This window comes from Bosea sp. RAC05, assembly GCF_001713455.1.
Classification (GTDB): domain Bacteria; phylum Pseudomonadota; class Alphaproteobacteria; order Rhizobiales; family Beijerinckiaceae; genus Allobosea.
This window is the reverse complement of record NZ_CP016464.1, coordinates 3,983,798-4,206,900: the sequence shown is the minus strand read 5'-3', so window position 1 is coordinate 4,206,900 and position 223,103 is coordinate 3,983,798. Positions and strand designations below refer to the sequence as shown.

The following is a 223,103-nucleotide window of genomic DNA, read 5'->3' as shown; positions in this document are numbered from 1 at the left end:
GAGCGGGCCCGCGCGCTGCTGCGCGAAGCCGGCTACAAGGGCGAGCCGATCACCTACCGCACGATGCCGAACTACTACACCGGCGCGCTCGACGCCGCCCAGATCATCGTCGAGATGTGGAAGGCCGTCGGCATCGACGCGCGTCTCCAGGTGGTCGAGAACTTCGCCCAGATGCAGGGGGCCGGGCAGCAGGTCGGCAACACCTCGAACTCGACCCGCTTCCCGGATCCGCTCGGCGCGATCTGGCCGAGCTGGGGCCCGGCCTCGGCCTTCCAGACGACCAAGGCCTTCGCCGAGGTGGATGCAGCCCCCTTCAACGCCGCCGGTCGCGCCCTGCTCGGCGAGACCGACCCCGCCAGGCGCAAGGCGCTTTTTGCCCAGATGCTCGACGCCTATGAAGATGCCTGCCCCGGCACGATCCTGTACCAGCCGTTGGAGACCTATGGCGTGAAGAAGAAGGTCAGGTGGACGCCCTACAGCTTCTTCTTCATGGACCTGCGCGCCGACAATCTGAGCTTCGCCTGAAATGACCACAGCCCAAGGCGCCGACCGCCCGCTTCGCGTTGTCCAGGTTTCGGACACGCATCTGTCGGAAACCCATGCCTATTTCATCGACAACTTCGATGTCTTCGTCAACGAGATGCAGGCGCTGCAGCCGGATCTGATCGTCCATACCGGCGACATCTCATTCAACGGTCCGGTGAGGCCGGCTGATCTCGCCTTCGCCAAGGCGCAGCTCGACCGGCTGCCGGCGCCCGTGCTGACGCTGGCGGGCAACCACGACATCGGTGAGGCCCCGCCCTTCTCGCGGCTCGACCAGCCGATCGATGCGGCGCGCATGGAAGCCTGGACGACGACGGTCGGCCCGATGTGGTGGAGCCACGATCTCGGCCGCTGGCGGCTCATCGGGCTCGACAGCGCCCTGATGGCGTCGGGCCTGGCGGAGGAGGCGGCCCAGCTTGCGTTCCTGCGCGATCAGCTCGCCTCGCGCGGGCCGCGCCAGGCCATGGTCTTCATGCACATGCCGCCCTTCGAGACGGACGCGAAGGACGAGCGCCCGACCACCTCCTGCGTGCCTCATCCGGCGCGGCGGGCCCTGCTCGAGACCTGTCGCGATGCCGGCGTCAAGGTGATCGCCTGCGGGCATCTGCACGTCTATCGCCGAATCCGCTATCAGGGCATGGGCATCGTCTGGGCGCCGCCGACGGCGATGGTCCACTTCGAACGCCAATGGCGCAAATGGCGGCGCTGGTCGCGACCGGGCTATCTGGTCTGGACCTTGGATGGCGGCAAGATTCGCCACGACCTCGTCGAGCCCCGGATGATGATCGCGCAGGACACCTCGCGCTGGACCGATGTCGGGGGCACCACCACCAACATGCCGCCGCGGCCCCTGCGAAGGCACAGCGCAGAGCCGGCTTGAGCGGCTGACACCCCCGCGCTGACACGCGGCCGCGGGCCCCTGTCGCGGGCCGGCGGTCAGACCGTCCTCGTGGATCGGCTGTCCGAGGTTGCCGGGGGCCGCGAACCTTCGCCGTCGCGGCGTCCGGCAATGATCTGTAGCCGACTATGCGAATCGTGCAGACTGGTTTCTCGTCTGTGTTTCGCCCGCGGCTGTCATCGGCGCGTCACCGCCGGATGGCTTAGTCCCCGCCGAGGCAGCGACGCCTGTCCGCAGGGACCTTGCCAAGGCCCCGATCCGATTTCCCGCCTTTTCCGGACCCCTCCTCATGTCTCTGCATCAAGCCCTGCCCGTCCTCGGCGCCGCGCTCCCGCTCGCCGGTCTCCGGCTTCACCGCGACTGGATCCTCGACAAGCAGCGCGACGTCGAGGTGCAGGACTTCTTCCTCGCCGACGTCCTGAACGGCGACTGGAGGCCGCTGGCCGACGACGTCAAAAAGGCTCTCGACGGCCATACCGGGCGGCTGGGGATCCACGGCCCGTTCTGGGGCTTCAACATCGCCTCGAAGGACCCTGATGTGCGGGCCATCGTGCACAAGCGCATGCATCAGGGCCTCGACGTCTGTGCCCATCTCGGCGCGACGCAGATGGTGATCCACTCGCCCTACACGACCTGGGACTACAACAACCTCGACGATCATCAGGATGCGCGCCAGCTGACCATCGAGCTGACGCATGCGTCCATCGGCGACGCCGTCCGGCGTGCGGCCGATATGGGCGTCGTGCTCGTCATCGAGAACATCGAGGACAAGGACGCCCATATCCGCGTCGATCTCGCCCGCTCCTTCGACAGCGAGTTCGTCCGCGTCTCGATCGACACCGGACATGCCAACTACGCCCATGGCTCGACCGGCGGCCCGCCGGTCGACTATTTCGTCCATGCCGCGGGCGACATGCTCCACCACGTCCATCTTCAGGACACGGACGGCTACGCCGACCGCCACTGGAACCCGGGCGAGGGCAACATCCGGTGGAACGCCGTTTTCAGGGCGCTCGAGCGGCTGAGCAGCAACCCGCGCCTGATCCTCGAGGTCCGCAACAAGGACACCGTCAGGGCCGGGGCCGATCACCTGATCGCGCTGGGTCTGGCCCAGTAACGGCGCATCTCCCCCACCGCCCTGTCATCCAGCTGTTGCTCTGGGTGACTAGCGTCCGAGGCCATGGCGCTGCGGACCCAGGCTGAGGTCCCTGCGGGCCCCGTTGGCCCGCAATCGCCCATTTCATCATTGGAGAGACAGTCATGGCCGCTTTCACGCGACGCAAGGCCCTTCAGTTCGGTGCGGCGACGCTCGGTGCATCCGCGCTGCCGCAATTCGCCATCGGCCAGTCGGACAACCGCCCCTCGATCACCATCGCGGTGCAGAAGATCGTCAATTCCAACACGCTCGACGTGCTGCGCGAGCAGTCCAATGTCGGCGAGCGCATCTTCTTCACCTCGCTCTGGGAGCCGCTGATCGGCAAGGACTGGCTCGGCAATCTGATGCCGCGCCCCGGCCTCGCCACCGAGTGGAAGCGCATCGACGACCAGACCGTCGAACTCAAGCTGCGACAGGGCGTGAAGTTCCACAACGGTGCCGAACTGACGGCCGAGGATGTCGTCTTTACGTTCTCGCGTGAACGCATGTTCGGCAACACCGAGGCCAAGAACCGCTCGACCATCAAGGCCTTCGAGACGATCCCGACGCCGCGTCCCGGCAAGGAACTGCCGGCCGAAATTCCGGCCGTGGCGCGTCGGGCCTGGCCCGATCTGCTGCGCGTCGACGCCATCGATAAGTATACCGTCCGCTTCTACAACGCGACGCCGGACGTGACGCTGGAGGGCCGCCTGGCGCGCTACGGCTCCGACATCATGAGCCGCAAGGGCTGGGAAGACGCCGCCAGCTATCTCGACTGGGCCCGCAAGCCGATCACGACCGGCCCCTACAAGGTGGTCGAGTTCCGGCCGGACAATTCGCTCACGCTCGAGGCCCATGACGACTACTGGGGCGGTCGCCCGCCGCTGAAGCGGATCCGCTTCGTCGAGGTTCCCGAGGTGCCGAGCCGTATCGCCGGCCTGCTCTCGGGCCAGTACCAGTTCGCCTGCGACATCCCGCCTGACCAGATCAGCGACATCGAGAAGAACGCCGGCTTCGAGGTGCAGGGCGGCACCATTCTCAATCATCGGCTGACGGTGTTCGACAAGAACCACGCCCAGCTGCAGAACCCGCTGGTGCGGCGCGCCTTCACCCATGCCATCGACCGGCAGGCCATCGTCGACTCGCTCTGGGCGGGCCGCACCAAGGTGCCGGCCGGCCTGCAGTGGGAATACTACGGCGACATGTTCCACGCCGACTGGACGGTGCCCGAGTACAATCCGAAGCTGGCGGCCGACCTTCTCAAGCAAGCCGGCTACAAGGGCGACCCGATCCCCTACCGCCTGCTGAACAACTACTACACCAACCAGAATGCCACCGCGCAGGTTCTCATCGAGATGTGGCGCTCGGTCGGCCTCAACGTGCAGATCAACTCGGTCGAGAACTGGTCGCAGATCATGCAGCGCAACGACAGCCGTGCGGTGCGCGACTGGTCGAACTCCGCCCCGTTCAGCGACCCGGTGTCGTCGATCGTCAACCAGCACGGGCCCAACGGCCAGCAGCAGCAGATCGGCGAGTGGACCAACACGGAAATGAACCAGCTCTGCGAGGTGCTGGAGACCTCGACCGACCGGGCCCGCCGCCGCACCGCCTTCCGCCGCATGCTGGAAATCTGCGAGCGCGAGGACCCCGCCTATACGGTGCTGCACCAGAACGCGACCTTCACCGCCAAGCCCAGGGCCTTGCAGTGGAAGGCGTCGCCGGCCTTCGCCATGGACTTCCGGCCCGGCAATTATGTTTGAGGCGGGTCGGCAGATGGCCTCCACGCGTCTCACCCTGTCGGGCCTGACGGTCCGCTTCGATGGCGTGACCGTCCTGCACGGCATCGATCTGTCGATCGGCAAGGGCGAGGCGCTCGGCCTCGTCGGCGAGTCGGGATCGGGCAAGTCCGTGACCTGGCTCGCGGCGCTGGGCCTCTTGCCCGGCAAGGCGCGGGTCTCCGGCAGCGCCAGGCTCGATGATCTCGAACTGGTGGGCGCGAGCCCCGCTGCGCTCGACAAGGTGCGCGGCGGTCGCGTCGCCATGATCTTCCAGGACCCGACCAGCGCGCTCAACCCGGTGCTCAAGGTCGGCACGCAGATCGGCGAGGCGTTGTCCCTGCACCGCGGCCTGTCCGGCCGGGCGATCAAGGCCGAGGCCAAGCGGCTGTTCGATCTCGTCGGGATTCCGGATGCGGAGCGGCGCCTCTCGGCCTATCCGCACGAGTTCTCCGGCGGGCAGAACCAGCGCGTCATGATCGCCATGGCGCTGGCCGGCGAGCCCGACATCCTGGTCGCCGACGAGCCGACCACGGCGCTCGACGTGACCATCCAGGCGCAGATCCTCGACCTGATCAACACGGTGCGGCGCGAGATGGGCATGGCGCTGGTGCTGATCAGCCACGATCTCGGCGTCATCGCGGAGACCTGCGACAGGGTCGCGGTGATGTATGCGGGCCGCATCGTCGAGGAAGCGCCGGCCGCCGAGCTGTTCGACGCGCCCCGGCATCCCTACGCTCAGGGTCTGCTGAACTCCCTTCCGCCGCTCGGGGGGCCGCGCCGCAAGCTCGTCTCCATTCCGGGCGTGGTGCCCGATCCCCGCGCGCTGCCCAAGGGCTGCGCCTTCGCCCCGCGCTGCACGCAGGCGGCCGAGATCTGCCGGGAGGTGGTGCCCGCGCTGCGCCACGCCGCGACCGGCCGGCGCGTGGCCTGCGTGTTCGAGCCGGAGGTTCGCGCTCCCGTCGCCGAGCGCGAGCTCGAGCTGGCATGAGCGAAGCCCTTCTCACCGCCACGGATCTGTCGCGGACTTATGGGTCGCGGCGGGGCCTGTTCGGCGCGATCACCCAGGTTCGCGCGGTGAACCGCGTCAGTTTCAGCCTCGCTGCCGGCGAGACGCTCGGCATCGTCGGCGAGTCCGGCTCCGGCAAGTCCACCATGGGCCGCATGGCGCTCGGCCTCGAGGCCCCGGACGAAGGGGAGGTGCGCTTCGCCGGCCTGCCGATGCCGGCTTTCGGCTCGCCCGAATGGCGGGCGCAGCGCGCGCGCATGCAGATGATCTACCAGGACCCGCTCGGCGCGCTCGACCGCCGCCTGCCGGTCATCGTGCAGGTGCAGGAGCCGCTGGACATCCACCGGATCGGCGAACCGGCCCGGCGCCTTCCGCTGGCGCAGGAGATGCTCGCCCGTGTCGGTCTGTCGGCCGAACAGATGACCCGCTATCCGCATGAGTTGTCCGGCGGCCAGCGCCAGCGCGTCGTGCTGGCACGCGCCCTGATGACCAGGCCGGATTTTCTGGTCTGCGATGAGCCCGTCTCGGCGCTCGACGTGTCGATCCAGGCGCAGGTGGTCAATCTCCTCGTCGATCTGCAGGCCGAGTTCGGCCTCGCCATGCTGTTCATCAGCCATGATCTGCGCGTGGTGCGACAGGTCTCCAACCGCGTGGCGGTGATGTATCTCGGCGATTTCGTCGAGGAGGGCGACGCGGACGATCTGTTCGCCGCGCCGCTGCATCCCTATACGCGCGCCCTCGTTTCGGCAGCACCGGTGACCCGGCGCGCCGGCGGGCAGGCGCGGATCGTGCTGACGGGCGAGCCGCCGAACCCGGCCAACCGACCCGGCGGCTGCAGCTTCCATCCCCGCTGTCCGCTCGCCATCGACCGCTGCAAGCGGGAAGCCCCCGTGCTGCGATCCGTCGAACAGGGCTCTGGCCGCCGCGTCGCCTGCCATCTGGTCGAGCCGTCCAGCACGGCAATCGGCAAGGCCGCGTGATGCTGCGCTATTTCGCCATCCGGCTCGGGCGCGCGGCCATCACCATCGCGCTGGTGGTGACCTTCGCCTTCATCGTGCTGCGCCTGTCGGGCGATCCCGCGCAAATCATCCTCGGGCCCGAGGCGCCGCCCGAGGCGATCGCGGCCTTCCGGGCGGCCTGGGGCCTCGATGATCCACTCTGGCTGCAGTATTTCCACTATTTCGGGGCGATCGCCCAAGGCGAGCTCGGCCGCTCGATGCGCGACGGCCGCTCCGCGATCGAACTGGTGGTGGAGCGCATCCCCGTGACGCTGGCGCTGACGCTGCCGGCGCTCGCCATCAAGCTGTGCGTCGGTGTTCCCGCTGGCATCTATGCCGCGCTACATCGCGGCAGCCTGGCCGACCGCGTGGTCATGATGCTCTCGGTGGCGGGCTTCACCATCCCCAGTTTCGTTCTCGGCCTGACGCTGGTTCTGGTCTTCGCGGTCAAGCTCGGCTGGCTGCCCTCGGGCGGGCAGGACAGCTGGCGCCACGCGATCCTGCCCGTGCTGACGCTCGGCATCGGAGGCGGCGCCGTGCTGGCGCGCTTCACCCGCAGCGCCATGCTGGAAGTGCTCGGCCAGTCCTTCATCCGCACGGCCAGTGCCAAGGGCGTGCCCTGGCGCGACGTCATCATCGGCCATGCCCTGCCCAACGCCGCGATCCCGACCGTGACCATCATCGGCTTCATGATCGGCACGCTGATCGCTGGCGCGGTAGTGGTGGAGAGCGTGTTCTCCTGGCCCGGTGTCGGCCGTCTGCTCGTCGTCGCGGTGGCGAACCGCGATCTGGCCGTGGTGCAGTGCATCCTCTTGCTGGTCGCGGCGACGATGGTCACGTCCAACCTCATCGTCGACTTTCTCTACGGCTTCCTCGATCCGCGCCTGCGGCAGACAGTGGGAAAAGCGGCATGAGTGACCAGGTGCTCTCTCCCGCCGCCGCGGGCTTGCCGGCGCGCGGCCGGCGCTGGCCGGGTCAGGACATGCCGCTCGCGGCCAAGATCGCGCTCGTCTGGCTGGTCGCGATGATCGTCATCGCCATCGTCGCGCCGCTGATCAGCCCCTTCGTCTACACCGCGCCGAACCTGCGCAACCGGCTCGTGCCGCCGGGGACGCTGCCCCATATCCTGGGGACCGACGAGCTCGGCCGGGACGTGCTCTCGCGGCTGCTGATCTCGATCCGCATCTCGCTGCTGATTGCCTTCGGAGCCTCGATCATCTCGGCGGTGCTGGGGACGACGCTGGGCTTCCTCGCGGCGTATTTCCGGGGCCTCGTCGAGCAGATCGTGCTGATGCTGGCCGATTTCCAGGCCTCGATGCCCTTCCTGATCCTGGCCCTGTCGGTGCTCGCCTTCTTTGGCAATTCGCTGGCGCTGCTGATCGGCCTGATGGGCCTGTTCGGCTGGGAGCGCTATGCGCGCATCTCGCGCGGGCTGGCCATCTCCGCCAGCGCACAGGGCTACGCCTCGGCCTGCCGGCAACTCGGCGCCTCGCCGATCCGGGTCTATCTGCGCCACATCCTGCCCAACATCGCCTCGACGCTGATCGTCTCGATGACGCTGGTCTTCCCCGAGGTGATCCTGCTCGAAAGCGGCCTGTCCTTCCTCGGGCTCGGCGTGCAGCCGCCGATGACGAGCCTCGGCAACATGGTCGGGTATGGCCGCGAATACATCACGCGGGCCCCCTGGATCATGCTCGCGCCGGCGCTGACCATCGTGTTCACCACGCTGGCCGTCTCCGTCCTCGGCGACTGGCTGCGCGACAAGCTCGATCCCACCCTGAGATAACCTCGCGAACAGGGATCGCGGGTCGTGGCGGTCGACGGGCTGAGGCCCGCCGGGCGGCGCCGGAGCCATGCCGTTCCAGGTGAGATGCGACCGTTGTGTGCCAGCCTGCTGTGCCGCACCCTCGTCGTCCACAAGGTGGTGGCGCAACGCCGCAGCTGGCGATCTCGACCACCGATCCCGGAGAGTTGGCGTAGGCTGGCTGGGGCGGGAGGATTCGAACCTCCGCATGGCGGTACCAAAAACCGCTGCCTTACCGCTTGGCGACGCCCCAACGCGCCGCGCCTTCTAGAACGCGGCGGGGGCGCGCGCAACCGGCCAGATCGTCGCGAGAGGCCCTCCGTCCTCGGCTGCGGCGGTGGCTCCAGACCCGCGCGAGCCGAGGCGCGGGGAGGGCCTGCGGATAATTCGTCACGCAATGCCGCCGCGGCTGTTGCGCCGCGCCGCGGCGCTGGCTATAAGCCCGCCACCAGTTGATCGGAGTGTGGCTCAGCCTGGTAGAGCACCTCGTTCGGGACGAGGGGGTCGCAGGTTCAAATCCTGCCACTCCGACCAAAATTTCCCGGGACATCGCAAGACGTTCGGAGACAGGCCCTCAGGGGCCTTTTTCTTTGGCGCCGGCCCTGGCGGCCGTCAGCGCCCGTCCGGCGTCATCGCCATCACGCGGTCGAAGCCGCGCTCCCGTGTGAAGAGACAGCGCAGCTTCTTGACGCCCTCGCGGCCCTTGTCGACGGTGCCGTCGATCTGAAAGCCGCCCTCGGCCGAGGGCCCGACGCGCGCTGCGAGCTCGATCCGGCGCGGGCTGACGCCGTACATCGGCGCCGCCTCGGCCCGGCAGCGGTCGCGGAGCCTCGCGTCCGAGACGCCGGCACTGCTCCCGCCCGGCCTGCCGGTGATCTCGATCGACAGCGTGTGGCGGCAGGTCTCGTTGCGGCGGGCCGCGTTCCTCATCAGTGAAACCTGTGCGCGATAGGTCCCGGCCTGAGTCGCCGTCTGCCCGAATGCGTTGCCGGCGACCGAGCCGATATGGACCGCCTCGTCGGCGCCCGGCGCGTAGACGTTGAGAGTGCAGGAGCGGTTCGACGGCGTGAACAGCATCTGCAGCGTCTGCCCGGCGACCGTCTCGAAGGTGTAGTTGACTCCCCGGTCGCCCCGGATCGAGCCCTTGACGGTGGCTGCGGTCGCACCGGGCTGGAACCGGACCGGCACGGTCCGATCCTCGGCGAGAGCCGATGGGCCGGGCGCCATCGCGAGGGCCGTCATGGCGATGGCGAGGCGCGCGATCATGGTCTTCCCCCAGCGAGGTCTTCTCCCCGGATCATCGCCGTCGACAGCCGAGGCGGCAAGAGAGGAGACCGTCGTTCCGATGATGGTCATTTGCCCGACGAAGCTCTAGAAACGCGCAACAGCATCACGGGCATCATCATGAAGCGCGCTTTCCAGCTCCTCGGTATCCTCGGCCTGGCGACCCTGCTCGCCGGCTGCGACAAATGCGGCAATCTCGGCCCCTTCTTCACCGGGCCGGAGCAGAAGACCTGCACGAGTTCGACGCCGCAGGGCTGAGCGTCCTCCCCATCAGGCGGACATGAAAAAGGCCGGGCTCGCGCCCGGCCTCGATCATCTCGTCGCTGCGGCGCGCTCAGCCGCGGCGCTGCAGGACCGACCAGCCGGCGCGGGCGAGGCAGGCGACCAGCGCCAGCTTCAGCAGATCGCCCAGGATGAAGGGCTGCACGCCGAAGGCGAAGGCCTTGGCGAAGCCGATGCCGGTGGTGCCGGCGGCCATCTGTGCGCCCAGCGCCAGCCAGCCAAAGCCCAGCGCCATCATCACCACCTCGGCGGCGACGAGGCCGCCGACGAGGCGCGGCAACGAGGCGCCGCGAACGGCGGCCCAGCCGGCGATAGCCGCGGCGGCGACGAAGCCGACCAGGAAGCCGCCCGTCGGGCCGACGAGGTAGAGCGGGCCGGCGGCGACCGGCGGGGTGTTGGTGAAGACCGGCAGGCCGGCGAGGCCATAGGCGATGTAGAGCGCCACGGTGGCGGCGCCGAGCCGCGAGCCAAAGGCGGCGCCGACGCCGAAGACGACCAGCGTCTGCAGCGTCATCGGCACCGGCCAGAACGGCACCTTGATCTTGGCGGCCAGCACGAGGAGCAGGCTGCCGGCGACGGCGAGCGCAATGTTGCGCAGGAGCGCGGCGCGCGGGCCGGAGACGGCAGGGAGGGCCGCATGGGCCAGCGTCGGAGCCTGGAGGGGAAGCATCTGCGCCATGGGCGTGTCGTCCTGTCTGCAATGGCCGCGCTGCGCGGCCGGCTTTTCCGTCTATAGAAAATGCGGCAAAGCCCCACAAGCCGCGCGGCCCGCGCAGGCTTGCCCGGCGGCCCTGCGGAAACAGGCATGAGCGACGACATCGAATTCGACCGCAGCGCGACGGCTCCTCCCGGCGAGGTGGTGCAACTCTCGCCGCGGGTGCGGCGGCTGATCGCCGGCAATGGCGGGCCGATGACCTTCACCGGCACCTGCAGCTACATCGTCGGGCAGGGCAAAGTCGCGATTATCGATCCGGGGCCGGAGGACGCGGCGCATCTGGCGGGGCTGCTTTCTGCGGTCTCCGGCGAGACGGTGAGCCATATCGTCGTGACGCACACCCATCGCGACCATTCGCCCGGTGCGCGGGCGCTGAAGGCGGCGACGGGGGCGGAGATCGTTGGCTGCGGGCCGCACCGGCCCTTCCGCGATCTTGCCGCGGGCGAGGCCACCCGCCTCGACGCCGCCGCGGATTCCGAGCATGCGCCGGACCGGCTGATGGCGGAGGGTGACGGGGTGACGGGGCCGGGCTGGAGCCTCCTGGCGATCGAAACGCCCGGCCATACCGCCAATCATCTCGCCTTCGCGCTGCCCGAGGAGGAAACGCTGTTTTCCGGCGACCATGTCATGGCGTGGTCGACCACCATCGTCGCCCCGCCGGACGGGTCGATGGCAGCCTATATGGCCTCGGTCGAGAAGCTGCGCGGGATGGAGCATGCGCTCTACCGGCCGGGCCATGGCGGGCCGGTGACCGAGCCGCAGCGCTTCCTGCGCGGGCTGGTGCAGCACCGGCGGCAGCGCGAGTCGGCGATCCTCGGCCGGGTGCGGGCCGGTGACGAGCGCATTTCCGCGATGGTGCCGCCGATCTATCAGGGTCTGCCGCCCGCCTTGCACGGCGCCGCCGCGCTCTCCGTGCTGGCCCAGCTCGAGGATCTCGTTCTGCGCGGGCTCGTTTCCTGCGACGAGGCGGTGCCGGGGCTCGGCAGCCGCTACCGCACGGCCTGAACCTCAGCGCGATTCGACCAGCAGTTCGACCTCCTCAGCGAAGGCGGCGATCCGGGCCGCGTTGATGCCGAGATCGTGGGGGCCGATGCGCGATGCCGAGCGGATGTCGATGCGGCTGCCGTCGGCGCGCGGGCGGATGCGAATGGTGATGTCCTCGGCGGTGCGCAGCAGGCGCGCGCGGGCGACCGCCTCGATGCGCCCGGCGCCGCTGCGCCCGCCGGGGCGCGTCGCCTCCAGCACCTGCCAGCCGCGGGCCAGCGCCGCGCGGCGGGCGATGTCGAAGGCCGTCTCGGCGGGTACCTCGAGCACGATCGGCACCGTCTTGGGATAGGCCCGGCGCTGCAGGCGGCGCCGCTCGGCGGGAACGTCGGGCGGCACGCGCCCGGCACGGGCGTCCAGCGCCGCGCGCGAGCGGCTGAAGGCCGGCGGATCGTCGATGTCGGTCGAGATGTCGGCCAGCGCCGGCAGGGTGACGAGCCTGAAGACGACATAGGCGGCCGGAACCAGCATCAGCACGCCCATCAGGAAGGCGCCGGCCGCCATGCCGACGCCGCGATGGCCGGACTGCCAGATCCGGGCGAAGGCCACGAGCGACAGCAGGAGCGCCAGCAGGGCGACGCCATAGGCGGCGGCGACGGGTGCGAGACCTTCCAGCGTCGGCTCGCCGCTGCGGAAGACGAGCAGGGCGAGCACCAGCACCGCCAGCGCAAACCAGGCCAGCCGCCGGCTCCAGAGCGCGGCGCGCGAGACAGGCTCCTCGAAGACGAGACGGCGATGCATGGGCCAGTGGTGCAACCGTCGCTGCGGGAAGGCAAGCCGGCCTGGTCCGACCGCGTGCGATTCGGCCGGCCGTGAAAGGGCGGCAGGCTCAGTTGTAGGACTTCCAGTTCAGCGAGCGGCGCTTCGCCTCGGCGAGCTGCGCGGCCGTATAGACATGCCGCTTCAGGATCCGGAGATAAATCTCCTTCGGGACGCGATTGGGGTTGGGGCCGATGAGCTCGCGGTTGGCGTCCCAGATCAGCGGCCACATGTGGTGGGTGCCGTAGTAGCTCATCGACACCTTCGAGAGCATCGCCCCCTGCGCCGGGACATAGTGCATCGCCATCACGTCGGAGGCCGGCGGAGGCCCCGGCGAGGGATTGGGCGGCAGCGGCCCGGCATTGCGGTCCGCGAGGAAGGCGTCGAAATCGGCCTGCAGCCTGGCAACAGGCACCGAGGGATTCAGGGTGATCATGGCGGCCGCTCGGACGACCACGGCGGCGAGCGGGCCGAATTTGTCGAGCTGGTTTGCCAATGATGGGTCCAGCGCCCAGTTGTGGATGTTCAGGATCGGCTCGTTCGTGAGCCGGAAGCTCACGCCATAGCGGCGTCCGAGATCGTCGAGATTTGAGAAGACACCTGCGCGATCGAATATCTTGACGCTGCCCCCGCTTCGCCCGACGACGATGAAGTGGCCGACCCGGTTGCCCTTAAGGGTGGTGCCGTCGATGAAGGCGAGTGTGACGCCATCGACACCTCGCGCATGGGTCGCCAAATCCTGCCATGTCCTGATGACGCGACCCGACGTCTCGCTGACACGGGCGCCCAAGTCCCGCAGGGCCGTGTCGATGTCGGTGATGGTCATCCCCTTGCGTGAAATGGCGTCGAGTGGACGGCCCGCCTTCCTGGCGATTTCCACAAGCGGCACGGGAATGGCCTGGCCCGTCCGCTGCATGGCCTGCGCGGCTGCAATCAGACCGCAGACCCCGCCCCTGATCCGCCTCCAGATGGCGAAATTGGACAGTCTCTGGGCGACGCTGCCGACGAAGGGGACCAGCAGGTTGCCGGTTCCTCGAACCACCTTGCCGACCGGGGTGACGCTGAGAAGACGCAGGACGTCCTCGGCGACGCCGAGCTTGCTGCCTTCGGCTGCGCCGGTCCCCAGCTGCATCATGTCCAGCGCGAGCATCTCTGGGACCCGGAGCGGCGCCATCGAAATATCCTCGATGGTGGCGTTCATTGTCGCCATCAGCACGACGGCGAAATTCTCGGGATGGGCGTCGATCCAGGCCTTGGCGTGGACATGCCGGCTCGGCTCGATGAAATTCCTGCGGTAGAATTCCGCCAGTTCGGCTGCGACATACATGGGCGTGCCCCTTGGCTGAGGAAGCGATGGGGACGATCCTGGCATGACGCAGGACAGGGGCCTGTTTCGTGCGGAACAAGCGGGCTCGCCTGTGCCGTCGAGATGGTTTAGCGGTGATCTGTCGAACCGAGGGGGACTGCCGCTTGCCTGCACGAGACGCCGCTGCCGACGCCTTGTCCGCCGAACCGGACCGCGTCTGGTTCCGGTTCATGCGGTTGCACCAGCGCATGCTCGGCCAGATGACGGGCCGGATCAGGGCGCTGGGCCTGTCGATCCCGCAATTTGATCTGCTGTCGACGCTGACGGAACGCGAGGGCATCAGCCAGAACGAGCTGGCGGAGCGGCTCTACGTCACCAAGGGCAATGTCTCGGGGCTGGTCGACCGGCTGGTGCAGGCCGGCCTCGTCGAGCGGCGCGCCATCGCCGGGGACCGGCGCTCCTACGCCATGCACCTGACGCCGGAGGGCCGCCGGCTGGCGGAGGCCGGCATCAAGGCGCAGCGCGACTTCGTGGCGCAGACGCTCGGCAAGCTGCCGGAGCAGGACCTGGCGGAGCTCGACCGGCTGGTGCTGGCCTGGCGCGACCTGGCCAGGGCCGCCGACGAGGGCTGACGGCGGCTCAGGCACTGGCGCGCGACACCTTCTCCAGCGTCCTGCGGCCGCCGGGCAGGTCGCGCAGGACGAGGCGTTCATCGGCCGCGATCTCGCCCAGCGGGATCTCGCCGGTCGACAGGATCGCGGTGGCGACCTTGTTGGCGAAGACGATCACCGGGCGGTCGCCGGCCGCCGCCCAGCGCCTGAGCTGGCCGAGATAGGGCTCCTTGCGCCAGGCCTGCGCGGCGCCGGGATCGACCTGGACGAAGAGCCAGCGCGTCGCCGGGTCCATCGTCAGCACGAAGCGGGCGCGGTCCGGCTTCCACTCCGGCCCGAGAAAATCCTGCGTCATCCACAGGCAGAAGAAGGCCCGGCAATGCTGCGGGCGGGTTTCGTGGATGCCGCAGCCACGGCCCGGCAGGCAGTGCCGGCACCAGGTACCGGCCTGGCTCTCGACGGCGGGCACCTCGTAGACCTTGCAGCACAGGGTGCAGCTGCCGCAATCGCGGCCCGGCGCGGGCCGGTTCACCATCGAGGTCGGGTCGATCATCATCGCTTCTTTAGAATGAGCCTTAAACCGCCGCACCATGCCGCCGCGGCCTGCCAGTGGCAAGCATCGCCCGGATTGTCGCAGGGGGAGCAAGTCACCTGGCGATATCGCCATCAAATCTCAGTTTTTGATCATGCTTCGATAGTAGTTTTTTAGGTTTCTATCCGATTGAAGTCTTATGCGTTTCAGAACGTAACCGATCGGCCAGAACATTCGTCCCGTTTTTCCTCGGATCACGGAGAAATCACCTTCGCCAAGCGACCCGGTGCCCCATTCGCCGCCGCGCGCGGTGATGAAGACCCAGCCGATGTAACTGCCATAGGCCTTGGCCATGGTCGATAGCTCTTCCTCGCTCGGCCTCGGCACTGTGCTGCGGTAAGAGGCGCTCAACTGGGCGAGGATCCGCTCGACATTGGCGATACTGGCCTCGCTCCCGTCCAACGCGAGGTTGAAATGGCGTCGCGCATGATCGACGGCATCCTTCGCGTAAGCGGCCGTGATGTAGCCGATGCGTGGGTCGCGATCGAACACCTGGGCGACGGCAGGCGCCATCTGGCCTGCAAGGGCCAGTGTCAGTCCGCACAGCAGCCGGGCCATGAGTGTCTGGACCGTCATGAACTCCGCCTGGTGTGCCCAATCTCGATGGCATGATTCCTACAAGCCGCCGATCAACAATCAACTGCCGCGGCAGCGACCCGCTCCGGCGTTGATATCGCGCGTATCGGCGCAGCCCTGCGGCAGAGTCTGCGTCGGGTTGCGATAAAATCGCTGAGAGCTTGCGCCGGCCGCGGTCTATGCTGACCGAAGACGCCACTCGCATCAGGGGAACCGCAGGATGCTGTCCAACCTCGCCGTCCGGGACATCGAGACCCTCGTCCACCCCTATACGAACCTCGCGACCCACCGCGAGACGGGTCCGCTCGTGCTGGAGAGCGGCAAGGGCGTGTATGTCTACGACAGCGCCGGCAAGGAGTATCTGGAGGGCATGGCGGGGCTCTGGTGCACCGCGCTCGGCTATTCCAACCAGGAGCTGATCGAGGCCGCCTACGAGCAGATGAAGAAGCTGCCGTTCCAGCACATCTTCGGCGGGCGCAGCCACGACCCGGCGATCGAGCTGGCGGAGAAGCTGAAGGAGATCGCGCCGGTTCCGATCTCCAAGGTGTTCTACGGCGCCTCCGGCTCGGATGCGAACGACACCCAGATCAAGATCGTATGGTACATGAACAACGCGCTCGGCCGGCCGCAGAAAAAGAAGATCATCTCGCGGCTGAAGGGCTATCACGGCGTCACCGTCGCCTCGGCCTCGCTGACCGGCCTGCCCAACAACCACATCGACTTCGACCTGCCGCTGCCCGGCATCCTCCACACCTCCTGCCCGCATCACTACCGCTTCGCCGAGCCCGGCGAGAGCGAGCAGGATTTCTCCTCGCGCATGGCCGCCGAGCTGGAGGAGATGATCCTGCGCGAGGGGCCCGACACGGTTGCCGCCTTCATCGCCGAGCCGGTGATGGGCGCGGGTGGGGCGATCACGCCGCCGGCCGGCTATTTCGAAAAGATCAACGCCGTGCTGGCGAAGTACGACATCCTGTTCATCGCCGACGAGGTCATCACCGGCTTCGGCCGCACCGGCAACATGTTCGGCACGACCACCTATGGTCTGGCCGCCGACACGCTTTCCTGCGCCAAGCAGATCACCTCGGCCTATTTCCCGCTCAGCGCGGTGATGATGAACGAGCGGGTCTACGAGGTCCTGGTCGACCAGAGCCGCAAGATCGGCACCTTCGGCCACGGCAACACCTATGCCGGCCACCCGGTCGGCTGCGCGGTCGCGGTCAAGACGCTGGAGATCTACCAGCGCGACAAGATCGTCGAACATGTCCGCAGCGTCTCGCCGACCTTCCTGCGCCGTCTGACCAAGCTCGAGGAGCATCCGCTCGTCGGCGAGGCCCGAGGCGTCGGCCTGATCGGCGGCGTCGAGCTGGTTCGCGACAAGGCGACCAAGGCCGCCTTCGAGATCAAGAAGGGCGTCGGGCCGAAGTCGGTCTTCTTCGCGCAGCAGGAGGGCCTGATCCTGCGGGCGATGGGCGATCGCGTCGCCTTCTGCCCGCCGCTGATCATGAAGGAGGCGGAGATCGAAGAGATGTTCGACCGCTATGGGCGCGCCCTCGACAAGACGCTCGCCTGGGCCAAGGCGGAAGGGCTGCTCGCGGCCTGACGGCGCCCGGCGGCACGCTGCCGCAGGGCGAGCGTGCCGATCGTTCATGATTGTGGCGCAGGTTGGCCGCGCGACACAATTTGCCCTGATCGCATCACGATCATGCCGTCTTGGAGTCCCGATCTCGGGTCAGCTTGCGATGCGGCGACGGACCCGTCGTCGCATCTGCAGCCAACCCAGTCGGAACCCATGACGACCCCGTCTCACACCCGCCGCGCGATTCCCGCCCATGCGAGTTTCCACGATGCTCATGCCCGGGAGGCCTATTCGTCCTGGTTCAAGCCCATCGCGCTCCCCGCACTGGCCGCCGGAACAAGGCGGGCTCCGGCTGCGTTGGATCACCGTGCGAAGGATGCACCATCCCGGCTTGCCGGTGTCCTTCGCAACGGCTTTGACGACTGACCTTCGCGATTTCTTCGAGACCCTCCATGCTTGACCGGCGCAGCGTCCTTCGGACCCTCGCCGGTCTTTTTTTGGCCGTGACGGGCACCGGCGCCTATGCCGCGATCTGGGAGCCGGGGCGCCAGGCGATCACGCGCTACCGGCTGACGCCGCGGGGCTGGCCCGAGGGGCGCAGGCTGCGGCTGGCGGTGCTGTCGGACCTGCACATCGGATCCCTGCACGTGCCCCTGGCGCGTGTCTCCGAACTCGTCGCCGCGACCAATGCGCTCAAGCCCGATCTGACGCTGCTGCTCGGCGATTTCGTCGCCAGCCGCCGGCGCTTCGCCTTGGACCCCGCCATGGCGGACTGGGCGGCCGAACTCGCCAGGCTTGAGACCCGCGACGGTGTCTTCGCCATTCTCGGCAATCACGACTGGTGGCATGACGAGCCGACGCAGGCGCTGCGGGCGGGGCCGACGCAGGTCGGCCAGGCCCTGGAGCGCGCCGGCATCCCCGTGCTGGAGAACCGCGCGGTGCGGCTGTCCAGCCAGGCGGGCCCGCTCTGGCTGGCCGGCCTCGGCGATCAGCTCGCCTTCCTGCCGCGGCTGCGCGGGCGCCCGCACGGCATCGATGATCTCGCCGGCACGATGGCGCAGATCACCGATGACGGGGCGCCGGTGATCCTGATGGCGCATGAGCCCGACATCTTCGCGCGCATGCCGGAGCGCGTGTCGCTGACGCTGTCGGGCCACACCCATGGCGGCCAGGTCCGGTTTCTGGGCTGGGCGCCGATCGTGCCGTCGCGATACGGCAACCGCTATGCCTATGGCCATGTCCGCGAGGACGGGCGCGACCTCGTGGTGTCCGGCGGGATCGGGACGAGCCAGTTGCCGATCCGCTTCGGGATTCCGCCCGAGATCGTGCTGATCGAGCTGGGCTGAGCGGGGCGCGCCGGCCCCGCGCTCAGGTGACGATGACCTTGGTGCCGTTGGGCACGCGGTTGAACAGGTCGATCACGTCGATGTTGCGCATCCGGATGCAGCCGGAGGAGGCGGAACGGCCGATCGTCTCGGGCTCGTTGGTGCCGTGGATGCGATAGAGCGTGTCACGGCCGTTCTGGTAGAGATAGAGCGCGCGGGCGCCGAGCGGATTGTCGGGGCCGCCGTCCATGCCGCCGGCGCGCGGGGCGAGATGCGGCCAGCGGGCGATCATCTCGGCCGGCGGCGTCCAGCGCGGCCATTCCGCCTTGCGCTGCACGATGGCCTCGCCGGTCCAGCCGAAGGCCTCGTCGCCGGTGGCGACGCCGTAGCGGATCGCCTTCTTGTTCGGCAGGACGTAATAGAGATACTTCTCCTTGGTATCGACGACGATCGTGCCGGGCGCCTGGCCGGTGGGGTCGGAGATCTCATAGGGAAGGTGGGTGAGTTGGTGTTCGAATTTCGGCACCAGCGCGATGTATTCGGCATCGCGTGACGACAGAGCCGGAGCGTTGACGCTCTTGTACTGGCAAGCCCCCAGCAGGGTCGACATCGCCAACGCGAGGATCACGGTCTGTTTCATGACGTCCACCAGACGGCCTGCAAGCCATCCTTATGATGAATTCAGGGTTAACGCTTGGTATCCACCGGCTGCAGGGGCGGCACGACCGAACGAGCCCTGCTCTAGGCCGGAAACGGGGGGCGTGCAATTTGGGTTCCGCGCAGGGACGGTCCACCCTGCTTTTCGCACCGCACCGTGGCCGTATGGTCACGCTTTCTCCGTCCGCCCATCCGAAAGCGCCCCGTCGTGACGACCTTGCTGATCACCCATCCGTCCAGTCTGGCGCATGAGACGCCACCGGGCCATCCGGAGCGGCCGGATCGCATCCGGGCGGTCGAGGCCGCGCTGGAGAGCGAGCGCTTCGCGCCGCTGATTCGCGAGACCGCCATGGCGGGTACGCTCGACCATGTCGTGCTGTGCCATCCGCGCGATTTTGCCGAGGAGGTGCTGGCCGCCTCGCCCGCCAGCGGGCTGGTGCCGTTCGACGCCGACACGACGATGTCGCCGGGGACGGTCGATGCGGTGATGCATGGCGTCGGCGGCGCTGTGCAGGCGGTGGACGAGGTGATGACGGGGCGCGTGGCCAATGCCTTCAGCGCCACCCGGCCGCCGGGCCACCATGCCGAGAGCGTCAAGGCGATGGGGTTCTGCTTCTTCAACCAGGCGGCGATCGCGGCGCGGCATGCGCAGCGCGTCCATGGGGCGGAACGCGTCGCGATCATCGACTGGGACGTCCATCACGGCAACGGCACCCAGGAGATCTTCTGGAGCGATCCGAGCGTGCTCTACGCCTCGAGCCACGAGATGCCGCTCTATCCGGGCACTGGTGCCCTGTCCGAGCGCGGAGCCCATGGCACGATCGTCAACGCGCCCCTGAGCGCTGGAGACGGTTCCGACATTTTCCGCGAGGCGATGGAGAGCGTGCTGCTGCCGCGGATCGCCGCGTTCTCGCCCGATTTGATCATCATTTCGGCGGGATTCGATGCGCATTGGCGTGATCCGCTCGCCAACCTCAATCTGAAGGAAACCGACTTCGCCTGGGCGACGCAGCAGCTGATGGAGATCGCGGACCGGCGCTGCGGCGGGCGCATCGTTTCCGTGCTGGAGGGGGGCTATGATCTGGAGGGCCTGTCGCGCTCTGCGGCGGCGCATGTCATGGCGCTGATGCGTGGGTGACGCTCGGTCGCATGGGCTGAAGCGTCACGTTCATCATGGGTTCAGAGGTCTGCGGGCAGGAGAAGCGTGAGCGTGCGGGGCTGCGGTGCGGCACCCGCCCGGCCGGGGGAATCGACCGGGAAGACCGCATCGGGTTGCAGGTTTTCCGGCACAATCGAGGTGCGCGACGGCTGCGTCGGATCGGGGAGGGCGCCATCCGCGTCGCTTCGCGAGACGGGTGGGCGGCGCGCAGCAGGGCGCGATGAACGACATGACCACTCTGTCGGCCACGACAGGCCAGGCGAGCCCGACCGTCGTCGCCATGATGGCGGGCGAGAAGCGACCCGAGCTGTTGCGCGACGAGGTGCTGGGCGAGATCCTGGCCGCCACCGTCCAGGCCCGCGGCGGTCATCCCGCCCTTGTCGATGGCACGCGTCGGCTGAGCTATGACGAGGTCTGGGCCGCCGCGGGGCGGCAGGCGCGCGGGCTTGAGCTGCTGGGCGTCGGGCCGGGCGATCTCGTCGGCCTGTGGATGCCGCGCGGCATCGACCTTCTGATCGCCCAGATCGCCATCACGCGGGCCGGCGCGGCCTGGGTGCCCTTCGATGCCGAGGCGCCGGTCGAGCGCATCGCGGTCTGCCTGACCGATGCGCAGGCCAAGGGCCTCGTCACCTGCGCGGCCTGGACGGGCCGGGCCGCTGCCACCGGGCGCAGCGTCTGGACGCCGGAGGCACTGTCACAGGCCGATGACGGGCATCCGATGCCCGCTCGGGCGGCCGGCCTGACGCGCGAGCATCCGGCCTATCTGATCTACACCTCCGGCTCGACGGGAACGCCGAAGGCGATCGTCATCAGCCATCGCAACATCTGCCACTTCCTGCGCTCGGGGAACGCGCTCTACGGCATCGGCCCCGACGACGTGGTCTTCCAGGGCGCCTCGGTCGCCTTCGACCTGTCGATGGAGGAGATCTGGACGCCCTATCTCGCCGGCGCGACGCTCTTCGTCGCCTCGCCGGAGATGATGGGCGATGCCGAGAAGCTGCCGGCGATCCTGACGCAGGCCGGCGTGACCGTGATCGACACGGTGCCGACGCTGCTCGGCATCCTGCCGGCCGATGTGCCCTCGCTGAAGCTGATCCTGCTCGGCGGCGAGGCGCTGCCGCCCGCGACCGTGCAGAAATGGTCGCAGCCGGGGCGCCGCATCCTCAACACCTATGGCCCGACCGAGGCGACCGTGGTGGCGACGGCAGCCGAGGTGCGGCCCGGCGAGACGGTCACCATCGGCCGGCCGATCGCCAACTACACGGCCTATGTCGTCAACGAGGCGATGGCTCTGGTCGGCCCCGGCGAGCAGGGCGAACTCCTGATCGGCGGGCCTGGCGTGGCGCGCGGCTATCATGGCCGGCCCGAGCTCACCGCCGAGAAGTTCATCGCCAATCCGTTCGGCCAGCCCTTCGGGCCCGAGGACCCGTTGCTCTACCGCTCGGGCGACGCGGTGAGCGTCGACGAGGCCGGCAACATCGTCTTCCACGGGCGCATCGACGACCAGATCAAGATCCGCGGGTTCCGCGTCGAGCTCGGCGAGATCGAATCGAAGCTGGCCGAGGAGCCCGGCGTCAACCAGGCGGCCGTGGTGATGCGGACCGATGACGAGATCGAGCGTCTCGTCGCCTTCGTCGTCGCCGAGCCGGGCGTCGCCGTGGACGGGGCCGTGCTGCGCGCGGCGCTGCGCGACAAGCTGCCGCCCTACATGGTGCCGGCGCATTTCGAGGCTGTCGGGTCGCTGCCGCGCATGGTCTCCGGCAAGGTCGACCGGCGCATGCTGAAGGCGGCGCCGCTGACGGCGCCGAGCGCCCAGGGCGAGCAGGAGCCGCCGCGCAACGCCACCGAGGCTGCGCTGCTGGACGCCGCCAAGCGCGTGCTGGGCGCGTCGAGCCTGCCGCTGGAGGCCGACTTCTTCGTCGATCTCGGCGGCCACTCGCTCCTGGCGGCGCGCTTCATCTCGATCGTCCGCGAAACGCCTGCCTATGCCGGCATCACGCTGCAGGACGTCTATGGCGCGCGCACCCTGCGCGGCATGGCCGCGCTTCTCGACGGGCGCGGCATCGCCGAGGCGCAGGACCTCTCCTTCACCCCGCCGCCCTTCCTGCGCCGCTTCCTCTGCGGCCTGGCCCAGGCGGCGGTGCTGCCCGTCATCATCGGCCTCGCCACGACGCAGTGGCTCGGCATCTTCGTCACCTACATGCTGCTGTCGGGCGAGGATCTGCCGCTGGTCTGGCAGATCTTCGCGCTTCTGGGCGTCTATGTCGGCATCACGATCGTCACGGGTTTCATCGCCATCGGCTTGAAGTGGCTCGTGCTGGGGCGGACGAAACCGGGCGTCTATCCGCTCTGGGGCGTCTATTATTTCCGCTGGTGGTTCGCCTCCCGCATCGCCGGCCTGGTCCATCTGAAATGGCTGCAGTCCTCGCCGGTGATGCGCGTCTACTGGCGGTTGCTCGGCGCCAAGGTCGGTCGCGACGTGATCATCTCCGATTACGAGGCGGGGGCGATCGACCTGATCAGCATCGGAGACGGCGCCTCGCTGGGCGCCAAGACGACCTTCGCCAATGCCGAGGCGATCGGCGACAAGCTGGTCATCGGCCGGATCACCATCGGCAAGGACGTCTATGCCGGGTCCTCCGTCGTCTTCGGCCATGACTGCGTCGTCTCCGACCATGCCGAGCTGCTCGACCTGACGACCGTGCCGGTTGGTGGAGTGATCGGCGAGGCGGAGATCTGGGACGGTTCGCCCGGGCGCAAGATCGGCATGGTCGATCTGGCGGCCCTGCCGCCGCAGGCCGAAGCGAGCCCCCGTCGGCGCGCGGGGATGACGGCCTTCTACATTCTGATGCTGATCGTGCTGCCGCCGGTCAGCCTGCTGCCGATCTTCCCGGCCTTCATGCTGTTCGACAAGATCGACGACTGGATCTCGACCTGGTCGGAGATCAGCTATCTCTGGTATCTGCCGCTCCTGACCTGGCCCACCGCGATCGGCCTGATCACGCTGACGGTGTTCCTGATCGCGGGCCTGCGCTGGGCGATCCTGCCGCGGGTCTCCTCGGGGTCCTACTCGATCCACTCCGCGTTCTTCGCTCGCAAATGGACGGTCGGCCTGGCGACGGAGGTGACGCTCGAGACGCTCTCCTCGCTGTTTGCGACGATCTACATGCGGGCCTGGTACCGGATGATGGGCGCGGCGATCGGCAAGGGCTCGGAAATCTCGACCAATCTGTCGGGTCGCTACGACGTCACCGGCATCGGTGCCGGCAACTTCATCGCCGACGAGGTCGTCTTCGGCGATGAGGACATGCGGCGCGGCTATATGCGCCTCGAAATGACCCGAACCGGCGACCAGGTCTTCGTCGGCAACGATGCCGTCGTGCCACCGGGCGCGCAGATTCCCGACCGCGTGCTGATCGGCATCAAGTCGAAGCCGCCCGCCAATGACCGCATGCAGCCGGGTGATACCTGGTTCGGCTCGCCGCCGATCCAGCTGCCGAACCGGCAGAAGGTCGATCTCGGGGCGAACTGGACCTACCGGCCGTCCTGGCAGAAGCAGACGCTGCGCGGCCTGTTCGAGGCGCTGCACACCTCCTTCCCGGCGATGCTGTTCATCACCTTCGGAACGATCGCTGTCGATCTCGTCCTGCAGGAGCGGATCAACCAGCGCGACTGGCTGGGGCTCGTCCTGTCCTTCATGGCGGTCGCCGTGCTCATCGCCGTGGCGCAGGCGCTGATCTGCATCGCGATCAAATGGCTGATGATGGGCGTCTACAAGCCGCTGATGAAGCCGATGTGGTCGTGGTGGGCGATGCGGACGGAGTCCATTGCCGTCCTCTATTCCGGCCTCGGCGGGAAGGTGCTGTTCGAATATCTGCGCGGCACGCCGTTCCTGCCCTGGTTCCTGCGGCTGTTCGGCGCCAAGTTCGGCAAGGGTGTCTGGATGGACATGACCGACATCACCGAGTTCGATTGCGTCACCGTCGGCGATTTCTGCCAGATCAACGCCCATTCCGCCCTGCAGACGCATCTCTACGAGGACCGCGTCATGAAGGTCGGCCGGGTGCATCTCGGCAAGGGCGTCTGCGTCGGGGCGGCGGCGACGGTGCTCTATGACACCCGCGTCGGGGATTTTGCCCAGATCGGATTGCTCACCGTCATCATGAAGGGCGAGAACCTGCCGGCGCATACGCGCTGGGAGGGCGCACCGGCCGTGCCGGCGCAGCAACACTGACAAACGATTAATTTCTGTAGGTTGCGCTGGATCGCCGCATCAAGTGAATATCCTTTCGGGCGACTTTCGCCCTGGAGGTTATGATGAAGACGCCTGTGCTAACTGGTTTTGCTTTGCTGGCAATTGTCTTGGGTGGCTGCAATACCGTCGAACGTCGCCAAACGAAGATGAACACATCGGTCGTGGCCGCCAGTATGGCGATGTACACGCAGGGCTCCTGTTGGGCCTGGGAGACACCTGAGGTTTCCGTTGCCACGCCACCGTCACATGGGCGCGTAACTCATGCGCTCGTCAAGCGGCAGATCCACGAGCCAGGCTCGAAGTGTCATGGACAACCGGTGGAAGCTCGTGTGTCGACCTACACACCCAATCCCGGCTTTCGCGGTCAAGACAAATTCTCGCTGAACTATCAGGGTATTTGGAATGATGCCGGCGCGCGCATGTCGATGGGGAAGGAAATCGTCGTCGACGTCCAGTAACGCCTGCCAGCTTGGCGCGAATACTCGACGCAGCCCAAACTGCGGGGCTCGCGCCAAGCAACTTCGCCGAACGCAGCGCGAGCGGTCTCGCCACGTTGCGGCATGGGTCATGGGTTTCGCGGCCAGGCAATCCAGCATAAAGAACGCGCCATCACCGCGTCAGGCTTCCCCATGTCCCACAACTCGTTCGGCCATCTCTTCCGCGTCACGACCTTCGGCGAGAGCCATGGGCCGGCCATCGGCTGCGTGGTCGATGGCTGCCCGCCGCTGATCCCGCTGAGCGAGGCCGACATCCAGGGCGATCTCGACCGGCGCAGGCCCGGCCAGTCGCGCTTCACCACGCAGCGCCAGGAGCCCGATCAGGTCCGCATCGTCTCGGGCGTCTTCGCGCGGGAGAGCGACGGCGTGCAGGTCACGACCGGCACCTCGATCGGCCTGATGATCGACAATGTCGACCAACGCTCGAAGGACTATTCCGAGATCAAGGACAAGTACCGGCCGGGGCATGCCGATTTCACCTATGACGTGAAATACGGCATCCGCGACTATCGCGGCGGCGGGCGCTCCTCGGCGCGCGAGACGGCGATGCGGGTGGCGGCGGGCGCGATCGCGCGCCGGGTCGTGCCCGGCATGATCGTGCGCGGGGCGCTGGTCCAGATGGGCCCGCACAAGATCGACCGCGCCAACTGGGACTGGGATGAGATCGGTCGCAATCCCTTCTTCTGCCCGGACGCCAAGGCCGCTGCCTTCTTCGAAGGTTATCTCGACGGCGTCCGGAAGTCCGGCTCCTCGACCGGGGCGGTGCTCGAGATCGTGGCGGAGGGCGTCCCCTTGGGGCTGGGTGCGCCGATCTACGGCAAGCTCGACGCCGAGATTGCGGCCGCGCTGATGAGCATCAATGCCGTCAAGGGCGTCGAGATCGGTGACGGCTTCGCGGCGGCGGAACTCTCCGGCGAGGAGAATGCCGACGAGATGCGCGCCGGCAATGACGGGCGGCCTCTGTTCCTGTCCAATCATGCCGGCGGCATCCTCGGCGGAATCTCGACCGGGCAGCCGATCGTGGCGCGCTTCGCGGTGAAGCCGACCTCATCCATCCTCGCGACGCGCGCGACGGTGACGCGGACCGGCGGCGAGGCCGAGATGTTCACCAAGGGCCGCCACGACCCCTGCGTCGGTATCCGTGCGGTGCCGGTGGGCGAGGCGATGGTCGCCTGCGTGCTGGCCGATCATTTCCTGCGGCATCGGGCGCAGGTCGGTGTGGTCGAGCCGCGCTGGCCGTTCCAGGAGTGATGGCCGGCCGGCCCCTGACGACACGTGAAGGCTTGCTTGCATTTCAGCTATACTGAAATTGCGTGCTGGCTTCATTGCAACTGAAGCGCCATCGCATTAGCTTCCCGTCATGAAGCTCGACGCCTGGCTCACGCAGAACAAGATCGGCCGCAGTGCCTTTGCGCGGCTGGTCGGCCTGTCGCCGGCCAGCGTGACGGCGCTCTGCAACGACCAGAGCGCCTGGATCTCCCGCGAAAGCGCCGAGCGCATCGCCGCCGCAACCGGCGGCGCCGTCACCCCCAATGATTTCCTCGGCCTCGTCAGGCCGCGCGAGGCCGCCATGCCCAACACCATCACCGCCACCATCGAGGCCTTCGCCCGCGGCGAGATCGTCATCGTCACCGATGACGACGACCGCGAGAACGAGGGCGACCTGATCGTCGCCGCTTCGCTGTGCACGCCGGAGAAGATGGCCTTCATCATCCGCAACACCTGCGGCATCGTTTGTGCGCCCCTTACCGCATCCGAAGCGCGGCGCCTGCGGCTCGACCCGATGGTGTCTTCGAACGACGCGCCGCTGGGCACCGCCTTCACCGTCACGGTCGACGTCAAGCACGGGCTGACGACGGGCATCTCGGCCGAGCAGCGCTGCAATACGGTGCGGGCGCTGGCGAACGGCAACATGGGCGCGGGCGATTTCGTCCGGCCGGGCCATGTCTTCCCGCTGATCGCCAAGGAGGGCGGGGTGCTGATGCGCTCGGGCCATACCGAGGCGGCGGTGGATCTCTGCAAGCTGGCCGGCCTGCCGCCGGTCGGCGTCATCTGCGAGCTCGCCAATGATGACGGCACGGTGATGAAGGGGCCGCAGATCGTGGCCTTCGCCAAGGCCCATGGGCTGCAGCAGATCACGGTGGCGGACCTGATCGCCTACCGCCAGTCGCGCGAGAAGCTGGTCGAGCGGGTGCATTCCTTCCCGGTCAAGACCGCGTTCGGCGAGATGACCGGCCATGTCTACGTCACGCCCTTCGACGATACGCAGCATTTCGCCTTCGTCGCGGGAAAGATCGGCGATGGGGAGCGGGTTCCCGCGCGGCTGCACCGGGCCGATGTCGTGGCCGATGTGCTGGGCGGTGCGAGCGCGATCCAGTGCGCCCTGCGGCGCTTCCAGCAGGATGGGCGCGGGGTGCTGGTCTATCTCCGCGACGGCTCGGCCGGCGTGCCGATCAAGCCGGTGGAGGAGGGGGCCGATGCCCAGCGCTCCCAGCAGTGGCGCGAGGTCGGGCTCGGCGCGCAGATCCTGCGCGATCTCGGCGTGCGCTCCATCATCAACCTCGCCTCGTCGTCGCGCTCCTTCGTCGGGCTGGGCGGCTTCGGGATCGAGATCGTCGAGACGCAGCCGCTGGTCTGAGTCAGATCCAGTCGGCGCGGCCGCCGGTGACAACGAGAATCTTGCCCTGCCAGATCTCGACCATCGAAGCCTTGGCCGGCGGCACCGCGCCGACGAGGGCGAGGACGGCGCGGGCGACGCCGCCATGGCTGACGATCACCGTCTCGCGCGACAGTGCTTCCAGCACCGGCCGGATGCGTTCTGCCAGCATGCCGTAGCTCTCGCCGCCCGGCGGCACGAAGCTCCACTTGTCGCGCTCGCGCAGCTGCGCCTGCTCGCGCTCGGCCTTGCGGATGTCGCGCCAGGTGTAGCCCTCCCAGCTGCCGAAGGTCAGCTCCTTGAGCCGGTCGTCGAGACGATAGGCGCCGGGCTCGAGCGAGAGCGTCGCGCGCAGGATGTCCATGGTCTCGCGGGCCCGCTGCATCGGCGAGCCGATATAGTCGAGCCCGGCATAATCCGGGGCGAAGGTCTTCAGGCGCTCGGCGGCTTCGGCGGCCTGCCGGCGGCCGAGATCGTTGAGCGGAATGTCCTGGCCGCCCTGGAGACGGCCCTCGCGATTCCAGTCGGTCTCGCCGTGGCGGATGAGGATGAGCCGGTGCGGGAGCGTGATCGGGACCATCGCGGGCTTCTGCACGTTGCCGGCCGCGAGGTCAAAGCGTTCGCCCGGTGCGGGGCCATGCGTCGCAGCCATGGCGGCGGGCCGCCGTTTTGTTTGGCCTGTCGCAGCCGCCGGTCTATAGGCGGCTCTCCGCTCCCTTCGGATCCCGCTTCATGCCGCCGGCCCTGACATTGCCCGATGGTCGCAGGCTCGTCCTGGACGACCGCACCCTGCTGATGGGGATCGTCAACATCACGCCCGATTCCTTCTCCGATGGCGGGATGCTGCAGAATGCCGCGCAGGCGATCGCGCATGGCGTGAGGCTGGTGGAAGAGGGCGCCGACATCGTCGATGTCGGCGGGGAATCGACGCGGCCCGGCCATGCCCCGCTCGATGCCGCGACGGAACTCGGACGCGTGCTGCCGGTCATCGCCGGCCTGCGCGAGCGGGTCGGCACGCCGCTGTCGATCGACACCTGGAAGGCCGAGGTGGCGGGGGCGGCGCTGCAGGCGGGCGTCTCGATCGTCAACGATGTCTGGGGCGCGCAGCGCGACCCGGCCATCGCCGGTGTCGCGGCCCGCCACGGCGCGCCGATCATCCTGATGCACAACCGCGAGACGACCGACCCCGGGCTCGACATCCTGTCCGACGTGCTGCGCTTCCTGGAGCGGTCGGTCGCGATCGCGCGCGAGGCGGGGGTGCCGCGCGAGCAGATCATCGTCGACCCCGGCATCGGGCTGTTCGGCAAGACGCCGGAGCAGTCGCTGCGCCTCATCCGCGAACTGGCGCAGCTCGAGAGCCTGGGATGCCCTATCCTGCTCGGGGCCTCGCGCAAATCGGTGATCGGCGTCGTCACCGGCCAGAGCGTTGCCGCCGAGCGCGTCGCCGGCAGCGTCGCCGCGCATCTTTATGGGGCGACGCAGGGAGCGGCCATCCTCCGCGTCCACGACGTCGCCGCCCATGCCCAGGCCTTCAAGGTCTGGCGCGCCCTGTCCCAGCCTGCGGAGCCAAGCGCGTGAGCGAAACCGGCGTCATCCTGATCGAGAAGCTCGACATCTACGCCTATCACGGCTTCTTTTCCGAGGAGGAGCGGCTGGGGCAGCGCTTCGTGCTCGACCTCGCCCTGGAAACCGACCTGCGGCCGTCCTCAGTCAGCGATGCGCTGGCCGACACGGTGAACTACGGCAAGGTCGTCGGCGTGGTGACGGAGGTCTTCACCACGCGCCGCTTCAACCTGCTGGAGGCGGCTGCGCGCGCTGTTGCGCTCGCCGTGCTCGACGGCTTTCCGCCCGTCACCCGCATTGAGGTGACGCTGCGCAAGCCCGCCCCGCCGATTCATGCAACGCTCGCCAGCGTCGGCATCACGTTGAGTTTTGCGCGTGAGGGTTGAGGCTGCGCTCGGCCTCGGCGGGAATCTGGGCGATCCGGTCGTGGCCTTCGCGACGGCGCTGCGGCGGCTGGAGACGCATCACGCTGTCTCGCTCGTCCGCCCGTCGAGCGTCTATCGGACGGCGCCCTGGGGCAAGCTGGACCAGCCGGAATTCCTGAACATGGCGGTTCTGGTCGAGACCGGGCTGTCGGCCCGCGCGCTGCTCGACCTCTGCCTGTCCCTCGAGCGCGAGGGCGGGCGCGAACGGCGCGAGCGCTGGGGGCCTCGCACGCTGGACATCGACATCCTGACCTATGGTGGCCAGACGATCGACGAGCCGGGGCTGCAGGTGCCGCATCCGCGGATCGCGGAGCGGGCCTTCGTGCTGGCGCCGCTGGCCGAGGTCGCGCCGGGGATGATGATCGGGGGGCGATCGGTCGCGAATCTGCTGGAGGCGGTCATCGACGACACCATCCGCCGGGACCCGGCCGCGACGGAGCGGCTGCGGGCGCTGCCGGCGGTCTAGCTGCGCCTCAATCGGCCTTGTCGAGGGTGATGTCCGGCGCCGTCGGCACCTTCATGCCGACGACATGGTAGCCGGCGTCGACATGCAGGATCTCGCCGGTGATGCCGCGCGACATGTCGGAGACGAGGAACACGGCGGTCTCACCGACCTCCTCGATCGTCACGGTGCGGCGCAGCGGCGAGTTGTATTCGTTCCAGCGCAGGATGTAGCGGAAATCGCCGATGCCGGAGGCCGCGAGCGTCTTGATCGGCCCGGCTGAGATCGCATTGACGCGGATCTTCGAGGGGCCGAGATCGGCGGCGAGGTACTGCACGCTCGACTCGAGCGCGGCCTTCGCGACGCCCATGACGTTGTAATGCGGCATCCACTTCTCGGCGCCATAATAGGTCAGCGTCAGCATGGCGCCGCCATCGGTCATCAGCTTCTCGGCGCGCTGGGTGACGGCGGTGAAGGAGTAGCAGGAGATCAGCAGCGACTTGGTGAAGTTCGCTTCGGTGGTCTCGACATAGCGGCCGGTCAACTCGTCCTTGTCGGAGAAGGCGATGCAGTGGACGACGAAGTCGAGCTTGCCCCAGAGCTTCTCGACCTCGGCGAAGACGGCGTCGATCGTGGCGGAATCGGTGACGTCGCAATGGCCGACGACATGGCCGCCGACTTCCTTGGCCAGCGGCTCGACGCGCTTCTTGAGCGCGTCGCCCTGGTAGGTGAAGGCGAGTTCGGCACCCGCGTCGGCCGCCGCCTTGGCGATGCCCCAGGCAATCGAGCGGTTGTTGGCGACACCCATGACGAGGCCGCGCTTGCCCTTGAGAAGATTGGCCGTCGGCCGGGCGAGGGCGTTGGAATCAGGCATCGGGAACCCGCAAACTGGAAAAGACGAGGCCGTCTCTTAGAGCATGGCGGCGCCAGTGGGAACCGGCTTTGCCGGAAGCCGAGGGCTCACGGCGTGCGGGCCTTCATCAACGCCAGCAGCTCGGCATCGCTCTCCGGCATCTCGATATCGATCGAAACGAACAGATCGCCGACCGTGTCGCCCTCGCCCTTGAGGCCCTTGCCACGCAGGCGGAAGGACCGGGTGGTGCCGGTCAGCGGCGGAATCTTCATCTCGACCGCACCGGTGAGCGTCGGCACATGCACCTCGCCGCCGAGAACGGCGCGCGCCAGCGGGACGGGGACGCGAATCCGCAGGTCGTTGCCCTCGACGGTGAAGCGCGAATCCGGCTTGATCTTGATCGTCATCAACACGTCGCCGGCCTGGCCCGAGAACGGGTCGGTCGGGCCGAGGCCGCGCAGGCGCATGACCTTGCCGTCGGCGACGCCCTCGGGGATCGTGACCTCGACCTCGCGGCCGCTCGGCAGCCGCACGCGGCGTGTCGCGCCGGTCGCGGCCTGGGCCAGCGTCACCTCCAGCGTGAAGCTCTGCTCCGGCGGCTTGGGGGCCTCGGCGCGGGTTCGTCCCGCCCGGCGCGCGGCGTCGCCGAAGAGAGAGCCGAAGATGTCGGACGGGTCGAAGCCGGCGCCCGCGCCGCCACCGGCGCCGAAGGGGTTGCTGCCGCCGCCCTGGCCGAAGTTGAACTCGAAGCCGCCGGCCCGGCCACCGCGGCCCGCGCCCATGCCCTCGAAGCCGGAGAACTTCGGCTTGCCCTCGCCATCGATCTCGCCGCGATCGAACTGCTTGCGCTTGGTCTCGTCGCCGAGGATCTCATAGGCGCCGTTCAGTTCCGCGAAGCGGTCCTGCGCCTTCGGATCGTCCTGGTTGCGGTCGGGATGCAGATCCTTGGCGCGGCGGCGATAGGCCTTCTTGATCTCCGCCTCGCTCGCCGTGCGGGCGACGCCCAGAATCTGATACGGGTCGCGCATCGATGAACCCCATGTGGCACTGGCGACCGGCCCGCCGGGACACGCGCCGGAGGCCAGCCTGATCGTCGAGCCTTATCTGGGAATGGTGTGGCCTGAGTGCAACAGCCGGCGCGGCAGATCGATGGCGCCTCAGGCGATCAGCCCGTGCCCTTCCAGGGAGCGACGTCCTTGACGGCCCATTCGCCGCCCGAAGGCCGGCAGGCCGTGCCCTGCAGCTTCGCGGGTTTCGTCTGGGTCTGGACCTGGGCGATGAAGGCGCGGCAGATCTCGTCGGCCCGCAGGAAGGGGCCGCCGACGGGAATGAAGGAGCCCTTCACGCCACTCTGGGGATTGTCCCAGGAGACGGCGGCGCCGTTGCCCTGCGGGTCGAGCGCGACCGCCATCGCGCCTTCGGCGCGGCGCAGGTCTTCGGGGCCGAGTTCGGAGGTCAGCGAGGCGAGGGCGCCGGGCCTGCTGGCGCCGCGCGCGGGCAGCACCGAGGAGGTCGTGACGATCTCGTCCTCGGCCTTGCTCGACAGTCCCAGAATGGGAAAGGACACCGAGCAGCCGGCGCCGGCCAGGGCCAGAACCAGAGCCGCGCCAAGGCTGCGCAGGCGCATGACGCGGCTGCGCTGCGGAAGGCTTTGGGACGGCCGCCAGCCTGTCCTATATAGTCGCTCGGTCAGGTCCGGTATCACCGCTCGCGCTCGCCCAAACGCAGTGCTTCATTCGCCGAGGATTAGAACGTGGAACAGTTAACGAGCGGTGACTTCACCCAGGAACAGGACCCGTTCGCGCTGTTCGAGACCTGGTTCGCGGAGGCCAAAAAGAGCGAGCCGAACGATCCGAACGCGATGGCGCTCTCGACGGTCGATGCGGAGGGCATGCCCAACAGCCGGATGGTGCTGCTCAACGGGCGCGACGGCGAGGATTTCGTCTTCTACACCAACACCCAGAGCCAGAAGGGCGAGGAGCTGCTGGCCCAGCCCAAGGCGGCGCTGCTGTTCCACTGGAAGAGCCTGCGCCGGCAGGTCCGCATTCGCGGTGCCGTGACGGTCGTCAGCGACGAGATGGCCGACGCCTATTTCCAGTCGCGCCCGCGCGACAGCCGCATCGGTGCCTGGGCCTCGCAGCAATCGCGGCCGCTGGAGAGCCGTTTCGCCCTGGAAAAGGCGGTCGCGATCCAGGCGGCGAAGTTCGGCGTCGGCACGATCCCGCGCCCGCCGCACTGGACCGGCTTCCGCATCAGCCCGGTCTATCTCGAGTTCTGGCGGGACGGGGCCTTCCGTCTGCACGATCGCGTCGTCTTCCGCCGCGGCGAGGTCGGCGAGCCCTGGGCGCGCGCCCGCCTTTATCCTTGAGGATCGATAGTCCGATGGCGATGCCGAAATTCGACTTTCCCAAGACCGAGCCCGGCAAGCGGCCGGTGATGCTGCTCACGGGGGCCAGCCGCGGCATCGGCCATGCCACGGTGATGCAGTTCGCCATGGCGGGCTGGCGCATCCTGTCCTGCTCGCGCCAGGCCTTCTCCGACAAGTGCCCCTGGCCGTCGGGCGCCGACGATCATGTCCAGATCGATCTCGGCGACCCCGAGGACACGATGCGCGGCATCGCCGAGATCAAGCGCCGGCTGGCGGCCGAGGGCGGCAAGCTCAACGCGCTCGTCAACAATGCCGGCATCTCGCCGAAGGGGCCGAAGGGCGCCAGGCTCGGCGCGGCGACGACCTCCTTCAACGACTGGCACAAGGTCTTCCAGGTCAATTTCTTCGCGCCGATCATGCTGGCGCGCGGCCTGCTCGACGAGCTGACGGCGGCCAAGGGCACGATCGTCAACGTCACCTCGATCGCGGGATCGCGCGTCCACCCCTTCGCGGGGGCCGCCTATGCGACCTCGAAGGCGGCGCTGGCCAGCCTGACGCGCGAGATGGCCTCGGATTTCGGCCCCCTCGGCATTCGCGTGAACTCGATCTCGCCTGGCGAGATCGACACCGCGATCCTCTCACCCGGCACCGAGAAGATCGTCGCGACCTTGCCGCTCGGGCGGCTCGGCCGGACGGAGGAGGTCGCCCGCGCGATCCATTTCCTCTGCACGGATGCGTCGAGCTACGTCACCGGCGCGGAGCTGCACATCAATGGCGGCCAGCACGTATGATCCAGGCCGACTGAGATGAGCGGCGACGGCGGCCAGGTCATCCGCTTTCCGGCGCCGGGCAAGGCCCCGGCGCGCCCGGTTCTGGCGGCGTCCGTGGCCGTGTTCCGCGATGGCAAGGTGCTGCTCGCGACGCGCACCAAGCCTCCGGCGGACCGGCTCTGGTCGCTGCCCGGCGGCAAGGTCGAGGCCGGCGAGACCCTTGAACAGGCCGCCCTGCGCGAACTGGAGGAAGAGGTCGGCGTCCGGGCGCGCATCATCGGCTTCAACCGCCATGTCGAGATCTTCGGGCGCGACGCGCTGGGCGCCGTCACCCATCATTTCGTCGTGGCCTCCTTCGTTGGCGAATGGCTGTCGGGCGAACCGCAGCCCGGACCCGAAGCCGGGGCCGTGATGTGGGCCGATCCGCTCAGGCTCGGCGGATTGCCGACGACGCGGGACCTGGGAGAGGTCCTGCGGCAGGCGAGAGCGATCTTGCTCCAGGCCGGGGAGGGCGCATGAGGCGGGCGGTACTCGGCCTGCTCGCGTTGCTGGTGGCTGCGCCCTGGGGCGCCGCCCCTGCACAGCAGCGCACCCCGCCGGCCGCGAAGCCGGCCGAGCCTGCGCCTGCGCCCGAACCGCCGCCGCCGCCCTACGAGCCGCAATTGCTGAAGCTCGCCGAGATCATGGGCTCGCTCGCCTATCTGCGGACGCTGTGCGGTGGCAAGGAGGCCCAGGACTGGCGCGACCGGATGGCGGCGCTGGTCGAGGCGGAGGGTCGGACGCCCGCGCGCCGCGAGCGGCTGACCAGCGCCTACAACCGCGGCTTCCGCGCCTATTCGCTGACGCACCGGGCCTGCACCGACGGCAGCCAGGAGGCGTCGACGCGGCTGGCGGGGGAGGGCGAGCGCCTCGCCCGGGCCCTGGCCGGCCGCTATGGCGGATAGGTGACAGCGCTGCGCGAACTGCTTTCGTTCGGAGGATTCGCGCGGCCGCGTTAACCTTTCCTAAAGGGGGTGGTAGCGTCCCGCTCTGGCACGCCCTATGGTTACGGTGTGTCCGGCTCCGGTCGTCGAGAGCCGAAACTGGCACAGTTCGCGACATCAGCGCGGGCGGTGCGCGACAAGAAGCCGATCAAAGCAAGCCGTAGAGTCCTCGCCTTCATGTCCATAATCTCCGACGACCTGCCGCTCGACCTCGTCTCGACCGATGACAGCCACGACGCCCGTCGCGTCGCCTATGGCTATGTCGAGGACGCCTTCGCTGAAGCGCAGCAGGATGGGCTCGACAGCGACGCGCTGGCGCATGCCGCGCTGTTTGCAGCCTTCCGCACGCTCGTCGAGACCTATGGCGAGGAGGCGACCGCGATCTTCGCCGAGGGGCTCGCCGACAAGGTCCGCACCGGGGCCTTCAGCAGCGGCACCCGTCACTGACGCGACTCGGCAGGCGGGCGATCGCCCTGACCGGAACCGGCATCGACCTATCCGGTTGAACTCCGGCGACGTGGCACCGACATAAGGTCGGCACAGTCGCAGCAGAGGTTTTCATGGATAGGGTGCAGGGCGCCGACGGTCCGGTGGTCGAGAATGCCACGGCCGGGCGCTTCGAACTGGCGTTTCCCGGCGGACAGGCCTTCGCCGTCTATCGCCGCGACGGGGACAGGCTGATCGTCACGCATACGGAAGTCCCTCCCGCCTTCAACGGCCAGGGCATCGGCTCGCTGCTGGTGCGGGGCCTGTTCGAGCAGGCGCGGGCGAGCGGACGGCGGGTCGTGCCGGCCTGCTCCTTCGTCGCCGCCTGGGCGCGCCGCCACCCCGAATTCGCCGACGTGCTGACATCCCGGTGATGACCGAGACGCCGATCGCCGCAGGGCACGGGGCATGAGCTCCTCGCAGCCCCTCTCCAGCGCGCAGCAGCAACTGCGCGCGGCCTTCAAGAGGCTGGAGCGCCTGCTGCCGGGCAGGGTCGCCTCATCGCTGCGCTGGCTGCGCCACCCGGCCTCGCGCTGGGCGCGGCTGCCGGTCGGGCTCGTCCTGATCCTCGGCGGCGTGTTTTCATTCCTGCCGGTGCTGGGCGTCTGGATGCTGCCGCTCGGCCTGATGCTGATTGCGTCCGACGTGCCGTTCCTGCGGCGGCCGATGGCCCGGTTCACGATGTGGATCATCGACCGGATCGAGCATTCGCAGGCGAAGCGGCGCCGCTAGCCGGTGCGAGATGCGCCTGCTGGCGCCTTTTTCACGTCGGCGAGGACCCGATGGCCGCGGAGGGGGCGGCGGGCGCCACGCGGCCCAGCGTGACGTTGGGCTCCACGGGCGCGGGATGGGGAAAGAACGGGATCCGCTTCAGGACCAGGCGCAGCGCGTGCCAGTGGATCGCGAGCGTCACCTTCAAGGTCAGCAGCGGATGGCTCGCCAGGAGTCCCAGCAGGGTGCTGTCCGAGATGTCACGCCGCTTGCCGCTCATGGTGGCGGCGATCAGGCGCCCGCCCGCATCGGACCCGTCGATCGAGACGGACATCGTCTCGCCCGGCGGGACGACGTGGAAGCGATAGTGCATGTCGAGCCCCATGAAGGGCGAAACATGGAAGCGCTTCTCGGCCTCCTGAGCCACCATGCGGGCCTCGCCCGCAGCGGGCGCGACATAGCTGTGGGTCTCGCCGAAGGTGTTGTGGACCTCGTAGACGATCGCCATCAGCTCGCCGTCGCGGCGGTGGCAGAACCAGGTGCTGAGCGGGTTGAAGGCATAGCCAAGGATGCGTGGCATCGTCAGCAGGCGCAGCGGCCCGCCATCGGGCTCGAGTCCGGCCTGCCTGAGCAGCGCCTCGATCTGCGGCCGGAGCGGTGCGCCGCTGCGGTCGCCATAATCCGCGTCGCGGAAGGCGTAGAGGTTGAAACGGTTGCGCGAGAACCAGCGCAGCCGTCCCGCGAGCGTGTCGATCTCGTCGAGGTCGAGCAGCATCCAGAAGACGCGATAGGCGAGCTTGTGCGCGCGCGGCCGCGTCCGCAGATGCCGGACGATGCCGACATAGAGTGCGGAGGCGGCCTGGCCGATCATGCTGCCTGTTCCAGAGCCGTGGCGAGCGGCGTGCGGACGATCCTGCCGGATTCCTCGGCGACGTTCCAGGGCCGGCGCACGCCGCCGAGGTCCTCGGCCACCGCCAGGCCCGCCTGCAGCCCGTCCTCATGAAAGCCGGAGCCGAAATGGGCGCCGCAGAACCAGGTGTTGCGGCCGCCCTGGAGCGACCAGAGGTGCTCCTGCGCGGCCAGCGCCGGTCCGTCGAAGATCGGGTGCTCATACATCTCGTCGCGCAGGACGGTCTCGGGCGCCAGATCGCGGGGCGGGTTCAGCGTCACGAAGAGCGGCTTCTCGGTCTCGAGGCCCTGCAGACGGTTCATCCAGTAGGTCACCGCGCAGGGCGCGTCGGGCGCCGTCCGGTCGCCGAGATGGTTCCAGCTCGCCCAGGCGCTGCGGCGGCGCGGCATCAGGGTCTCGTCGCTGTGCAGGATGGCCCGGTTGCGGCTGTAGCGGAAGGCGCCAAGCAGGGCCCGCTCCTCCGCCGAGGGGTCGGACAGCATCGCCAGGGCCTGGTCGGCATGGGCTGCGATCACGACATGGTCGAAGCTCCGTGGCGCGCCCTCCGCCGTCTCCAGCACGACGCCATCGGCCGTGCGCGCGACGCTGAGCACGGCGTTGCCGGTGCAGATCTCTCCGGAAAAGGCGGCCCGCAGCTTCTCGACATAGGAGCGGCTGCCGCCCTCGACCGTGCGCCAGACCGGCCGGTTGGTCAGCTTCAGCAGGCCGTGATTGTGGTGGAAGCGGATGAAGGCGGCCGCGGGATAGGCCAGGATCTCGTTGCAAGGGGCCGACCAGATCGCCGCGGCCATGGGCAGGAGATGATCCTCGCGGAAGGGTACGCCATAGCGGCCGGCATCGAGATAGTCGCCGAGCGACTGGCTGCTGGCGGACTGGGCCAGCGCATCCTGCGTCGCCTGCGAATAGAAGCGTCGCAGGTCGCTCAGCATCGACCAGAAGCGCGGGCTGAGCAGGTTGCGGCGCTGGGCGAACAGGCCCGACAGGCTGGTGCCGCTGTATTCGAGGCGCCCCTCGTCGAGCGAGACGGCAAAGGACATCTCGGTCGCCTTCGTCGCCACGCCGAGATGGGCCATCAGCGCCTTGAAGTTCGGATAGGTCGCCTCGTTGTAGACGATGAAGCCGGTGTCCACCGCCACGCTGGCCCCGCTCGTCTGGGGAACGTCGACGGTGTTGGCATGGCCGCCGAGGCGCGTCGCGCTTTCGTAGAGCGTGACGTCATGGGCCTGCGACAGCAGCCAGGCCGAGGACAGTCCGGCGATGCCGGAGCCGACGACTGCGATCTCGAGGCGTTTATGGAGGGAGCCGTGCATGAACCGACCTGTGTCGCGATGTTTCGTCACGGGTACGAACGGCTCCCGGCTTCGGTTCAGTCTTTATGAGGACGGCGACAGGTGCTAGCCGGTCTGACAGCCGGCTTCCATTCGCGGAGGGCGGTTGAGTTGACGGTGCTCTGATCCAGATGCGGACCGGCTGCGTAAAGCGGTCATGTTCGCAACGTCCGAGACAGCCAGCACGACACGACCTCCGGCTCCGGCCGGGGTGCGGAGAGGTTCGACCAGCGTTCCCATGGATGCAGACGCTCTCGTTCAGGCCATCGCGTCATCTGCCGACCGGCGCGCCTTCGCGCAGCTGTTCGAGCATTTCGCGCCGCGCGTGAAGGGCCTGCTGATGCGTGGTGGCACGCCACCCGATCTGGCAGAGGAACTGGCCCAGGAAACGCTGATGACGGTGTGGCGCAAGGCCGCCCTGTTCGACCCTGCCAAGGCCGGGGCCAGCACCTGGATCGCGACGATCGCGCGCAATCTCAGGATCGACCATGCCCGCCGCGAGAAGCGCTCGCGGCTGTCGCAGGTCTATGAGATTCTGGAGGAAGAAGAGGGTCCGGAGCAGCCCGATGCGGTGCTCTCCGGGTCGGAGCGGGACTCCCGGGTGCGTGTGGCACTCAAGGGGTTGTCCAAAGAGCAATACCGGGTCGTGGAACTCGCGTTCCTCGAGGGGTTCAGCCATCAGGATGTCGCCCAAAGGCTTTCGATCCCCCTCGGGACGGTGAAATCGCGACTGCGGCTCGCGATGGCGCATCTGCGCCGGCATCTGGAGGATCTGCGATGAACGCCCGGCATCTTGCGTCGGACGAAACCTTGGCCGGATTTGCCGCTGGGCGCCTCGATGAGGGCATGTCGCTCGTGGTTGCCGCGCATCTGGAAATCAATGCGGCTTCGGCGAAGGCACTCCGCGAGATCGAGGCCGTCGGCGGTGGCGTGCTCGCCCAGGGCGAGGCCGTGCCGATGCTGACCTCGCCCGAGGATGCGCTGGCCAGGCTCGATCGCGAGTCGGAGGGGGCATCGGTTCCGGCCCGGCCGATCGAGATCGGCCTGCCGCGGATCCTTCAGCCCTATGATCTCGGCCGCTGGCATCCGATCGGCCGGGGCGTGGCGATGCGCCGCGTCCATGTGCCCGGCGCACAGGCGCGGGTCTTCATGCTGCGCGCCGCGCCGGGGACCTGGCTGCCCGAGCATCGCCATACCGGCAACGAGTGGACGACGATTCTCGCCGGCGCCTACGAGCACGAATATGGCCGGTTCGGCCGCGGCGATTTCGACGAGGCGAACGAGAACCACGAGCATCACCCGCATGTCGACCCGGTCGAGGGCTGCACCTGCATCGTCGCCCTGACAGGAGAGGTGAAGTTCCGCGGCTGGCTTGGGCGCCTGCTGCAACCGCTGGTGCGGCTGTGACACTCGCCTCCTTCGGCCTGGCGCTGGCGACCGTCGCGGCCCTCATGGCCGCCGCCATGACGATCGCCTGGCTGGTCGAGCGGCGCACCGGCAATTCCGGCTGGATCGACGCGGTCTGGACCTTCGGCCTCGGGACGACCGGCGTGGTCGCCGCGCTGCTGCCGTTCGGGGACGGGCCGATGTCGCGGCGCCTGCTGGTCGCAGCGCTTGCCGCAGCCTGGGCGCTGCGGCTCGGGCTGCATGTCGCCTCCCGCACGCGTGGCATCTCGGACGATCCGCGCTACGCCAAGCTGAAGCGCGACTGGGGGGCCGACAAGGACCGCCAGATGTTCCGCTTCATGATGATGCAGGCCCTGGCCAGTTCGCCGCTCGCCATCGCCATCGTGCTGGCGGCGCACAACCCGGCTCCTGGGCTCGGGCTGCAGGACCTGATCGGCGTGCTGATCTTCGCCATCGGCGTCGGTGGCGGGGCCGTGGCCGACCGCCAGCTACGCGCCTTCGCGGGCAATCCGGCCAACAAGGGCCGGATCTGCGATACGGGTCTGTGGGCCTGGTCGCGGCACCCGAACTACTTCTTCGAATGCGTGTTGTGGGCCGCCTATCCCGTCATCGCGATTGCGCTCTCCGGTTATGCCTACGGCTTCGTGGCCGTGCTGGCGCCGCTGGCGATGACGCTGCTGCTCACCAGGATCTCCGGCATTCCGCCGCTGGAGGAGCACATGGTCGCCAAGCATGGCGAGGCCTACCGCGCCTATCAGCGCCGGACGAGCGCGCTGCTGCCATGGCCGCCCGCCGCCAAAGAGGCCTGACGTCATGGGTGTCCTGCAGAACCTCGGAGACTGGGGCGAGCGGCTGCCTCTGCCCGATTTCGTCACCCGTGCCGGCATCGCGACGCTGGTCGGCCGGACGGATCGCCGGCTGCGGCAAGCCGACGTCCAGCCGGACAGCGCCTTCGTCCGCGAGATGGCGGATTTTCCGATCGCCCAGCACGCCGACGCCGCCAACCAGCAGCACTACGAGGTCCCAGCCGCCTTTTTTCAGGCGGTGCTCGGCGCCCGGCGCAAGTACTCGTCCTGCTATTACGAAACGGCGCAGACCACGCTCGACGAGGCCGAGGTCAAGGCACTCGAGCTCACGCTCGCGCATGCCGATCTAGAGGACGGGCAGCGCATTCTCGAACTGGGCTGCGGCTGGGGCTCGCTCTCCCTGTTCATGGCCGAGCGGCTGCCGCGGGCCGAGATCGTCTCGGTCTCGAACTCGGCCTCGCAGCGGGCCTTCATCGAGGGCGAGATCGCGGCGCGCGGGCTGAGCAATCTGCGGATCGTCACCGCCGACATGAACAGCTTCGCCTGCGAGGGCGGGTTCGACCGGATTGTCTCGGTCGAGATGTTCGAGCACATGGCCAACTGGACGGAGCTCCTGTCACGCGCCCGGGGCTGGCTGAAGCCGGAGGGACGGCTCTTCCTGCACGTCTTCACGCATCGCACGGCGTGCTATCGCTTCGACGTCGACGACAAGTCGGACTGGATCGCCCAGCATTTCTTCACCGGCGGTCTGATGCCGAGCCGCACGCTCGTCCATGGCTTTCCCGGGCTGTTCGCCGTCGAGCAGGAATGGCACTGGAGCGGGGAGCATTACCGCCGCACCGCCGAGGACTGGCTGACCAATTTCGACCGCAATTTGGCGGTGATCGACCCGATCCTCGCCGAGGTTTACGGCCCGGATGCCGCGCTCTGGCGTCGCCGTTGGCGCCTCTTCTTCCTCGCGACGAGCGGGCTGTTCGGCTCCGCCGCCGGCGAATCCTGGGGCGTCGGCCATTATCGGCTGCGGCCGGCCTAGAGCCAGCCCCAGCCCCGCATCGTCAGGACGCCGGCATAGGCAGCGAGCGTCGACAGAGCCGAAACCACCGTTCCGTAGACCAGATCGGCGATCGTGATCGTCAGCGTCCAGCGGCGCAGGGTGGCGTAGTTCGTCAGATCATAGGTGCCATAGGCGAGCAGGCCGAGCAGGCCGCCATTGACGAAGGCCGCCATCGCCGAACCGGCCTGCAACGCGGGCATGAGGGCGAAATGGATGAGCCCAGCCGGGAAGGCGAAATAAAACAGCAGCGCCGGTGCCCATCGGATCCCGTCGAGCAGCGCATCGCCCAGGGTCGGCCGGTAGAGACGGCCGGCCATGACTGACAGCCAGATCGCGTCGATGACGCCGAAAACGAGCAGGAAGACGAGATAACCAGCGATGAAAGTCATGACGGTCTCCGGCTGACGACGAAGCCTTACGACGACGGCCCGGCGACGGATCGCACGGGCTTGCGATGGGCCTCACTGGACGATGCCGCGGCAAATCTGTTTGCTTGCCTGCAGCGTATGGAAAGGAAAACCCCGAACGGTGGTGGGGGCGCGGCGATGTTGCGCCTGCGACCAACGCCGAGACAGGGCCAGCGTTCCAGAAGGGTCGGTCGGAGAGCCATGACGACAAGAGAGACGCATCAGCACACCCTCGACCGGCCGAGCCGCGACTGGAGCCTCGGGCTGTCTCGCGCCTTCCTGGCGAAGCTGATGGCGCGTCTGGCGCGGGGCCGGCTGACGGTGGTGACGCCCGACGGCTCCGTTCTGGTGCAGCAGGCGCCCGAGCCCGGGCCCGAGGCCGTGATCGTGCTGAAGCGCTGGCGGGCGATCCGCCGGCTCGTGCTGCAGAGCGACATCGGCTTTGCGCGTGCCTATTGCGACGGCGATTTCAGCAGCCCCGACATGACGGCGGTGATCGAGCTCGCGGCGGTGAACGACCATACGCTGCGGGCGATGATCTCGGGAAGCTGGCCCGCGCGGGTCATGACGCGGATGCTGCATCTCGGCCGCGCCAACACGCGCCGCGGCAGCAAGCGCAACATCACGGCGCATTACGACCTGGGCAATGCCTTCTATGCGCAGTGGCTCGACGAGAGCATGACCTATTCCTCGGCGCTCTACACCCAGCCCGGCCAGACGCTGGAGGAGGCGCAGGCCGCCAAGCTCGACCTCATCGTCGAGCGGCTGCAGCTCAAGGGCGGCGAGCGCGTGCTGGAAATCGGCTGCGGCTGGGGCGCGCTGGCCGAGCGGCTGGCGCGCGAAGGCTGCCATGTCACGGGGATCACGCTGTCACCCTCGCAGCTCGCCTATGCGCAGCAGCGGATCGCGGCTGCGGGCCTGTCCGAGCGGGTCGATCTAAGGCTGCAGGACTACCGCGACACGACCGGTCAGTTCGACCGCATCGTCTCGATCGAGATGATCGAGGCCGTTGGCCGCGAATTCTGGCCGAGCTATTTCGCGACGCTGCGCAACTGCCTGAAGCCCGACGGGCGGATTGTGCTGCAGGCGATCACCATCGAGGACAGCCGCTTCGCCTCCTATGCCAGCGGGGCGGACTTCATCCAGCATTACATCTTCCCCGGCGGGCTGCTGCCGTCGCCGACCGCCATGCGCGAGCAGATCGCCGCCGCCGGGCTGAACCTCGCCGATCGGTTCAGCTTCGGCGAGAGCTATGCGCTGACGCTGCAGGAGTGGCGCCGACGCTTCCTGATCCGGTGGCAGTCGATCGGGCCGCTGGGGTTCGACGAGCCGTTCCGCCGACTCTGGGAGTTCTACCTCTGCTACTGCGAGGGCGGGTTCCGCAGCGCGGCGACCGATGTCGGCCTGTTCGCGATCACGCTCAAGGACGGGCCGGGCGACGCGGCCACGGCCTGAGGGTCAGGTTGCGCCGGCGCCGGCCAGGGCCTCAGCCGCTGGTCTGCGCTGCGACGACCTTGGCGATGGCGGCTGCGATGTCCCAGGACTGGTAGGGCTTCACCACCAGCGCCGTGCGGTCGTTGGTCTCCGCCCCTTCGACCCGCGAGTGCCCGGTGGCGTAGATCACCGGCAATGCCGGGCGCGTTTCGCGCGCCTTCGCGACGAGGTCCGTGCCCGGCATGTCGGGCAGGCCGACATCGGTCAGCAGCAGGTCGATGTCGCCCTTCTCCAGCATGGTGAGCGCATCGCGCGCCGTGCCCGTCTCGATGACCGCGTGGCCGAGATCCTCGATCATGTCGACGGTGGCCATGGCGATGAGCGCATCATCCTCGCAGAGCAGGACCGTCAGCTTGCGCTCCGGAGCCATGGCGGGCTGCGTCGGGGGCGGGGCCGCGAGCGCCTGTTGGCGCTGCGCGGCATTGGCAAACTGGTGGCGCACCTTCCGGGCCAGCTGCTCGAGCGAATAGGGCTTGCTCAACAGCTCGACGCCCTCGTCCAGCCGCCCCTCGTGGACGATCGAGTTCTCGGTGTAGCCGGAGGTGAACAGGACCCTGATGTGGGGAAGCCGCTCCACCGCCCGGCGCGCCAGCTCCGTGCTCTTCATCGGGCCCGGCATCACCACATCGGTGAAGAGCAGATCGATCGGGATGCCGCTCTCGACGATGGCGAGCGCCGACGTCGCGTCGGGTGCCTGCAAAACGCGGTAGCCCAGATCCGACAGCGTCTCGATCACCGTCTCGCGAACGCCGCGGTCATCCTCGACGACGAGGATGGTTTCGGCGCCGCCGGTCACGGGCCCGGTGTCGTAGGGGGCGATGTCGTCCTCCGCCTCGGCCGAGCGCGGGAGATAGAGGCGGATCGTCGTGCCCTCGCCGGGCTCGCTGTAGATCTTCACATGGCCGCCGGACTGCTTGACGAAGCCATAGACCATGGAGAGGCCGAGACCGGTGCCCTTGCCTTCGGGCTTGGTGCTGAAGAAGGGGTCGAAGACCTTGTCGACGATCTCGTGCGGGATGCCGACGCCGGTATCAGTGACGGCCAGCATGACGTAGCGCCCCGGGGTGACATCGGGATGGGCGCGGGCGTAGGCGCTGTCGAGGACCGCATTGCCGGCCTCGATCGTCAGCCTGCCGCTGCCGTTCATCGCATCGCGGGCGTTGATGGCGAGGTTGAGCAGCGCGTTCTCGACATTGCCGGGATCGACGAGGGTGTTCCACAGGCCGCCCGCAACCACGCTTTCGATCTCGATGGTTTCGCCCAGGGCACGCCGGAGCATCTCGTCCATGCCCCGGATGAGCTTGCCGAGGTTGAGCACCTTCGGGGCCAGCGGCTGGCGCCGGCCGAAGGCGAGCAGCTGGGAGGCGAGGCGCGAGCCGCGGGCGACGCCCTCCATCGCGTTGCGGATGCGGCGCTCCGCCTGGTCATTGCCGGCGAGGTCGCGCGCGAGGAGCTGCAGATTGCCGCTGACGACCTGCAGCAGGTTGTTGAAGTCGTGCGCCACGCCGCCGGTGAGCTGGCCGATCGCCTCCATCTTCTGGGCCTGCCGCAACGCGGCCTCGCTGCTCGCGAGCGCGGCGGCGGCCTCGGTCTCGGCGGTGATGTCGCGGCCGAAGGCATAGATCGTTTCGCCATCGGGGATGCTGGTCCAGGCAATGCGGCGCCGTTCGCCGTCCCGGGTCAGGAGCACGCTCTCCGAGCTCATGATCGAGGAGCCATTGGCGACGCGCGCCAGCCGGGCCGAGGCGGCCTCGCGATCAGGCGGTTCGACGAAGTCGACGATGCTGCGCCCGACGGTCTCTTCCGGCAGCCAGCCGAGCACCTTGTTGAAGGTCGGGTTGGCGGCCGCGATGATGCCATCCCGCGTCGCGACGACCTTCAGCACTGGCGACAGGTTCCAGATCCGGTCGCGATCGCGCGTGGCGCGCCGTTCCTCGGTGATGTCACGGCCGATGGCATGGATGCGCCCCGCATCGGGAACCGCCGTCCAGTCGAGCAGACGATAGTCGCCCGTCCGTGAGCGATAGCGGTTCTCGAAGGCGAGCGTGGTCGCGCCCTGCGACAGCCTGCCGAGCTCGGCAATGGTCCGGGCGAGGTCGTCGGGGTGGATGAAGGTGGCGAGCGACTGGCCCACCATGTCGCACTCGCTCCAGCCCAGCAGCCGTTCCGCCGAGGGGTTCACCGCCGTGATGACGCCCGCGTAGTCGCAAACGAGCATCAGCTCCTGCGACAGCGTCCAGAGGCGGTCGCGGTCGCGCGCGGTCTCGACCTCCGCCAGCTTCTGCTCGTGGATGTCGGTGTTGGTGCCGATCCACCGAATGATCTCGCCGGATTCGGCGCGGATCGGCACGGCCCGCACGAGATGCCAGCGGTCCTGGCCGGCTGCGTTGCGGATGCGGAATTCGGTCTGGTAGGCCTCGCCCGAGGCGAGAGCCTCCTGCCACTGCACGATCGCCATCTCCCGATCGTCGGGGTGGACGATCTCGAGCCAGCGCGCGCCGAGCAGTTCCTGCGGTTCGCGGCCGCTGTATTCGGCGACGCGCTCGTTGAACCAGTCGAGCAGGCCGTTGGCGGGGGCCGTCCAGACATGGTTGGGCATCGCCTGGGCGAAGCCGCGGAACTGCGCCTCGCTCGTGCGGATCGCTTCCTGTGCGACGATGCGCTCGGTCACGTCGATGCCGTCGACGAAGATGCCGGTGACGGCGCCGGTAGCGTCTGTGATCGGCTGGAAGACGAAGTCGACGAAGCGGGTCTGCGGCGCGCTGCCGTCGGATGGCTGCAGGACGAAGCGGGCGCCGGCCGTGCGATAGGCCCGTCCGCTTTCGAAGGCCTCGTCGAGAATGCGCAGATAGCCCTGCGCCACGGCATCGGGCAAAGCCTCGGCCACCGTCCGGCCGAGCACCTCGCGATGGCTGACCAGCTGCTGATAGGCCTCGTTGACGAGGGTGAAGCGATGCTCCGGCCCTTCCAGCATCGCCATGAAGGAGGGCGCCTGCTCGTACATCTGCTGGAGGCGAAGGCGCTCGTCACGCAGCTGCCGATCGGCGCGGACCTTCTCGGTGGTCTCCACCACGATGGCGACGACGCCGAGCGGGCTGCCGTCCTCGTCGAGGATGGGAGAGTAATCGAGGTTCATCCAGACCTGAGCCGGCCCCGCGCCGCGGTTCAGGGTCAGTTCCTGATCCTTGTAGGACAGGGTCCGGCCCTCGCCGAAGACGGTGCGGACGACATGGTCGTTGAAATCCGCCACCTCGGGCCAGCCCTTGCGGACCTCCGACCCCAGCAAGGCGGGGTGTCGCGCGCCGGCGAAACCGGAATAGGCGTCGTTGTAGATCATCAGGCCGGGCTCGCCCCAGAGCGTCACGATCGGCAGGGGCGAGCGCAGAATCATGCCGACGATCGAGGTCACCGCCGCGGGCCATTGCGCGATCGGGCCGAGGCTGGTCGCAGACCAGTCGAACGCATGGATCAGACTTGCGAGTTCGCCCTCGGCCTGGAGAAACGGCGGGACCGGTGCTGGGTCGGGCATGAACATCCGCTCGTCAGGCTCGTCGCGCCGACTGAGGCACGCACTTCGCGCGCCAGTCGGCCTCGAAGCGCTCAAGGTCTAGAGCATCGACGGAAGCGGGGGAAATCCGTTTTTTGCAGATGCCCTTCGCGTCGGCGCGCGGAACGGGAAGCGACTTTCCGCGTTCAGGTCCGAATCGGCTGAGCCCGGTTGGCCGCTGCCGCCGGCAGCCAGGTCAGCGGATTCGTGCCGAAAATCGTCGCGCGTTCGTCCTCGCGGGCGCGGAAGAAGGGGTAGAGCGTTTCGACGCGCGAGACGGCCCTGGGAAAGTCGAGCTGCGACAGCATGACCGGCTTGGCAAGGCCGGGATACAGCCGCGGCGGGCTGACCACGGTGTTGCCCCAGAGGCGTCGGTAGAACGGGTAGTGCTCGGGCCGGACCGCCGCGAGCATCACGTCCGCTTCGAACTGCTCCATGGCGAGCCAGGGCAGGCGCAGGGTGAGATAGGCGAGTTCCGGCAGCTCCCGCGACCAGCGCGCATCGGCGACGAAGCGCGTGGGGTCCACGAGCACGCGCCCGGCCTCGATCTGGGGCAGCACGGTGTCGGGGAAGACCTGCGCGGTCGGAATCTGCGGCAGGCCGGGGACGGTGACGCTGAGACGGATCGCGCCCGCCAGTTCGTCATCGGCATAGACGCCGAAGATCAGGCAGTTGGGCTGGTCGTCGACGGGGTCGGTGAAGCGCTCGTCCTCACTGGCGGCGATCGCACCCTCGCGCAGATAGGCCCGGTAGCGCAGGTTGAAGACCTGCTCCCGGTCCTCGCGCGACAGGGCCTGGCGATAGTCGACCCGCTCGAGCGCCCGCATGACGCGATCGTTCAAGGACGATCCCTGGTGAGCGACGGCTTGGACCATGATGTGACCGGTGATGGTTAACTGAAGTTAACCATCGTCTTGCGATCACGGGAGCGTCAAGGCGCGGGCTGCCCAAGTTTCTGGCTGCCGTTAGGTCGTTCGGATCAGATTGCGCGCCACTGCGACGAAGATGTGACGCTCGGCAGGCGCGATGCCGCGACGGTCGTCGATCTCAGCGGAGGCCCCGGCGCAGCGGCAGCCGCTCGACCTTGGCTGTCAGCGAGCGCGCCGCGAAGGCGGTGATCAGGTCTCGCACCAGCGGCGTCGGCTGCGGGCGGGCGAGGAGATAGCCCTGAACCTCGTCGATCGCCCCCATCTTGGCGAGATTGTCGAGCTGTTCGGCCGTCTCCACACCCTCGGCCACCACCGTCAGACCGAGTTCCTTGCACAGCCGGGCAATGCCGACGAGCAGCGTCTGGTCCTTCTGCGTCTCGCGCCGGCCGGAGACGAAGGAGCGGTCGATCTTGATCTTCTGCAGGGGGAAGGACTGCAGATAGCTCAGGCTGGAATAGCCCGTGCCGAAATCGTCCAGCGAGATACGGACGCCCATTTCCCGCAAGCGCACCAGGATCGAGAGCGCCTGCGCATCATCCTGCATCAGGGCCGACTCGGTCAGCTCGATGACGAGGCGCGACCCATCGAGGCCGCTGCGCCCGAGTGCCCCGGCGACGTCCTCGATGATCGCGTCGCCACGGAAGTGGATGGCCGAGATGTTGACCGCCACCGACACGCTGTCGGGCCAGAGCATGGCCTCGCGACAGGCCTTGTCGAGCACCACGCAGCCGATCTGCGTGATCAGGCCGACCTCTTCGGCGATTCCGATGAAGTCACCCGGGGCGACGATGCCGCGTTCGGGGTGGCGCCAGCGCAGCAGGGCCTCGCAGCTGGTGATCCGCCCCGTGCCGATGGCGACGATGGGCTGGTAGAAGAGTTCGAACTGGTCCTGGGCCAGGGCTTCGCGCAGGTCGAGTTCGACGATGCGGCGCGCGCGCGCCACCTCGATCATGCTGCTGTCGTAGAAGCGCGCGCACGCCCGCCCGCTCGATTTCGCATCATAGAGGGCGAGATCGGCGTTGCGGATGACGATGTCGGGGTCGCGGCCATCGTCGGGGCTGATGGCGATGCCCATGCTCGCGCTGCTGACGATCGCATTGCCCTCGATCTCGTAGGGCTGGAGCAGGCTGGCGCTGACCCGCGCCGTGATGGCCTCCAGCCTGGCGCGGTCGGTCACGTCCGGGATCACGACCACGAACTCGTCGCCACCGAGCCGGGCGATCAGCGAGGCACCATCGAGCAGGGCCGTGAGACGCCTGGCCACCTCGACCAGCAGTGCGTCGCCGCAGGGGTGGCCCAGCGTGTCGTTGATCTTCTTGAAGTGATCGAGGTCGATGAACAGGATCGCGAAACTCTTGCCGGCTTCGCCGATCAGCGACTGGAGATGAGCCTTCAGCAGGCTGCGATTGGGCAGGCTGGTCAGCGGGTCGTAGAGCGCGAGCTGGCGGATCGTGTCCTCTTGCTGGCGCTGTTCGGTGATGTCCTCGATCACGACGACGGTGCCGGTGGCGCCCGAGGCGCGGAAGGTGAGTTCAAGGATGCGGCCACTGGCGAGGGTCGTGGTCAGCCGTGCCTCGCTGTGATCCCGCAGGGCGAGACGGGCTGCCAGGACCAGACTGCGAAGCTGGGTGCTGCCGATCAGTCCGGCGCGCCGGCAGCGGACCAGGAAGCGCCCGATGCGGCGGCCGGGTTCCGCCAGACCGGCCGGCAGCCCGACGATCGCCGGCAGGCGGCGGTTGACCAGCGACAGCATGCCGTTCTGGTCGAACATGCACAGGCCATGCGCCATGTTGTCGAGCGCGGCCTCCAGGCGGGCCGCGAGCAGCCGCTCATGCTTGGCCGAGACCACCGCAGTGGTCAGTGTGGCCCGCAGCTTGTCGGCGATGGTCTTGAAGCTCAGCAGGAAGGGCGCAAGCACGCAGGCCACGATCGCATAATGGCTGTTGCCACCGAGCGTCAGGCCCGCGAGCAGCGGCACGCCTGCAAAGCTCAACTGGGTCATCACCAGCATGCGGCTGCCGTAATTGCGGCCGGCGACGCCGATCATGTTGGCCAGCGTCATCGAGAAGGCGAGGAGCTGGACCGGCGGGCTGGCCTGCAGCGCGAAGGTGAGGAACGACCAGAGGCCGAGGACGAAGACGTAGATCGAGGAGAAGACGGTGTAGCGGATTTCCCAGCGCGTCGCTTCGCGCGGATCGCGGATCTGCTTGGCGGCGACCCGGAACTGCGCGACGTCCGCGGCCCGGACCAGGGCGAGGGCCAGCAGGACAAAGGCGCAGCCATAGAAGGCGGGATGACCCGTCATGAAGCCCGTGACGAAGGCGGCCAGAACCGTCCCGCTCGACCCGACGATCAGCGTGCGCGGGTCGGCATAGAGCGACCGGACCAGCGATACGTAGACCTCGTCGCGCAATCCCTGATCGATGACGCGATGGGAGGTTTTGGTGGGCATGGGTCGTCCCTGAGGGCCACGGTCTCCGGCAGCATCGTCGGCCGTGGTTAAAATGCCGTTGTATTAGGCGAAGGCTCGCGATGAGCGATTCCGTGGCCGTCAGGCCACCCGGGTTAACGCGCCGGTGAGGCTTTGCGTTGCAGGCTCGTCTCGGCGTCTCTACGTCAACCGCCCGGACACCCGATCGATGAGCCTCAGCCGCGAACTGTCCCCGAAGCCGGGCCGCACGGTCCCGGCACTGCCCTGCGCGAGCTGTCTCTGCGACTTCGGCGAGGCCTCGGGCATGGCCGGCGCCTCTTCCTGTCCGCTGAAGATCGGCCTGCTGCGGCGGCTGGCCGATGGCCGCGGCGCGGCAATGGCGGCAGAGGCGTCCTGCGCCGCCTATGTCGCGGGCTTCGCGGACGAGCCTGCCATCGGCGAGATCTGGGCGGCCGGGTTCGGTCGCAGCCTCAGCTGAGAGGCTCCGTTCCCGCCGGCTCCCTGCACAGGGCCCGCGCGACCGCGAATGCGGTTTCGAATGCGGGAACCGGCAGGAATTCGAAGCGCGAGTGGAAGTTGTAGGCGCCGGTGAAGAAGTTCGGCGTGGGCAGGCCCCGCGCCGACAGCGCCGCGCCATCCGTGCCGCCGCGCATCGGGATCAGCTTCGGCTCGATCTTCAGTTCGGCCATCGCTGCCAGCAGCCGATCGACGCTGCGACGATCATCGCCCAGGCTGTCGGAGATGTTGCCATAGGTGTCGGTGACGCTGCAGGAGACGCGCCCCGTCGGATAGCGGGCGGCAATCGCGTCCGCGACTTCGGCAACCTTGCGCTTGCGGCGGGCAAAGCTCTCCCGGTCGAAGTCGCGGATGGCGAGCTTGAGATGGGCCTGGCTGGCATGCGCCGTCAGCTCGATGAACCAGACATAGCCTTCGCGGCCCTCGGTGTGCTCCGGCGTCTCGGCGCGGTCGAAGGCCGCGATGAAATCATGGGCCATCAGCAGCGGGTTGACCATCACGCCCTTGGCCGACATCGGATGGGCGCTGACGCCGGTGAAGACGATCTCGCCGGCCGCCGCGTTGAAATTCTCGATCACCACCTCGCCGACCTCGCAGCTGTCGATCGTGTAGGCGAAGTCGCAGGGGAATCGCGCAAGATCGAGGGCCTTGGCACCGCGCAGCCCGATCTCCTCATCGGGAACAAAGGCGACGGCGATGTCGCCATGGGCGTCATCCGGGCCGAGCGTCGCCAGCAGCGTCATGACGATGGCGATGGCGGCCTTGTTGTCGGCTCCCAGAACGCTGGTGCCGTCGCCGAACAGGATGTCGGCGCCGCTCCAGCGCGCGATCTCGGGATGATCAGCGACCCGCAGCCAGATGTCCTGCTCGTGGTTGAGGCAGAGATCGTCGCCCTCGAAGCGCAGGATCTGCGGCCGGATGACCGGGGACAGGCCGGCATCGACGGTGTCGAGATGGGCGATAAAGCCGATCCGCGGTGCGCCCGGACGGTTGCCGCGCTTCACCGCCGTGACGGTGGCGTGGTCGTCGACGACGACGTCGGCGAGGCCGAGCGCGCGCAGTTCCCCGGCCAGCAGATCGGCCAGGCGCTGCTGGCCCGGCGTCGTCGGCAGCGTCGTCCCCTTGGCGTCGCTCTGGCTCTCGACCGCGACATAGCGGAGGAAGCGTTCGATCAGCTGGGCGCGGATGGTCATGGTCGCTCCGGTGTCGCTCGCTTTGTCCCTGCGGCGCGCATCCGACATAGCGGAGGTTCGGCGCCGGGGCGACCCACGCGGGGCGCGCGGGCCCGGGCGAGGGCGGCAGGCTGCGCCATTTGCAAGTCCCCTGAGCAAAGATGGCGCCATCGCAGGCAGGGAACGGCTTGCCTTCCGCGCCGGCTTCGCAGAGGAGTGGCCGCGCACCGCCGGACGGCCTCGCCCCGCGATGCGGAACGCAACGGGCTGCACGGAAGACGCGAGCATGAGCAACCAGTTTGTCGAGAAGGTCCTGTCGGTCCATCACTGGAACGATACGCTGTTCAGCTTCCGCACCACCCGCAATCCCGCCTTCCGCTTCGAGGCCGGCCAGTTCGCGATGATCGGCCTGATGGTCGAGGGGCGCCCGCTGCTGCGCGCCTACAGCATGGCCTGCGCGCCCTATGACGAGGAACTCGAATTCCTCAGCATCAAGGTGCCGAACGGCCCGCTGACCTCGCGGCTGCAAAAGATCGTGCCCGGCGACGAGATCCTGATTGGCCGCAAGGCCACCGGCACGCTGCTTCATGACAATCTGGTACCCGGCCGCAACCTGTATTTCCTGTCGACCGGCACCGGGCTTGCGCCCTTCATGAGCCTGATCCGCGATCCGGCGACCTATGAACGCTTCGAGAAGGTGGTGCTGGTCCATGGTGTGCGGCTGGTCTCGGAGCTGGCCTACGAGACCTTCATCCGCGAGGAGCTGCCGGCCGACGAGCTGATCGGCGAGATGGTCGCCAGCCAGCTGATCTATCACCCGACCGTGACCCGCGAGGAGTACCGCAACCGCGGCCGCGTGACCGAGCTGTTCGCCTCGCCGGACTGGTTCGCCTCGCTCGGCCTGCCGGTCGCCGATGCCGAGAGCGACCGCGTCATGCTCTGCGGCAGCCCGGCGATGCTGGCGGACATGAAGGTCCAGCTCGAGGGACGCGGCTTCGTCGAGGGCTCGAGCTCGACGCCGGCGACCTATGTGGTGGAGCGCGCCTTCGTCGAGAAGTGACCTCAGGGGAGGCGGTCGGGTTGCCTCTGCCTTAGGCAGCCGACGCGATTTCGGCCTTGAAGCGATCGGTCGGGCGTGATGACCTGCGCCCCGTCTCGCCTGCGCTCCGGAGTCCCCCGCCCATGTCGCCTCGCATCGCCTTCGGCGGGTTCCTGCACGAGACCAACACCTTCGCACCGAGCAAGGCGGGCCTCGACGCCTTCGTCCAGGGTGGCGGCTGGCCGTCGCTGGCGCGGGGCGGGGCCGTGTACGAGGCGGTGCGCAACGTCAATGTCGGCGCGTCGGGCTTCGTCGAGACGGCGCGCGGGCTGGGCTGGGAGATGGTGCCGACGCTGTGGTGCGCCGCCAGCCCCTCCGCCCATGTCACGGCGGAGGCCTTTGAGACGCTGCTGAACGAGCTGGTGGAGGCCATCACTGCGGCGCTGCCGCTGGACGGGGTCTATCTCGATCTGCACGGCGCCATGGTCGCGGAAGGCTTTCCCGACGGGGAGGGCGAGACGCTGCGGCGGGTGCGGGCCGCCATCGGCCCGGACGTGCCGCTCGTCGCCAGCCTCGACCTGCACGGCAACGTCACGCAGCTGATGGTCGACAGCGCCGATGCGCTCGTCGCCTACCGGACCTACCCCCATGTCGACATGGCGCTGACGGGCAGCCGCGCGACGACCTATCTCGCGCGGCTGATCGGCACGGCGAAGCGTGACGCGAAGGCCTTCCGGCAGATTCCCTACCTCATCCCGATCGCCTGGCAGGCCACCGCGATGGAGCCGTGCGCGATGATCTATGCCGAGCTCGCGGCGCTGGAGGGCGAGAGCGTGCCGACGCTCTCCTTCCTGCCGGGCTTTCCGGCCGCCGATTTCGCCGATTGCGGGCCGACCGTCGTCGCCTATGGCGCGACGCAAGGAGACGCTGACCGGGCGGCCAACGCTGTAACGGCGCGCGTGATGGCGAGCGAGGCGGCCTTCAACGGCAAGGTCTTCGCACCGGACGAGGGCGTGCTGGCTGCGATGGCGCTGGCGCAAGGGGCGACAAAGCCGATCGTCATCTCCGACACGCAGGACAATCCGGGTGCGGGCGGCGATTCGGACACGATGGGCATGGCGCGCGCGCTCGTCCGCAACGGCGCGCAGCGGGCGGCGATCGGGCTGATCGTCGATCCCGAGGCGGCGCGCCAAGCGCATGAGGCGGGTGTCGGTGCGACGATCCGGGCTGCGCTCGGGGCCAAATCCGGGATTCCCGGCGATGTCCCGCTCGAAGGCGAGTTCGTCGTCGAGCAGCTGTCGGACGGGCGCTTCGTGGCGCCCGGCCCGTTCTTCGGAGGATCGCGGATGAATCTCGGTCCCTGCGCCGCGCTTCGGATCGGCGGGGTCCGCATCGTCGTCGCCTCGCGCAAGGCGCAGATGGCCGACCAGGCGATGTACCGGCAGGTCGGCATCGAGCCGACCGAGCAGGCGATCCTCGTCAACAAGAGTTCGGTGCATTTCCGCGCCGATTTCGAGCCGATCGCGCATTCGATTCTGGTCTGTGCTGCGCCCGGCCCGATGCCGGTCGATCCTTCCGTTCTGCCCTGGAAGCATCTGCGCCCGGGCCTGCGCACCGCGCCGCTCGGCCCTGTCTTCGGCTGATCGCCCCCCAACCGTCCCGGAGTTGCTTGCCATGCCTGCCCTGACCGCGATCGAGGCCTTCACGGACGAGCTCGTCGCCATCCGCCGCGATCTCCACGCCCATCCCGAGATCGGCTTCGAGGAGGTCCGGACGTCGGGCATTGTCGCTGAGAAGCTGGCGGCCTGGGGCATCGAGGTGCATCGCGGCATCGGCGGCACCGGCGTGGTCGGTATCCTCGAAGGCACGGGCGGGCCGGGCCGGCGCATCGGCCTGCGCGCCGACATGGACGCCCTGCCGATGGACGAGATCACCAACCTGCCCTGGCGCTCGACCATTCCGGGCCGGATGCATGCCTGCGGCCATGACGGCCACACCACGATGCTGCTGGGGGCGGCGCGCTATCTCGCCGAGAATCGTGGATTTGCGGGCACCGCCATCTTCGTGTTCCAGCCGGCGGAGGAGGGGCTCGGCGGGGCCCGGGCCATGCTCGCCGACAACCTGTTCGAGCGCTTTCCCTGCGACGAGATCTACGGCATCCACAACGCCCCCAATCTCGACCCCGGCCAGATCGCGGTCTTCCCCGGTCCGGCGATGGCGGGCGCGGATTTCTTCGACATCAAGATCACCGGCAAGGGCAGCCATGGCGCCATGCCCCATGTCGGGCGCGACCCGGTCATCGTCGCGATCTCGCTGGCGGCGGCGCTGCAGACGATCGTCAGCCGCAACGCCGATCCGCGCGAGGCGGCGGTGCTGTCGATCACGCAGATCCATGCCGGCTCGGCCTATAACGTGATCCCGGAGGAGGCGGTGCTGGCCGGCACGGTGCGAACCTTCTCGCCCGAGATCGCCAAGCTGATCCGCGAGCGCATGCGCGAGATCTGCGCCGGAATGGCGCTGACCTTCGGCGTGCAGATCGACATCGACATCCGCGGCATCTTCGACGTGCTGGTGAACCACCCCGAGCAGGCGGTCGCGACGGCGGCTGTCGCCACCGAGATCGTCGGCGCGGGCAACGTCCTGACCGAGCCGAAGCCGGTGATGGGCAGCGAGGATTTCGCCGACATGCTGCGCATGGTGCCGGGCGCCTATGCCTGGGTGGGACACGCCGGCAGCGTGCCGGTCCACAACCCGGCCTTCGTGCTCGATGACGGCATCCTGCCGATCGGGGCGAGCCTGCTGGCGCGCCTCGTCGAAACGCGCAGCAAAGCCTGAGAGCGCCCCGCATGAACCCCGCCGATCTGCCCCTCGATCTCGACAGCCTGCTCGCGGGCCTGCGGCCCTGGATCGAATGCGAGAGCCCGACCTTCGACGTCGCGGCCGTGAACCGGATGATGGATTTCGCGGCGAGCGAACTCGTCGCGGCGGGGGCGAGCGTCACGCGCTTTCCCGGCCCGCCCGGGCTCGGCGACTGCGTGCGCGGCGACTTCCCGCATCCGCTGCAGGGCGAACCCGGCATCCTGATGATGTCGCATCTCGACACGGTGCATCCGGTCGGCACGCTGAAGACGCTGCCCTTCCGGCGCGACGGCTGGCGCTGCTACGGGCCGGGCATCCTCGACATGAAGGGCGGCGCCTATGCCGGGTTGCAGGCGATCATCGCGCTGGCCAAGGCGGGGATCGAGACGCCGCTGCCGGTCAGCGTGCTCTTCACCAGCGACGAGGAGATCGGCAGCCCCGGCACGCGCGAGCTGATCCTCGAGCAGGCGCGCCGGCACCGCTTCATCCTGGTTCCCGAGCCGGGGCGGCCGGGCAACGGCGTCGTCACCGGGCGCTATGCGATCGCACGCTTCAACCTGCTGGCCGAGGGGCGGCCGAGCCATGCCGGCTCCCAGCTCAAGAACGGCCGCTCCGCGATCAGCATGATGGCGCAGCAGCTGCTCGCGATCGAGGCGATGACGGATGACGACTGCACCTTCAGCGTCGGCGTGATCCAGGGCGGGCAATGGGTCAATTGCGTGCCGACGACCTGCCGGGCGGAGGCGCTCAGCATGGCGAAGCGGCAGGCGGATCTCGACCGCGGGGTGGAGCGGATGCTGGCGCTCGGCGCGCAGAACGCCGACGGCACGCGCTTCATGGTCACGCGCGGCGTCACACGCCCGGTCTGGGAGCCCAGCGAGGCGACGCTGAAGCTGTTCGGGCTCGCCCGCGAGGTGGCGCAGGAGCTGGGCTGGAGCCTCGGGCACGACTCGGCCGGCGGCGGCTCGGACGCCAATTTCACCGGGGCCGAGGGCCTGGCCTCGCTGGACGGGCTCGGTCTGCTCGGAGCCGGCTATCACACGCTGGAGGAGCATATCGAGGTGGGCAGCCTGCTGCAGCGGACGCGCCTGATGGCCGGGCTGCTGGCGCGGTTGACCGCGTGAGGATGCCGGGCGAGCATGCGCCGCCCGGTGGCACAGGGCCTGCATAGATCGCGATGCGCCGAACGCGCACGACAGTCGGAGGGAGAGCACCATGGCAGGGCATTTGAAGACTTTGGTGGCCGCCTGCGCGATCATCGCCGGCACGTCGCTGGCGCAGGCGCAGACCCTGAAGATCGTGATGCATTCGGACGTGAAGATCGTCGATCCGATCTGGACCACGGCCTATATCGTCCGCAACCACGGCTACATGATCTACGACACGCTGTTCTCGATGGACGAGGCCGGCGCGATCAAGCCGCAGATGGTCGAGACCTTCACCGAGTCGCCGGACAAGCTGACCTATACCTTCAAGCTGCGCGACGGGCTGCTCTGGCATGACGGCAAGCCCGTCACCTCCGAGGACTGCATCGCCTCGATCCGGCGCTGGTCGGCCAAGGACCCGGTCGGCCAGAAGCTGATGACCTTCGTCGACACGATCACCGCCGACGACGCCAAGAGCTTCACGGTGAAGCTGAAGTCCCCGACGGGCCTGTTGATCTTCGGCCTCGGCAAGCCGTCGTCGAACGTCCCCTTCATGATGCCCGAGCGCGTCGCGAAGACCGACCCCAACACGCAGATCTCGGAGTTCATCGGGTCTGGCCCGTTCGTGCTGAAGGCCGATGAATGGAAGCCGGGCGACAAGATCGTCTACACGAAGTTCAAGGACTACAAGCCGCGCGCGGAGCCGGCGTCGGGGCTGGCCGGGGGCAAGGTCGCGAAGGTGGACCGGATCGAGTGGCTCGCGGTGTCCGACCAGCAGCAGGCGGTCAACGCGCTGCTCGCCGGCGAGATCGACATGGTCGAGCAGCCGGCCTTCGACCTGATCCCGCTGCTGGCGGGCGACAAGAACATCAAGTTGTGGAACTACAACCCGCTCGGCCTGCAGTACACGATGCGCTTCAACCACACCCAGCCGCCCTTCAACAATCCGAAGGTGCGCCAGGCGGTGACCTATGCGCTGAACCAGAAGGACTTCCTCGAGGCGACGGTCGGCAACCCCGACTACTACCAGCCCTGCAAGGCCATGTTCGTCTGCGGCACCCCGCTCGCCTCCGAGAAGGGGATGGAGGGGCTGCTGGAATCGAACTTCAGGAAGTCGCAGGAGCTGCTGAAGGAGGCCGGCTATGACGGCAAGCCGATCGTGCTGCTGCACTCCACCGACCTGCAGTCGCTGACCAATCTCGGGCCGGTCGCCAAGCAGCTGCTCGAGAAGGGCGGCTTCAAGGTCGATATGCAGTCCTCGGACTGGCAGACCGTGGTGTCGCGCCGCGTCCGCAAGGACCCGATCGACAAGGGCGGCTGGAACGTGATGCAGACCTCCTGGGTCTCGGCCGACATCCTCAACCCGGTGATGGCGGGCTTCTTCAATGCGAGCTGCGACAAGGCGGCCTTCGGCTGGCCCTGCGACGAGCAGATGGAGAAGCTGCGCGACGATTTCGCCCGCGAGCCCGATCCGGCGAAGCAGAAGGCGATCGCGGAAGCGGTCCAGATGCGCTGGCGCGAGGTCGTCACCCATGTCCATCTCGGCCAGTACAATGTGCCGATCGCGGCGCGGAAGAGCCTCACCGGCATCCTGACCGCGCCGGCGCCGGTGTTCTGGAACGTCGAGAAGAAGTGAGGTGGCGACGCTGACCCTGCGGATCCGGCGCTGATGCTCGGCTACATCCTGCGGCGCCTGCTGGCGACGATCCCCGTGCTGGTGATCGTCGCGGTCCTGGTCTTCCTGATGCTGCGCCTGACGCCGGGCGACCCGGCGGCGGTGATCGCTGGCGACAACGCGACGACCGAGCAGATCGCGCTGATCCGCAACCGCCTCGGCCTCGACCAGCCGATCCTGACCCAGTTCCTGATCTGGGTCGGCAACCTGATGCGGGGCGACCTCGGCGAGAGCTTCTTCTTCAAGAAGCCGATCGGCGAGCTGATCATCGGCCGCATCGAGCCGACGCTGTCGCTCGCCTTCGCGACGATGCTGATCGCGATCAGCGTCGCGATCCCGCTGGGTGTGCTCGCGGCCTACAAGCACGGCTCCTGGATCGACCGGATCGTGATGGGCTTCTCGGTGCTGGGTTTCTCGGTCCCGGTCTTCGTGATCGGCTATGCGCTGATCTACGTCTTCGCGATCACACTGGGCTGGTTCCCGGTCCAGGGCTACCAGCCGCTTTCGGGCGGGCTCAGTGGCTTCCTGCAGCGGCTGGTGCTGCCGGCGGTCACGCTGTCGGTGATCTACATCGCGCTGATCGCGCGGATGACGCGGGCGAGCGTGCTCGAGGTGCTGAACGAGGACTATATCCGCACGGCCCGCGCCAAGGGGCAGGTCGAGCGCAAGATCCTGTTCCGCCACGCGCTCAAGAACGCGGCGGTGCCGATCGTCACCGTCATCGGCATCGGCATCGCGCTGCTGATCGGCGGGGTGGTGGTGACCGAGAGCGTCTATTCGATCCCCGGTCTCGGCCGGCTGACGGTCGATGCGGTCCTGGCCCGAGACTATCCCACCATCCAGGCGGTGATCCTCCTGTTCTCGGGCGTCTATGTCGGCATCAACCTGCTGATCGACCTCGCCTACAGCCTGTTCGACCCGAGGATCCGCTATTGAGTACCGAGCCGACCCTCCTCGCTCCGGCCGTGGCCGAGCCGGTCACGCCGGCCCGCACCATGATGAAGCGGCTCGTGCGCAACCCGGTCGTCGCCATCGGCGGCACGGTCCTGCTGCTGATGACCATGATCGGCCTGTTCGCGCCGTGGCTGGGCACGCTCGACCCGACCGCGATCAACCCGAGCACGCGCAACCGCCTGCCCGGTTTCGAGCGGACGATCCGCGCCGATGACGGCACCGCGACCGTGTTCAAGCACCGGATGGGGACCGATTCGCTGGGCCGGGACGTCTACAGCCGCGTCGTCTATGGGGCGCGCGTCTCGCTGCTGATCGCGGTGTCCGTCGCCTCGATCGCGATCGCCATCGGGCTCGTGATCGGGCTGGTGGCCGGCTATGTGCGCCCGCTCGACGGCATCATCATGCGCTTCATGGACGGGCTGATGGCGATACCCGGCATCCTGCTCGCCATCGCGGTCGTCTCGCTGTTCCGCAGCGGCCTGGTGTCGGTGATCGTGGCGATCATCGTGCCGGAGATCCCGCGCGTGGTGCGGGTCGTGCGCTCGATCGTGCTGTCGGTCCGCGAGGAGCCTTATGTCGAGGCCGCGATCATGGCCGGGACGCGGCTGCCCAAGCTGATGGTCCGGCACATCCTGCCCAACACCATTGCGCCGCTGATCGTGCAGGGCACCTTCATCGCGGCTTCGGCGATCCTGGTCGAGGCGATCCTGTCCTTCCTCGGCATCGGCATCCCCCCGGAGATCCCGACCTGGGGCAACATCATGGCCGAGGGGCGCAACCTCTTCCGCGTCTTCCCGCACAACATCCTCTATCCGGGCATCTTCCTCGCCCTGACGGTGCTGGCGGTCAACATGCTGGGCGACGGCCTGCGCGACACCCTCGATCCCAAGATGGCCGGCCGATGAGCGAGGGACAGACACCCGTCCTGGAGATCGCGGGACTGAGCATCGCTTTGCCCGGCGGTGGCGACCGGGCCTTCGCGGTCGAGGACGTCTCGCTGAGCGTCGATGCCGGCGAGATCGTCTGCGTCGTCGGGGAATCGGGCTCGGGCAAATCCGTCACCGCCTTCTCGGTGATGGGGCTGCTCGCCAAGGCGCTGAAGCCGGTGGCGGGTGCGATCCGCCTGGAAGGCGAGGATGTGCTGGCGGCGACGCCGCAGCGGCTGCGGGCGCTGCGCGGCGACCGCATGGCGATGATCTTCCAGGAGCCGATGACGGCGCTGAATCCCGTGCTGACGATCGGCGACCAGATCGAGGAGGTGCTGCGCATCCACACCTCTCTCGGCCCCGCCGAGCGGCGCGCGCAGGTGCTCGCCATGCTGGAATCGATGCGCCTGCCCGAACCGGAGCGGATGCACGCCTCCTATCCGCACCAGATCTCCGGCGGGCAGCGCCAGCGCGTGATGATCGCCGCCGCGCTGATCCTCGATCCCGCTTTGCTGATCGCCGACGAGCCGACGACGGCGCTCGACGTCACGACGCAGGCGCAGATCCTGAAGCTGATCAAGGACATGCAGAGCCGCCGCGGCACGGGCGTGCTGTTCATCACCCATGATTTCGGTGTGGTCGCCGAGATCGCCGACCGGGTCGTGGTGATGGAGAAGGGGCGGGTCGTCGAGCAGGGGCCCGCCGCCGATATCCTGACCCGGCCGCAGCATCCCTACACGCAGATGCTGATCGGGGCGGTGCCGAGCCTGAAGCCGGCGCAGCGCAAGCCGGTGCTCGGGCCGCTGGCGCTGGAGACGGTGGGGCTCGGCAAGACCTACAGCTCCAAGGCGCTGTTCCGGAAGGAGCGGGTCGTGCATGCGGCGAAGGATGTCGCGATCCGGGTCCGGCGCGGCGAGACGGTCGGAATCGTCGGCGAGTCCGGCTCCGGCAAGACCACGGTGGCGCGCTGCATCGCGCGGCTGATGCCGCCCAGCGTCGGCTCCATCCTGGTGCCCGACATCGACATCGCGCCACTGCCCGAGCGGCGGCTGCGATCCTATCGCCGCAAGATCCAGGTCGTGTTCCAGGATCCGTTCCGGTCGCTCAACCCGCGCCGGACGGTCGGCGCCTCGATCATTGAGGGGCCGATGAATTTCGGCCTGAGCGAACCGGACGCGCTGCAGCGCGCCCGCGACCTGATGGGTCTGGTCGGTCTGCAGCCGAATGCGCTCGAGCGCTATCCGCACCAGTTCTCCGGAGGTCAGCGCCAGCGCATCGCGATCGCCCGAGCGCTGGCGATGGAACCGGAGATCCTGATCGCGGACGAGGCGGTCTCGGCGCTCGACGTCTCCGTCCAGAAGCAGGTGCTGGCCCTTCTGGCCGACGTCCAGGAGCGCTTCAACCTGGCGATCCTGTTCATCACCCACGACCTGCGGGTCGCGGCCCAGATCTGCGACCGGATCGTGGTGATGGAGAAGGGGGTGATCGTCGAGCAGGGCGCGACCTCGCAGGTGTTCTCCGCGCCGGCCCATGCCTATACGCGGGCCCTGATCGAGGCGGCGCCGGGGCGTGACTTCGCGACGGGGGCTACCGCCGTTGACGCGGTGGAGGCCTGACCGGATAGTCCCGCTCCCCCGGCTGCCGATGGAAGCGAGCGCATGGACGACGAGATTCTCTACGCGGTGGACGACGGGATCGGCACGATCACGCTGAACCGCCCGCAGGCGCGCAATGCTCTGACCTTTGCGATGTATGAGCGGGTGGCGGCGATCTGCGCCGATCCGGCGGCGTATGGGGCCCCCAGGGTGCTGATCATCACCGGGGCCGGCGACCGCGCCTTCGCCGCCGGTACGGACATCGCGCAGTTTCGCAGCTTCGCCTCGCCGCAGGATGCGCTGGACTATGAAGACAAGATCGAGCGCGTGCTCGCCGCGATCGAGTGCTGCCCGATCCCGCTCGTCGCGGCGATCGCCGGGGCGGTGACGGGCGGCGGCGCCAGCATCGCCTGCGCCTGTGACATCCGCATCGCGACGGCGTCTGCGCGCTTCGGCTTTCCGATCGCGCGGACGCTGGGCAACTGCCTGTCGATGGCCAATTACGCCCGGCTCGCGGCCCTGCTCGGACCGGCCCGCGTCAAGGACATCGTCTTCACGGCACGGCTGATCGAAGCGGAGGAGGGCCAGCGCATCGGTCTCTACAGCGAGATTCTCGCCGATCATGCGGCGCTGATGAGCCGGGCCCGCGAACTGGCCGAGACCATCGCCGGCCATGCGCCGCTGACGATGCGGGCCACGAAGGAGGCGCTGCGCCGCATCGTCAACGCGTCGGTGCCCGCCGAGGGCGGCGAGGACCTCGTGGTGATGTGCTATGACAGCGCCGATTTCCGCGAAGGCATGGAGGCCTTTCTCGGCAAGCGGCCGCCGCAATGGCAGGGCCGCTGAGCCGAGGCGGGCCGGGCCACGGGGTTTACGCTGAGCGCCCGCGCGCCCTATATGCGCGCGTCCAACGGGAGCGAGAACGGTATTGCCGGCGTCTTTGCGGTTTCTGGTTACCGGCGGTGCGGGGTTCATCGGCTCGGCCGTCACACGCAGGCTGATCGCCGAAACCGGCCACAGCGTCTGCGTCGTCGACAAGCTGACCTATGCCGGCAATCTCGCCTCGCTGGCGCCGGTCGCCGCCGATCCGCGCTTCCGCTTCGAGAAGGCGGACATCGCTGATGGCGAGCGAATGCGGGCGATCTTCGCCGAGGTCGATCCCGACATCGTGCTGCATCTGGCGGCCGAGAGCCATGTCGACCGCTCAATCGACGGACCATCTGCCTTCATCGACACCAACATCGTCGGCAGCTTCGTGCTGCTGCAGGAGGCGCTGAGGCATTGGCGTGGCCTGGCCGGGGAGCGGCGGGCCCGCTTCCGGTTCCACCATGTCTCGACCGACGAGGTGTTCGGCTCGCTCGGGCCGGACGGCCTGTTCGACGAGGCGACGGCCTATGCGCCGACCTCGCCCTATTCGGCCTCCAAGGCCGCATCCGACCATCTGGTGCGGGCCTGGCACCACACCTACGGCCTGCCGACGCTCATCACCAATTGCTCGAACAATTACGGGCCCTATCATTTCCCGGAGAAGCTGATCCCGCTGATGATCATCAACGGGATCGAGGGCAAACCCCTGCCGATCTACGGCAACGGGCTGAACGTTCGCGACTGGCTCTATGTCGAGGACCATGCCGAGGCGCTGCTTCTCGTCGCCGAGAGGGGCGAGCCCGGCGAGACCTATGCCATCGGCGGGCAGAACGAGCTGTCGAACCGAGATGTGGTGCGCGCCATCTGCACGCTGCTGGACGGGCTGCGGCCTGACCCGTCGGGGCCGCATGAACGACTGATCACCTATGTCGCGGACAGGCCCGGACATGATGCGCGCTACGCCATCGATGCGGGCAAGATCGGCCGCGAGCTCGGGTGGAGCCCGCGCCGCGACTTCGCCAGCGGCTTGCGCCTGACCGTGGAATGGTATCTGGCCCATCGGAACTGGTGGGGCGACATCCGCTCCGGCGTCTATCGCGGCGAGCGGCTGGGGACGGCCGCGGTGGCCGGCCTGCCGGGAGAACAGTGAGCATGCTGCTTGTCGAGCCGACCGCGCTGCCGGATGTGAAGATCATCCAGCCGAAGAGGTTCGGCGACCATCGCGGCTTCTTCTCCGAGACCTACAGCCGCTCGGCCTTCGCCGAGGCGGGCATCACGCTCGACTTCGTCCAGGACAATCATTCGCTCTCGGCAGCGGTCGGGACGCTGCGCGGCCTGCATTTCCAGGCGCCTCCCTTCGCCCAGGACAAGCTGGTGCGGGTGCCGCGCGGGCGCATCCTCGACGTCGCGGTCGACATCCGCGCCTCGTCGCCGGACTTCGGCAAGTTCGTCGCCGTCGAACTCTCGGCGGAGAACTGGTGGCAGCTGCTGGTGCCGGCGGGGTTCGCGCATGGCTTCGTCACGCTCGAGCCCGACACCGAGGTGCTCTACAAGGTCAGCGCTCCCTATGCGCCCGAGCATGACCGCGGCGTGGCCTTCGACGACCCGGCGATCGGGATTGACTGGGGTTTTGCGCCGGAGACACTGATCCTGTCCGACAAGGATCGCCGCCATCCCCGTCTGGCCGATCTGCCGCGGTATTTCGCGTGAGGGTCGTCGTTACCGGGCGCGAAGGTCAGGTCGCGCGGGCGCTCGCGGAGCGCGCGGGCGGCCAGGGCGTCGCTCTGCTCGCCGTCGGGCGGCCCGAACTCGATCTGGAGCACCCCGAGACGATCGCGCCGGCCCTGGCGGCCGCGCGCCCCGATGTCGTGGTCCATGCAGCCGCGTTCACCGCGGTGGACCGGGCGGAAGCGGAAGAGGCGCGGGCCTTCGCCGTCAATGCGGTCGGGGCCGGGGCGGTGGCGGCTGCGGCGCACGGGCTCGGCGTCCCGGTCATCCAGTTGTCGACCGACTATGTCTTCGACGGCTCGCTCGAGCGCCCCTATCGCGAGGACGATGCGACGGGGCCGATTTCGGCCTATGGACGCAGCAAGCTCGCCGGCGAGCAGGCCGTGGCGGCGGCCACGCCCGATCATGCGATCCTGCGGACCGCCTGGGTCTACAGCCCGTTCGGGACGAACTTCGTCCGGACCATGCTGAGGCTCGGCGCGGAGCGCGAGGAGGTTTCTGTCGTCTGCGACCAGACCGGCTGCCCGACCTCCGCACTCGACATTGCGGATGCGGTTTTGTCCGTGGCGCGGAACCTCGTCGGCTCGCCCGCCGATCGGGCTCTGCGCGGCGTCTTCCATATGGCGGCGCAGGGCGAGGCGAACTGGGCCGAACTGGCCGAGACCGTGTTCGCCGAGGCCGCGGCGACCGGGCGCCGCCCGGTCCGGGTGCGCCGCATCGCCACCGCCGACTATCCGACGCCGGCGCGTCGGCCGGCGAATTCGCGGCTGGACGGTGCGAAGCTCGCGGCCACTCACGGCATCAGACTCCTGCATTGGCGCGGGGCCGCCACCGCCTGCGTGACTAGGCTGCTCAAAGGCGGGGAAACGGGGCCGATTTCATGAAGGGCATTATTCTCGCCGGTGGCTCCGGCACGCGGCTGCACCCGATGACGCTGGCGGTCTCGAAGCAACTGCTTCCGGTCTATGACAAGCCGATGATCTATTATCCGCTGACGACGCTGATGCTGGCGGACATCCGCGAGATCCTGATCATCTCGACCCCGACGGATCTGCCGCATTTCCAGCGCCTGCTCGGCGACGGCGCGGAGTGGGGCCTGTCGCTGAGCTATGCCGAGCAGCCGCATCCGGGCGGGCTGGCGCAGGCTTATCTGATCGGAGCCGAGTTCGTGGCCGGCGGCCCGTCGGCGCTGATCCTCGGCGACAACCTGTTCTACGGGCACGGTTTGCCCGAGCTGATGAAGCGTGCGCGCCGACGCGAGGCGGGCGCGACGGTCTTCGCTTATCAGGTGCGGGATGCCGAGCGCTATGGCGTCGTCAGCTTCGACGCCGACGGGAAAGCGACCTCCATCGTGGAGAAGCCGAAGGTGCCGCGCTCGAACTGGGCGGTGACGGGCCTCTATTTCTATGACGCGCAGGTGGTCGAGATCGCCGCGTCGCTCGAGCCGTCGACTCGCGGAGAACTCGAGATCACCGATGTGAACCGCCTCTATCTCGAGCGCGACCAGCTGTCGGTCGAGCGCATGGGGCGCGGCTTCGCCTGGCTCGACACCGGGACGCCCGACAGCCTGCTGCAGGCCGGCGAGTTCGTCCGGACCCTCGAGGGCCGGCAGGACCTGCGCATCGCCTGCCCGGAGGAGATCGCCTGCCGGCGCGGCTGGATCGACATTGCCCAGCTGGAGGCCCTCGGGGCACGGCTCGCCAAGAGCGATTACGGCGGCTACCTCCTGCGGATGGCCGCTGAGATCGCCGCGACCCCGCGGCGATCGGACGGCTGAGGCCGTCGACCGGATCGCTCGCCCCCCAGCCGTCAATCGCCACTGCGTCCGGCGGATGCGAGATGGTTGGCCCCGATATTGCTGGGAATTTTGCCATGAGCCTGCAAGGGGAGTCGATCGTGACCGGCACGCCCGTATTGGGACAGTTCTCTGCCTGTGAATGCGGGGCCCCCTCGATCGTCATCCCCGCGATGGTTGCCGACGAGGCTCCGGTTTCCTGCGGGGGCTGTTCGCGCGTCATCGGGTCCTGGCTGGGCTACAAGGCCTTCGTCAGCCGGTCGATCGCGAGGGAGGCGCAGGGGATGCGGCAGCACGCGCTGGTCTGCGTCGACCCGATTTTGACGGCCGGCCTCGAAGAGGCTTGGCTTGGTTCGGCATCGGCTCCGGTGGCGGCATGACGCGGGGTGGCAAGCCGCGCCTGGCCCGCGCAGCCAAGACGTGAGGGCACGGCGAATGCGCAGGACAGGCCGACACCAAATGGTCAACTGCGCGGGCTAGCTCATTCTTAAGCTCCGCAATGCCGCGAGATGGATTCGGGCGTTCAAGCCATGTAGGACCGGTGGGGCACGCGCGCACGTGCCCGTAACGTGCGGCTCCCAAGCCTTATTTGCGTGCCCGCGAGAAACCGGGAGAAAGTGTCGAAATGACGTTGATCCTTCCTGTGATCATGGCAGGCGGGGCCGGAACGCGGCTGTGGCCCCTGTCCCGGGATTCGATGCCCAAGCAGTTCATCGCGCTGCTCGAGGACGACCTGTCGACGTTCCAGGCGACTCTGCTGCGCGTGAAGGGGGCTCCCTTCCTGCCGCCGATCGTGATCACCAACCATGAGTTCCGCTTCATCGTCGCCGAGCAGATGCAGGTGGTGGGGGTCGAGGGGCAGATCGTGCTCGAGCCGGAGCGACGTGATTCCGCTGCCGCCATCGCGGTCGGGGCCCTGCTCGCGAGCCGCGTCGCGCCCGATGCCGTGGCCGTCGCGCTGGCGGCCGACCATGTCGTCGAGAACGCCGCCGCTTTCCGGGCTGACGCGCTGGCAGCGGCGGAGTTCGCCGCGACCGGGCTGATCGTGACGCTCGGCATCGTGCCGACGGCGCCCTCTGTGGCCTATGGTTACATCGAGGCGGGCGAGGCTCTCGGCGACGCCCGGACAAAGCGGCTGAAGCGCTTCGTGGAGAAGCCCGATGCCGCGACGGCGCAGGGCTATCTTGACCAGGGCTTCCTGTGGAACAGCGGCAACTTCGTTTTCGCCGCCCCGACGATGATCGAGGAGCTGACCCGCTTTGCCCCCGATGTCATCGCGGCGGCGCGCGAGGCGCTCGACGGCGCGACCACCGACCTCGACTTCATCCGCCTCGATGGCCGCGCCTTCGGCCGGGCCCCGCGGATCTCGATCGACTATGCCGTCATGGAGAAGACGCAGCATGCGGGGGTGATCGCGGCCGGGTTCGACTGGTCGGACATCGGCGCCTGGGACTCGATCCATGAGGTGATGGACAAGGATGGCGACGGCAACGTGCTGCGCGGTCCTGTGGTCGCACTCGACACCACCAACTCGCTCCTGCGCAGCGACGAGATGCTGCTGACCACGATCGGGCTGACGGACATGGTGGTGGTCGCGACGCGCGACGCGGTGCTGGTGGCGTCCAAATCAGCGGCGCCGCATGTGAAGCGGCTGGTCGAGACGCTGAAGCAGCAAGGCCGCCCCGAGGCGACCGAACATCTGCGGATCTACCGCCCCTGGGGCTGGTACCAGCGGATCGACATCGGCTCCCGCTTCCAGGTGAAGCGCATCAATGTGAAGCCCGGTGCCAAGCTCAGCCTGCAGAAGCATTTCCACCGTTCGGAGCACTGGGTCGTGGTGCGCGGCACGGCGGAGGTGACGCTGGACGGCAGCGTCAGCCACATTCACGAGAACGAGTCGATCTATCTTCCGATCGGATGCGCGCATCGGCTGTGCAACCCCGGCAAGATCGAGCTCGAACTGATCGAGGTCCAGGTCGGCAGCTATACCGGCGAGGACGACATCATTCGGATCGAGGACATCTACGCAAGAGCGTAAACGGGTGACACCGGCGCCCGCGTGATGGGGGCCGTGATCGGTAACGCGACGACGGGTTTCGGCGCGACCACCGATGCATCCGCCCGAATCAAGACTGGCTTGGAGCGACGTTAGGGAGACTCCGATGAAGATCGTCATGGTCGGATCAGGTTATGTCGGGCTGGTGTCCGGCGCATGTTTCGCGGATTTCGGGCACGAGGTCGTCTGCGTCGACAAGGTCGAGAGCAAGATCGCGGCGCTGAAGCAGGGCGAAATCCCGATCTTCGAGCCCGGCCTCTCGGAACTGGTGCGCAGCAACTCGGAGGCGGGCCGGCTCTCCTTCACCACCGATCTGGCGGGGCCGGTCGCCAGGGCTGACGCGGTGTTCATTGCGGTGGGGACGCCGTCGCGTCGCGGCGACGGCTTCGCCGACCTGTCCTATGTCTATGCGGCGGCGCGCGAGATCGCCCAGTCGCTCAATGGCTATACCGTCATCGTCACCAAATCGACCGTTCCGGTGGGGACCGGCGACGAGGTCGAGCGGATCATCCGCGAACTGCGTCCCGATGCCGATTTCGCCGTCGTGTCCAATCCGGAGTTCCTGCGCGAGGGCGCGGCCATCGACGATTTCAAGCGGCCGGACCGTATCGTCATCGGCACGGACGATCTGCGCGCCCAGGCGCTGATGGCCGATGTCTACCGGCCGCTCTACCTCAACAGCGCGCCGATCCTGAACACCAGCCGGCGCACCGCCGAACTGACGAAATACGCGGCCAACGCCTTCCTGGCGACGAAGATCACCTTCATCAACGAGATGGCGGATCTCTGCGAGCAGGTTGGCGCGAATGTCCAGGACGTCGCCCGCGGCATGGGGCTCGACAACCGCATCGGCAGCAAGTTCCTGCATGCCGGCCCCGGCTATGGCGGCTCCTGCTTCCCGAAGGACACGCTGGCCCTGATCAAGACGGCGCAGGACTACGGCACCCCGTCGCGGATCGTCGAGGCCGTCGTCTCGGTGAACGACCTGCGCAAGCGGGCCATGGCGAAGAAGGTCGTCGCCGCCTGCGGCGGCTCGGTCCGCGGCAAGACGATCGCCGTGCTCGGCCTCACCTTCAAGCCGAATACGGACGACATGCGTGATGCACCGTCGCTGTCGATCGTCACGGCCCTGCAGGACGGCGGCGCCACCATCCGCGCCTTCGACCCGGAGGGGATGGAGCAGGCCAAGGCGATGCTGCCGAGTGGCGTCGTCTACTGCAACGATGCCTATGAATGCGTCGAAGGTGCCCATGCCGCGGTGATCGTGACCGAGTGGAACATCTTCCGCGCGCTCGATTTCGACCGCGTCAAGGCCGCTATGGCCGCGCCGGTCCTGGTCGATCTGCGCAACGTCTATCGGGCCGAGCAGGTCCGCGCCAAGGGCTTCACCTATGTGGATGTCGGCCGAGGTGCATCACTCAACGCATCGAAAGGCAGACAGGACGCTGCTTGAGGGGCATGTGTGCTGCTTCGCTTCCGATAAGCAGCCCTCCGCAGCCGTCCGGCTCCTTATCCCCGGTCCCCCGGGGCCGGCCTAGTCTGGCCCCTCGTCAACCAGCGAGGGGCCAGACCATGCTTTCCTTCCATGAAGAGTTTCCGCTGAATGCGGGGCGCCTGGCGCAGGCGCCGCAATTCTCCGACACCGTGCACGACATCGTGCTGGCGGCCGACACGCTGCTGCGCGTCGCCGTGCCGGCGGGCGCGCGCTTCGTCGCGCTCTCCTTCGACGGCGACGTCCGGGTCAAGGCGGGGCTCGTCGACACGGCGCTGACCCTGCCGCTGTCCACCGCCACGGACGGCGCCGGCAGCGTGCTCAATCCCGGAACGAGGCGCCTGCCGCCGGCGGCGACGCATCTGTGCCTGCGGGCGGCGACGGCCTGCAAGGGCTCGCTGGAATATTGGGGCTGACCATGGTGGCACAGCCCGTCTCCCTGACGCGCCGCCGGCGCGACCCGCTCGATCTCGCCCGCCTGAACCGCGCGGGCGCGCGCGCCTGGTACGAGGCGCCGGCCTATGCGGAGCTGGCCGCGATCGCCGATTTCAATGCCGATCGCTATGCGATCACCACCGTTCCGCTCGCCGGCATCGCCGGGGCGAGCGCGGCGGCGCTGCGGGTCAAGCGCGCGGCGAGCTTTGCCGAGCTGATCGCCTTCACCTGCAGCTCGGGGCCGGCGCGCTCCTATCTCGATGCGCAAGGGATTCTGCGGGCCGATCTCGCCGCCGACCAGCCGCGCTTCGACTGGACGAACGGGCGCCGCCAGCTCGCGCTCAACGGCGCCTCCGCCAATCTGCTCTTGAACAGCGCCGCCCCGGCCAGCCAGAGCGTGGCGGTGACCGCGCAGAGCTATGCGCTCTCCTTCACCGGCACCGGCAGCATCGCGCTTTCGGGCGCGTCGAGCGCGGGGCCGCTGGCGGGGGCGGGCGCCGCAAGCCGCGTCTCGCTCGTCTTCACCCCGGCGGCGGGCACGCTCACGCTGACGATAAGTGGCGATGTCCGCCTCGCCCAGCTCGAGGCCAACAGCTTCGCCTCGCCCTCCATCGCGACCGCGGGCGCCGCGGTGAGCCGGGCCGCCGAGAGCGCCGAGTTCTCGCCGGTACTGGAGGCTCTGCTCCAGCGCAGCGCCGCGACGCTGGTGGTGCGCGGCCAGAGGCTGGAGCGCAACGCGGCCCGCATTGTCGGCGTCAACGGCGCCTCTTCGCTGCTGCGCGCCCAGTCGAACCGGCTCTCGGTGCTGATGGACGGCTCGGCCCAGCTCGCCACGGCGGCGGGGGCCGATCTGCGCACCGGCAGCTATGCCGCCGCCTGTGCCTTCGACGGAACCGGCCGCTCCGTCGCCCGCAACGGCGTCGCGGTCGTCACCGACACCGGCACGCCGCCGACGAGTCGGAGTGCGGTATATCTCGGCCGCGACGGGGCGGGCACGGTCGTCGCTTACGGTGACGGATGGTATGACCATGTTATGGTCGCTGGGGAGAGGCTTACCGACTGGCGCCTGCTCAACGTCTCTTTTGTTTCCTAATCGGAGCCCTTACCGCGCGTTCATGAAGGCCTTCCGGCTGAGGACCGTCCTGAGCAGGATCGCGATGTCGAGCCAGATCGACCAGTTGTCGATGTACCAGTGGTCATAGGCGACGCGCTTGGCCATCTTGTCGTCGGTGTCGGTCTCGCCGCGCAGCCCGTGGACCTGGGCCCAGCCGGTGATGCCGGGCTTGACGTTGTGGCGCCGGGCGTAGAGCGCGATCTTGCGTTCGAACGCGCGGTCATGGGCCAGCGCATGCGGCCGGGGCCCGACCAGTGACATGTGGCCGGCGAGCACGTTGAGGAGTTGCGGCAGCTCGTCGATGTTGTAGCGGCGCAGGATCCGGCCGATGCGCGTCACGCGCGGGTCGTCGCGCTTCGCCTGGACGATGACGGCGCCGTCGTCGGTGGTGGTCATGGTCCTGAACTTGAAGATCCGGAAGGCCTGCTGATTGAAGCCGTAGCGCCGCTGGCGGAACAGCACCGGGCCCGGCGAGTCGAGCCGGATCAGGGCGGCCACGAGGAGGAGCAGCGGCGCGCACAGCACCAGGATGAGCGCGGCGGCGACGAGATCGAAGCCCCGCTTCAGGGCGATCTCCAGCGCCGAGAGTGGCGGCCGGTTGAGCCGCAGGCTGGTCAGGCTGCCGGTGCGCATGATGAGCGGCCGGTCGAAGCGGTCCATGATCCGCTCGGGCGTCAAGTGGATCGCCACCGGCAGGTTCATGAAGGCGTCGATGCAGGCATCGATGGTCTCCTGGTCCGACCATGGCAGGGCGATGAAGACGGAGTCCGGCTGCTTGCTCCGGCAGTTCGCCACCGCGCTCGCCAGATCCGCGGCCAGTGCGGCGGCCGGGTCGTTGATCCGGCGGGCGTCGTTGCTGCGCAGGAATGCGACATCGACGATGGCGAAACCGACGTTCCAGGGCTGGTGACGCGAGACGAAGGACATGACGTCGGGCTCGCGGCCGATCAGGAAGACGCGCTCGGTGGTGATGCGGCCCGTCTTGCTGCCGATCGAGATCGTCCGCACCATCGCCGAGCGGGCGAGCGCGATGACGGGGATGCCGGCGAGGTAGCTGGCGAGGACGACACCGCGCGAATAGTGGTCGGCGATCTTGGCCAGGAACAGGATCGCGACGAAGGCCACCATGGTCAGGTTCCAGACCGCGAAGGCGGACGTGATCTGTCCCTTGGTCGAGAGATAATTGGCCAGCTGGTAGCGGCCGCGCGTCGCGTTCACGAAGACGAAGATCGCGGCCAGCATCAGGGCGAGTTCAAGAGTCACTTTGTCGGCCCGCGGATCGCCATAGACCGGCAGGTGATAGGCCAGCGACACCAGCCCCACCATCAGGGCGACGGTCGCCGCGTCGGTCGCGGCGGTCACCAGCCAGAGCCAGTGGCGCCAGGCGCGGGCGCGCCCCTCGCGGGCCGCATAGGTGGCCAGGCCGATGTCGTTGACGCTCATCCGGTTCGTCGCCTCCGCCCGAAGCCCGGGCGAGCTGTGCGGCAGCGGCACAGATCTTCGCTCTCGGGCTGGTCTTCGCGGTGGAAGCGCAAGCGGCATACCGCATGGGAACGCGCCAAAATGGGCTGTTCCGCGGGCGGAATCGCGGGAAGACGCTGGATTTCGGGTGGGGCGGCACGCTGTCGGCGACGGGCGCGGGCCGTTCTGATCCGTTCTGGAACAGCGGGCGCGGCGTGGCGCGCGCCGATCAGCCGGCTGCGATGGCGGCCAGGCGCTCGGTGTGCAGCAGCCGTACACCGTCCGGCACGAGCAGGATCATGCGCTCGCGCGACAGTCTGGTCAGTGTCCGGCTCACCGTCTCGATCGTCAGGCCGAGACAATCGGCGATGTCCTGCCGGCCCATCGGCAGGGGCACGGTGACGGAGGGGCGGCCGATGCGGGCGAAGCGTTGCTGCAGGCCGAGCAGGAAGCAGACGATCCGCTCCTGCGCATTGCGGCGGCCAATCAGCATGAGCTGTTCCTGCGCCAGGGACAGTTCATGGCTCGCCTGCTCGTGCAGGCGCCGCAGCAGCACGGGTCTGGCGTCGACGAAATGCGAGAATCCGGCGCGGGAAAAGGCGCAGGCCGCGACGGGCCCGATCGCGTCGGCGGAAAAACCGGCCGTCTGCGCCAGCGACAGGCCGATGAAATCCCCCGGCAGCGCGAAGCCGACGATCTGGCGGCGTCCGTCCGGCAGCAGGGTGTAGAGGCGGGCGCAGCCGCAGGTGATGTTATAGACGCTCGCCGCAGGCTGGCCCTGGACCATGAGCATCTCGCGCGCACCGAAGCGGACGGAGGTCGAGAGGGCGTGCAGGTCGAGGAGGTCGCCCTCCGGCAGGGCGGCGCAGATGCTGTGGGGGCGCGTCTCGCAGCTCAGGCAATCCCGGCCGAGAGGGACGCCACAGCCCTGTGCCAGCCGATGATCCACGTTCAGCCCTCGCGGGCGCGCTCGCTTCCGACGCCCGGGCCCATCCATACGCCTGTTGCACCGCAGGGTCACCCTCGCGCGCCATGCCGGGGTCACATAGCGAGCGGGCCGCCGCCGCCTTGGCGCGGACGTTTGGCAGGGCTAGGTCTGCGTCGCCACCATCACGCGGGGAACTGCCATGACGATCGCTTCGGGACCATCGCAGGGGCCGCGCATCGCGCGCGGCGGCAAGGCCATCTATGGCGCGCCGCTCGGCATCCTGATGCTGGAGGCGCGCTTCCCGCGAATCCTCGGCGACATGGGCAATGGCGGCACCTGGCCCTTCCCCGTGCTCTACCGCGTGGTGGGCGGGGCTAGCCCTGACCGTGTCGTGCTCAAGGGGGCCGCCGGGCTGCTGCCGGACTTCGTCGCCGCCGCGCAGGATCTTGTGCGGTTGGGGGCGGAGGCGATCACCACCAACTGCGGCTTCCTCTCCCTGTTCCAGCGCGAGCTCGCGGCGGCCGTCGGCGTGCCGGTCGCGACCTCCTCGCTGATGCAGGTGCCCTGGGTGCAGGCGACGCTGCCGCCGGGCCAGCGGGTCGGCGTCGTCACGGTCTCGGCCGGCAGCCTGACGCCCGCGCATCTGGAGAAGGTGGGCGTGCCGCTCGACACGCCGGTTACCGGGACGGAGGGCGGCCGCGAGTTCTTCCGCGTCCTGATCAAGGCCGAGAAGGACGACATGGATGTCGATCTGGCGCGGCAGGATGTCGTCGATGCGGCGCTCGATCTGGTGGCGCGGCATCCGGAGGTGGGCGCGATCGTGCTCGAGTGCACGAACATGCCGCCCTATGCCGCGGCCGTGCAGGCGGCGACGGGGCGGCCGGTCCACGACATCTATTCGATGATCTCCTGGTTCCATGCGGGCCTGAGGCCGCGGGTGTTCTGACGGGGCAGCAGCGGGGATAGGCGAGGGGGTTTATCCCCGGCGCCTGTGCGGGGAGCGATGCTGGGCGTCGCATCCCCCGGCGCCGAGGCGGCGCCCGACCCCGCGAGGCCCCATGACCGCAACGCCGCGGCTTTCCCTGCCCCTGCTCGCCGCCGGGCAGGCGCAGAAGCACGTCACCCATAACGACGCCCTGACGCGGCTCGACGCGCTGGTGCATCTCACCGTCGACAGCCGCGCTGTGGCCACGCCGCCGGCGGCGCCGACCGAGCTTTCGGCGTTCATCATCCCGCCCGGCGCGACGGGCGCCTTCGCCGGCCGCACCGACCAGGTCGCGCTGTTCGAGGATGGCGGCTGGACCTTCCTGGTGCCGCGCGCCGGCTGGCAGGCCTGGGTCACTGATGAGAGCGAGCACCATCTCTGGACCGGCAGCGAATGGCGGCGCGATAGCCCGCTCAGCAGCCTCGGCGCCAGCCTCTGGGGCGTGAACGGCACCGCCGACGTCACGACGCGCTTCGTGGTGCAGGCGCCCGCGAGCCTGTTCAACCATGACGGCGCCGGGCACCAGCTCAAGCTCAACAAGGCGGCCGCTGGCGAGACGGCGAGCCTGCTGTTCCAGGACGGCTATTCCGGCCGCGCCGAGATCGGCCTCGCCGGCGACGACGACCTGCATCTCAAAGTCAGCGGCGACGGCGCGGCCTGGACCGAGGCGCTCACCGTCGAGCGGTCGACGGGCGAGGTCTCGCTGCCGGCGACGCCCTGGGCGAGCGGCGGCAATCTCCTGCTCAATGGCGATCTCCAGATCAACCAGCGGGGCTTCGCCGGCGGCGCGCTGGCTGCGGGTATCTATGGCTTCGACCGCTGGAAGGCGGGCCCGGCCGGGGCGACGCTCACCGTGGCGGGTTATGACCTCGCCCTCAGTGCCGGGGCGCTCGTGCAGCCGGTCGAGCCGGCGCTGTGGGGTCTCTCGTCCTTCGCCGGCCAGCCACTGACGCTGTCGGTCGAGGGGCTGTCGGGTGGGGCGCTCTCGGTGACCGTCGGCAGCGTCTCGGGTTCGATTGCCGCGGGGATGGGCCGGCGCAGTGTGACGCTGACGCCGGCCGTCGGCGACACCGGCGCGCTCTCGGTCAGGCTGTCGCCGGCCGGGCCTGCCGTGACGCTGCGCCGGATCAAGCTGGAGGTCGGGCGTCGCGCCAGCGCCTGGGTCGCGCGGCCAGCGACGCTCGAAGAGCTGCTCTGCGCCCGCTATTTCTGGCGGCCCGAGAGTTCGCTTTCGCTCGACGCCTATCAGGCCGCGGGCGGCGCGGTGGGCCAGACCCTGACGCTGCCGGCCAGAATGCGGGCGACGCCGAGCGCAAGCTTCGCCGTTTCGGGCATGGTGAATGTCGCGGGCGGAAGTCCGGCTTTGACGGTGCTGTCGCGCCGCGAGGCGCGTGCTTCGGCGACGGCCTCGGCGGCCGGGCGCGTGCAGGCCTCGTTCGGCAGCATCACCTTCGACGCCGAGCTGTGAACGGGCCCGATTCAGTCGAGATAGATGCTCTTCACATGCGCGTTGATGGCGGCGATGTCCGGCAGCATCCCGCCATTGCGCGCGCGCAGATGGCCCTCATGCCAGTACCAGTCGTCGAAGCCGACATTCAGCCGCTGGTAGCCGGCTTCCGCCAGCAGCGTACGCATCGTCTCGCGGCGCGGCTCGACGAAGTTATGCTCGATGGTGAAGAGCGCGATGGCATTGCGGGAGAGGTCGATCGTCCTGAGGATGTCGAGTTCCGAGCCTTCCGTGTCGAGCGAGACATAGTCGAAGCCCGAGCCCGCCTGTCCGTCGGCTTCGTCCATCTGGTCGAAGGTTACGGTCTCGACGGTGATCAGTCCGTTCTCGCTGATCGCCTGGCGCCTGTGCTCGGCATAGCCGTCCGACTCGGCGTATTCGGCGAGTGTGCCGATCTCCTGTGAGGGGACGAAGGACAGGAACTGGCCGCCCTCGCGATGGACGGCCCGCTCCAGGCAGGCGGCCTTGCGGCTCGCGGCGAGCCTGGCGAAAAGAATCGGGTTGGGCTCGACCAGCACGCCGCTCCAGCCATGGTCGGCTTCGAGGAAGCAGGTGTTGCTGTGCAGGACGCCGTCGAAGGCGCCGATCTCGGCGAAGCGCCCGCCGCGCCTTCCGCCGCACATCGCCAGCACCCAGCGTTCCTGCTCGATCTGCGAGTTCGTCGGCGTCTCGAAGGCGTCCTGCCAGGAGAGGGAGGGCGGGTTGGCCGGCGCGTGAATCATGCTTGGTTCCATCGCGCCGGCGGTCCTGCCCTCGCTTTCCGGTGAGAGGCTAGCGGCTCGCCTGCTCCAAAGCCAGTTGCGTCGCGCTTCCGAGTTCAGGCGGGCAGGGCGGCATCTCGCGCAGGAATTTGTAGCGGCCGTGCTGCTTGATGGCGGCCAGGTCATGCGAGACCAGTCCTTCGGGGCGGATCGCCGCGGTCGTCACGGTGTCGCCATCGAGGTCGAGCGTCAGGAAGCCGCAGGCCGGATCATCCGGATAGCTATGGCTGCCGGCGAAGGCACAGGAGGGCACCCAGAGATGGCGGATGCCCTCGACGACGCGGTCGCGACGGGTGTGGAGATGGCCGCTGACGATCAGCCGCGTGTCGGCGCCCGCCAGCCGTCGCATCAGGTCGCGCCGGGGCGCGAGGCCCATCGAGCCGATGGTGGGATCGGCCTCATTCGCGTGCTCGATGAAGAGTGGCTTGTGCAGGACGAGCGCGACGCGCTGGCCGCGGCTGTCGGCGAGCGCCGCGTCGAGCCAGTCGGTCTGCTCGGTCTCGCGCGCCAGGCCCGAGCCGAAGAGCTGGGCGTTGACGCCGAGCAGGGTCCAGCCGTCGAGGTCATGGCGCCAGCGATCGGCGCCGATGAAGCGGTCCCAGCGGGCCAGGCGGGACTCGTCGATCAACTGCCTGACGTCCTGGCCGGGGGGCTCGTCGCCGACATCGTGATTGCCGGGCAGCGGCAGGACGGTACCCGGCAACGCGCGAAGGGCCTCTGCCGCGAATGCCATCTCGGCGTCGCTGTCGGGGCCGTCGATGCAGAGATCGCCGTTGACGATGGTGCAGGCGGCCTCGATCCGCGCGGCGGCATCGCGCACCAGAAGCCAGTTCTCCCAGAAGAAGCCGTGCGTCGGCGAGAGATGCGGGTCGGACAGGATGATGATGCGGGTCATGCCGGCCTCAGGCGAAGTCGAGGTTGAAGGAGCGGAAGTCCATGTAATAGAGCGGGTAGTGCGTCCATTTCACGCTGCGGCGCTTGGCGAAGTATTCGCGCACCGGATAGAGGATCAGCGCCGGAGCTTCCGCCTCGTATTCGTCCATGAGACGCAGCCAGAGCCGCCTGCGCTCGGCCGGGTCGGTCGCGAGGCGCAGTTCATCGCTGATGGCGTTGAAGGTCGTCGGCTGCCAGAAGCCCGATTTCTGCAGGAAATAGTCCTTCGACAGGTGCACCAGCAGCCCGCCGCCGAGCGGATCGGGAAAGCGGAAGGCGACCGAGGTCGGCCGGACATCGGCGCCCGGATTGACCAGCTGCGCCAGGTTTTCCATCGTCTCGAGGCGGCTCTTGACGCCGACGGCCTCCCACATCTGCTGAATGACCTGCACGGCGAGCAGCATCTGCAGATAGTAGCCCGGCGTGATCCGGATCACGATCTCCTCCCCCTTGTAGCCCGCCTGGCGCAGCAGCTGGCGCGCCCGCTCGGGGTCGTGGGTGAAGCCGCGGCGCTCGCCGTCGTAGAGCGGGCCGAAAGACGGCGTCTGGAGCGCCGCCATCCGCTTGAAGCCTGCTCCCCAGAGCGACTGGCCGAGCGTGTCATAGTCGACGGCGTAGTTCAGCGCCTGACGAACACGCGCATCCCGAAGGACCGGGTTGCGCGTGTCGTAGTAGAGGATGTGGGCGAATTCCAAGGGCACATCGACGGCCTCGAACGTCCTGTTGCCCGAGAGTGTCTGCGCCTGCTCGGGCAGCAGATTGGTGACCAGATCGAAGTCGCCGGCCTGGAGTCCGGCCAGCCGGCTCGATGCGTCTGGAACGACCGTGAAGACGATCTGCCGGGCCTTGGGGCGCCCCATCCAGTAGTCGTCATGGCTTTCGAGAACGGCGCGCTGATCGCGCTGGAACGAGGCGACGCGGTAGGGCCCGCTGCCGACCGGCTTCTGACGCAGGCCGGCGATGCCCTGCTCGCCATAGGCCTTGGCCGAATGGATCCAGCCGCCATAGGCGGCCAGGCGCTGCGGCATCACCACATCGGGCGTTTTGGTCCGCAGGATGACGGTGTCGCGCGATTCCGCCTCGACCGACGCGAGATGGCCGAAATTGACGCGTCCCTCATGATGTTGAACCTGAGCCCCGTACATGCGCTCCGGCGAGAAGGTGGAGAGCACGTCGTCGGCGCTCAGCACGGTCTCGTCATGCATCCGCACGCCCGGACGAAGCTTGACCGCCCAGGTCAGCGGGTCGCGCTGGCGCAGCGCGGTGGCGAGATGCGGCAGTAGCTTCTGCCCGCCCTCGGCCGCCTCACCCAGGAAGTCGCGGCGCCAGAGCGTGTCGAAGACGTTGTAGGAGACCCGCAAGCCGACATTCGAGATCGACTCGAGCGGCTCCAGCGTCGGCGGCAGAGCCTGCACGGCGACGCGCAGGACCGGCCGTGTGTCGCTCTGCGCCCGGACCAGCCGAGGCAACAGGGCCGGGGCGGCGATGCCGCCGGCGAGCAGATGACGACGCGTGACCATGGCTTCCCCTCCTCACGGGAGCGGCAAACTGGTCAGCGGCGTTGACAGGCTGATGACGGCTTTCAGTGAATCTCCGGCTCGGGAATCTTCGCCGTGCCCTCGAGGTAGTCGAAGTCGCAGCCCTTGTCGGCCTGGCGGATGTGGGCGGCCGACATCTTGCCCCAGCCGCGGGGGTAGTCGCGGTCGGGCGGCGTCCAGGCGGCGAGGCGCTCGGTGATTTCGGCGTCGGTCAGGGCGACCGAGATGGTGCGGGCCTCGACATCGACGCTGATGACGTCGCCGGTCTTCACGGCGGCGAGCGGCCCGCGGATATAGGCTTCAGGGGCGACATGCAGCACACAGGCGCCGTAGCTGGTGCCGGACATGCGGGCATCCGAGATGCGCAGCATGTCGCGCACGCCCTGCTTCAAAAGCTTTTTGGGGATCGGCATCATGCCCCATTCGGGCATGCCGGGCCCACCGACCGGACCGCAGTTCTTCAGCACCATGATATGGTCGGCGGTGACGTCGAGGCTCTCGTCGTTCACGGCCTTCATCATCGCGTCGTAGTCCTCGAAAACCAGCGCGGGGCCTGAATGCTTCAGCAGGCGCGGCTCGGCGGCGGAGGGCTTGATGACGCAGCCATCGGGGGCGATGTTGCCTTTCAGCACGGCGAGACCGTTGGCGGTCGTCACCGCATTGTCGAGCGGGCGGATGACGTTGTCGTCATAGACGGTCGCGAGCGCGATGGTCTCCGAGATCGGCTTGCCGGTGACGGTCATGGCGTCGGTGTGGAGCTTGCTCTCGAGCTGCTTCAGCAGGGCCGGGAGGCCGCCGGCATAGAAGAAATCCTCCATCAGGAATTCGCCGGACGGCCGCAGGTTCGCGATCACCGGCACTCTGCGCGAGAAGGCGTCGAAATCATCCGGCGTCAGCGACACGCCGGCGCGGCCGGCCATCGCGATCAGGTGGATGATGGCGTTGGTCGAGCCGGCGACGGCCATATGCACGGTCAGCGCATTCTCGAAGCTCTTGCGGGTGAGGATGCGGTCGGGCGTCAGATCCTCCCAGACCATCTCGACGATGCGCTTGCCGGACGCCGCGGCCATGCGGGGATGGGCGGCATCCGCTGCGGGGATGGCGGAGGCGCCGGGCAGGGTCAGCCCCAGCACCTCGGCATGGCTCATCATGGTCGCGGCGGTGCCCATCACCATGCAGGTGCCATGGGAGCGGGCGATGCCGCTTTCCATGTCCTTCCACTGGTCGTCGGTGATGTTGCCGGCTTCCTTCTCGGCCCAGTACTTCCAGACATCGGCGCCGGAACCCAGCACCTTGCCGGCCCAGTTGCCGCGCAGCATGGGACCGGCTGGCACGAAGATGAAGGGCAGGCCGGCGCTGCAGGCGCCCATGACCAAGGCCGGCGTGGACTTGTCGCAACCGCCCAGCAGGACCGCGCCATCGAGCGGGTGGGAGCGGATCGATTCCTCCGTCTCCATCGCCAGAAAGTTGCGATAGAGCATGGTGGTCGGCTTCTGGTACTGCTCCGAGACCGACATCACTGGGATCTCGACCGGGAAGCCACCCGCCGTCCAGACGGCGCGCTTCACCGCATCCGCGCGGTCGCGCAGATGGGTGTGGCAGGGGTTGATCTCGGACCAGGTGTTGATGATGCCGATGACCGGCTTTCCCATGAACTCGTCATGGGCGAAGCCCATCTGCAGCGCCCGCGAGCGATGGCCGAAGGAGCGCAGGTCGCTCGCGCCGAACCAGCGCTTCGAGCGCAGGGTGTCGGGCGTCTTGCGGGGATGGGACGACATCGGCGTTTCCTCAGCTTGTTCTTTTTGCTCTCGAACCTCTGCGTCATCCCGGGCAAGCGAAGCGCAGACCCGGGATCCATCGTAGAGCGGTTCGCCCTCCGATGGATCCCGGAGCTACGCCGCTTTGCGGCTTGTCCGGGATGACGGAGTGGGTGGTGAAACGGGGTTACTCCGCCGCCGCGCGCTGGGCGCCCCAGCCGGAGACGATGGCGCGCAGCTGCGCCTTCTCCTCGGCGTTGAGCTCCGGCAGGCCGGGCAGGCGGACGGGGCCGACATTCGTGCCGAGCAGGCCGAGCGCTTCCTTGACGACGGTGACATTGGCGCCGTTGCCATATTTGGTGCGTAGCGTCTCAAAGCCGGAGATGGCGTCGACCTCGACCCGCGCGGCGGCGTAGTCGCCCTTTTCCAGCGCATGCCAGACGGCGAGCGAGCGTTCGGGGGCGACATTGATCAGGCCGGAGGTGAAGCCGCGGGCGCCCAGTGCATAGAAGGGCGCCGCCCAGCCCTCGGCGAGGCCGCAGATCCAGTTGGCGCGCGTTCCCTGCGTGGCCCGCACGCATTCGGACAGCAGCATCATGTTGGTCGAGGCGAACTTCACGCCGGCGACATTCGGGTGGGTCGCGACGCGCACCAGGTCCTTCACGCCGATCGCATCCGAGCGGATATAGGCCACCAGCGGCAGCGTCAGCGCCTCGGCAATGGCGAGGATGTAGTCCGCCTGGGATTGGGGCGCGGCGAAGGGGTCGAGCGGGTGATGCACCATCACCGCATCGCAGCCGGCCTTGGCCGCGAGCCGGCCGGTCGAGACGGCTTCCCGCAAGGACCGGCCGATGCCGGCGGTGACGAGGGCCTTGCCCGCGGCGGCCTCGGCGGCCACCGCATGGCTGCGCACGACCTCGTCCGTCGTCATCGGGTAGAATTCGCCGGTGTTGCCGGCCGAGACGATGTTGTGGATGCCGGCCGCGGCGATGCGCGCCACGATCTGGCCCGTCACCGCCCAGTCGGCCTCGCCGTCGGCGCCCCAGGCGGTGACATGCACGCCCGAAATGCCGCGCAACGCACTGCGGATTTTATCACTCGTCATAGTCCAACCCTTCCGCATCGGCGCCGAACACCTGCCGCACATGGGCTTTCGCCGAGCGGACGATGTGGCGGCGCATTCTCTCTTCGGCGAGCGCGGGATCGCGCGCCCGCAGTGCCTCGTAGATGGAGCGATGTTCCTCGAAGCCCTGGCCGCGCTCGGACGGCTCCGAGAGCAGGGCGATGCGCTGCGCGTGGTCGTACATGCGCTGCCCGTCGAGCCGGCGCTCGAGATAGCCGCAGCCCGAGATGCGGTGGATCGCGCCGTGATAGGCCTCGTTCAGGGTGACGAGGTCCTCCAGCGCGCTGTGCTGGGTCGCATGGGCCATTTCCTCGATCAGACGGCCGATCTCGGTGATGTCGGCATCGCCCAAGCGGTTGGCGGCGATATGGGTCATGACGCTTTCGAGCGCGGCGCGCCCCAGCGCCATCTCCAGCGCCTGGCGGGCGGAAAACTCGACGAAGACGCCGCGGCGCGCCTCGGTGCGCACCAGCCCCTCGCTCTCCAGCTTGCGGATGGCGTCCTTCACCGGCGTCGTGCTGACGCCGAGCATCTCGGCCAGATGCCGCTCGTTCAAGCGCTCGCCATTGCGGAACCGCCCGGCGACGATCGCCCGGCGCAGCCGCTCATGCACATGCTCGCGCAGCGAGCGCAGCAGGTGAGGGGCGACGGGTTCGATGGTCAGGGTCTGCGGCATCGTCGGTCCGGGGGCGGGCGTCGGCCCTCGCGAATCCGCTACGCGGCCCGCGAAGTCTCGGCTCCATCACCGCATCACTCACCACAAAGGACAAGCGGCGACAAGCCTGAAATTTCAGATTTCAAATCTGGAATCCTGTGCTATCGGATGGGGCAAGGATCCGACAACGGACCGCGCTGGCGAACCCCGCCGGCTCTGTGGCTGCCATGGGAGGACAATCGATGACGATGACACGCAGGGCGGCGTTGGCCGCCGCATGCCTGCTGGCCGCTCCGGTCGCGCTGGCGCAGAGCGACTATCCAGGCAACAAGGTGGTGACGATCATCGTCCCCTTCGCAGCGGGTGGGACGACCGACCTGCTCGGCCGCGTGCTGGCCGAGCGTCTCGGCGCCCGTCTCAACGGCAAGTTCATCGTCGAGAACCGGCCCGGCGCCGGCGGCAACACGGGTGTCGCGGCCGCCGCGCGGGCGACGCCCGACGGCTACACGCTGACCATGGGCACGGTCTCGACCCATGCGATCAACCCGGCCGTCTACGCCAAGATGCCCTTTGACCACATCAAGGACTTCGCCCCGATCTCGCAGGTGGCGAGCGTGCCCAACATCCTGATGGTCAATATCGACCTGCCGGTGAAGACGGTGCCGGAGCTGATCGATCTGCTGAAGAAGAACCCCAACAAGTATTCCTTCGGTTCCTCGGGGGCAGGCACCTCGACCCATATGGCGGCCGAGCTGTTCAAGGTCTCGACCGGCACCGACATGGTGCATGTGCCCTACCGCTCGAGCGGGCAGGTGACGCAGGACCTGCTCGCGGGCCAGATCCAGATCACCTTCGACAACATCACCATCGCCTGGCCGCATGTCGAGGCCGGCAAGATCCGGGCGCTCGCGACCGCCACGCCCGAGCGTCTCGTCGTCGCCAAGGACATGCCGGCGCTGGCCGAGTTCATTCCCGGTTACGCCGCCGCCTCCTGGCACGGCTTCTTCGCGCCCTCGGGCGTGCCCAAGGAGATCGTCGCCAAGCTCTCGACCGAGGTTCAGGCGATCATGCGCGAGCCCGGTGTGATCGATCAGATGAAGAAGCTTGGCGTCGATCCCGTCGGTTCGACCCAGGAGCAGTTCACCGCCCATATCGCCGCCGAGACCAAGCGCTGGGCTGATGTGGCGCAGAAGGCGAATGTCCGGATCGAGTGATCGAAGGGCCGGTCATCCCGCCAGCGCGGCCGCCTGCCTTGCCGTCATTGCGAGGAGCGTCAGCGACGAAGCAATCCAGGACGGCGTAGGGCGAGCCCCCTGGATTGCTTCACTCCGCTCGCACTGACGATGAACGTCGAGCCTTCACCCTAAGCAGATGTTTGGATATGCCATGACCACCCTCACCGACGACAACCGCAAGAAGCTCAAGCGCGTCTCGACCGCGACGCTGACCACGGCGCTGTTCAAGCGCGGCTTCCGCAACGTCTTCATCCAGGACGTGCGGCCGCTCAGCCAGAAGGCGGAGAGCATGGTCGGCGAGGCGTTCACGCTGCGCTACATCCCGGCGCGGGAGGATCTCGATCATCTCGGCACCTTCGAGGGGACGCAGCATCCCCAGCGCCGCGCGGTCGAGGATTGCCCGCCCGGCCATGTCATGGTGATCGACTCACGCAAGGACCCGCGCGCGGCCTCGGCCGGCGGCATCCTGGTGTCGCGGCTGATGCAGCGCGGCGTCGCGGGCATTGTCACCGATGGTGGCTTCCGGGACTCCCCCGAGATCGCAGCCATGGTGATCCCAGCCTATCACAACCGCCCGAGCGCGCCGACCAACCTGATCCGCCACCACGCGCTCGACATCAACGCGCCGATCGCCTGCGGCGATGTCGCCGTCTATCCCGGCGACATCATCGTCGGCGATGGCGAGGGGGTGTGCGTCATTCCCGCCCATCTCGCCAACGAGATCGCGCCCGAAGTCTATGAGCAGACGGCCTACGAGGATTTCGTCGCTGAGCGCGTGCGCGGCGGGCAGGGCATCTTCGGGCTCTATCCAGCGAACGAGCAGACCAAGGCCGAATTCGCGGCGTGGCGACCTGGCTGGTCCTGACCGCCGCCGCGGGCCGTTTGGCCCGGTACCCCTCCCTGGCGCAGCCTCGACGACGTTATCGTTAACGGACCCTTGAGACGTCTCTGCGATGTTTCCCGCTTGGCCCTGGTCGCGGGAGTTGAGCGTGAACGTGACGAAGCCGGCGTCGACAGCCCTCACGGTGAGAGACTCATGGCCGGCGCGCTACGATGCGTGGGTCAGCCGCTTATTGGGCCTGTCACGGCTGGACGAGCCCGAAGCGGCGGCCCTGCGCAAGGCGCAGGGCAATCTGTTCGCGCGCGTTCTTCCCGCCATCCTGCTCTCCAATCTCCTGTCCGCCGTGCTGGTCGCGATCACGGCGATGATCCATGGCTGGCTCTGGTTTCCGCTGTTCTGGAGTGCGGCGGTGGTCGCGATCGGCGTCCTCGGCATCCTGCGCATCACGCGGATCCGCGAACGCAATCGCGAGGATAGCCCCTCGGCCAAGTTCAACGACCGCATCCTGATCGACTCCGCCCTGATGGCGCTGCCCTGGGTGGTCATGGCCGTCGTCTTCAATCCCATCGCCGTCCCGGAGATGGAGGTGCTGACCGCGACGCTGCTCGCCGGCCTCGTCTGCGCGGGGACCTTCACGATGGCGAGCATGCCGTCGGCGGCGCTGCTCTTCGCAGGGATCATCCTGGGTGCGCGCGTGATCCACATCGCGCTGTCGCCGGGCGATCACATGCTCGAGAACCTGACCTTCCAGGCGATCTACGGCTCGGTGATGCTGGTCTCGCTGCGCAGCATGGCGCAACTCTTCATCGACCGCGTCCGCGCCATCAGCAGCGCCCAGGCGCTCGGGCAGGAAGCGAAGGCCCAGGCTCGGGTCGAGGAGGCGCGACGCGAAGAGGTCGAGCGGCAGGCAGCGGCCTTCCGGCAAGAGATCGGCGCGATCCTGCAGCCGGTCTTCCAGTCGGTCGACCACATGAACGGTGCGGCCGAGCAACTCGTCTCGATCTCCCAGCGATCGCAGGACAAGCTCGCCGGCGTGCTGACGAAGGTGTCGGAAGCCATGAGCGACATCACCTGCGTCGAATCCCATTCACACCGGCTCACCAACACGATCGCGCAGATCCGCGCCGAGGCCGACAAGACCACGCAGCTGGTGCGGACGGCGGCCTCGGACGTCGCGGCCTCGATTGCCGTGAAGACGCAGCTGACGCAGGCGGTGCGCGACATCGGCGATGTTTCGGCCCTGATCCGGGAGATCGCGGCCCAGACCAATCTGCTCGCGCTCAACGCGACCATCGAGGCGGCCCGCGCCGGGCTGGCCGGGCGTGGCTTCGCCGTCGTCGCCACCGAGGTGAAGGGGCTGGCGGCCCGCACCGAGGCGGCCACGCAGGAGATCTCGGAGCGCATCGAAGAGGTGCGCGCCGCGACGGAACGCTCGCTGGCGGCGGTGATGAACATCAGCGTCTCCACCGATGCGATCGTCGGGGTGACCGGCGACATCGTCGTCGCCGTCGATCAGCAGGCCGAGGCGATCCGAACCATGGTCGCCCTGCTGGCGGGCACCGTGCGCGAGGCGGAGAACACCACGGCGGCGATCGATCTCGTCGTCGCGGATGCGGCGCGCACCATGGACAATGGCCGTCAGGTCTCGGCTGCCGCCGCCGGCGTCGACGCCTCGGCCCGCCGGCTCGACGAATCGGTTGCCCGGTTCTCGCGCGACGTCGTCAGGAACTGATCACGCCTGCGCCATCCCGTAGAAGTCGCGATACCAGGCGACGAAGCGCGCGATGCCGGTCTCGATCGGCGTATCGGGCCTGAAGTCGACGCGGGCCATCAGGTCCGACACGTCGGCATAGGTCGCGCGGACGTCGCCCGGCTGCATCGGCAGATGGCGCTTGATCGCGGTCTTGCCGCAGGCGGCCTCGATCACCGCGATGAAGCGGTCGAGGCGGACGGGCGTGTGGTTGCCGATGTTGTAGATCCGCCAGGGCGCGTCCGCCGTGGCGGGGTCCTGGCCGGCGCCGGCCCCGCCCGGGGCGGGCGGCAGGGCCGCGAGGCGCACGATCGCCTCGCTGATGTCGTCGACATAGGTGAAGTCCCGGCTCATCTCCGCCTCGGCATAGACGTCGATCGGCCGGCCTTCGAGGATCGCCTTGGTGAACTTGAAATAGGCCATGTCCGGCCGGCCCCAGGGGCCGTAGACGGTGAAGAAGCGCAGGCCGGTCGCGGGGATGCCGTAGAGCTGCGCATAGCTGTGGGCCATCAGCTCGTTGGCGCGCTTGGTCGCGGCGTAGAGCGAGACGGGATGGTCGGCGCCGTCATGCTCGCTGAAGGGCACCTTCGCGTTGGCGCCGTAGACGGAACTGGACGAGGCATAGACGAGATGCTGGACGGGGTGGTGCCGGCAGGCCTCCAGCACCGAGAGGAAGCCGTCGAGGTTGGAGTGGGCGTAGGCGCGGGGATTGTCGAGCGAGTAGCGCACGCCGGCCTGTGCCGCCAGATGGATCACGACGTCCGGCGCGAAGCGGGAGAAAGCGCCGGCGAGCGCGTCATGGTCGGCGATGTCGATCGGCTCGAAGCGAAACCCCTCTTGCGGCAGGAGCCTGTCGAGCCGGGCCTGCTTGAGAGCGGGATCGTAATAGGGCGTCAGGTTGTCGATCCCGAGCACGGCGATGCCGCGCGCCAGCAGCGCCTGCGTGACATGGTAACCGACGAAGCCGGCCGCGCCGGTGAGCAGGACGCGGCGGGGTGAAACCGTGGTCATGAGGCCCGTTCCGCCCGGTCAGGAGAGGGAGCGAGTCCGTTGCCGAACACGGTCCCCGCAGGGTCACCCCATGTTTCAGATCGGGCCCTGTGTCAATGAAGGGGCGCGGCGGTCTCCGGCCTTCGGCTGAGGCACCGTTTCGTCGGGCCGGTCGTCCAGCCCATCCGCCTCGAGCCCGAGGTCGTCATCCTGCAGCACGCGCCAGGCCGAACCCTCGATGTCGGCGTACTGGCCCGTCCGCATGCACCAGAAGAAGGCCGCCAGCCCGGCGAGGCCCATGCCCAGCGCCAGCGGAAACAGCACGACGAGAATGTTCATGACGCAGCCTCCTCGATCGCCGCGACCGGCCGGTGCGCCGCGCGCAGCGCGTTGAGCGTCACCACCAGGGACGAGCCGGACATGGCGGCGGCGGCGACCAGCGGGGTCGCCAGGCCGGCGATGGCGATGGGCACGGCGATGGCGTTGTAGAGCACCGCGAACCAGAGGTTCTCCATCATCAGCGCGCGGGCCTTGCGGGCGATGGCGAGGCTGGTCGCCACGGGGTTGAGGCTGTCACCGAGGAAGACGATGTCGGCCGCCGCCTGGGCGAGGTGGGTCGCACTGATCGGCGACATCGAGACATGGGCCTTGGCCAGGGCGGGAGCATCGTTGAGTCCGTCGCCGACCATCAGGACCTTGCGGCCGTGCTTCGCGAGATCGTCGAGCGCGTGCAGCTTCTCGTCGGGCCGCAGGCCCGAGCGCCAGTCGGCGATGCCGAGGTCGCGGGCGACGGCGGCGACCGCCGCCTCGCGATCACCCGAGAGGATCATGGGCTCGAGGCCGAGGCGGCGCAGCGCCTCGACGCAGGCGCGCGCATCGGGGCGCAGCTTCTGGCCGACGGCGAAGACGGCGCGCCGGTCGCCGTGCCGCCAGGCAATGAGCGAGGCGGTGGGGAAGCGGGCGCCGGCTTCCGCTGCGAGCGCCTCGGCCTCGCAGAAGGCCGGGCTGCCCAGCCGCATCTCCTCGCCCGCGACGAGCGCGGCGATGCCCAACCCGCGATGCTCCTGCGTCTCGGCGCAGGGGGCGGGGCTGCCGGCCGCGCGCCCGATCGCTTGGGCGAGGGGGTGGCGGCTGGCCGCGGCGAGCGAGGCGGCGGCCCGCAGGATCTCGGGGCCGATCGCATCCGCATTGAGGAGATCGGGCTCGGGCAGCGTCAGGGTGCCGGTCTTGTCGAACACGACCATGTCGGCCTCGGCCAGCCGCTCCAGCGCGTCGCCCTCCTTGAGCATCACCTGGCGGCGGAACAGCGCCGAGGCGGCGACGACCTGCACGGCGGGAATCGCCAGTCCCAGCGCGCAGGGGCAGGTGATTATCAGCACGGTGATGGCGATGATCAGCGCCTGCTGCCAGGCGAGGCCGAAGACGATCCAGCCGACCAGCGTGGCCAGCGCCGTGGCGTGGACGAGCGGGGCATAGAGCCGCGCGGCGCGATCCGAGAGGCGCACATAGCGCGAGCGGCTCTCGACGGCCTGGGCCATCAGCTTGTCGATTTCGTCGAGCAGCGTACCGGTGCCGGCCGCCTCGACGCGGACCGACAGGGCGCCGGACAGGTTCATCGTGCCGGCATGGACCTGGCCGCCGGCGGCGATCGGGGCGGGGTCGGTCTCCCCGGTGACGAGGCTGCGGTCGATCTCCGAGCGGCCGCTCTCGACGCGGCCGTCGACGCAGACGCGCTCGCCCGGCTGGACGAGGACGAGGTCGCCCGGCGCGATCGCGGCGATCGGCAGGGTCACGGTGGTGCCGTCCGGCAGCAGCCGCGTCGCGGTCTCCGCCTTCAGCGCGGCGAGATTGCCGGCGAGGTCGCGCGTGCGCCGCCGCATCATCTGGTCGAGATAGCGGCCGATCAGCAGGAAGAAGATCAGCATGACCGCGCCGTCGAAATAGGCGTGGTCGGAATGGTTGGCCGTCTCGACGACAGACATGCCGAGCGCGAGCACGATGCCGAGTGTGATCGGGACGTCCATGTTGACGCCGCCCGCGCGCAGGGCCCGCAGCGCGCTCTCGAAGAAGGGGCGCCCGGCATAGGCCGCGGTCGGCAGAGCGATCAGGGCCGAGAGCCAATGGAAGAAGTCGCGCGTGACCGGGCTGAGGTCGCCATTGGCGCCAGACCAGACCGAGACCGACAGCAGCATGATGTTCATGGCGGCAAAGCCCGCGACGGCGAGGTAGCGCAGCAGCCGGCGCTCCTCGAGCGTGACGCTGTCGCGCTCGGCCGAGGGCAGGAAGGGATAGGCCTTGAAGCCGAGCGCACCGAGCCGCTCGATGACGCCCTCCGGCCGCAGCGCGCCCTCCTTCCACTCGACGGTGACGCGCTTCAGGGCGAGGTTGACGCGCGCCTTGAGGATGGACGCGTCCTTGGCCAGCCCGCTCTCGATGGCGTGCATGCAGCCGGCGCAGCGAATGCCCTCCACCGCCAGCTCCATGCCCGCGACGCCGCCCTCGCCATGGCGGACGAAGACGGAGAGATCCTGCTGCGTGGCCATGTCGGCTCAGTCCTTCAACACGACGCGGCTGCGCGAGACGAAGACCGTTTCGGTGCCCCGAGCGGCCTGGACGGCGAGCGTCCAGCGGCCGCCGTGAACCTCCGGGATGATGGCGGTGTAGTCGCCGGCGGAGCCTTCGTTCAATGGCGCCGCATGATCCTCACGACGGGCGGCGGGATGTTCGAGCCGCGCCTCGACGAGAAGGCCGGTGACCGGCGCGCCCGCGTTGTCGCGCAGCGACAGCGTCACCACGGCATCGGCTCCCGACCGGCGGATTTGCGCGCTGGCCTGCCAGCCGCGCTGCTCCTGCGCCTGCATGCGGGCGATCTCGCCGTTGAAGCGCTGGCTCGTCTCATAGGCGCTCTTCACGTCGACGCCGGGCATGGTGGTGATCGCGATGGTCATCATCACGGCGTTCACCCCCGCGACGACCAGGAAGAAGCCGATCAGCGCGCCCGCCACCATGCGGCCGCTGAGACGGAAGGGCTGGGCGCTGCGCGGACGAACCTGCGCTGTCAGATCCACAGGCATGATGAAGGCTCCACAGCAGGACATGGCGTGCCCCTTCAGGGCGCGATGAAATGGTCGGTCGCGGTCACCATCTCGCCGGCGAAGAGATCGGCGGCGGTGAAGGTGATGGTCTGGGTCTTCTCGGGGCGGATGTCGGGCGGCAGGGTGACGAGGACGCGCACCTCCCGCGACGAGTCGGGCGCGACCGAGACGACCGGGCGCAGATCTGCCGTCGCGGCGACGCCGACCGCCTCGATCCGGACGCCCGGCAGGCCATGCACCGTCAGGGCGACGGGGCGTTCGTCGGGCCGCTTGTTCAGGATGCGGATGGTGTAGGCGTTGCGGATCGAGCCGTCGCTCAGCATCACGAAGAGCGGCGCGCGATCGTGCAGCACGGACATCTCGATCGTGCGGCGCGTGGCGAGCTGATAGACCATGGCTCCGCCGACGACGAGGATCAGTGCCGCATAGATCATCGTGCGCAGCCGCAGCGGGTTGTAGACCGGCTTTTCGCCGGCGAGGCGGCGCTTGACGTTGTCGTCGGTGTCGTAGGCGATCAGCCCCTTGGGGCGGCTGATCTTCTCCATGACGTTGTCGCAGGCGTCGATGCACAGCCCGCACTGGATGCAGTCGAGCTGGGCGCCGTCGCGGATGTCGATGCCGGTCGGGCAGACGGCGACGCATTGGCGGCAGTCGACGCAGTCGCCCGCGGGTTCGCCCTGGGCGCGCAGGCGTTCCGCCTGCTTCACCGAGACGCGCGGATCGCCACGGTCGTAGCGGTAGGTGACGTTCAGGGCGTCGTCGTCGGTGAGCGCAGCCTGGATCCGCGGCCAGGGGCACATGTAGTTGCAGACCTGCTCGCGCATGATGCCGGCGAGCGCATAGGTCGTGAAGGTCAGGATCGCGATGAAGGCATAGGCCGTGAACGGGGCCTGGAGCGTCGCGAGATCGCGCACCAGCGTCGGCGCGTCGGCGAAGTAGAGCACCCAGGCGCCGCCGGTCCACCAGGCGATCATCAGCCAGACGAAGTGCTTGGCCGTCTTTCGCCAGATCTTGTTGGGGGTCCAGGGGCCTTCGTCGAGCTTGATGCGCTCGCGCCGGTCGCCTTCGAAGAAGCGCTCCACCGTCAGGAAGAGGTCGGTCCAGACGGTCTGCGGGCAGAGATAGCCGCACCAGACCCGTCCGGCGATCGCGTTCATCATGAACAGCACGAAAGCGGCCATGATGAGGAGGCCGGTGAAGTAGTAGACCTCCTGCGGCCAGATCTCGATGAAGAAGAAGTAGAACCGCGCATTGGCGATGTCGGCCAGCACCGCCTGGTTCGGCAGGTTCGGCCCGCGGTCCCAGCGCAGGAAGGGCAGCAGGTAATACACGCCGAGACAGAGCCCGAGGATCAGCCACTTGGCGCGCCGGTAGGGACCGGACACGCTTTGCGGATAGACCTTCTTCGTTGCCGCGAAGAGCGGCAGGTCGCCGAGTTCCGTCTCCTGGGAGGCCATGTTACTGGCCTCCTCCGAGCGAATGGACGTAGAGGGTCAGGGCCTTCACCGTGGTGGGGTCGAGGCGCTGGCCCCAGGCCGGCATCACGCCGGCGCGGCTGTTGGTGAGGGTCTCGGTGAGCGAGGCCATGTCCATGCCGTAGAGCGAGATCGCATCGGTCAGGTTCGGCGCGCCGAGCTCCTTGTTGCCCTTGCCCGCGTCGCCATGGCAGGCGGCGCAGTTGGTGGCGAACAGCTCGGGCCCCTTGGCCAGGTCCACGCCCTGCTCCGTCGGCAGGCCGGCCAGCGCGCGGACATGGTTGGCGACGACGCGGATCTCGGCCGGCTTCAGCAGGCCGTCCTTGCCGAAGGCCGGCATCTGGCTGATGCGCGTCTCGGCGTTGCCGGCGACGCGGATGCCGTTCTGCAGGGTCTGGTGAATCTCTCCGAGGCTGCCGCCCCAGAGCCATTCGTCGTCGTTCAGATTGGGGTAGCCCTTGGCTCCGCCGCCGCCGACGCCGTGGCAGGCGGCGCAGTTGTCGCCGAAGGCCGCCTTGCCCTGCGCCATGGCGATGCGGAAGAGCGAGGGATCAGCCTTGATCTGCTCCAGCGACGCCTCGGTCAGCCCCTGTGCCTGGCCGGCGCGCTGCTGCTGCAGCAGAGCGAGATCGCGGGCGATGTCGTTGCGCGAGGCGTAGCCGATCACGCCCTGGGTCGTCGTGGTGATCAGCGGCCAGGCCGGATAGACGATCCAGTATCCCACGGCCCAGACGATGGTGGCGTAGAAGATGCCGAGCCACCAGCGCGGCAGCGGCGTGTTGAGTTCGCGGATCCCGTCCCATTCATGGCCGGTCGTGGACACGCCGGTATGGGCGTCCACCTCGTGATTGTCCTGATGCTGAGCCATGATTCAGTCGTCCTGCAGCGGGGTGCGGGCCGCCTCCTCGAACCGGGCCCGGTTGGCCGGCCAGAAGGCGTAGACGCAGACGGCGAGAAAGATTCCGACGAAGTAGAGGAGGCCGGCGGACTGCGCGAAACGCGCGAGCCACTGATAGGTCGTGTCCATGGTCCCCTCGCTCAGCGGATGTTGGCTTTGTTGTCGTAGAGCTTGAAGTCGACGAGCGTGCCCAGCACCTGGAGGTAGGCGATCAGCGCGTCGGCCTCGGTGATGCGGGTCGGGTCGCCGTCGAAGTCGCGCGCCTGGACCTTGGGGTAGCGGCTCTCGAGTTCGCCCGCCTTGGGATGCTCCGGCGTGGCCTGGGCGCGCAGGTCGCTCGCAGCCTGGGCGATCATCTCGTCGGTGTAGGGCACCCCACCGCCGCGATTGGCACGCAGCTCGTCGGCGATGTCGTCGAACCTGAGCTCCGTCTTCGTCAGGAAGGGGTAGCCCGGCATGATCGACTGCGGCACCAGCGAGCGCGGATCGACCAGATGGGCGCGCTGCCATTCGTCGGAATACTTGCCGCCGACGCGGGCGAGGTCCGGCCCCGTGCGCTTCGAGCCCCACTGGAAGGGCTTGTCGTACATGCTCTCGGCGGCCAGCGAGTAATGCCCGTAGCGCTCGACCTCGTCACGCAGCGGCCGGATCATCTGGCTGTGGCAGTTGTAGCAGCCCTCGCGGACATAGATGGCGCGGCCGGCCAGCTCGAGCGGCGTGTAGGGGCGCATGCCCTCGACCTTCTCGATCGTGTTCTTCAGGTAGAAGAGCGGGGCGATCTCGACCAGGCCGCCGACCGAGATCACCAGCAGGACGCCGATGATCAGGACGATGGAGTTGGTCTCGAAGATCTTGTGCTTGGACCAGAGCGACTTGCGCGGGGCCTTGTGTTCGATGGTGGTCATGAAAGCGGTCCTTACTCGGCCGGCACGAGGCGGGGCTGAAGCGGGGCGTTGTCCTGGGCGCTCTCCGGCTCGCCGCTGGTGATGGTCATCCAGACGTTGAAGACCATGATCAGAGCGCCGGCCAGGAAGAGCGCGCCGCCGAGCGCGCGGATGACGTAGAAGGGGTGCATCGCCGCGACGGTCTCGATGAAGGAGTATTCGAGGAAGCCGAGCGAGGTGTAGGCCCGCCACATCAGGCCCTGGAGGATGCCCGAGACCCACATCGCCGAGATGTAGAGCACGATGCCGAGCGTCGAGATCCAGAAGTGCCAGTTCACCAGCTTGAGCGAATACAGCTCCTTGCGGTTCCACAGCCAGGGCACGAGGCAGTAGATCGCGCCGAAGGAGATGTAGGCGACCCAGCCGAGCGCGCCGGAATGGACGTGGCCGATGGTCCAGTCGGTATAGTGCGAGAGCGAGTTGACCGCCTTGATCGACATCAGCGGGCCCTCGAAGGTCGACATGCCGTAGAAGGCGAGCGAGACGACCATCAGGCGCAGCACGGGGTCGGTGCGCAGCTTGTCCCAGGCGCCCGAGAGGGTCATGATTCCGTTGATCATGCCGCCCCAGGAGGGCATCCACAGCATGATCGAGAAGGTCATGCCGAGCGTCTGCGCCCAGTCGGGCAGGGCGGTGTAGTGCAGGTGGTGGGGGCCGGCCCAGATATAGATGAAGATCAGCGCCCAGAAGTGGATGATCGAGAGGCGGTAGCTGTAGACCGGCCGGTTCGCGCGCTTGGGCACGAAGTAGTACATGATCGCGAGGAAGCCGGCGGTGAGGAAGAAGCCGACCGCGTTATGGCCGTACCACCACTGGAACATGGCATCCTGCACGCCGGACCAGACGATGTAGGACTTCGGCGAGAAGATCGAGACCGGCAGCGCGAGGTTGTTGCCGAGATGCAGAACCGCGATGGTGACGATGAAGGCGAGGTAGAACCAGTTCGCCACATAGATGTGGGGTTCCTTGCGCTTGGCCAGCGTCAGCAGGAAGACCAGCAGATAGACGACCCAGACGATCGTCAGCCAGAGATCGGCGTACCATTCCGGCTCGGCGTATTCCTTGCCCTGGGTGATGCCGAGCAGGTAGCCCGTGCCGGCGATGACGATGAACAGGTTGTAGCCGAGCACCACGAACCAGGGCGACAGATCGCCCGCCAGCCGGGCGCGCGAGGTGCGCTGGACGACGTAGAAGGAGGTCGCGATCAGGACGTTGCCGCCGAAGGCGAAGATTACCGCCGAGGTGTGCAGCGGGCGCAGGCGTCCGAAATTGATCCAGGGCAGATCGAAGTTCAGGACCGGGAAGGCGAGCTGGAGCGCAATGATCAGCCCGACCGTGAAGCCGGCGATGCCCCAGAACATCGCCGCGATGGTGCCGAACTTGACCGGGTCCATGTTGTAATTGGGCCGGCCGTCGATCTCCTGCGGCGCGGGCCCGGTGCCCGGCTTGAAGCAGCGGTTGCCGATCAGGAAGATGGTCGCCAGCGCCGCCGCCATGCCGACGGCGGCATGGAAGGCGTAGGCGCCATGGTCGGTCTTCGCGGCGATCAGCAGAAGACCCAGAAAGGTCACTGCGGCGAGCGCGATGCCCGTCAACTCGCCTGTCGTCGCCTGTCGGATCGGATTGCCCGTCGTCGCCATGCCCAGCCCCTGCTCACCCTGCGGCGCTCTTCGCGCACGCTGTCATGGACGAGGCTTAGAGGGGGCGGTGCCGGCGGGCCTTGATGCATATCAATGGGCCCGCTGGACGGGGTGTCGCAGCCTCAGACGACGAGATCCTTGGCTGGCACCGGCTCGCCGCGCGAGACATGGGCGATGTTGGCGAACATCCGCGACACGGTCGGGGCGAAGTTGTCCGCGGCCATCGCCGCGAGATGCGGCGTGACCACGAGATTGTCGAGCGTCAGCAATTCGCTGTCGGCCGGCAGCGGCTCGATCGCGTAGACGTCCATCGCCGCGCCGGCGATCTCGCGGTCGCGCAGCGCGGTCACCAACGCCGATTCGTCGACGACCCCGCCGCGCGCGACATTGATGAGCACAGCCGTCTTCTTCATCCTGGCGAAGGCCTCGCGGCCGATCAGGTTGGTGGTCTCAGGCGTCAGCGGGCAGTGCAGCGAGACGATGTCCGCCTGCGCCAGGATCTCGTCCAGGGTGGCATGGCGGACGCCGAGGGTGGCCTCCTCCTGCGCCGTCAGGGGCTGGCGCTTGCTGTAGAGGATGGTGCAGCCGAAGCCCCGGAGCAGCCTGGCGACGTTCTGGCCGATCGCGCCGAAGCCGATGAGGCCGACCGTCTTGCCCGAGAGCATGAAGGTCTCGCCCGGCAGGCTGCCTGTGCTCCAGTGCCCCTTCTTCAGCTCGGCATGGCCGTAGCCGATGTAGCGCAGGGCCGAGATCATGAGTCCCAGCGCGAATTCGGCGACGGGAAGCGCGTTGCTGCCCGTGGTCCGGGCGACCTTGATGCCGAGTTCCTTCGCTGTGGCGATGTCGATGTTGTCGTAGCCGACGCCCCATTTGTGCAGCAGCTTCAGCTTCTTGCCGGCGCGCAGGACGTCGCCGGAGACGGCGACCTGGCCGGAGATGGCATAATCCGCCTCGGCGATGATCTCCTTCATGTGCTCGTCGCCCCGGGCGGTGCCATGGGTCAGCACGAAGCCCGGCGGCAGCAGGGCGCGCAGCTTCTCGGCGCGCGCCGGCGTGGTCATGTCGAGGAGGCAGATGGTCTCGGTCATCGTCGGGTTCCGTTGTCAGATCGTGAAGCGGGCGCCGGCGCGGGCGAGGCCGCCCGAGACCGCGACGGGCGTGCCGTCGGCACGCCAGCATGCGGCGCCAGTGAGCGTGCCGTCCGCGTCGAAGCGGATGGCGTTCATGCCGCCGGCGATGCGCGGCATCCGGACGATACGGTGACCGCGCGCACGCAGCGCGTCTGCCACCGTCTCGGGAAAGGCCTCCTCGAGTTCGAGCACGCCGCCTTCGGTCCAGATGCGCGGCGCCTCGACGGCCTCCTGCAGGCTCATGCCGTGGTCGATCAGGTTGACGATCGCCTGCAGGGCGGAGGGGAAGATGCGCAGCGCGCCGGGAAGGCCGAGCGCGAAGGCGAGCCGGCCCTCCTTCAGCACGATCATCGGCGCCATCGAGGTGAAGACGCGCTTGCCGGGCGCGATCGAGAGCGCGCGGCCGGGATGCGGGTCGAAATTGAACATGTAGTTGTTGGCCAGCATCCCCGTGCCCGGGATCTGCGTGCAGGCGCCGAACAGGCCGTTGATGGTCTGTGTCGCGGTGACGACGTTGCCGTCGGCATCGGCGACTGTGACATGCGTCGTGTCGGCCGACTCGCCCCCGGAAAGGCCGGCCGTCCAGGCCTTGGCGCGGTCCAGCTCGATCAGGGCGCGGCGTTCGTCGGCATAGGCCTTGTCGATCAGCCGGGCGACCGGAACCTTGACGAAGGCGGGGTCGGCGGTGGCCACGGCGCGGTCGGCGAAGGCGATCTTGAGGGCCTCGGCCAGAAGATGGATCGCGTCGGGCGAGCCGAAGCCGAGCGCGCCGATGTCGTAGCCCTCGAGGATGTTGAGCATCTGCGCGATGTGGACGCCGGACGAGGCCGGCGGCGGCGGCCCCAGGATCTCGTGGCCGCGATAGTGGCCGCGAATGGGTTCGCGCGTCTCGACGCGATAGGCGGCGAGATCGTCTTGGCCGATCAGGCCCTCATTTGCCGCCATGAAATCGGTCAGTGCCTTTCCGAGCGGGCCGCCATAGAGCGCAGCCGGGCCGGTCGCGGCGATCAGGCGCAGGCTGCGCGCGTAGTCGGATTGGACGAGCCTCGTGCCCGCAGGCAGGGCCGCACCATCGCGCAGGAACAGCGCCGAGAGGCCCGGATCGCGCGAGAGATCGGCGACATTGTCGGCGATGCAGTTGGAGAGGTAGGGCGTGACCGTGAAGCCGCGCTCGGCCAGCCCGATGGCGGGCTGGAGCACCTCGGCGAGCGGCAGCGTGCCGAAGCGGGCGAGCGCCTCGCACCAGCCGGCCAGCGCGCCGGGCACGGCCACGGCCCTGGGGCCGACCACATTCTCCCGGTCGCGGACGTCGCGCTGCCTGCCGATCTCGTCGGAGAGGCAGTCATACATGTCCGGCGTTGCTCGCCGCGGCGCGGTCGAGAGCCCGTCGAGTACGACATGGCGGCCATCGGCCATGCGGATATGGGCGAGCCCGCCGCCGAGGATGCCGACCATCATCGGCTCGACGACGGTCAGGGCAAAGAGGGCGGCCACCGCCGCATCGACCGCATTGCCCCCCGCCAGCAGCATCTGCGAGCCCGCCGCCGAGGCGAGGGGATGATTGGTGACGACCATGCCGCGCGAGCCCGTCGCCGGCTTCTTGTCGCAGGTGAAGGGAGTGACGCGGGGGGCGCGGGCGGTCGTGGTCATGGCAGGTGTGCTTCCGGAGGGAGGTCGAGCCGCGACACCATCGCCCGTTCCGACGAGGCTGGGGAGGGCCGCCGCGGCATGCCGCGGCGGCAGGCCGGGTCAGGCTTCGACCTTGCTGGCGAAATGCGCGATGAAGCGGGCGCAGATGTCGGTCAGCTTCTCGGTCAGCGCGGCGCCGGTCTCGGCCGAGCAGAGGCGCGGATCGCCCTTGGCGACGCCGAGATTGTAGGTCTCGTCATATTCGTTGGGCATCGCGACCTCGTGGCCCTCGAAGCTCGCGAGGCCGAGCCCGGTGAAGGGCAGGTCGAGGATGGGGTCGCGCTTCAGCGGCTTGGCGTCGGGGATCAGGTCCTTGCGGATCAGCTCGGGGAAGAGATGCAGGCCGATCGAGGTCAGCGGGTCGGCGCCGTGGCCGGCGACGGCGGCGGCCTTGTCGGCTCCGCCGAGGATGCCCGGCAGCAGGCCGTAGCCGATACGCCAGAGATAAAGGCTCGGCAGGACGATCTGCTCGCGCAGATAGAGTTCGCGGGCGACCTCCGAGATCGGGCCGACATTGCCGCCATGGCCGTTGATGACGATGATCCGGGTGAGGCCATTGCGATGCAGCGAATCCACCATCTCGGCGATGACGGTGGTCAGCGTCGCCTGCGAGATCGCGATGCCGCCGGTCATCGAGCCGAACCAGTCGGCGCCGCCGAAGGGCAGCACGGGCGCCACCAGCGTGCGCGTCCCGGCCTTGCTGGCGCGGATGGCGGCGAGCTCGGCGATCTTCTCGGCGAGAAGGTAGTCACCCATCGGGGCGTGAGGGCCCTGGTCCTCATGGCTGCCCATGGGGAGCAGGATGACGGGGTTGTCCTTCAGGATCTCGCGGGCCTCGCCCCCGGTGATCGTGCCCATATGGACGAGGGGGTCGGTTTTGGCAGCCATGGGACTGTGTCCTTGCAGGGTTCGGTGGTGGTTCAACGGCCGGCGGTGCGCGGGTCGAGCGCGTCGCGCAGGCCGTCGCAGAGCAGGTTCATGGCGAGGATGGTGAGCGTAAGTGCCGCGCAGGGCCAGACCAGCAGCAGCGGCGCCTGCTCCATGGTGGCGCGCGCGCCGCGGATCATCAGCCCCCAGGAGGGGGCGGGCGGGACGACGCCGAGACCGAGGAAGGAGAGCCCGCTCTCCAGAACGACGGCGGCGGCGACCGCCAGCGAGAGCTGGACCAGGATCGGCCCGGCGATGTTGGGCAGCACGGTCCGCAGCAAGAGATAGGCGGGCCGGGCGCCGAGCGCGCGCGTCGCCTCGACATAGTCGCGGTTCTTGACCGCGAGGACCTCGGCATGGGTGACGCGGGCGAAGCCCGGCAGATAGAGCACCGAGAGCACGAGGATCAGCGTCGCGGCGCCCGGGCCGAGCAGCGTCACCACCAGCAGGGCGAGCAGCACCGGCGGGAAGCACAGCACTACGTCCATGCTGCGCACGGAAAGGAAGGCGGCCGCGCCCTTGCCCCAGCCGCCGATCAGCCCGAGCAGCACGCCGATGGCGCCGGCCGTCAGGGCGGAGACGAAGGCCACGCCGAGGCTGGTGCGCGCGCCCCAGAGCAGGCGCGCCAGCACGTCCCGCCCGAACTCGTCGCGGCCCAGCCAGGAGCCGGCCATGGGGCCGGCGAGCCGGTTGGCGACGTCCTGGCGGATCGGGTCGGGCAGGGGGAAGAGCGGCGCGCAGAGCGCGGCCAGCGCGATCAGGGCGACGAAGCCGCCGGGCAGCCAGAGGCGCTTGAAATGCCGGCTGCCGCTCATGAGTGGGCCACCCGCGGGTCGAGCAGGGCGTGGACGAGCTCGACCACGAGGTTGAGCAGCAGGAACAGCACCGAGATCGTCAGCACGATGCCGACCACCATGGGATAGTCGCGGCCCTCGACGGCGCGCAGCAGCGGCGTCGACATGCCCGGCCAGTTGAAGACGTATTCGACCAGCACCGTGCCGCCGAGCAGCGTGCCCATCTGCAGGCCGAGCACGGTGACGACCGGGTTGAGCGCGTTGCGCAGGACATGGACGACGATGACGCGGGTGGGCGAGAGCCCCTTGGCGCGGGCGGTGCGGACATAGTCGTTGGCGAGTGCGTCCAGCATCGCCGCGCGCGTCATCCGGAACAGCACCGCCGCCAGCCCCTTGGCGATGGCGATGGCGGGGAGGATCAGCAGCTTCAGATGCTGCACCGGGTCCTGCGCGAAGGGCACGAATCCGCCGGCGGGCATGATCCGCAGCGTCTGCGCGAAGAGCAGCACGAGCAACGTGCCCAGCACGAAGACCGGCACGGCGAGCAGCAGCGCGGTGACGCCCGAGGCGGCGCGGTCGAAGGCGCCACCACGATCGAGCGCGGCGAAGACACCCGCCGGAACGCCGACGAGGATGGCGATGACGCTGCCCGCCGCGATCAGCTCCAGCGTGCGCGGCAGGCGCAGCGCGATCTCGCTGATCACCGGGTAATCGTCGATGAGGGAGGTGCCGAGATCGCCGCGCAGCAGCCCACTGATGAAGGCGGCGTATTGCACGAGGAGCGGCCGCTCCAGCCCGAGCTTCTCGCGCAGCTCGGCGACGGAGGCCGGGTCCGGCGAGACGCCGCCGGTCGAGAGCAGGAGCTCGGCGGGGTCGCCGGGCACCATGTGCAGCGCCAGGAAGACGATCGTCGCGACGAGCCAGGCGAGTCCTGCGACGACGGTCAGCTTGCGCGCCAGCCAGGTCGCACTCATCCGAAATAGGTCTCTTCGAGCATGTTGCCGGAGGAGTTGGAGAGGGCGCCGGGCAGGTTGGTGAAGCCCACGACGCTCTTGTCCATGCCGTAGCCCTGCGAGCGCCAGGCGAGGCCGACGAGCGGCACCTCCTCGAGCGCGGCGCGCTGCATCTCCTTGTAGATCTCGACGCGCTTGGCCTGGTCGAACTCAGCGCGGCCCTTCGCGAGGGCGGCGATGGTGCGCGGCGCGTCGACGCGGAAGGAGCGGCCATGGCTCGGCGAGAGCGAGGTGTCGAGAACGACCGTCAGCCCGTCGGGATCGTTGTTGTCCGAGGAGACGCCGTGGATCGCCATGTCGTACTGGCCCTTCGAGCCGCGGGCGACGCGGGTCGACCAGTCGGGCAACTGCAGTTCGCACTGGATGCCGACCGCGGCGAGGTGCTGCTGGACGATCTCGGCGGTGTCCTTGTGCATGCCGAACTGGGCGGTCGCGAGCAGGGTCGTCTGGAAGCCGTTGCCGAAGCCCGCTTCCGTCAGCAGCGCCTTGGCGCGGGCAGGGTCATAGTTCCAGCCATGGGCGAGGTCCTTGTCCCACCAGGGCGTGCCCTCGGCGATCGGCAGGCCCTCGAGCGGCTTGCCGCGGCCGAAGAAGGCGACCTTGACGATGTCCTCCCGCCGCACGGCGTGGGCGACGGCGCGGCGCACGCGCGGATCGTTGAAGGGCGGCTTGGAGCCGTTGAACAGCACGTCCATGAACGGCCCCTGCTGGGTGTCGAGCTTGAGGCGCGGATCGGCCTCGACCGCCGCCATCGACTGCCAGGGGACGTATTCGATCATGTCGACATCGCCCGACTGCAGGGCGGCGAAGCGCAGGTTCTCGTCGGCATAGACGACGAACTTGATGCCCTTCAGCTTCGGGATGCCGGGCTTGTAGAATTTGTCGAAGGCCGTGATCTCGACCGAGGAGCCGCGCTCCTGGCCGACCAGCCGGAAGGGGCCGGCGCCGATGAACTCGGTGGGCGTCGATTTCCGCGAGAGGATGAAGGTGTTGTAGTTGCCAAACCAGCTCGGCAGCGTCGCCTGCGGCGTCTTGGTGACCAGGCGGATCGTGCCGGGATCGGGGATCTCGATGCGCTCGACGCTCTGGAACTGGCTGCGCATATAGGCGGTCGATTTCTCGCCGGCGATCTGCTCGATCGACCACTTCACGTCCTCGGCGGTGACCGGGTCGCCATTGTGGAAAACGCAGCCGGGCCGGAGCTTGAAGACCCAGGCGCCGTCGCCGTCGAGCGACCAGGAGGTCGCCAGTTCGCCGCGCAGCTCGCCATTGGGGCTGTAGGAGACGAGGCTGCGGTGGATCAGCATCTTGACCGTGCCGGCCGAGGCGCCGGTCGAGACCCAGGGCTGGAGATTGGGCGGAAAGGCCGACAGGCCGTAGCGCAGGATGCCGGCGGCACGCCGGGCGCTGGCCGGGCGGGACAGCAGCGGCAGGCTCGCGAAGGGTGCGGCCAGGCCGGCGGCCAGCATCGTGCGGCGTGAGATCGTCATCGGCTTTCTCCTCGCTGTGGTCGTCGTCGCCGTGCGCGTTGTCGCATCTGTCCGGCGTCCCTCGTCTGGCAAGAAGAGCGCCATCGGGGCGGCGACGCCAGTCCGGCAGCGCATGGCGGCCATGCGTCGTGTATACATGGCGGATTTTTGATGTCTGGCACCGAAGCGCCTAGAGTTGCCGCATCGACATGCCCGATGAGGACTCCCGACGTTGAACGTGATGACGCCGCCCCAGGTGCAGGATGCCGAGAGCCGGCCGGCTCGCGAGCGGGTCTATGCGCATGTCCGCGAGCAGATCCTGCGCGGCGTCTATGCCGGAGGCTCCTTCGTCGAGGAGGAGGCGATCTCCTCGGTTATGGGCGTGTCGCGGACGCCGGTCCGCGAGGCGTTTCACCGGCTTGAGGCGGAGCGCTTCATCGACCTGCTGCCGCGCCGCGGGGCGCTGGTGCGGCAGGTCACGGCACAGGAACTGGCCGATCTCTACGAGACGCGCCGCATGATCGAGGGCTACGCCGTCGCCCGCATCTGCCGGGAGAAGATCGTGCTGCCCGAGACGATGGAGGCGATTCTCGACCGGCTCGACGCGATCGCCGGCAGCGACCATTTCGCCCGTGTCGAGCTCAACCGCGAATTCCATTTCGGGATGGTGCAGGCGCTCGGCAACGAGGTGCTGTCCGAGCTCTACCAGTCGCTAGGGGCGCGCCAGCAGCGCGTTGCGATGCGGGCGCTGGCGGTGGATCCGGGTCGGATCGAGCGCATCCGCGTCGAGCATCGTGATTTCATCGCGGCGCTGCGGGCCTTCGACGAGGGGCGCGCGCGCGCCGTCCTCGACGAGCATCTGCGGCCGGTGACCGGGGTGGTGTCGCGCCTGCCGGGTTATGGCCCGCCAGGCGCGAGCGAGGTCGACGCCTGATCAGTCTCAGACGGGGATGAGCTGCATCGGCGCCGGATAGTAGCGGAAGCCGTCGCCCGCCTTGGCGAGATTGCCGAAGCCCGGCCAGGCGAAGTGGTAGGACATCACCGGCGTCTTCTCCTGCGCCAGCATCGTCAAGAGCCGCACGCGGGACTGCACCGCCTGCTTGGGGTCGCTGTCATAGGCGAATTCGAGGCGCGGGTTCTCGGTCAGCAGCACGGCGTGGTGTGTCAGGTCGCCGAGGAAGACGAAGGATTTGCCGGCCGAGGCGACCCTGAAGATGTGGTGTCCGGCGGTGTGGCCGGGTGCTGCGATCGCCTGCACGCCGGGCAGGAATTCCTGCTGGTCCTTGAAGAAGACGATGCGGTCGCGCACCGGCATCAGGTTGGCGCGGGCATGTTCGACGAAGGCCTTGAGCGGCGAGCCGAGCTTGCTCTCGTCGGTCCAGAAATCGAAATCGAGCTGGCTGATATGGATGCGGGCATTCGGGAAGAGCGGCTTGCCGTCGGCGCTGCAGATGCCGCCGATATGGTCGACATGGGCATGGCTGCAGACGATGTCGTCGATGTCGGCGGGCTTGATGCCGGCTTCGTCCATGCTCTTGGCCAGACGTCCCGTCGTCGGACCGAACATCTTCGAGAAGCCCATGCCGGTGTCGAACATGACGAGCCGGTCGCCGAAGTTCACGATCGGGATGTTCTGCTCGAGGACGACGTTGTCCTTGGGCAGGAAGCTGCTTTCCAGCATGCCGTAGACGGTGTCCTTGGGGACGCCGAGGAAGCTCGTGCCGGGGTCGCCGAGCGGCAGCGGTCCGTCCGAGACGACGGTGACCTCCGCCGTGCCGAGCATGAAGCGGTAGAAATAGGCCGGCTGCGTCTTGGACAGCGGCGCCTTGGCCGCTGCCGGCCCGACCAGCGGGAGGCTTCCACCGGTGGCGGCGAGGGCGGCGGCTGCGCCCAGGAAGCCGCGGCGGCTCGCCGACGGCAGACGGAACGGGTCGTTCGACATGGCATTTTCCTCCTGATGGCGGTGGGGGCCGGCTTTGCGGCCTGTGCTCTTGGGTCTGCACGAGGGGGCATTCGCCTCTCCTTCGGCTCCGGGCAGGACGATGCACCTGCCTCGGCGACCGGACCAATACCGGTTCGCTCTAGCGGCCATAACGCAAAGCTGGCGGGCGCGCGGGGCGTCGCTGGTCACGGCCGCCCTGCGCCGTTATGCAGGCATGCGGCTCGCCGCAGGCCTCAAGGAGACCAAATCGGCCATGGATCTACGGCAGCTCCGGTATTTCGCGGCCATCGTCGAGCAGGGCTCCTTCTCCAAGGCGGCCACCAAGCTGCGCGTGGCGCAGCCGGCGCTGAGCCAGCATCTGCGGCATATGGAGGATGAGCTCGGCGTCGCGCTGCTGCATCGCGGCACGCGCGGGGTGCTGCCGACGGAAGCCGGCGAGCGCCTGCTGGCCCGCGCCCATATCATCCTCGCCGAATTCGGGGCGCTGCGCGAGGCGGTGCGCGGCGAGGCCGAACTGCCGGGCGGCGAGGTCCGCATCGGCCTGCCGGGCACGGTGAGCGAGCAGTTCAGTGTGCCGCTGATCCAGGCGGCGCGCGAACGCTATCCGGCGATCCGCATCCGAATCGCCGAGGCGATGAGCGGCTTCGTGCTCGACTGGCTGCGCCGCGGCGAGGTCGATCTCGCGATGATCTACTCGACCTCCGATCCGAAGGGGCTTGGCATCCACCATGTCCTGACCGAGGAGCTCTGCCTGTTCTGCGCCCCCGGCGCAGCGGGTGCGCCGGCGCCGGCGGGGCAGGCTGTCGCGATGGCCGATGCGGCGGCGCTCGACCTGATCCTGCCCGGCATCGGGCACGGCCTGCGCGACCAGATCGACGAGGCAGCGGCCTCGGCGGGGACAACCATCCAGCCGGCGATCGAGATCGAATCCTACAGCCAGATCAAGCGGCTGGTGGAGCAGGGCTTCGGCTACAGCATCCTGCCGCGGATGGCGGTGGCGGCGCAGGAGAAGGCCGGGCTGTTCCGGACCTGGCCGCTGGAGCGCCCGACGCTCTACCGCAAGGTCTATCTCGCCTATTCGACCGAGCGGCCGATGCCGGCGGCAGCGCGCGCCATCGGGCAATTGTCCTGGGAGATCCTGCGCGGCCTCGTCACCGACGAGACCTGGACGGCGACGCTGGGCCAGGATGGCGGACCGCCGACGCTGTACGGGTGAGACCAGGCGCGCGCCGGTTATAACGGACGCGCCGTTCCTTCCATCCGCAGGCGCCCATCGGCGCCTTCGGTCCAGGTCCGGAGGCTGCCGTCGGCGTTGCGCCGGGCTTTGACGGCAAAGCGGCCGCCGGCGATCAGCGGGCTCAGGCCGCGATAGTCGAGCGCCAGCGTCGTCGTCCCCGCCAGGGTCGCGGCGATGTTGAGCATCAGCGTCGCCTGGATCGGACCATGGACGACGAGCCCGGCATAGCCTTCCTCGGCCGTCGCATAGGGCTGGTCGTAATGGATGCGGTGGCCGTTGAAGGTCAGGGCCGAGTAGCGGAAGAGCAGGGTCGGGCTGGCCTCGACCTCCCAGACGAGATCGGCCGGCTCCGGCGCGGCGTTGGCGGCGGGCGCTGCGGCCGGCAGGCTCGAGGCCTCGCGGTAGACGATGTCGTGGCGCTCGCGCAGGGCGAGACCGCGCGGGGTCGAGACCTCGTGATGGACGGCGACGAAGCAGAGCGCGCCGGTGCGGCCCTCCTTGGCGGTAACGTCGCCGATGGTCGAGCGGCGCGCCACGAGATCGCCCTCGCGCAGCGGTGCCAGCGCCTCGAGGCGCCCGCCCGCCCACATCCGGCGCGGCAGCGGAACCGGCGGCAGGAAATCGCCCTTCGCCGGATGACCATCGGGGCCGAGCGCGCTCATCGGCGCGATCTGGGGGGCGAGGCACCAGTGCAGCGCCAAGGGCGCTTCGCCCTGCGGGCCGTGCGCGAGATGGGGCGCGAAGGTGGCCGCGAAGCTCTCGACCAGGCGCGGCGTGACGAGGTCCGAGGCTTCCTCCGTGCGGCCAATCCAGCCGCGGAGATGGTCGGTGTCCATCGATGCGAGCGCCTTCAATACGACCGCGGCATGCCCAGCACATGCTCCGCGAGATAGGAGAGGATCAGATTGGTCGAGATCGGGGCTACCTGGTAGAGCCGCGTCTCCCTGAACTTGCGCTCGATGTCGTATTCCTCGGCGAAGCCGAAGCCGCCATGGGTCTGGATGCAGGCATTGGCCGCCTCGAAGGAGGCGTCCGCCGCGAGCATCTTGGCCATGTTCGCCTCCGCGCCGGCATTCTCGCCGGCCTCGTAGAGCCGCACGGCCTCCCGCACCATCAGCTCGGCGGCGCGCATATTGGCGTAGGCCCGCGCGATCGGAAACTGGATGCCCTGGTTCTGGCCGATCGGCCGGCCGAAGACCTGGCGCTCCTTGGCGTAGGCCGAGGCCTTCTCGATGAACCATTTGGCGTCGCCGACGCATTCGGCGGCGATCAGGATGCGCTCGGCGTTCATCCCCGAGAGGATGTAGCGGAAGCCCTTGCCCTCCTCGCCGACGAGGTTGTCAGCGGGGATGCGGACATTGTCGAAGAAGACCTCGGTGGTGGCGTGGTTCATCATCGTCCGGATCGGCCGGATGGTGAGCCCGCCTTTGAGCGCCTCGCGCATGTCGAGCAGGAAGACCGAGAGGCCGTCGGTGCGCTTGGCGACCTGCTCGCGCGGCGTGGTGCGCGCCAGCAGCAGCATCAGGTCCGACTGCGCGGCGCGGCTCGTCCAGATCTTCTGGCCATTGACGACGTAGTGGTCGCCCTCGCGACGTGCTGTGGTCCGGAGCGCGGTGGTGTCGGTGCCGCTGGTCGGCTCGGTGACGCCGAAGGCCTGCAGACGCAGTTCGCCCGAGGCGACACGCGGCAGCCAGGCCTGCTTCTGCGCCTCCGAGCCGTGGCGCAGCACCGTGCCCATCACATACATCTGGGCATGGCAGGCGCCGCCATTGCAGCCCTGGCGCTGGATCTCCTCCATGATGACGCTCGCCGCCGACAGCGTCAGGCCGGCGCCGCCATAGGCCTCGGGGATCAGCGCCGAGAGGAAGCCGCTTTCGGTGAGCGCCGCGACGAACGCGGTCGGATAGGCCATCTCGCGGTCGAGCTTTCGCCAGTACTCGCCGGGGAAGCCGGCGCAGAGGCGGGCGACGGCGTCGCGGATCTCGGCATGGTCGGATGGGTGCTGCATGGTTGCTGTCTTCAAGGGCCCGGAGAGCGGCCGAATTCCGCCCGCAACGCCTCGTCATGCTGGCCGAGCGCCGGCACGGGGCGCATCGTGACGCGCTGCCCGTCGACGATGGCGGGCGGGGCGAGGACCTCGACCGGGCCAGACGGCGTGGGCGTGGCCAGGGCGGTCGCGGCGGGGTGCGTGATCAGATCGCCGACGCTGGAGACGGTGCCATAGGCGATGGCGTAGCGATCGAGCGCGGCGGTGACCTCGGCGAAGGACCGCGTGGCGAGCAGGGCCTGCACCTCGTGATCCACCGTCTCGCGTTGCCGCACCCGCAGGACATTGGTGGCGAAGCGGGCGTCCTCGGCGAGTGCCGCGCTGCCCAGGACCTCGCGGGCGAGGATCTGCCATTCGCGCTCGCTCTGGATCGAGATCAGCACATCGCCATCCGCCGTGGAGAAGACCCCATAGGGAGCGATGGAGGGGTGGGCGAGCCCCAGTCGCGGCGGCTCGATGCCGCCATAACGCCGCGTCAGATAGGGCACGTTCATCAGGTCGCCGAGCGTGTCGAACAGCGAGAGCTGGATCGCTGAGCCCTCGCCGGTCTTCGCGCGACGCAGCAGCGCTTCCAGGATCGCGGCATAGGCCGCCTGGCCGGTGGCGATGTCGGCGATCGAGACGCCGATACGGGACGGCCCCGAGGCCTGCGTGCCGGTGATGGCGGCCAGACCCGATTCCGCCTGGACCAAGAGGTCATAGGCCTTGCGGGTGTGGTGCGGCGTGCCCGGCGCGTAGCCCGAGACATCGCAGGTGATCAGCCGGGGATAGCGCGCGCGCAGTTCAGCTGCGCCCAGGCCGAGCCGGCCGGTGGCACCCGGCGCAAGGTTCTGGATGAAGATGTCGGCCTGCGCCAGCATGGCCTCGACCATGGCGCGGTCGTCGGCCTGCTTGAGATCGACACGGCAGGATTCCTTGCCGCGGTTGAGCCAGACGAAATAGGAGGACAGGCCTTTCGCATAATCGTCATAGCCGCGGGCGAAGTCGCCCTCGGCGCGCTCCAGCTTGATGACGCGCGCGCCGGCATCGGCGAGCTTGCAGGTCGCGGTCGGCACGGCCACCGCCTGCTCCAGCGCCACCACCAGAATTCCTTCGAGCGCATTCATCGTCGTTCCGGCGAGCCGCTGTCCCATCCACCACCGCAGACGGGCCGTCGAAGCCGAACCTAAGTCAAATAGGGTTTTGCGATGAGGGCCATAGCGAAATCCTCGCTGTGCCGCGATCTCCATAGATAATCCCTATGGCCCTCATCGTTTTATCCTACTTGTCCTGCCGGATCGCCCATGCACCCCTCTGCGCTCCAGGCAGCGTGCCACCCAAGAGCGCGCTCCAGAAACCATTCAGGGAGAGGTCACGATGGGCACCAAGAGATCAGCTGCAGCCGCATTTGCCCTGGGAGCGCTGATGGCGCTGCCGGCGCTGGCGCAGGACAAGCCGAAGGAACTCGTCGTGGGAATCGCGACCTTCCTGTCGGGACCCGCTTCGGTCTTCGGCGTGCCCGGCCGCAATGCCGCCGACCTGTTCTTCGAGGAACTCAACGCCAAGGGCGGTATCCTCGGCGTGCCGGTGAAGCCTGTCTATGTCGATGAGGGCGCGGGCACCAACCAGCTGATTTCGGAGTATCGCCGCGTCGTCCAGGACCAGGGCGCGCAGGTGATGTTCGGTGCGATCTCGTCGGGCTCCTGCAACGCGCTCGCCCCCGTCGCCGAGGACCTCAAGGTCGTCAACGTGATGTGGGACTGCGGCACGCAGACTATCTTCGAGGAAGGCAAGTGGAAGTATTCGGTCCGCACCCAGGGCCATGCCGGCGCCGAGATGATGGCGACGCTGCTCTACCTGATGAAGGTCAAGCCGGACTTCAAGACGATCGCGGTGGTCAACCAGGACTATGCCTGGGGGCGTGAGTCCTGGGCGCTGTTCCAGGCCGGGCTGAAGGCTCTGAAGCCGGATGTCAGGATCGTCGCCGAGCTGTTCCCGAAATTCGGCGCGCCCGATTTCTCGACCGAGATCACGCGCCTCTCGGCGCTGCGGCCCGACGTCGTGCTCTCGACCTCCTGGGGCGGCGATCTCGACACCTTCGTCCAGCAGGCCGCCGCGCGCGGGCTCCTGAAGCAGTCGACCTTCGTGCTGCCGCTCGCCGAAAGCTCGATGGAGCGCCTCGGTGCCGTGATGCCGGAGGGTGTGATCGTCGGCGGCCGCGGCGACCATTACTTCCTGCATCCCAAGCACAAGAACTCGGCCGAGATGCAGAACTTCGTGAAGAAGTACCGCGAGAAGACCAATGTCTATCCGATCTATCCGACCTTCCACATGAACCAGGCCGTCACCGGGCTCGCCAAGGCCTATGAGAAGGCCGGGGCGGCCAATGGCGGCAAGTGGCCGACCAAGGAGCAGGTCATCGCCGCCTTCGAGGGGCTGGAGTTCAAGTCGCTGACCGGGACGATCACCATCCGCTCGGACCATCAGGGGCTCGAGGACCAGCTGCTCGGCACCACCAAGCGCGTGCCGGAGTACCCCTTCGCCGTCTACGACAAGATGGCGCTCTATCCCGGAAAGCTGGTGACCACGCCGGTCGGCGAGAAGTCACTCGACTGGTTCGCCAAGGTCAAGCCGGATCTGGTCAACGACAAGTCGATCGAGACCTTCGACTATTCGAAGTAGGGCGCGGGAGTCTCCTGTCCTCACCCCTCCCCCTCTTGGGGAGGGGAAGGGGTGGGGGGCGGAAAGCCCCGAACAATCGAAGTCCGCAGTAAGCGGCGGCGGTGCTGCCGTTCCGTCTCGTTACGCAACCGCTCGCCGAGCGGGACGCCCCCCAACCCTAACCCCTCCCCCCCAGGGGGAGGGGACAGGTCGCGGAAACCCAATGCCTCCTGAAATGCTCTTCCTCGCCGCGCTCGACGGCCTCGCCTATGGCTCGCTGCTGTTCCTGGTGGCGGTCGGGCTGTCGCTGATCTTCGGCGTGCTCGGCGTGCTCAACGTCGCGCATGGCTCGTTCTACGCGATCGGCGCCTATGTCGCGGCGAGCGCCGTGCTGGCGGCGGCCGGGATGGGCCTGCCGACCTGGCTCGCCTTCCCGCTGTTCCTGATCTCGGCCATCCTCGTCGGCGTCGTCGTCGGCGGGCTGGTCGAGGCGCTGCTGCTGCGGCGCATCTACGGCAAGGAGGAGGTGCTGCAGCTGCTGGTCACCTTCGCCGTCTTCATGATCCTGGAGGATGCGCAGAAGGTCGTCTTCGGCACGCAGCCGCTCTTCGCCAATGCGCCGATGAACTGGCTCGGCACAGTCGAGGTCTTCGGCATCTTCTACACGCGCTACCAGCTCATCCTGATCCCGCTGGTGGCGCTGGCCGTGCTGGTCGGCCTGCGGCTGTTCCTGCGCCGGACCGCCTTCGGGCGCGCTATCGTCGCCGTGACGCAGGACCGCGAGGCGGCGATGGCGATGGGCATCAACGCGACGCGGATCTATCTCTTCACCTTCATGATCGGCGCCTCGCTGGCGGCGCTGGGCGGGGCGCTCTCCTCGGCGACGACCTCGCTGACGCCGGGCATCGGCTCGGGGATGATCGTGCTCTCCTTCGCGGTGGCGGCCACGGCCGGGCTGGGGCGGATCGAGGGCGCTGCGGTCGCGGCGCTGATGATCGGGCTGGGGCGCTCGGCGGCGGTCTATTTCGCGCCGGAGTTCGATGTGCTGATCCCCTATCTGATCATGGTCGCGGTGCTGCTGATCAAGCCGGAAGGCCTGTTCACCACGCTGCAGACGAGGAAAGTCTGATGGCGCGCCAATACCTCATCGGCGCGGCGCTGCTGATCGCGCTCATCGTCTTTCCGCTGATCTCGCCCTGGGCGACGGTCATCCTCACCGTCGCGCTGTGCGAGGGGCTGGCGGCGCTCGGCATCCTCGTCCTGCTGCGGGCGGGCCAAGTCTCCTTCGGCCACGGGCTGTTCTTCGCCTTCTCGGCCTATGTCGTCGCCTTCATGGCGGCGGCGAAGCTCGGCCACGAGGTTTTGCTGCTGGTGCCGATCGCGACCGCGGCCTCGGGGCTCGTCGCGGCGGTCGTCGGGCTCTTCATCGTGCGCTACCGCGCGATCTTCTTCGGCATGCTCAACCTCGCCATCTCGATGGTGTTCTTCTCGCTGCTCGAGAAGCTGTTCTCGGTGACCGGCGGCGCCGACGGCAAGCGCGTGCCGCGGCCGACGCTGGCGGGCATGACGCTCGATCGCGAAACCTTCGAGTTCTGGATGTTCTACATCACCCTGGCGCTGGCGGTGGTCGCGGCGCTCGGTGTGGCGCGCTACCTCGTCTCGCCCGGCGGCAAGGCGCTGGAGGCGATCAAGTCCAACGAGACGCGGCTGGAATATCTCGGCGTCTCCAGCCGCAAGGTGCTCTACGGCGCCTATCTGCTCTCGGGGCTGCTGGCGGGACTCGGGGGCGCGATCATCGCGCTGGTCTCGGGCCATGTCACGCCGGAGCTGGCCTATTGGGTTCGCTCGGGCGAGTTCGTCTTCATCGCGATCCTGGGTGGCGTCGGCGGCGTGGCGGGGCCCTTCCTCGGCGCGCTGATGTTCCAGATCATCCGCGGCTATGCGGCCGTGCATGCGCCGGAGACCTGGCATGCGGTGCTGGGCGTGATGCTGCTCGTCATCATCTTCTTCGCGCCGAGCGGGCTCTACGGGCTGATCGCCGGCCGCAAGCGCGCGGCCGCACCCGGCGCCGGCGGGGAGGGCGGCCGATGAGCGAGATCATCCTCGAGGCGCGCGATCTCGAACTGCGCTTCGGCGGCGTGCTGGCGGCCAATGGCGCCTCGCTGAGCGTGCGGGCCAACGAGCGCATCGCCATCATCGGCCCCAACGGCGCCGGCAAGACCACCTTCATCAACCTCTGCACCGGCTATCTGAAGCCGCAGTCGGGCCGCGTGATCTTCGCGGGGCAGGATGTGACGGGCCTGTCGCCGCGCACGATCACGCGGCGCGGCATCGGCCGTTCCTTCCAGATCCCGCAGCTCTTCACCGACAACACGGTGATGGAGAACCTGCTGCTGGCGCTGAGCGCACGCGAGGGCACCTGGTCGCCCTTCCTGCGTCTCGACCGCCATCCCAAGCGCGAGGAGATGGTCGCGCTGCTTGACAGCGTCGGCCTGCGCGACACCGCCGAGCGCTTGGTGCGGGAACTGCCCGAAGGCATGCGCAAGCTGATCGACATCGCGGTGGCGCTGGCGCTCGACCCGAAGCTGATCTTCATGGACGAGCCGACCTCGGGCGTCTCCAGCTCCGAGAAATTCCAGGTGATGGACACGCTGACGCGCGCGCTCGACGCCCGCGCCACGACTGCGATCTTCGTCGAGCACGACATGGACGTGGTCGCGCGCTACGCCAGCCGCGTCGCGGTCTGGTCGGGCGGGCGCATCGCACTGGAAGGCACGCCCGACGAGATTCTCAATCATCCCGAGGTCCGCGAAACCGTGATCGGGGTGGGAGTCTAGCCATGCTGGAGATCAGGGGACTGTCGGCCGTCATCGAGGGCGTGCAGGTGCTGCGCAAGGTCGATTTCGCGCTGGACGAGGGTGCAACCGTGGCGCTGATCGGGCGCAACGGCGCCGGCAAGACCAGCCTGCTGCGCGCCATCATGGGCTTCATGACGGTGACCGAGGGCACGATCGCCTTTGACGGCCGGCCGATCCTGACGGTCCCGCCGCATGAGCGGCCGCGGCTCGGCATCGGCTACGCGCCGGAGGACCGGCGGCTGTTCTCGAGCTTCTCGATCGAGGAGAACATCCGCCTGCCGGCCGAGGTGATGAAGGTGCCGGGCGCCGAGATCGCCAGGCGGCTGGAGGGGATTTATCAGGTGCTGCCGGAGCTGGCCGAACTGCGCCACCGCGCGGCCGCGGGACTTTCCGGCGGTCAGGGCAAGATGGCGGCGCTGGCCCGGGCGCTGATGGTGGGGCAGCGCGTCATCCTGCTCGACGAACCCTTCCAGGGTCTCGCCCCGGTGCTGGCGCAGCGCTACGCGACCGCCCTGCGCGCGCTGCGCGACAGCCATCCCGAGATCGCGTTGCTCATCACCGAATCCAACCCCAGTCTGCTGCGCAGCTTCGCCGAGCGCGCCTATGCGATCGAGCGCGGCGAGGTCACGGAGGTGGCCGGCGGCCTGGCGGCGAGTTCGCTCGAAGCAGCGGGGCTGCATTAGGTCGCGGACGGAACACACACCGTCATTCTGGACAAGCCGCGCAAGCGGCGCAGTTTCGGAATCCATCGGGGGGCTCCGGAGCCTTCCGATGGATCCCGGGACTTCGCCGCGCGGAGCCCCGGATGACGATGCGATTGTTGAGATCAGGCACTCGTTGTCGAGTTAGGAGACACCCCATGACCCAGCACTTCATCAACGGCCGCCACGTGGCCGGTCGCAGCGGCGAGACCATGGCCGTGCTGGCGCCCGCCACGGGCGAGGAGTTCACCCGCATCGCCTGCGGCACGGCGGAGGATATCGACGACGCCGTGAAGGCGGCGCGTGCCGCCTATGAGGGCGCCTGGGGCAGGCTGACGGCAGCCGAGCGCGGCCGGCTGATCGCCAAGCTCGGTCTCAAGGTGCTCGACAATTTCGACGAACTCGCCCGCACCGAGGCGCAGGACACCGGCAAGCCGATGGCGCAGGCCCGGGCCGATATCGAGGCGACCGCCCGCTATTTCGAGTTCTATGGCGGCGCGGCCGACAAGGTGCATGGGCATATCGTGCCCTTCCTCAACGGCTACAGCGTGAACGTCATCCATGAGCCCCATGGCGTCACCGGGCATATCCTGCCCTGGAACTACCCGGCGCAGATGTTCGGGCGGTCGCTGACGGCGGCGCTCGCGATGGGCAACGCCGTGGTGCTAAAGCCGGCCGAAGAGGCCTGTCAGACGGCGCTGCGGCTGGCGGTTCTGGCCTCCGAGGTCGGTTTCCCCGATGGCGCGATCAACATCGTTACCGGCCGCGGGCACGAGGCGGGCGCGGCGCTCTCGGCCCATCACGGCGTCGATTTCATGTCCTTCACCGGCTCGCCCGAGGTCGGCAAGATGGTGCAGCACGCCTGCGCCGAGCATCTGATCCCCTGCACGCTCGAGCTCGGCGGTAAGTCGCCCCAGATCGTCTTCGACGATGCCGACTTCGACGCCGCCGTGCCGATCGTCTGCAAGGCGATCGTGCAGAACACCGGGCAGACCTGCTCGGCCGGCTCGCGCGTGCTGGTGCAGGAGCGCGTCTATGACGACTTCATGGGCGCGGTCGCCAAGGAGTTCACCAAGCTGCGCGCCGGCACGCCGGAGATGGACCTCGATTGCGGCCCGGTGATCAACGCCAAGCAGCGTGGCCGCGTGCAGAGCTTCATCGACCAGGCGCGCGAGGCCGGCATCCCCGTGATCGCCGAGGGCCAGATCGCGCAGGGCGTGCCGAATGGCGGTTTCTACGTGACGCCGACGCTGTTCGGGAAGGTGCCGCGCGGCAACCGGCTGGAGCAGGAGGAGGTCTTCGGCCCGGTGCTCGCCGCCTTCCCCTTCAGCGACGAGGCGGATGCGATCAAGCTCGCCAACTCGACCGAATACGGCCTCGTCGCGGCGGTCTGGACCAAGGATGGCGGGCGCCAGCAGCGCGTCGCCAAGAAGGTCCGCGCCGGCCAGGTCTTCATCAACGGCTATGGCGCCGGCGGCGGCATCGAGCTGCCTTTCGGGGGCACCGGCAAATCCGGCCATGGCCGCGAGAAGGGTTTCGCCGCGCTGGAGGAGTTCGCGGTGACCAAGACGATCGTGCACAAGCACGGGTGAGGGGGCAGGGCGCGTCATGCTCGGGCTCGACCCGAGCATCTCATGCCCAAGCATCTCTTGCCAGAGATTCTCGGGTCGAAGCGTCGCTCCGCCCGAGAATGACGCTCTCTCTCACATCATGATGATGTGACGGATCGTGCGGCCTTCATTCAAGGCGTCGAAGCCCTCGTTGATGCCGTCGAGCCCGCTCTGGCTGGTCATCAGCCTGTCGACCGGCAGCTTGCCGCGCTGGTAGAGGTCGACGAAGCGGGGGATGTCGCGCATCGGAATGCAGGAGCCCACATAGGAGCCCTTCAGCGTGCGCTCCTCGCCGACGAGGCGCACGGGCGCTAGCGACAGGGTGTGGGCGGGGTTGGCGAGGCCCGCGGTCGTGGTCGTGCCGCCACGCCGCGTGATCTGGTAGGCGAGGTCGAGCGCCTTGACCGAGCCCGCCATCTCCAGCCCGTGATCGACGCCGCCCTTGGTCGCGGCGCGGATTGCCTCGATGACGCCGGGGTCACCCGCGTTGAAGGTATCGGTCGCGCCGAGATCGCGCGCGATGGCGAGCTTCTCCTCGGACAGATCGACGGCGATGACGCGGGACGCGCCGCAGGCGGCCGCGCCCAGCAGTGCGCTCAGGCCGACGCCGCCGAGGCCGACCACGGCCACTGTTTCGCCGGCCCGGACCTTGGCCGTGTTCACGGCAGCGCCGACGCCGGTCAGCACCGCGCAGCCGAAGAGCGCGGCGATCTCATGGGGAATGTCGGCCTCGAGCTTCACCAGCGAGTGGCGCGAGATCACGGCGTATTCGGCGAAGGCGGACACGCCGACATGGTGATGCACCGGCTTGCCATGGGCCGAGAGCCGGCGGCCACCGCCGATCAGTTCGCCGATGCCGTTGGCGGCATTGCCGGGCTCGCAGAGCGCCGGGCGGCCCTCGCTGCAGGGCGAGCAATGGCCGCAGGAGGGCACGAAGACCATGATGACGCGGTCGCCCTTCTTCAGATCCTGGACGCCGGGGCCGGGCTCGACGACCTCGCCTGCCGCCTCATGGCCGAGCACCATCGGCACGGGGCGCGGCCGGTTGCCGTCGATCACCGAGAGATCGGAATGGCAGAGACCGGCGGCACGGACCCGAACCAGCACCTCGCCTGGCCCCGGCGGGGCGAGCTCGATCTCCTCGATCGAGAGCGGCCGGCTCTGCGCGTAAGGGGCGGAGACGGGGCTGGCGTGCAGGACGGCGGCGCGGCATTTCATGAAGGCGTTCCTCGGCAGGCTTGTGTCGTTGCCGCCATCGGGCCGCAAATGGCGGGGCCTGTCAAAGATCGTTTCGCGATCCCCGGCATAAGCGGGTGGCATGCGGGCGGCCGCGCGCGCGGCCATAGCATTTCCGTCTGAGCGGGATCGCCAAATCGCATTGGTCGCGGGCATCGGGCCCGGCCAAAGATGGCGTTCCCAAAAACATGGCATTCCCAGGAAGACCGAGGACAGATCATGAGACTGAAGGGCAAGACGGCGCTGGTCACCGGCGCGGCGCAGGGGTTCGGCTTCGGCATCGCCGAGACCTTCGTGCGCGAGGGCGCGCGGGTGGCGCTGCTGGACCTCAACGGCGACAAGGCCAAGGAAGCGGCGCAGGCGATCGGCCGCCGGGCCTTCGCCGTGACCTGCGACGTCGGCAAGGGCAAGAGCGTCGAGAAGGCCGTGGCGCGCGTCATCGCCAAGGTCGGCCGGCTCGACATTGTCGTCAACAATGCCGGCATCAGCCACCGCAACCAGCCCATGCTCGACGTCAGCGAGGAGGAGTTCGACCGCGTCTTCGACGTCAACGTCAAGTCGATCTATCTGATGGCGAAGGCGACGGTGCCGCATTTCCGCGAGCATGGCGGCGGCGTGATCCTCAACATCGGTTCGACGGCGGGCGTCCGGCCCCGGCCGGGCCTGACCTGGTACAACGGCTCGAAGGGGGCGGCCAACCTGCTGTCGAAGTCGATGGCGGTGGAGCTGGCGCCGGACCGGATCCGCGTCAACGCGATCGCGCCCGTGGCGGGCGAGACGCCGCTGCTGGCGACCTTCATGGGCGAGGACACGCCGGAAAAGCGCAAGGCCTTCACCGCGACGATTCCGTGGGGCCGGTTCTCGACGCCGCAGGACATCGCCAATGCCGCGCTGTTCCTGTGCTCGGACGAATCCGAGATGGTGACCGGCAGCGTGCTGGCGGTGGATGGCGGGCGCTGCGTCTGAGCGATCCGTGCCGGTGGCGGGGAGGCCCGCCGCCGGCCCTCAGGCCGCCTTGTCCTTCATGCCGCCATCGGTGAGGCGGTACCAGGCGATGATCGCCGAGACGTAGAGCTCGTTCAGCGCGTGCAGCGGCAGCGGCGTGATCGGCACGACCGGGAAGGGCAGGTGGCCCTTGTCGCCGGTGGCGATATAGCCCGCCATCGCCTTGCCCATGGCGCTCTGCAGCCCGACGCCGCGACCCATGCAGCCGATGTCGACGAGCAGGCCGGGCTCCGGCTCGTGCAGATGCGGAAGGAAATCGCGCGTCAGTGCCACCCGGCCGCACCAGCGGAAGTCGAAGGGCACGCCCTTCGCTTGCGGATACATCTTGCCGACGACGCGCTCGAGATGGGCCCAGTCGGACGTGTCCCTCGGCTCGCGGAAGGGGCCGCGGCCGCCCATCAGCAGCCGGTTCTGATGGTCCTTGCGGAAGTAGAGCAGCAGCTGGCGGGTGTCCGAGACGACCTGGCCCTCGGGCAGGATCGTGCCGGCGACATTGTCGGACAGCGGCTGCGTCGCGACGATGAAGGAATTCGGCCGGATCACGGTCTGGCGCAGCTTCGGGATCAGGTCGCCGGTGTAGCCATTGGTGGCGACGACGACGCGCGGGGCCGTCACCGTTGCGCCTTGGGCGGTCCGCACGGTCCAGTTCGCGCCGTTGCGGGCGAGCGAGACGACCTTGCTCTGGCCGTGGATGGCGGCGCCGGCGGCGAGTGCAGCCTTCGCCAGGCCGCGGGCATAGGCCAGCGGCTGCACGCCGCCGGCGCGCCGGTCGACCCAGCCGGCGAGATAGCGATCCGTCCCGAGCAGGCGGGCAGCGGCGTCCTGGTCGAGGAACTGCGCGTCGACGCCGCGTGCCTGCCACTCGGCGGACCGGCGCTTGACCGTCTCGACCATGGCCGGCGTATGCGCGCCCTGAATCCAGCCGGCGCGCTTGTGCGGCACGTCCATGCCGTGCTTCGCGATCAGGTCGAAGACGAGATCGGCGGTGGATCCAACGAAGCCGATCAGGGCCTCGCCCGCGACGGGGCCGAACTTGGCGAGGATTTCGCTCGGATCATATTTGATGCCGGGGATGACCTGCCCGCCATTGCGGCCCGACCCACCCCAGCCGGGCTCATGGCTCTCGAGCACCACGACCGAGACGCCGGCCTCCGCCAGATGCAGCGCTGTCGACAGTCCGGCGAAGCCCGCGCCGATCACGCAGACATCGGCGCTGACGTCCTGCGCGAGCGGCGGTGTCGGCGCGGCGGCTGGCGCGGTCGCAAACCAGAGCGAGGGGGCGAGCGGGAAGGGTTCGGCCACGGGGCTTGCTCCTCAGATCGGACGCAGCACGCGGCGCAGGAAATCCTGCGTGCGCGGATGGGTCGGCGCGCTCAACACCTCGCGCGAGGGGCCCTGCTCGACGATGACGCCGCCGTCGAGGAAGAGCACGCGGTCGGCGACCTCGCGGGCGAAGCCCATCTCATGGGTGACGACGAGCATGGTCATGCCCTCTTCGGCCAGGCTCTTCATCACCTGCAGGACCTCGCCGACGAGTTCGGGGTCGAGCGCCGAGGTTGGTTCGTCGAACAGGATCGCCTTGGGCTGCATGCACAGCGCGCGCGCGATGGCGACGCGCTGCATCTGTCCGCCCGAGAGCTGGCCGGGATAGGCATCCATCTTGTTGCCCAGCCCGACACGATCGAGCAGTTCGCGTCCGCGCGCCATCGCCTGGGCCACCGGCTCCTTCTTCACGAAGATCGGTCCCTCGACGACATTCTCCAGCGCCGTGCGGTGCGGGAACAGGTTGAAGCGCTGGAACACCATCGCCATCGCGGTGCGGATGCCGACGATCGAGGGCTTGTCGCGCTCGACGCGCTCGCCGTCGATCGTGATCGCGCCGCCATCATAGGATTCGAGCCCGTTGATGCAGCGCAGGATCGTCGACTTGCCGGAGCCGGACGGTCCGATCAGGCAGACGACCTCGCCCCTGGCGACGCTCGCCGTGATGCCCTTCAGCACCGGAAACGAGCCGAAGCTCTTGGTGACGCCGGTGATCTCGATCATCGGCGCGCCCGCGACCACATGCCCGGTCATCGCCTGGCCCCCTTGCCGAAGCGGCGTTCGAGCCAGCTCACCAGCCCCATCAGCGGCAGGCACATCGCCAGGTAGAGCAGGGCGACCAGCGTGTAGACGGTCATGTTCTTGAAGGTGGAGGAGGCGATCAGCGTGCCCTGCAGCGTCAGCTCCGCCACCGTGATGGTCGAGGCCTGCGAGGAATCCTTCAGCATCATCACCATGATGTTGCCGTAGGGCGGCAGCACGAGGCGGATCGCCTGCGGCAGGATCACCCGACGCATGGTCAGGCCCCAGCCCATGCCGATCGACTGCGCGGCCTCGATCTGGCCGTGGTCGATCGCCTCGATGCCGGCGCGGAAGTTCTCGGATTGATAGGCCGAATAGGCGATGCCGAGCCCGATGATCGCCGCCTGCAGCGCCGAAAGCGCAATGCCGAACTCCGGCAGCACGAAGTAGATGTAGAACAGCTGCACCAGGATCGGGATGCCGCGCAGCGTGTTGACGACGATCTTGGCGGTGGTCGCCAGCCAGCCGATGCCGGAGACGCGCATCAGCGCCCAGACCAGGCCGAGCACGGTCGAGAGCGCGAGCGAGCCCAGCGCGACGATGATCGTGAATTTCACGCCCTGCAGCAGCAGCGGCAGGAACTGGGTGGCGTCGCGCAGGAAGGTTTGCATGCGGTTCTGGCGGTGAATTCTGGCGATCGACTATGCGTTGGAGGCGCAAAGGCCCCAGGCCGTCATCCCGGACGCAGCGAAGCGGAGCTCCGGGATCCATCGTCGGGCGCAGAGCCTCGTGGTGGATCCCGGATCAGCGCCGCTGCGCGGCTTGTCCGGGATGACGGTGTGGTTCGCGCGGGAGAACCCGACCGGGCTCAGGCGAGGCCCCACTTGGCCAGGATCTTGTCGACCGTGCCGTCGGCCTTGAGCTTGGCGAGGCCGACATTGATCTTCTTCAGCAGCTCGCCGTCGGTCTTGCGCACGCCGATGCCGACCGAGCCGGAGATGACCGGCTTGTAGCTCTTGACGATGCGCACGCGCGGGAACTGTCCCTGCGAGAGATTGTAGGCGATGATCGGCAGGTCGAAGACGGCGGCCTGGACGCGGGCGGCGTTCACGTCGGCGAGGATGTCCGGCAGTGTCTTGTAGAGCTTCACCTCCGAGAACAGGCCGGAGGTCTGCAGCTTGTCGACATAGGCCGTGCCGATCTGCACGCCGATCGTCTTGCCCTTCAGTTCCTCCAGCGTGACGTAGTCCTTCGTGTCGGTGGCGGGCACGATCAGGCCCTCGCCATAGGTGTAGATCGGGTCGGAGAAGTCGATCACCTCCTTGCGGACCGGGGTGATGTACATCGCGGCGGCGACGATATCGACCTTGTTGCCGGTCAGGGACGGGATCAGCGTCGAGAACTGCATGCCCTCGACCTCGACCTTGAAGTCGGAGACGGCGGCGATCGCCTTGATCAGGTCGACCATCACGCCTTCGATGGTGTTGGTCTTGGTGTCGAGGAAGGTGAAGGGGCTGCCCGTCGGCGTCGAGCCGACCTTCAGCACCGCCTGCGCCCAGGCCGGGCTCAGCCCGCCGGCAAGCGCGCTGCCTGCCAGCATCGACAGAAAGGTCCGACGTTCCATGGCCATATCCTCTGAAAGTGCGCCTGCGTGACGCGGTCGCAGGAATTTCACCTGCGTGAAGATACGAGCATAGGACAAACTTGTCGGCAAGCGATTTCACGTGCATGAAATAGCGGCGACGAATGGAGCGTTCATGAGCAGCCCTGCCGCCACGCCGTCCCGGCCGGAAGTCGATTCGGAGATCGGGGCCGGCCTGCGCCGCCTGCGCCGCGAGCGCCGCCTCTCGCTGGTCGATCTGGCGGGCCGGACCAATCTCTCGATCGGGTTCCTCAGCCAGATCGAGCGCGGCAAATCCTCGCCGACGCTGCGGGCGCTCGCCAGCATGGCGGATGCGCTGGGCGTCGGCATCGGCGATCTCTTTCCCAAGACCGGGGAGGGGGCTTCCTCCCAGACTGCGACGATCGTGCGTGCGGGCGGGCGCAGCGAGCTCCAGCTCTGGCGCTCCGGCATCCGCAAGCAGCTCCTGACCCCGCATAGCGAGGGCGCCAAGCTCAGCCTCTATCTGGTCGAGATGGAGCCGGGCGCCAGCACCGGCGACGAACTCTACACCCATGGCGGCGAGGAAGCCGGGCTGGTGATGAGCGGCGCGATGAACCTCAGCATCGAGCAGGAGAGCTGGACGCTGCAGGAGGGCGACAGCTTCCGCTTCCTGTCCTCGCGGCCGCACCGCTTCGCCAATGCGGCTTCGGGCGAGACACGGGTTCTCTGGGTGAACTGCCTCTGAGGCGTGCCGGCTGGTGCCGGAAGCCAGGAGGGCTGCGGTCTGCCCCATGGGGGACGCCGTGCCAGATGGCTCCGGCCTTTGCGGCCTCCCCCCGGGGCCGCGCGTCAATGGGCGAGCAGGACCGGCAGGCGCAGGTCGACGAGGACGCTCTTGGTCGCACCACCGAGGACAAAATCCCGCAGGCGGGAATGGCCGAAGCCACCCATGGCGAGCATCTGCGCACCTGCTGCGAGGGCGGCCTCCTGCAAAGCCACGGCAATCGTTCTGGCACCGAGCGTGGTGTTGTTCGCCGTGGCGTTCACACCGCGCGCCTGCAGGGACGATGTCAGTGTGCCTGCGATATCGGCGCCGTGCAGCGTCTTCTCGTCGGTAACCGTCAGGACCGTGACGCGCCCGCCCGGGGCCAGCAGGGTCAGCGCATCCCCCAAGGCGCGCGCGGCGACGCGGCTGCCATCCCAGGCGATCGCGAGGTGATCGAGGCTCGCCAGCCTCGCCGAAGCCGGCACCAGAACCGCCGGGCGGCCCGAGCCGAAGATCACCCCCTGCGCGACGTCCTGTGCCCCGTAGGCTTCGGTGGCCCAGGGCAGCACGGACAGGTCGAAATAGCGTGCCTGTGCGGCTGCCGCATCGGGCTCCGCCCCCAACGCCACCTTCCGGGTTTTGAAACTCAATTCGATTTTCGCGCGGCAGGCCGCTTCGACGAGGTTCCTCAGACGCTCGCATTCGGCGTTGCTCTGCTCTTCCGCGGCGCGAACCAGCCCGGGAATATCGAGGAGCGCTCCGCCCAGCGGTGCGTAGACCGGCGGCAGGTCGACGGTGAAGGCCCCGACATGCAGGTTGCAGCGCAGCGCTGCTGCCAAGCCGGTCGCGGCGAGAATGGCCTCGTCGGCGATCACCTTGCCATAGGTCCCAAGAGGCATGTAGGCCGTTCGCGCCATCGTCTACGCTCCCCGTCATTGTGCAGCGGCGATCGGGCCTATCCCGTCGGCCGGGATGAGGCGGCCCCGTTTCCGAGAACGCCGCCCCTTTGCGACACGTAAGCGGTCGCCGGATCCGGTCCGTCTCGCGGCTTGTGGCCTTTTGCTCATCCAAGCGGATTCTGGCTCGCGATAAACCGCTCCGCCTTGCGTTTGATCAATTGGAACGCGCCGCAGTTTGACTATCGCGTCCGAAGATCGCCCTGATCAGGACGCAGATCGATGCCTGCTCCGCCCATGAAGCCGGCGCGATGTGCGGAGGGAGGCGGTCCGGTGCGGCCATGAGGCCCTGCGACCGGCCGCGCATCTGACCAGTATGGGATAATGCCGACCCGCCGCGCTGGCGGGAGATCCGTTGGTAGCGAGAGAGGGGCCATACTGCCCCCCTCACAGGTCCGCCCTCGATCCAATCCAGTTTCGGTTTTCTGGCCGATGAGCCGCCAGTCTAGGCGCTGGCGGCCAGCGCCTGGACCTGGATCTCGACGAGGATGTTCTCGGCGGCGAGGCGCGACTCGACGGTGGCCCGCGCCGGGGGCTGCGACGGGTCGACCCAGGCTTCCCAGGCTGCGTTCATCTCGGCGAAGGTCGAAATGTCCTTGAGCCAGATATTGGCGACGACGATGCGGGTCTTGTCGGTTCCGGCGAGCGCCAGATAGCCGTCGATCTGCGCGAGGATGTCGGCGGTCTGCTCCTTGACGCCGCCGCTGCGGTCCTTGGCGGTCAGGCCCGAGAGAAAGGCGAACCCGTTGGCGACGAGCACCTTGCTCAACCGTCCGGTGACTTCGTGGCGCGTGATCATGGTGTCTCCTCGGGTAAAAAGCGGGGGTGGCGAAGGTCCCGGGCCTGTGTCAGCGATCCCAGCAGCAATGGCAATGCGCAGTTTCAGCGAGCGAGCATGAGGTCGGCCGCGCGCTCGCCCACCATCATCGCCGGCGCATTGGTGTTGCCCGAGGGAATCGTCGGGAAGATCGAGGCATCGGCGACGCGCAGGCCTTCCAGTCCGTGCACCCGCAGTCGGGGATCGACCACGGAGTCGGCGGGGTCGGGACCCATGCGGCAGGTTCCGCAGGGGTGGAAGACCGAATAGGCCTGCTGGCGGATCGACTGGAGCAGGGCCGCATCGTCGCTGCAGTGCGGGCCGGGCTTGATCTCGCTCTCGATCAGGGCGGCAAAGGTTGGCGTCGCTGCCAGCCGGCGCAGGAAGCGGGCTCCGGCGAGGATGTCGACGACGTCGCGCGGGTCGGACAGATAGTTCGGCGCGATCTCGGGTGCGACGCGGGGGTCGGGAGAGCGGATCGCGACATGGCCGCGGCTGTGGGGCCGGCAGGGGGAGACGCTGGTGCTGAAGCCGGGAAAGGGATCGGGCTTCATCAGCGCCCGCACGCCGGGCAGCGCCCGCTCGTAGCTCAGCGGCGAGAAATAGAGCTGCATGTCGGGCCGCTCCAGATCGAGCCGCGTTTTCAGATAGCCGCCGCCCTGGTTGACGCTGAGCGAGAGCGGGCCGCGCCGGTGCAGGAGATAGGTCAGCGCCATCCGGATGCGGCCGGGCCAGGACAGGAGATCGTCGTTCAGGCTCGGACGCCGCGACCGGTAGACATGGTCGTAGCAGAGATGATCCTGCAGATGCCGGCCGACCGCCGGCAACGCCTGAACGGTTGTGATGCCATGCCGGGCCAGCGCGTCCGGCGCGCCGATGCCCGAGAGTTGCAGCAGTTGGGGCGAATTGATCGCGCCTGCTGCGACGACGATCTCACTCTGGGCCCGGTAGCTCACGCGCTCCGCGCCGCGCCAGCCCTCGACCGCCACGGCGCGCGTCCCCTCGAACAGGATGCGCGAGACGAGGATGCCGGTTTCGACCTTGACGCGCCCGCTCCGGCGGGCCGGGTGCAGATAGGCGCGGGCCGCGGATTCGCGCAGGCCGCCGCGTGCGGTGATCTGGTAGATGCCGGCGCCCTCGCAGGTCTCGCCGTTCAGATCCGGATTGAAGGGCAGTCCGGCTTCCTGGGCCGCCTGGACGAACAGCGGCGTCAGGGGATGCACGGCTTTCGAGATGTCTTCCACATGCAGCGGGCCGCCGGCGCCATGCCAGGCCGAGGCGCCAAGCGCGTGGTCCTCCATGCGCCGGTAGGTGGCGAGCACGTCGCGCCAGCCCCAGCCGGGATTGCCCATGCGCTCCCAGCCGTCGAAATCCTCGGCCTGGCCGCGCATGTAGACCATCGCGTTGATCGCCGAGGAGCCGCCGACCACCTTCCCGCGTGGCTGGTAGATTTCCCGCTCGGCCAGGCCGGGCTGGCGTTCCGTCCGGTACATCCAGTTGAGGCGCGGGTGGTAGAAGGTCTTGCCGTAGCCGATCGGCAGGTGGAGCCAGGGGTTCAGGTCGCGCGGGCCGGCCTCCAGCACGAGGATGCGGTCGCGCCCGGACAAAGCCAGACGCCCGGCCAGCGCACAACCGGCCGAACCGGCGCCGATGACGATGACGTCCCACTCCTCCAAGGCGAACTCCCTGCCGGCTTCGATCGTTTGCGGCGTACAGGCTGTAGGTTGAATTGGGCTCGTCACGAAGGGCCGTTCTGTGCGGCTCACCAGTCCAATTTCTGTCGCGGTTCAGCGCGCCGCGAGATCGCCGATCGCCTGTCGCAGGCCCAGGACACCGGCCAGGATCTGCGCGGGCGTGAAGCCGCTGAAGCCGAGGACGAGCCCGTCGCGCGCGACCGGCTCCAGGCCGAAGCGGCTGATCGGCGCGACCGTGATGCCCCGTTCCGCGGCGGCTCGGGTCAACGCGACGGCGTCGAGCCCCTCGCGCAGATAGGCGATGGTGTGCATGCCGGTATGGGTCGGGACGACGTCGAGATCTCCGGCCAGATGGGTCGCTGCCGCCTCCAGCAGCGCCTGGTGGCGCTCCTGGTAAAGCTTGCGCATGCGCCGGACATGGGTGGCGAAATGGCCCTCGACGATGAAGTCGGCGACGATGCCCTGCAGCGCGGTCGGCACGCCCGGTGAATAGGCGTCGAGGCAAATGCCGATCTGCCCGGCGAGTTGCGGCGGCGCGACCAGGAAGCCCAGGCGCAGCGACGGGAACAATGTCTTCGAGAAGGTGCCGACATAGATCACCCGACCGGTGAGGTCGATGCTGGTCAGCGTCGCCATCGGTGCGCCCTGGAAGCAGAATTCGCCGTCCCAATCGTCCTCGATGATCCAGGCCGCGCTCGCCTGGGCCGCTTCGAGCAAAGCGAGGCGACGTTCGAGACTCATCTTGGCGCCGAGCGGCTGCTGATGGGCGGGGGTGACGAAGGCGAGCTTGAAGTCCGGCGCGCGGCGCAGGCCTTCCTCGACGACGAGACCGGCCTCGTCGACCGGCACCGGCACGATGTCGGCCCCCGACAGGATCAGGCTGTTGCGGGCGCCGATGGCGCCGGGATTTTCGAACCAGACCTTGTCGCCGGGGTTGATCAGCGTCGCCGCGAGGAGCTGGAAGGCCTGCTGGGCGCCTGCGACGATGAAGATCTGCTGCCATTCACAGGCGATGCCCCGGTTGAGGCGCAGATGGGCTGCGATCGCCTGCCGCAGCACCGCCTCGCCATGAGGATCGGGATAGCCCAGCACCTGCTGGCGCGCCCTGCGCCAGTGCCGGCCGGACAGCTTGGCCCATTGCGCCATCGGGAAGGCATCGAAGGCGGGCATCGCCGTGGTGAAGGCGCGCGGCTGGTGCGGCAGGCGCGCGCCGAACAGCTTCGAGGCGGAGTCCATTGCCTGAGCCAGCCGCACCTTCGCGGTCGGCACGGCCACCGCGGCGGCGGCCGGCGCCGGCCGCTCGCTCGCCAGCGCCTGGCTGACATAGGTGCCGGCGCCGACGCGCGTCTCGACCAGCCCCTCGGCCGCGAGACGGTCGAAGCTCTCGACGATCGTGGTGCGGGCGACGCCGAACTCCTGCGCCAGCGTGCGCGTCGCCGGCAGGCGCTCGCCGACCTTGAGCGCGCCGCTCAGGATCAACTCGCGCAGGCCCACGCAGATCTGCACGCTCAGCCCGTGCGGCCCATCGCGATCCAGCACGATCGACTGCAGCAGGACGCCCTCCTCGCGCTTGACCATGATGTCTCCGATGCGCGCGCCCTGAGGATTGGACTGCTGCTTTGATCAGAATGGACCTTGGGTTCAGACCAATTCAAGCCCCCTCTCCGGACATGCCGGAGGCCGCAATCGCGCGGCGTCGCAGCGTCAGCATTGGCAGTGGCTATGAAGATCACGCGGCTCGAAAGCTTCACCACGGTGGATGTCGGCTTCGTCCGCGTGACCTGCGAGGATGGCAGCCAGGGCTGGGGGCAGCTCTCCCCCTACAATGCCGACATCACCGCCACCGTCTTCCACCGCCAGGTCGCGCGCTGGGCGATCGGCGAGGATGCCCTGGCTATCGACGAGCTCGTCGCCACCATCGGCGAGCGCGAACACAAGTTCCCAGGCTCCTATCTCTGCCGCGCCCTGACCGGGCTCGACACGGCCGTGTGGGACTGGCGCGGGCGCAAGGAGCGCAAAAGCGTCTGCGAACTGCTCGGTGGCACGCCGCGGCCGTTCCCGGTCTACGCCTCCAGCATGAAGCGCGGCGAGATCACGCCGGAGGCGGAAGCGCAGCGTCTCGTCCGCCTGCGCGACGCCCATGGCTTCAAGACCTTCAAGTTCCGGGTCGGGCGCGAATGCGGCCGCGACCGGGACGAGTGGCCGGGCCGCACCGACGCCATCGTCCCGCAGGTGCGCGCGGCGCTGGGGGCGGATGCGACCCTGCTGGTCGATGCCAACAGCGGCTATTCGCCGGCCAGGGCGATCGCGGTCGGCCGCATGCTGCAGGACCATGGCGTCGTGCATTTCGAGGAGCCCTGCCCCTACTGGGAGCATGCCTGGACGCGCGAGGTGCGCGAGGCGCTCGATCTCGACGTGACCGGGGGCGAGCAGGATTGCGACCTCGCGGTGTGGCGGGCGATGATCGAGGGCCGCGTCGTCGACGTGGTGCAACCCGACATCTGCTATATCGGCGGTGTCGGGCGCATGCTGACCGTGGCGCGCTGGGCGGCCGCTGCCGGGCTGCCGGTGACGCCGCATTCGGCAAACCAGTCGCTGGTGACGGTGTTCACGCTGCATGTCATGGGCGCGCTCGCCAATGCCGGGCCCTATGTCGAGTTCTCGATCGAGGGGCCCGACTATTACCCGTGGGAGCAGGGCCTGCTGCGCAACCCGCCCAAGGCCAAGGACGGCATGGTCGCGATTCCCTCAGAACCCGGCTGGGGCGTCGAGATCGAGCCCTCCTGGCTCGAGCGGGCCACCTACCAGGTGACGGAGGTGGCTTCGTGAGCTTCGACCGGGCGGAACTGGTCGAAGAGGCGCGGCGGAGCGGCACGGTGGCGGGGCTGCCGTTCGGGCATTTCATCGACGGGCGCTTCGTGGCGTCGATCTCGGGCGCGAAGATGGAGAGCTTCGATCCCGGCCGCGGCGTGCCGTTTGCGACCGTCGCTGCCGGTTCTGCCGAGGATGTCTCGCGGGCGGTGGTGGCGGCGCGGGCAGCCTTGTCGGGGCCCTGGTCCCGCCTGACACCGGCGGCGCGGGGCGAGATCCTGATGCGAGCGAGCCATCTCCTGCACGAGAGGGCTGCGCGCTTCGCCGTCGTCGAGACGCTCGATTCCGGCAAGTTGCTGGCCGAGTCCGAGGGCGATGTCGGAGGCGTCGTCCGCTGCCTCGCCTATTACGCCGGGGCCGCCGACAAGCTGCAGGGCGACAGCGTGCCGCTCGGGCCGGACTATCTCGGCGTGACGATCGAGGAGCCGGTCGGCGTGGTCGCGCAGATTGTCCCCTGGAACTATCCGCTCTCGACCGCGGCCCGCGGCATCGCGCCGGCGCTGGCCGCCGGCTGCACGCTCGTCGTCAAGCCGGCCGAGCAGACGCCGTTCACCACGCTGATGCTGGCGGAGCTGCTGCACGAGGCTGGGTTGCCGGCGGGCGTTCTCAACGTCGTCGCCGGCACCGGCGCCGAGGCTGGCGCCGCGCTCGTCGCCCATTCCGGCATCGACCACATCACCTTCACCGGCTCGGTCGCGACCGGCCAGAGCGTCATGCGGGCGGCGGCCGAGCACGTCACGCGTTTGCAACTCGAACTCGGAGGCAAGTCGCCGGTCGTGCTGATGGCCGATTGCGAGATCGAGGCGGCCGTCGAGGGCGTGATCGGCGCGATCTACGAGAATGCCGGCCAGATCTGCTCGGCCGGCTCCCGGCTGATCGTGGAGAAAGCGATCGCGCAGGAGGTGCTCGATCGGCTCGCCGCGCGCGTCGAGGCCATGGCGCTCGGGCACGGCCTGAGCGAGGCGCAGATCGGGCCGATCAACTCGCCTCAGCAGCTCGCCCGCATCGACGCTCATGTCGCGCGGGCGCGCGCCGCCGGCAACCGTATCCTGACCGGCGGCGGCATCGTTCCGGACGCCGAGTGCGGCGGGGGCTGGTTCTACCGGCCGACCATCATCCTCGCTGATGGCCTCGACGATCCGCTGGTTCAGGAGGAGATCTTCGGGCCGGTGCTGGCCGTGCAGATCGTCCAGGGGCTGGACGAGGCGATCGCGGCCGCGAACGCGACGCCCTACGCCCTCGTCGCCGGCATCTACACACGCGACCACGGCTCAGCCTGGCGCTTCGCCCGGGCGGTCGATGCGGGCCAGGTCTACATCAACGAGTTCTTCGCCGGCGGCGTCGCCATGCCCTTCGGCGGCAACCGTAAATCCGGTTTCGGCCGGGCCAAGGGCATGGCGGGCTTGCGCAGCTACTGCAAGCTCAAGAGTGTGGTGGCACGGCTCTGATCGGGCCGGGAGGACACGACGGCATGTCGAGCGATTTGTTCAGCGCCGATTTCAAGGCGGCGCCCTATTGGTGGGATGGCGTGCCGCGCCCCGATCTGCCGGCGTCGGACCCGCCACAGCAGGTCGATGTCGTCATCATCGGCTCGGGCTACACCGGTCTCCAGGCGGCACTGCAGATTGCGCGCGGCGGCCGCAGCACGGTGGTGCTCGACGCCGAGGCTGCCGGCTTCGGCTGCAGCACGCGCAATGGCGGCCAGATCTCGACCAGCATCAAGCCGGGCCTTGCGGAACTGACCCGCCGCCATGGCGAGGCCAAGGCGGTCGCGATCCACCAGGAGGGCCGGCGCTCGCTGACATGGCTCGGCGAATTCGTTCGCGAAGAGGGCATCGATTGCGATTTCGGCGTGGTCGGGCGGTTTCACGCCGCCCATTCGCCGGGGCAATACGAGGAACTGGCGCGTACCGTCGCCAACCAGCCAAAGGGTCTCGAGGTCGCCTGCCACATCGTGCCGCGGGCCGAGCAGCACAGCGAGATCGGCTCGGACCTCTATCATGGCGGCGCGATCTTCGCCGAGCACGCCTCGATCGACCCGGCGCGCTACCATCAGGGGCTGCTGGAGCGCGTCCTGGCCGCGGGGGCGCAGCTGGTGCCGTTCTGCCCGGCAACCGCCATTGCGCGCACGGGTCAGGGCTTTCGGGTCGAGACGCCGCGCGGGACCATCGCCGCGCGCGACGTCGTCATCGCCACCAACGGCTATACCGGCCCGCTCACCGGCTGGATGCGCCGCCGCGTCATCCCGATCGGCAGCTATGTGATCGCGACCGAGGCGCTCGACCCGGCGCTCGTGGACAGGCTCATTCCACGCAACCGCATCGTCAGCGACACCCGCAAGGTCGTCTACTACTACCGCGCCTCGCCGGACCGGCGCCGCATCCTGTTCGGCGGGCGTGTCTCGCTGAGCGAGACCGATCCGCGCCGCAGCGGGCCGAAACTCCATGCCGACCTTGCCGGGATCTTTCCCGAACTGGCCAGGACCCGCATCAGCCATTCCTGGTGCGGCTTCGTCGCCTACACCTTCGACGAGCTGGCGCATATCGGCCGCCATGACGGGATGTACTACGCGATGGGCTATTGCGGCTCGGGGGTGGGCATGGCGAGCTATCTCGGCATGCGGCTGGGCCAGCAGGTGCTCGGCCTGGCCGAGGGCGCGACCGCCTTCGACGATCTGCCGTTCCAGACCAGGCCATTCTACAGCGGCAACCCCTGGTTCCTGGCGCCATCCGTGCTGTTCTACCGCTGGCGCGACCGGCTGACGCGCTGATCGGGCCGGATTGGCCTTCCCGAATTCTCAGAATGGACCTTATGGGCAGACCAATTCCAACAAACTCTCCAGCGTGACAGAGGTGGGACGGGGCGCCGCGGCGACCTTCCGACTGCCGATGCAACTGTGTCGTTCAGATCAGGAGACATGACATGCCCCAGCCGATCCTGCCGTCGCGATCGACCCTCGTCCTTCTCCTCAGCCTGGCCGGCGCGATGCCCGCCTTCGCCCAGGAGCTCACCGTCGTTTCCTTCGGCGGTTCCTACCAGGAGGCGCAGAGCAAGGCGCTGTTCGTCCCCGCCGCCAAGAAGCTCGGCATCAAGCTCAAGGAAGAGACCTATAGCGGCATCGCCGATCTGCGCCTCAAGGTGAAGGCAGGCGCCGTGACCTGGGACATCGTCGCCAGCGGCTCGGGCAGCGCGGCGCGCGCCGGCTCCGAGGGAATCCTCGAGAAACTGGACTACACGATCATCGACACCTCGAACTTCATTCCCGGCACGGCGCAGGAGCATTGCGTCGGTGGCGACGTGTTCTCGACGGTGCTGGCCTGGAACACCAAGACCTATGGCCAGAACGGGCCGCAGAGCTGGGCCGATTTCTGGGACGTGAAGAAGTTTCCCGGCAAGCGCTCCTACCGCAAGGGCGTCGCCGGTTCGCTCGAGCCGGCCCTGATGGCCGACGGCGTGCCGCCGGAGAAGGTCTACGAGGTGCTGTCGCAGCCCGGCGGCATCGACCGCGCGATCAAGAAGATCCGCGAGCTGAAGCCGCATGTCGCGGTGTGGTGGGCGTCCGGCGCCCAGCACGCCCAGCTCATGAAGGACGGCGAGGTCGACATGATCACCGGCTGGAACGGCCGCTTCGACGTCGCCGCCAAGGACGGGGCGAAGGTCGCCTACACCTTCAACCAGGCCCTGCTCGACTATGACTGCTATGGCATCGCCAAGGGCGCGCCGAACAAGGATCTGGCGATGAAGTTCCTCGCCGAGATCAGCAAGCCGGAATACCAGGCCGAGTTCACCAAATACATCACCTATGGCCCGACCAACAAGAAGGCCTACGAGCTCGGCCTGATCGAGGCGGCCTATGCCAAGACCCTGCCGTCGCATCCCGACAATGCCGCCAAGCAACTGCCGATCGACCTCGCCTGGTACACGAAGTTCGAGGCGCAGGCTTCGGCCGCCTACCAGAACATGCTGACCGAATGAGGCAGGCGGCCGATCACGGGGAGCCGATGGCGATGTCCGCCGCGGTTTCTCCCGCTCCCGCGATGGGCAATGCGCTGCCCATCGCCGTCCGGCGCCTGAGCAAGGCCTATGGCGCCGTGACCGTGCTCGACGAGGTCGATCTCGACATCCGGCCCGGCGAGTTCCTGACCCTTTTGGGGCCGTCGGGTTCGGGCAAGACGACCCTGCTGATGGCGATCGCCGGCTTCCTGCGCCCCGACAAGGGCAGCATCCGCTTCGGCGAGCGCGAGGTCGTCCGGCTAGCGCCGCACAAGCGCGAGATCGGCATGGTCTTCCAGAACTATGCGCTGTTCCCGCATATGAGCGTGGCCCGCAATATCGGGTTTCCGCTGCGGCTGCGGCGCGTGCCGGCGGCCGAGATCGCCCGGCGCGTCGAGGCCGCGCTGGAGATGTTCCAGCTCGGCGGCTATGGCGAGCGCAGCGTCACCCAGCTTTCGGGCGGCCAGCGCCAGCGCGTCGCGCTGGCCCGCGCCATCGTCTTCGAGCCGCGCATCATCCTGATGGACGAGCCGCTGTCGGCGCTCGACAAGCAGTTGCGCGAGCGCATGCAGATCGAGCTGAGGCAGCTCCATGACCGGCTCGGCACCACCACCGTCTATGTCACGCATGACCAGCGCGAAGCGCTGACCATGTCGGACCGCATCGCCGTGCTCGACCGCGGCAAGATCGCCCGGATCGATGCGCCGCGCGCCATTTACGACCACCCCGGAAGCCGCTTCGTGGCGGAGTTCATCGGCGAATCCTCGTTCCTCGATGTCGATGTCGCGGACGGGATCTGCCGGGTGGCGGGCACCGTCATCCGGGCGCCGCAGGTTCCGGTGGCGCAGGGACGCTGTGTGATGCTGCTGCGCCCGGAGCGGCTGCGCATTCTGGACGGCAGCGAGAGCGAGGCGATGAACCGCTTCGAGGGGCATGTGCAGAGTGCGATCTATCAGGGCGACACGCTGCTCCTGCAGATCGTCCTGAACGATGGCAGCCCGGTGACCCTGCGCATGCCCACGCGCGGCGACGACGCGCCTCCGCCGGCCGGCGGCTCGCCCATCACGGTCGGCATCGCAGTCGGCGACACGGTCCTGCTCACAGATGAAGCGAGAGCAGAGGCGTGATGGCGCCCTCGCTCGACCTCGCCCGGGACCAGGGAGGCGACTTCCACGCCGCCGCGCTGCGCCGCGACCATTGGCGCGAAAGGCTGGGGCTGGCCGCGCTGGCGGCGCCGGCGCTGCTGCTCGTCGGCATCATGGTGCTGCTGCCGGTGGGCTGGCTGTTCTGGCTGTCCTTCCAGGACGATGCGGGCGCACTGAGCCTCGAGCACTACCGGCGCATGCTGGCCGAGCCCTCCTATGGCCGGACCTTCCGCACCACCTTCGAGATCAGCCTCGCGACCACGGTCATCTGCGTCCTGCTCGGCTATCCGCTCGCCTATTTCCTGTCGCAGCTGCCGCGACGCGCGGCCAATCTGTGCATGATCGCGGTCCTGCTGCCGTTCTGGACTTCGCTTCTGGTGCGGACCTATGCTTGGCTGGTGCTGCTGCAGCGCAGAGGCCTGATCAACACATGGGGCATCGAGCTCGGCCTCTGGAATGAGCCGCTGCAGCTCGTCCACAATGTCGGCGGCACGCTGATCGGCATGGTGCACATCATGCTGCCCTTCCTCGTCCTGCCGCTCTACAGCACGATGCGGGCCATCGACCGCGACCTGCTGCGCGCCGCTTCCAGCCTCGGCTCGACGCCGGCCCATGGCTTCTGGACCGTGTTCTTTCCGCTGTCGCTGCCGGGGCTCGCCGCCGGCTCGGCGCTCGTCTTCGTGCTGTCGCTGGGCTTCTACGTGACGCCGGCCATGCTCGGCGGCGGCAAGGTGACGATGGTCTCCAACCGGATCGCCAACGACATCGAGCTGTTCTTCAACTGGGGCGCGGCCAGCGCGCTCGGCGTCGTGCTGCTGGTGATCACGCTCGTCGTCCTCATGCTGGCGGCGCGGCTCTCGCGCGGCGCCGGCCTGTTCGGCGGAGGGCATTGAGCATGGGCTGGCTCGACCGTGCCGCCAGCGACACGCAGATCACGCATCGCTCGCGGCTCTGGCTCTACGCCGTCGGCGTTCTGGTCCTGGCGTTCCTCGCCCTGCCGACGCTGATCGTGATCCCGATGTCGTTTTCCCACTCGCAGTATCTCGAGTTCCCGCCCCGGCAATGGTCGCTGCGCTGGTACGAGGCCTATTTCTCCTCGGGAAGCTGGATGGCGGCGACCGCGACCTCGCTCAAGGCGGGAATCTGCACGGCTCTGCTGGCGACGCCGGTCGGCACGCTCGCCGCCTATGGCCTGCACGTCTCGCGGCTGCGTTTCGCCGGCGTCGCGATCCTGGCGCTGCTGACGCCGACCATCGTCCCGGTGATCCTGGTCGGAATCGCGCTCTTCTATGCCTTCGTGCAGTTGAAGATGGTCAACTCCTTCCTCGGCATTGTGCTGGCGCACACGATCCTGGCCGTACCGATCGTGATGATGATCGTCGGATCGGCCTTGAAGAGTTTCGACCTCGATCAGGAGCGCGTCGCGCGCAGCCTCGGCGCCACGCGGACGCAGGCCTTCGTTCAGGTGACGATGCCGCAGATCCGCTTCGCCATCGTCACCTCGGCGCTGCTCTCCTTCCTGACCTCCTTCGACGAGGTGGTCGTCTCGCTGTTCGTCTCGGGCGGAGACAACTCGACGCTGACACGCGCCATGTTCATGGCCCTTCGCGACCAGATCGACCCGACCATCGCTGCGATCTCGACGATCATGATCGTGATCACCTCGCTGCTGCTGGCGGCGTCTCAATGGTCCGGCAAGAGCGATCCCTAGGACGATCGGGGATTGGACCGAAATCACAAGATTCTCGGGGGAGCACCGTTACTGGCCGCCCATTTTTGGAGGCGGAACATCGGTTCGTGCCGTCAACGAACGCTTCACTAGCGAACCGTCGGCTATTGCGAGCCCGGTTGCTGGTGCAAACGTCGGCTCGGGATCTTTGCGTCAGCGACGCTTTCGGATGGCCGTTTTTCGACGTCTCGTGTCCTGCGGCAACCCGGCAAGGCACCTCAGAAGCGATCTAACGCTTTGATTCAACCGAGATAATGTTGGTAGCGGGAGAGGGACTTGAACCCCCGACACGCGGATTATGATTCCGCTGCTCTAACCAGCTGAGCTACCCCGCCCCAATGACCGGCCCGCCCAAAGGCAGCCGTCCGTCGGAGGCCGCGATATAGGGGGGCGAGCCGGGGCTCGTCAAGCCTCGCTGCGTCAGACTTTACCGACGGCGGAAGCGAGCTTGCGCAGCCGCACCACCTTGAAATAGCCCGAGCCGACATGGGTGGTCTCGTAGCGCCCGGTGCGGGCGGCCCAGCCGGTCAGGCGGCTGACCTTGAAGTCCGAGCTCCAGCCGACGGCGCGGGCCAGCGGCGCGAGCGCCGACCAGATCGCCGCGAAGGGCCCGCCATCGTCGACGAGGCGGCTGGAGATCACGATCTCGCCGCCGGGCTTCAGCACGCGGTCCATCTCGGTCAGCGCCTGCTCGGGGTCGGGCACCAGGGTGATGACGAATTGCGCGGTGACGGCGTCGAAGGCCTCGTCGGCGAAGCCGAGCCGGCAGGCGTCCATCACCATCAGCCCGCGGACATGCGAAAGGCCCTGGCCGGCGACCTTGCGGTTGGCCACTTTCAGCATGTCGAGCGACAGATCGGCGCCGACGACGCGCGATCCGGCGGTGAAGTAGGGCAGGGTCAGGCCCGTGCCGACGCCGATCTCGAGGATGTCGGGCCCGCAGGCACAGGCGGCGGCCACCGCCTCGCGCTGCGGCCCGGCCAGCAGGTTCTGGTAGATCCGGTCATAGATGCGCGCCCAGACGGCATAGACGCGCTTCTGGCTTTCGAGATGGTCTGGCACCGGCATGGAGCGGCTCGCGAACGGGATGGACGAAGAGGAGCCGGGCAGCCGGCGTCAGGAGAGGGCGAGGTCGGCGGTGGGCCGCGTCTGCGGCATCCGCAATTCGGGGCGGATGATGGTACCGCCGCCGAGCACGCGGGCGCCGGGGCCGGCATCGGCATAGATCACGCAGGCCTGGCCGGGCGAGACGCCCTCCTCGTCGGTGGCGAGCTCGACCTTCAGCCCGGTTTCGTCGCGCAGGAGACGCGCCTCGCGCGGGGGGCGCGTCGAGCGCACCCGCACGGCGACCTCGAGGCCTTCCGGCGGCAGGGCATCGAGCGGCATTTCGCCGAGCCAGTTGAGATCGCGCAGCCGGACCTCGCGGACGTTGAGCGCCTCGCGCGGGCCGACGATGACGCGGGCCTCGTCGGCGTCGAGCCGCAGGACATAAAGCGGCTCCGGCGTGCTCAGGCCGAGGCCCTTGCGCTGGCCGACGGTGAAGCGCAGCACGCCCTCGTGGCGGCCGAGCACCCGGCCGTCGAGATGGACGATTTCGCCCGGCCGTGCCGCGCCCGGCTTCAGCCGCTCGATCACGTCGGCATAACGGCCATTGGGGACGAAGCAGATGTCCTGGCTGTCGGGCTTGTCGGCGATGCCGAGGCCGAGTTCGGCGGCGAGCGCGCGGGTCTGCGCCTTGTCGATGCTGCCGAGCGGGAAGCGCAGCAGGTCGAGCTGCTCCTGCGTCGTGGCATAGAGGAAATAGCTCTGGTCGCGGCTGACGTCGGCCGCGCGGAACAGGCCGCGGTGGCCATTGGCCAGCTCGCGGCCGACGACGTAATGGCCGGTCGCCAGCGCGTCGGCCCCGAGCTCGCGGGCGAGCCCGAGCAGATCCTGGAACTTCACCGTGCGGTTGCACTCGACGCAGGGGATCGGCGTCTCGCCGGCGAGATAGCTCTCGGCGAAGCGCTCGATCACGGCGTCGCGGAAGCGGTTCTCGTAATCGAGCACGTAATGGGGAATGCCGATCTGCTCGGCGACGCGGCGCGCGTCATGGATGTCCTGCCCGGCGCAGCAGGCCCCGGCGCGGTGGACGGCGGCGCCATGGTCATAGAGCTGCAGCGTCACGCCGACGACGTCATAGCCCTCGCGCTTGAGCAGCGCCGCCACGACCGATGAATCGACGCCGCCCGACATCGCCGCCACGACGCGCGTGGCCGCGGGCGGCTTGGCGATGTCGAGGGAGTTGCGGGGCGCGGTCATGGAAAGCGGGGCAGTCCTGCGGCGGGGGAGGCGAGACGCGGGCTCTATACCGGTTTTGGCGCGGCGCGGCCAGCCGCGATGGGCAAAAGCTGCCGCCCGGAGGCCCCGAAGCGGCCGATCTTGCCGCGGCCGATCGGGCTTCCTGCTTCTAACGCTCTGAATTCATTGATTCTGGTCCTGGCCCAGGCATTGCTGAGAGAGCCGCAGGGGCGTTCTGCGCCCGTGTTGCGGACGAGACGATGTCGATACAGCCCCTGTCGAGTTCCCCCTCTCCCGCTGACGGCGCGGCCGCACGCCGGCGCATGGCCGATCGCGACGCCGACGCTTCGCGCGAGAGCTTTGCCCTGCCGGCGGACGAGCCGGCACCGGACACGCGGACGGCGAACCGCGAAGCCCGCAGGGATACGGTCGCTGCGGCGGATTCGGTCGCGCGCGACGCTCAGGAGACACAGCGCGCCACCGATGGTCAAAACGCGCGGACCCAGGCCCAGGCCGAGAACCGCGCCAAGGCCGCGGCTTCCGACGAGACCGCCGCGGCCGAGCCGGACGCGAAGACGCCGCCCGCCAAGCCTTCGCTCGCCGAGCCCGGCAAGCCCGTCGCCGCAACCCCGGAGGCCCAGCCGTCGGTCGGGCCGACGGGTCCGAAGCTCGACATCGCGGCGCTCGTCAGCATCGCAGCCGCCGCCGAGGGCGAGAGCCAGGCGAAGCCGACCCCGCTGGTCGATCCCTCGCTGGTCGCCGGCGAGATGTTGCCGATGCCGACGGTCAAGACGAAAGCCGCAGGCGCCACGGAGGGCGGCGAGGAAGCGAAGGCCGGCGAGAGCGCCACGGCCACGGCGGCCGACGCCGCCGTGCCGACGCCCGTGCCGGTATCGCCGCAGCTTGTTCCCGCGCCCGTCACGCCCGAGATCCCCGCCGCGACGGCAGCCGGCACGGCGGCCGTCGGCGACGAACAGAAGCAGACGAAACAGGCCGATGCGGCCGCGCTTGCCGCCGAGTCGGCTGCTCTTACCGCAGCGGGCACCGCAGCCAGCGGCATCGCCGCCCAGGCCGGTGCCGAGACCGCGGAGCCCGGCAAGGCTGCCGATGGGGGCGAGCGCATGCCGACGCGGCCGGGCACCCCGGCGCAACCCCATCTGTCGCTGCTGGCGGCCGAAACCGGCGCTGCCCCGAAGGCCGAGGCCCTGCCGCAGGCTCCGCGCGAAGGCCTCGACAAGCTGGCCAAGGCCGAAGGCGGTCCGGCGCTCCAGCCCGTCGCCGGGACCGAGACCAAGCCGGCCGAGCGCTTCGAGACCCTGCTGAACGCCATCGATGCGTCGGTGCAGCCCCAGCAGGGTGCGGCCCGGCCCGATCCGCTGCGCCTGATGACCACGCCGGATCCGATCGTAGCCCCGCCCGGCCAGGCGCATGGTCAGACGGCGGCCGAGGGGCCGCCGACCCCGCTGCATGTCCTGCCGATCGAGATCGGACTCAAGGCCCTGGCCGGAGCGCGCCAGTTCGACATCCGGCTGGATCCGGGCGAGCTCGGCCGCGTCGATGTCACGCTCTCGATCTCCGACACCGGCGAGGTGAGCGCGAAGATGGTCGTGGACCGCGTCGAGACCCTGCATCTGCTGCAGCGCGATGCCCGCACGCTCGAGCGCGCCTTCGAGCAGGCGGGGCTGAAGCCCTCCGATGCCGGTGTCGACATCAGCCTGCGCGATCCCTCCGACCAGTCGGGCTTCCGTCAGCAGCGGCAGCAGGACGAGGCGCCGCAGCGCTCGCGCGGGCTGCTGAACACCGCCGATTCCGCCGAAGACCCCCCCCTCGTGACGTCATCTGCGCCCCAGCGCCGCTTCGTGCGGCTCGGCGGCGTGGACATGAGCGTCTGATCCAAGGAGGAGCGCCATGGCCGTCTCCAGCACCACCAGCTCGACCTCGAACACGACGAGCACCACAAGCAACTCCACCACCGTTTCCGGCGGGGCTGCGATCGCGCAGAACTTCGACCAGTTCCTGACCCTGCTGACGACGCAGCTCAAGAACCAGTCGCCGCTCGATCCGCTCGACACCAACCAGTTCACGCAGCAGCTCGTGCAGTTCGCCGGCGTCGAGCAGCAGCTCAAGACCAACGAGACGCTGAGCTCGCTGCTGAGCCTCAACTCGGCCGGCACCGCGACGAGCGCGGTCGGATTCATCGGCGCGACGATCACCTCCGACGGGGCGACGACGCGGCTGGAGAAGGGCAAGGCCGAGTGGCAGGTCAACGTGCCGCGCGGCGGCGTCGCGACGATCACGATCAAGGATTCGAAGGGCAGCGTCGTGCAGACGCAGACCAGGACGCTCGTCGCCGGAGACCAGAAATTCACCTGGGACGGCAAGACCTCGACCGCGCAGACGGCGGCGGACGGCGAATACACGGTCACGATCGACGCCAAGGACACGGCCGGTGCCACGATGACCGCCACGACCAAGATCAGCGGCGTGGTCGACGGCGTCGACTTCACCGGCTCGATTCCGACGCTGAAGATCGGCGCGATCAGCGTGCCGATCGACAAGGTCAAGAGCGTCGTCCGGACGCAGTGAGAGCGAATCACCGATGTCGAAAGCCAGCGCCTTCGCCTTAGGCAATTCTTAAAGCGGTGGCCCTATGCTCATCACAAGTAGCTCTGTTGAGTTGTGTGAGTGTACCATGACCGAGCCTTTGCGACCGCGGGTTAAATACGTGATCGGACCGGACGGAAGTCCGCTGACGATCGCGGACCTCCCGCCGATGAATACCCGCCGCTGGGTGATCCGGCGCAAGGCAGAGGTCGTTGCCGCTGTGCGCGGCGGCCTGCTCAGCCTCGAAGAAGCCTGCCAGCGCTACACGCTGACGGTGGATGAGTTCCTGAGCTGGCAGATGTCGATCGACCAGCACGGTCTGGCCGGCCTGCGAACCACACGCATCCAGCATTACCGGCAGTAGTCGCTGCCAACCCTGCGATATCCTCCAAGGCGTCGGTCCCCGGACCGGCGCCTTTTGCGTTCCGGCAGGCCGCCTCCAGCCGGTCCGATGCCGGTCGCGCCCACAATCTTTAACGGCCGCCCGGCAAAAATTAACCGGGCGCTAACCACGCACCGGGAAAAACTTGCCTAGTGACCCGCGATCAGGCGCGGGCAGGACGGCTTTGTGAAACGGATAGCGGCGTGAGCGGCATCGTCGAACAGTTCTCGCGTTTCGGGGCGCCCCGCCTGGCGGCCATGCTGGCGGTCACGCTCGCGCTGGTCGGGTTCTTCGCCTTCGTCATGCTGCGCATGTCCCAGCCGACCATGGGCGTGCTGTTTTCCGACCTGAACTCGTCGGACGTCAGCGCCATCCTCAAGGATCTCGACACGCGCGGCGTGAAGTACGAGCTGCGTGGCGACGGCCAGACCATCCTGGTGGACAAGACCGTCGTGCCGCGGCTGCGGCTCGATCTCGCCAGCAAGGGCATCCCGGCCGGCGGCGGCGTCGGCTACGAGATCTTCGACAAGGGCGATGCCTTTTCCTCGACCAGCTTCGTCCAGAACATCAATCACATGCGTGCGCTCGAGGGCGAGCTGTCGCGGACGATCCGCTCGATCAGCCGCGTCCAGGCGGCGCGCGTGCATCTCGTGATCCCGGAGAAGCGCCTGTTCGAGCGCGACCGCGAGCCGCCGCGCGCCTCGATCGCGCTCAAGCTGGCGGGAGAACTCGATGCGGCGCAGGTCCGCGCGATCCGCCATCTCGTCTCCTCGGCCGTCGACGGGCTGAGGCCCGAGCGGGTCTCGATCGTCGACGAGCGGGGTCGCCTGCTGGCCGACGGCGCCCAGTCGGAAAACGGCGCCGCAGGGCTCGGCATCGAGGAGCGCCAGGTCGGGATCGAGCGCCGGCTCAAGCTCCAGATCGAGGATATCGTCGCCAGCATCGTCGGCCATGGCCGCGCCCGCGTGCAGGTTTCCGCCGCACTCGACGTCAACCGCATCGAGAGCCGCTCCGAGACCTTTGATCCCGAGAGCCGCGTCGTCCGCTCCAGCCAGAACCGCACGGAGGCCTCGACCACCTCGGAGGGTGGCGGCGGCGTCACCGTCGGCAACGAACTGCCGGGAGCCCAGCCGGGCCAGGGCGGCAACGCGCCCCGGACAACTCCCAGAAGAACGAGGAGGTCGTCAATTACGAGATCTCACGGACGACCCGCACCGAGGTGCTGGAGGGCGGACGCGTCAAGCGCCTCTCGGTCGCCGTTCTGGTCGACGGCACCTATAGCCGCGGCGCCAATGGCGAGGTGAGCTACCAGCCGCGCAGCAACGAGGATCTCGAGCGGATCGGCCAGCTGGTGCGTACGGCGGCCGGCTTCGACGAGTCCCGCGGCGACAAGCTCGAGGTCGTCAACCTGCGCTTCGCCGAGGCACCGCCGACGGTGACCGAGCTCGTCGAGCAGAGCCTGATGCAGCAGCTGCTCTCCTTCACCAAGGAGGACGTGGTGCGCTTCGCCGAAATCGGCGTGATCGCCCTGCTGACGCTGATCGTGCTCATGGTCGTCGTCCGGCCGCTGCTCAAGCAGGTTCTGACGCCCGATCCGGGGGCCGCGACACGAGCGCTGCCGATGTTCATGCGCAACGGCGTGGCGATCGCCGCGCCCGATTCCACGGGCGATCCGGCGGGTACGCGGGCGCTGGCCACCGGTGGCGAAGGCGATCCGCTCCAGGTCGACATGCCGTCGGAGCGGATGCTCGCCGTCGCGCAGATCAAGGGGCAGCTCAAGGCTCAGTCGGTCGAGAAGATCGGCCAGATGGTCGCGCAGAACCCGGCGGACAGCGTCGCGGTGCTGCGGACCTGGATCCACGAAAGAGCCGCGGCATGACGGGTCACTGAGCCATGGCCGACGAACGTTCCCTCGCGACGCGCGCCGCTGGCGGCCGGGACACCGGCTCCATCGAGGGCGGTGGCATCGGCGTCACCAACATCGACGAGATGACCGGGCCGCAGCGGGCCGCGGTCATCCTGCTCGTGCTGGGGGAACAGCACGGCAAGAACATCTGGTCGGAGCTCGACGACGAGGAAATCCGCATCATCACCCGCGCCATGGCGGAGCTCGGCACGGTCGATGCCGACGATGTCGAGCGGCTGATGCTGGATTTCGTGGGCAAGCTGTCCAGCGCCGGCGCCGTCACCGGCTCCTTCGACCGTACGATCTCGCTGCTCGAGAAGATCCTGCCGACCGACCAGGTCGCCATGATCATGGAAGAAATCCGCGGCCCCGCCGGCCGCAACATGTGGCAGAAGCTCGGCAACATCGATGCCGTGGTGCTCGCCAACTTCCTGAAGAACGAGTACCCGCAAACGATCGCCGTGATTCTCTCCAAGATCCGCCCCGAGCACTCAGCCAATGTGCTGCGCAACCTGCCCAATGATCTCTCGATCGAGGTCGTCGGGCGGATGCTGCGGCTCGAATCGGTCCAGAAGGAAGCGCTCGACCATATCGAGAACACGCTGCGCACCGAATTCGTCGCCACGCTGACCGCGACGCGCCGCCGCGACCCGCACGAGATGATGGCGGAAATCTTCAACGGCTTCGACCGGCAGACCGAGATGCGCTTCCTCTCCGCCCTCGACGTCTCGAACCAGGATTCGGCCGCGCGCATCCGGGCGCTGATGTTCACCTTCGAGGATCTGGGCAAGCTCGATCCGGCCGGCCTGCAGACGCTGATGCGCCAGGTCGACAAGGATACGCTGACCCGGGCGCTCAAGGGCGCGAGCGAGTCCATGCGCGACTTCTTCTTCAGCGCGATGTCCCAGCGCGCGGTCAAGAACATGCAGGACGACATTCAGAGCCTCGGGCCGATCCGCCTCAAGGAGGTCGACGAGGCGCAGACGAAGCTGGTCACCCTGACCAAGGAGCTCGCCGACAAGGGCGAGATTGTCCTGTCCAAGGGCAATTCCGAGGACGAGCTGGTCTATTGACGATGAACACAGCCACGAGATTCACGTTCGGGACCGATTTCCGCGAGGGTGGACGGCGCGCCGCCGGCGAGGCCGAGGTCGCGGCCGCGCGGGCCGAGGGGCTCGCGCTCGGCCGCGAGGAGGGCCGCCGGGACGCGGAGAACCAGCTCAACGGGCTGCTCGCGCAGCTGGCCCGCTCGGCCGAGCGGCTCGTCGCACATGAGGCCGCGCATGCGGCCGAGGTCGAGGCGAGGGCCGCCTATGTCGCCATCGTCGCGGCGAAGGCGCTGGCGGGTGCGGCGCTCGACGAGCGCCCCCTCGCAGCGCTGGAGAACGGTCTGCGGGAGTGCCTCGCGCAGGCGCGGCAGGCGCCGCATCTGGTCATGCGGGTCAACGACGCCGCCGTCGAGGCGGCGGAGGGGCTGGTCAAGCGGCTGGCGCAGGAAATGGGTTTCGCGGGTCGCCTGGTGGTGCTGGGCGAGCCGGACATCGCGCCCGGGGACGGGCGCATCGAATGGGCCGATGGCGGTTTCGTCATCGAGGCGGAGCGGCTGAAGCTGCTGGTGGATCAGGCGGTCGCGACCGCCTTCCCCGGCTTCCGGCCACCCGCGCAGTGAGGATTGAGCGATGAGCGCCGACAATGACCTCAAGCTGCCGCCACTGAACCCGGCGGACCTGTCCTTCGATCACAACGACGCCTCGGTCGCGCGGTCGGGCCCGATCCCGGTCAAGACGGCCGAGGACCTCGAGCAGGTCTTCGACGTCCCGGTCAATGTCTCGGCCGTGCTGGGGTCGTCCAAGATCGCGATCGGCGACCTGCTCCAGATCGTGCCGGGCGCCGTCCTGGAGCTCGACCGGCGCGTCGGCGAGGCGATCGACATCTTCGTCAACGAGCGCCTCGTCGCCCGCGGCGAGGTCGTGGTCGTCGAGGATCGCCTCGGCGTGACCATGACCGAAATCATCAAGGCGGACCGGTGATGGCCGGTCCGCACGCCAAATCTTCACGCAGAAGGGCCTGAGCCATGCGCCTCATCATTGCCGGCGGTCTCAAGGGACAACTCATCGCGGCCGCCAAGATCGCGATCTCGCATGGCGCCAACGTCACCCATACGGAGGGGCTGGAGCAGACGCTCGCGGTGCTGCGCGCCAAGGGCGCCGATCTGCTGATGGTCGAGGTCACGCTGCCGGTGGCGCAGTTCGTCGCCGCGCTCGAGGCCGAGCGCATCCGGACCCCGATCGTCGCCTGCGGAACCTCGACCGATGCCCGGGCCGCCGTCGCGGCGATCCAGGCCGGGGCGCGCGAATATGTGCCGCTGCCGCCCGATCCTGAGCTGATCGCGGCCGTGCTGGAGGCTGTCGCCGCCGACCAGTCGAGCCTGATCTGGAAGGATCCGGCGATGGAGCGCGTGGTGCAGCTGGCGGCCCAGGTCGCGCGCTCGGACGCGCCGGTGCTGGTGACCGGGGAGAGCGGCACCGGCAAGGAGGTGATCGCGCGTCACCTGCACCAGAAGTCGCTGCGCAAGGACAGGCCCTTCGTGGCGGTCAATTGCGCGGCGATTCCCGACAACCTGCTGGAATCCGAGCTGTTCGGCCATGAGAAGGGCGCCTTCACCGGCGCGATCGCGCGCCGCATCGGCAAGTTCGAGGAGGCCAATGGCGGCACGCTGCTGCTCGACGAAATCTCCGAGATGGATGTCCGGCTTCAGGCCAAGCTGCTGCGCGCGTTGCAGGAGCGGATGATCGACCGCGTCGGCGGCACGACGCCGGTCAAGGTCGATCTGCGCATCATCGCCACCTCGAACCGCAATCTCGGCGATGCCGTCCGCGAGGGCTCGTTCCGCGAAGACCTGTTCTACCGCCTCAACGTCGTGCATCTGCGCCTGCCGGCGCTGCGCGAGCGGCCGGGCGACATCCTCGCCCTGGCCGATCACTTCGCCCGCAAATACGCCGACCTGAACGGCGTGCCGGTCCGCCCGATCGCCGCCGACGCGCGCAAGCTGCTGCTGTCGAACGGCTGGCGGGGCAATGTCCGCGAACTGGAGAATACGATCCACCGCGCGGTGCTGCTCGCGCGGGGCGCCGAGATCGGCGCCGAAGCCGTGCTGACTCCGGAGGGCGAGACGCTCGGCCCGGCGGCGGGGCGCGACAGCGCGGCCCGCGCCGCGCAGACGGCGGAGGCCGTCACCCGCTCGCTCGTTGGCCATACGGTCGCCGATGTCGAGCGCGAGTTGATCCTCGACACGCTCGACCATTGTCTCGGCAACCGGACGCATGCGGCCAAGATCCTGGGGATCTCGATCCGCACGCTGCGCAATAAGCTCAGCGAATACACATCCGCTGGCATCACGGTCGCCGAGCCGGGTCAGGCGCGCGTCAACGCGCTCTGATCCGTCTCCCGCCGCTCAGTAATAGCGCCGGCGGTAGCGCGGGCGGGCATAGTAACGCGGGCGGGCGTAAACGCGGGGACGCGCATAATAGCGCGGCCGGGCATAGTACCGGGGCCGGGCGTAGTAGCGCGGCCGGCGGTAATAGTACTGGCTGAACTCCGCATCGGTCTTGCCCAGCCCCTCGGCGAGTTCGGCGTTCACCGTCTCGTCGTCACGCGCGGGGCCGTGTTCCGGCGCCGGGGTCGGCGTTGGAATCGGCTGGGCCGCCTCGGCCGTGGCCATGCCTCCGAGGCTTGCTGCGGCGAGGCCGCCGATCAGTGTCGCGATGAATGAACGTCTGTCCACGGCGTACTCCGATTCTGTTGGTTTGCTGACCTTACCTTGCGTTCATAGCCTGAAATCCGTGCTTACGGGTAATGCATATGAAGGATGCGCGGTTGCGTCGGAGGCTCTTCCGGTCCGGTCGTCGGCGCCGCCAGGGATGGCGGCGCCGACGTGTCGATCAGCGCACGATCACGCGACGGCGCACGATGGGGCCGCGGCGGCGGCCATAATAGGCCCGCGGGCGGCGGCGCACGATGATGCGCTCGCGGACGACGGGCCGGCCATAGCGGCCGCGGCGGCGAATGACCCGCTCGCGCACCACCACCTGGCTGAAGTCGGCGTCGGCCTTGTCGAGGCCGGCTTTGGTCGCGGCATCGAGGTCACCCGGCGCGACCGGGGCGCTCACCGGGCCCCACTCGGCGGCGTGGGACAGGGCGATACCGCCCAGGCTGGCCGCGGCCAAGCCGCCGAACATGCTCATGACGAACGAACGTCTATCCAAAATCATTCTCCAGTATTGCTGGTTCTTGGAACCGATGATTCCCACGCACCCAAGTAGCGGGCCCAATGGGGGCCCTGACGCGGTCCTTCGATAACGGCCCGTTCCGGAAAGGGTTCCGCGACCGGTTTTTCGAGGCGTCTTAACCACTCGTTCACCATAAGCCCGGCAAGAATTGCCGGGTTGTGCGTGGGTGTCCGCGCTGGGAGCAGGCTGGTCGATGACCGATGTGACGGCAGGCGGAGGCGGCGGCTTCGACATGAGCCGCGGGGCGATGGGGAAGCTCCTCAATCGCCCGGACCTGTTCCTGGCCATCGGCGTCATGGGCATCCTCGTGGTGCTCATCTTCCCGCTGCCCAGCATCCTGCTGGACATGCTGCTGGCGCTATCGATCATCCTGTCCGTTCTCGTGCTGATGACGGCGCTCTTCATCGAGGAGCCGCTCGAGTTCTCGGCCTTCCCGACGGTCCTGCTGATCGTCACGATGCTCAGGCTTGCGCTGAACCTCGCCTCGACGCGCCTGATCCTCGCCCATGGCCATGAAGGCAGCGCGGCTGCCGGCCATGTCATCGAGGCCTTCGGCAACTTCGTGATGGGCGGCAATTTCGTGATCGGGGTGATCGTCTTCACCATCCTGATCATCGTCAATTTCGTCGTCATCACGAAGGGCTCGGGCCGTATCGCCGAGGTCGCGGCCCGCTTCGCGCTCGACGCGATGCCCGGCAAGCAGATGGCGATCGATGCCGATCTCTCGGCGGGGCTGATCGACCAGGAGGTCGCCAAGACCCGGCGCAAGGCGCTGGAGGACGAGGCGAACTTCTTCGGCTCGATGGACGGTGCCTCGAAGTTCGTGCGCGGCGACGCCATCGCCGGCCTGCTGATCACCTTCATCAACGTGCTCGGCGGCATCATCATCGGCGTCGCGCAGCAGGGCATGAGCTTCGGCGACGCGGCCCGCGCCTACACGCAGCTGACGGTCGGCGACGGCCTCGTCAGCCAGATTCCGGCGCTCATCGTCTCGACCGCGGCGGGCCTGCTCGTCTCCAAGTCGGGCGTGCGCGGCGCCGCCGACAAGGCGCTCGGCAAGCAGCTCTCGGGCTATCCGAAGGCGCTCGGCATGTCGGCGGCGGTGATGGCGCTGATCGCCGTCCTGCCCGGCATCCCGATGCTGCCCTTCATGGCGCTGGCGCTCGGCGCGGCCTGGCTCGCGCGCCATTTCGGGCGGCTGGCCAAGGCCAAGGAGACCGAGGTCGCCGATGCGGCGCAGGCGGCCTCGCCGCTGCAGGCGGACGGGACGCCGAAGGAGGAGACGCTCAACGACCTGCTCAAGCTCGACGAGCTCAAGATCGAGATCGGCTACGGGCTGCTGCCGCTGGTCAATTCGGCCGGCGGGCAGGACCGGCTGACCGACCAGGTCCGCGCGCTGCGCCGCCAGCTCGCCGCCGAGCTCGGCTTCGTCATGCCGGCGGTGCGCATCGTCGACAACGTCCAGCTCGAGGCGAACCACTACTACATCAAGATCAAGGAGATCGATGCCGGGCACGGCCTCGTCTACGCCGGCCAGTACATGGCGATGGACCCGATGGGCGGCAGCGTGAACCTGCCCGGCCACAATGTGCTGGAGCCGACCTTCGGCCTGCCGGCGACCTGGATCGACGGCGCGCTGCAGGACGAGGCGCAGCTGCGCGGCTACACGGTGGTGGACGCGGCGACGGTGATCTCGACGCATCTCACCGAGGTGCTGAAGTCGCACATGCCGGAGCTGCTCTCGCATGGCGAGGTCCAGAAGCTGCTGCGCGAGCTGCCGAAGGACCATGCCGACCTGCTCAAGGAGATCGTGCCGAGCCAGATCTCGACCACGGGCATCCAGCGCGTGCTGCAGATCCTGCTCTCCGAGCGCATCTCGATCCGCGACCTCGCCACCATCGTCGAGGGCATCGCCGAGGCGGCTGGCGGCCTGAAGAACCCCCGCGACATCGCCGAGCATGTCCGCATGCGCCTCGCCCGCCAGATCTGCGCCCAGTTCTCGAACCCCCAGGGCCACCTGCCGATCATCACGCTCTCGCCGGCCTGGGAGAGCGTCTTCGCCGAGTCCATCATCGGCCAGGGCGAGGAGCGCCATCTCGCCATGCAGCCCTCGCGGCTGCAGGAGTTCGTCCACCAGGTGCGCGACAAGTTCGAGGATGCGGCGCGCATGGGCGAGATGCCGGCGCTCGTCACCTCCGGCATGGCCCGGCCGTTCGTGCGCCAGATCATCGAGCGCTTCCGCCGGGAGACGCCGGTGCTGTCGCAGGCCGAGATCCACCCGCGCGTGCGGCTGAAGACGGTCGGCACCGTCTGAGAAGGCGTCGACGCCGCCGGTTTCCACGGGGCGCCGATGCCGGTGGTGCAATGGCGAGGCCGCCCGGCCTCGCCTATGAGGGGCGGGCATGTCGCGCAACGCCGCCCTCTTCGCCCTGCTCTGCCTCGTCTGGGGGCTGACCTTCCTGCCGGTCAGGATCGCCTCCGCGCACACCTCGCCGCTGCTGCTCGCCGCCGCCCGCTTCGTCATCGCGGGCGGGCTGCTCCTGCTCTGGGCGGGGCGGGACGCGGGCAAGGTGCCGCGCGCCGCCTGGCCGCGGCTGATCAGCACGGCGCTCCTGGTCAACACCGCCAATTATGCCTTCCTGTTCTGGGGCGCGGCCCATGCCCCTTCGGGCCTCTCCGCCATCGTCAACATGGCGACGATCCCGATCTGGACGCTGATCGCGGTGCGGTTGATCGAGGGCGAGGCGATCACCGGGCGGCGGATCCTGGCGATCGCGCTGGGGACGGCGGGGCTCGGCTTCCTCTTCGGCCAGCGCCTCGCCAGCGGGGTGGGCGCGGGTGACGCGCTGGAGGCCTGGGGGCTGGCCTCGGTCGCCTTCGGGACGCTGTGCTACTGCATCGGCGCCGTGCTGAGCCGGCCGATCGCGGGCACCATGCCGACGCTGACGCTGGCGAGCTGGCAGACGGCGATCGGTGCGGCCGGGCTGATCGTGGTGACGCTGGCGCTGGAGCCCGTCGGCGCTGCCGAACTCGCGGGATTGCTGGCCTGGCCGGTGGCGCCGGCGCTCGCCTTCCTGATCGGGGCCGGCTCGCTGATCGGTTTCACGATCTTCATCCGGCTGCTGCGCGACTGGGGCGCCTTCGGGGCCGGGCTCTATGCCTTCGTCAGCCCGGTGATCGCGGTGATCGCGGGCGTGCTGCTGCTCGACGAGCCCTTCGGCCGCAGCGAGGCGATCGGCGCCGCGCTGATGTTCGCGGCCGCCGCGATCGCGCTCAGGCGCTGACAGGCATCTTCGCGCATCGGCTTGCTCCGAAAACCGGTTCCCACTTTTCGGGCCGATGCTAGGGCGGCGGCGGCGTTTGGCTGTTGCGCTTGAGCTGGGCGCGCTCGAAGGCCAGCACCACCGGTAGCGAGAGGACCAGCGGGATGATCAGGTAGAACATCCGCCAGACCAGCAGCGCCGCGAAAACCGCCGGGGCCGGCATGCCCGGCATGACCGCGAGGAACACCGCCTCCATCACGCCGACTCCGCCCGGCACCTGGCTGAGCAGCCCGGCCGAGAAGGAGAGCAGGAAGGCGCCGAGCACGATCATGAAACCCGGATTGCCCTGCTCGGGCAGCGCGAAATAGATGATGCCGGCGGCGCCCGCGAGCTCAAGCGGGGCGGCGAGGTACTGCCGGAAGACGATCGGCAGGCGCGGATAGATGATCTCGAGCTTGCCCAGCCGGAACGGCCTGAACTTCAGCCAGGAGCCGATGGTGTAGAGCGCGACGAAGCCAAGCATGGCGACGCCGATGAGCCTTGCACCGTTGTCGCCGATCGCGAACCAGGGCGAGAGCCGCCCGAGCGGGCGCAGGATCTCGGGCTCGTAGAGCAGGACGAGGCCCATCAGCAGGATCGTCCCGAAGGCGAAGGTGAAGGAGCACAGCGCGACGAGCACCGCGACCTCGCCGACGGTGAGGCCCTTGGCGGTGTAGGCGCGGAAGCGCACCATGCCGCCGGAGAACACCGAGGCGCCGATGTTGTGCGAGAGCGCGTAGGTGACGAAGGAGCAGACGGAGATGTAGAGCCAGGAGATGCCCTTCTCCTTGCCCAGATGCAGCAGGGCGATGCGGTCGTACCAGGCGAGCGCCGCATAGGCGACGAGGGTGGCGAGCGCGGCGTGGATGAAGGCCTCGGTGGGGATCACCGCGATCTTCTGGCCGATGCGGCCGGCGACGATGCGCAGATTGTCCCAGAAACTGCCCTGGGCCAGCAGCGCCTCGATGGCGGCATCCGTCCCGGCCTCCGTCTTCAGCTTGTCCCAGAGCAGGTCGACGGACCAGACGACCGCGACGAGCCCGATCAGCGGCCACAGATAATCGAGATAGCGTTTCATGAGACCCGCGGGCTGCGAGGGGCGTGGGACGAGGCGAGACGGCCGGCGCAGGGCCGTCGTTGCAGCCTCTGTGCCAGCGGCCCGGGGGAAGGGCAAGCGGCGTCGCCGCCGCCTGCCGAGTCGTCGATCGCTATTTGCCGTTGGCCTTCAGCCACTCCCGCATCATCGCGATCTCCTTCTCCTGTTCGGCGATGATGCCGGTCGCGAGCTTCTTCAGGGCGGGGTCCTTGCCATGGGCGAGGATGACCCTGGCCATGTCGATCGCGCCCTGGTGATGCGGGATCATGCCGCGCACGAAATCGGCGTCGGCATCGCCGGTGAAGGCGATGTCCATGTCCTTGTGCATCCTGGTGTTGGCGGCCTTGTAGGCGGTGGTGGCGGCGCTGTCGCCGGCCTTCGCGGCCGGCGCGCCGTGGCCGGCATGGGAGCCGTGGCCCTGATGCTGCTGGGCGAGAGCGGCGCCGCCGAGCGCGAGCGCGGCGACGAGCCCGAGGGCGAGGCGGGTGGAAACGAAACCTGTCATGGCTGGTCCTCGATGAAGACGGGAGGCGCGGCGGCCCGCAGGCCCGGCGCACGGCTCCCTGGAAACGAATATGGCCGGAAGGGTTCAGGCCGGCTTGCGTCGCGGCGGGCGTTCCGCCGGTTCGGGCGTCCGCTCGGGTTTCGCGGCGACCGCCACGGGAGCAAGGCTGCGCCAGCCGGCCGGGTCGCTGGCCATGGGCAGGGCAGCGGCCTGGGCCAGGAGCCCGCAGCCGAGGATGCAGCAGGAGGGCATGGCCTGCCCGGCCGCGACCGGCGCGGTGTCGTGATGGCCGGCCTCCTCATGGCAGGGCGTCGGCTCCGCGGCGGCGGCAGGGTGCGGCCGGGTGTGGCCGATCGCGGGCATGGCATGGCCCGCCGCCAGCGTCGCATGGGGCAGCACGGCGAGCAGCATGATCGCGAGCGCAACCACGAGCCGCGCCAGCGCGAGGCCGCGCCCGACCGTCTCTGTCCGCCGATGCCGCTTCGTCATGAGGTGATGTCTCCGCCCCGATCATGTCATGATCGCGGCAGGGCGCCAGCCGAATCCGGCCGGGCGCCGAATGGCGCTTCACCGATCAGGCCGACATGACCCAGACCCTGACCATCAGCCTCACCGGCACCACCGACCTGCCGCCCGGCAAGATCGCCGCTATCGTCACCTCGCTGGAGATGCGGGCGCGTCCGCCCGAGCGGCCCGATCCGCCGGGGCTGGAGGGGTTTGCGCTGGAGCGCATCGGCGCGGACGAACTCGACCGCTATCTCGCGATGTACCGGCGGCTGGGCGAGCGCTGGATGTGGTTCAGCCGGCTGGTCAAGCCGCGGGCCGAGGTCGCGGCCATCCTCGGCGACGGCAACGTCGAGACCTACATGGTGCGCCGCGAGGGCGCCGATATGGGCCTGCTCGAACTGGATTTCCGGGTGGCGGGCGAGGCGGAACTCGCCTTCTTCGGGCTCGACGAGGCGGTGCTCGGCCAGGGCGCCGGGCGCTGGCTGATGAACCGGGCGCTGGCGCTGGCCTGGGCGAAACCGATCGCCCGCTTCTGGGTCCACACCTGCACGCTCGACCACCCCGCCGCGCCGGAGTTCTACCAGCGCTCGGGGTTTTCGGTGTTCAAGCGCGGGGTGGAGGTCGATGACGATCCGCGGCTCAAGGGGCAGATGCCGCGCGGCTGCGCGCCGTATCATCCGGTGATCGGATAGGGGGTGAAGGCTGGTATGGTGGTGAGTGGGTCAGTTTTCGGCCCGTTGCGTACGCTCGTTTCTCGGCGCTGTAAGCTTGGCAGGAGGCACTTATGCGTTGCGCGCTAATAGCATTTCTCTTCTCGGCTGTTGCCGTTGACGCGGTGGCGCAAACTCCGGTTATCGCAGGACCTGGTGTTGTTTCTTGCGCTGAATTTGCCGAGGGATATCGACGAAATCCTAGACCTATCGAGACACAGTTCTTTGCTTGGGCGCAGGGTTACATGTCAGCGATAAACCTGCCGATGCGTCTCCGCAACGAGCCAACACGTAATCTAATGGGTATGCCGACTGCTTCGCAAAAGCAGCGCTTGCGAGAGTTCTGTGATCAAAGGCCGCTTTCTAATTTTGAACTGGCGGTCAGAAGCCTCTACGAGAACCTTCCGGAAAATCCGCCTAAATCAAACTGAAACGGACGCCCGAGACGATCTCTGGCTTTCGACCGCTCTGGATCCGTTGCCGATTTCGTTTCGTGTCGCACTGACCTTGCGCCCAACAAAAAAGCCCGCCGGACATCCCGGCGGGCCTTTCAATTTCACAACCTCAACCCGCCATTCACGCCCTCGGGCGCAGGCCGATCGAGTCCATCATCGCCTGGTCGCGGGCGGCTTCGGCGGCGCGCTCGGTCGCCTTCTCGCGGTCGTCGAGGATCTCGACCTTCTTCATGTCCTCGAAGGCCTCCTGGAGTTCGGCCTTGGCCTCCTCGAGCTGGCCCTTCAGATTGTCGGCGGACTGGCGGAGATTGTCGCGGCGGCCCAGCGCCGCCTTGGCATAGGTCGGATAGGCGAAATGCGCGGGGTCGGAGATGCCGGCCCGGGATTCCTCGCTCTGGATCTCGCGGTCCAGATCGCTCGCCATGCGGTGAAAATCCGCGATCATCATCTCGATCTGGCTTACCCGGCGACGCTTTTCGTCCACCTGGAAGCGCTTGAGACGCAGCAATGTGTCTCGCGACTTCATGTCGTTTCCAACTCCTGATCACGCATGGGCCAACGCCGACCCCTCGGCGCGTGCCCGGAACTCCTGGCCGCGAGACGAAAAGGACAATGGCGCAAGGAGGTTGACCGTTCCTTACCGGAAGGCCTCGCATTCGCTGCATGGCGCGGTCGCGTGGCTGCTGCTGACGCATGACGGCGGCAGGGGCTAGTAGCGGAGAGCCTCAGGCGCCGCCCGGTGCCCGAGTCCTGTCGGGGATGCCCGCTTGCCTGCCTTTCCGCGCCTTCCCAAGCCCATCCCGCTGATTGCCGGCCTCGTCGTCACGCGGATCATCGGCTGGGGCTCGACCTTCTATGCGCTCTCCGTGCTGGCGCGCGACATCCAGCGCGATCTTTCGCTCGACGTGACCTTCGTCTTCGGCGGGATCACGCTGCTGCTGCTGACGGGCGCGGCGCTGGCGCCGGCGGTCGGCCGCCATCTCGACCGCGCGGGCACGCGCGGGGCGATGGGCTGCGGCGCGCTGGCCTGTGCGCTCGGGCTCGTCCTGCTCGGCCTGGCGCAGGGGCCGGTCAGCTATCTCGCCGCCTGGGTGGTGATCGGCATCGGGCATGCCCTGTCGCTGGCCAATGTCGGGGGCGTCACCGTCGCGCAGCTGATGGGCCCGCGGGCGCGCCGGGTGATCGGGCTGATGATGCTGGCGACGGGCCTCTCCTCGGCCCTGTTCTGGCCGCTGACGGCCTGGCTCGTGGCGCAGGGCGGCTGGCGCACGACCTGCCTGATCTTCGCCGCGCTGCAGATCGTCATCGTGCTGCCGATCTATCTCGCGGTTCCGCGGAAGCCCTCCTCCGGCGTCGCGGCCCCGGCGGGGGCGCCGGCGGCGGAGCGGGACGAGGGGCGGCTGCCGCCCGCGCATCGCCGCGCCGCCTTCTGGCTGGTGGCGGTCGTGTTCTCGGCGAGCGGGCTGGTCTCCTGGGGGCTGCCGCTGCATCTGATCGACCTGTTGCGCGATGCCGGCATCGGGCCGACGGAGGCCGTCGGCATCGCGGCGCTGAGCGGGCCGGCGACGCTGCTGGCGCGGCTCGTCGATGCGACGCTCGGCGACCGGCTGCCGGTCGAGTGGACGGCGCTGGCGGGGCTGGTGCTCGGGCCGCTCGCCTGCCTGGTGCTCGTGCTGGCGCCGGGGACGGCGCTCGCCGCCACCGTCTTCGTCGTCAGCTTCAGCGCGGCGATGGGCGTGATCTCGGTCGCGCGGGCGACGCTGCCGCTCGTCCTGTTCGGCCGCGACGGCTTCGGCGGCCTGATGGGCCGGCTGACCGTGCCGCAGAATCTCGCCTTTGCCGCCGCGCCGCTGCTGTTTGCGGCGATGATCGCGCAGTTCGGGCGCGACCTCGCTTTGATCGGCGCTGCCGTGATCCAGCTGTTTGCGGTCGTCGCGATGGTCGCGCTGCTGCGCCTGCTGGCGCGGGGCCGCGACCTCAGCCGTTCATGATCGCGGCGAGGCGGGCATAGCACTCCGGCAGGGGCGTCGCCTCGTCCTTGGCCTGTTTCAGGAAGGCCTCCAGCGCGGGGTTGAGGCGGATCGCCTCGTCGACCTCGGGGGAGGCGCCCTGCCGGTAGGCGCCGAGCCGGATCAGCTCCTCCATGTCGGCATAGGTCGCGAGCGTGGCGCGCGCCTTCTGCACCACCGGGTAGAAGGCCGGGTCGCAGGAGCGCGGCATGGTGCGCGAGACCGATTTCAGCACGTTGATCGCCGGGAAGCGGCCGCGCTCGGCGATCGAGCGCTCCATCACGATATGCCCGTCGAGGATGCCGCGGACCGCATCGGCGACGGGCTCGTCATGGTCGCCGCCATCGACGAGGACGGTGAAGAGGCCGGTGATGGCGCCGTCGCCGACGCCGGGGCCGGCCCGCTCGAGCAGGCGCGGCAGTTCGGCGAAGACGGTCGGCGTATAGCCCTTGGTGGTCGGCGGCTCACCGGCCGCCAGGCCGATCTCGCGCATCGCCATGGCGAATCGCGTCACCGAATCCATCAGGCACATGACCTGCAGGCCCTGGTCGCGGAAATATTCGGCGATGGTCAGCGTGGTCAGCGCGGCCTGCTTGCGCATCAGCGCCGGCTCGTCGGAGGTCGCGACGACGACGACGGAGCGCGCCAGCCCCTCGGGGCCGAGATCGTCCTGCAGGAACTCCTGGACCTCGCGGCCGCGCTCGCCGACGAGGCCGATGACGTTGACGTCGGCGCGGGCATAGCGCGCCAGCATCGACAGCAGCACCGATTTGCCGACGCCAGAGCCGGCGAAGATGCCCATGCGCTGGCCGAGGCAGCAGGTCAGGAAGGCGTTGAGCGCGCGCACGCCGAGATCGAGCGGGCGGCCGACGCGGCGGCGCGAATGGGCCGGCGGCGGGTCGTTGCGGAAGGTGTAGAGGTCCTCGCCCTGCGGCAGAGGCGGGCCGCCGTCGACCGGGCGCCCGAGCGCATCGACGACGCGGCCGAGCCAGGCCGGCGTGGGTTTGAGGCCGGGCGCCGCCTTGTCGATATAGGCCGGGCAGCCGCGGCGCACCCCGTCGAGCCCGCCATAGGGCATGACCAGAGCCTTGTCGCCGGAGAAACCGATGACCTCGCAGGGGACGCGGCTGCCGGGCGCGATCTCGATGCCGATGCGCCCGCCGAGGCTCATCGCCCCGATCGGCCCGGCGATCTCGACGAGGAGCCCGCGCACCGCAATGACACGGCCATAGATGGTGACGGAGTCGAGCCCCGCGATGGTGGCGGCGAGGCCCGACAGGCGATCGTGACCATGGGCGGGGCTGTTCAAGACGGCCTCCCTGCAACTGTCGCTCGCCGGGCGCGGGCGCGACGCCGCCTGCCTCTCACCGATTTCCCCCGCCGCGGCAAGCGCCGCCGGCGGTCCAGCGATGGCGCCAATTTGAATCGGATTGTCTGTGGACAGAGAACAGGGCGGAAAGGGCCGGGCGCCTAGGCCCGAGCGGTCTGACACGGGACCGTTCGATGATCCTCGCACTGGCGCTGTTCACCCTGGGAGTGGGCGCCGGGCTCATGTATGATGGCGTGTATCGCGCGATCATGCTGATCCTGGCGATCCTGCTGCTGTTTTTGAGCTGGGTGATCTTCAGCGACGTCGACATCTTCAGCTTCTTCATCTTCGCCGGGAATCTGCTGGCGCTCGGCTCGGGCCATCTGACGGGCCTCTACCTGCAGGACCGCTCCTCCTGAGGCCGCCCGGGCGAAACGCGGCAAGCGAGCGGCTCCGTTTACCCTTCATTAAGCCGAGTGATTAACACTGTGTTTCGAGGCTGCGTCGCGGTGCAGGGGCATTTTGTCCCGGTTCCACGAGGCCGTCTCCGCGAAAGCGCATTTCGCGGGCGAATAGCGAAACGATCCGTGTCAAATTCGACTCACTCCGACAAGGATCGTCGCCCTTCACCCAGGAACCGCTTGCGCACGGGAATCACGGTTTGTTAACCATTGTGCCCGTAGCGTGTCGCGTGGCGTTTCATCGGGCAAGCGCCTTCTCGCTCAGGGCCGTGCGGGTTCGGGCGGAACGAACGGCTTGCCTGCGGGCGAAATTGGGGACGTGGACATGCGGGTTCTGCTGATCGAGGACGATAGCGCGACCGCCCAGTCGATCGAGCTGATGCTCAAATCCGAGAGCTTCAACGTCTATACGACGGATCTCGGCGAAGAGGGCGTCGATCTCGGCAAGCTCTACGATTACGACATCATCCTGCTCGACCTCAACCTGCCCGACATGTCCGGCTACGAGGTTCTGCGCAGCCTGCGTGTGGCGAAGGTCAAGACGCCGATCCTGATCCTGTCGGGCCTCGCCGGCATCGAGGACAAGGTCAAGGGCCTGGGCTTCGGCGCCGACGACTACCTGACCAAGCCCTTTCACAAGGACGAGCTGGTCGCCCGCATCCACGCCATCGTCCGCCGTTCGAAGGGCCACGCCCAGTCGGTCATCACCACCGGCGACCTGGTCGTCAACCTCGACACCAAGACGGTCGAGGTCGATGCCGCCCGCGTCCACCTGACGGGCAAGGAATACCAGATGCTGGAGCTGCTCTCGCTCCGCAAGGGCACGACGCTCACCAAGGAGATGTTCCTCAATCATCTCTATGGCGGCATGGACGAGCCCGAACTCAAGATCATCGACGTGTTCATCTGCAAGCTGCGCAAGAAGCTCGCCAATGCGTCCGACGGCAAGAACTACATCGAGACGGTCTGGGGCCGCGGCTATGTGCTGCGCGAGCCGTCCGAAGCCGAGGACCGCATCCCGGCCTGAATTCCGGGCGGAGCGGAGGCGTCACACGCCGGTCACGTTTCGCCTGTAGACGAGAAGACAGCCTGATCGTCGGATGTAAACGACAGGTTGACGGGGACCCCGCCGCGAGGCGGGGTTTTTGTTTGTGGTGGCCAGACGGCGCGATGTCTGGTCGGGGTCTTTAGAAGCGGCCGCCCGCGATGGCGCGGACGGGCTCCCGAGGCAGGCTGAGGCCGGCCGGCTGGGCATGAATGCAGTTCTGGCCGCGATAGACGCCGCGGTGCTGCCGATCGGGCAGGACCGTCGTCGAGATTCCGATCACGGTTTCGGCCGCCCCCAGGAACATGGCGCCCTGCGGGGCCAGCCGAGGGGCGAGCGCCTCGAGGACCCGCGCCTTGGTCTGGACGTCGAAATAGATCAGGACGTTGCGGCAGAAGATGATGTCGAACTGGCCGAGATGGCCATTGGGTTCGAGCAGGTTGTGCTGCCTGAGATCGACCATCGCGCGCAGGCGCTCCGAGATCCGCCAGCGGTCGCCCTCCTGGCTGAAATGCTTGAGCAGCATCTGGATCGGCAGGCCGCGCTGGATCTCGAACTGGCTGTAGAGGCCGGCGCGGGCGCGCTCGAGCACCTCGCCGGAAATGTCGGTGCCGACGATCTGGATCTTCCAGCCCGACAGGCGCGGGCCCATCTCGTCGAGGATCATCGCCAGGGAATAGGCTTCCTGGCCGGTGGAGACGGCCGCGCACCAGATCCGCAGGCTGCGCGTGGCGGCGTTCGCGGCGAGGCGCTCGGGCAGGATGACGTCCCGGAACAGGTCGAAGGGCGTGTGGTCGCGGAAGAACAGCGTCTCGTTCGTCGTCATCGCCTCGATGACCGCGTGCTCGAGCGCCGCGTCGTTGCCGGGCCGCAGCTTCTGGATCAGGGTCGCGATGTCGGCGATGTTGCGGCGTCGGCAGAGAATGCCGAGGCGGCTCTCGGCCAGATAGCGCTTCTCCGGGCTGAGCGAGAGCCCCGAGCGCTGATGCAGCAGCAGCCGCAGGAAGTTGAAATCGGCATCCGTCATGACGGCTGCCCCATGCGAACCAGCCCGCGGATCGCCGCGCCGATGTCGTCGAGGCCGATGACGGCGCTGGCGTGCTGCGCCCTGACGATCGAACCCGGCATGCCCCAGATCGTGCTGCTCTGCTCGTCCTGGGCGATGACGGCCGCGCCGGCGCGGCGCAGGGCGCCTGCGCCCTCGGTGCCGTCGGCGCCCATTCCGGTGAGCACGAGGCCCAGGGCCGCAGGGCCGAGGTGCCGGGCGGCGTCGTTGAACAGCACGTCGACCGCCGGACGGCAGAAGCGCACGGGCGGGCCGTCGTTGATGCTGGCGGTGATGTGGCCGAGCCGTCTGTCGATGCCGAGATGCCGGCCTCCGGGCGCTATGTAGATGGTACCCCGGACCAGTCGCTCGCCGTCGAAGGGCTCGCGCGCGGGGATGCCGATATAGCTCGAGATCTGCTCGGCGAAGGAGGCGGTGAACACCGGTGGCATGTGCTGGACGACGACCGTCGTCAGGTCGTGGAGCGCGTCGCCGATGTCGAACAGCACCCTGGCCACGGCCCGGGGGCCGCCGGTCGACGCCCCGATCACGAGATAGCGCGGAACGACCGAGACCAGCTGGCGCAGGCCGGAATTGCCGCCGGGGATGAAATCGAGCTCTACGTCGACCGGCAGGGCGCCGGGCTTCGGCCGTGCCTGTGCGACATTGCCCAGCTTGAGCAGGAACTCGCTGCGGAATTCGAGCGAGAGAGTCAGCCCGCTGCGGCTGTCGGGCTTGGAGACGACATCCATCGCGCCCTTGGTCATGCATTCGAGCGCGATGCGGGTGTTTCGCTCGTTGAGCGTCGTCGCCAGCAGCACGCCCGTATGCGGGCTCTCGCGCAGGATCTGGGGCAGGGCAGTGGCGCCGTCGACGCCGGGCATGTCGAGGTCGAGCACCATCACGTCCGGCTTGAAGCGGCCCGCATGCGCCACGGCCGTCTCGCCGTCGCCGGCGACCGCCACCAGGTGAAACTGGCCGCTTTCCCCGAGCCAGCGGGCAAACAGGCCCCGGACCACCACGGAGTCATCGGCGATGACCACCGTCTTGTGCCTCGGGGCGCCCGCCGTGCCGATGGGGGACAATCTGTTCATGCGTCAGCGACCCGCCCGGAGCATATGGCAAGCGCCGGCCGCGGCATCGGCCAGGGGCCGGCCTCTCTCGTCCGGCGCTGGCGTGCGCGGGATCAAAGCAGCCCGACCTGATGGAACTTGGAGGCGACGATCTCCTTGTCGAAGGGCTTCATGATGTACTCGTCGGCGCCGGCATGCATGGCGCGGGCGATGTGCGCGATGTCGTTTTCCGTGGTGCAGAAGACGACCTTCGGGCGCCGGCCGCCCGGCATCTGCCGCAGCGTGCGCAGGAAGTCGTAGCCGTCCATGATCGGCATGTTCCAGTCGAGCAGCACCGCGTCGGGCATCTCGCCCTTGCAGGCGTCGATCGCGCGCGCGCCGTCCTCGGCCTCAGCGATGCGGAACTGCAGGCCTTCGAGGATGCGACGCGCGACCTTGCGGATCACCGCGGAGTCGTCGACGACGAGACAATACTTCATGGTCAGTCTCCAGATTGGTGCCGAGGCGCTTCAGGCCGCAGCATCCAGCTCGATTGCGAGGAGCGCGTCGACGTCCAGAACGACGAGCAGGCGGTCGTCGAGGCGGTGCACGCCCGTCGCCAACGCCGTCCAGGACCGGTCGAGATGGACCGGCACGGGTTCGAAGGTCGACTGATCCAGGCGCATCACCTCTCCCACGGCATCGACGATCAGGGCATAGGCCTCGCCCTCATGGTCGATGCCGACAGCCACCAGCTCAGTCTTGCCTTCTCGATCTTGCCTGGGGGTGACCGGGCGGCCCAGCCGCCGGCGCAGGCAGATCGCGGTGACGATGCGACCGCGCAGATTGAGCAGACCGATGATCTCGGAGGGCGCGCGCGGCACCAGCGTGATCCGGTTGGTGATGAAGACGTCGTGCACCCGACCGATCGGCAGACCGAGGATCTGGTCGCCGATCATCACGGTGACGTAGTCGAGCGAATCGAAGCCCGGGGCCGCGGGTTCGGCGGCCATGCGACGTTCGCTGTTTTCGCTCATGTCGGTACGGTGAAGGGTCATGCCGCCTCCCTCATGCCGGGCCGCCGCTCCGCCAGTTCGGCGAGCAGGGCGCGCCGGTCGAACTTGGCGACGACTTCGTCGAGCCTGGCCTGGCCGGCGCGCATGTGGAGATCGGGCGTGACCAGCGTGGTCATGCCGATGAGGCGCAGGCGATGCCCGTGCTCGCCCGAGCGCACGGCCTCGGCGAAGGCGAAGGCCGCATCGATGTTGCCGTCGAGGTCGACGAGGAGGGTGGCGACCGGCCCGGCGGCGATGATCTGGTGGGCGGCTGCAAAATCGGCCGCGAAGGCGACCCGGTGGCCGGAGGCCTTGAGAACCGGGGTCAGCATCTCCCGCAGGAAGCTCGAGGGTTCGACGAGAACGACCTGCGCTGCGGTGGAGGGGGCGCCCTGGACGGTCGCGCTCTTGCGCCAGCCATGCTCGTTGATCGGCAGGTAGTGCGCGAGATCGATGATGTCCGTGGCGCGGCCGCGGATCATGGCCGAGCCGACGATGCCCCGATCCTGCACGGCCGCCATCTCGATATCGACAACCTCGTCGACGATGTCGACGATCGCGTCGACGGCGAGCGCCACCGTCATGTCGCCCTCGCTGATGATGACGAGCGGTTGCAGGCCTTCCGCGCGCAGTTGTGTCTCGCCGACGGGCACGACCGGGACCAGCCGGTTGCGATAATGCAGCAGCGTGCGGCCGCTGCCATGCTCGAACAGCGTGGCATCGACCTCTTCGAGCCGGGTCACGAGCGAGAGCGGCACCGCCCGGACGCCTTCTGCGCCGGTCCTGAAGACGAGCATCGTCGTCCTCTCGACGGCCGTGGCGACGGAGGTCGGCGCTTCGACGCTGAAGGCCTCGCCCGCGCCGGTGCCGCCGACGAGGCCCGCCACGCCATTGGGATCGACGATCAGCACGACGGCCCCGTCGCCCAGGATGGTGTTGCCGGAGAAGAGCGGGATGTGCCGCAGCTTGCTCGACATCGGCTTGACGACGATTTCCTCGGTATGGAACACGCCGTCGACCAGGATCCCGAACTGGCGTTCGCCGATCTGCGTGACGACGATGAAGCCGTCCTCGAAGGAGGGCTCGGCGGTGCCCATCAGGGCCGAGAGCGCGATCACGGGGAGCAGCCGCCCACGCAGTCGCAGGATCGGTGCGCCGTTGATGTTCTCGATGCGGTGATCGGCGCCGGATTTCACGCGAACGAGCTCGCGGACGACGATCTGGGGAATGGCGAAACGCTGGTCGCCGGCGACCACGATGAGCGCCGCGACGATCGCCAGAGTCAGCGGAATCTTGATCGTGATCGTCGTGCCGAAGCCGGGCTTGCTGATGAGGTCGATGAGGCCGCCCACGGCGTCCACATTGACCTTGACCACGTCCATCCCGACGCCGCGGCCCGAGATCGCGGTGATGCTGTCGGCGGTCGAGAAGCCCGGATGGAAGATGAAGCGGCTGACCTGCGCATCGCTCATACGCTCGATCTCGGCTTCGCTCGCCAGCCCCTGCTTGGCCGCCCTGCGCCGGATTCGCTCGATGTCGAGGCCGCGCCCGTCGTCGGCGACCGCGATCGTCACAGAGCCGCCCTCGTGATAGGCGGCGAGCCGGATCGTCCCCTGCTCGGGCTTGCCCGCGGCGCGGCGCTCGGCGGGGGACTCGATCGCATGGTCGGCGCAGTTGCGCACCATGTGGATCAGCGGATCCTTGATCAGGTCGAGGATCTGGCGGTCGAGTTCGGTGTCGGCCCCCTCGGTGATGAGCTCGATGCGCTTGCCGAGTTCGGCACCGAGATCGCGCACGATCCGGGGCAGCTTCGACCAGGCGTTGCCGATCGGCTGCATGCGCGTTTTCATGACGCCGTCCTGGAGTTCCGCCGTGATCAGCGACAGGCGCTGGAGCGGGCCTTTCAGGCCGTTGTCGTCCTGCTTGCGCGAGATTTCGAGCAACTGGTTGCGGGTCAGGACCAGCTCGGACACCATCGTCATCAGGTGCTCGATGGTGTCGACATTGACGCGCAGCGTGGCCGGTCCGGTCGGACGCGGCTCGCGTGTACTGGCCTCGTCGGGGACGGCGGCCGCATCCGCCCGCTCGATACGCCCATCGGCTCCGCGCTGCGGACCCGGCGCGCTTCGGAAGACGAGGTCGAGCCCTTCCTCCGTCTGAGGCAGGGCGCTCGGCGCGGAGTGGCGCGCGAGATAGGCTGTGACGGGATCGGGCGCACCAGGCTGCGCCGCGGCCTTCCGCAGCAGTTCGGACCGGGCGTGGTCGGCGAGGATGCCAAGCTCGCGGATCAGGTTCTCGTCGTTGCCGGCGGGTTCCTCGCCCTTTTCGGCCAGTTCGGTCAGAATGTCCTTGACCCGGTCGATCGTCTCCAGAACGGCCGTGACTGCGATGGCACTGACCGTGGCACCGTCGCGGAACTGCCCGATCAGGGATTCGGCCGCGTGGGTCAGAGCCTCGAGCCGCGGCAGGCCGATGAAGCCGCAGGTGCCTTTGACGGTGTGAACCAGTCGAAAAATATTGCGCAGGATATCGCCGTTATTGGGCTCCTGCTCGAAGCGCACGAGTTCCCGATCGACGGTGTCGAGATTTTCGCCCGTCTCGGTCAGGAACTCTTGCAGCAAGTCGTCCATGCAGGGGACCACCACTCAACGCGACAACACACGACAACAGCTAAGCAGCAGAAGGGTTTATGATCAGTTGAGATCGGCGCGAAAGACGCGCCGATCTGTTGGGCCGGCCTCAGTCGGATTTGCGGGCGGTGATCGTGACTGTGTCACCCTCGATCGCGAAGGTGATCGCCATGCCAGCGGCGCGCGCGACCATCCCCGTATAGAGCGGCTGGACCGCATGGGCGTCGATCGTGCCCGTCTCGGAGCGGCCGGCGATCAGTTCCTCGACATGGGCGGGGATGCGGGCATGCGACCCGGCGGCCGTGATGACGAAGCTGCCCTGCTCGCCCTCGACGGTGGCGCGCGAGGTCAGCTTGCCGCCGCGCGGAACCGCCTGGGCCGCCAGCACGAGCAGGTTCAGCAGGAGCTTGACCTGGTTCTTCGGCAGAAGGGCACGCGGGGCCTCCCAGTCGAGCGAGAGCTTCTCGTCGTTGAGGAAGCCGTTGGCGACATTGCCGGCATCGCCGAGGTCGATCATGGCCCCGGCCGAGCCGGCGGCACCGAAGGCGAGCCGGGCGAACTGCAGGCGCGCCGAAGCGTTGCGGGCGCTCTTCTTGATCAGTTCGAGCGCGAAATCGCGCATCGAGGGATCGTCTTCCTCCAGAACCTCCAGTGCGTTGACAATGGCTCCGACCGGGCTGATCACGTCGTGGCAGACGCGGCTGCAGAGAAGCGCGGCCAGGTCGAGCGGCTCGAGCGAGATGGCGGTCATGGGGCTTGTCCTGGGAACATGGCTGCGTGGCGCGAGGGGTGAACGGAGCGCCGTTACCCTCGATATGGTGGTATCTTGGTTTTGATGTGGTTAAGTCCCGGTTTCCGGCCGGGTGCAGCGGAGGACGCGCAGCCGTGACGACCCCCCGGCCCGCGACAGAGGATGACGGGACGGCGGCCGAGCCGCGTCTCGCCGACCGCAACGATCTCGCCCGGCGTCTCGCGGAAGCCGCTCGCCTGAGCGGCGCCGTGCTGCTGGCGATGCGCGCGGCGCGAGACGTCACGATCAAGGCGGACGGCTCGCCGGTCTGTTCCGCCGACATGGCGGCCGATCGCACGGCCAAGACCGCTCTGGCGCGTCTGCTGCCGGGCATTCCGGTCGTCAGCGAGGAAAGCGTGGCGGAGGTGGCGCCGGCGGCGCTGTTCATCCTGCTCGATCCGCTCGACGGCACGCGGGAGTTTCTGGCCGGTGGCGACAGCTACTGCGTCGCGATCGCCCTCATCCGGGGCGACCGACCGATCGCGGGTGCGATCGCCGCACCGGCCAGCGGCCGGGTCTGGTTCGCCGGTGTCGAAGCCTTCGCTCAGGATATCGCGCCCGATGGCACGACATCGGGCGCGGCGCACAGGATCGCCGTGCGCCGCCTGCCGGATGCGGGCCCGACCACGCTGGTCAGCCGCTTCCATGGCGATGCGCTGAGCGAAGGCGTCTCCGACGCGCTCCAGTCCGCCAGCACGCGGCCGATGTCGTCGGCGGTGAAGTTTGGACTGATCGCGTCGGGGGAGGCCGACCTCCACATCCGCGGTGGCCAGACCATGGAGTGGGACATTGCCGCCGGGGACTGCATCCTCTGTGCGGCGGGCGGCGTCGTGCTGACGCTCGGCGGAGAGGCCCCGCGCTATGGCTGCGTCGAGCGCGGCTACCGCAACCCGCCTTTCGTGGCCGCTTCGAGCGAGGCGCTGGCGCGTCGGGCGCTGGCCGCGGCCGCGCCCTGAGCTGTTGGCGGAGCCGATCGCCGGATCAGCGGGTCAGGCTCTCCGAGACGCTCGCCCATTGCCCGTCGGCCAGCCGCTGCAGGCTGCTGTCGGCGATGAAGCGCTTGCGGTTCTCGGCTGTTCTGAAGAGGAACAGGCGGGACCCGATGATGGCGAACTCCTGGGGGTTGCTGTCGACCGCGCGTCCCTGAGCCACCGCCGAGGCGTCGAAGCCGGCAAAGGCGGGTGCGTAGATCTCCGGCGCGTCGCGGAAGGCCGCCCGGTTGGCTGCGGAGACGAAGCGCCAGACGGCGCCCTGGTGCAGGATCTCGTAGGCGGGTTCACCGGCGACGGCGTGGCCTTCGAGCCGATAGGCGACCGGGTCATAGCCGTTCAGGGCCAGGCCTGACTGGACGTCGCGCTGGACGATTTCATTCAACGACGGCAGTTTCGGCAGGCCCTCGGGCAGCCCGGCGGCCTCGGCCTGCCGGGGCAGGGGCGCCAGCGCCAACAGCGCGAGGACCCCCGCCGTGCGGACGATCACGCCCGCACGATTGGCGATGCACAGCGGCAGGGCGCCGCAGCCCCGCCTTGTTCCAGCCTTCATCACCGGCAAATCCTGACCTCCGTCGCTGCCGGTGGACGTTCCCCCTGGCTGGCGTCTTCACGGGTTGGATACGCTTTAGGGGGTATCAGACTGGTTACCGAATTGGTTCGCATTGCGCCGGATCGTGCGCGACGGTTGTTTTTCCGTTGACGGCGCCCGGCACGGTGAGTCCCGTTCCCCGCATTGCCGGTCGCGTGGCCGGCCGCAGACCCGAGACCAAGGCCCCGTGCACCGACTGCGCGACGAAGCCCCCACCCGGAGATCGCATCCCATGACCACGACCCGCCGCAGCCTGATCAAGGGGGGCCTCGCCCTGACCGGGGCCGGCCTCGCGGCCGGACCTCTCGCGCCGCTCGCCGGCCCCGCGCTCGCCCAGCAATCCTACGGCCAGAGCCGCTCCTTCTCCCAGAACGAGCTGGTCACCTCGGGCCACCAGTTCTTCGGCAATGTCTCGCGCGGCCTGGCGCTGACGGTCGAGGAGGCGGTGCGCCGCTGGGGCGAGCCCAACGGCTATGTGCTCGGCCAGGAGGCGGCCGGGGCCTTCGTCGGAGGGCTTCGCTATGGCGAGGGCACGCTGTTCACGCGCAACGCCGGCGACCGCAAGGTGTTCTGGCAGGGGCCCTCGGTCGGCTTCGATTTCGGCGGCGAGGGCTCGCGCACGATGATGCTGGTCTATGGGCTGCCGACGGTGGACGCTTTGTATCAGCGCTTCGTCGGCGTCGACGGCTCGGCCTATTTCATCGGAGGCTTCGGCTTCACGGCGCTGGCGGCGGAGGGCGTCACCGTGGTGCCGATCCGGACCGGTGTCGGCTGGCGGCTCGGCGTCAATCTCGGCTATCTCAAGTTCACGCCGCAGGCGACCTGGAACCCCTTCTGATTGTGGCCGCGTGCTGCCGTTACGAAATCCGATTTCCCGTTTCGGGCGCATTGCCGTAATCTGACATTGTCCCGCATGTGGAGCCGCTCGCCTTGATCGAAGCCGTCATGCTCGTTGCGCTCGGCTTTCTGTGCGCCAGCCTGCTTGCGCTGTCGATCGTGCCGGCTCTCAACCGACGCGCCGACCGGTTGGCGCGCAAGCGGGCGGAGGCGGCCTTTCCACTCTCTCTCGCCGAGATCGCGGCTGATCGGGACCATCTGCGCGCCGAACTGGCGGTGCGCGCCCGCACGCTCGAGCAGGAGGTGGAGCGCAGCTTCGCCGCCAAGGCGGCCGCGATGCAGGACCTCGGCCGGCGCGACATGAGGATCGGCGAACTCGAGAGTGTGGTCAGCGTTCGCGACGGGCGCATTGCCGGTCTCGAAGGCGATCTCGACCAGACGCGCGGCCTGCTGGCGCAGACCCAGGCGGCCCTGGCGACGGAAAGCGCGACGCTTGCCGAGACGCGGGCCACGCTCGAACAGCGTCTCGCTGACCTCGCGAGCCTCGAGCGGGACCTCTCGGACACGCGCGGTTCGCTGACCGGGACCAGCGCCGATCTCGCCGCGCGCGAGGCCGAGCTGGCCGGCGAGCGGGAGACGCTGGGACGCACCCAGACGCTGCTGGCCGAGCGGGACGGCGAACTTTCACGGCTGCGGCAGGATTACGACCAGATCCGGGTGGCGCAGGTCGAGGACCGGACGAAGATCATGGTGCTGGAGGCGAAGGCGAGCGATCTGGCGGACCGGCTGGCCGCCAGGGAGCGTGACCATGCCGCAAGTCAGGCCGCGCTCGCGGCGATGACCGAGGATCGCGACAGCGAACGCCTGCGCGCCGACGCGCTCGCGGCGCGGACGGCGCAGGCGGAGGCGGGGCTAGCGGCGGCGGACTCCCGTTCCGTGGCGGCTGGCGTCGAGGCGGCGCGCATCGAGACGTTGCTAGCGCAGGAGGTCGCAGCCCATGCCGGCGAGCGCGAGGCCAGGCAGGCGCTGGCGCTGGAGCTCGCCGAGGCCCGGTCGTCCGGGGAGGCGCAGTCGGAAGCGGCGGCCCTGGAGATCGCGACGCTGCGTGCGGATCTGCGGGCCCGCGACGAGCAGATCGAGACGGTTCATGCCGAACTCCAGACCCTGCAGGGCGCGCTCGAGCAGTCGCGGGCCGAACGCATGCGGCTGAAGCGCGAGGCGGCCGAGGCGCGCAAGCGGGGCGCCGTCGCGCCGGTGCCCGATCCGGAGGCCAATGCCGCGCTGCGGCGCGAGATCATGGCGGTCGCCGAGCGGCTGATGAACCTGCCGCCGCAGCAGGAAGCGGCCGAGTAGCGCGCTTTCCCTTGCAAACGCCGTTCCCCCTGTCGCGATGATGCTCTAGGAAGGCGCGCCTGCGCTTCGGTCGCCCCGCTTCCAACGAGATGGTCTTCGCTCCGTGACCCAAACCCGCTACGATCTCCTCTGCATCGGCGAGCCGCTGGGCGAGTTCAACGCCACCCGCGCCGAGAGCGGCGCCTTCCAGTTCGGCCATGGCGGCGACACCTCGAACTGCGCCATCGCCGCCGCGCGCCAGGGCGCGAAGACGGCCTATCTCGGTGCGCTCGGCGACGACATGGCGGGCCGCTCGATCCGTGATCTCTGGCGCCGCGAAGGCGTCGACGATGCCCATGTCACGACGCATCAAAGCGCGCCGACCGGGCTTTATTTCGTCGATCACGGCCCATCGGGCCATGTCTTCTCCTATCTGCGGGCCGGCTCTGCCGCGAGCCTGATGGGGCCGCGCGACGTGCCGCGGGAGCTCGTCGCCTCCGCCCGGATCGTGCAGGCGTCGGGCATCAGCCAGGCGATCTCGGCCTCCGCCTGTGACGCGGTGTTCGAGGCCTTTGCGATCGCGCGCGAGGCTGGCGTGACCACCGCCTACGACACTAATCTGCGCCTCAAGCTCTGGCCGCTGACGCGGGCGAAGGCGATCATCAACGCCGCCTGCGGCATGGCCGACATCGTGCTGCCGGGCTATGACGACGCGACGCAGCTCACCGGTCTGAGCGATGCCGACGCCATCGCCGATTTCTATCTGCGGCTGGGCGCGAAGATCGTGGCGCTGACGCTCGGCCATGAGGGCTCGCTGGTCGCGACGCCGGAGCGGCGCGAGCGGCTGGTGCCGATCAAGGTGGACGCGATCGACGCCACCGGCGCCGGCGACTGCTATGACGGCGCGTTCCTCGCCGAATACATCCGCACCGGCGACGCTTTTGCCGCCGGAGCCTACGCCAATGTCGCTGCGGCCCTGTCCACCCAGGGGTTCAGTGCGGTGGCACCCCTGCCGCGCCGCGCCGATGTCGAGGCGCGGATGGCTCTCGAGGCGAAGAAAGCAAACTGATGGCCGTTCCGGTTCTCGATGAGGCGGGCGCGCTGCTCGCCCGCTACGACGTGCTGATCAGCGATGTCTGGGGTGTGGTGCATGACGGCGTCTGGGCGCTGCCGCCGGCCTGCGCGGCACTAACGCATTTCCGCGAGCAGGGCGGGGCGGTGGTGCTGCTCTCCAACGCGCCGAGCCCGTCCGAACAGGTCGCCGACCTCCTCGACAAGAAGCGCGTGCCGCGCAGCGCCTGGGACCGGCTGATCACCTCGGGCGACGTCACGCGCTCGCTGATCGCCGAGAGCCACCACCGCAAGATCTTCCATATCGGCTGGCAGAGCGACCGGGCCGTCTTCGACCAGGCCGATGTCGAGCTGGTCTCCGAGGACGAGGCCGATCTCGTCGTCGCCACCGAGCTCAACGATTACCGCACCGAGCAGCCGGAGCAGTATCGCCCGCTGCTGGAGCGCTTTGCGGCGCGGGGGCTGCCCTTCATCTGCGGCAACCCCGATCTCGTCGTCCATGTCGGGCATGATCTGCTGCCCTGCGCCGGTTCGCTCGCCCTGATCTACGAGGAACTCGGCGGCCGCGTCGCCTATGCCGGCAAGCCCTATCGCCCGGCCTATGACCTCGCTTTGGAGGCAGCCCGCTCGGCGCGCGGCGGCCATCCGGTCGATCCGGCGAAGGTGCTGGTGATCGGCGACGCGGTGCGTACCGATCTCGCCGGTGCCCGGCTGATGGGTTTCGACAGCCTCTTCATCGCCGGCGGCATCCACCGCGACGAGACGATGCGTGACGGGGTTCTCGATCCTGCGGGGCTCGAGGCCGTGCTGGCGGGCAGCCCGGTGAAGCCGATCGCGGCGATGGCGGCGCTGGGGTAGCGGCAGACCCGTCGATGTGGCGCTTCGCAGACAGATGCATTCGTCAGGCCGGCATTTTGCCGGCCGAATTGTCATCTGCGTCGAGACAGCGGCTGGCGCGCGTCAGTAGGCCGTCCAGCCTCCGTCGGTCGCGTAGAGGCCTCCTGTGAGGTTGGACGCTTCTGCCGACAGCAGGAACAGCATGACCGACACCTGCTCGGCGACCGTCGAGGGCCGCTTGCGCGAGTCCGTGTAGGACAGGAGGCTGTCGATCTTGATGCGGCCCATGCCAACACCGGAGGAGGCCCTGGCCGCTTCCGCCACGAGAATGCCGGCGCGTTCGACCATCGGCGTGTCGGTTGCGGCCATGTTGACCGAGTTCACGCGGATGCCATAGGGCGCATAGTCGATGGCCGCGTTCCGGGTCAGCCCGTTGACGGCGTGTTTGCTGGCGACATAGGCGGGGTTTCCGGCCAGTCCGGTCATCCCGGCGATCGAACCGACATTGACGATCGCGCCGCCCGTGCCCTGGGCTACCATCTGCTTGAGCTCGGCCCGCAGGGAGCGGAACATGCCGGTCGTGTTGGTGCGCAGGACATTGTCAAAGTAGGCATCGCTGGCCTCATGGAGCGGCGCGAAGATCAGCTCGCGCTGCCTTGCATAGTCGGGTGCGTCTCCCGAGAACACGCCGTCCATGACGCCGGCATTGTTGAGGGCCATGTCGAGCTTGCCGTAGCTCTCGACCGCGATCCTGACCATCCGCTCGCAGACGGCGGACTCGGCGATATCGCCGTGAAGGAAGGTCGCCTGGCCGCCGCGGGCCCTGATCCTCTCGATCGTCGCCCGTCCCAGGTCCTCGATCCAGTCGACCCCGACAACGGCCGCTCCTTCCCGCGCGGCGCGGAGGGCCGCCGCCGCCCCCATCCCGCGCGCACACCCCGTCACGAGCAGGGTCTTGCCCTTGAAGCGGTCGGGGATGAAGTACTCCTCGTCCGTCGGCGTGATGTCCTTGACGCCGACGCCCCTGGCCTGCGCCTGGGCCGGTGAAGGCGAGGCAACCTGGCCCGCGGCCAGTGTGGCCGCCGAGCCGGCCGCCACGACCATGCCCTTGATCATGTCTCGACGTTCCATCGTGGTCCCCCGCTGTTGCGTGTCAAAAACTGGCTCTGAGGAAAGCCATCGTGCTGATCCAGGGCTCGGCTCGTGCGCCGATGGTCCTGTCGACCGTCGAGCTCGGAAAGGTCGCCGCCACATGGCCCTGCAGCATCCATTGCGGCGAAATGAACCATTTCATCGTCAGATTGGCCTCGTATCCGAGATATTTGCCGCTGAGGAACGAGAAGGCCGGATTGCCGCCGAGATTCCTCGCGCTCTCCGACAGGAAAACCCAGATCTGGGGAACGATCTCGAGCTGCCCTTGGGGGCGCAGACGCAGCTGCAGACGGTGGGTCTGCAGGTTGCTGTTCTGGAAAACCTTGAAGTGATTGATGCCCTGGACCCAGCGCTCGCCATTGTCGCCCGACAGCAGCGGGTCCCAGCGTTCAAACCGCGAGGTCGACGGGTTGTCCCCGGAGAACGCCGCATAGCGATAGGAGAGGGTCGGCGACCAGGGCAGGGTGTCGGCGAAGCTGTAGCCGATCTCCGCCGTCACGCCGGTGGCGCGCATGTTGATCCGCTCGTTGCGCTGGAGCGCGGCTTCGCCCGCCAGAAAGGGCCCGGCGCCGGCGGGGTTCGGCTGCCAGCGGAAGCGGCCGTTGTAAACCTGCAGTCCCTTGCGGCTGAAGGTGTCGGACAGGGTGAAATACTGAAAATTCGACTGGGGCACGTAAAGATACATCGCGCCGACATCGAGATCGCCGCGCAGGCGTGTCTCGAGGTTGACGCCCGTGATCCGTGTCCTGGAGTCCACCAGCGGCAATTCGTCGGGATCGAGGTCGAAGGCTTCGATCTTGGTGTTGTTGTAGCGCGCCTGGACCAGCGCCAGGCGGTCGGCCGCCCATCGCGGATTGGATTGCAGGGCGCCGCGCGCGCTGCCGTTCGAGGCCGTGTTGGCGATCAGGAAGCCATCGCCGACACCGAAGCGCTGGCGCCCGATCGAGGCGTTGAGGACGAGGCGGTCGCCCTGGGTCGTGGTGGTCCCGCCGACCACGCCGACATAGGCATCCTCGACGCCGAAGTGCCCCCGCGTCCGGTCGGTGAACAACTCCTGGCCGATCGAGGCGCTGTAGATGCCGCTGAGGCCGGCATAGACGCTGATGTTGTCGTTCAGCGGCGTAATGCCATAGAGGCCGGTATGGATATATCCTTCCGCCCAGTTGCTGTAGGGGCGCCCTGCGCTGCGGCCCTTGACCAGGGGATTGCCCGACAGCAGACGCTGCTCCTGACCATACCAGGCGTTCTTGTTGCCGTAGTACATCGACACGCCTTCCAGGCGAGCCTTCACGAAGGTTCCGTCGCGATCGACGAGCACGGGGAGATCGCTGATTGTCCCGCTGATCAGGGCACCTCGGCCGGCCGCGGTCGCCGCCGCTGAACCGAGTGTGGCGATGATCATGACCGAGACACCGCCGGTGGGGCCGGGCGAGACCTGCAGCGTCGTCTGTGTGATCGGCGACGCCCGGCGGGCTTTCGCCAGGTTGAACTCGGCGATCGTTCGCGAGAAGTGGTCGCCGGTGAAGACACCGAGGCCGACGCGGATGCGGTCGATGACGCGGCTGTTCAATGCGGCATCCGGCGATGGATTGGCGATCCGGATCTCGATGCTCTCGAGCCGGCCGGACTCGTCGACGCTCGCGGGCGACTGCGCAAAACCACGACCTGCGTCGCCGAGGACGGCCACAACCATCACGGCGAGTGCCCGGAGAAACATGACGACGCGCCCGCTCATCTTGCTGGCGGCTGGCGAGGCAGTTTGCTCCCTGATCGCCAAGCTGGTCTCCCGATGGGCCGTCAGTCCGGACCGGGCGCCGCCGGCCCCGCACAACACGTCCGTGCCGACGACCGTGAGCCCTCAACTCTAGCCTGCCGAAAGAGCCATTCAAGCCTGCGGGGCGGACCGGTGGCGAGGCAGGGAGCATCCCGCGCTGGGACTAGCCTGCGACCTGGGCCTTCCCCGCCCGGAGCCGCTTCCCGAGATCCTGGAACAGCCCCCGGAACGGCTTGAACACGAAGCGCACCGTCGAGCGGCCCGGCGGGACGGCGACGGCCCTGAACAGGACGTTGGCGCGCATGATTTCGGCCGGGGCGCCATCGATCTCGACCTGCCACCAGGGGTGCCAGACATCGTTGAGCACGACATAACCGCCCTGGGGCGCCTCGACCCGAAGCGTCACCTCGGTGGTGCCGTATTCGGCAATGCGGACGCTGCCGGCCGGGCTCTGGCCGGGTGGGTTCGCCCCCGCGGGTGCCGCTGTGCCCGCAGGCCGCCCGGTCGCCAGCGGGTCGTGCGGCAGGGGCGGCAGGGCGCGGTCGAGCAGCACGGTCCGGCGCGGGTCGAAGCCTGAGGGCCACTGGCCGGTGGCGAGGATCGCGTCGAAATCGGCGGTCTCGGCTTTCGTTACCAAGAGCACGCGGGGCAGCGCGCGCGGGTTCTCGTAGACATAGGCGTCGGGCGTGCGGGCGAGCAGGGTCAGGTCGCCGGGCTTCAGCGCCTTGTCGATCTGCTCGACGGGCACGCCGGTGGCGATGAAGCGCAGGCCGAGCATGTCGGCGAGCAGGGAGCGGTAGCCCGGCATCAGCGGCGAGAAGGTGCGCTGGTCGGGCAGGGCGACATGATCGCCGGCGCCGGTGGCCTTACTGTAGATCCCGAGCCGCAGCGGGTTGTAGCCGAGCGTGTTGTCGAGCCGGTGGACGAGGCTGGCATTGGGCCAGTGGAAGCCGATGCCGGCGAGTTCGATGCGGTCGCGCCGGTCGGGGCCGGCGGTGCCGGCGGTCTCGCTCTTGAGCAGGGCGATGGTCTCGTTGCCGCTGTCGGCGCGCAGCACGTCGTAATCCTGCGCGGGGAGGGCGGTGGATTCGCTGGGACCATTGTTGACCGAGAGGTCGATGGTCAGGGTCGCGGCCAGCACGATCGCCGCCGCCAGTCCCGCTCCGCGCAGGGCAAAGCCGCGCGCGGCGACGAGTGCGCCAATGGCGAGCACGCCGCAGAGCAGCGCGGTGACCAGCGGCACGGCCGCCACCGACAGGCGCCCCACCGTCCAGGCCAGCCAGAGCGCGAGTGCGAGCGCACCCGTGAAGATCGCGACCTCGAGGATGCGCTGCCAGGGCCTCGCGCGCGGCGCGGCATCGGTCATGACGAGATGGGTGAGATAGCCGCCGAGCAGGGCCAGGAGCGCACCGAGGATGAAGAGCGCGTCGGCGGGGCGGCGGTAGAAGGAGATTCCGGGAAGTTCGAACAGCAGGCGGAAACCCGGGGTGAAGCGCCCGAGCGCGAAGATCAGCACGAGCAGGGCCGCGACGCTGAGCGCGACGATCTCGCGGCGCAGCAGGGCGCCGCGGACGACGCCGATGGTCAGGATGAGCCCCATCGGGATCAGCCCGAGATAGAGCTGGCTCATGTTGCGGGCGAGATAGAGGTCCTGGGGGCCAAAGCGGGCCTCGAAGGCGGGGCTCGGCGCGCCCCAGAAATTCTCCAGCGGGCCGGCCGCGCCGAAGAGATTGGCGAAGAGCCCCGTCAGCAGGGCGGCCGGGTGCAGCGAGCCCTTGCCGGCGCCGATCAGGTCGATCGCCGGGCGGTTCGAGCCCTCCGCCAGCACGGCCGTGAGCAGGATCGGCACGGTCGCGACCAGCACCGCGCCGAGCCCGCCTGCCAGCAGAGGCAGCAGGCTCGTCTTCAGCGCCCGCCAGGGCTGGCGCGCCATGGCGATGGCGGCGATCACCAGCCCGGCCAGGACATAGACGCCGAGCAACGCGACCTGGTCGCGGCCGAGCACCATGAAGCCAGCGACGATGCCCGCGGCAAAGCCGTAGGCCAGCGAGCCGCGCTCCAGCGCCCGTGCGATCAGCGCGAGCGTGATGGCGAAATAGCCGAGGCTGAGCACCTGGCCGATATGCTGGATGCGCCAGGCGGCCGCCGCCCCGAAGGCAAAGGCGAGGGCCGCGACGACCGCGCCCGCCGGGTGCCAGTCGCGGTCGCGGAAGATGACGACGAAGGCGAGCGCGCCGGCCAGCAGGGTGCCGAGCACCGCCCCGTCTCCGAGCCGGAAGCCGGGAGCGGGTTCGAGCGCGGCGATCAGGGCGAAGGGCGGCGAGAAGATCAGCGATTGCGGATCGGCGATCTGCGGCGAGCCGGCGAAGACGTAAGGAGTCCAGAAGGGCGATCGGCCGCTGTGCCAGGCTTCCGCCAGGAACTGCAGCTGCGGCTGGAAATGCGCCTTGGCGTCCCAGGGAATGGTGACGACGCCGGAAAGCCAGGGCCAGGACAGCGCGATCCAGGCGAGGACGACGATGGCGGCGACCCGGGCGAGGGGCCAGGGCGCGGCCGGGACGGCGGATGGCGGGCTCGGCGGGGGCGACATCAGGCTGCGGTGCCCGAAGTCGTCATCGCGTTCAAGTCCTTCTCGCAAGCCCGCGTCGGCGCCATGGCGCGCGCCCTGGCGCGGCTCAATCCTTCGGCGCGGCCCGCGCCATCAGCGCGTCCATGTCGATCGAATGGCCGGCGCGGTCCCGCTTGGAGGCGAGATAGCGGACATTGTGGACGTTGGGCCGCCCGAGCACGCGCTGCGTGCCGACGACCTCGACACCGGCCGCCTTGATCGCGCCGACCTTCAGCGGGTTGTTGGTCAGCGCGGTAACGCGGGTGACGCCAAGCTGCTTGAGCATCGTCGCGGCGAAGTCGAACTGGCGCTGGTCGAGATCGAAGCCCAGCACCTCGTCGGCATCATAGGTGTCCCAGCCCTGGCTCTGCAGCTTGTAGGCGCGCATCTTGTTGGAGATGCCGTTTCCACGGCCCTCCTGGTCGAGATAGAGCAGAATTCCGCCCTCGTTCTCGGCCATCCACTGCACGGTCTCGCGCAGCTGGTCACCGCAGTCACATTTCAGCGAGCCGAACAGGTCACCCGTCAGGCAGGCCGAATGCAGGCGCACCGGCACGGCGGCGGTCAGATCGGGATTGCCGACGATGATCGCGACCTGGTCGCGCAGGCCCTCGCCGCCGCGGAAGACGACGAATTCGGTCTCGGCCGCGCCCTCGAGAGGAACCGGCGCGCGGCCGACGATGGCCAGCGTCGCGGCCTGGGCGGCACGGTAGCTGTTCACAGCCTCGATCGCGACCTCGATCAGGGGCTCGCCCGCGACCTGGGCCGCGCTCACCGGGACGATGATCGTCGCCGGAAGCACGAGCGACAGACGGGAAAGTTCGAGCGCGGCGTCGTCGAGCGCCGAGGCCGGAGCGACGGGCGCATCGACCTTGCCGTCGATCTTGAGCGCCAGCATCTCGATACGGGCGAGATCCAGCGTCGGCATGGCGAGGATGCCGGTTTCCGTGCGGTTCTTCGCGCCAAGCCGGCGCAGACGTGCCGGGGTCAGCGCCAGAGACGCCTTGCCGCCCGCGAGCGCCTCGAGCCGGGCCACGAGCTGGGCGTCCGCCAGTTCGGCCGAGAGGGCCAGCACCAGAGCGTCGCCCGCGCGCAACAGCACAGGTCGTCCGGCACGAAATTCTGAAATGGCCCGGTCTACCGCCACGAGGCTCGTCTCGAGCGGGCGTCCGAACAGCGTACGCGACTGAAGCATCGGATTGTCCGTCAGATGGGGCCGGCTCGGAGAGCACGCCCGGCGGTGGGTTAGGCTGTTACGGGCAGCAAGGCGATATAGATCAGAGCTGCACAGATTTCCATCAAACGTGCTTGAGGTGACGGCAGTTCCATCGCGCATCCATTTCACGCGGTTCGATCCGTGACGTCATCCAAGCGCGTGACAGGCCCTGTCGCAGCAAGGCATATAGGAGCGCGACTTTGAACGCGGGATGAATGTCGAAGCCGGCGTCACGAGCGGCAGGCCAAAAGGGAGGCGACGATGACGCAGGCGAACCGCGAGCCGAGCCCGGCCCCCGTCTACAGCGCCGCTGCGCGCCACATGCACTGGGTTACCGCCGCTGTCGTTTTGGCGATGATCCCCGCAGGCCTTGCCATGACCTACCGTGGCAACACGCTGAACATCTGGGACGGGCTGACGAACGCGATGTACAGCTCGCACAAGCTGCTGGGCTTCCTCGTGCTGTGGCTGGTCGCCGGGCGGCTGGCCTATCGCCTGCTCAAGGGCGCGCCGCCCGACGAGCCGACGCTGCTGTGGTGGCAGAAGGCCGGCTCGCATCTGGTCCACTGGCTGCTCTACGGGCTGTTGCTGGTCGTGCCGCTGCTGGGCTGGGTCGGTGTCTCGCTCTACCCGTCGCTGACGGTGTTCGGGCTGTTCAACCTGCCCGCCCTGGCCGCTCCGAACGAGGATTTGGCCAAGGTGGTTCTGGACATCCATGGCACGCTCGCCATCGTGATGGGACTGCTCGTCTGCGCCCATGTCGGCGCCGCGCTCTACCACCATCTGATCCGCAAGGACGGGGTGCTGCGCCGGATGCTGCCGGGTCTCGGGCCGCGCTAGCGCCCGTCTCAGACCGGCCGCGCCCAGAGATCGTGATGCCCGACGAGCGCCTTGGCCTCGGGCGTCTTGGCCGCCAGCCAAGCGGCGACGGTGGCGGGATCGACCTGGCCGGTTTCCAGGACGGCCTCGGCGATGCCCTTCGCCAGCACCTGCGCCAGATCGCCGCTGCGGGCATCGAGACGCCAGGCGCTGTCGCCGATCGAAACCGCGAAGCCTGACTTGCGGAAGGCCTCCGCCATCACGTCCGTGGCCTCGGGGCCAGCAGCCGGGCCGAAGCCCTTGTCGCCGCGCTGATGGTGCTTGAACGCGGCCAGCATCGGCGCATCGGCGGGGTGGGGCGGCTGCCAGATCTCGCGCCCGTCATAGGTCAGCACCGTGTAGAGCGGCAGGCGCAGGCTGGTCAGGCCGGCAACGAAGCGCTCGAGCCAGCGCCGGGAGGTCAGGTCGAACAGCGCGGCGGCGGTGACGAGATCGGGCTGCCAGCCGAGGACCCATTCGAGATCGGTGTTGAGATCGGCCTGGCGGGTATCGACGGTGATCAGGTGCTCGCCCTTGGTGAGGACGAGTTCCTCGCCCTGCTCGCGGGCTTCGTCGGCCCAGCCCGACAGTGTCTCGCGGGTGGCAGCGAGCAGGCGCTCGTCGTGATCGACCAGCGTCCAGTGCTGGCGCGCCGGCAAGGCGGCATAGGTGCCGCGCAGGTTCGAGCCCGCGCCGCAGCCGAGATCGACGACCGTCAGCGAGCCGCGGCCGGCGAAATGCGCGCCCACGGCCCCGAGCACCTGCGGATTGCGGGCGGCGTGATCGGCCGGCTCGCGCAGGCCCAGCCACTCGGGAGAAAATCCGGCCATCAGTCCCCCTTTTGCCCGAAACCGGGCAGACACACGCCAGCGACGATCGCCGCCGTGTCGCGCCAGCGTGGCAAGGCATCGGCGGCCGCCCAGGCCGCATCGGCCATCGCCCGGCGCCGAGCCGGCGCATCAATCAGGCTTGCCAGGGCCTTGGCAAGGGCCGTCGCGTCGCCCGGCGCCACTTTCAGCGCGGCATCGTCGGGGGCGGTCTCGGCGGCGGCGCCACCGGTCGTGCAGAGAATCGGCAGGCCGCGCGCCAGCGCCTCGGTCAGCACCATGCCGTAGCCCTCGAAGAGCGAGGGCATCACGAAGAGGTCGGCTCGGGCATAGGCCTCCGCCAGCGCGGCGTCCGGGATGGCGCCGAGAAGGTCGATCCGCCCGCCCAGATCCGCGGCCGCGATCGCGACGATGAGGTCGCGCGTTGTCTCCGGTGCGCGGTCGGTCGCGCCGACGATGGTCAGTCGCCAGTCGCGCCCGCGCAGGCCGGAGAGGGCTTCGACAAGGACGCGGTAGCCTTTGCGCGGGACGACCGAGCCCACGGCCAGAAGGTGCAGGGGCTGATCCTCCGCCGAGCCCGTGGCGCGTGGCGCGGGATCGACGCCGGGCAGCGCGATGGCGATGCGCGCCTCGGGGACGCCGAAATCGGAGGCCAGCAGCCGCTTTGTCGCCGGGCTGGTCGTCACCACCGCACGCGCATAGCGCAGCGCCGCTGCCTCGCGGGCGAGCAGAGCCTTGGCGGTCTCCGGCGCATGACCCGTCTCCAGCCCGAGCGGGTGATGGACGAGGGCGACGACGCGTCCGGCGAGACCCGCTGCGATCCCCTCGGGAAAGGCGCCATAGGCCAGCCCGTCGATCAGCAGCACATCGTCATAGGGTTGCGAGAGGATCGCGCGGCCGGTCGTGGCCAGGTCATCCTGCGTTGGAAACGGGAAGGAGCCCGGCAAGGCGACGTGCTGGGCCGGGATGCCCATCGCGCGCCATTCCGCCAGCAGCCGCCGGTCGTAGCCGTAGCCGCCCGTCGGCAGGTCGATGTCGCCGGGGATGGCGAAGGCGATCGCGCTCACGCGAGCGCGCCCTCGTAGCTCGCCCGGGCGAGATCCGTCTCGTGCAGCGTCACGCGGATGCGGGAAAGCCCCGCGCCGTCCTGCCCGAGCGCGCCGGATTTCGCCGCGGCGGCCATGGCGTCGAAGATGTATTTGCAGAGAAATTCGGTGGTCGTCAGCACGCCGGCGAACTGCGGCAGCACGTCGAGGTTCTGGTAGTTCAGCGGCTTCAGCGTCTTGTTCAGCACGTCGAGCGCGGCGCCGATGTCGACGACCACGTTCTGCTTCGTCAGCGTCGGCCGGAAGAAGGCGACGTCGACGACGAAGGTCGCCCCGTGCATGTTCTGGGCAGGGCCAAAGAAAGGATCGGGCAGGGAGTGGCCGATCATGATGCGGTCGCGGACTTCGACGGAGAACATGGGCGTTCCTTGGGGTTGGTTTCAGTGAAGGCTAGGCGGAGAGCAGCCTGCGGCCGAGCGGTTGCGAGAACCGCAGCAGATAGCCATCGGGATCCTGAACCAGAAATTGATGGACGCCGGTCTCTTCGGACACGCTGATCCGGTACCAGCGCTCCTCGGGGCCGAAGAAGAGCGGCCATGCGGCCTGCTGCAGAGCCGTCAGGAGGGGGGCGACGTCGACGACCGTGATCTCGAAATTGATGCCGCGTCCGTAGGGCTTTTCGCGGGGTCCGGTATCCCAGCAGCGCTCGGAGGGGCCGGTCTCGTATTCCTCCAGCATGAACTCGACCCCGTCGCGCTCGATCGCGGCGAAACCCTGCTCGGGGCGGTCGTAGAGCACGCGGAAACCGAGCAGGTCGCGCCAGAAGGCGAGGCTCGCGGGCAAGGCGGTGACATAAAGCTCGGGCACCAGTGCCGGGCGGGGATGCGAGCGAGGCGTAGTCATGCCGCGTTCAATAGCAGATCGCTGCCGTCAGGCCATGCCATGACGGCGCGAGCACGGAAGGCAGGCGCCCGGCTGCTTCGCGGAAGGGGATGTCTTCGCTGATCAGCGCGTCGAGCCGGTCGTCGGCGAGCAGCGCCATGGCGGCGGCGGCGCGCCGGGCATAGTCCCAGCGCGGCCGGCGCGACGGCGCGATCCCGCCGACCTGGGTCGAGACCAGTTGCAGCCTCCGGGCATGAAAGGCGCCACCGAGCGGGGCGGGCACCGTGCCCTGCCCATACCAGCTCAGCTCGACGATGCGGGCCTCGAAGCCGGCGGCCGCGATCGCGGTGGCGAGGCCCGGCGCTGAGGCGCTGGCGTGGAAGACGAGATCGGCCTCGCTCGGCGCGTCGGCCGGCAGGGCGAAGCCGAAGCCGAGGTGGCGCGCGAGGTCGGCACGGGCGGGTTCGACATCGACCAGCGTCACCTCCGCACCGGGCAGGCGCGCCGCGAGCCAGGCCACGAGCAGGCCGAGCACGCCGCCGCCGACCACGACGATGCGGTCGGCCGGGCCGGAGCCTGCGTCCCAATGGGCGTTCAGCGCCGTCTCCATGTTGGCGGCGAGGATCGCGCGGCGGGCCGGCACCTGCGGCGGAACCGGCGTCAGCCGGTCGGCGGGCGCAATGAAACGGTCCTGATGCGGATGCAGGCAGAAGACGGTCTGGCCCAGCCTGTCGGCGGGGCCTGCCTCCACCACGCCGACGGCGCAGTAGCCGTATTTCACGGGGAAGGGAAAATCGCCCTGCTGGAAGGGGGCCCGCATGCGCTCATACTCGCCCTCGGGCACGCGTCCCTCGCAGACGAGGCGCTCGGTTCCGCGGCTGATGCCGCTCCACAGCGCGCGGACCAGGCAGTCACCCGCAGCGCGCGCCGGAAGCGCCTCGGCGTTCAGGGCGCATTCACGCGGGCTCACATACCAGAGGGCCGTCGCTGAGGCGCTTGCGCCGGACGGAAATGCCGGCTTTAGCTCCCCGGCCATGTCGTTCGGCGCCATGTCTTCCGCCTCTCCCGCCCGCTCCGCTTCACCGGTCCCGCCTCGATCGCTCGCATGACAGAAACAGCCATGAACCAGCGTCCCGCTCCGACCACGTTCCAGCCGGCGGCGCAAGGGCTCACGATCGAACAGGCGCCACAGCCGACGCCGGGGCAGACGCCGGCCGGGCTGCAGTCGCAGGCCGTGTTGTCGCGCCGCCGCTGGCTGGTACTGGGCCTCAACCTCGCGACCCTGGCGGCGCTGCTCTACGGGCTGGCGACGGTGCTCGGCAGCGGCGGCTGGACGGTGGCCGATGGCGCCATCCTCGTCGCCTTCCTGTTCGGCGCGCCCTGGACCGTGCTGGGCTTCTGGAACGCCGTGCTCGGCTTCTGGCTGCTGCATGGCGTCAAGGACGGGCTGGACCGCGTCGCCCCCTTCGCAGCCGCCGGCGATCTGCCAACACCGGTCGCAGTCCGCACCGCCATCCTGATGACGTTGCGCAATGAAGACCCGGCCCGCGCCTTCGCCCGGCTGCACGTGGTCAAGCAGAGCGTCAACGCCACGGGCGAGGGCGGCTGGTATGACTATTTCGTGCTGTCCGACACCAACGATCCCGAAGTCGCCGCGGCCGAGGAAAGGCTGGCCGCCGCGTGGCAGGCCGAGGCGGGCGAGGACTGCCGCATCATCTATCGCCGCCGCACCGACAATGCCGGCTTCAAGGCCGGCAATGTCCGCGATTTCTGCGAGCGCTGGGGCGCCGACTACGAACTCATGCTGCCGCTCGACGCCGACAGCGTGATGTCGGGCGAGGCGATCGTGAAGCTGACGCGGATGATGCAGGCCTATCCGCGGCTCGGCATCCTGCAGAGCCTCGTCGTCGGCATGCCCAGCCAGTCGGCGTTCGCGCGCATCTTCCAGTTCGGCATGCGCCAGGGCATGCGCCCCTACACGATGGGGTCCGCCTGGTGGATCGGCGATTGTGGCCCGTTCTGGGGCCATAATGCGATGGTCCGCATCGCCCCGTTCCGCGATGGCTGCCACCTGCCGGTGCTGCCGGGGCGCCCGCCGCTGGGCGGCGCCGTGATGAGCCACGATCAGGTCGAGGCGACGCTGATGCGCCGGGCCGGCTATGAGGTTCGCGTGCTGCCGGTCGAGGGCGGCAGCTGGGAGGAAAACCCGCCGACCATGCTCGACTTCGCCAAGCGCGACCTGCGCTGGTGCCTCGGCAATCTGCAATATCTCAAGCTGATGGACATTCCCGGCCTGCTGCCGATGAGCCGCTTCCAGCTGTTCTGGGCGATCCTGATGTTCCTCGGCCTGCCGTCCTGGACGCTGATGATCGCGCTGCTGCCCCTGAAGGTGATCGAGGACCGCTGGATCGCCGACTATCCCGCCGGCCTGGCGGCCGGGCTCTATCTGCTGTTCCTGGGAATGTATCTCTCGCCCAAGCTCGCGGGCTTTGCGGACATCCTGCTCGCCCCCGGCGGTGCTCGCAGCTATGGCGGACGGCTGCGTTTCGTGGCCTCGGCGGCGATCGAGGTGGTCTTCGCCTTCCTGCAGGGCGCGGTGTCGAGTTTCCGCACGACCCTGTTCATGATCGGCCTGCTGTTCGGCCGGTCGCGGATCGGCTGGGGCGGTCAGGCGCGCGACGCGCATGCACTCTCGCTGGCGACGGCATTCGCCGGGCTGTGGCCGCATCTGCTCTTCGCGGTCTATCTGTTCGGCACGCTGGCGGTGATCTCGCCTGCGGTGCTCATCTGGTCGCTGCCGCTGACGGCCGGCTACCTGCTGGCGGTGCCCTTCGCGATGGCGACGGCACTGCCCGCGCTGGGCGCCTGGTTCGCGCGGCAGGGGCTGTGCGGCATCCCCGAGGATTTCGACCCGCCGCCGGTGCTGCAGGCGATCCGGGCGGAGGTGAATCGATGAGCGCGGCTCTTCACGCTCCGGGTACGGCGAGGGCGATCGGCCGGTCGCTGCGCGTCTATCACGGCGACAAGTCCCGCCACGGGGCGATGGATGCGCTCTATGGCCGCTTCCTCAAGCCCGGCGACCTCGCCTTCGACATCGGGGCGCATGTCGGCGACCGGATCTCCTGCTTCCGCCGGCTCGGCGCGCGCGTGGTCGCGCTCGAGCCGCAGCCCGGCCCGGCGCGCGCCTTGCGGCTGATCCATGGCCGCGACCCGCAGGTGACCCTGGTCGAGGCCGCCTGCGGCGATGCCGAAGGTGTCGTGCGGCTGCGGATCAACAGCGCCAATCCGACGGTCTCGACCGCGTCCGATGCCTTCATCGGCGCGGCGAGCGGAGCGGATGGCTGGCTGGAGCAGGTCTGGGACCGCGAGATCGAGGTGCGCAGCACCACGCTCGATGCCCTGATTAGCCGGCACGGCCTGCCCGCCTTGCTCAAGATCGACGTCGAGGGCTTCGAGGCCCATGTGCTCGCCGGGCTGACGCGGCCCGTGCCGGTGATCTCCTTCGAGTTCACCACCATCCAGCGCGATGTCGCCGAGGCCTGCCTCGCCCTGCTGGAGACGCTGGGGCCCTATCGCTTCAACGTCGCGCTCGGCGAGAGCCAGCAGCTCGAACTGGGCGCCTTCGCCAGCGCCGAGGCGATGGGCTGCTATCTGCGGGAGCTTCCCCATTCCGCGAATTCGGGCGATGTCTACGCCGTCCTGCCGGGCTGATCGCGGGGCCGTTCATGTCCCGACCTCGCCGAGCCAGGTGAGGATCGCGGCCAGCAACAGGCCGATCCAGCCCGGATGCCGGCCCTTGGTCGCGAAACACACCAGCGCTGAGCAGGCGAGCGTCGCGATCAGGGCGATGCGCACCAACCATCGTGCCGGGAATGGCTGGCCCGGCGGCAGCGCGAGCATGATCAGCATGCCGCCAAGCGCCCAGCCCAGGATCGTGACGAGATGCCAGCTCGCCCACAGGATCCTGACATGGCGCTCCTTCAGGATCTCGCCGCCGAGCGTGGGTACGATCCCGCTGCTGCGCTGGCGCCGGAAGATCAGGATCTCGCCGAGGATCGAGTGAGACAGGCCGATGAGAACCATCAATATGCCGGCCCACAGAAGCAGCATCTGCATCGCTCGCCCCTTCACGACAGGATCGACAGGCTTTCGTGGCCATCGATTGATATCAGCGTTGCGGCTCGCGAGAGAAGCTGCTTGGCTGACGCCAACTCATGCTGGCCGTATCGGCCGTGGGGATTTCCCGTCAAGGATCGTCATGTTCAGTTTCGCTCGCCCGCTCATGCTGTCACTCGCATTTCTCGCCGCCTCGGCGCCGGCCTTCGCGGCCAGCGATGTCGCCGTCGAGGTCAAGAATGAATCCGAGCCGGTGCTCTGCGCCGAGAAGGACAACGTCACCATCAAGGCGATCTCGCCCGAGGTGCGCCGCTTCCAGATCGAGGCGGCGCATCCGGCCTATATCGCCGGCCTGATCCGCGACAACTGGGAGGCCGACTGGACGGCCTGCGACATGACGGGCGACCCCGTCTTCGCCGCGGTCACCCCGCCGCGCCGCGTCACCTTCTACGAGAGCATCGAATACTGGCTCGTGGGCTACACCTTCCCAACCTTCTGGCGCCCGTCCGACACGACCTTCAAGGTCGGCGACAGGGTCGAGAAGGGCCTGCATCTCGTCCAGCTCTGGAAGCTCGGCAAGGACCGTTCGCACGAACTGCTCGTGGTCTATCCGCAGGACGGCTACTGGCGCGCCCGGCCGATGCCGCCCTCGCAGCTCGCCGCCACGGCCTATGGCTCGTCCTTTCTGGTCGGGCCGATCGTTCAGGATGGCGCGCGACCGGTCGTCAACATCAGGGAGATCGAGTTCGACCCCAAGACGACCTCGTTCAAGCTGAGCTTCAAGGACGGTTCCAACGGCACGCTGAAGCTCGAGGGCGTCGACGAGAACCGCATGGTGCTGGATGTCGTGCTCGACAGGCCGGTGACCGGCGGCAATGCCTTCGTGGCGCTGCGCTCGATGTATGTCACCGAGGGCAACAACGATGTCGCGCACATCGCCATTCGCGAGCCCGGCGCCAAGGGCTGGCGCGAGGAGAAGCTGATGCCCTTCACGGGCGGCAAGGCGACCGACATCTGGATGGGCCGCACCACCCATTCGCGTCACAACACCTCCTCGCCCGACATGGTCTTCCGGAACTTCTCCAAGGACCCGAACCCGCCGGCCCGGGCCGACAAGAAGTAGGCCGGCCCCGCCTCGACAGGGAACGCATCGCGGCGATGCCGCGTTGCGGCATGACGCGGGCCGCTCCGCGCGCTAGCTTCGCGGCAGTTCATCAGCCTCCGGGACCGTCATGCCTCGCTTCGCCGCCAATCTCTCGATGATGTTCAATGAATGGGCCTTCCTCGACCGCTTCAAGGCGGCGGCGGATGCCGGTTTCGAGGCGGTGGAGTTCCTGTTCCCCTATGAGCACCCGGCCGAGCAGGTCGGGCTGGCTCTGGTGGGTGGGCATCTCCAGCAGGCGCTGTTCAACCTGCCGCCGGGCGATTTTGCCAAGGGCGAGCGCGGAATCGCGGCGCTCGCCGGCCGAGAGGCCGAGTTCCGCGCGGGAGTCGAGACGGCGCTCGCCTATGCGCACGAGACCGGCGTGAAGCGCCTGCACATGATGGCGGGTCTGGCGGATCCGGACGACGCGACCGCGCAGGCGACCTACCGCGCCTCGCTCGCCTACGCCGCCGATGTGCTGGCCCCGCATGGGATCGAACTCCTGCTCGAGCCGATCAACGGCAAGGACATGCCGGGCTATTTCCTGAATGATTTCGACCGGGCCGCGGCCTATGTGCGCGAGTCCGGGCGGGCCAATGTCAGGCTGCAGTTCGACATGTATCACTGCGAATTGATCCATGGCGACGTGGCCGGCCGGCTGAAGGCGCTGTTTCCGCTCGTCGGCCATGTCCAGATCGCCAGCGCCAACGGCCGCCACGAGCCCGACGATCAGGGGCCCGACTATCCGAAGCTCTTCGCCCTGCTCGACGCGCTCGGCTATGACGGCTTCGTCGGCTGCGAATACCGGCCGCGCGCTGGCACGCTCGAAGGGCTCGGCTGGTTTGCCCCCTATCGCCGGCACGACCCGCGGCCGGACCCGCTGGACGCGGCGTGATGCCGCCCTTCGCCTGGCCGGTCCTGGTCGCCGACATCGGCGGGACCAATTGCCGCCTGTCGCTGGTCGAGCAGGCGGGCGCCCAGCCCGTCCCTCTCGCCCGCATCGCGACCGGCAGCCAGGCGACGCCCGAAGCCGCCCTGGAGAGCGTGCTGACCACGCTCGCCCAGCGCCCGCGCTCCGCGATCCTGGCCGTGGCCGGCCCGCTCGAAGGGCGCGTCGCAAGGCTGACCAATGCGAGCTGGACCTTCGACGGCCCTGTTCTCGGCCGGGCGCTGGGGCTCGAGCAGGGGCTCCTCGTCAACGATTTCGAGGCACAGGCCGCTTCGCTCGCCGTGCTCGGAGACGGCGATGTGACCACGCTGGTGGCCGGCGATCCGGAAGCCGGCGGTACCAGGCTCGTGCTGGGGCCGGGCACCGGCTTCGGTGCGGCGGCCATCGTCACCCGGGCCGGGCGCAGCGTGCTGGTGCCGACCGAGGCCGGGCATATCGGCATCGGCCCGGAGGATCCGACCGAGGAGAAGATCTGGCCGGCGCTGGCGGCGGGCCTGCCGCGCGTCACGGTCGAGGCGCTGCTCAGCGGCGACGGGCTGGTGCGCTTCCACCGCGCCGTCGCGGCCAGCTCCGGCCTGCGCGAGCCCGATGTCAGCGCCGCGGATGTGACGACCCTGGCGCTCGACGGGGAGCCGGCCGCGCTGATGGCCGTGATCTGCTTCTGGCGGCTGCTCGCCCGCGTCGCCGGCGATCTCGCGCTCGCCTTCAAGGCGACGGGGGGCGTTTATCTCTCGGGCGGGATCGTGCCGCGGCTGCTCCCGCTGGCCGAGCGCGGTGCGATTGCGACCGTCTTTTCCGCCAAGCCGCCGATGGAAGATCTCGCCGCGCGTTTTTCGCTGCATGTCATCACCGCCCGCGACGGCGCCGAGCGGGGCATGGCCACGATCGCCGCCGCGCCGGCGCGCTTCGGCCTCGACGATCCCGCGCGCTTGTGGTTTGGCTGACCACGGCGCGCCGGCCGGCGGGCCCGAACGGACCGCTCGCCCCCGCCTTGTCTGCCATCCTCCCGATCCAGGTGCTGCGGGCGCTCGCGGCCTTCATGGTGGCCGTGCATCATGTCCAGCCCGATGCCGCGGTGCTGGCGCGGCTGGCGGGGCAGCCCTTCGCCGGCAGCGATCTGCTGCCCTGGATGGCGGGCGTCGACATCTTCTTCGTCGTCTCCGGCTTCATCATGGTCCACGCCTCTGCGCCCCTGTTCGACCGGCCGGGCGCGCCCGCCCTGTTCCTGAAACGGCGGCTGGTGCGGATCGTGCCGCTCTACTGGGCGGCGACGACGCTGTTCCTGCTGATCGGGCTCGCGCTGCCTGCGGCGCTCAATTCGCCGGCGCCGAGCGTCGGGCAGATCATGGCCTCCTACCTGTTCTGGCCCGCGGTCTCGTCCAGCGGGCTGGTGCAGCCGGTCTATTCGCTCGGCTGGACGCTGAACTACGAGATGCTGTTCTACGCGCTGTTTGCGGCTGCGCTCGCGCTGCCACGCGCCGTTGTCGTACCGGCCGTGACGCTCGCGCTGGCGATCCTGGTCTGTGGGACCGCCGCGATGGGGCCGCTGCCGCTGCCCTTCGGCTTCTGGGGTCAGCCGATCGTGCTCGAATTCGCGGCGGGCATGGGGATCGCGCTGCTGCATCGGCGTGGCTTGATGCTGGGGGCGAGCCCGCGCGTCGCGCTGGTGGCCGTCGCCATCGGCCTGCTGCTGTGGAGCCCGCATGCGCTGTTGTCGGCGGGGCCTTGGCGCGATCTTGCCCTGCACGGATCAGCCGCTGCGCTGCTGGTGCTGGCGGCGGTGACGGGCTCCCGCGAGCCGGCTGCGCCTTCGGTGCTGACGATAACGCTCGCCCGGATCGGCGACGCCTCCTACGCGCTCTATCTCGTCCACCCCTTCGCGATCCGCGGCTTGCGCGAGGTCTTCGCGCGGGTCGGGCTGTTCGAGCCCTGGCTCTTCGTTGCGGCCGCCCTGGCCAGCGCGGTGATCGCGGCGCTGCTGGTGCACCGTCTGTTCGAGGCCCCGGTGACGCGCGCGCTGCGGCGCTGGACGGGCGCCTGAGGCGAGGCCTTCAGTCGAGGCGTCGGCCCTTCAGCGACTGGCCGACGACGCCTCCGGTGCGTCGCCGCTCCGCCCGCTTCGCCTTGATCGCCGCGACATGCTCGGGCTGGGGATGGTAGCCGCGCTCCATGATCTCGAGCGAATACTCCTCATAGGTGAGGCCGAGCGCTTCGGCGTTGTCCTCGCGACGCAGCGCGATGTCGCGCGGCTTCTTCCACGCCTTGCGGTGGGCGAAACGCCAGTCGAAGAAGCGGCCGATCCGGCCCGTCCCGGTCTCGGACCGGCGCCTGCGTTCCTTGAGTGGCGGCCCGCCATTGTGGCCGATTCCGATGGGGCGCTGGCGAGACATCGCGGTTCTCTTCGTCCTGTGCGACTGCGAAGTTAGCAAGTGCGCAGGGCGGGGCAAGCACCGTGCCAGGGCCTGCGGGCGTGACATCGGGGGGCTGCCGGTCTATCCCGCCATCCATCTCCCTTCACGGACACGCCATGGCCCCCTTGCTGCATCTGCGCGACGTCGCGCTCACCTTCGGCGGACAACCGCTGCTGGAGGCGGCCGAGATCGCGGTCTCGGCCGGAGAACGCGTCTGCCTCGTCGGCCGCAACGGCTCGGGCAAGTCGACCCTGCTGAAGATCGCGGCCGGCCTCGTCGATCCCGACAAGGCCGAGCGCTTCGTCCAGCCTGGCTGCACCGTGCGCTATCTGCCGCAGGAGCCCGATTTCACGGGCTACAAGACCTCGTTAGCCTATGTCGAGGCGGGGCTGGGGCCGGGCGACGACGCCTATCGCGCGCAGTATCTGATCGACGAACTCGGCCTCACCGGCGAGGAGGATCCGGCGACGATGTCGGGCGGCGAGTCGCGTCGTGCCGCGCTGGCGCGCGTGCTGGCGCCCGAGCCCGACATCCTGCTGCTCGACGAGCCGACCAACCATCTCGACCTGCCGGTGATCGAATGGCTCGAGCAGGAGCTGAAGTCGCTGCGCTCCGCCATGGTCCTGATCAGCCATGACCGGCGCTTCCTGACCAATCTGTCGCGGGCGACGATCTGGCTTGATCGTGGCCTGACGCGGCGCATGGACCGGGGCTTCGGTGAGTTCGAGGCCTGGCGCGACGAGGTCCTCGCCCAGGAAGAGCTCGACCGCCACAAGCTCGACCGCAAGATCGCCCGCGAGGAGGACTGGCTGCGCTACGGTGTCAGCGCCCGGCGCACGCGCAACCAGCGCCGGCTCGGCGAACTCCACGGCCTGCGCGAGCAGCGCCGCACCGCGCGCTTCGCCGTCGGCAGCGTCAAGCTGGAGGCCAGCGAGGCGCAGACCTCGGGCAAGCTGGTGATCGAGGCGCTCAACGTCTCCAAGGCCTTTGGCTCGAATGTCGTGATCAAGGATCTGTCGCTGCGCGTCGCGCGGGGCGACCGGATCGGCATCGTCGGCCCCAACGGCGCCGGCAAGACGACACTGATCAACCTGCTCACAGGCCAGCTCGCGCCCGATTCCGGCACGGTGAAGCTCGGCGTCTCGCTGGAGATGGTGACGCTCGACCAGCGCCGCGAAAGCCTCGATCCCGCGACGCCGCTGGGCGATGCGCTCACCGGCGGCGGCTCGGACCAGGTGATGGTCGGCGACACGCCGCGCCATGTCATTGCCTATATGAAGGACTTCCTGTTCCAGCCGCTGCAGCGGCGCACGCCGGTCGGCGCGCTGTCGGGCGGCGAGCGCGGCCGGCTGATGCTGGCGCGCGCGCTGGCGAAGCCCTCCAACATGCTGGTGCTGGACGAGCCGACCAACGATCTCGACCTCGAGACGCTCGACCTGCTGCAGGAGCTGCTGGCCGATTACAAGGGCACGGTGCTGCTGGTCAGCCATGACCGCGACTTCATCGACCGCGTCGTCTCGGCGACGCTGATCTCCGATGGCGACGGCGTCTGGACCGAGTTTGCCGGCGGCTACACCGACATGCTCGCCCAGCGCGGGCGCGGCGTCGGCGCGAAGGTCAGGGTTGTCGCGAAGGCGGGCGTCCCCGCGGCGGAGCCGGCCGCAGCCGCGCCCAGCGCGCCAGCCGCCCCGACCTCGAAGCGCAAGCTCTCCTTCAACGAGAAGCATGCGCTGGAGACGTTGCCCAAGACCATCACGGTGCTGCAGGCGGAGGCCGCCAAGCTCAACCAGGCGCTCGCCGGCGATCTCTACACCCGCGACCCGAAGCTCTTCGCCAAGGCGACGACGCGGCTCGAAGAGGTGACCCGCGAGATCGCCGGGCTCGAGGAGCGCTGGCTGGAACTCGAGTTGCTCCGCGAGGAGATCGGCGCGTAACGGTCGCGACGCGCGGCCTGCTGGCAGGGGAACGACGATGAGATTGAAGGGCAAGACGGCGCTGGTCACCGGCGCGGCGCAGGGGTTCGGCTTCGGCATCGCCGAGACCTTCGTGCGCGAGGGCGCGCGGGTGGCGGTGCTCGATCTCAACGGAGACAAGGCGAAGGAAGCGGCGCAGGCGATCGGCCGCCGGGCCTTCGCCGTGACCTGCGATGTGGGGAAGGGCAAGAGCGTCGAGAAGGCCGTGGCGCGCGTCATCGCCAAGGTCGGCCGGCTCGACATTGTCGTCAACAATGCCGGCATCAGCCACCGCAACCAGCCCATGCTCGACGTCAGCGAGGAGGAGTTCGACCGCGTCTTCGACGTCAACGTCAAGTCGATCTATCTGATGGCGAAGGCGACGGTGCCGCATTTCCGCGAGCATGGCGGCGGCGTGATCCTCAACATCGGTTCGACGGCGGGCGTCCGGCCCCGGCCGGGCCTGACCTGGTACAACGGCTCGAAGGGGGCGGCCAACCTGCTGTCGAAGTCGATGGCGGTGGAGCTGGCGCCGGACCGGATCCGCGTCAACGCGATCGCGCCGGTGGCCGGCGAGACGCCGCTGCTGGCGACCTTCATGGGCGAGGACACGCCGGAGAAGCGTGCGCAGTTCCGCGCCTCGATCCCCTGGGGCCGGCTCTCGACGCCGCAGGACATGGCCAATGCGGCGCTCTATCTCTGCTCTGATGATGCGGAGATGGTCACGGGGACGGTGCTGGCCGTCGATGGCGGCCGCTGCATCTGAGATTTCGCGTCATGCTCGGGTCGGCGCCCGGCGTCGCCCGAGAATGACGCGTCTCGTCACACCGGCTTGGTATGCAGCGCGATCTCCTGGTGGAGCATCACGGTGCCGTCGAGCTCGAAGCCGCGCTGCTCGAAGGTGATGTGCGGGGTGCTCGCGTCGCCCTCGATCTTGAACAGATGCCAGCTCGCCAACTCGCCATGGCCGAGCGGGCCGATCGAGGCCGAGGGCACGCCGACGATCGGCACGTCGCGGCCTTGCCCCGGGCGCCAGGCCAGCGAAAAGCGATGGTTGTGGCCGTGGATGACGAGATCGGCGCCCTTGCGGGCGAGCATGGCCTCGAAGGCGGCGGCATCGACCAGCTCGCGCGAGCGGCGGGCGCCGCCGACATAGGGCGGGTGGTGGATCAGCACGACGCGGATCAGCCCCTCGTCGCGGGCGCGGTCGAGCAGGATCTCGGCCTTGGCGATCTGGTCGCGGCCGACCTTGCCGGTCGCCATCAGGGGCAGGGTGGGCACGCCGGTGTTGAGCCCGATCAGCGCGACGGGGCCGCGGCGGCGATACCAGGGATAGCCGGTGCGGCCGTCGTCGCCCGTGACCCATTCGCCAAGATGGTAAGCCAGGGCCTTGAGCGAGGAGCGCGCATAGGCATCGTGGTTGCCGGGCACGAAGCTCACGGCCTCGCGCGGACCCAGCTCGTCGAGGAAGGCGGCCGCCGTCTTGAACTCGTTGGGCAGGCCGATATGGGATACGTCGCCGGTGCAGGCGACATGGTCGGGCTGCTGCGCGCGGATATCCGCCACGATCAGCGCCAGGATATCCATGTCATGCGCGTGCCGGCGCTTGCGGCGCCAGTTGACGTAACCGGTCGCCCGCTTGCCGAAGAGCTGATGCAGCGAAAAACCCGCGAGCGGGCCGAGATGGGGATCGGACAGGTGCGCGAGCTTGAACACGCTCTGCGCTAGCCTTGCGGCCAAGCCATCGTCAAGCCATCCGTGCCGCACGCTTTCGCGTGCGCGGAGGGCGAGGATGGTTCAGTTTGCGGCGCCGGTCAGTTCGGAGACGATGCGCGAATCGGTCAGCGTCAGGGCGGGCTGCCAGACGAAGGCGGGCTTGGCGCGGAAGAGCGCGGTGATGAACGAAAGAAGCATGTCGGTATTCCCTAGTAATGAGGCTGGGATATCGGCCCGGTTTGCGGCGCGGTTGTGACGTTCGGCACCGCAGGGCGGGGGTCCGTCATGCGTAATTTGCATATACAATTCGGTAACCATTGGAGGCCATGCGTGAGCGGACGAGCGCAGACCGGCGCGGAGCGGGACTCGGACAGCAACCTGACGCGGCTCCAGCGCCTGCAGATCCGCCTGCTGCATGTCTATTTCCGGCTCAGGCGCGGCATGACGCTGGGCGTGCGCGCGGCGGTTCTGAACGACCGGGGCGAGGTCTTCCTGGTCCGGCACACCTATACGCCCGGCTGGCAATTGCCGGGTGGCGGGGTCGAGGTCGGCGAGCCGATGGTCGAGGCGCTGGCGCGCGAACTGGCGGAGGAGGCCCGGATCAGCCTGTCGGGGCCCGCCACGCTGTTCGGCGTCTACTTCAACTGCAAGATCTCACGGCGCGATCACGTGGCGCTCTATGTCGTCAGGGACTTCGTCGTCGACTCGGCCAAGACGCCCGATCTGGAGATCGCGGAGGCGCGCTTCTTTCCGCTCGATACCTTGCCGCAGGGGCTGACGCCGGGGACGCGGAGGAGGCTGGCCGAGATCGCGGGCGGGATCGACCCTGCCGCAGAATGGTGAGTAACCTGCCGATGGGAGAAGGCATCGTTCTCGTTGTTCTCGGGTTGGGCTTGCTCTTGGGGCTGTTCAACAAGCCCTGGTGGTCGGTCGGCCTTGCCGTCGGTTTGGCGATCCTCGTGGGGAGTTTCGACCAAACGCTCCATACACTCGCCTCCGAGCCCGCTTGGGTCCTCATGGGCCTATCGTTCTACTGCTTGCCTCGGCTGGCCGGCTGGCTTCTCGGGCGGCTTCTGATCAGGCTGGGCGGTTAGGCCCGGTCGCCACGTCACGGGTGTCGCCCGGAAGAACAGAGGTGGCCGATGGACGCCCACCCTCCGCTCTGCTACAGCGCCGCCACCATGACGATCGGGCTCCCGACCTCCCTCCTGCGACGACCGGCGCGCTGAACGCGCTTCGGGCAGGGCCGCGCCGCGCGCGGACCCCGCCCTCACTTGCCCAGCCTCTGCCCGTCCGCAGGTTTGCCGCCGCAATGACTTCGCTTCCCCTGACCATTCGCCATGAGCTTCCCGCCGATGCGGCCGCGATCGAGCGGCTGCATGAGCGCGCCTTCGGGCCCGGGCGCTTCGCGCGCACCGCCTTCCGCCTGCGCGAGGGCGTGCCGCCCGATCCGGCGCTGACCTTCGCGGCGCATGTCGGGACCTTCCTCGTCGGCTCGATCCGGGTGACGCCGGTGATGGCCGGCGGCCAGGGCGCGCTGATGCTGGGGCCGCTCACCGTCGACCCTGCCTTCGAGGGCCGGGGCATCGGGGCTGCGCTGATGAACCGCTCGATCGAGGCCGCGCGCGCCGGCGGGCATGACCTCATCATGCTGGTGGGGGACGCGCCCTATTACGCCCGTTTCGGCTTCAGGGTCATTCCGCCGGGCCAGCTCGTGCTGCCCGGTCCGGCCGATCCGGCGCGGTTCCTGGCGCTCGAGCTGGTCGAGGGCGTGCTGGCGCAGCGGCGCGGCGCGGTGACGGCGATCCGATAGAGATCGTCATTGCGAGCGCAGCGAAGCAATCCAGAGCGGCAGAGCACTGCGTCCCCCTGGATTGCTTCGCTGCGCTCGCAATGACGGGCAGGCCCGTCAGGCCGTTGCGTCCGGTCGCCGGTTGAAGCGACGGCCGCTCTCGCCGATCCAGCCCGCAACGAGGGCGCCGAAGAGCAGGGCGAGCCCGATCAGACCGATGAAGAGCGGCGAGATCTGCACGCCGCGCACGATGCCGGAATCGCTGATGCGCAGGCCGATCCAGTCCGAGCCCGCGAACTGGCTGCCCGAGCGCACCGGCACGATGCGCGGCACCGTGACGTCCGAGCCGCCCTCCTGGCCGATGCGGCGCGACGAGCCGCCGGTCGCCTCGGCCAGCGTGCGAAGCTGGGCCGGGTCGCTGACGACCTCCATCAGCTCGCGCGGGTTCTCCGGGCCGACGCTGGCGAAGGCGGTGAGGTTGTCGCCGGCGATCCGGTGCAGCCCGAACTCGCTGGTCGGGATCCGGGCCGTGAACAGGCCGGGGCGGCCGGGCTCCAGCGGGATCGAGCGGGACTGGCCGTCCGGGCCGGTGACCACGACGGGGGCCGGGTTGTCGCCCAGCGTCTGGCGCTCGACCTCGATGTAGCCGCTGCGCGAGACGGCGCGCAGGGCCTCCTCCTCGAGATCGGGCTCCTTCATCAGCCAGTGGCCGAGGCGGCGCAGCAGGTCGAGATGCGGGCCGCCATCGCGGAAGCCGCGGGCCCAGAGCCAGGCATGGTCCGACAGGAACAGCGCGACGCGGCCCTTCTGCTCGCGCGCCAGCATCAGCAGCGGGCGATCGCCCGGGCCGGTCATCACCGGCGAGCCGGTGCGGGCGCGGGCGCCGACCATGCGCAGCCACTCGCCCCATTGCGGCGGCTCGACCTCCGAGCCCGGCAGGTCGCGCGTCACCGGGTGGCGCTTGCCGGGCTCGCTGACGCGGGCGCGATAGGCCTCGTCGATCACCGAGCCGTCCGGGATCGCCGGCAGGATCTGGCCGAGCGGCGTGCGGGCCAGCGACTGGGCGCCGGCATATTCCGGACCGGCCGCGATCAGCAGCGCGCCGCCCTCGCGGACATAGCGGACGATGTTGTCGAAATAGACCAGCGGCAGGATCGACTGGTTGGCGTAGCGGTCGAAGATGATCAGGTCGAATTCCTTGATCTTGACCTGGAACAGCTCGCGCGTCGGGAAGGCGATCAGCGACAGCTCGTTGATCGGCGTGCCGTCCTGCTTCTCCGGCGGGCGCAGGATGGTGAAATGGACGAGGTCGATATTGGCGTCGGCCTTCAGCAGGTTGCGCCAGGTGCGCTCGCCCGGATGCGGCTCGCCCGAGACCAGCAGCACGCGCAGCTTGTCGCGCACACCCTCGATGGTGATGACGGCGCGGTTGTTGGCGAGCGTCAGCTCGTTGTCGAGCGGGGCGGCCTCGATCTCGATGACATTGGGGCCGCCGCGGTCGATGCGGACCGGCAGCGAGACGGTCTGGCCGACCGTGACTTCGCGGCGGGCGACGATCTCGCCATCGCGCCGCACGGTCAGGGCGGCGCGGCCGGGGCCGCCCTTCTCGAGCACGCGCAGCCTTACCGTCTGGTCCTTGCCGACGATGCCGAAGCGCGGCGAATCCACCAGCACGATGCGGCGGTCGATCTCGCGCTCCCGGCCCGTCGCGAGGACATGCAGCGGCGCCCGCAGGCCGAGCGCCTCAGCCGTCGGCGGGGTGTCATGGGCAAGGCCGTCGGTGATGACGATCGCGCCGGCCACGCGCTCGGAGGGCACGTCGGCGAGGCTGGCGGCCAACGCCTCGAACAGCCGGGTGCCATCGCCCGAGCCCTGCGCATCGCGGACCTCGACGATGCGCGACTCGACATTGCCGATACTGCGCAGCTGGCGCTCGATCTCGGCCTGGGCGGCCTGGGTCTGGGCCGAGCGGTCGCTCAGGCGGTTCGAGGCGGAGCGGTCCACGACGACCGAGACGACGTCCTTGACCGGCTCGCGGTCCTCGAAGACGAGCGAGGGGTCGGCCAGCGTGAGCGTCAGCACGACGAGGGCGAGGGCGCGCAGGATCGCGCTCTTGCCGGCGAGCACGATCGCCGCGCCCGCCGCCAGCGCCGCCAGAACGGCCAGGCCGATCAGCAACGGCAGCGGGACGAGCGGCGCGAAGGAGAGGCTCCACATCAGATCACGGTCCTGTCGCTACGCCCCCGCAGCCATTGAATCATTCGAGCGCGCCTCACTGGCCCAGCCTCTCGAGCAGGGCCGGGACATGGACCTGGTCGGCCTTGTAGTTGCCGGTGAGGGCGTACATCACGAGGTTGACGCCGGCCCGCAGCGCCATTTCGCGCTGGCGCGGATCGGAGCCGGAGATCGGCACCATGGGTTCGCCGCGGCGGTTGACGGCCCAGGCCGAGGCCAGATCGTTCGAGGTGATGACGATCGGCGAGACGTTGTCGCCGGCCCGCGCCGGGCGGCGGCCGTCGGCACCGGCGGGCGGCAGGATCTCGACCCAGGTCGTGCCGGCGTCATAGCGCCCGACGAACCCGTCGAGGATGTAGAAGGTCTTGGTCAGGACGTGGTCGCGCGGCAGCGGCTCCAGCTCGGGAATGTCGAGCGTCTGCAGCATGCGCCGGAGCTGGTCGCCCTCGGGCGTCGTGCCGCCGCCAGGACGAGCGCTCATCGCGTCGCGGGTGTCGAAGATCACCAGCCCGCCGCCCTTCATATAGGCCTCGAGCTTGCGCAGCGTCTCCGATGAGGGGATCGGCCGGCCGGAGACGATCGGCCAGTACAGGACCGGGAAGAAGGCGAGCTCGTCGCGGTCGACGTTGACGCCGACGGCCTCGCCCGGTTCGAGCGCGGTGCGCGCGCCGAGCACGAGGTTGAGCCCGGCAAGCCCGGCCTTCGACATCTCGTCGACGGTGCGGTCGCCGGTGACGACATAGGCCAGGCGGGTGACCGCTCCGGCGGCGAAAAGCTCGCGCGGGATCGGCGGTCGCTGGTCCGGCGCGGGCGTCGCGGCAGGGGGCGCCGGCGCCTGGGCGCGGGCCTCGTCTTGCAGCAGCGTGCCGCCGCCCAGCGCCAGCGCCAGGAGGATGGTGGCGGGCGCGGCGCGGTGGGCCCTGCGGGCGAAGTTCAGGCGGCCGCCGAGCCAGAGCGTCGCCAGCGTGTCGGCGACCAGCAGCAGCAGCGCCAGCACCAGAAGCTGCGGGCGGATGTCGAGTGCGACCGGCTTGTCGACCGGCAGAACGGCTACACCCAGCGCGGCGAGGTCGATCGCGCGCAGCGTGTCCGTCGGGTTGAGCGTGTTGACCGCGAGCGAGCCGTCGGCGGGGCCGTAGATGCCGGGCGGATGGGCGAGCGTGGCACGGCCGGTGAAGCTGCGCGCCACCGGCTGCGCCGTGGCGGGCGGGCTGCGGAAGCTGCCGGTGCCGTCGAGCACGCGGGTCGGCGAGAGCGTCTCCACGCGGGCATCCTCTCCCTGGGGCTCGGCCGGGCCGGTGCCGGCGAGACCGACGATCTTCCTGAGCATTTCGACGAAGAGGCCCGACAGCGGCAGGTTCGACCAGGTCGTGTCGGCCGTGACATGCATCATCGCGATCATGCCGTCGCCGCGGCGCTCGCCCGTGACGACGGGCGTGCCGTCCTCCAGCGCCGCCCAGGTCTTGCGCGAGAGATCGGCTTCCGGCTCCGCTAGGATCTGACGGCTGACGCGGACATCGTCATTGACCGGCACGCCGAAGAAGGGGCTCTCGCGGGTGAAGGCGGCGAGCTTGCGCGGCGTTTCCCAGGAGAGCCCGCCGCCCAGCGTGCGGCCGCCCCGGCGCAGGCGCACGGGCGTCAGCTCGTCGGAGGCCGCGGCGAGGCGCGCGCCGGCGAAGCGCAGCAGCACGCCGCCGCGCTGGATGAAAGCGTTGATCTTGCCGGCCGTGTCGGGATCGAGCGCGCCGATATCGGCCAGCACGAGCACCGAGAGGTTCTGCGCCAGGAGTTCGCCGACCGGGTCGGTCGAGCCCGGCCGCGGTTCCCGGATCTCGGCGAAGGGCTGGAGCGCGCGCGAGACATAGTAGGTCGGCGAGAGCAGCGGCTGCGCCGTATCGGTGGTCGCGCCGGAGACGATGCCGACGCGGCGGCGCTTGGACCGGTCGTCGAGCAGGGCGACGGCGCCGGCGCTGCGCTCGCCGACGATCTCGAGCCTGGAGACGGCGTTGCGGACCTCAATCGGCAGGGTCAGGCGGGCGGTGGTCTGCAGCGTGGAGCCCTCGAAGACGAAAGGCGCATCGCCGAGCGGCAGCCCCTTGAGGTCGAGCGCGCGGACGAGGCCGCTGGCGGCGGCGCTGGCGGTCGGCCGCAGCACCTTCACGGCCAGCGCCCCGGCGAGATTCTCGGGCGCGGTCAAGGCGAGCTGGTCGATGGGGCCGGCATGGATCGAGAGGCGCCCCGAGCCGGCCTCCTGCCTCAGCCGGGCGAGGAAGGCGCCGTCGTCGGAGACCGAAAGCCCATCGGCCACCCAGACGACTTCGGCCTCAGGCGAGGTGCGCAGGAAGGTCTCGATGCGCGGCAGGTGAGCGCCACGGTCGGGTGCATGCGGCTGCAGGGCGAAGGCGCGCAGACGGTCGAGGGCGGCGCGCGGCTCCGACAGTGCGATCTCGGCCGGGTTTTCCGCCAGGCCGACGAGGGCGACCGGGCGGCCTTCGCGGGCGGCGGCGGCGACGCGGGATTCGGCGACCAGCAGGCGCTCGGGCCAGTCGGCCGCGGCGCCGAAGCCGTTGTCGACCAGCAGCAGCATCGGGCCCTGCAGCGGCCCGGCCTCGCGGGTCGGGTTCCAGACCGGGCCGGCCACGGCGAAGATCGCCAACGCCGCGACCAGCATGCGCAGCGCCAGCAGCCACCAGGGCGTATGGGCCGGCATCTCGCGCTTGGCGACGAGGTCGGCCATGATCTTGAGCGGCGGAAAGTCGATCCGGCGCGGCCGCGGCGGCGTGACTCGCAGGATCAGCCAGAGCGCGGGCAGCAGCGCGAGCGCGGCCAGCGCGAGCGGGGCGGAGAAGGCGAGGGGGAGCGCGTTCAGCACCGGCTATCTCCCGCTTCCGCGCGACGCCGCGACGAGGCTCGCGATCCGCAGCACGCCTTCGCTGGCAGGCCGGTCGGTGCGGTGCAGCGTCAGCGTCCAGCCGGCCTTGCGGCAGGCCTCCCGGATCGCATCGCGATGGGCTTCCAGACGCTGGCGGTATTCCGCCCCCCAGGAGCCGGCATCGCCGACGCGCAGCGAGAGCCCATCCTCGAGATCGAAGAGCTCGGCCTGGCCGGTGAAGGGAAAGGTTTCCTCGATCGGGTCGGCGATCAGCAGGACGTGGCCGCGGGCGCCGGAGGAGGCGAGGGTGGCGATGCGGCGGGCGAGCGAATCAGCCGGCGAGAGCCCGTCCGTGATGATGATCGCATCGGCCAGGCGCGGCAGCGGTCCGTCGGGCGGCAGGTCGAGATCGGCTCCCTTGGCATCGGCCAGGATGGCCTGGGCCAGGGTCTCGACGATGCGGCGCGAGGCCAGCGCCCGCGTCAGCCCGAGATGGCCGACGCGCTCGCCGCCATCGACGAGGGTTTCGGCGAGGGCGAAGCCGGCGATCAGGGCGCGATCGACCTTCGAGGCCAGCGCGAGGCTGGAGGCGAAGCCCATCGAGGCCGAGCGGTCGATCCAGAGCCAGATCGCGTGCGAAGCCTCCCATTCGCGTTCGCGGACGAAGAGATGGCCGTCGCGGGCCGAGCGGCGCCAGTCGATGCGGGAGGAGGATTCGCCGGTGACGAGCGGGCGGTACTGCCAGAAGGTCTCGCCCGGGCCCGCCCGGCGGCGCCCGTGGATGCCGTGCAGGCTGGCGGAGACGCGCCGCGCCTCGAGGATCAGCCGGGGCAGGCGCGCCGCCAGATCGAGCGAGGCGGTGACGACCGGCCTCGCGGGCTGGCGTTCGGCTGATCCGAGAACGCGCGTGCGCAGCATCCGTGTTCGCCCCCTATCCCAGTCGCTCGACGAGCTTGCCGATGATGCCCTCCACCGTCTCGCCATCGGCGCGGGCGGCGAAGGTCAGCGCGACGCGGTGCTTGAGCACCGGGATGGCGAGCGCCACCACATCGTCGATCGAGGGCGCGAGACGGCCCTCGACCAGCGCGCGGGCGCGGCAGGCCAGCGTCAGCGACTGGCTGGCGCGCGGGCCGGGGCCCCAGGCGAGTTTGTCGGTGATCGCGGCGTCGCTGCCCTCGCCGGGGCGGGCGGAGCGGACGAGATCGAGAATCGCGTCGACGACCGCCTCGCCGACGGGCAGGCGGCGCACCAGCCGCTGCGTCGACATCAGGGTCTCGGCCGTCATCGCCTGGGCCGGCTTGTGCTCGGACGCGCCGGTGGTCTCGAGCAGGATGCGGCGCTCGGCTTCGCGGTCGGGATAGGCGACGTCGATCTCGAGCAGGAAGCGGTCGAGCTGCGCCTCGGGCAGGGGATAGGTGCCCTCCTGCTCGATCGGGTTCTGCGTCGCCAGCACATGGAAGGGCGCGGGCAGGTCGTAGCGCTCGCCGCCGATGGTGACGTGGTGCTCCTGCATCGCCTGCAGCAGCGCCGACTGGGTGCGCGGCGAGGCGCGGTTGATCTCGTCGGCCATCAGGAGCTGGGCGAAGACCGGGCCCTTGATGAAGCGGAAATGGCGCTTGCCGTCAGCACTCTCGTCGAGAACCTCGGAGCCCAGGATGTCGGAGGGCATCAGGTCGGGCGTGAACTGGACGCGCCGCGCGCTCATGCCGAGCACGGTGCCCATCGCCTCGACCAGCTTGGTCTTGGCGAGGCCGGGCACGCCGACGAGCAGGCCATGGCCGCCCGCGAGCAGGGTGATCAGCGAGAGATCGACGACCTTCTGCTGGCCGAAGATGACGCGGCCGATCTCGGTGCGGGCGGCACCGATGGCGCCCAGCGCCGCTTCCGCCGCCTCGACGATTCCGGTATCGAGGCTGACCGGCGGGTTGGTCTCCGCCGCACGGACTTGCGCCACCATATCGATCTCCTTCACCCTCTGGGCCCGCGCCTTCCAGCGTCGCGCAACCTGCAACGGCCTGAGCCGTTGAGTGTGGACGGGGCGTCATGCCGGCTCAAGGGCGGAATGACGCGGTGCACAGAACACGGCTTCACGATTATGTGGAGTTCAAGGCAGAGGCGATGATGCAACCACTATGCCGCATGCGGCGCAGGCGGGCTTTTCGATGAGTGGCGAGGGCGGCGCGATGGAGCGGCTGCTGGCGGCGCTGAAGGGCGGGGAGAAGCGCGGCTTGCCGCCGGTCGAGCGCTGGAACCCCGATTTCTGCGGCGATATCGACATCAGGATCGCCGCCGATGGCACCTGGTTCTATCTGGGCACGCCGATCGGCCGGCCGGCGCTGGTCAAACTGTTTTCCTCCGTGCTGCGGCGGGACGGGGAGGATTACGTTCTCGTGACCCCGGTGGAAAAGCTCGGCATCACCGTCGAGGACGCCCCCTTCCAGGCCGTCGAGATGGCGGTGGACGGAGAGGGCCAGGCTCGTGCGATCGCCTTTCGGACCCAGGTGGACGATCTTGTCGAGGTGGGTCCGGAGCATCCGATTCGCTTCGAGCGGGAGGCCGCGGGCGACGGGCTGAAGCCCTATGTCCATGTGCGCCGCAATCTCTGGGCCCGGCTCACCCGCGCGCTGACCTATGATCTGCTGGCGCTGGGAGAGGTTCGCGAGGCGGGCGGGGTGCCGCATTTCGGCGTCGCCGTGGCCGGCTCCTTCTATCCGGCGGTGCCGGCGAGCGAGATCGACGCAGCGTGATGCAGGCTCTCAATCTGACCGCCGAGGAGTTCGCGGCGCTGGCGATGCAGCGGTTGCGGGCGGAGCCGCCGGCCCTGGGCGACGTCATCGCCCGCCCGCGCGGCGACCACGACCACCAGCCTCGGCCGATCAAGCCGCCGGACGAGACGGCGGCCGTTCCCGCCGCCGTGCTGATCGGGATCGTGCCGCGGCCCGAGGGGCCGACGGTGCTTCTGACGCAGCGGGCGGCGAGCCTTCGCAGCCACTCGGCGCAGGTCGCCTTTCCGGGCGGGCGCGTCGATGCCGTCGACGGTTCGCCGGTCGTGACGGCGCTGCGCGAGGCGGAGGAAGAGATCGGCCTGCCGCGCGAGCGCGTCCGCACGCTCGGCTTTCTCGATGCCTATCTGACGGGAACCGGCTACCGCATCGTGCCGGTGGTCGCCCTGCTCGAGCCGCCGTTCACCCTGACGCTGAACGCCCACGAGGTCGACGACGCCTTCGAGACGCCCTTGTCCTTCCTGCTCGACCCGGCCAATCACCGGCGCGAAGGGCGCGAATGGAAAGGGCTCTACCGCACCTACTATGCGATGCCGTTCGGGGATCGCTATATCTGGGGCGCCACCGCCGGAATGATCCGCAATCTCTACGAGCGGCTCTCGGGCTGAACAGGACTGGACGATCAAGGCCATGCTGCGCTCGATCATCGAAGAGGTGCTTCTCTTCGTCCTGCCATTCTGTATCTTCGCCGGCTACCTCATCGTCAAACGGCGCAACCCGTTCGATGTCGAGCATTGGAGCCGGCATCTCTTCTGGTTGTCGATCGTCGGCCTGTCGCTGGCGATCGCGCTCGTCGCCTATGGCGGCTGGACCGCGCCGCGCGCCACGGGCGCCTATGAGCCGCCGCATATGGAGAACGGGCAGCTGGTGCCCGGCCGCTTCAAATGACCTCTCCCGAGGGGCGGATTGCCGCCCTGCTGGCGCGGCCGTCGCTCTCCGGGCTGCTGGAGGCGCTCAACGGCGAGGGCGAGGAAACCCGCGTCGTCGGGGGCGCGGTGCGCGATGCCCTGCTCGGCGAGCCGATCGGCGATATCGACCTGGCGACGACCGCTTTGCCCGAGGACACCATGCGGCGCGGCCGGCTGGCCGGATTCAAGCCCGTGCCGACGGGGATCGAGCACGGCACGGTGACCCTCGTCGCCGATGGCATCGCCTGCGAGGTCACGACGCTGCGCGAGGATGTCGAGACCGACGGCCGGCGCGCGACGGTCCGCTTCGGGCGCGATTTCGACGCCGATGCGCGGCGGCGCGACTTCACGGTCAACGCGCTCTCGCTGGACCGGGCCGGTGCTGTCCATGATCCCTGCGGCGGGCTCGCCGATCTCGCCGCGCGGCGCATCCGCTTCATCGGTGATGCGGCGACGCGCATCCGCGAGGATTATCTGCGGATCCTGCGCTTCTTCCGCTTCCACGCCCGCTATGGGGCCGGTTCGCCGGATACCGACGGCGTCCGCGCCTGCATCGCGGGGCGGGGCGGGCTGGCGGGGCTGTCACGCGAACGCGTCCGAGCCGAGTTGATGAAGCTGTTGGTGGCGCCGGGCGCCGCGCCCGCCCTGCGGGTCATGGCCGAGGCCGGGCTCTTGATGCCGATGATCGGCCGCGTGCCGCATCTGGCGCGCTTCGAGGCGGTGACTGAGGGCGGCGGCGAGGGCGTGCTCCCCGCCTTCCGGCTGGCGGCGCTCGCCGTCGGCGTGCGCGAGGACGCAATGCGCCTGCGCGAGGAGCTTCGCCTCTCCAATGACGAGTTCGACCGGATCGAGCGCATTGCGCTGGCGCTGGAGGGGCTGTCAGGCCGGGATTCGCCCGCGACGCTGGCGCTGCTGCGGCATCTCGCCCACCGGCTCGGGCAGGACGCCGTGGCGGCCGGGCTCGTGCTGCTGGCGGGGCGGGGCGCCGAGGCTGCCGGGCGGGCTCAAGCTGTGATCGCCGAACTGGCTCGGACGCCGCCTTTCCAGCCGACGGGGCGCGACGTGATCGCGTTGGGCGTGCCCGCGGGGCCTCGGGTCGGGCAGGTGCTGGCGGCGGCGCGGCGCGCCTGGATCGAGGGGGGCGCCCCTCCCGACACAGCCGCGCAATGGCGGTTTCTGGATGAGGCCCTGCGGTCGACGGGCCCGGGACAAGCGGCCGACTGACGCAGCCCTCGCTCAGGGCCAGCGCACCGTCGGTGGCATCGAGGACAGGATCGAGTCGACATTGCCGCCGGTGCGCAGGCCGAAGATCGTGCCGCGGTCGTAGAGCAGGTTGAATTCGACATAGCGCCCGCGGCGGACCTGCTGCTCCTCGCGCTCGGCCGCACTCCAGGGCTTGCCCATGTTGGCGCGCAGGATCGGCGGATAGGCGTTGAGGAAGGCCTCGCCCACGGCCTGGGTGAAGGAGAGGTCTCCGTCCGGATCGCCCGACCAGACATAGTCGTAGAAGATGCCGCCGATGCCGCGCGGCTCGTCGCGATGCTTCAGGTGGAAATACTCGTCGCACCAGGCCTTGAAGCGCGGATAGTCGGCGATCGGCGCATGCCGTTCGCAGGGGTCGCGCATCGCGGCGTGGAAGGCGATGGCATCGGGATCGTCCTGGTTGCGCCTGGCGACCAGCACCGGGGTGAGATCGGCGCCGCCGCCGAACCAGGGCTTCGTGGTGACGACGAAGCGCGTGTTCATATGCACGGTCGGCGCGTGCGGGTTCCAGGGATGGGCGATCAGCGAGATGCCCGTGGCGTGGAAGCGCGGATCCTCCGCCGCGCCGGGAATCTGGCCGGCGAATTCGGGCTGGAAGGTGCCGTAGACGGTCGAGACATGGACGCCGACCTTCTCGAAGACGCGCCCGCTCATCATCGACATGACGCCGCCGCCGCCCGGCGCGCCGTCATGGTTGTTCCGCTGCCAGGGCGTGCGGACGAAGCGGCCGGGCGCGTTCGCCTCGGGCGGGAAGGGGCCGGTCGCCTCGGCCTCGATCGCCTCGAAGGCGGCGCAGATGCGGTCCCGCAGCGTCTCGAACCAGGCTTTCGCGCGCGGCTTCATCGCCTCGGCCTTCTCGAGCGCGGCGGGGTCGCTCGGCGCCGCGGCGGCGGCCTTGTGGTCAGTCATCCCCGTCTCCTCACCCTGGATACGTTTCTTGATGTTGGTCTTCGGTCCCGGTCGCCGGGACGAAGCCGCCGACCTGACGCAAGGCTTCGCCCAGAACCAGGGCGGCCGCAATCGCGACGTTGAGCGAGCGCAGGCCCGCGAGCATGGGGACATGCACCACCGCATCGGCGGCCGCATAGACCTCGGGCGCCACGCCGGCCGATTCCCGGCCGACCATGACGATGTCGCCGGGCGCGTATGCGAGATCGAGATGGCGGGTGCGCCCGTCGGTCTCGGCCAGGATCAGGCGGTGCCCCGCCTGCCGGCGCCAGCGGTCGAAGGCGGCGAAGGAGGCGTGGCGGGTGACGGCCGCGCGTTCGAGATAATCCATTCCCGAGCGGCGGAAATGCCGGTCGGAGACGTCGAAGGCGGCGGGCTCGACGATGTCGACGGCGACGCCGAGGCAGGCGGCCATGCGGATCATGGTGCCGGTGTTCTGGGGAATGTCGGGCTGGTAGAGCGCCAGGCGCAGTGGCGCCCGGCCTGTCGGAGATGCTGCTTCGTCTGTCGCCGTCATCGTGTCATGTCATGGGATGACGGCAGGAGATGCGTCAAGCCGTGGGCCGGGCGGGGGCATGCGTCGGCACGGCTGGCAATTGTCGCGCCTGCACGCCATATCCGCGGCCTGCCCGGGTCTGACCCGCTCCGGGCCCTGCCCCGATTTCGTCGCCATGCCGGTCCAGAAGAGGGCGGACATGTTCACCCCGCTGTTCCGCTGGCTCGAGAGCCGCATCGACGTCTTCGCGCCCTTCGACGAACGCGAGACGCCGCCGCGCGGCGTCTGGCCGTTCATGTGGCACCACATCAAGGGGGTGAAGGGCTGGCTCGTCCTCGTCATGCTGACGGGGCTCGGCTTCAGCGGCATCGAAGCGGCGATGTATCTGATGGTCGGCTGGTTCGTCGATCTTCTGGCGACGCAATCGCCGGAGACGATCTTCCGCGACCATGGCTGGCTGCTGGCGGGAGCGGCCTTTCTCGTGGTCGTGGTGCGGCCGCTGGTCTATTTCGCCAACCACGCCATCGTCGACCAGGTCGTGGTGCCGCAGATCACCAACCAGATCCGCTGGCGCAACCATGTCTACACGCTCGGCCATGCGCTCGGCTATTTCCAGAACGACTTCGCCGGGCGCCTGTCCTCCCGCGTGATCCAGGCCGGCCAGTCGATCCGCGGCGCCACGATCGAGGTCATCGACGATCTCTGGTACGCGCTGATCTTCGCCTCGGTCGCTATCGGCTTCTTCGGCGCGACCTCGCTGTGGCTGGCGCTGCCCGTGCTGGTCTGGCTCGCGGCCTATGTCGTGCTGCTGATCTATTTCGTGCCGCGCGCCAAGAGCCGGTCGGAGGCCAATTCGCTCGGCCGCTCGTCGACCACGGGGCGGATCGTCGATTCCTATACCAACATCCTCACGGTGAAGCTGTTCGCGCGCGCCGATGCCGAGCGCTCGGCCGTGCGCGAGGCGCTGTCGCGCTGGAACGCCGCCTTCCTCAACCTGTCGCGCCTGATCACCGGCGTCAGCGTCATCCTGCAGACGATGAACAGCCTGCTTGTGGTCGTCACCGCCTGGCTCAGCCTCTGGCTATGGAGCCAGGGCGCGATGACGCCCGGCGCCGTGGCGGCCTCGATCGGCCTCGTCCTGCGCCTCGTCCAGATGTCGAGCTGGCTGATCCATCTCGTGCGCGGGGTGTTCGAGAACATCGGCGCGGTGCAGGAGAGCATGGAGACGATCGCCAAGCCGCACGACCTGCCCGACGCGGCCGACGCCGTGCCGCTGCGGGTCGAGACGGGCGGCATCCGCTTCGACAAGGTCCGCTTCAACTACGGCAAGAGCGGCGGCCTGTTCGAAGGGCTCGATCTGACGATCAAGCCGGGCGAGAAGATCGGCCTCGTCGGGCCCTCCGGCGCCGGCAAGTCGACGCTGGTGAACCTGCTGCTGCGGCTCTACCCGCTCGAGGGCGGGCGCATCCTGATCGACGGGCAGGACATCGCGCAGGTCACGCAGGATTCGCTGCGGGCGCAGATCGGCATGGTGACGCAGGACAATTCGCTGCTGCACCGCTCGATCGGCGACAACATCGCCTATGGGCGGGTCGGCTCGACGGCGGAGGAGATCGCGCAGGCGGCCCGCCAGGCCTCGGCCCATGAGTTCGTGCTGGGGCTGAGCGACCAGGACGGACGTCACGGTTTTGATTCGCGCGTCGGCGAGCGCGGCGTGAAGCTCTCCGGCGGCCAGCGCCAGCGCATCGCCATCGCCCGCGTGCTGCTGAAGGATGCGCCGATCCTGATCCTCGACGAGGCGACCTCGGCGCTCGATTCCGAGGTCGAGGCCGCCATCCAGGAACAGCTCACCACGCTGATGCAGGGCAAGACGGTGATCGCGATCGCGCATCGGCTGTCGACGATCGCCGCGCTGGACCGGCTGGTCGTGCTCGACCGCGGGCGGATCGTCGATATCGGCAGCCATGCGGAGCTGGTGTCGCGGGGTGGGCTCTATGGCCGGCTCTGGGCGCGCCAGTCGGGCGGGTTTCTCGCCGCCGCGGACCCGGAAACGCTGTCGGCCTGAGGCTCGTCTGCCGATGACGGGCCATGCACCGGCAGGCTCCGCGCAACAGTAGACTTCGTCCAATCTGCATGCCAAAGAGCGCGCAGTGACGCGCCGCCGCATTGCGGCCGTGACGACGCGCCCGTAGATACGGCGCAGGTTTGCAATTTCGAGTTTTTCCAAAGCTCGACTGACGTTGTAGAGGATTGGATCGTGGCGAACGCGACCGATACGAAACCGACCGAATCCACACGCCGCGATTTCCTCATGCTGGCGACCGGCGCTGCCGGTGTCGTCGGCCTCGGCGCGGTCGTGGTGCCGCTGGTGAGCCAGCTGGCGCCCGACGCCCAGACAGTCGCCGCCGGCGCGCCGATCGACCTCGACCTCGCCCCGATCGCAGAAGGCCAGGCGATCAAGCTGTTCTGGCGTGGCAAGCTGATCTTCGTGCGTCACCGCACCAAGAAGGAGATCGACGAGGCCCGCGCGGTCAACGTGGCCTCGCTGCCCGATCCGCAGACCGATCAGGCCCGCGTCAAGCAGGGCCACGAGCAGTTCCTGGTCGTGTACGGCAACTGCACCCATCTCGGTTGCGTGCCGCTCGGCAACAACCCCGGCGATCCGAAGGGCGACTACGACGGCTGGTTCTGCCCCTGCCACGGCTCGCACTATGATTCCTCGGGCCGCATCCGCAAGGGTCCGGCGCCGCTCAACCTGCCGATCCCGCCCTACGCATTCAGCGCCGACACCAAGATCCGGATCGGCTGAGCCGCGCGCTCGGTTCCGATTCCGCCTGTAAGAGACAGCCCCGAGGCAACCCGCATGAGTGGTCACAGCTCCTACGTCCCGAAGACAGGTTTCGAGCGCTGGCTCGATGCGCGTCTGCCGATCATCCGCCTCGCGCATGATTCGGCGGTGTCCTATCCGGTGCCGCGCAACCTGAACTATTTCTGGACCTTCGGCGGCATCCTCATGTTCATGCTGGTGTCGCAGATCGTCACCGGCATCATCCTGGCGATGCATTACACGCCGCATTCGACGATGGCGTTCAACTCCGTCGAGCACATCATGCGCGACGTGAACTATGGCTGGCTGCTGCGCTATCTGCACTCGAACGGCGCGTCGATGTTCTTCCTCGCCGTCTACATCCACATCTTCCGCGGTCTCTACTACGGCTCCTACAAGGCCCCGCGCGAGGTGCTCTGGATCCTCGGCGTCGTCATCCTCCTGCTGATGATGGCCACCGCCTTCATGGGCTACGTGCTGCCCTGGGGCCAGATGTCCTTCTGGGGCGCGACCGTCATCACCAGCCTGTTCTCGGCGCTGCCGATCGTCGGCGAGACGATCGTGACCTTCCTATGGGGCGGCTTCTCGGTCGATAACCCGACGCTGAACCGCTTCTTCTCGCTGCACTACCTGCTGCCGTTCATGATCTTCGGCGTGGTCATCCTCCACGTCTGGGCGCTGCATCATGTCGGCCAGAACAACCCGACCGGCGTCGAGGTGAAGAACGTCGCCAAGGACACGGTTCCGTTCACGCCCTATGCGACGGTCAAGGACGTGTTCGCGATGGTGTGCTTCATCTTCGTGTTCTCCTACTTCGTGTTCTACACGCCGAACTTCCTCGGCCATGCCGACAACTACATCCCGGCCAATCCGGCCGTGACGCCGGCCCATATCGTTCCCGAGTGGTACTTCCTGCCCTTCTACGCGATCCTGCGTGCGGTGCCGGACAAGCTCGGCGGCGTCATCGCCATGGGCGCGGCGATCGTCGTGCTCGCCTTCCTGCCCTGGCTCGACACCTCCAAGGTGAAGTCGATGAGCTACCGGCCGATCGCCCGCCAGCTCTTCTGGGCCTTCGTCGTGGTCTGCATCGGCCTCGGCTGGCTCGGCGCCATGCCGGCGGAAGGTGGCTACGTCATCGCCTCGCAGATCTTCACCGTGCTGTATTTCGGCTACTTCGTCGCGCTGTTCGTCGTCGGCCTGTTCGAACGGCCCAAGGCACTGCCGAGCTCGATCGCCGACTCCGTGCTCGGCGCTTTGCAGGGCGGATCGGGTGCGCGCATGGGCACCGCCGTCGCCGCCGAACCCAACGCCAAGGGCTGAGACGAATCATGATCACTCTTTCGGTTCGCTCGGCCGCCCTCGGCCTTCTGCTCGCCGCCCTGCCGCTGACGGCCCAGGCTGCCGGCGCCCGCGTCGAGCCGCCGGCGCTGAGCTGGTCGTTCTCGGGGCCTTTCGGGACCTTCGACCGCGCCCAGCTTCAGCGCGGCTACAAGGTCTACAAGGAGGTCTGCGCGAGCTGCCACAGCGCTTCGCTCCTGAAGTTCCGCAACCTGTCGCAGCCCGGCGGGCCGGAGTTCACGGCCGGCCAGGTCACGGCGCTCGCGGCGACCTACCAGATCAAGGACGGCCCCAACGAAGCGGGCGAAATGTTCGAGCGGCCCGGCCGCGCGGCCGACGCCTTCCCGTCGCCCTTCCCGAACGAGCAGGCGGCGCGCTCGGCCAATGGCGGCGCCTACCCGCCGGACCTGTCTGTGCTGGCCAAGGCGCGGACCTATGAGCGCGGCTTCCCGCGCTTCGTGTTCGACATCTTCACGCAGTACCAGGAGCAGGGGCCGGACTACATCGCCGCGCTGCTGACGGGCTACAAGGATCCGCCACCGGAAGGCGTGACGCTCCTGCCGGGCCAGTACTACAACACCTATATGCCCGGCCATCTGATCGCGATGCCGAACGTGCTGAACGACGGCCAGGTCGAGTTCCCCAAGGGGCCCGACGGGCAGCCGCAGGTGCCCGAGACCGCCAAGCAGTATGCCAAGGACGTGACGGCGTTCCTGATGTGGGCGGCCGAGCCGCATCTCGAGGCGCGCAAGCGCATCGGCCTGCAGGTCATGCTGTTCCTGCTCATGTTCGGAACGCTGCTCTACTACACCAAGAAGAAGGTCTGGTCGCGCATGCCCGACGGCAGCGCGGCGCACTGACCGACACGCTCCATCGAAACGAGGCCCCGGCGACGGGGCCTTTTTCTTGGGTGCCACCATTTCTTGGGCGCTGCCACGGATCGCGATGCTCCCGCGCTTGATGCCGCGAGGACCGCACGGCACAGTCCCGCCCGGTCACGAAGGATATCGACATGAGTGCAGCGGTTCTGGGAATCATCGGCGGGTCGGGCATCTACGATCTGCCGGGGCTGAGCGATCTGCGCGAGGAGCGGATCGAGAGCCCTTGGGGCGAGCCGTCGGACGTTCTGCGCTTCGGCCGCATCGGCGACACCCGGATCGTGTTCCTGCCCCGCCACGGCCGCGGCCACGCGATCCCGCCCTCGGAGATCAACTACCGCGCCAATATCGACGTGATGAAGCGCGCCGGCGTGACCGACCTGGTCTCGCTCTCCGCCTGCGGCTCCTACAAGGCCGAGCTCTATCCGGGGCTGTTCGTGCTGGTCGACCAGTTCGTCGACCGGACCAGCGGGCGGGCCAGTTCCTTCTTCGGCCGGGGTTGCGTCGCCCATGTCTCGGTCGCCCATCCGGTTGGCCCGGCGCTGCAGGGGCTGATCGCCGCTGCCGCGACGGCGGAGGGCCTGGCCTTCGTGCGCGGCGGCACGCTGGTGACGATGGAAGGACCGCAATTCTCGACCTATGCGGAATCGATCACCTACAAGACGCTCGGCTACGACCTGATCGGCATGACGGCGATGCCGGAGGCCAAGCTCGCCCGCGAGGCCGAGATCACCTATGCGACGGTCGCGATGGTCACCGACTTTGACTGCTGGCACGAGGAGCACGGACCGGTCGACGTGGCCGCCGTGGTCAAGGTGCTGCATGACAATGCCGACAAGGCGAAGCGGTTGGTGGCGCGGCTCGCCGCCGATTTCCCGAAGGAGCGCGTGCCCTGTCCTGCCGGGTCGCACAACGCACTCGACAATGCCATCATCACCGCGCCCGAGATGCGCGATCCCGCCCTGCTCGCCAAGCTCGACGCCGTGGCGGGGCGCCTCCTGAAAGCGGCCTGACAGCGATGAACCTTGCCGACAGCATCCGCGCGATTCCCGATTACCCCAAGCCGGGCATCATCTTCCGCGACATCACCACGCTGCTGGGCGACGCGCGCGCTTTCCGCCGCGCGGTCGATGAGCTGGTGCAGCCTTTCGCCGGGCTGAAGATCGCCAAGATCGCCGGCATCGAGGCCCGCGGCTTCATCCTCGGCGGGGCCGTCGCGCACCAGCTTTCGGCCGGCTTCGTCCCGGTGCGCAAGAAGGGCAAGCTGCCGCACGAGACGGTCAGCGTCACCTATGATCTGGAATACGGGACCGACGAGATCGAGGTCCATAAGGATGCCGTGTCGCCGGGCGAGCGCGTGCTGCTGGTCGACGACCTGATCGCCACGGGCGGGACGGCGGAAGGCGCGGTGAACCTGCTCTCGCGGCTGGGGGCGGAGGTGGTCGCCGCCTGCTTCATCGTCGATCTGCCCGATCTCGGCGGTGCCGACCGGATCCGGCGGCTCGGCGTGCCCGTTCGCACGCTGGTCTCCTTCGGCGGGCATTGAGGCGGGGATGCAGATCAACGGGCAGGCCTACCGCACGATCTGGCTCGCGCCGGATGGCTGGCGTGTCTGCGTCATCGACCAGACGCGGCTGCCCTTCCGCTTCGAGACGGTGACTCTGTCCTCGGCTGAAGCGGCCGCGGAGGCGATCCGCAGCATGGTCGTGCGTGGCGCGCCGCTGATCGGGGCGACGGCCGCCTATGGGGTCGCGCTGGCGATGCGGGCCGATGCCTCCGACGCCGCGCTGGAGGGGGCACTCGCTTTGCTCGGCGCAACGCGCCCGACGGCGGTCAACCTGCACTGGGCGCTGGCGCGGATGCGCCGCGTCCTGACGTCGCTCGACCCGGGCCAGCGGCTCGCGATGGCCTATTCCGAGGCGGCTTTGATCTGCGAAGAGGACGTGGCGCTCTGTCGTGCCATCGGCGAGCATGGGCTCGGGCTGATCGCGGCCATCGCGGCGCAGCGCCCGGCGGGCAAGACCATCAACATCCTGACCCATTGCAACGCCGGCTGGCTCGCCACCGTCGACTGGGGCACGGCGCTGGCGCCGATCTATCTCGCCCATGATGCCGGCATCCCCGTCCATGTCTGGGTCGACGAGACGCGCCCGCGCAACCAGGGCGCTGCGCTCACGGCCTACGAACTCGGCGCGCACGGCGTGCCCCACACCGTGATCGCCGACAATGCCGGCGGGCATCTGATGCAGCATGCGCAAGTCGACCTGGTCATCGTCGGCACCGATCGCACGACGGCGACCGGCGATGTCGCCAACAAGATCGGCACCTATCTCAAGGCGCTGGCCGCGCATGACAACGGCGTGCCCTTCTATGTCGCGCTGCCGTCGCCGACCATCGACTGGAGCCTGTCGGACGGGTTGCGCGAGATCCCGATCGAGGAGCGCGCGGCACGGGAGGTCACGCATCTCTCCGGGCTGGCGGAGGATGGCGAGGTGCATGCGTTCCGCGTGGTCGCGCCGGGCAGCCCTGCGGCCAACCCCGCCTTCGACGTCACCCCCGCCCGGCTCGTGACCGGGCTGATCACCGAGCGCGGCGTCTGCGAGGCGAGCGCGGAGGGGCTGGCGCGGCTGTTTCCGGAACGGGCCGGGCGGCCGCCCGCGTGAGCAGGACGAGATCATGACCAGGGACGAACTCGGCGCCGGCATCGTCGCTGTGGCGCAGGCGATCGATCTCGCGGGCTTCTGCCCGTCGAAATCGGGCAATGTCTCGGCCCGGACTGAGGCCGGCTTCCTGATCACGCCGTCGGGCCTGCCCTATGCGCAGACGCTCCCCGAGGATCTGATCGAACTCTCGCTCGACGGCATGGTTCTGTCCGGCGCGCGCAAGCCATCCTCGGAATGGCCCTTCCACGCCGCGATCTACCGCGCGCGGCCGGAGGCGCAGGCGATCGTCCATACCCATTCGCCGCGCGCCACCGCGCTCTCCTGCACGCGCCGGGGCATCCCCGCCTTCCACTACATGATCGCGCTCTGCGGTGGCGCCGACATCCGCTGCGCCGATTATGCGACCTTCGGCACGCCGGAACTGGCGGAGAACGCGGTGCGGGCGCTCGAGGGGCGCAAGGCGGTGCTGCTCGCCAACCACGGCGTCATCGCGCTCGGCGCCTCGCTCGCCGGGGCGCACCAGATCGTGGCGGAGGTCGAGAACCTGGCTGGCCAGTATCTCGACATCCTCGCTGCGGGTCTGGAGCCCGTCATTCTCGACGCGGCCGAGATGGCGCGGGTGAGCGCGAAGTTCGCGGGATACGGCAAGGTCGGCTGAGGCCAGGGCCTTCGCGCTGGGGCATCTTACGGCTTGTTAAGGCCCGTGCGCCATGAAAGGGCATGATCCTATCGCCGTACCTGCATGCCTCCCTGGATATGCTCGGCATTGCTGCCTGCGAGTACGATGCGCGGCTGGATGCCGTCAGCTGGAACAGCACATTCCTTCAGTTCTTCCCGGAGGATGACGGCGAGATCTATGTCGGCGAGCCCTACGCGGACAATCTCGTCCGCTTCTATCGCTGCCGCCTGTCTCCGGAGGAGATGCCCGAGGTCGAGCGCTATATCGCGGAAGGCGTTGCGCGCCACGACAACCAGACGCAGCCCTTCGAATTCATCCATCATGGTCGCCGGCTGCGCGCCTCGTCGCTTCGCGCTCCCGATGGCGGGCGGGTGCGGCTGTGGCAGCGGCTGGATGCCGAACATCGGGCGGAGGCCGTTCCCGAACTCGTGCTGCCCGTGTTCGAGGCGCTGCCCTTCATCCCCGACGGAGCGACCATTCTGGACGCGGATGATCGGATCGTCGCCGCCAACGATGCCTTCAGGCAACTCTACGGCCTGCCCCGCGACCGGCCGGTGGTCGGCTGCGCGCTCGATGAGATCATCGCCTGGTGCTGGCGCGAGGGTTCACCGGCGGGCACCTGGCGTGCCGCCATTCGCAATGGTCTGCGCTATGACGGCGCGCCCTTCGAGATCGAGCTGCCCGGCCAGCGCTGGCTGAGGGTCATCGCGCGGCACAGTGTCGGCGGCATCGGCTTCTTCACCCATGCCGACATCACGGCCGCCAAGCGCCAGCACATCGAACTCGTCGAGGCGCAGGCCGCGCTGCAACGGGCCAACGAAGAACTGGCCAAGCTCGCGGGCACCGATGCGCTGACGGGCCTCGCCAACCGGCGCGCCTTCATGGCGTTCCTCGCGGCCGAGGCCCGGATCGCCAGGCCGCTGTCGCTGCTGGCGATCGACGTGGATCATTTCAAGGCGATCAACGACCGTTTCGGCCATCTCGTCGGTGATGCCTGTCTGAAGATGATCGGGTCGATCGTGGCCGAGCAGGCGAGCGGCCACAGGCGGCTCGTCTCCCGCATCGGCGGCGAGGAATTCGGCGTGGTCCTCGGCGGGGCCTCGCTGGTGGACGCTAACCGGATCGGAACCGCGATCCGCGCGGCGCTGGCCCGTGCGCCCTGGCGAAGCCTTCACCCCGACCTCGACCACGCGACGGTCTCGATCGGGCTCTGCTCCGCCGAAGGGCCGATCGACGAGGACATTCTCTATGGCTGCGCCGACGAGGCGCTCTACGCAGCCAAGCGCAATGGTCGCGACCGGATCGAGTCGCAACCATTGCCGGTCACGCGCCGGACGGCTTGACGGCACCGCCCGAGCGCGGGCGATGCCGGATGGCCTCGCCGGATCGCGTCAGCCCTTCGTCCAGGCGGCATACCAGGTGTTGAACAGCGCGAGCTGGGTGCGGGCGTAGTGCTTCTGGCCTTCGGTCAGGCTGTCGGAGGCGTTGAAGTGCAGCTCGTATTCGGGGCTGCCCTCGAGCACCATCAGGTATTTGTAGAACAGCACCAGGTCCGGCCCCTCGTCGAAGCTCGAGAGCACCGCGAGCGCGCCGTCCAATTCGAGCGCCTTGGCGCGGGCCGTCACGTCGCCTGTGGCGGCCTTCTCGCAGAGCGAGACGAGGTGCAGCACCGGCTTGGGCAGCACGTTGCCGATGCCGGTGATCGCGCCGCTGGCGCCACAATTGACGAATCCGTGGAAGACCTGCGTGTCGACGCCGACCATCAGCGTGATGTCCTCCGACTGGCCGGTGATGTTCTCGGCCGCATAGGTCAGGCTCTTGGCGCCGCCGAACTCCTTGAAGCCGATCAGGTTGGGGTGGCTCTCGCGCAGCTTGAAGAACAGGTCGGCGCGGGTCTCGAAGCCGTAATAGGGGCTGTTGTAGATCACCGCCGGCAGGCCGTCGGCCGCCTTGAGGATGGCGCCGAAATGCGCGGCCTGGGCGGACGCCGAGGGGCCGCGCGAGAGCACGCGCGGGATCACCATCAGGCCCTTGGCGCCGACGCGCTTGCCATGGGCGGCGAAGGCCGCGGCGCGCTGCGTGTTCTGCGCGCCAGTGCCGACGATCACGGGCACGCCGGCCGCGCAGAGGCGGGCGACGCCTTCCATGCGCTGCTCGTCGGTCAGCAGCGGCCAGTCGCCCATTGAGCCGCAATAGACCACCGCCGACATGCCGGCGGCGATCAACTCCTGGCCCTTGCGGACGAGGGCGTCGAAATCGGGGCTGCGGTCCGCCTTGCACGGCGTCATCAGGGCGGGAATCGTACCGGAGAAGATGTTTGAGGCCATTGAACGTTTCCTTGGCGGTTTCTTGCGTCGTTCAGGTTTCGGAGACCGATGGGTCAGGCTTCGTATGCGAAGGGGTCGTCGACGGTGTGGGCGGGCTGGGTGAACCAGCGCGCGCCGTCCTCCGCCATGTAGGCGATGTCCTCGAGGCGCACGCCGAACTCGCCGTAGATGCACATCATCGGCTCGATCGAGAAGCACATGCCGACCTGGAGCGGGGTTTTGTTGCCCTTGACCATGAAGGACTCTTCATGGACGTCGAGCCCGAGCCCGTGGCCGGTGCGGTGCGGCAGGCCGGGGACCTTGTAGCCGGGGCCGTAGCCGGCGGCCTCGATGACGCCGCGCGCGCCGAAATCGACGTTCTCGCAGGGCGCACCGAGCTGGGCGGCGGCGAAGCCGGCGAGCTGGGCCTTCTTCTCGAGGTTCCAGATCTCGCGCTGGCGCTCGGTCGGCTCGCCGAAGACATAGGTGCGGGTGATGTCGGAGCGGTAGCCGCCGACCTTGGTGCCCATGTCGATCAGCACCATGTCGCCCTCGGCCAGCGTCTGCTCGTGGGGCACGCCATGGGGGTAGGCGGTGGCCTCGCCGAACTGGGCGGCGCCGCTGGTCCAGCTCATGCCGAGCTTGCGATGGGCACGGTCGAGGAAGTCCTTGGTCTGCGCGGTCGTCACGCCGACCTGCAGCGCGCGTGCGGCGGCGCGGTGGACCTCCATGGTGATGTCCATGGCGCGCTGGATCAGGGCGATCTCGGCGGCCGATTTCAGCTGGCGGCAGGTGGCGGTGATCGAGCTGCCCTGCGTGAAGGTGAAGCGGTTGCCGGCCTTGCGCAGCCCGTCGACGATGTAGAAGGGCGTGTGGGGATCGAGCGCGACCTGGCCGCTCTCATAGCCCATGCTGCGGATGGTCTCGACCACCAGCTCGGTCGGGTCCTCATGCTCTTCCCAGCAGCGGACATCGTCGCCGAACTTCATGTATTCGCGCGTCTTCGGTTCCTCGAAGGCGGGGCTGAGATAGGCGATCTCGCCCTCGACCGGGATCACCGCACCGTGCAGCCGCTCGGTCAGGTTGAGCTGGATGCCGGTGAAATAGGCCAGGCTCGTCGAGGTATCCAGATAGAGCGCCTGCAGGCCCTGCTCGCGCAGCAGCGCCTGCGCCCTGGCGATGCGCTGCTTGAACTCGCCGACGGCAATCGGCTCGATGCCGTCCGTCATCGGCTTCAGTTTGGCGAGTTCCGCCTCGAAGCTCGATCCGCCCACTCCGATGGTCATGGTCCGTAGTCCTCGCTGGTCAGTCTTGAGAATGAGGTTGGTCGCGCTCAGGCGGCCGGAGCCTGGGGCAGGGCGATGTCGGCATCGTCCGGCTCCAGCAGGTGCAGCAGGTCCTCGCGAACGGCCAGGACGTGGTCGAGGGTCAGCCGCGCGGCGCCCTCGGCGTCGCCGGCGCGGCAGAGATCGAGCAGGGCGGCGTGCTCGCGCTTGGCGCGCGTCGTGGCGCCCTCCGACATGGCGAGCTGGACGCGGGTGTAGCGGTCGGTGTTGGCGAGCAGGACGCGCACCAGTTCGAGCGTCTGGCTGCGCCCCGACGCCCGGTAGAGCGAGAGGTGGTATTCGCGGTTGAGCTCGCCATAGGCCTCGAGGTCGCTCCGGCCGATCGCCGCGGCATAATCGGCCAGGAGGGTCTCGGCGCGCTCGAAATCGGCGGCGGTGAGTCGCGGCACGGCCCGGCGGATCAGGTCCGGCTCCAGCATGGCGCGCAAATCGAAGAGCTCGGCGATGTCCGAGCCCGACAGCGCGGTCACCACTGCGCCGCGATGCGGATGGAGCGTGACCAGCCCCTCCGCCGCGAGCTGGTGGAAGGCTTCGCGGATCGGGATGCGGCTGATGCCGAATTCGCGGGCGAGCGCGTCCTGCCGCAGCGCCTCGCCGGCAGCGACGGCCCCCGACAGGATGCGGCGGCGCAGCTCGGCGACCGCCGCGCCGGTGACGGTCTGGCGGAGCAGCGGCCTTCTCGAACGCGGGGACAGGGTGGAGATCATGCGGGCTTCCAGCTTCACTGGGCCTTGTAGCGGCGCTGGACCAGCAGGCCGGAGACTGCGGTCAGCGACAGCGTCGTCAGCATCAGGATGAAGGCGATCGCCGCCGCGAAGGGCCAGTTGTTGTTCACGGCGAACTCCCGATACAGCATCGGGGCCATCATCTGGAAGCGGGCGCCGCCGAGCAGGAAGGGCGTGGCATAGGCGTTCATCGCGAGGATGAAGACGAGGATGCCGCCGGTGCCGATGCCGGGGAGGGCGAGCGGCAGCACGACATGCCAGAAGCGCCGCGTCGGATCGGCGCCGAGGCTGTCGGCGGCCTCCTCCAGCTTCGCGTCGATGCCCTCGATCACGCTCTGCAGCGTCAGGATCATGTAGGGCAGGTTGATCGAGAGGATGCCGATGCCGACCGCAAACGAGGTGTAGAGCAGCGAAATGCCGGAGCCGCCGAGCGCGCCATAGAGCGCGTCGACGATGCCGCCGCGGCCGAGCACGCCCATCCAGCCCAGTGCGCGCACCGTCGAGCCGATGAAGAGCGGCAGGATGATCAGCAGCACGCCGATCGACTTCCAGCGGCTCTGCGAGCGGGCGAGCTTGTAGGCGATCGGGAAGCCGAGGAGCAGGCAGAGCAGGGTCGTGACGATGGCGATGCTGAAGGTCGTCCAAAGCACGCCGGTGTAGAACGGGTCGGTCACGAAGCGGAGATAGTTCTCCGGCGTGAAGGCCTCGATCATGAAGGTGCGGCGGTCATATTTGTTCAGGCTGTAGCGGGCGAGCAGCGCCAGCGGCAGCACCAGCGACAGCATGACGACCAGCGTCGCCGGCCCGATGAGCATGGAAGCTGTAAGCCCCTCGGGCCGGCGCGCGCTCATGTCAGCGCCGATCCAGCAGACGACGCCACCAGTCGTTCATGTCGTCGCGGACGGCACTGAGCTGGGGGTAGGGCGCGGGCATCAGCTTGGCTCCGTCCGGCAGGGCGAGGCGCGTGGCGACCTCGCCTTCCAGCGCGGCATTGGTGATGGTCGGGTGGTAGCCCATGCTGTCGGCGAAGCCGCGTTGGGCGCGCGGGTCGAGCGCCGCGTTCAAATAGGCGAAGGCGGCGGCCTTGTTGGGCGCGTTCTTCAGCACGCACATGCTGGAGACATAGGTCAGGCAGCCCTCGGCCGGGAAGGACGACTTCATTTCGACGCCGCCCTTGGTCCAGAACAGGACGCGGGCATGCCAGACGAGGCCGACATCGATCTCGCCGGACTTGATCGCCGGAGCGAAGGCCTCCGTCGAGGTGTAGGCCCTGGCGCCGGCCTTGATCAGCTTTTCGAGTGTGCCCTTGACCTCGGCGATCTTGCCCGGGTCGCCCTGCTGCTTGAGCGCGGCGGCCATGGCGACCCAGATGTAGCTGTTGTCGAGGATGCCGACCTTGCTGCCATAGGCCGCCATCTCGTCGAAGCTCTTCGGCGGCGTCTTCACGCGCTCGGGGCTGTAGGCGATGACCTGCGGGCTGTAGATGTGCGGGATCGCGTAGGGCGTGGCGAAGGCGGGCTGGACGTATTTGAGGTTCGGCACCTTGCCCTCGTCGAGCGGCTCCAGCATGCCGGAGTCCTCGAGGTCGAAGGCGGCGGGCGCCTGCACGCAGATGACGTCGACGCTGCCGCGCGGCAGGCGGCGCTGGGCGATCGACTTGGCGACGCGGGTCGGCTCGGTGCCGGCATCCTGGACCACTTCGATGCCCTTGGGCTTGAGCAGCGGCTCCTCGATGTTCTGGGTCAGGAGCTTGGCATAGTCGCCGCCCCAGGTGCTGAGCACGCAGCGGCCGGGCTCCTGCGCGCGCAGCACGGCGGGGGCGAAGATCGGCGCGGCAGCGGCGCCGGCGGCGAGCGTCAGGATACGGCGTCGATTGGGTGTGAACAGGTCCGTCATCGTGGTGGCTCCCTCGTTTCTGGTTGTCGTTCGGTCGTCACGGTTCAGGCGTCGGCAGCGGTCACGATCGCGCCCTGCGGGTCGAAGAGGCGCTCGTTCTGGGCGTCCCAGGTGAGGGCGACCCGCTCGCCCCGGGCGCGGCGCGTGCCGCCGGTCGCGCCCGTCGGCTCGTGCAGGGCGAGGCTGGCGCCGCCCTCGAAGGCGAGCAGGTAATCGACATGGCCGCCGACATAGGTGCCGTCCTCGACGGTCGCGGTCGCGCGCGGCGGGGCAGATTCGCCCTCGCCATGGAGGCGCACGCGCTCGGGCCGCAGCGCCAGCACATGCGGTCCGCGCTGGGCATAGTGGCGGGCCAGCTTCAGGACCGCGCCGCCCGGCAGGCGCAGGCTGTCGGCCTCGACCAGATCGCCGGCGATGAGATTGCTGTGGCCGATGAAGCGGGCGACGAAGGGGTTGAGCGGCTGCTCGTAGAGTTCCTCCTGCGTGCCGACCTGCTGGACCCTGCCCTCGTTCATCAGCACCAGCCGGTCGGCCATGGTCATGGCCTCGTTCTGGTCGTGCGTCACCATGAGCGCGGTCAGGCCCGCCTGGCGCTGGAGCTGGCGGATCTCGCGGGCGACGGACTGGCGCAGATTGGCGTCGAGATTGGAGAGCGGCTCGTCGAGCAGGAGCACCTTGGGGCGGATCGCGAGCGCGCGCGCCAGCGCCACGCGCTGCTGCTGGCCGCCGGAGAGCTGGCGGGGATAGCGGTCGGCCATCGTCGTCAGCTTGACCATGTCGAGCGTCTGCTCGAGCCGGGTGTCGATCTCGGCCTTGGGCAGCTTGCGCATGCGCAGGCCGAAGGTGACGTTCTGTGCGACCGTCAGATGGGGAAACAGCGCATAGCTCTGGAAGACCATGCCCATCTCGCGCTGATAGGGCGGCAGGGCGGCGTAGTCCTTGCCCTCGACCAGGATGCGCCCGCGCGTGGCGGCGACGAAACCGGCGACGAGGCGCAGCGTCGTCGTCTTGCCGCAGCCGGAGGGCCCGAGCAGGACCAGCATCTCGCCCTGGGCCACGTCGAGATTGACGTCCTCGACGGCGGCCGTGGCGCCGTAGAGCTTGGTCAGGCCCTCGATGCGGAGATGGGAGGCGGCACTCATCAGACGACCTTGCTCAGCTTGACGTAGCGGTCGATCGCCAGCAGCAGCGCCGCGATCACCGCCGTCTGCACGACG

211 protein-coding genes, 3 tRNA genes and 1 pseudogene (2 of these 215 running past the window's edge) are annotated in these 223,103 nt (G+C 68.7%); 118 read left to right on the top strand and 97 right to left on the bottom strand.

Features of this window, described 5'->3' with window-relative positions; genetic code table 11:
- The 8 genes from BSY19_RS23445 to BSY19_RS23410 all read left to right on the top strand — a co-directional run.
- Positions 1-525 carry the 3' end of an ABC transporter substrate-binding protein gene (locus tag BSY19_RS23445; protein ID WP_069056264.1) on the top strand. It extends 1,035 nt beyond the left edge of the window, so 525 of the gene's 1,560 nt are visible here — the last part of the coding sequence; its start codon lies beyond the left edge, outside the window; the stop codon is at positions 523-525.
- A gap of 1 nt (position 526) precedes the next feature.
- Positions 527-1,423 carry a metallophosphoesterase family protein gene (locus tag BSY19_RS23440; RefSeq protein WP_069056263.1) on the top strand — a complete coding sequence of 299 codons (897 nt, stop codon included), beginning with the start codon at positions 527-529 and terminating at the stop codon, positions 1,421-1,423.
- 307 nt (positions 1,424-1,730) lie between these two features.
- Positions 1,731-2,558, top strand: a complete 828-nt coding sequence (locus tag BSY19_RS23435; RefSeq protein ID WP_069056262.1) for a sugar phosphate isomerase/epimerase family protein — start codon at positions 1,731-1,733, stop codon at positions 2,556-2,558.
- 143 nt (positions 2,559-2,701) lie between these two features.
- On the top strand, positions 2,702-4,336 hold the full coding sequence (locus BSY19_RS23430) for an ABC transporter substrate-binding protein (RefSeq protein WP_069056261.1): 1,635 nt from the start codon (positions 2,702-2,704) through the stop codon (positions 4,334-4,336).
- Positions 4,337-4,349: 13 nt separating this feature from the next.
- Entirely contained in the window at positions 4,350-5,342 is a 993-nt protein-coding gene (locus tag BSY19_RS23425) for an ABC transporter ATP-binding protein (protein ID WP_069056260.1), read from the top strand.
- The gene (locus BSY19_RS23420) at positions 5,339-6,340 is read left to right on the top strand and encodes an ABC transporter ATP-binding protein (protein WP_069056259.1); all 1,002 of its coding nucleotides are present in this window, start codon (positions 5,339-5,341) and stop codon (positions 6,338-6,340) included. The genes BSY19_RS23425 and BSY19_RS23420 overlap by 4 nt, the downstream gene beginning before the upstream one ends.
- Complete coding sequence (locus BSY19_RS23415) at positions 6,340-7,272, top strand: ABC transporter permease (protein ID WP_069056258.1); 933 nt, start codon at positions 6,340-6,342, stop codon at positions 7,270-7,272. The genes BSY19_RS23420 and BSY19_RS23415 overlap by 1 nt, the downstream gene beginning before the upstream one ends.
- A 68-nt stretch (positions 7,273-7,340) precedes the next feature.
- Positions 7,341-8,144: an ABC transporter permease gene (locus tag BSY19_RS23410; RefSeq protein ID WP_236840600.1), complete on the top strand. Its 804-nt coding sequence runs from the start codon at positions 7,341-7,343 to the stop codon at positions 8,142-8,144.
- Between the two features lie 196 nt (positions 8,145-8,340).
- Here the strand turns inward: BSY19_RS23410 and BSY19_RS23405 are convergent.
- Positions 8,341-8,415, bottom strand: a tRNA-Gln gene (locus BSY19_RS23405).
- A gap of 204 nt (positions 8,416-8,619) precedes the next feature.
- On the opposite strand from BSY19_RS23405, the gene BSY19_RS23400 reads away from it, so the two are divergent.
- Positions 8,620-8,696, top strand: a tRNA-Pro gene (locus tag BSY19_RS23400).
- A gap of 78 nt (positions 8,697-8,774) precedes the next feature.
- Here BSY19_RS23400 and BSY19_RS23395 read toward each other — a convergent pair.
- The gene (locus BSY19_RS23395) at positions 8,775-9,428 is read right to left on the bottom strand and encodes a hypothetical protein (RefSeq protein WP_069056256.1); all 654 of its coding nucleotides are present in this window, start codon (positions 9,426-9,428) and stop codon (positions 8,775-8,777) included.
- Positions 9,429-9,566: 138 nt separating this feature from the next.
- On the opposite strand from BSY19_RS23395, the gene BSY19_RS28080 reads away from it, so the two are divergent.
- Entirely contained in the window at positions 9,567-9,704 is a 138-nt protein-coding gene (locus tag BSY19_RS28080) for a hypothetical protein (protein WP_171905198.1), read from the top strand.
- A 76-nt stretch (positions 9,705-9,780) separates the two neighbouring features.
- Here BSY19_RS28080 and BSY19_RS23385 read toward each other — a convergent pair whose 3' ends face one another.
- Entirely contained in the window at positions 9,781-10,407 is a 627-nt protein-coding gene (locus BSY19_RS23385; RefSeq protein WP_069056254.1) for a biotin transporter BioY, read from the bottom strand.
- 126 nt (positions 10,408-10,533) lie between these two features.
- Between BSY19_RS23385 and BSY19_RS23380 the strand changes: the two genes are divergently transcribed.
- Positions 10,534-11,448: an MBL fold metallo-hydrolase gene (locus BSY19_RS23380; RefSeq protein WP_069056253.1), complete on the top strand. Its 915-nt coding sequence runs from the start codon at positions 10,534-10,536 to the stop codon at positions 11,446-11,448.
- Positions 11,449-11,451: 3 nt separating this feature from the next.
- On the opposite strand, the gene BSY19_RS23375 is transcribed toward BSY19_RS23380, so the two are convergent.
- Positions 11,452-12,228, bottom strand: coding sequence for a DUF1499 domain-containing protein (locus BSY19_RS23375; protein WP_069056252.1), 777 nt, complete (start codon positions 12,226-12,228; stop codon positions 11,452-11,454).
- Between the two features lie 88 nt (positions 12,229-12,316).
- Positions 12,317-13,573, bottom strand: a complete 1,257-nt coding sequence (locus BSY19_RS23370; protein ID WP_069056251.1) for a LysM peptidoglycan-binding domain-containing protein — start codon at positions 13,571-13,573, stop codon at positions 12,317-12,319.
- Between the two features lie 209 nt (positions 13,574-13,782).
- On the opposite strand from BSY19_RS23370, the gene BSY19_RS23365 reads away from it, so the two are divergent.
- Positions 13,783-14,184, top strand: coding sequence for a MarR family winged helix-turn-helix transcriptional regulator (locus tag BSY19_RS23365; RefSeq protein ID WP_083247975.1), 402 nt, complete (start codon positions 13,783-13,785; stop codon positions 14,182-14,184).
- A gap of 7 nt (positions 14,185-14,191) precedes the next feature.
- Here BSY19_RS23365 and BSY19_RS23360 read toward each other — a convergent pair whose 3' ends face one another.
- The gene (locus BSY19_RS23360) at positions 14,192-14,716 is read right to left on the bottom strand and encodes an RING finger protein (RefSeq protein WP_069057341.1); all 525 of its coding nucleotides are present in this window, start codon (positions 14,714-14,716) and stop codon (positions 14,192-14,194) included.
- Positions 14,717-14,836: 120 nt separating this feature from the next.
- Positions 14,837-15,331 (bottom strand): hypothetical protein, encoded by a 495-nt coding sequence (locus BSY19_RS23355; protein WP_069056249.1) that lies wholly within the window; start codon positions 15,329-15,331, stop codon positions 14,837-14,839.
- Between the two features lie 220 nt (positions 15,332-15,551).
- On the opposite strand from BSY19_RS23355, the gene BSY19_RS23350 reads away from it, so the two are divergent.
- Positions 15,552-16,931 (top strand): aspartate aminotransferase family protein, encoded by a 1,380-nt coding sequence (locus tag BSY19_RS23350; RefSeq protein WP_069056248.1) that lies wholly within the window; start codon positions 15,552-15,554, stop codon positions 16,929-16,931.
- Positions 16,932-17,359: 428 nt separating this feature from the next.
- Positions 17,360-18,253 (top strand): metallophosphoesterase, encoded by an 894-nt coding sequence (locus tag BSY19_RS23345; RefSeq protein ID WP_069056247.1) that lies wholly within the window; start codon positions 17,360-17,362, stop codon positions 18,251-18,253.
- Between the two features lie 22 nt (positions 18,254-18,275).
- On the opposite strand, the gene BSY19_RS23340 is transcribed toward BSY19_RS23345, so the two are convergent.
- A complete protein-coding gene (locus BSY19_RS23340) occupies positions 18,276-18,872 on the bottom strand; it encodes a L,D-transpeptidase (protein WP_069056246.1) in 597 nt (198 codons plus the stop codon).
- 225 nt (positions 18,873-19,097) lie between these two features.
- On the opposite strand from BSY19_RS23340, the gene BSY19_RS23335 reads away from it, so the two are divergent.
- The 5 genes from BSY19_RS23335 to ribB all read left to right on the top strand — a co-directional run bounded on the left by BSY19_RS23335 (position 19,098) and on the right by ribB (position 27,438).
- Complete coding sequence (locus BSY19_RS23335; RefSeq protein ID WP_069056245.1) at positions 19,098-20,027, top strand: histone deacetylase family protein; 930 nt, start codon at positions 19,098-19,100, stop codon at positions 20,025-20,027.
- 250 nt (positions 20,028-20,277) lie between these two features.
- The gene (locus BSY19_RS23330) at positions 20,278-24,282 is read left to right on the top strand and encodes a Pls/PosA family non-ribosomal peptide synthetase (protein ID WP_171905197.1); all 4,005 of its coding nucleotides are present in this window, start codon (positions 20,278-20,280) and stop codon (positions 24,280-24,282) included.
- A gap of 83 nt (positions 24,283-24,365) precedes the next feature.
- Positions 24,366-24,761, top strand: a complete 396-nt coding sequence (locus tag BSY19_RS27715; protein WP_150129707.1) for an Ig-like domain-containing protein — start codon at positions 24,366-24,368, stop codon at positions 24,759-24,761.
- 171 nt (positions 24,762-24,932) lie between these two features.
- A complete protein-coding gene (aroC, locus tag BSY19_RS23325) occupies positions 24,933-26,051 on the top strand; it encodes a chorismate synthase (protein WP_069056244.1) in 1,119 nt (372 codons plus the stop codon).
- Between the two features lie 109 nt (positions 26,052-26,160).
- Complete coding sequence (gene ribB / locus BSY19_RS23320; RefSeq protein WP_083247795.1) at positions 26,161-27,438, top strand: 3,4-dihydroxy-2-butanone-4-phosphate synthase; 1,278 nt, start codon at positions 26,161-26,163, stop codon at positions 27,436-27,438.
- A 1-nt stretch (position 27,439) separates the two neighbouring features.
- Here ribB and BSY19_RS23315 read toward each other — a convergent pair whose 3' ends face one another.
- On the bottom strand, positions 27,440-28,108 hold the full coding sequence (locus BSY19_RS23315) for a histidine phosphatase family protein (RefSeq protein WP_236840436.1): 669 nt from the start codon (positions 28,106-28,108) through the stop codon (positions 27,440-27,442).
- 80 nt (positions 28,109-28,188) lie between these two features.
- Between BSY19_RS23315 and folP the strand changes: the two genes are divergently transcribed.
- From folP to folK, 3 genes are read left to right on the top strand one after another with little or no spacing between them, the layout of a single operon-like run.
- Positions 28,189-29,034 (top strand): dihydropteroate synthase, encoded by an 846-nt coding sequence (gene folP / locus BSY19_RS23310; RefSeq protein ID WP_069056243.1) that lies wholly within the window; start codon positions 28,189-28,191, stop codon positions 29,032-29,034.
- The gene (folB, locus tag BSY19_RS28075) at positions 29,031-29,405 is read left to right on the top strand and encodes a dihydroneopterin aldolase (protein ID WP_069056242.1); all 375 of its coding nucleotides are present in this window, start codon (positions 29,031-29,033) and stop codon (positions 29,403-29,405) included. The genes folP and folB overlap by 4 nt, the downstream gene beginning before the upstream one ends.
- A complete protein-coding gene (gene folK, locus BSY19_RS23300; RefSeq protein ID WP_150129706.1) occupies positions 29,395-29,910 on the top strand; it encodes a 2-amino-4-hydroxy-6-hydroxymethyldihydropteridine diphosphokinase in 516 nt (171 codons plus the stop codon). Before folB ends, folK begins: the two co-directional genes overlap by 11 nt.
- A 7-nt stretch (positions 29,911-29,917) precedes the next feature.
- Here folK and fabI read toward each other — a convergent pair whose 3' ends face one another.
- The 3 genes from fabI to BSY19_RS23285 form a co-directional block, all read right to left on the bottom strand.
- Positions 29,918-30,760, bottom strand: coding sequence for an enoyl-ACP reductase FabI (gene fabI, locus BSY19_RS23295; protein ID WP_069056240.1), 843 nt, complete (start codon positions 30,758-30,760; stop codon positions 29,918-29,920).
- An 86-nt stretch (positions 30,761-30,846) separates the two neighbouring features.
- Positions 30,847-31,767 (bottom strand): DnaJ C-terminal domain-containing protein, encoded by a 921-nt coding sequence (locus BSY19_RS23290; RefSeq protein ID WP_069056239.1) that lies wholly within the window; start codon positions 31,765-31,767, stop codon positions 30,847-30,849.
- Between the two features lie 137 nt (positions 31,768-31,904).
- Positions 31,905-32,366, bottom strand: a complete 462-nt coding sequence (locus tag BSY19_RS23285) for an RT0821/Lpp0805 family surface protein (protein WP_069056238.1) — start codon at positions 32,364-32,366, stop codon at positions 31,905-31,907.
- A 126-nt stretch (positions 32,367-32,492) separates the two neighbouring features.
- Between BSY19_RS23285 and pdxH the strand changes: the two genes are divergently transcribed.
- The 7 genes from pdxH to BSY19_RS23250 all read left to right on the top strand — a co-directional run bounded on the left by pdxH (position 32,493) and on the right by BSY19_RS23250 (position 36,078).
- On the top strand, positions 32,493-33,107 hold the full coding sequence (gene pdxH, locus BSY19_RS23280) for a pyridoxamine 5'-phosphate oxidase (protein WP_069056237.1): 615 nt from the start codon (positions 32,493-32,495) through the stop codon (positions 33,105-33,107).
- Positions 33,108-33,175: 68 nt separating this feature from the next.
- On the top strand, positions 33,176-33,898 hold the full coding sequence (locus BSY19_RS23275; RefSeq protein WP_083247974.1) for an SDR family NAD(P)-dependent oxidoreductase: 723 nt from the start codon (positions 33,176-33,178) through the stop codon (positions 33,896-33,898).
- 15 nt (positions 33,899-33,913) lie between these two features.
- A complete protein-coding gene (locus tag BSY19_RS23270; protein ID WP_069056235.1) occupies positions 33,914-34,396 on the top strand; it encodes an NUDIX hydrolase in 483 nt (160 codons plus the stop codon).
- Positions 34,393-34,821: a TIGR02301 family protein gene (locus tag BSY19_RS23265; protein ID WP_069056234.1), complete on the top strand. Its 429-nt coding sequence runs from the start codon at positions 34,393-34,395 to the stop codon at positions 34,819-34,821. The genes BSY19_RS23270 and BSY19_RS23265 overlap by 4 nt, the downstream gene beginning before the upstream one ends.
- A gap of 216 nt (positions 34,822-35,037) precedes the next feature.
- Positions 35,038-35,307 carry a hypothetical protein gene (locus BSY19_RS23260; protein ID WP_069056233.1) on the top strand — a complete coding sequence of 90 codons (270 nt, stop codon included), beginning with the start codon at positions 35,038-35,040 and terminating at the stop codon, positions 35,305-35,307.
- A gap of 113 nt (positions 35,308-35,420) precedes the next feature.
- Entirely contained in the window at positions 35,421-35,720 is a 300-nt protein-coding gene (locus BSY19_RS23255; RefSeq protein WP_171905196.1) for a GNAT family N-acetyltransferase, read from the top strand.
- Positions 35,721-35,754: 34 nt separating this feature from the next.
- Complete coding sequence (locus tag BSY19_RS23250) at positions 35,755-36,078, top strand: hypothetical protein (RefSeq protein ID WP_069056232.1); 324 nt, start codon at positions 35,755-35,757, stop codon at positions 36,076-36,078.
- A 31-nt stretch (positions 36,079-36,109) separates the two neighbouring features.
- On the opposite strand, the gene BSY19_RS23245 is transcribed toward BSY19_RS23250, so the two are convergent.
- Both BSY19_RS23245 and BSY19_RS23240 read right to left on the bottom strand, forming a co-directional pair.
- Positions 36,110-36,928 (bottom strand): DUF1365 domain-containing protein, encoded by an 819-nt coding sequence (locus BSY19_RS23245; protein ID WP_083247793.1) that lies wholly within the window; start codon positions 36,926-36,928, stop codon positions 36,110-36,112.
- On the bottom strand, positions 36,925-38,277 hold the full coding sequence (locus BSY19_RS23240) for an NAD(P)/FAD-dependent oxidoreductase (RefSeq protein WP_069056231.1): 1,353 nt from the start codon (positions 38,275-38,277) through the stop codon (positions 36,925-36,927). The genes BSY19_RS23245 and BSY19_RS23240 overlap by 4 nt, the downstream gene beginning before the upstream one ends.
- Positions 38,278-38,533: 256 nt before the next feature.
- Between BSY19_RS23240 and BSY19_RS23235 the strand changes: the two genes are divergently transcribed.
- The 4 genes from BSY19_RS23235 to BSY19_RS23220 are packed head-to-tail and all read left to right on the top strand — an operon-like array spanning position 38,534 to position 41,541.
- On the top strand, positions 38,534-39,076 hold the full coding sequence (locus BSY19_RS23235; protein WP_069056230.1) for a sigma-70 family RNA polymerase sigma factor: 543 nt from the start codon (positions 38,534-38,536) through the stop codon (positions 39,074-39,076).
- Complete coding sequence (locus tag BSY19_RS23230) at positions 39,073-39,702, top strand: ChrR family anti-sigma-E factor (RefSeq protein ID WP_069056229.1); 630 nt, start codon at positions 39,073-39,075, stop codon at positions 39,700-39,702. Before BSY19_RS23235 ends, BSY19_RS23230 begins: the two co-directional genes overlap by 4 nt.
- The gene (locus tag BSY19_RS23225) at positions 39,699-40,511 is read left to right on the top strand and encodes a DUF1295 domain-containing protein (RefSeq protein WP_069056228.1); all 813 of its coding nucleotides are present in this window, start codon (positions 39,699-39,701) and stop codon (positions 40,509-40,511) included. The genes BSY19_RS23230 and BSY19_RS23225 overlap by 4 nt, the downstream gene beginning before the upstream one ends.
- Before the next feature lie 4 nt (positions 40,512-40,515).
- Complete coding sequence (locus BSY19_RS23220; protein WP_069056227.1) at positions 40,516-41,541, top strand: SAM-dependent methyltransferase; 1,026 nt, start codon at positions 40,516-40,518, stop codon at positions 41,539-41,541.
- Here BSY19_RS23220 and BSY19_RS23215 read toward each other — a convergent pair.
- Positions 41,538-41,951 (bottom strand): DUF2177 family protein, encoded by a 414-nt coding sequence (locus tag BSY19_RS23215; RefSeq protein ID WP_069056226.1) that lies wholly within the window; start codon positions 41,949-41,951, stop codon positions 41,538-41,540. The genes BSY19_RS23220 and BSY19_RS23215 overlap by 4 nt on opposite strands.
- 219 nt (positions 41,952-42,170) lie before the next feature.
- On the opposite strand from BSY19_RS23215, the gene BSY19_RS23210 reads away from it, so the two are divergent.
- Positions 42,171-43,424 carry an SAM-dependent methyltransferase gene (locus BSY19_RS23210; protein ID WP_069056225.1) on the top strand — a complete coding sequence of 418 codons (1,254 nt, stop codon included), beginning with the start codon at positions 42,171-42,173 and terminating at the stop codon, positions 43,422-43,424.
- A 31-nt stretch (positions 43,425-43,455) separates the two neighbouring features.
- Here BSY19_RS23210 and BSY19_RS23205 read toward each other — a convergent pair whose 3' ends face one another.
- The 3 genes from BSY19_RS23205 to BSY19_RS23195 form a co-directional block, all read right to left on the bottom strand.
- Positions 43,456-46,992, bottom strand: a complete 3,537-nt coding sequence (locus BSY19_RS23205; RefSeq protein WP_069057335.1) for a hybrid sensor histidine kinase/response regulator — start codon at positions 46,990-46,992, stop codon at positions 43,456-43,458.
- A 164-nt stretch (positions 46,993-47,156) separates the two neighbouring features.
- Positions 47,157-47,852: an N-acyl amino acid synthase FeeM domain-containing protein gene (locus BSY19_RS23200; RefSeq protein WP_150129704.1), complete on the bottom strand. Its 696-nt coding sequence runs from the start codon at positions 47,850-47,852 to the stop codon at positions 47,157-47,159.
- Between the two features lie 205 nt (positions 47,853-48,057).
- Positions 48,058-50,391: a putative bifunctional diguanylate cyclase/phosphodiesterase gene (locus BSY19_RS23195; RefSeq protein WP_069056223.1), complete on the bottom strand. Its 2,334-nt coding sequence runs from the start codon at positions 50,389-50,391 to the stop codon at positions 48,058-48,060.
- A gap of 187 nt (positions 50,392-50,578) precedes the next feature.
- Between BSY19_RS23195 and BSY19_RS23190 the strand changes: the two genes are divergently transcribed.
- Entirely contained in the window at positions 50,579-50,848 is a 270-nt protein-coding gene (locus tag BSY19_RS23190) for a hypothetical protein (protein WP_069056222.1), read from the top strand.
- Here the strand turns inward: BSY19_RS23190 and pepT are convergent.
- On the bottom strand, positions 50,841-52,079 hold the full coding sequence (gene pepT, locus BSY19_RS23185; RefSeq protein ID WP_069057334.1) for a peptidase T: 1,239 nt from the start codon (positions 52,077-52,079) through the stop codon (positions 50,841-50,843). The genes BSY19_RS23190 and pepT overlap by 8 nt on opposite strands.
- A 265-nt stretch (positions 52,080-52,344) precedes the next feature.
- Between pepT and BSY19_RS23180 the strand changes: the two genes are divergently transcribed.
- From BSY19_RS23180 to BSY19_RS23095, 18 genes are all read left to right on the top strand, one after another.
- Positions 52,345-53,118: a ferredoxin--NADP reductase gene (locus BSY19_RS23180; RefSeq protein ID WP_069056221.1), complete on the top strand. Its 774-nt coding sequence runs from the start codon at positions 52,345-52,347 to the stop codon at positions 53,116-53,118.
- 122 nt (positions 53,119-53,240) lie between these two features.
- Positions 53,241-54,740: a M81 family metallopeptidase gene (locus BSY19_RS23175; RefSeq protein WP_069056220.1), complete on the top strand. Its 1,500-nt coding sequence runs from the start codon at positions 53,241-53,243 to the stop codon at positions 54,738-54,740.
- 31 nt (positions 54,741-54,771) lie between these two features.
- Positions 54,772-55,932, top strand: coding sequence for a M20 aminoacylase family protein (locus BSY19_RS23170; RefSeq protein ID WP_069056219.1), 1,161 nt, complete (start codon positions 54,772-54,774; stop codon positions 55,930-55,932).
- Positions 55,933-55,943: 11 nt separating this feature from the next.
- The gene (locus BSY19_RS23165; RefSeq protein ID WP_069056218.1) at positions 55,944-57,080 is read left to right on the top strand and encodes a M20/M25/M40 family metallo-hydrolase; all 1,137 of its coding nucleotides are present in this window, start codon (positions 55,944-55,946) and stop codon (positions 57,078-57,080) included.
- 91 nt (positions 57,081-57,171) lie between these two features.
- Complete coding sequence (locus BSY19_RS23160; protein WP_069056217.1) at positions 57,172-58,737, top strand: ABC transporter substrate-binding protein; 1,566 nt, start codon at positions 57,172-57,174, stop codon at positions 58,735-58,737.
- A gap of 33 nt (positions 58,738-58,770) precedes the next feature.
- Positions 58,771-59,712, top strand: coding sequence for an ABC transporter permease (locus BSY19_RS23155; protein WP_069056216.1), 942 nt, complete (start codon positions 58,771-58,773; stop codon positions 59,710-59,712).
- Positions 59,709-60,635: an ABC transporter permease gene (locus BSY19_RS23150; protein ID WP_069056215.1), complete on the top strand. Its 927-nt coding sequence runs from the start codon at positions 59,709-59,711 to the stop codon at positions 60,633-60,635. The genes BSY19_RS23155 and BSY19_RS23150 overlap by 4 nt, the downstream gene beginning before the upstream one ends.
- Entirely contained in the window at positions 60,632-62,272 is a 1,641-nt protein-coding gene (locus BSY19_RS23145) for an ABC transporter ATP-binding protein (RefSeq protein WP_069056214.1), read from the top strand. The genes BSY19_RS23150 and BSY19_RS23145 overlap by 4 nt, the downstream gene beginning before the upstream one ends.
- Before the next feature lie 42 nt (positions 62,273-62,314).
- A complete protein-coding gene (locus BSY19_RS23140; protein ID WP_069056213.1) occupies positions 62,315-63,097 on the top strand; it encodes an enoyl-CoA hydratase/isomerase family protein in 783 nt (260 codons plus the stop codon).
- A gap of 94 nt (positions 63,098-63,191) precedes the next feature.
- Entirely contained in the window at positions 63,192-64,268 is a 1,077-nt protein-coding gene (gene rfbB, locus BSY19_RS23135; RefSeq protein ID WP_069056212.1) for a dTDP-glucose 4,6-dehydratase, read from the top strand.
- Between the two features lie 2 nt (positions 64,269-64,270).
- Complete coding sequence (gene rfbC / locus BSY19_RS23130) at positions 64,271-64,828, top strand: dTDP-4-dehydrorhamnose 3,5-epimerase (protein WP_069056211.1); 558 nt, start codon at positions 64,271-64,273, stop codon at positions 64,826-64,828.
- Entirely contained in the window at positions 64,825-65,730 is a 906-nt protein-coding gene (gene rfbD / locus BSY19_RS23125) for a dTDP-4-dehydrorhamnose reductase (RefSeq protein WP_069056210.1), read from the top strand. The genes rfbC and rfbD overlap by 4 nt, the downstream gene beginning before the upstream one ends.
- A complete protein-coding gene (gene rfbA / locus BSY19_RS23120; protein WP_069056209.1) occupies positions 65,727-66,623 on the top strand; it encodes a glucose-1-phosphate thymidylyltransferase RfbA in 897 nt (298 codons plus the stop codon). Before rfbD ends, rfbA begins: the two co-directional genes overlap by 4 nt.
- Before the next feature lie 62 nt (positions 66,624-66,685).
- Positions 66,686-67,021, top strand: a complete 336-nt coding sequence (locus BSY19_RS23115) for a hypothetical protein (RefSeq protein ID WP_069056208.1) — start codon at positions 66,686-66,688, stop codon at positions 67,019-67,021.
- A 245-nt stretch (positions 67,022-67,266) separates the two neighbouring features.
- A complete protein-coding gene (locus tag BSY19_RS23110) occupies positions 67,267-68,679 on the top strand; it encodes a mannose-1-phosphate guanylyltransferase/mannose-6-phosphate isomerase (protein ID WP_069056207.1) in 1,413 nt (470 codons plus the stop codon).
- Positions 68,680-68,803: 124 nt separating this feature from the next.
- Complete coding sequence (locus BSY19_RS23105) at positions 68,804-70,150, top strand: UDP-glucose dehydrogenase family protein (protein WP_069056206.1); 1,347 nt, start codon at positions 68,804-68,806, stop codon at positions 70,148-70,150.
- Between the two features lie 119 nt (positions 70,151-70,269).
- On the top strand, positions 70,270-70,605 hold the full coding sequence (locus tag BSY19_RS23100; RefSeq protein ID WP_069056205.1) for a hypothetical protein: 336 nt from the start codon (positions 70,270-70,272) through the stop codon (positions 70,603-70,605).
- Between the two features lie 2 nt (positions 70,606-70,607).
- Complete coding sequence (locus tag BSY19_RS23095; protein WP_069056204.1) at positions 70,608-71,717, top strand: hypothetical protein; 1,110 nt, start codon at positions 70,608-70,610, stop codon at positions 71,715-71,717.
- A gap of 9 nt (positions 71,718-71,726) precedes the next feature.
- Here BSY19_RS23095 and BSY19_RS23090 read toward each other — a convergent pair whose 3' ends face one another.
- Together BSY19_RS23090 and BSY19_RS23085 are read right to left on the bottom strand one after the other, a co-directional pair.
- Entirely contained in the window at positions 71,727-73,181 is a 1,455-nt protein-coding gene (locus tag BSY19_RS23090) for an undecaprenyl-phosphate glucose phosphotransferase (protein WP_069056203.1), read from the bottom strand.
- 247 nt (positions 73,182-73,428) lie between these two features.
- Positions 73,429-74,148, bottom strand: coding sequence for a Crp/Fnr family transcriptional regulator (locus BSY19_RS23085; RefSeq protein WP_236840433.1), 720 nt, complete (start codon positions 74,146-74,148; stop codon positions 73,429-73,431).
- A gap of 178 nt (positions 74,149-74,326) precedes the next feature.
- Between BSY19_RS23085 and BSY19_RS23080 the strand changes: the two genes are divergently transcribed.
- Both BSY19_RS23080 and BSY19_RS23075 read left to right on the top strand, forming a co-directional pair.
- A complete protein-coding gene (locus BSY19_RS23080; RefSeq protein ID WP_069056201.1) occupies positions 74,327-75,073 on the top strand; it encodes an aspartate/glutamate racemase family protein in 747 nt (248 codons plus the stop codon).
- A gap of 112 nt (positions 75,074-75,185) precedes the next feature.
- Entirely contained in the window at positions 75,186-76,580 is a 1,395-nt protein-coding gene (locus tag BSY19_RS23075; protein ID WP_069056200.1) for a DUF2793 domain-containing protein, read from the top strand.
- 11 nt (positions 76,581-76,591) lie between these two features.
- Here BSY19_RS23075 and BSY19_RS23070 read toward each other — a convergent pair whose 3' ends face one another.
- From BSY19_RS23070 to BSY19_RS23045, 6 genes are all read right to left on the bottom strand, one after another.
- Positions 76,592-77,341 carry an FkbM family methyltransferase gene (locus BSY19_RS23070; RefSeq protein ID WP_069056199.1) on the bottom strand — a complete coding sequence of 250 codons (750 nt, stop codon included), beginning with the start codon at positions 77,339-77,341 and terminating at the stop codon, positions 76,592-76,594.
- Between the two features lie 49 nt (positions 77,342-77,390).
- Positions 77,391-78,275 (bottom strand): metallophosphoesterase family protein, encoded by an 885-nt coding sequence (locus tag BSY19_RS23065; RefSeq protein ID WP_069056198.1) that lies wholly within the window; start codon positions 78,273-78,275, stop codon positions 77,391-77,393.
- 7 nt (positions 78,276-78,282) lie between these two features.
- The gene (locus BSY19_RS23060; RefSeq protein ID WP_069056197.1) at positions 78,283-79,833 is read right to left on the bottom strand and encodes an ABC transporter substrate-binding protein; all 1,551 of its coding nucleotides are present in this window, start codon (positions 79,831-79,833) and stop codon (positions 78,283-78,285) included.
- A gap of 62 nt (positions 79,834-79,895) precedes the next feature.
- Complete coding sequence (gene araD, locus BSY19_RS23055; RefSeq protein WP_069056196.1) at positions 79,896-81,629, bottom strand: L-arabinonate dehydratase; 1,734 nt, start codon at positions 81,627-81,629, stop codon at positions 79,896-79,898.
- A 166-nt stretch (positions 81,630-81,795) separates the two neighbouring features.
- On the bottom strand, positions 81,796-82,713 hold the full coding sequence (locus BSY19_RS23050; protein ID WP_069056195.1) for a dihydrodipicolinate synthase family protein: 918 nt from the start codon (positions 82,711-82,713) through the stop codon (positions 81,796-81,798).
- Positions 82,703-83,407 carry a GntR family transcriptional regulator gene (locus BSY19_RS23045; RefSeq protein ID WP_236840432.1) on the bottom strand — a complete coding sequence of 235 codons (705 nt, stop codon included), beginning with the start codon at positions 83,405-83,407 and terminating at the stop codon, positions 82,703-82,705. Before BSY19_RS23045 ends, BSY19_RS23050 begins: the two co-directional genes overlap by 11 nt.
- Before the next feature lie 221 nt (positions 83,408-83,628).
- Between BSY19_RS23045 and BSY19_RS23040 the strand changes: the two genes are divergently transcribed.
- The 3 genes from BSY19_RS23040 (at position 83,629) to BSY19_RS23030 (ending at position 87,194) form a co-directional block, all read left to right on the top strand.
- Positions 83,629-84,600 (top strand): Bug family tripartite tricarboxylate transporter substrate binding protein, encoded by a 972-nt coding sequence (locus BSY19_RS23040; protein ID WP_069056194.1) that lies wholly within the window; start codon positions 83,629-83,631, stop codon positions 84,598-84,600.
- A gap of 172 nt (positions 84,601-84,772) precedes the next feature.
- The gene (locus BSY19_RS23035) at positions 84,773-85,486 is read left to right on the top strand and encodes a ribonuclease activity regulator RraA (RefSeq protein ID WP_069056193.1); all 714 of its coding nucleotides are present in this window, start codon (positions 84,773-84,775) and stop codon (positions 85,484-85,486) included.
- A 124-nt stretch (positions 85,487-85,610) separates the two neighbouring features.
- Positions 85,611-87,194 carry a methyl-accepting chemotaxis protein gene (locus BSY19_RS23030; RefSeq protein WP_171905194.1) on the top strand — a complete coding sequence of 528 codons (1,584 nt, stop codon included), beginning with the start codon at positions 85,611-85,613 and terminating at the stop codon, positions 87,192-87,194.
- On the opposite strand, the gene BSY19_RS23025 is transcribed toward BSY19_RS23030, so the two are convergent.
- The 15 genes from BSY19_RS23025 to BSY19_RS22955 all read right to left on the bottom strand — a co-directional run bounded on the left by BSY19_RS23025 (position 87,195) and on the right by BSY19_RS22955 (position 103,297).
- Entirely contained in the window at positions 87,195-88,223 is a 1,029-nt protein-coding gene (locus BSY19_RS23025) for an NAD-dependent epimerase (RefSeq protein ID WP_069056191.1), read from the bottom strand.
- A gap of 75 nt (positions 88,224-88,298) precedes the next feature.
- The gene (gene ccoS, locus BSY19_RS28660) at positions 88,299-88,541 is read right to left on the bottom strand and encodes a cbb3-type cytochrome oxidase assembly protein CcoS (protein ID WP_069056190.1); all 243 of its coding nucleotides are present in this window, start codon (positions 88,539-88,541) and stop codon (positions 88,299-88,301) included.
- Positions 88,538-90,745 (bottom strand): heavy metal translocating P-type ATPase, encoded by a 2,208-nt coding sequence (locus BSY19_RS23015; protein WP_069056189.1) that lies wholly within the window; start codon positions 90,743-90,745, stop codon positions 88,538-88,540. The genes ccoS and BSY19_RS23015 overlap by 4 nt, the downstream gene beginning before the upstream one ends.
- A gap of 6 nt (positions 90,746-90,751) precedes the next feature.
- Positions 90,752-91,276, bottom strand: coding sequence for a FixH family protein (locus BSY19_RS23010; protein ID WP_069057332.1), 525 nt, complete (start codon positions 91,274-91,276; stop codon positions 90,752-90,754).
- A gap of 35 nt (positions 91,277-91,311) precedes the next feature.
- Entirely contained in the window at positions 91,312-92,754 is a 1,443-nt protein-coding gene (gene ccoG, locus BSY19_RS23005) for a cytochrome c oxidase accessory protein CcoG (protein ID WP_069056188.1), read from the bottom strand.
- 1 nt (position 92,755) lies between these two features.
- Entirely contained in the window at positions 92,756-93,640 is an 885-nt protein-coding gene (ccoP, locus tag BSY19_RS23000; RefSeq protein WP_069056187.1) for a cytochrome-c oxidase, cbb3-type subunit III, read from the bottom strand.
- A gap of 3 nt (positions 93,641-93,643) precedes the next feature.
- Entirely contained in the window at positions 93,644-93,799 is a 156-nt protein-coding gene (locus BSY19_RS22995; RefSeq protein WP_069056186.1) for a cbb3-type cytochrome c oxidase subunit 3, read from the bottom strand.
- 11 nt (positions 93,800-93,810) lie between these two features.
- The gene (gene ccoO, locus BSY19_RS22990) at positions 93,811-94,575 is read right to left on the bottom strand and encodes a cytochrome-c oxidase, cbb3-type subunit II (protein WP_069056185.1); all 765 of its coding nucleotides are present in this window, start codon (positions 94,573-94,575) and stop codon (positions 93,811-93,813) included.
- Between the two features lie 11 nt (positions 94,576-94,586).
- On the bottom strand, positions 94,587-96,254 hold the full coding sequence (gene ccoN / locus BSY19_RS22985) for a cytochrome-c oxidase, cbb3-type subunit I (protein WP_069056184.1): 1,668 nt from the start codon (positions 96,252-96,254) through the stop codon (positions 94,587-94,589).
- A 122-nt stretch (positions 96,255-96,376) separates the two neighbouring features.
- Positions 96,377-97,342: a 2-hydroxyacid dehydrogenase gene (locus BSY19_RS22980; RefSeq protein WP_069056183.1), complete on the bottom strand. Its 966-nt coding sequence runs from the start codon at positions 97,340-97,342 to the stop codon at positions 96,377-96,379.
- Between the two features lie 15 nt (positions 97,343-97,357).
- Positions 97,358-99,034, bottom strand: coding sequence for a gamma-glutamyltransferase (ggt, locus tag BSY19_RS22975; RefSeq protein WP_069056182.1), 1,677 nt, complete (start codon positions 99,032-99,034; stop codon positions 97,358-97,360).
- 99 nt (positions 99,035-99,133) lie between these two features.
- On the bottom strand, positions 99,134-99,961 hold the full coding sequence (locus tag BSY19_RS22970; protein ID WP_069056181.1) for a creatininase family protein: 828 nt from the start codon (positions 99,959-99,961) through the stop codon (positions 99,134-99,136).
- Positions 99,962-99,993: 32 nt separating this feature from the next.
- Positions 99,994-100,815 (bottom strand): ABC transporter permease, encoded by an 822-nt coding sequence (locus tag BSY19_RS22965; RefSeq protein ID WP_069056180.1) that lies wholly within the window; start codon positions 100,813-100,815, stop codon positions 99,994-99,996.
- Positions 100,812-101,768: an ABC transporter permease gene (locus BSY19_RS22960; protein WP_069056179.1), complete on the bottom strand. Its 957-nt coding sequence runs from the start codon at positions 101,766-101,768 to the stop codon at positions 100,812-100,814. The genes BSY19_RS22965 and BSY19_RS22960 overlap by 4 nt, the downstream gene beginning before the upstream one ends.
- Positions 101,765-103,297, bottom strand: a complete 1,533-nt coding sequence (locus BSY19_RS22955; RefSeq protein ID WP_069056178.1) for an ABC transporter substrate-binding protein — start codon at positions 103,295-103,297, stop codon at positions 101,765-101,767. The genes BSY19_RS22960 and BSY19_RS22955 overlap by 4 nt, the downstream gene beginning before the upstream one ends.
- 220 nt (positions 103,298-103,517) lie before the next feature.
- Between BSY19_RS22955 and BSY19_RS22950 the strand changes: the two genes are divergently transcribed.
- Complete coding sequence (locus BSY19_RS22950) at positions 103,518-104,210, top strand: GntR family transcriptional regulator (protein ID WP_069057331.1); 693 nt, start codon at positions 103,518-103,520, stop codon at positions 104,208-104,210.
- A gap of 6 nt (positions 104,211-104,216) precedes the next feature.
- Here BSY19_RS22950 and BSY19_RS22945 read toward each other — a convergent pair whose 3' ends face one another.
- Positions 104,217-105,218, bottom strand: coding sequence for an MBL fold metallo-hydrolase (locus BSY19_RS22945; protein ID WP_069056177.1), 1,002 nt, complete (start codon positions 105,216-105,218; stop codon positions 104,217-104,219).
- A 253-nt stretch (positions 105,219-105,471) separates the two neighbouring features.
- Here BSY19_RS22945 and BSY19_RS22940 point away from each other — a divergent pair, with 253 nt between their 5' ends.
- Positions 105,472-106,434: a LysR family transcriptional regulator gene (locus BSY19_RS22940; RefSeq protein WP_069057330.1), complete on the top strand. Its 963-nt coding sequence runs from the start codon at positions 105,472-105,474 to the stop codon at positions 106,432-106,434.
- 17 nt (positions 106,435-106,451) lie between these two features.
- Here BSY19_RS22940 and BSY19_RS22935 read toward each other — a convergent pair whose 3' ends face one another.
- The 3 genes from BSY19_RS22935 to BSY19_RS22925 are packed head-to-tail and all read right to left on the bottom strand — an operon-like array spanning position 106,452 to position 109,608.
- Positions 106,452-107,291 carry an HTD2 family dehydratase gene (locus BSY19_RS22935; RefSeq protein ID WP_069057329.1) on the bottom strand — a complete coding sequence of 280 codons (840 nt, stop codon included), beginning with the start codon at positions 107,289-107,291 and terminating at the stop codon, positions 106,452-106,454.
- Between the two features lie 14 nt (positions 107,292-107,305).
- Positions 107,306-108,463 (bottom strand): acyl-CoA dehydrogenase family protein, encoded by a 1,158-nt coding sequence (locus BSY19_RS22930; protein ID WP_069056176.1) that lies wholly within the window; start codon positions 108,461-108,463, stop codon positions 107,306-107,308.
- A gap of 11 nt (positions 108,464-108,474) precedes the next feature.
- Positions 108,475-109,608, bottom strand: coding sequence for a CaiB/BaiF CoA transferase family protein (locus BSY19_RS22925; protein ID WP_069056175.1), 1,134 nt, complete (start codon positions 109,606-109,608; stop codon positions 108,475-108,477).
- Positions 109,609-109,858: 250 nt separating this feature from the next.
- Here BSY19_RS22925 and BSY19_RS22920 point away from each other — a divergent pair, with 250 nt between their 5' ends.
- The 6 genes from BSY19_RS22920 to BSY19_RS22895 all read left to right on the top strand — a co-directional run bounded on the left by BSY19_RS22920 (position 109,859) and on the right by BSY19_RS22895 (position 116,293).
- On the top strand, positions 109,859-111,163 hold the full coding sequence (locus BSY19_RS22920) for an ABC transporter substrate-binding protein (protein WP_083247786.1): 1,305 nt from the start codon (positions 109,859-109,861) through the stop codon (positions 111,161-111,163).
- A 202-nt stretch (positions 111,164-111,365) separates the two neighbouring features.
- Positions 111,366-112,271, top strand: a complete 906-nt coding sequence (locus BSY19_RS22915) for a branched-chain amino acid ABC transporter permease (protein WP_069056173.1) — start codon at positions 111,366-111,368, stop codon at positions 112,269-112,271.
- The gene (locus tag BSY19_RS22910) at positions 112,271-113,233 is read left to right on the top strand and encodes a branched-chain amino acid ABC transporter permease (protein WP_069056172.1); all 963 of its coding nucleotides are present in this window, start codon (positions 112,271-112,273) and stop codon (positions 113,231-113,233) included. The genes BSY19_RS22915 and BSY19_RS22910 overlap by 1 nt, the downstream gene beginning before the upstream one ends.
- Positions 113,230-113,979 carry an ABC transporter ATP-binding protein gene (locus BSY19_RS22905; RefSeq protein ID WP_069056171.1) on the top strand — a complete coding sequence of 250 codons (750 nt, stop codon included), beginning with the start codon at positions 113,230-113,232 and terminating at the stop codon, positions 113,977-113,979. Before BSY19_RS22910 ends, BSY19_RS22905 begins: the two co-directional genes overlap by 4 nt.
- Before the next feature lie 2 nt (positions 113,980-113,981).
- The gene (locus BSY19_RS22900) at positions 113,982-114,683 is read left to right on the top strand and encodes an ABC transporter ATP-binding protein (protein ID WP_069056170.1); all 702 of its coding nucleotides are present in this window, start codon (positions 113,982-113,984) and stop codon (positions 114,681-114,683) included.
- A gap of 176 nt (positions 114,684-114,859) precedes the next feature.
- The gene (locus BSY19_RS22895; protein ID WP_069056169.1) at positions 114,860-116,293 is read left to right on the top strand and encodes an aldehyde dehydrogenase family protein; all 1,434 of its coding nucleotides are present in this window, start codon (positions 114,860-114,862) and stop codon (positions 116,291-116,293) included.
- A gap of 111 nt (positions 116,294-116,404) precedes the next feature.
- Here the strand turns inward: BSY19_RS22895 and BSY19_RS22890 are convergent, their stop codons facing one another.
- Positions 116,405-117,529: a zinc-dependent alcohol dehydrogenase family protein gene (locus tag BSY19_RS22890; protein ID WP_069057328.1), complete on the bottom strand. Its 1,125-nt coding sequence runs from the start codon at positions 117,527-117,529 to the stop codon at positions 116,405-116,407.
- Between the two features lie 237 nt (positions 117,530-117,766).
- Between BSY19_RS22890 and BSY19_RS22885 the strand changes: the two genes are divergently transcribed.
- A complete protein-coding gene (locus BSY19_RS22885; RefSeq protein WP_069056168.1) occupies positions 117,767-118,513 on the top strand; it encodes a glucose 1-dehydrogenase in 747 nt (248 codons plus the stop codon).
- Positions 118,514-118,552: 39 nt separating this feature from the next.
- Here the strand turns inward: BSY19_RS22885 and BSY19_RS22880 are convergent, their stop codons facing one another.
- The 4 genes from BSY19_RS22880 to BSY19_RS22865 form a co-directional block, all read right to left on the bottom strand.
- On the bottom strand, positions 118,553-119,854 hold the full coding sequence (locus BSY19_RS22880; RefSeq protein ID WP_069056167.1) for an NAD(P)/FAD-dependent oxidoreductase: 1,302 nt from the start codon (positions 119,852-119,854) through the stop codon (positions 118,553-118,555).
- A 12-nt stretch (positions 119,855-119,866) separates the two neighbouring features.
- The gene (locus BSY19_RS22875) at positions 119,867-120,598 is read right to left on the bottom strand and encodes an amino acid ABC transporter ATP-binding protein (protein WP_069057327.1); all 732 of its coding nucleotides are present in this window, start codon (positions 120,596-120,598) and stop codon (positions 119,867-119,869) included.
- Between the two features lie 26 nt (positions 120,599-120,624).
- Positions 120,625-121,287, bottom strand: a complete 663-nt coding sequence (locus BSY19_RS22870) for an amino acid ABC transporter permease (RefSeq protein WP_069056166.1) — start codon at positions 121,285-121,287, stop codon at positions 120,625-120,627.
- 197 nt (positions 121,288-121,484) lie between these two features.
- Complete coding sequence (locus BSY19_RS22865; RefSeq protein ID WP_236840431.1) at positions 121,485-122,240, bottom strand: ABC transporter substrate-binding protein; 756 nt, start codon at positions 122,238-122,240, stop codon at positions 121,485-121,487.
- A gap of 133 nt (positions 122,241-122,373) precedes the next feature.
- Here BSY19_RS22865 and BSY19_RS22860 point away from each other — a divergent pair, with 133 nt between their 5' ends.
- Positions 122,374-122,964, top strand: a complete 591-nt coding sequence (locus BSY19_RS22860; RefSeq protein WP_069056165.1) for a helix-turn-helix domain-containing protein — start codon at positions 122,374-122,376, stop codon at positions 122,962-122,964.
- Positions 122,965-123,068: 104 nt separating this feature from the next.
- Here the strand turns inward: BSY19_RS22860 and BSY19_RS22855 are convergent, their stop codons facing one another.
- The 4 genes from BSY19_RS22855 to pdxR form a co-directional block, all read right to left on the bottom strand.
- Positions 123,069-123,902, bottom strand: a complete 834-nt coding sequence (locus BSY19_RS22855) for a universal stress protein (RefSeq protein WP_069056164.1) — start codon at positions 123,900-123,902, stop codon at positions 123,069-123,071.
- Positions 123,903-124,386: 484 nt separating this feature from the next.
- Entirely contained in the window at positions 124,387-124,740 is a 354-nt protein-coding gene (locus tag BSY19_RS22850; protein ID WP_069056163.1) for a RidA family protein, read from the bottom strand.
- A gap of 83 nt (positions 124,741-124,823) precedes the next feature.
- Positions 124,824-126,434, bottom strand: a complete 1,611-nt coding sequence (locus BSY19_RS22845; protein WP_069056162.1) for a GMC family oxidoreductase — start codon at positions 126,432-126,434, stop codon at positions 124,824-124,826.
- A 111-nt stretch (positions 126,435-126,545) separates the two neighbouring features.
- Complete coding sequence (gene pdxR / locus BSY19_RS22840) at positions 126,546-128,030, bottom strand: MocR-like pyridoxine biosynthesis transcription factor PdxR (RefSeq protein ID WP_069056161.1); 1,485 nt, start codon at positions 128,028-128,030, stop codon at positions 126,546-126,548.
- Positions 128,031-128,174: 144 nt separating this feature from the next.
- On the opposite strand from pdxR, the gene BSY19_RS22835 reads away from it, so the two are divergent.
- From BSY19_RS22835 to BSY19_RS22805, 7 genes are all read left to right on the top strand, one after another.
- Complete coding sequence (locus BSY19_RS22835; RefSeq protein WP_069056160.1) at positions 128,175-129,281, top strand: mandelate racemase/muconate lactonizing enzyme family protein; 1,107 nt, start codon at positions 128,175-128,177, stop codon at positions 129,279-129,281.
- Complete coding sequence (locus tag BSY19_RS22830) at positions 129,278-130,771, top strand: aldehyde dehydrogenase family protein (RefSeq protein ID WP_171905193.1); 1,494 nt, start codon at positions 129,278-129,280, stop codon at positions 130,769-130,771. The genes BSY19_RS22835 and BSY19_RS22830 overlap by 4 nt, the downstream gene beginning before the upstream one ends.
- Positions 130,772-130,794: 23 nt before the next feature.
- The gene (locus BSY19_RS22825; RefSeq protein ID WP_069056159.1) at positions 130,795-132,093 is read left to right on the top strand and encodes an NAD(P)/FAD-dependent oxidoreductase; all 1,299 of its coding nucleotides are present in this window, start codon (positions 130,795-130,797) and stop codon (positions 132,091-132,093) included.
- 152 nt (positions 132,094-132,245) lie between these two features.
- On the top strand, positions 132,246-133,298 hold the full coding sequence (locus tag BSY19_RS22820) for an ABC transporter substrate-binding protein (RefSeq protein ID WP_069056158.1): 1,053 nt from the start codon (positions 132,246-132,248) through the stop codon (positions 133,296-133,298).
- A gap of 32 nt (positions 133,299-133,330) precedes the next feature.
- On the top strand, positions 133,331-134,443 hold the full coding sequence (locus BSY19_RS22815) for an ABC transporter ATP-binding protein (protein WP_236840430.1): 1,113 nt from the start codon (positions 133,331-133,333) through the stop codon (positions 134,441-134,443).
- Entirely contained in the window at positions 134,443-135,354 is a 912-nt protein-coding gene (locus BSY19_RS22810) for an ABC transporter permease (protein ID WP_069056156.1), read from the top strand. The genes BSY19_RS22815 and BSY19_RS22810 overlap by 1 nt, the downstream gene beginning before the upstream one ends.
- A 2-nt stretch (positions 135,355-135,356) precedes the next feature.
- Positions 135,357-136,172, top strand: coding sequence for an ABC transporter permease (locus tag BSY19_RS22805; RefSeq protein ID WP_069056155.1), 816 nt, complete (start codon positions 135,357-135,359; stop codon positions 136,170-136,172).
- 276 nt (positions 136,173-136,448) lie between these two features.
- Here the strand turns inward: BSY19_RS22805 and BSY19_RS22800 are convergent.
- The 3 genes from BSY19_RS22800 to mnmA all read right to left on the bottom strand — a co-directional run bounded on the left by BSY19_RS22800 (position 136,449) and on the right by mnmA (position 138,491).
- Positions 136,449-136,525, bottom strand: a tRNA-Met gene (locus BSY19_RS22800).
- Positions 136,526-136,610: 85 nt separating this feature from the next.
- Positions 136,611-137,258 (bottom strand): class I SAM-dependent methyltransferase, encoded by a 648-nt coding sequence (locus BSY19_RS22795; protein ID WP_069056154.1) that lies wholly within the window; start codon positions 137,256-137,258, stop codon positions 136,611-136,613.
- Between the two features lie 48 nt (positions 137,259-137,306).
- Entirely contained in the window at positions 137,307-138,491 is a 1,185-nt protein-coding gene (mnmA, locus tag BSY19_RS22790; RefSeq protein WP_069056153.1) for a tRNA 2-thiouridine(34) synthase MnmA, read from the bottom strand.
- A 239-nt stretch (positions 138,492-138,730) separates the two neighbouring features.
- Here mnmA and BSY19_RS22785 point away from each other — a divergent pair, with 239 nt between their 5' ends.
- From BSY19_RS22785 to flbD, 8 genes and pseudogenes are all read left to right on the top strand, one after another.
- Positions 138,731-140,362 carry a flagellar hook-length control protein FliK gene (locus BSY19_RS22785; protein WP_083247784.1) on the top strand — a complete coding sequence of 544 codons (1,632 nt, stop codon included), beginning with the start codon at positions 138,731-138,733 and terminating at the stop codon, positions 140,360-140,362.
- Between the two features lie 16 nt (positions 140,363-140,378).
- Positions 140,379-141,056, top strand: a complete 678-nt coding sequence (locus BSY19_RS22780) for a flagellar hook assembly protein FlgD (RefSeq protein WP_069056151.1) — start codon at positions 140,379-140,381, stop codon at positions 141,054-141,056.
- 106 nt (positions 141,057-141,162) lie between these two features.
- Complete coding sequence (gene sciP / locus BSY19_RS22775; RefSeq protein WP_038359348.1) at positions 141,163-141,438, top strand: CtrA inhibitor SciP; 276 nt, start codon at positions 141,163-141,165, stop codon at positions 141,436-141,438.
- Between the two features lie 221 nt (positions 141,439-141,659).
- Positions 141,660-143,335: pseudogene (fliF, locus tag BSY19_RS22770) on the top strand (flagellar basal-body MS-ring/collar protein FliF).
- Between the two features lie 110 nt (positions 143,336-143,445).
- Positions 143,446-144,435, top strand: coding sequence for a flagellar motor switch protein FliG (gene fliG, locus BSY19_RS22765; protein WP_069057324.1), 990 nt, complete (start codon positions 143,446-143,448; stop codon positions 144,433-144,435).
- Positions 144,432-145,031, top strand: a complete 600-nt coding sequence (locus tag BSY19_RS22760) for a FliH/SctL family protein (protein WP_442856669.1) — start codon at positions 144,432-144,434, stop codon at positions 145,029-145,031. The genes fliG and BSY19_RS22760 overlap by 4 nt, the downstream gene beginning before the upstream one ends.
- A gap of 10 nt (positions 145,032-145,041) precedes the next feature.
- A complete protein-coding gene (fliN, locus tag BSY19_RS22755; protein WP_069056149.1) occupies positions 145,042-145,392 on the top strand; it encodes a flagellar motor switch protein FliN in 351 nt (116 codons plus the stop codon).
- Positions 145,393-145,436: 44 nt separating this feature from the next.
- Positions 145,437-146,801, top strand: coding sequence for a sigma-54-dependent transcriptional regulator FlbD (gene flbD, locus BSY19_RS22750; RefSeq protein WP_069056148.1), 1,365 nt, complete (start codon positions 145,437-145,439; stop codon positions 146,799-146,801).
- Positions 146,802-146,816: 15 nt separating this feature from the next.
- Here the strand turns inward: flbD and BSY19_RS22745 are convergent, their stop codons facing one another.
- Positions 146,817-147,146, bottom strand: coding sequence for a hypothetical protein (locus tag BSY19_RS22745; protein WP_150129702.1), 330 nt, complete (start codon positions 147,144-147,146; stop codon positions 146,817-146,819).
- A gap of 157 nt (positions 147,147-147,303) precedes the next feature.
- Entirely contained in the window at positions 147,304-147,606 is a 303-nt protein-coding gene (locus tag BSY19_RS22740; RefSeq protein ID WP_069056146.1) for a hypothetical protein, read from the bottom strand.
- Positions 147,607-147,883: 277 nt separating this feature from the next.
- On the opposite strand from BSY19_RS22740, the gene flhA reads away from it, so the two are divergent.
- Together flhA and BSY19_RS22730 are read left to right on the top strand one after the other, a co-directional pair.
- Complete coding sequence (flhA, locus tag BSY19_RS22735) at positions 147,884-149,965, top strand: flagellar biosynthesis protein FlhA (RefSeq protein ID WP_236840598.1); 2,082 nt, start codon at positions 147,884-147,886, stop codon at positions 149,963-149,965.
- A gap of 88 nt (positions 149,966-150,053) precedes the next feature.
- On the top strand, positions 150,054-150,935 hold the full coding sequence (locus tag BSY19_RS22730; protein ID WP_069056144.1) for a DMT family transporter: 882 nt from the start codon (positions 150,054-150,056) through the stop codon (positions 150,933-150,935).
- Between the two features lie 58 nt (positions 150,936-150,993).
- Here BSY19_RS22730 and BSY19_RS22725 read toward each other — a convergent pair whose 3' ends face one another.
- The 3 genes from BSY19_RS22725 to BSY19_RS22715 all read right to left on the bottom strand — a co-directional run bounded on the left by BSY19_RS22725 (position 150,994) and on the right by BSY19_RS22715 (position 153,043).
- Positions 150,994-152,031 (bottom strand): lysylphosphatidylglycerol synthase transmembrane domain-containing protein, encoded by a 1,038-nt coding sequence (locus BSY19_RS22725; RefSeq protein ID WP_069056143.1) that lies wholly within the window; start codon positions 152,029-152,031, stop codon positions 150,994-150,996.
- A 130-nt stretch (positions 152,032-152,161) separates the two neighbouring features.
- Positions 152,162-152,554, bottom strand: coding sequence for a CopM family metallochaperone (gene copM / locus BSY19_RS22720; RefSeq protein WP_069056142.1), 393 nt, complete (start codon positions 152,552-152,554; stop codon positions 152,162-152,164).
- A gap of 84 nt (positions 152,555-152,638) precedes the next feature.
- Complete coding sequence (locus tag BSY19_RS22715) at positions 152,639-153,043, bottom strand: hypothetical protein (protein ID WP_069056141.1); 405 nt, start codon at positions 153,041-153,043, stop codon at positions 152,639-152,641.
- Between the two features lie 95 nt (positions 153,044-153,138).
- On the opposite strand from BSY19_RS22715, the gene BSY19_RS22710 reads away from it, so the two are divergent.
- Positions 153,139-153,753, top strand: a complete 615-nt coding sequence (locus tag BSY19_RS22710) for a GNAT family N-acetyltransferase (RefSeq protein ID WP_069056140.1) — start codon at positions 153,139-153,141, stop codon at positions 153,751-153,753.
- Positions 153,754-154,347: 594 nt separating this feature from the next.
- Here BSY19_RS22710 and fliJ read toward each other — a convergent pair.
- Positions 154,348-154,752: a flagellar export protein FliJ gene (fliJ, locus tag BSY19_RS22705; RefSeq protein WP_069056139.1), complete on the bottom strand. Its 405-nt coding sequence runs from the start codon at positions 154,750-154,752 to the stop codon at positions 154,348-154,350.
- Positions 154,753-154,993: 241 nt separating this feature from the next.
- Between fliJ and BSY19_RS22700 the strand changes: the two genes are divergently transcribed.
- Positions 154,994-156,217: an MFS transporter gene (locus BSY19_RS22700; protein WP_069056138.1), complete on the top strand. Its 1,224-nt coding sequence runs from the start codon at positions 154,994-154,996 to the stop codon at positions 156,215-156,217.
- Here the strand turns inward: BSY19_RS22700 and fliI are convergent.
- Positions 156,204-157,514 (bottom strand): flagellar protein export ATPase FliI, encoded by a 1,311-nt coding sequence (fliI, locus tag BSY19_RS22695; RefSeq protein WP_069057323.1) that lies wholly within the window; start codon positions 157,512-157,514, stop codon positions 156,204-156,206. The genes BSY19_RS22700 and fliI overlap by 14 nt on opposite strands.
- 224 nt (positions 157,515-157,738) lie before the next feature.
- Here fliI and BSY19_RS22690 point away from each other — a divergent pair, with 224 nt between their 5' ends.
- Together BSY19_RS22690 and ctrA are read left to right on the top strand one after the other, a co-directional pair.
- Positions 157,739-157,963 (top strand): hypothetical protein, encoded by a 225-nt coding sequence (locus tag BSY19_RS22690; RefSeq protein WP_069056137.1) that lies wholly within the window; start codon positions 157,739-157,741, stop codon positions 157,961-157,963.
- 367 nt (positions 157,964-158,330) lie between these two features.
- On the top strand, positions 158,331-159,032 hold the full coding sequence (gene ctrA, locus BSY19_RS22685) for a response regulator transcription factor CtrA (RefSeq protein WP_069056136.1): 702 nt from the start codon (positions 158,331-158,333) through the stop codon (positions 159,030-159,032).
- Between the two features lie 160 nt (positions 159,033-159,192).
- On the opposite strand, the gene BSY19_RS22680 is transcribed toward ctrA, so the two are convergent.
- The 6 genes from BSY19_RS22680 to chpT form a co-directional block, all read right to left on the bottom strand.
- Positions 159,193-160,077, bottom strand: a complete 885-nt coding sequence (locus tag BSY19_RS22680) for a CheR family methyltransferase (RefSeq protein ID WP_069056135.1) — start codon at positions 160,075-160,077, stop codon at positions 159,193-159,195.
- Positions 160,074-161,189, bottom strand: coding sequence for a chemotaxis-specific protein-glutamate methyltransferase CheB (gene cheB / locus BSY19_RS22675; protein WP_069056134.1), 1,116 nt, complete (start codon positions 161,187-161,189; stop codon positions 160,074-160,076). Before cheB ends, BSY19_RS22680 begins: the two co-directional genes overlap by 4 nt.
- 92 nt (positions 161,190-161,281) lie before the next feature.
- Positions 161,282-161,647 carry a response regulator gene (locus BSY19_RS22670; protein ID WP_066613758.1) on the bottom strand — a complete coding sequence of 122 codons (366 nt, stop codon included), beginning with the start codon at positions 161,645-161,647 and terminating at the stop codon, positions 161,282-161,284.
- A gap of 30 nt (positions 161,648-161,677) precedes the next feature.
- The gene (locus BSY19_RS22665; RefSeq protein ID WP_083247782.1) at positions 161,678-162,205 is read right to left on the bottom strand and encodes a chemotaxis protein CheW; all 528 of its coding nucleotides are present in this window, start codon (positions 162,203-162,205) and stop codon (positions 161,678-161,680) included.
- Positions 162,202-164,832: a hybrid sensor histidine kinase/response regulator gene (locus tag BSY19_RS22660; protein ID WP_069056133.1), complete on the bottom strand. Its 2,631-nt coding sequence runs from the start codon at positions 164,830-164,832 to the stop codon at positions 162,202-162,204. Before BSY19_RS22660 ends, BSY19_RS22665 begins: the two co-directional genes overlap by 4 nt.
- Positions 164,833-164,941: 109 nt before the next feature.
- Positions 164,942-165,583, bottom strand: a complete 642-nt coding sequence (chpT, locus tag BSY19_RS22655; protein WP_069056132.1) for a histidine phosphotransferase ChpT — start codon at positions 165,581-165,583, stop codon at positions 164,942-164,944.
- A gap of 134 nt (positions 165,584-165,717) precedes the next feature.
- On the opposite strand from chpT, the gene BSY19_RS22650 reads away from it, so the two are divergent.
- Complete coding sequence (locus BSY19_RS22650) at positions 165,718-166,578, top strand: 3'(2'),5'-bisphosphate nucleotidase CysQ family protein (protein ID WP_069056131.1); 861 nt, start codon at positions 165,718-165,720, stop codon at positions 166,576-166,578.
- 25 nt (positions 166,579-166,603) lie between these two features.
- Here the strand turns inward: BSY19_RS22650 and BSY19_RS22645 are convergent, their stop codons facing one another.
- Positions 166,604-167,164 carry a YHS domain-containing (seleno)protein gene (locus tag BSY19_RS22645; protein WP_083247781.1) on the bottom strand — a complete coding sequence of 187 codons (561 nt, stop codon included), beginning with the start codon at positions 167,162-167,164 and terminating at the stop codon, positions 166,604-166,606.
- A 271-nt stretch (positions 167,165-167,435) separates the two neighbouring features.
- Between BSY19_RS22645 and BSY19_RS22640 the strand changes: the two genes are divergently transcribed.
- The 4 genes from BSY19_RS22640 (at position 167,436) to BSY19_RS22625 (ending at position 171,301) form a co-directional block, all read left to right on the top strand.
- Positions 167,436-168,041: a DUF1134 domain-containing protein gene (locus tag BSY19_RS22640; protein WP_069056130.1), complete on the top strand. Its 606-nt coding sequence runs from the start codon at positions 167,436-167,438 to the stop codon at positions 168,039-168,041.
- Positions 168,042-168,133: 92 nt separating this feature from the next.
- Entirely contained in the window at positions 168,134-169,393 is a 1,260-nt protein-coding gene (locus BSY19_RS22635; RefSeq protein ID WP_150129701.1) for a coiled-coil domain-containing protein, read from the top strand.
- A gap of 103 nt (positions 169,394-169,496) precedes the next feature.
- Complete coding sequence (locus BSY19_RS22630; RefSeq protein WP_069056128.1) at positions 169,497-170,441, top strand: sugar kinase; 945 nt, start codon at positions 169,497-169,499, stop codon at positions 170,439-170,441.
- Complete coding sequence (locus BSY19_RS22625; protein WP_069056127.1) at positions 170,441-171,301, top strand: TIGR01459 family HAD-type hydrolase; 861 nt, start codon at positions 170,441-170,443, stop codon at positions 171,299-171,301. The genes BSY19_RS22630 and BSY19_RS22625 overlap by 1 nt, the downstream gene beginning before the upstream one ends.
- Positions 171,302-171,403: 102 nt before the next feature.
- On the opposite strand, the gene BSY19_RS22620 is transcribed toward BSY19_RS22625, so the two are convergent.
- The 4 genes from BSY19_RS22620 to ribA form a co-directional block, all read right to left on the bottom strand.
- A complete protein-coding gene (locus BSY19_RS22620) occupies positions 171,404-172,396 on the bottom strand; it encodes an SDR family NAD(P)-dependent oxidoreductase (RefSeq protein ID WP_210184393.1) in 993 nt (330 codons plus the stop codon).
- Between the two features lie 37 nt (positions 172,397-172,433).
- Complete coding sequence (locus BSY19_RS22615; RefSeq protein ID WP_171905192.1) at positions 172,434-174,149, bottom strand: alginate export family protein; 1,716 nt, start codon at positions 174,147-174,149, stop codon at positions 172,434-172,436.
- A gap of 220 nt (positions 174,150-174,369) precedes the next feature.
- Complete coding sequence (locus BSY19_RS22610; RefSeq protein WP_069056125.1) at positions 174,370-176,796, bottom strand: hypothetical protein; 2,427 nt, start codon at positions 176,794-176,796, stop codon at positions 174,370-174,372.
- Positions 176,797-176,881: 85 nt separating this feature from the next.
- Positions 176,882-178,009, bottom strand: coding sequence for a GTP cyclohydrolase II RibA (gene ribA / locus BSY19_RS22605; protein WP_069056124.1), 1,128 nt, complete (start codon positions 178,007-178,009; stop codon positions 176,882-176,884).
- 282 nt (positions 178,010-178,291) lie between these two features.
- Here ribA and BSY19_RS22600 point away from each other — a divergent pair, with 282 nt between their 5' ends.
- Positions 178,292-178,870 (top strand): cytochrome b, encoded by a 579-nt coding sequence (locus tag BSY19_RS22600; protein WP_069056123.1) that lies wholly within the window; start codon positions 178,292-178,294, stop codon positions 178,868-178,870.
- A gap of 8 nt (positions 178,871-178,878) precedes the next feature.
- On the opposite strand, the gene BSY19_RS22595 is transcribed toward BSY19_RS22600, so the two are convergent.
- The 5 genes from BSY19_RS22595 to BSY19_RS22575 are packed head-to-tail and all read right to left on the bottom strand — an operon-like array spanning position 178,879 to position 182,694.
- Entirely contained in the window at positions 178,879-179,718 is an 840-nt protein-coding gene (locus BSY19_RS22595) for a class I SAM-dependent methyltransferase (protein WP_069056122.1), read from the bottom strand.
- Complete coding sequence (locus BSY19_RS22590; protein WP_069056121.1) at positions 179,718-180,782, bottom strand: glycosyltransferase family 4 protein; 1,065 nt, start codon at positions 180,780-180,782, stop codon at positions 179,718-179,720. The genes BSY19_RS22595 and BSY19_RS22590 overlap by 1 nt, the downstream gene beginning before the upstream one ends.
- Positions 180,779-181,180, bottom strand: coding sequence for a 6-pyruvoyl trahydropterin synthase family protein (locus BSY19_RS22585; protein WP_069056120.1), 402 nt, complete (start codon positions 181,178-181,180; stop codon positions 180,779-180,781). The genes BSY19_RS22590 and BSY19_RS22585 overlap by 4 nt, the downstream gene beginning before the upstream one ends.
- Before the next feature lie 31 nt (positions 181,181-181,211).
- Complete coding sequence (locus tag BSY19_RS22580; RefSeq protein WP_069056119.1) at positions 181,212-181,664, bottom strand: bleomycin resistance protein; 453 nt, start codon at positions 181,662-181,664, stop codon at positions 181,212-181,214.
- 7 nt (positions 181,665-181,671) lie between these two features.
- On the bottom strand, positions 181,672-182,694 hold the full coding sequence (locus BSY19_RS22575; protein ID WP_236840429.1) for a zinc-dependent alcohol dehydrogenase: 1,023 nt from the start codon (positions 182,692-182,694) through the stop codon (positions 181,672-181,674).
- A 69-nt stretch (positions 182,695-182,763) separates the two neighbouring features.
- On the opposite strand from BSY19_RS22575, the gene mdoH reads away from it, so the two are divergent.
- Together mdoH and BSY19_RS22565 are read left to right on the top strand one after the other, a co-directional pair.
- A complete protein-coding gene (mdoH, locus tag BSY19_RS22570; RefSeq protein ID WP_083247779.1) occupies positions 182,764-184,599 on the top strand; it encodes a glucans biosynthesis glucosyltransferase MdoH in 1,836 nt (611 codons plus the stop codon).
- Positions 184,596-185,354, top strand: coding sequence for an FkbM family methyltransferase (locus tag BSY19_RS22565; protein WP_069056118.1), 759 nt, complete (start codon positions 184,596-184,598; stop codon positions 185,352-185,354). The genes mdoH and BSY19_RS22565 overlap by 4 nt, the downstream gene beginning before the upstream one ends.
- A 12-nt stretch (positions 185,355-185,366) precedes the next feature.
- On the opposite strand, the gene BSY19_RS22560 is transcribed toward BSY19_RS22565, so the two are convergent.
- Positions 185,367-185,759, bottom strand: coding sequence for a hypothetical protein (locus BSY19_RS22560; protein WP_069056117.1), 393 nt, complete (start codon positions 185,757-185,759; stop codon positions 185,367-185,369).
- Between the two features lie 142 nt (positions 185,760-185,901).
- Here BSY19_RS22560 and BSY19_RS22555 point away from each other — a divergent pair, with 142 nt between their 5' ends.
- The 4 genes from BSY19_RS22555 (at position 185,902) to BSY19_RS22540 (ending at position 189,893) form a co-directional block, all read left to right on the top strand.
- Positions 185,902-186,882 carry a hypothetical protein gene (locus BSY19_RS22555; RefSeq protein WP_069056116.1) on the top strand — a complete coding sequence of 327 codons (981 nt, stop codon included), beginning with the start codon at positions 185,902-185,904 and terminating at the stop codon, positions 186,880-186,882.
- 109 nt (positions 186,883-186,991) lie between these two features.
- Positions 186,992-187,798, top strand: coding sequence for a 2-oxo-tetronate isomerase (otnI, locus tag BSY19_RS22550; protein WP_069056115.1), 807 nt, complete (start codon positions 186,992-186,994; stop codon positions 187,796-187,798).
- Positions 187,798-188,796 carry a glucokinase gene (locus tag BSY19_RS22545; protein ID WP_069056114.1) on the top strand — a complete coding sequence of 333 codons (999 nt, stop codon included), beginning with the start codon at positions 187,798-187,800 and terminating at the stop codon, positions 188,794-188,796. Before otnI ends, BSY19_RS22545 begins: the two co-directional genes overlap by 1 nt.
- A gap of 47 nt (positions 188,797-188,843) precedes the next feature.
- Entirely contained in the window at positions 188,844-189,893 is a 1,050-nt protein-coding gene (locus BSY19_RS22540) for an acyltransferase family protein (RefSeq protein WP_236840428.1), read from the top strand.
- Between the two features lie 10 nt (positions 189,894-189,903).
- On the opposite strand, the gene BSY19_RS22535 is transcribed toward BSY19_RS22540, so the two are convergent.
- Positions 189,904-190,242, bottom strand: a complete 339-nt coding sequence (locus tag BSY19_RS22535) for a hypothetical protein (RefSeq protein WP_069056113.1) — start codon at positions 190,240-190,242, stop codon at positions 189,904-189,906.
- Positions 190,243-190,379: 137 nt separating this feature from the next.
- Here BSY19_RS22535 and BSY19_RS22530 point away from each other — a divergent pair, with 137 nt between their 5' ends.
- Both BSY19_RS22530 and BSY19_RS22525 read left to right on the top strand, forming a co-directional pair.
- Positions 190,380-192,197 (top strand): ABC-F family ATP-binding cassette domain-containing protein, encoded by a 1,818-nt coding sequence (locus BSY19_RS22530; RefSeq protein WP_069056112.1) that lies wholly within the window; start codon positions 190,380-190,382, stop codon positions 192,195-192,197.
- Between the two features lie 37 nt (positions 192,198-192,234).
- Positions 192,235-192,981, top strand: a complete 747-nt coding sequence (locus BSY19_RS22525; protein ID WP_069056111.1) for an SDR family oxidoreductase — start codon at positions 192,235-192,237, stop codon at positions 192,979-192,981.
- A gap of 56 nt (positions 192,982-193,037) precedes the next feature.
- Here the strand turns inward: BSY19_RS22525 and BSY19_RS22520 are convergent, their stop codons facing one another.
- Positions 193,038-193,931, bottom strand: coding sequence for a metallophosphoesterase family protein (locus BSY19_RS22520; protein WP_069056110.1), 894 nt, complete (start codon positions 193,929-193,931; stop codon positions 193,038-193,040).
- Positions 193,932-194,261: 330 nt separating this feature from the next.
- Here BSY19_RS22520 and BSY19_RS22515 point away from each other — a divergent pair, with 330 nt between their 5' ends.
- The gene (locus BSY19_RS22515) at positions 194,262-194,774 is read left to right on the top strand and encodes an NUDIX domain-containing protein (protein WP_442856667.1); all 513 of its coding nucleotides are present in this window, start codon (positions 194,262-194,264) and stop codon (positions 194,772-194,774) included.
- 469 nt (positions 194,775-195,243) lie between these two features.
- Positions 195,244-195,744, top strand: a complete 501-nt coding sequence (locus tag BSY19_RS22505) for a GNAT family N-acetyltransferase (protein ID WP_069056108.1) — start codon at positions 195,244-195,246, stop codon at positions 195,742-195,744.
- 96 nt (positions 195,745-195,840) lie between these two features.
- On the opposite strand, the gene BSY19_RS22500 is transcribed toward BSY19_RS22505, so the two are convergent.
- The 4 genes from BSY19_RS22500 to BSY19_RS22485 are packed head-to-tail and all read right to left on the bottom strand — an operon-like array spanning position 195,841 to position 202,787.
- The gene (locus tag BSY19_RS22500; RefSeq protein ID WP_069056107.1) at positions 195,841-197,940 is read right to left on the bottom strand and encodes a hypothetical protein; all 2,100 of its coding nucleotides are present in this window, start codon (positions 197,938-197,940) and stop codon (positions 195,841-195,843) included.
- 55 nt (positions 197,941-197,995) lie between these two features.
- A complete protein-coding gene (locus BSY19_RS22495; protein WP_069057315.1) occupies positions 197,996-200,827 on the bottom strand; it encodes a DUF4159 domain-containing protein in 2,832 nt (943 codons plus the stop codon).
- A 6-nt stretch (positions 200,828-200,833) separates the two neighbouring features.
- The gene (locus tag BSY19_RS22490; protein ID WP_069056106.1) at positions 200,834-201,748 is read right to left on the bottom strand and encodes a DUF58 domain-containing protein; all 915 of its coding nucleotides are present in this window, start codon (positions 201,746-201,748) and stop codon (positions 200,834-200,836) included.
- Between the two features lie 13 nt (positions 201,749-201,761).
- Entirely contained in the window at positions 201,762-202,787 is a 1,026-nt protein-coding gene (locus BSY19_RS22485; RefSeq protein WP_069056105.1) for an AAA family ATPase, read from the bottom strand.
- Between the two features lie 205 nt (positions 202,788-202,992).
- On the opposite strand from BSY19_RS22485, the gene BSY19_RS22480 reads away from it, so the two are divergent.
- The 4 genes from BSY19_RS22480 to BSY19_RS22465 are packed head-to-tail and all read left to right on the top strand — an operon-like array spanning position 202,993 to position 205,745.
- A complete protein-coding gene (locus tag BSY19_RS22480; protein WP_069057314.1) occupies positions 202,993-203,577 on the top strand; it encodes a DUF1285 domain-containing protein in 585 nt (194 codons plus the stop codon).
- Positions 203,577-204,221, top strand: a complete 645-nt coding sequence (locus BSY19_RS22475) for a CoA pyrophosphatase (RefSeq protein WP_069056104.1) — start codon at positions 203,577-203,579, stop codon at positions 204,219-204,221. Before BSY19_RS22480 ends, BSY19_RS22475 begins: the two co-directional genes overlap by 1 nt.
- A 22-nt stretch (positions 204,222-204,243) precedes the next feature.
- The gene (locus tag BSY19_RS22470) at positions 204,244-204,501 is read left to right on the top strand and encodes a DUF6111 family protein (protein WP_069056103.1); all 258 of its coding nucleotides are present in this window, start codon (positions 204,244-204,246) and stop codon (positions 204,499-204,501) included.
- Complete coding sequence (locus BSY19_RS22465; RefSeq protein ID WP_069056102.1) at positions 204,498-205,745, top strand: CCA tRNA nucleotidyltransferase; 1,248 nt, start codon at positions 204,498-204,500, stop codon at positions 205,743-205,745. The genes BSY19_RS22470 and BSY19_RS22465 overlap by 4 nt, the downstream gene beginning before the upstream one ends.
- A 12-nt stretch (positions 205,746-205,757) precedes the next feature.
- On the opposite strand, the gene hemF is transcribed toward BSY19_RS22465, so the two are convergent.
- The gene (gene hemF, locus BSY19_RS22460) at positions 205,758-206,693 is read right to left on the bottom strand and encodes an oxygen-dependent coproporphyrinogen oxidase (protein ID WP_069056101.1); all 936 of its coding nucleotides are present in this window, start codon (positions 206,691-206,693) and stop codon (positions 205,758-205,760) included.
- Between the two features lie 10 nt (positions 206,694-206,703).
- The gene (locus BSY19_RS22455) at positions 206,704-207,249 is read right to left on the bottom strand and encodes a tRNA (cytidine(34)-2'-O)-methyltransferase (RefSeq protein ID WP_069056100.1); all 546 of its coding nucleotides are present in this window, start codon (positions 207,247-207,249) and stop codon (positions 206,704-206,706) included.
- 178 nt (positions 207,250-207,427) lie between these two features.
- Between BSY19_RS22455 and BSY19_RS22450 the strand changes: the two genes are divergently transcribed.
- The 9 genes from BSY19_RS22450 (at position 207,428) to BSY19_RS22410 (ending at position 216,956) form a co-directional block, all read left to right on the top strand.
- Positions 207,428-209,293: an ABC transporter ATP-binding protein gene (locus tag BSY19_RS22450; protein WP_069057313.1), complete on the top strand. Its 1,866-nt coding sequence runs from the start codon at positions 207,428-207,430 to the stop codon at positions 209,291-209,293.
- 192 nt (positions 209,294-209,485) lie between these two features.
- Positions 209,486-210,037: a ubiquinol-cytochrome c reductase iron-sulfur subunit gene (gene petA, locus BSY19_RS22445; protein WP_257785731.1), complete on the top strand. Its 552-nt coding sequence runs from the start codon at positions 209,486-209,488 to the stop codon at positions 210,035-210,037.
- A 54-nt stretch (positions 210,038-210,091) separates the two neighbouring features.
- Entirely contained in the window at positions 210,092-211,375 is a 1,284-nt protein-coding gene (locus BSY19_RS22440; protein ID WP_069056099.1) for a cytochrome b, read from the top strand.
- An 8-nt stretch (positions 211,376-211,383) separates the two neighbouring features.
- Positions 211,384-212,253: a cytochrome c1 gene (locus BSY19_RS22435; protein ID WP_069056098.1), complete on the top strand. Its 870-nt coding sequence runs from the start codon at positions 211,384-211,386 to the stop codon at positions 212,251-212,253.
- A gap of 152 nt (positions 212,254-212,405) precedes the next feature.
- Positions 212,406-213,284 (top strand): S-methyl-5'-thioadenosine phosphorylase, encoded by an 879-nt coding sequence (locus BSY19_RS22430; RefSeq protein WP_069056097.1) that lies wholly within the window; start codon positions 212,406-212,408, stop codon positions 213,282-213,284.
- Positions 213,285-213,289: 5 nt separating this feature from the next.
- The gene (locus BSY19_RS22425) at positions 213,290-213,817 is read left to right on the top strand and encodes an adenine phosphoribosyltransferase (RefSeq protein ID WP_069056096.1); all 528 of its coding nucleotides are present in this window, start codon (positions 213,290-213,292) and stop codon (positions 213,815-213,817) included.
- Between the two features lie 7 nt (positions 213,818-213,824).
- On the top strand, positions 213,825-214,934 hold the full coding sequence (gene mtnA, locus BSY19_RS22420; RefSeq protein ID WP_069056095.1) for an S-methyl-5-thioribose-1-phosphate isomerase: 1,110 nt from the start codon (positions 213,825-213,827) through the stop codon (positions 214,932-214,934).
- Between the two features lie 13 nt (positions 214,935-214,947).
- Entirely contained in the window at positions 214,948-215,592 is a 645-nt protein-coding gene (locus tag BSY19_RS22415) for a class II aldolase/adducin family protein (protein ID WP_069056094.1), read from the top strand.
- A 62-nt stretch (positions 215,593-215,654) separates the two neighbouring features.
- Positions 215,655-216,956 carry a sensor domain-containing diguanylate cyclase gene (locus BSY19_RS22410; RefSeq protein WP_069056093.1) on the top strand — a complete coding sequence of 434 codons (1,302 nt, stop codon included), beginning with the start codon at positions 215,655-215,657 and terminating at the stop codon, positions 216,954-216,956.
- 48 nt (positions 216,957-217,004) lie between these two features.
- Here BSY19_RS22410 and BSY19_RS22405 read toward each other — a convergent pair whose 3' ends face one another.
- The 7 genes in view from BSY19_RS22405 to BSY19_RS22375 are tightly spaced (at most 53 nt apart) and all read right to left on the bottom strand, a layout consistent with a single transcriptional unit that may run on beyond the window.
- Positions 217,005-217,940 carry a dihydrodipicolinate synthase family protein gene (locus tag BSY19_RS22405; protein ID WP_069056092.1) on the bottom strand — a complete coding sequence of 312 codons (936 nt, stop codon included), beginning with the start codon at positions 217,938-217,940 and terminating at the stop codon, positions 217,005-217,007.
- A 53-nt stretch (positions 217,941-217,993) separates the two neighbouring features.
- The gene (locus BSY19_RS22400) at positions 217,994-219,205 is read right to left on the bottom strand and encodes a M24 family metallopeptidase (protein ID WP_069056091.1); all 1,212 of its coding nucleotides are present in this window, start codon (positions 219,203-219,205) and stop codon (positions 217,994-217,996) included.
- Positions 219,206-219,252: 47 nt separating this feature from the next.
- On the bottom strand, positions 219,253-219,972 hold the full coding sequence (locus BSY19_RS22395) for a GntR family transcriptional regulator (protein WP_069056090.1): 720 nt from the start codon (positions 219,970-219,972) through the stop codon (positions 219,253-219,255).
- 14 nt (positions 219,973-219,986) lie between these two features.
- A complete protein-coding gene (locus tag BSY19_RS22390; RefSeq protein WP_069056089.1) occupies positions 219,987-220,841 on the bottom strand; it encodes an ABC transporter permease in 855 nt (284 codons plus the stop codon).
- 1 nt (position 220,842) lies between these two features.
- The gene (locus BSY19_RS22385) at positions 220,843-221,886 is read right to left on the bottom strand and encodes an extracellular solute-binding protein (RefSeq protein ID WP_069056088.1); all 1,044 of its coding nucleotides are present in this window, start codon (positions 221,884-221,886) and stop codon (positions 220,843-220,845) included.
- Positions 221,887-221,930: 44 nt separating this feature from the next.
- Positions 221,931-223,028 (bottom strand): ABC transporter ATP-binding protein, encoded by a 1,098-nt coding sequence (locus BSY19_RS22380; RefSeq protein WP_069056087.1) that lies wholly within the window; start codon positions 223,026-223,028, stop codon positions 221,931-221,933.
- On the bottom strand, positions 223,028-223,103 hold the end of the coding sequence (locus BSY19_RS22375) for an ABC transporter permease (protein WP_083247775.1). It continues 791 nt past the right edge of the window; only the last 76 of its 867 coding nucleotides appear in the window; its start codon lies beyond the right edge, outside the window; its stop codon occupies positions 223,028-223,030. Before BSY19_RS22375 ends, BSY19_RS22380 begins: the two co-directional genes overlap by 1 nt.

What these genes read in the sequence shown, in the direction of transcription:
- BSY19_RS23230 (WP_069056229.1), top strand. Translation starts at nt 39,073, where the DNA reads ATGAACGCCCGGCATCTTGCGTCGGACGAAACCTTGGCCGGATTTGCC.
- ccoP (WP_069056187.1), bottom strand. Translation starts at nt 93,640, where the DNA reads ATGGCTCAGCATCAGGACAATCACGAGGTGGACGCCCATACCGGCGTG.
- BSY19_RS22795 (WP_069056154.1), bottom strand. Translation starts at nt 137,258, where the DNA reads ATGCCGGTGCCAGACCATCTCGAAAGCCAGAAGCGCGTCTATGCCGTC.
- BSY19_RS22920 (WP_083247786.1), top strand. Translation starts at nt 109,859, where the DNA reads ATGGGCACCAAGAGATCAGCTGCAGCCGCATTTGCCCTGGGAGCGCTG.
- BSY19_RS23425 (WP_069056260.1), top strand. Translation starts at nt 4,350, where the DNA reads ATGGCCTCCACGCGTCTCACCCTGTCGGGCCTGACGGTCCGCTTCGAT.
- BSY19_RS23075 (WP_069056200.1), top strand. Translation starts at nt 75,186, where the DNA reads ATGACCGCAACGCCGCGGCTTTCCCTGCCCCTGCTCGCCGCCGGGCAG.
- BSY19_RS22955 (WP_069056178.1), bottom strand. Translation starts at nt 103,297, where the DNA reads ATGACGATCTCACGCCGCACGATGCTGGCCGCCGGCCTGGCCGCACCC.
- BSY19_RS22670 (WP_066613758.1), bottom strand. Translation starts at nt 161,647, where the DNA reads ATGAAGTATTGTCTCGTCGTCGACGACTCCGCGGTGATCCGCAAGGTC.
- ccoN (WP_069056184.1), bottom strand. Translation starts at nt 96,254, where the DNA reads ATGGCGACGACGGGCAATCCGATCCGACAGGCGACGACAGGCGAGTTG.
- BSY19_RS22610 (WP_069056125.1), bottom strand. Translation starts at nt 176,796, where the DNA reads ATGTCGCCCCCGCCGAGCCCGCCATCCGCCGTCCCGGCCGCGCCCTGG.
- BSY19_RS23435 (WP_069056262.1), top strand. Translation starts at nt 1,731, where the DNA reads ATGTCTCTGCATCAAGCCCTGCCCGTCCTCGGCGCCGCGCTCCCGCTC.
- BSY19_RS22850 (WP_069056163.1), bottom strand. Translation starts at nt 124,740, where the DNA reads ATGATCACGCGCCACGAAGTCACCGGACGGTTGAGCAAGGTGCTCGTC.
- mnmA (WP_069056153.1), bottom strand. Translation starts at nt 138,491, where the DNA reads ATGACCGCGCCCCGCAACTCCCTCGACATCGCCAAGCCGCCCGCGGCC.
- BSY19_RS22870 (WP_069056166.1), bottom strand. Translation starts at nt 121,287, where the DNA reads ATGCAAACCTTCCTGCGCGACGCCACCCAGTTCCTGCCGCTGCTGCTG.
- BSY19_RS23285 (WP_069056238.1), bottom strand. Translation starts at nt 32,366, where the DNA reads ATGCGCCTGCGCAGCCTTGGCGCGGCTCTGGTTCTGGCCCTGGCCGGC.
- ccoS (WP_069056190.1), bottom strand. Translation starts at nt 88,541, where the DNA reads ATGAACATTCTCGTCGTGCTGTTTCCGCTGGCGCTGGGCATGGGCCTC.
- chpT (WP_069056132.1), bottom strand. Translation starts at nt 165,583, where the DNA reads ATGACCGCCATCTCGCTCGAGCCGCTCGACCTGGCCGCGCTTCTCTGC.
- BSY19_RS23115 (WP_069056208.1), top strand. Translation starts at nt 66,686, where the DNA reads ATGGTTGGCCCCGATATTGCTGGGAATTTTGCCATGAGCCTGCAAGGG.
- BSY19_RS23275 (WP_083247974.1), top strand. Translation starts at nt 33,176, where the DNA reads ATGCTGCTCACGGGGGCCAGCCGCGGCATCGGCCATGCCACGGTGATG.
- BSY19_RS22620 (WP_210184393.1), bottom strand. Translation starts at nt 172,396, where the DNA reads ATGATCAAGGGCATGGTCGTGGCGGCCGGCTCGGCGGCCACACTGGCC.
- BSY19_RS23350 (WP_069056248.1), top strand. Translation starts at nt 15,552, where the DNA reads ATGCTGTCCAACCTCGCCGTCCGGGACATCGAGACCCTCGTCCACCCC.
- BSY19_RS23340 (WP_069056246.1), bottom strand. Translation starts at nt 18,872, where the DNA reads ATGAAACAGACCGTGATCCTCGCGTTGGCGATGTCGACCCTGCTGGGG.
- BSY19_RS22600 (WP_069056123.1), top strand. Translation starts at nt 178,292, where the DNA reads ATGACGCAGGCGAACCGCGAGCCGAGCCCGGCCCCCGTCTACAGCGCC.
- BSY19_RS23175 (WP_069056220.1), top strand. Translation starts at nt 53,241, where the DNA reads ATGTCGCCTCGCATCGCCTTCGGCGGGTTCCTGCACGAGACCAACACC.
- BSY19_RS22835 (WP_069056160.1), top strand. Translation starts at nt 128,175, where the DNA reads ATGAAGATCACGCGGCTCGAAAGCTTCACCACGGTGGATGTCGGCTTC.
- ccoG (WP_069056188.1), bottom strand. Translation starts at nt 92,754, where the DNA reads ATGGCCTCCCAGGAGACGGAACTCGGCGACCTGCCGCTCTTCGCGGCA.
- aroC (WP_069056244.1), top strand. Translation starts at nt 24,933, where the DNA reads ATGTCCCACAACTCGTTCGGCCATCTCTTCCGCGTCACGACCTTCGGC.
- BSY19_RS22430 (WP_069056097.1), top strand. Translation starts at nt 212,406, where the DNA reads ATGAGTGCAGCGGTTCTGGGAATCATCGGCGGGTCGGGCATCTACGAT.
- BSY19_RS22490 (WP_069056106.1), bottom strand. Translation starts at nt 201,748, where the DNA reads ATGCTGCGCACGCGCGTTCTCGGATCAGCCGAACGCCAGCCCGCGAGG.
- BSY19_RS22855 (WP_069056164.1), bottom strand. Translation starts at nt 123,902, where the DNA reads ATGGCGCGAACGGCCTACATGCCTCTTGGGACCTATGGCAAGGTGATC.
- BSY19_RS23105 (WP_069056206.1), top strand. Translation starts at nt 68,804, where the DNA reads ATGAAGATCGTCATGGTCGGATCAGGTTATGTCGGGCTGGTGTCCGGC.
- pdxR (WP_069056161.1), bottom strand. Translation starts at nt 128,030, where the DNA reads ATGGTCAAGCGCGAGGAGGGCGTCCTGCTGCAGTCGATCGTGCTGGAT.
- mdoH (WP_083247779.1), top strand. Translation starts at nt 182,764, where the DNA reads ATGAACCAGCGTCCCGCTCCGACCACGTTCCAGCCGGCGGCGCAAGGG.
- fliN (WP_069056149.1), top strand. Translation starts at nt 145,042, where the DNA reads ATGAGCGCCGACAATGACCTCAAGCTGCCGCCACTGAACCCGGCGGAC.
- BSY19_RS23215 (WP_069056226.1), bottom strand. Translation starts at nt 41,951, where the DNA reads ATGACTTTCATCGCTGGTTATCTCGTCTTCCTGCTCGTTTTCGGCGTC.
- BSY19_RS23245 (WP_083247793.1), bottom strand. Translation starts at nt 36,928, where the DNA reads ATGATCGGCCAGGCCGCCTCCGCACTCTATGTCGGCATCGTCCGGCAT.
- BSY19_RS22530 (WP_069056112.1), top strand. Translation starts at nt 190,380, where the DNA reads ATGGCCCCCTTGCTGCATCTGCGCGACGTCGCGCTCACCTTCGGCGGA.
- mtnA (WP_069056095.1), top strand. Translation starts at nt 213,825, where the DNA reads ATGCAGATCAACGGGCAGGCCTACCGCACGATCTGGCTCGCGCCGGAT.
- BSY19_RS22645 (WP_083247781.1), bottom strand. Translation starts at nt 167,164, where the DNA reads ATGAAGGCTGGAACAAGGCGGGGCTGCGGCGCCCTGCCGCTGTGCATC.
- BSY19_RS22470 (WP_069056103.1), top strand. Translation starts at nt 204,244, where the DNA reads ATGCTGCGCTCGATCATCGAAGAGGTGCTTCTCTTCGTCCTGCCATTC.
- BSY19_RS23140 (WP_069056213.1), top strand. Translation starts at nt 62,315, where the DNA reads ATGGACGACGAGATTCTCTACGCGGTGGACGACGGGATCGGCACGATC.
- pepT (WP_069057334.1), bottom strand. Translation starts at nt 52,079, where the DNA reads ATGACCATCCGCGCCCAGCTGATCGAACGCTTCCTCCGCTATGTCGCG.
- BSY19_RS22415 (WP_069056094.1), top strand. Translation starts at nt 214,948, where the DNA reads ATGACCAGGGACGAACTCGGCGCCGGCATCGTCGCTGTGGCGCAGGCG.
- BSY19_RS23015 (WP_069056189.1), bottom strand. Translation starts at nt 90,745, where the DNA reads ATGGCCACGCAGCAGGATCTCTCCGTCTTCGTCCGCCATGGCGAGGGC.
- BSY19_RS22390 (WP_069056089.1), bottom strand. Translation starts at nt 220,841, where the DNA reads ATGAGCGCGCGCCGGCCCGAGGGGCTTACAGCTTCCATGCTCATCGGG.
- BSY19_RS23090 (WP_069056203.1), bottom strand. Translation starts at nt 73,181, where the DNA reads ATGAGCGTCAACGACATCGGCCTGGCCACCTATGCGGCCCGCGAGGGG.
- BSY19_RS22665 (WP_083247782.1), bottom strand. Translation starts at nt 162,205, where the DNA reads ATGACCCTTCACCGTACCGACATGAGCGAAAACAGCGAACGTCGCATG.
- BSY19_RS23065 (WP_069056198.1), bottom strand. Translation starts at nt 78,275, where the DNA reads ATGACCCGCATCATCATCCTGTCCGACCCGCATCTCTCGCCGACGCAC.
- BSY19_RS22805 (WP_069056155.1), top strand. Translation starts at nt 135,357, where the DNA reads ATGGGCTGGCTCGACCGTGCCGCCAGCGACACGCAGATCACGCATCGC.
- BSY19_RS22595 (WP_069056122.1), bottom strand. Translation starts at nt 179,718, where the DNA reads ATGGCCGGATTTTCTCCCGAGTGGCTGGGCCTGCGCGAGCCGGCCGAT.
- BSY19_RS23035 (WP_069056193.1), top strand. Translation starts at nt 84,773, where the DNA reads ATGACCACCCTCACCGACGACAACCGCAAGAAGCTCAAGCGCGTCTCG.
- BSY19_RS23330 (WP_171905197.1), top strand. Translation starts at nt 20,278, where the DNA reads ATGACCACTCTGTCGGCCACGACAGGCCAGGCGAGCCCGACCGTCGTC.
- fliG (WP_069057324.1), top strand. Translation starts at nt 143,446, where the DNA reads ATGACCGGGCCGCAGCGGGCCGCGGTCATCCTGCTCGTGCTGGGGGAA.
- BSY19_RS23375 (WP_069056252.1), bottom strand. Translation starts at nt 12,228, where the DNA reads ATGCATCGCCGTCTCGTCTTCGAGGAGCCTGTCTCGCGCGCCGCGCTC.
- BSY19_RS22525 (WP_069056111.1), top strand. Translation starts at nt 192,235, where the DNA reads ATGAGATTGAAGGGCAAGACGGCGCTGGTCACCGGCGCGGCGCAGGGG.
- BSY19_RS22865 (WP_236840431.1), bottom strand. Translation starts at nt 122,240, where the DNA reads ATGGAACGTCGGACCTTTCTGTCGATGCTGGCAGGCAGCGCGCTTGCC.
- BSY19_RS22995 (WP_069056186.1), bottom strand. Translation starts at nt 93,799, where the DNA reads ATGGACACGACCTATCAGTGGCTCGCGCGTTTCGCGCAGTCCGCCGGC.
- BSY19_RS23165 (WP_069056218.1), top strand. Translation starts at nt 55,944, where the DNA reads ATGAACCCCGCCGATCTGCCCCTCGATCTCGACAGCCTGCTCGCGGGC.
- BSY19_RS22780 (WP_069056151.1), top strand. Translation starts at nt 140,379, where the DNA reads ATGGCCGTCTCCAGCACCACCAGCTCGACCTCGAACACGACGAGCACC.
- BSY19_RS23025 (WP_069056191.1), bottom strand. Translation starts at nt 88,223, where the DNA reads ATGACCACGGTTTCACCCCGCCGCGTCCTGCTCACCGGCGCGGCCGGC.
- BSY19_RS22960 (WP_069056179.1), bottom strand. Translation starts at nt 101,768, where the DNA reads ATGAGTGCGACCTGGCTGGCGCGCAAGCTGACCGTCGTCGCAGGACTC.
- BSY19_RS23205 (WP_069057335.1), bottom strand. Translation starts at nt 46,992, where the DNA reads ATGCCCGACCCAGCACCGGTCCCGCCGTTTCTCCAGGCCGAGGGCGAA.
- BSY19_RS22815 (WP_236840430.1), top strand. Translation starts at nt 133,331, where the DNA reads ATGTCCGCCGCGGTTTCTCCCGCTCCCGCGATGGGCAATGCGCTGCCC.
- BSY19_RS23365 (WP_083247975.1), top strand. Translation starts at nt 13,783, where the DNA reads ATGCGGTTGCACCAGCGCATGCTCGGCCAGATGACGGGCCGGATCAGG.
- BSY19_RS22585 (WP_069056120.1), bottom strand. Translation starts at nt 181,180, where the DNA reads ATGTTCTCCGTCGAAGTCCGCGACCGCATCATGATCGGCCACTCCCTG.
- BSY19_RS23385 (WP_069056254.1), bottom strand. Translation starts at nt 10,407, where the DNA reads ATGGCGCAGATGCTTCCCCTCCAGGCTCCGACGCTGGCCCATGCGGCC.
- BSY19_RS22820 (WP_069056158.1), top strand. Translation starts at nt 132,246, where the DNA reads ATGCCCCAGCCGATCCTGCCGTCGCGATCGACCCTCGTCCTTCTCCTC.
- BSY19_RS22435 (WP_069056098.1), top strand. Translation starts at nt 211,384, where the DNA reads ATGATCACTCTTTCGGTTCGCTCGGCCGCCCTCGGCCTTCTGCTCGCC.
- BSY19_RS22440 (WP_069056099.1), top strand. Translation starts at nt 210,092, where the DNA reads ATGAGTGGTCACAGCTCCTACGTCCCGAAGACAGGTTTCGAGCGCTGG.
- BSY19_RS22935 (WP_069057329.1), bottom strand. Translation starts at nt 107,291, where the DNA reads ATGGACACCGACCATCTCCGCGGCTGGATTGGCCGCACGGAGGAAGCC.
- BSY19_RS23145 (WP_069056214.1), top strand. Translation starts at nt 60,632, where the DNA reads ATGAGCGAGGGACAGACACCCGTCCTGGAGATCGCGGGACTGAGCATC.
- BSY19_RS23095 (WP_069056204.1), top strand. Translation starts at nt 70,608, where the DNA reads ATGGTGGCACAGCCCGTCTCCCTGACGCGCCGCCGGCGCGACCCGCTC.
- BSY19_RS22545 (WP_069056114.1), top strand. Translation starts at nt 187,798, where the DNA reads ATGCCGCCCTTCGCCTGGCCGGTCCTGGTCGCCGACATCGGCGGGACC.
- BSY19_RS22810 (WP_069056156.1), top strand. Translation starts at nt 134,443, where the DNA reads ATGGCGCCCTCGCTCGACCTCGCCCGGGACCAGGGAGGCGACTTCCAC.
- BSY19_RS23050 (WP_069056195.1), bottom strand. Translation starts at nt 82,713, where the DNA reads ATGACGAGTGATAAAATCCGCAGTGCGTTGCGCGGCATTTCGGGCGTG.
- BSY19_RS22910 (WP_069056172.1), top strand. Translation starts at nt 112,271, where the DNA reads ATGGCGCGCCAATACCTCATCGGCGCGGCGCTGCTGATCGCGCTCATC.
- BSY19_RS23110 (WP_069056207.1), top strand. Translation starts at nt 67,267, where the DNA reads ATGACGTTGATCCTTCCTGTGATCATGGCAGGCGGGGCCGGAACGCGG.
- BSY19_RS22505 (WP_069056108.1), top strand. Translation starts at nt 195,244, where the DNA reads ATGACTTCGCTTCCCCTGACCATTCGCCATGAGCTTCCCGCCGATGCG.
- BSY19_RS23010 (WP_069057332.1), bottom strand. Translation starts at nt 91,276, where the DNA reads ATGCCTGTGGATCTGACAGCGCAGGTTCGTCCGCGCAGCGCCCAGCCC.
- BSY19_RS22900 (WP_069056170.1), top strand. Translation starts at nt 113,982, where the DNA reads ATGCTGGAGATCAGGGGACTGTCGGCCGTCATCGAGGGCGTGCAGGTG.
- BSY19_RS22930 (WP_069056176.1), bottom strand. Translation starts at nt 108,463, where the DNA reads ATGCAGCACCCATCCGACCATGCCGAGATCCGCGACGCCGTCGCCCGC.
- BSY19_RS22480 (WP_069057314.1), top strand. Translation starts at nt 202,993, where the DNA reads ATGAGTGGCGAGGGCGGCGCGATGGAGCGGCTGCTGGCGGCGCTGAAG.
- BSY19_RS28080 (WP_171905198.1), top strand. Translation starts at nt 9,567, where the DNA reads ATGAAGCGCGCTTTCCAGCTCCTCGGTATCCTCGGCCTGGCGACCCTG.
- BSY19_RS22980 (WP_069056183.1), bottom strand. Translation starts at nt 97,342, where the DNA reads ATGACCGAGACCATCTGCCTCCTCGACATGACCACGCCGGCGCGCGCC.
- BSY19_RS22890 (WP_069057328.1), bottom strand. Translation starts at nt 117,529, where the DNA reads ATGAAATGCCGCGCCGCCGTCCTGCACGCCAGCCCCGTCTCCGCCCCT.
- sciP (WP_038359348.1), top strand. Translation starts at nt 141,163, where the DNA reads ATGACCGAGCCTTTGCGACCGCGGGTTAAATACGTGATCGGACCGGAC.
- BSY19_RS22885 (WP_069056168.1), top strand. Translation starts at nt 117,767, where the DNA reads ATGAGACTGAAGGGCAAGACGGCGCTGGTCACCGGCGCGGCGCAGGGG.
- BSY19_RS23265 (WP_069056234.1), top strand. Translation starts at nt 34,393, where the DNA reads ATGAGGCGGGCGGTACTCGGCCTGCTCGCGTTGCTGGTGGCTGCGCCC.
- BSY19_RS22785 (WP_083247784.1), top strand. Translation starts at nt 138,731, where the DNA reads ATGTCGATACAGCCCCTGTCGAGTTCCCCCTCTCCCGCTGACGGCGCG.
- ccoO (WP_069056185.1), bottom strand. Translation starts at nt 94,575, where the DNA reads ATGACCACCATCGAACACAAGGCCCCGCGCAAGTCGCTCTGGTCCAAG.
- BSY19_RS23380 (WP_069056253.1), top strand. Translation starts at nt 10,534, where the DNA reads ATGAGCGACGACATCGAATTCGACCGCAGCGCGACGGCTCCTCCCGGC.
- ctrA (WP_069056136.1), top strand. Translation starts at nt 158,331, where the DNA reads ATGCGGGTTCTGCTGATCGAGGACGATAGCGCGACCGCCCAGTCGATC.
- ribA (WP_069056124.1), bottom strand. Translation starts at nt 178,009, where the DNA reads ATGCTTCAGTCGCGTACGCTGTTCGGACGCCCGCTCGAGACGAGCCTC.
- BSY19_RS23240 (WP_069056231.1), bottom strand. Translation starts at nt 38,277, where the DNA reads ATGCACGGCTCCCTCCATAAACGCCTCGAGATCGCAGTCGTCGGCTCC.
- BSY19_RS22385 (WP_069056088.1), bottom strand. Translation starts at nt 221,886, where the DNA reads ATGACGGACCTGTTCACACCCAATCGACGCCGTATCCTGACGCTCGCC.
- BSY19_RS22895 (WP_069056169.1), top strand. Translation starts at nt 114,860, where the DNA reads ATGACCCAGCACTTCATCAACGGCCGCCACGTGGCCGGTCGCAGCGGC.
- BSY19_RS23070 (WP_069056199.1), bottom strand. Translation starts at nt 77,341, where the DNA reads ATGATTCACGCGCCGGCCAACCCGCCCTCCCTCTCCTGGCAGGACGCC.
- BSY19_RS22405 (WP_069056092.1), bottom strand. Translation starts at nt 217,940, where the DNA reads ATGGCCTCAAACATCTTCTCCGGTACGATTCCCGCCCTGATGACGCCG.
- BSY19_RS23220 (WP_069056227.1), top strand. Translation starts at nt 40,516, where the DNA reads ATGGGTGTCCTGCAGAACCTCGGAGACTGGGGCGAGCGGCTGCCTCTG.
- BSY19_RS22575 (WP_236840429.1), bottom strand. Translation starts at nt 182,694, where the DNA reads ATGGCGCCGAACGACATGGCCGGGGAGCTAAAGCCGGCATTTCCGTCC.
- BSY19_RS22465 (WP_069056102.1), top strand. Translation starts at nt 204,498, where the DNA reads ATGACCTCTCCCGAGGGGCGGATTGCCGCCCTGCTGGCGCGGCCGTCG.
- BSY19_RS22730 (WP_069056144.1), top strand. Translation starts at nt 150,054, where the DNA reads ATGTCGCGCAACGCCGCCCTCTTCGCCCTGCTCTGCCTCGTCTGGGGG.
- BSY19_RS23210 (WP_069056225.1), top strand. Translation starts at nt 42,171, where the DNA reads ATGACGACAAGAGAGACGCATCAGCACACCCTCGACCGGCCGAGCCGC.
- BSY19_RS23045 (WP_236840432.1), bottom strand. Translation starts at nt 83,407, where the DNA reads ATGCCGCAGACCCTGACCATCGAACCCGTCGCCCCTCACCTGCTGCGC.
- BSY19_RS22875 (WP_069057327.1), bottom strand. Translation starts at nt 120,598, where the DNA reads ATGATCGAGATCACCGGCGTCACCAAGAGCTTCGGCTCGTTTCCGGTG.
- copM (WP_069056142.1), bottom strand. Translation starts at nt 152,554, where the DNA reads ATGACAGGTTTCGTTTCCACCCGCCTCGCCCTCGGGCTCGTCGCCGCG.
- BSY19_RS23430 (WP_069056261.1), top strand. Translation starts at nt 2,702, where the DNA reads ATGGCCGCTTTCACGCGACGCAAGGCCCTTCAGTTCGGTGCGGCGACG.
- BSY19_RS22680 (WP_069056135.1), bottom strand. Translation starts at nt 160,077, where the DNA reads ATGACGGATGCCGATTTCAACTTCCTGCGGCTGCTGCTGCATCAGCGC.
- BSY19_RS23180 (WP_069056221.1), top strand. Translation starts at nt 52,345, where the DNA reads ATGAGCAACCAGTTTGTCGAGAAGGTCCTGTCGGTCCATCACTGGAAC.
- BSY19_RS23270 (WP_069056235.1), top strand. Translation starts at nt 33,914, where the DNA reads ATGAGCGGCGACGGCGGCCAGGTCATCCGCTTTCCGGCGCCGGGCAAG.
- BSY19_RS22400 (WP_069056091.1), bottom strand. Translation starts at nt 219,205, where the DNA reads ATGACCATCGGAGTGGGCGGATCGAGCTTCGAGGCGGAACTCGCCAAA.
- BSY19_RS22905 (WP_069056171.1), top strand. Translation starts at nt 113,230, where the DNA reads ATGAGCGAGATCATCCTCGAGGCGCGCGATCTCGAACTGCGCTTCGGC.
- BSY19_RS23440 (WP_069056263.1), top strand. Translation starts at nt 527, where the DNA reads ATGACCACAGCCCAAGGCGCCGACCGCCCGCTTCGCGTTGTCCAGGTT.
- BSY19_RS23160 (WP_069056217.1), top strand. Translation starts at nt 57,172, where the DNA reads ATGGCAGGGCATTTGAAGACTTTGGTGGCCGCCTGCGCGATCATCGCC.
- BSY19_RS22945 (WP_069056177.1), bottom strand. Translation starts at nt 105,218, where the DNA reads ATGTCGAACGACCCGTTCCGTCTGCCGTCGGCGAGCCGCCGCGGCTTC.
- BSY19_RS23355 (WP_069056249.1), bottom strand. Translation starts at nt 15,331, where the DNA reads ATGACGGTCCAGACACTCATGGCCCGGCTGCTGTGCGGACTGACACTG.
- BSY19_RS22725 (WP_069056143.1), bottom strand. Translation starts at nt 152,031, where the DNA reads ATGAAACGCTATCTCGATTATCTGTGGCCGCTGATCGGGCTCGTCGCG.
- BSY19_RS23255 (WP_171905196.1), top strand. Translation starts at nt 35,421, where the DNA reads ATGGATAGGGTGCAGGGCGCCGACGGTCCGGTGGTCGAGAATGCCACG.
- BSY19_RS23415 (WP_069056258.1), top strand. Translation starts at nt 6,340, where the DNA reads ATGCTGCGCTATTTCGCCATCCGGCTCGGGCGCGCGGCCATCACCATC.
- BSY19_RS22555 (WP_069056116.1), top strand. Translation starts at nt 185,902, where the DNA reads ATGTTCAGTTTCGCTCGCCCGCTCATGCTGTCACTCGCATTTCTCGCC.
- BSY19_RS22825 (WP_069056159.1), top strand. Translation starts at nt 130,795, where the DNA reads ATGTCGAGCGATTTGTTCAGCGCCGATTTCAAGGCGGCGCCCTATTGG.
- rfbA (WP_069056209.1), top strand. Translation starts at nt 65,727, where the DNA reads ATGAAGGGCATTATTCTCGCCGGTGGCTCCGGCACGCGGCTGCACCCG.
- BSY19_RS23155 (WP_069056216.1), top strand. Translation starts at nt 58,771, where the DNA reads ATGCTCGGCTACATCCTGCGGCGCCTGCTGGCGACGATCCCCGTGCTG.
- rfbC (WP_069056211.1), top strand. Translation starts at nt 64,271, where the DNA reads ATGCTGCTTGTCGAGCCGACCGCGCTGCCGGATGTGAAGATCATCCAG.
- BSY19_RS22965 (WP_069056180.1), bottom strand. Translation starts at nt 100,815, where the DNA reads ATGAGCGGCAGCCGGCATTTCAAGCGCCTCTGGCTGCCCGGCGGCTTC.
- fabI (WP_069056240.1), bottom strand. Translation starts at nt 30,760, where the DNA reads ATGCCTGATTCCAACGCCCTCGCCCGGCCGACGGCCAATCTTCTCAAG.
- BSY19_RS23410 (WP_236840600.1), top strand. Translation starts at nt 7,341, where the DNA reads ATGCCGCTCGCGGCCAAGATCGCGCTCGTCTGGCTGGTCGCGATGATC.
- BSY19_RS23345 (WP_069056247.1), top strand. Translation starts at nt 17,360, where the DNA reads ATGCTTGACCGGCGCAGCGTCCTTCGGACCCTCGCCGGTCTTTTTTTG.
- BSY19_RS22915 (WP_069056173.1), top strand. Translation starts at nt 111,366, where the DNA reads ATGCCTCCTGAAATGCTCTTCCTCGCCGCGCTCGACGGCCTCGCCTAT.
- BSY19_RS23100 (WP_069056205.1), top strand. Translation starts at nt 70,270, where the DNA reads ATGCTTTCCTTCCATGAAGAGTTTCCGCTGAATGCGGGGCGCCTGGCG.
- BSY19_RS22535 (WP_069056113.1), bottom strand. Translation starts at nt 190,242, where the DNA reads ATGTCTCGCCAGCGCCCCATCGGAATCGGCCACAATGGCGGGCCGCCA.
- BSY19_RS22425 (WP_069056096.1), top strand. Translation starts at nt 213,290, where the DNA reads ATGAACCTTGCCGACAGCATCCGCGCGATTCCCGATTACCCCAAGCCG.
- BSY19_RS23080 (WP_069056201.1), top strand. Translation starts at nt 74,327, where the DNA reads ATGACGATCGCTTCGGGACCATCGCAGGGGCCGCGCATCGCGCGCGGC.
- BSY19_RS23395 (WP_069056256.1), bottom strand. Translation starts at nt 9,428, where the DNA reads ATGATCGCGCGCCTCGCCATCGCCATGACGGCCCTCGCGATGGCGCCC.
- BSY19_RS22925 (WP_069056175.1), bottom strand. Translation starts at nt 109,608, where the DNA reads ATGAATGCGCTCGAAGGAATTCTGGTGGTGGCGCTGGAGCAGGCGGTG.
- BSY19_RS22715 (WP_069056141.1), bottom strand. Translation starts at nt 153,043, where the DNA reads ATGACGAAGCGGCATCGGCGGACAGAGACGGTCGGGCGCGGCCTCGCG.
- flhA (WP_236840598.1), top strand. Translation starts at nt 147,884, where the DNA reads ATGAGCCGCGGGGCGATGGGGAAGCTCCTCAATCGCCCGGACCTGTTC.
- BSY19_RS23190 (WP_069056222.1), top strand. Translation starts at nt 50,579, where the DNA reads ATGAGCCTCAGCCGCGAACTGTCCCCGAAGCCGGGCCGCACGGTCCCG.
- araD (WP_069056196.1), bottom strand. Translation starts at nt 81,629, where the DNA reads ATGTCGTCCCATCCCCGCAAGACGCCCGACACCCTGCGCTCGAAGCGC.
- BSY19_RS22970 (WP_069056181.1), bottom strand. Translation starts at nt 99,961, where the DNA reads ATGGCTGCCAAAACCGACCCCCTCGTCCATATGGGCACGATCACCGGG.
- BSY19_RS22660 (WP_069056133.1), bottom strand. Translation starts at nt 164,832, where the DNA reads ATGGACGACTTGCTGCAAGAGTTCCTGACCGAGACGGGCGAAAATCTC.
- BSY19_RS22485 (WP_069056105.1), bottom strand. Translation starts at nt 202,787, where the DNA reads ATGGTGGCGCAAGTCCGTGCGGCGGAGACCAACCCGCCGGTCAGCCTC.
- BSY19_RS22475 (WP_069056104.1), top strand. Translation starts at nt 203,577, where the DNA reads ATGCAGGCTCTCAATCTGACCGCCGAGGAGTTCGCGGCGCTGGCGATG.
- BSY19_RS22380 (WP_069056087.1), bottom strand. Translation starts at nt 223,028, where the DNA reads ATGAGTGCCGCCTCCCATCTCCGCATCGAGGGCCTGACCAAGCTCTAC.
- BSY19_RS22625 (WP_069056127.1), top strand. Translation starts at nt 170,441, where the DNA reads ATGGCCGTTCCGGTTCTCGATGAGGCGGGCGCGCTGCTCGCCCGCTAC.
- BSY19_RS23195 (WP_069056223.1), bottom strand. Translation starts at nt 50,391, where the DNA reads ATGCCCACCAAAACCTCCCATCGCGTCATCGATCAGGGATTGCGCGAC.
- BSY19_RS23315 (WP_236840436.1), bottom strand. Translation starts at nt 28,108, where the DNA reads ATGGCTGCGACGCATGGCCCCGCACCGGGCGAACGCTTTGACCTCGCG.
- BSY19_RS23420 (WP_069056259.1), top strand. Translation starts at nt 5,339, where the DNA reads ATGAGCGAAGCCCTTCTCACCGCCACGGATCTGTCGCGGACTTATGGG.
- BSY19_RS23170 (WP_069056219.1), top strand. Translation starts at nt 54,772, where the DNA reads ATGCCTGCCCTGACCGCGATCGAGGCCTTCACGGACGAGCTCGTCGCC.
- ribB (WP_083247795.1), top strand. Translation starts at nt 26,161, where the DNA reads ATGAAGCTCGACGCCTGGCTCACGCAGAACAAGATCGGCCGCAGTGCC.
- BSY19_RS22710 (WP_069056140.1), top strand. Translation starts at nt 153,139, where the DNA reads ATGACCCAGACCCTGACCATCAGCCTCACCGGCACCACCGACCTGCCG.
- otnI (WP_069056115.1), top strand. Translation starts at nt 186,992, where the DNA reads ATGCCTCGCTTCGCCGCCAATCTCTCGATGATGTTCAATGAATGGGCC.
- fliJ (WP_069056139.1), bottom strand. Translation starts at nt 154,752, where the DNA reads ATGAAGTCGCGAGACACATTGCTGCGTCTCAAGCGCTTCCAGGTGGAC.
- cheB (WP_069056134.1), bottom strand. Translation starts at nt 161,189, where the DNA reads ATGAACAGATTGTCCCCCATCGGCACGGCGGGCGCCCCGAGGCACAAG.
- flbD (WP_069056148.1), top strand. Translation starts at nt 145,437, where the DNA reads ATGCGCCTCATCATTGCCGGCGGTCTCAAGGGACAACTCATCGCGGCC.
- BSY19_RS22940 (WP_069057330.1), top strand. Translation starts at nt 105,472, where the DNA reads ATGGATCTACGGCAGCTCCGGTATTTCGCGGCCATCGTCGAGCAGGGC.
- BSY19_RS23260 (WP_069056233.1), top strand. Translation starts at nt 35,038, where the DNA reads ATGTCCATAATCTCCGACGACCTGCCGCTCGACCTCGTCTCGACCGAT.
- BSY19_RS23250 (WP_069056232.1), top strand. Translation starts at nt 35,755, where the DNA reads ATGAGCTCCTCGCAGCCCCTCTCCAGCGCGCAGCAGCAACTGCGCGCG.
- ggt (WP_069056182.1), bottom strand. Translation starts at nt 99,034, where the DNA reads ATGACCACGACCGCCCGCGCCCCCCGCGTCACTCCCTTCACCTGCGAC.
- BSY19_RS22395 (WP_069056090.1), bottom strand. Translation starts at nt 219,972, where the DNA reads ATGATCTCCACCCTGTCCCCGCGTTCGAGAAGGCCGCTGCTCCGCCAG.
- BSY19_RS22615 (WP_171905192.1), bottom strand. Translation starts at nt 174,149, where the DNA reads ATGTTTCTCCGGGCACTCGCCGTGATGGTTGTGGCCGTCCTCGGCGAC.
- BSY19_RS23360 (WP_069057341.1), bottom strand. Translation starts at nt 14,716, where the DNA reads ATGATCGACCCGACCTCGATGGTGAACCGGCCCGCGCCGGGCCGCGAT.
- BSY19_RS23060 (WP_069056197.1), bottom strand. Translation starts at nt 79,833, where the DNA reads ATGGTCACGCGTCGTCATCTGCTCGCCGGCGGCATCGCCGCCCCGGCC.
- BSY19_RS22455 (WP_069056100.1), bottom strand. Translation starts at nt 207,249, where the DNA reads ATGACGGCGACAGACGAAGCAGCATCTCCGACAGGCCGGGCGCCACTG.
- BSY19_RS22860 (WP_069056165.1), top strand. Translation starts at nt 122,374, where the DNA reads ATGAGCAGCCCTGCCGCCACGCCGTCCCGGCCGGAAGTCGATTCGGAG.
- BSY19_RS22565 (WP_069056118.1), top strand. Translation starts at nt 184,596, where the DNA reads ATGAGCGCGGCTCTTCACGCTCCGGGTACGGCGAGGGCGATCGGCCGG.
- BSY19_RS23235 (WP_069056230.1), top strand. Translation starts at nt 38,534, where the DNA reads ATGGATGCAGACGCTCTCGTTCAGGCCATCGCGTCATCTGCCGACCGG.
- BSY19_RS23040 (WP_069056194.1), top strand. Translation starts at nt 83,629, where the DNA reads ATGACGATGACACGCAGGGCGGCGTTGGCCGCCGCATGCCTGCTGGCC.
- BSY19_RS22740 (WP_069056146.1), bottom strand. Translation starts at nt 147,606, where the DNA reads ATGAGCATGTTCGGCGGCTTGGCCGCGGCCAGCCTGGGCGGTATCGCC.
- BSY19_RS22560 (WP_069056117.1), bottom strand. Translation starts at nt 185,759, where the DNA reads ATGCAGATGCTGCTTCTGTGGGCCGGCATATTGATGGTTCTCATCGGC.
- BSY19_RS22450 (WP_069057313.1), top strand. Translation starts at nt 207,428, where the DNA reads ATGTTCACCCCGCTGTTCCGCTGGCTCGAGAGCCGCATCGACGTCTTC.
- hemF (WP_069056101.1), bottom strand. Translation starts at nt 206,693, where the DNA reads ATGACTGACCACAAGGCCGCCGCCGCGGCGCCGAGCGACCCCGCCGCG.
- BSY19_RS23290 (WP_069056239.1), bottom strand. Translation starts at nt 31,767, where the DNA reads ATGCGCGACCCGTATCAGATTCTGGGCGTCGCCCGCACGGCGAGCGAG.
- BSY19_RS22640 (WP_069056130.1), top strand. Translation starts at nt 167,436, where the DNA reads ATGACCACGACCCGCCGCAGCCTGATCAAGGGGGGCCTCGCCCTGACC.
- BSY19_RS23370 (WP_069056251.1), bottom strand. Translation starts at nt 13,573, where the DNA reads ATGTATGTCGCAGCCGAACTGGCGGAATTCTACCGCAGGAATTTCATC.
- BSY19_RS22410 (WP_069056093.1), top strand. Translation starts at nt 215,655, where the DNA reads ATGATCCTATCGCCGTACCTGCATGCCTCCCTGGATATGCTCGGCATT.
- BSY19_RS22950 (WP_069057331.1), top strand. Translation starts at nt 103,518, where the DNA reads ATGACGCCGCCCCAGGTGCAGGATGCCGAGAGCCGGCCGGCTCGCGAG.
- folP (WP_069056243.1), top strand. Translation starts at nt 28,189, where the DNA reads ATGCCGCCGGCCCTGACATTGCCCGATGGTCGCAGGCTCGTCCTGGAC.
- BSY19_RS22690 (WP_069056137.1), top strand. Translation starts at nt 157,739, where the DNA reads ATGATCCTCGCACTGGCGCTGTTCACCCTGGGAGTGGGCGCCGGGCTC.
- BSY19_RS22580 (WP_069056119.1), bottom strand. Translation starts at nt 181,664, where the DNA reads ATGACTACGCCTCGCTCGCATCCCCGCCCGGCACTGGTGCCCGAGCTT.
- BSY19_RS27715 (WP_150129707.1), top strand. Translation starts at nt 24,366, where the DNA reads ATGAAGACGCCTGTGCTAACTGGTTTTGCTTTGCTGGCAATTGTCTTG.
- BSY19_RS22500 (WP_069056107.1), bottom strand. Translation starts at nt 197,940, where the DNA reads ATGTGGAGCCTCTCCTTCGCGCCGCTCGTCCCGCTGCCGTTGCTGATC.